The following is a 229262-nucleotide window of genomic DNA, read 5'->3' on the forward strand; positions in this document are numbered from 1 at the left end:
GTCCTTGGCCTGGGGAAAGGCAGAACTTTGCACCAATACGAGACGACAAAAAGTCGGATGCTGCGCACAGCATCCGTAGGATTTATCCCAAGAGAGGCCCGACTAGGGCTTCAGAATCAGATGTCTACTTCTGACACCCATCATCCTGCTGCTGCAACAAATTAGCCTGCGTCAGATTGCATCCGGCCGGCACGCTGCGGGTTAGCCAGACGTTGCCGCCGATGGTCGAGCCTTTGCCGATGGTGATGCGGCCGAGGATGGTCGCGCCAGCGTAGATCACTACGTCGCCCTCGACGATAGGGTGGCGTGCGTGGCCTTTTTGCAGTTGGCCGTCTTCGTCGGCCGGGAAGCGTTTCGCGCCGAGGGTCACGGCTTGATAGATGCGCACGCGCTCGCCAATGATCGCGGTTTCGCCGATGACCACGCCTGTACCGTGATCGATAAAGAAGCTGCGGCCGATCTGTGCGCCGGGGTGGATGTCGATGCCGGTGGCCGAGTGCGCGATTTCCGAGCTGATCCGCGCCAGCAGCGGCAAGCCCGCCCTATAAAGATGGTGGGCAATCCGGTGATGAATGACCGCAAGAATCCCTGGATAGCACAGCAGCACTTCGTCCACGCTGCGCGCTGCCGGGTCGCCGTGATAGGCGGCCAGCACGTCGGTGTCGAGCAGTGCGCGCATTGCGGGCAAGGCGCTGGCGAAACCCTGGATCAATTCCACTGCCCGCTCGTTCAGATTGCCGACTTCTTCGCCGCGTTGGTGGGCGACGTAGCGCAGCTCCAGGCGGGTCTGGGCCAGCAACGCGTTCAAAGCGACATCAAGGGTGTGCCCGACGTAGAAATCTTCGCTTTCCTCCCGCAGGTCAACCGGTCCCAGGCGCATGGGGAATAGTGCCCCGCACAACGCTTCAAGGATGTCGCGCATCGCCGCTCGCGAAGGCAGCTCGCGTCCACCGTGCTCGCCGCTGACGCGACCGTTGCTGGCGCGCCAGTCATTACGGGCCTGACGCAACTGGCTGACGATTTGCTGCAACTGCCAGTGGCTGGAACGGCCCTCGGCAGAGGCCTCTGGAATATCGCTCACGCTGACTTCTCCTGATTCGGATGCGGTTTTTTGTACGTTCGCCGCAGGTGCGGTCACTCTACGGCAAAGATTTAGCGTAAAAAAATAACTATTTTTGTAGGCCTCCTACTCTTGAAGCATAAGACCTAACGAGTTGCCCTGTAGGAAACGTCTGCCTATAGTCCAGCGACTCTCTACACGGCTTGACTATCACCATGATCAAAACACAGCTCGCTCGTTTCAATCGTCTGGATCTGATCGCCGCGCCCACTGCCCTGGAAAAACTGGAGCGGCTTTCGGTCTGGGCCGGTCGCGACATCTATATCAAGCGCGATGACACCACGACCCTGGCCATGGGCGGCAACAAGGTGCGCAAGCTTGAATACCTTGCCGCCGATGCGCTGGCGCAGGGTGCCGATACGTTGATTACAGCCGGCGCGATCCAGTCCAACCATGTGCGTCAGACGGCGGCCCTCGCCGCGCGGCTGGGTCTGGGCTGCGTGGCGTTGCTGGAAAACCCTATCGGCACTGACGACGTCAATTACCTGCACAACGGCAACCGGCTGCTGCTGGACCTGTTTGATGCCAAGGTCGAGCTGGTGGAAAACCTGGACAACGCCGATGAGCTGCTGCAAGCCCTCGCGGCTCGTCTCCAGTCCAGCGGCAAGAAGCCGTATCTCGTCCCCATCGGCGGCTCCAGTGCCGTAGGCGCGCTGGGTTATGTGCGTGCAGGCCTGGAGTTGGCTGAGCAGATCAAGCAGACCGGGCTGGATTTCGCCGCCGTGGTGCTCGCTTCCGGCAGCGCCGGTACTCACAGCGGCCTGGCGTTGGCGCTGGCTGAAGTGCTGCCCAATCTGCCGGTGGTTGGCGTGACGGTATCGCGTACCGACGAGGCGCAGCGGCCCAAGGTGCAGGGTCTTGCCGAGCGTACCGCCGAACTGCTGGGCGTACCGTTGCCAGGCGCGTTCAAAGTCGAACTGTGGGACGAATATTTCGCGCCGCGCTATGGCGAACCGAACGCCGGAACCCTGTCGGCGATCAAATTGATGGCCAGTCACGAAGGGATTTTGCTTGATCCGGTGTACACCGGCAAAGCGATGTCGGGCTTGCTTGATGGTATTGGCCGCCAGCGTTTTGAGGACGGCCCGCTGATCTTTCTGCACACCGGCGGCGCGCCTGCCTTGTTTGCTTACCCGGGCGTTTTTTCCGGACAGGATGACTGATCTGACCTCATATGCAAAAAACATATATGAAATGTGATTTTGATTATTTTGCATTATAAGAAGAGGCTTTTATGATCGCCGCCAGCAGCGATGCTGGCGCATCGAGCGTCTTGAAAAAGCTGGATAAACTTTTGGTGCCAACGTAGCTTTCGTCGGGTCCGATTCTTGCCTGACATCAACAACAAAATATGGGGCTAGTCATGATTACTTCCGCAATCCGTCGTACGTTTCTGCTTTCAACCCTGAGCCTGGTGCTCGGCTCAGGCCTGATCGGCCAAGCCGTGGCCGGTGATCAGCTGCAGAAAATCAAAGACAGCGGCACCATCAACGTGGGTCTGGAAGGCACTTACCCGCCGTTCAGCTTCGTCGACGAAAGCGGCAAGCTGGCCGGCTTCGAAGTCGAGTTTTCCGAAGCATTGGCCAAGGAACTGGGCGTAAAGGCCAAACTGCAGCAAACACCATGGGCCGGCATCCTCGCGGCACTGGAATCCAAACGTCTGGATGTGGTGATCAACCAGGTCACTATTTCCGAAGAACGCAAAAAGAAGTATGACTTCTCCACGCCTTACACCATCTCCGGTATCCAGGCGTTGGTACAGAAGAAGGACGCCGACAAGTTTAAAGTCGCAGCCGACCTGAAAGGCGCGAAAGTGGGCGTTGGCCTGGGCACCAATTACGAGCAGTGGCTGAAGGAAAATGTACCGGGCGCTATCGTCAAAACCTACGACGATGATCCGACCAAATATCAGGACCTGCGTGTAGGCCGTATCGACGCCATTCTGGTCGACCGCCTGGCGGCTCTGGAACTGGTCAGCAAAACCAAAGACAGCCTGGCTGTTTCCGGTGAACCGTTCTCCCGTCAGGAAGCTGGCATCGCCCTGCGCAAAGGCGAGCCTGAGCTGCTGGATGCCATCAACACGGCCATCGACAAGCTGCGCGCTGACGGCACCCTCAAAAAACTGTCGGACAAGTACTTCAACGCTGACGTGACCAAATGATCGAAGAGAGCCTAAAGCTCGCGCTGGACTCCGCGCCCTTTCTGATCAAGGGCGCGTACTACACGGTATTCCTCAGCCTCGGCGGCATGTTTTTCGGCTTGCTGCTGGGGTTCGGCCTGGCGCTGATGCGCCTGTCGCGACTGATGGTGCTGCGCGGTATTGCCCGGGTCTACGTGTCGTTCTTTCGCGGCACACCGCTACTGGTTCAGCTGTTCGTGATCTATTACGGCTTGCCGCAATTGGGCATTGAACTGGACCCGTTGCCTGCCGCGCTGATCGGCTTTTCGTTGAACATGGGCGCATACGCGTGCGAAATCCTGCGGGCGGCTATCGGATCGGTGGATCGCGGTCAGTGGGAAGCTGCCGCGAGTATGGGCATGACCCGCGGACAGGCGATGCGCCGGGCGATCCTGCCACAGGCCGCACGCACGGCCTTGCCGCCGTTGGGCAACAGCTTTATCTCGCTGGTCAAGGACACGGCGCTGGCGGCAACCATCCAGGTGCCGGAGCTGTTCCGCCAGGCGCAGCTGATTACCGCCAGGACCTTCGAAATCTTCACCATGTATCTGGCCGCGGCTCTCATTTACTGGATTCTTGCCACCATGCTCTCGCACCTGCAAAACCGTCTCGAAGCGCGGGTCAACCGGCATGACCTGGAGTCTTGACCATGATCGTGGTTGAAAAACTGACCAAGGAATTCAAGGGCCAGCAGGTGCTCGAGGGCATTGATCTGCGCGTCGAAGCCGGGGAGGTGGTGGCGATCATCGGGCCCAGCGGCTCGGGCAAAACCACCCTGCTGCGCTGTCTGAATTTTCTCGAAGAACCCACCAGCGGCAAGATCATCGTCGGCGATATCGCCATTGATGGCGATCGACCCTTGAGCCAGCAACAAGGCCTGATTCGTCAACTGCGTCAGCATGTGGGCTTTGTGTTCCAGAACTTCAATCTGTTTCCGCACCGCACCGCCCTGGAAAACGTCATTGAAGGCCCTGTGGTGGTCAAGAAGATCGCGCGGGAACTGGCAATGGAACAAGGCCGCAAGCTGCTCGCCAAGGTCGGCCTCGCGGGTAAGGAAAATGCCTATCCACGGCGTTTGTCAGGTGGTCAGCAGCAGCGGGTGGCTATCGCGCGGGCGCTGGCGATGGAGCCGGAAGTGATTCTTTTCGATGAGCCCACCTCGGCTCTGGACCCGGAACTGGTGGGCGAAGTGCTTGCGACGATTCGGGCGTTGGCCGAGGAAAAACGCACCATGGTCATCGTCACGCACGAGATGAGTTTTGCTCGGGACGTGGCCAATCGGGTGATCTTTATCGACAAGGGAGTGATCGTCGAGCAAGGGGAGGCCAAGGAATTGTTTGCCAACCCCCGCGAAGAACGGACCCGGCAATTTCTGGAGCGAAGTCGCTCCTGATCCTACATCGCCCAGTAAAAAATCAGCGCCATTCGGCGCTGTTTTTCTGTGACTTACATTTGTACAACAATTGACCTATCTAAACCGCTGCTAGATTGACCAGGTATTCATCTGTGGACTCATCAGTTTTGTCGCGACAAACTTATCCAGTCATTACAGTGGTAATAACGCGTCATAAGTTGCCATATCGTCCAATTCGTCAGGACCGCATGTCCAACGCTCAGTAACCTTTCATCCGCATGATTATTCATATAGTTAAGTGGGACGAGTCCTATCTTCACGGTCATAACATTGTGATGTCGGTGTAGGAAATGTCTGATTCCACGTATCGCCGATACTTTAGCCCCGTTGCATATTGACAGGCGCGCGCAAACCCCATTAGCTCGAAAATAAAGGTTTATTCAAAATCCCGAGCTTATTACAAGCGCCAATTCCATACCGATTGTAATGTTTGCCACAACTCTGATCTCTAAGGTACTTATCCCGCGCCGTATTTCGGTGAACTAACCAACATTCGTCATTACCGAAACCAACGGACTCATCATCAGTTAACAAATAACCATGAGTACTCAGCCATGCCTCACGCACCCTGCAAAACCAGCATTCCCAAGCTGTTCGCGCCCTATCTGCCCCAGGCTCACAACCACGGCGTCGGTATTCGTGCCGCCGCTCACCTGTTAGTCAATATCGACCCTTATCCCACGATGGATGAAGGAGATTTGATTGAGTTGTTCTGGGATGGCTGTTACGTCGCGTCAAAACTTTTAAGTAAGTCTGACATCGGCTACACAGTAGTCCTACGCGTGCCGGAAAGTTTCCTACAAACAGGGACGATCAAAACCTGCTATCGCGTTATGAAAGTGGGTGGAGCGCCGGTGACTTCCCCCAGCCGCAAACTCCGGGTGAAACTCGATGTGCCCGGCGGGCAGCTACTGACGCTCAGCGATGAAGAAAACCAGGGCCTGGCCCCCGTTTCGTTGCCAGAGGCGGTGATCCGTTATGGGTTGATTGCCCGGTACGTGAAAACCGGCATGCCCCTGGCCATCGAGCCCTATCTCAACATGGCGCCCAGCGATGAAATCACCCTGCGTTGGGGCGATATGCGCATGGACCTGCCGCCCTTGAAAGCCGAGAACGTCGGCAAAGCTGTCAGCCTCATCGTACCGCCCACGCTGATCCTGGACGCCGGGCAAGAACAGAAACTGGACGTGACTTACTGCATTATTGATCGAGTGGGCAACAATTCGCGCTGGGCCCCCGCCCGTGAAATTAACATCATCCGCCAAAGTAACTGCTGTCAGTGAATGGTCGCGTATCGCTGAAAAACACCACTGATACGCGCGGGCTGTTATCCCGGCCTGCCGTATTGGTGGTGCTGGCGGCTATACAACGTGACTTGGCTCACAGTGAGCTATGCGCCGGGAGTTTTCCTACACCGAACTAAATATCGGCCTACAGGCTTTTTCAAACCTGATCGGCACCCGCTGCTAGCCTTCTGAAAGCAGTTCGTCACTGTAAGAGGGTTATGCTCATGGCAGGTAATAAAGTAGTGAAGATATGCATTTTGTTAATGGTCTTCGGCTCGTGTCTGACCTATGCGCAACACGTCTGAAAATCCGCGGTTTTTCACCTTCTATGCTTATTCCAAAATACTCGTTTATTAAATATTTATACGCCTTTACGGTATATAGACCGGACCACCGGACATCGTGATTTATCTTGCCGCCACAGGTGGCGTCTGACGCGAGGTTCGTATGGTCATTTCCCGCCCCATCCACAGGCAGAACAGCAAACGAGTACGCAGCGCCCGAGGCCGGGAAAATGTCTGAGCTGGCTGCCCGTGCCTTGCGCACTTCACCGGCGGCACTTCAGTCGGACCGCGCCCCGCCTGTACTTGCCGCCGTGATTCTGCAAAACGACGCCCAGGCTATCGAAGCTGCCCATCAGTTGGCTGACCGGGCTCGTGTGCAGGCATCTCAACGCGATGCCGAGCGACAGTTGCCCTGGTCGGAAATCGAACAGTTCACCCAAAGTGGCCTGGGCAGCATTTCTATTCCGCGCGCTTACGGCGGGCCGCAGGTTTCATTCGCCACTATCGCCGAGGTGTTCAGGATTATTTCTGCTGCCGACCCGGCGCTGGGGCAGATTCCGCAGAACCAGTTCGGGATCATTCATCTATTGCAGAACAGTGCCACTGAGGCGCAGCAAGCAGTCTTGTTCAAAAGCGTGCTGGACGGCCGGCGCATCGGCAACGCCGGACCGGAACGCGGTACGAAAAATACCCTTGAGTTGAAAGCTCGCATCACCGCCCACGGCGGAAAGTTCGTCATAACCGGTCAGAAGTTTTACTCCACTGGCGCGCTATTCGCCCATTGGGTTGCGGTCAAAGCGCTCAACGAGCAAGGCCAGCAAATCATGGCTTTTGTCCCGCGCGGCATTGCCGGCTTGCAGATCGTCGATGACTGGTCAGGCTTCGGTCAGCGCACCACTGCAAGCGGCACGGTGCTGCTGGATGAAGTGCAGATTGATGGCGCATTGGTTGTCGATAACTGGCGTCTGTCCCTGACGCCGAATATTCAGGGCGCGGTTTCGCAGCTGATTCAGGCCGCGATCGACGCCGGCATTGCTCGCGCTGCCATCGATGACACCATCGACTTTGTCAGAAAACGCTCGCGGCCCTGGATCGACGCCCATGTCGAACGGGCCAGCGACGACCCCTATGTCATCGCTGACATCGGCAAGCTCAAACTTGAATTGCACGCTGCCGAAGCCTTGCTGCGCGAGTCGGCCAAGGTACTCGACGAAGTCAACGCCAAGCCCATCGATGAATTTTCAGCGGCCCGCGCCTCGATTGCGGTGGCGCGAGCCAAGGTGCTGACCACGGAAATCTCGTTGCTGGCCAGCGAAAAGCTGTTCGAACTGGCCGGCAGCCGCGCCACCCTGGCCGAGTTCAACCTGGACCGGCACTGGCGCAATGCCCGCGTTCACACGCTCCACGATCCGGTGCGCTGGAAATACCACGCCATTGGCACATGGCACCTCAACGGCACGCTGCCTGCCCGCCATTCGTGGATTTGAACCAGACCACTGGAGAACATCGTTATGAGTTTTAACTCTGCGCCACGTGAGCGCGCTGTCATCATCGACAGCGATCACGAAGCGTTGCGCGTCGCCCATGAGCTGGCCGCGCATTTCAAGCGCGACAGTGCCGTACGTGACCGTGAACGTCGGCTGCCCCATGCCGAACTGGAGTTGTTCAGCCGCTCCGGGCTTTGGGGAATCAGCGTACCCAAGGCATTTGGCGGTGCGGGTGTGTCGAATGTCACGCTGGCCAAGGTCATTCGCCTGATCAGCGAAGCCGACGGGTCGTTGGGGCAGATCCCGCAGAACCATTTCTACGCGCTGGAAGTATTGCGTGTGAACGGCAATCCCGAGCAGCAAAAGCGTTTGTACGCCGAAGCGCTGGCAGGTTTCAGGTTCGGCAACGCACTGGCGGAACTGGGCACCAAAACCGCCCATGACCGCACCACGCGCCTGACTCGCGACGGTGATGGCTATCGGATTAACGGCCGCAAGTTTTACTCCACCGGCGCACTGTACGCACAGCGGATTCCGACCTCGGTGGTCGACGAAAATGGCGTGCAACAATTGGCGTTCGTACCCGCTGAAAGTCAGGGTCTTACAGTTATTGACGACTGGAGCGGCTTTGGCCAGCGCACCACGGGCAGCGGCTCGGTGGTGTTTGAAGCGGTTTTCGTCAACGCTCGCGATGTGATCCCGTTCCAGAGCGCCTTCGAGCGCCCCACCACAGTCGGCCCGCTGGCGCAGATTCTTCATGCCGCCATCGACACCGGCATCGCCCGCGCCGCTTTTGAAGACGCGCTGCATTTCGTGCGCACTCGCACCCGGCCGTGGATCGATTCGGGCATCGAGAAAGCTGTGGATGACCCGCTGACCCTGCACAGTTTCGGCAAGTTGGGCATTCGTTTGTATGCCGCTGAAGCGTTGCTGGATCGTGCCGGGGAATTTCTGGATATCGCCCAGGCCGACAGCAGCGCCGCAAACGTCGCCGCCGCGTCCATTGCGGTCGCTGAAGCCCGAGCCATCAGCACCGAGATTTCCCTCGCCGCAGGCAGCACGTTGTTCGAGCTGGCCGGCAGTCAGGCGACGTTGGCCGAACATGGCCTGGATCGTCACTGGCGCAATGCGCGGGTGCATACCTTGCACGACCCGGTGCGCTGGAAGTATCACGCCATCGGCAATTACTACCTCAACGATGAGAACCCACCGCTGCGGGGGACCATTTGATGGCGAAGAAAAAAATCCTGCTCAATGCGTTCAACATGAACTGCATCGGTCATATCAATCACGGGCTGTGGACCCATCCGCGCGACAACTCGACCCAGTACAAAACCCTCGAATACTGGACCGAGCTGGCGAAACTGCTGGAGCGCGGTCTGTTCGATGGCTTGTTCATCGCCGACATTGTTGGCGTGTATGACGTCTACCAGCACTCGGTGGACGTGCCGCTCAAGGAGTCGATCCAGCTGCCGGTTAACGACCCGCTGCTGTTGGTTTCCGCCATGGCGGCGGTCACGAAAAACCTCGGCTTCGGCTTGACCGCGAATCTGACCTACGAAGCGCCGTATCTATTCGCACGACGCATGTCGACGCTGGACCACCTCAGTCGTGGTCGAGTGGGTTGGAACATCGTTACCGGTTACCTCGACAGCGCCGCCCGGGCCATGGGTTTGAACGAGCAGATCGAACATGATCGCCGTTACGATCAGGCCGACGAATACCTGCAGGTGTTGTACAAGCTCTGGGAAGGCAGCTGGGAGGACGACGCCGTACTCAATGATCCGCAACAGCGGATCTACGCGCAGCCGGACAAAGTCCACAAGGTGCGGCACAAGGGCGAGTTCTATCAGGTCGAGGGTTATCACCTGTGTGAGCCGTCGCCCCAGCGCACGCCGGTTTTGTTTCAGGCAGGCAGTTCCGAGCGTGGTTTGCAGTTTGCCGGCAGTCACGCCGAATGCGTGTTCATCAGCGGCCAGAACAAGCCGTCGACCCGCGAGCAAGTGGACAAAGTCCGCGCCAGCGCCGTGGCCGCCGGGCGTAATCCGGACGACATCAAGGTGTTCATGGGTATCAACGTGATCGTCGGCGCGACCGAAGCCGAGGCGCGGGCCAAGCATGCCGAATACCGCGAGTTCGCCAGCGCCGAAGCGGGCGTGGCGCATTTTGCGGCGTCCACCGGCATCGACTTTTCCGAATACGAACTGGACGAGCCGATCCAGTACGTGAAAAGCAACGCCATTCAGTCAGCCACGAAAAACCTGAAAAACAACGACTGGACCCGGCAAAAGCTGCTCGATCAACACGCGCTGGGCGGGCGCTACATCACGCTGATCGGCTCGCCCGAGCAAGTGGCCGATGAGCTGGAATCCTGGATCGCGGAAACCGGCCTGGACGGCTTCAATCTGACCCGCATTGTCACCCCGGAAAGCTACGCGGATTTCATCGATCTGGTGATCCCGGAGCTGCAACGCCGTGGCTCGTACAAAACCGCTTACGACAACGGCAGCTTGCGGGAAAAGTTATTTCCCGAAGGCGGCGCGCGCTTGCCGGAGCGGCATGTGGGGGCGAGTTATCGACGCTGAAGAATGCTCCCGTAGGACCGGCTTTAGCCGGGAGGAGGTTGGTACATCCAATGAGTTTGTATCGTTCACAAGGCCGATCTCCCGGCTGAAGCCGGTCCTACAACCCGACGTTCACAACATAAAACCTAACCTTGCAGCGCACCGGAATTTCACCATGAACAAACTGATCGCTACCCTGGCCTTGAGCCTGTTGACACTTACCGCCCATGCCGCCGACCAACCTTTGAAAGTCGGCACCACGGCAGCCTTCGCCATCCCGCTGGAAGCAGCTGTCGAGGAGGCGGGCAAGCAAGGCCTGAAGGTTGAACTGGTGGAATTCACCGACTGGATCGCGCCCAACGTCAGCCTGGCGGCGGGTGATATCGACGTGAATTACTTCCAGCACATCCCGTTCCTGACCAACGCCAACGAAGCCGCCGGTTTCAATCTGGTGCCTTACGCGCCGGGGATCATCAACAACGTCGGCCTGTACTCGAAAAAGTACAAAAGCTTCGATGAGCTGCCAACCGGCGCCACCGTGGCGATTGCCAACGACCCGATCAACAGCGGGCGCGGCCTGCAATTGCTGGCCAAAGCCGGTTTGATCACCCTTAAGCCGGGCACAGGTTTCAAGGCCACCGAAGACGACATCACCGCCAACCCGAAAAAGCTCAAGCTGATTCAGGTCGAGGCCGTGCAACTGGTGCGCGCTTACGAAGATGCCGATCTGGTGCAGGGTTATCCGGCCTACATTCGCCTGGCGAAAACCTTCGATGCGTCTTCGGCGATTCTGTTCGACGGCCTCGATCACCCCGAATACGTGATTCAGTTCGTGATCAAACCCGATCACAAGAACGACCCGCGCCTGGCCAAGTTCATCGATATCTATCAGCACTCGCCGGTGGTTCGCGCGGCGCTGGACAAGGTCAACGGCAAGCTCTACCAAGCTGGCTGGGAAGGCTGATATGAATGCCACTGTGCAACGCCAACTGCCACTCGAAGCCACGGGCGCAGAGCATTCGGCACATCACGCCGAGCTGCACGCCGACCTGAATCGCGCTCACGTGCGCTTCATCAATCTGGGCAAGACCTATCAAGGCCAGCAAGGTCCGGTCGATGCTTTGCAGAACATCGACCTGGCGATTCAGCGCGGCGAAATCTTTGGCATCATCGGTCGCAGCGGCGCGGGCAAATCGTCGCTGATCCGCACCATCAATCGCCTTGAGCAACCCAGCAGCGGCCGGGTGCTCATCGATCAGACCGACATCGGCGAGTTCAATGAAGACAAGCTGGTGGAGCTGCGGCGGCGGATCGGCATGATCTTCCAGCACTTCAACCTGATGTCGGCCAAGACCGTGTGGCAGAACGTCGAGTTGCCGTTGAAAGTCGCGGGCGTGCCCAAGGAACAGCGCCAGCGCAAAGTCACCGAACTGCTGGAACTGGTGGGCCTGCAAGACAAGCACAAGGCCTACCCGGCGCAGCTGTCCGGCGGCCAGAAACAGCGGGTCGGCATTGCCCGCGCGCTGGTGCATGATCCGGCGATTCTGCTCTGTGACGAAGCCACCTCGGCGCTGGACCCGGAAACCACCCAGTCGATTCTCGGCCTGCTGCGCGAGATCAATCAGCGACTCGGCCTGACGATCATCCTCATCACCCACGAAATGGCAGTGATTCGCGATATCTGCGACCGCGTTGTGGTGCTCGAACAAGGCCGCGTCGTCGAGCAAGGCCCGGTCTGGCAAGTGTTCGGCGAGCCGCGTCACGAAGTCAGCAAAACCTTGCTCGCGCCGCTGCAACACGGCGTACCCGAAGACCTGCAATCGCGCATCGCCGCGCAGCCGCAGCACGTCGGCGCCGCCGTGGTGCTCGATCTGCACTTCACCGGCGAGACCGGCGTTGAACCGGATCTGGCCGCGCTGTTCGGCGCGTTGGGCGGGCGCGTGAGCCTGTTGCAAGGCGGCGTCGAACGTATTCAAGGGCGCGCACTGGGGCATCTGCTGCTGTCGATTGCCGACTCGCCGCATTCGCGCGACGAATTGTTGATCAGGGCGCGTAAACAGGCGCAACACGCGGAGGTCGTCGGCTATGTGGTTTGACCGTTTGTTACAAGGCACTATCGACACCTTCCTGATGGTGGGCGTGTCATCGCTCATCGCGTTGCTGCTGGGCATCCCGCTGGCGGTGATTCTGGTCACCAGCTCCAAAGGCGGTATCTACCAGGCGCCGGGATTGAATCGCGTCCTGGGCGGTTTCGTGAACCTGTTTCGCTCGATTCCCTTTCTGATTCTGATGGTGGCGCTGATTCCCTTTACCCGGCTGATCGTCGGCACGACGTACGGCGTCTGGGCGGCGGTGGTGCCGCTGACCATCGCCGCCACGCCGTTCTTCGCCCGCATCGCCGAGGTCAGCCTGCGCGAAGTCGATCACGGTTTGATCGAAGCCGCCCAGGCCATGGGCTGCCGACGCTGGCACATTGTCTGGCACGTGCTGTTGCCTGAGGCGCTGCCGGGCATCGTCGGCGGCTTCACTATCACGCTGGTGACGATGATCAACTCTTCAGCGATGGCCGGCGCAATTGGCGCGGGCGGCCTGGGCGACATTGCTTATCGCTACGGCTATCAGCGCTTCGACAGCCAGGTGATGCTGACCGTGATTGTGCTGCTGGTGGTGTTGGTGGCGGTGATCCAGCTGGGCGGTGATCGGCTGGCGCGGGGTTTGAACAAACGCTGAGTGGGTTATATTCACGGCATCAAATGCCTGGAACGACCCGCCATGAAACTCGCACCGCAGGATCTCGCGCAAATCACCGAGACCACCGTTGGCCACTACAACCAGGTGGCCGACGCGTTCCGCGAAGGCACCCGCGACCACGACGTCAGCCAGAACATCGCCGCGCTGTTGCGGCATATAGAAAGTCAGGCGCCGTGGCAGATTCTCGATTTCGGCTGCGGGCCAGGCCGCGACTTGAAGACCTTTACCGCCATGGGCCACATCGCCGTCGGTTTGGACGGCTCGGAGCGCTTCGCCGAAATGGCCCGCGCCGAAACCGGTTGCGAAGTCTGGCAGCAGAGCTTTCTCGAACTGAATCTTCCCGCAGAACGCTTCGACGGCATCTTCGCCAACGCCGCGTTGTTCCACGTCCCCAAGCAGGAACTGCCACGGGTGCTGCAACAGCTGCACGCCACCCTGAAACCCGGCGGCGTCCTCTTCAGCTCCAATCCCCGTGGCGAAAATAGCGAAGGCTGGAACGGCCCGCGCTATGGCTCCTATCACGATCTTGAAGCCTGGCGCGCACTGCTGACCGAGGCCGGATTCAAAGAGTTGGAATATTACTACAGACCCCAAGGCCTGCCGCTGGAGCAGCAGCCGTGGCTGGCGAGTGTTTGGCGGCGGGGATGAAGACGACAATGTCAGGGTTGTTTTGTAGTAAGTCAGCGGCGTACACTTGGCGTCATGATTTTTATCGAAACCCCTATATTTACCAGGCGCGCCAAAGAGATGCTGGACGACGCGTCCTTGACCAGCCTCCAGAATATTCTGGCGCTTAATCCTTCGTCAGGAGACATGATTGAAGGCACGGGTGGGATTCGAAAAATCCGGGTAGCTGCAAAAGGACATGGCAAACGAGGCGGCGCCAGAGTCATTTATTACCACTTCGTCTCAGCCTCTCAGATCGCCTTGTTGATGATCTACCCTAAAAATGAACAGCAAGACCTGACAGCCGACGAACGCAAGGCGTTAAAAGCTGTGGTCGAGCACTGGAGATAACGATGAGCAAGCTCTTCGAAGAACTGATGGAAAGCGTCCACCAGATGGACGAGATTGTTCGCGGTGAACGCCAGCCCTCACGCGAGTTCACAGTCGACGCCATGCAGATCAAGGCGATACGTAAAGCCACAGGGCTTTCGCAGGCTAAATTCGCCGCAATCATTGACGTGCAATTGGGCACGCTCCGCAATTGGGAACAGGGTCGTCGCGAACCTACCGGCCCCGCTAAAGCCCTGCTCAAAGCCATACACAATGACCCGGTTCATGTCCTGAACGCATTGGCAGATTGAAGCTGCCCAACTCCATTCATACCCGTATCTTCAGGCAATAAAAAACCGCCCCGAAGGGCGGTTTCTATTCAGCCAATCCGAATCTTACAACTTCGGACCCGCTGCCTTGATTGCGTCGCTCACTTCAAACTTCTTGAAGTTTTCGATGAACAGGCCGGCAAGTGCCTTGGCCGATTCGTCGTAGGCAGCCTTGTCAGCCCAGGTGTTGCGCGGGTTGAGCAGGTTGGTTTCAACGCCCGGTACGGCCAGCGGCACGTCGAGGTTGATGGTGTCCAGGTGTTCAGTGGCTGCGCCGATCAGCGCGCCGCTCTGGATGGCTGCGATCACGCCACGAGTGGTCGGGATGTTGAAGCGTTTGCCGACGCCGTAGCCGCCGCCGGTCCAGCCAGTGTTGACCAGGTAAACCTTGGAGCCGAAGCCGCGGATGCGCTTGATCAGCAGCTCGGCGTATTCGCCAGCCGGACGCGGGAAGAATGGCGCGCCGAAGCAGGTGGAGAAGGTCGACTTGATGCCGCTGCCCGAACCCATTTCAGTGGAGCCCACCAGCGCGGTGTAACCCGACAGGAAGTGGTAAGCCGCTTGTTCTTCGCTGAGGATCGACACTGGCGGCAGAACGCCGGTCAGGTCGCACGTCAGGAAGATCACAGCGTTAGGCTCGCCGCCGAGGTTCAGCGGAGCGCGTTTTTCGATCAGTTCACGCGGGTAAGCGGCGCGGCTGTTCTGGGTCAGGCTGTCGTCGGCATAGTCGGCTTTCTTGGTGACCGGGTCCAGGACCACGTTTTCCAGGACCGCGCCGTGCTGGATGGCTTTCCAGATGACAGGCTCGTTCTTCTCGGAGAGGTCGATGCACTTGGCATAGCAACCGCCTTCGATGTTGAACACCACGCCAACGCCCCAGCCATGTTCGTCGTCGCCGATCAGGTAACGGCTTTCGTCAGCCGACAGGGTGGTTTTGCCGGTGCCGGACAGACCGAAGAACAACGTCACGTCGCCCTCTTCGCCCATGTTTGCCGCGCAGTGCATTGGCAGCACGTCGACCGCTGGCAGCAGGAAGTTCTGTACCGAGAACAGCGCTTTCTTCATTTCACCGGCGTAACGCATGCCGGCGATCAGCACTTTCTTGGCGGCGAAGTTGATGATCACGGTGCCGTCGGAATTGGTGCCGTCACGCTCTGGCTCGCAGACGAACCAAGGGGCGTTCTGGATCTGCCACTCGTCCTTGCCGCCAGCGTTGTACTGTTCAGGGTTGATGAACAGGCAGCGGCCGAACAGGTTGTGCCAGGCAGTTTCAGTGGTCATCTTGACCGGCAGGTAGTGCGCCGGATCAGAGCCTACATGAACGTGGGAAACGAAGCTTTCGCGCTCGCCCAGGTAGGCGGCAACGCGGTCCCACAAAGCGTCGAACTTGTCCGCCGGAAACTTGCGGTTGATAGGGCCCCAGGCGATAGCGTCCTGGGTGCTCGGCTCTTCAACAATGAAACGATCAACCGGCGAGCGGCCAGTACGATGGCCTGTTTTCACAACCAGAGCGCCAGTATCGGAAAGTTCGCCTTCGCCGCGGGCAAGAGCTTCCTTGACCAGTTCGTCGATGCTCAGATCGGTGTACACAGCGTTATTGGTTTGCGTCATGAGGGTCCCCGTCGGCCAGTGGCCGAGTGCTCCAAACGGTTTTGTAGTAAAAAAACAACCACTACTACAGCGGAAAAGTGGGCCGGATTATGCCAGAAAAGCCTAAAAAAAGTAGGGTCCTCCTGTCAGAAGAACGACACCATGGCTCCAGGCGTGTCACAACGTGGTTACGTGCCTGTTTAATGACGCGTATCAGAGGGCGAATCCACACCGCCGCCCGCGAACAACTGCGCAATGTCGGTCGCATCGAACAAATAGCGCTCGTTGCAGAACTGACAATCGATCTCCACCGCGCCGTTGTGCTCGATAACCAACTGCTGCGCATCTTCCAGCCCGAGACTGACCAGCGCGTTGGCCGAGCGCTCTCGCGAACAGCTGCAACGGAAGCAGATCGGTTGCATCTCGAACATCCGCACCGGGTCCTGGTGAAACAGGCGATGCAGCACGGTTTCGTTGTCCAGGCTGATCAACTCTTCGGCCGTCAAGGTGCTGGCCAGCGTGGTGACGTGCTCCCAACTGGCGTTACGCTCTTCCGGCTCGGTCATGCGTGCGGCGGGCAACTGCTGCAACAACAGGCCGCGGGCGCGATGGCCGTCGGCGCGTAGCCAGAAACGCGTGCCAAGCTGCTCCGACATCACGAAATAGCTGGAAAGACTGTCAGCCAGGTCCACGCCGTCCAGGGCCACGATGCCTTGATAGCGCTTGCCCTGGCGGGGATCGACCGTCAGGGTCAGCGAGCCGTCGGGCATCAGGTCCTGCAGGCCTGCGCCAGGCGCGATCAGCGACTCATCGTAGCGCGCGATGCCACGCAGCTCGCGCTCGTTGGAGCATTCGACCATCAACAGCGGCACGGCACCGCTGGAACGCGCCTGAAGAATCAGCAGACCTTCAAATTTCAATGTTCCTACCAGCAACGCGGCAGCGGCCAGCAACTCGCCGAGCAACTGCGCGACGGGCTCCGGGTATGGATGCTTGGCGAGAACTTCAGCATAGCTGCGTTCCAGCGCAACGAGCTCGCCGCGCACGTCGGTCTCTTCGAAGATGAAGCGCTGGGTGTAGTCGATATCCGGTAAATCATGCATAGGGAAAGAGGTATCTGAAGGATGACAGAATGATGGCAAGCGTCTATGAGGCGCCAAAGCGCTGTTTCGCATGTGAGTAGTGCGACTTGCCATGTCGGATAAGAGGCATTTTATGGGCTATCTTGCGCGCTTCCAAGTCATGCGTTTGAGTGTTGTGCGTGGCTGCCAGGTAATCTGTTGGGGCAGAGCTTGCCCGCGAAGAACCCTGACGCGGTGAGTCTGGCTCACCGAGGCGTCTGATTCGCGGGCGAGCTTCGCTCCAGCAGGGACTCAATCGTCATTACTTGAACCACGGAACTGAAACAGCTGCCGACGCTGCTTCTTGCTGGGCTTGCCATCGGTGCTCATGCCCAGGTTGCCTGCCTTGCGTTGTGCGGCGGCATTTTCCCGTTTGGCGACGCTTTCCGGCGTTTCGCTGTACAGGGTCTGCGCTTCCGGCGCGCCGCGCCGCACGGTCGAAAGCGCCTGCACCACCACCGTTCGCTCCTCAAAACCGATGCGCACCAGAATCTCGTCGCCGATGTGCGGTTCCTTGCCGGGCTTGCAACGCTCGCCCCGACAATGCACCTTGCCACTCTCGATAGCGGCTTTGGCAAGGGCACGGGTTTTGAAGAATCGCGCTGCCCACAACCATTTATCCAGACGAACTTTGTCGTCTTCTTCTGACTTTTGTGCCATATGAATTCCTCAACTAAGCCGTAGTCAGAACTGTACTACGTCAGGCGTCATCCGCCAGTAACAGGATTACTGGCGTGAAAACCCGTTTCTTCCGAATAGCCTTTTTCTCATGGAGCGCGATATGACTGAATTTCCTTCGTCATTGACCTCACCTAAAGTCGGCTGCGACGGCTGCAAAAACAGTCCGGAACTCGACTTTTCATTTGCATTCGCTTACCAGCCCATCGTGGATTTGCGCGACCAGTCGGTTTTTGCTCATGAGGCATTGGTGCGAGGCATCAATGGTGAAGGCGCGATGTCGGTGCTCAGTCAGGTGACCGACCAGAATCGCTATCGCTTCGATCAGCTGTGTCGCACGCACGCCATCGCTGGCGCCGCTGCGCTGGGCATGAACGAACGGCTGTCGATCAATTTTCTGCCCAACGCGGTCTATCGCCCGGAGCTGTGCATCCGCAGTACGCTGGAATCCGCCCGAGCCCATAACTTCCCGCTGGACCGTCTGATTTTCGAGACCATCGAAGCCGAACACCTCGATAACAATCGCCATTTGACCAATATTCTGCGTGAATACCGCGAATTCGGTTTCATGACGGCGATTGACGATTTTGGTGCCGGCTATTCAGGCCTGGGACTGCTGGCGGATTTTCAGCCCGACCTGATAAAACTCGACATGCATTTAATTCGAGATATTCACCGCGATCGCGTCCGTCAGGCTATCGTTCGTGGGGTTGTCACAATGTGTACGGAGTTGGGCGTTACAGTCATCGCCGAAGGCATCGAGTGTGCCGAAGAGCGTGACTTCCTCGCCGACTGCGGGATTTTTCTGATGCAAGGCTTCTGGTTCGCCAAACCTGCATTCAAAGCATTGGCCCAGGTTGATCCTGGTGTCTGGCAGACAGCGTAAGAAGTACGGAATCCCTTTTGAAAACATTTGATCACCTGACAGTTATCGGCCTGCGCGAGTGGGTGGCGCTGCCCGATTTGGGGGTAGCTGGCCTGCGGGCGAAAATCGATACCGGCGCGAGCACCTCAAGCCTGCACGCCACGGAAATCGAACCTTTCGAGCGCGAGGGCGAAAAATGGGTTCGCTTCAATGCTCACTTGGGAACGGTCGTTCAGTTGCGCCATCGCCGCTGCGAAGCGTTGCTGGTGGCGATGAAAACCATTAAAAGCTCCAACGGCCATGCGCAGGTCCGCTACGTCATTCGCACCACCCTGGCTTTGGGTGATCGCGTCTGGCCGGTGGAATTCACGCTGGCTTGCCGCAAAGCAATGCGCTATCGCTTGCTGCTCGGCTCCAACGCTTTGATCGACGGCCAGCTGGTCGTCAATCCCGGCATTACTTATGTTCAGGACAAGCCGGTTTTTCCGGCCTCGACTACCTCTGCCACAGGTGCTGCATGAAGATCGCTGTGCTGTCGCGTAACCCGCGTCTGTATTCAACCCGTCGTCTGGTCGAAGCTGGTATTGAACGCGGCCATGAGATGGTGGTGATCGACACCCTGCGCGCCTATATGAACATCGCCAGCCACAAGCCGCAGATTCACTATCGCGGCAAACCGCTGGAGGGTTTTGATGCGGTAATCCCGCGCATCGGGGCTTCGGTGACGTTTTATGGCTGCGCGGTGTTGCGCCAGTTCGAAATGATGGGTGTGTTCCCGCTCAACGAGTCGGTGGCCATCGCCCGCTCGCGGGACAAGCTGCGTTCCCTGCAATTGCTGTCCCGGCGCGGGATCGGTCTGCCGGTCACCGGTTTTGCTCACTCCCCGGATGATATTCCCGACCTGATCCAGATGGTCAACGGCGCGCCGCTGGTGATCAAAGTGCTGGAAGGCACCCAGGGGATCGGCGTCGTGCTCTGCGAGACGGCCACTGCTGCCGAGTCGGTGATCGAGGCGTTCATGGGCCTCAAGCAGGACATCATGGTGCAGGAATACATCAAGGAAGCGGGCGGCGCGGATATTCGCTGCTTCGTGGTCGGCGACAAGGTCATCGCCTCGATGAAGCGTCAGGCCAAACCGGGCGAGTTTCGCTCCAATCTGCACCGTGGCGGCAGCGCCAGTCTGATCAAGATCACCCCGGAAGAGCGCATGACCGCCATTCGCGCCGCCAAGGTCATGGGCCTGAGCGTCGCGGGCGTCGACATCCTGCGCTCCAATCACGGGCCGCTGGTGATGGAAGTCAATTCGTCACCGGGTCTGGAAGGCATCGAAGTCACCACCAGCAAGGACGTCGCCGGGATGATCATCGAATACCTGGAGAAAAACAGCGGCCCGCATATGACGCGGACTAAAGGGAAAGGCTGAACCGTAGGACCGGCTTTAGCCGGGAGGAATTCATTCATGCCGATGCAACTGCATCGGATGTCCTGGATTTATATGCTCCCGGCTGAAGCCGGTCCTACAGTCGGTGTCAAACAGCATCCCTGGGCAACATCAATCCCAGCGGCAAGCGCACGCGCGCCTCCAGCCCGCCACCTGAGCGATTACGCAGTTCCACATTGCCGCCATGCATGGCTGCGATGCGCTTGACGATGGCCAGGCCCAGGCCGGTGCCTTTGCCGCTGCGGGCACGATCGCCACGGATGAACGGATTGAAGATCACTTCCAGCTCCGAAGGATCGATACCCGTCCCGCGATCCAGCACGCTCAGCACCACGTAAGGCGCATTGGCATCGCCTGACACGTAAGCCGCCACTTCGATGCCGTTGCCCGCATGATGCATGGCATTGCCGATCAGGTTGTTCAGCAGGCGTTTCATCGACACCCGACGCAACGGGAACGGCGGGATGGGTTCCAGGCACAGGCGAATCTGTTCTTCCGAGAGTTCCGGGTTGTTGTAGGGCGCAACCACTTCACGCACCAGGTCACTCAGGTCGACTTCTTCAATCTCTTCGTCACGGCCATCGCGGATAAACGCCAGGAATTGATCAAGGATGGCGTCCATGTCTTCGATGTCGCGCACCATGCCTTCGGTGAGTTCGTTTTCATCCGTCATCAATTCCAGCGACAGCCGCAGGCGGGTCAGCGGCGTGCGCAGGTCATGGGAAACCCCGGCCAGCATCAGTTCCCGCTCCTGACCCGCCTGTTCGACGTCCTCGGCCATCTGATTGAAGGCCCGGTACACTTCGGTCATCTCGCTGGGCGTATCGCTCACCGGCAGGCGCACACTGCGGCCTTGGCCGAGTTGGCGGGCGGCGAAGACCAGGCGTTTGAGTGGCTGATTGAGTTGCCGGACGAAAATCCACGCGGACGCCGTGGACAGCAATCCGATGGCCAGGAACCAGCCCAGCACGCTCCAGATTTTCTGTCCGCGCAGTGGATGCGGGTACAGCGGCACTTTCAGCCAGCCGTCACCCAGACTCGGCGCACGCACCCACAGGGCGGGCGGTGCATGGACACGCAAACGGACTTCAGTGTCAGCCCCCAGCTCGGCCTGCATCTGGCGCTGATAGATTTCGCTGTACGGCCAGTGCTGCTCGCCTTCCGGTACGCCGCCGCCCACCACACGGATCAGGCCTGCGGCGTCGGCAATGGCTTCGCGGTCGTCTTCGTTGGCCGCCCAATAAGCACGCAAGGTCAACGCCACGCCGTGGCTGTATTGCCGATCGACCAGCACGTCCTCGTTCATCAGCAGGTAAACCAGGGTCAACGCCTTGGAAAACAGCACGACGATGAGCACCAGCCAGAGGGTGCGGGAGAAAAAACTTTGCGGAAACCAGAGCGGGGTTTTCATAACTGCAGCTATACACTTTGCAGGGCGAGCCAGGCTCGCAGGGTTTGCGAATCGCGAATGGTGTCAAACGCAGAAACGCGAAAACCAAAACGTCGATAACCCCTTCAAGGGTTATCGACGTGACTGGCAACGGCTTCGAGTGGCTGACGCAAGCCGATTATCGATTACCGGCGCCATCTGGAACGAATACATAACCAACACCCCAAACCGTCTGGATGTAGCGTGGCTTGGACGGGTCCGGCTCGATCAGGCGGCGCAGACGGGAAATCTGCACGTCAATCGAACGCTCCAGAGCATCCCACTCCCGGCCACGGGCCAGATTCATCAGCTTGTCGCGGGTCAATGGTTCGCGGGCATGCATCACCAGTGCCTTGAGCACGGCAAACTCACCGGTGGTCAGCATATGCACTTCTTCGCCACGCTTGAGTTCGCGGGTGGCCAGCGACAGCTCGTAATCGCCGAAGCTGACCGACTCGTCTTCACTGCCCGGCGCACCTGGGACCGGCGCAGCCTGACGACGCAGGACAGCCTTGACGCGGGCCATCAGCTCATCGGGGTTGAAAGGCTTGGCGAGGTAATCGTCAGCGCCCAGTTCCAGACCTTTGATACGGCTCAGCTCATCGCCCTTGGCGGTCAGCATGATGATCGGAACCTGATTGTTGGCGGCGCGCAGACGACGGCAGGCTGACAGGCCGTCTTCACCAGGCAGCATCAAGTCCAGAACCACAAGGTTGAACACCTCGCGCGCCAGCAGGCGATCCATTTGTTCGACGTTGGCCACGGCTCGGGCGCGATAGCCCTTGCTGGTGAAAAAACGTTCCAACAGGCTGCTCAATCCCGGATCGTCATCAACGATCAGGATTTTTTCGCCTTCAGCAGTTTGTGCAGTGCTGCTCATAGATGCTCCTTTGATCTCGGCGCGCATTATGGCGTAGCTGCTGTGATGCGCACCGTGTGCATTGTTAGCAGATTTTACCGGGGGCGCCACTGGCGGCTGTTTTCCAGCGCAAATAGAGCGGTTTGATCGGCTAATCCCCTAATCGGGCAACGCTGGGTATAATGCGCCGCCCTTGAAGTCAGGCAACGCCTGAACATGGCAGTTCGACAGTATTTTGTAAAAGTCGGCAAGCAAGGCTGTTTTTAACGCTGCATCACGCGCGAAGCCCGCAGCCACTTTATATGCTCACAAACTCCAGGTGGTCTTATGGACAGCATCAACAGTCGCATCGCCGAAGAACTCGGTGTCCGCCCGCAACAGGTCGCAGCGGCCGTAGCGCTACTGGATGAAGGCTCGACAGTGCCCTTCATTTCCCGCTACCGCAAGGAAGTGACCGGCAGCCTCGATGACACGCAATTGCGTCATCTTGAAGAGCGCCTGCGCTACCTGCGTGAACTCGACGAACGGCGCATCAGTATCCTTGCCAGCATCGAAGAGCAAGGCAAGCTGACCCCTGAACTGGCCCGCGATATCAAACTCGCCGACACCAAGACCCGCCTCGAAGATTTGTACCTGCCTTACAAGCAAAAACGCCGCACCAAAGGCCAGATCGCCCTCGAAGCCGGCCTTGGCGAACTGGCTGACGGCCTGTTCAACGACCCGAGCCTGACGCCGGAGACCGAAGCTGCGCGCTTCGTGGACGCCGAAAAAGGTGTCGCCGATGTCAAAGCCGCGCTGGAAGGCGCCAAGTACATCCTCATGGAGCGCTTCGCCGAAGACGCGACCTTGCTCGACAAGCTGCGCAGTTTCCTCAAGCAGGAAGCGGTGATCAGCGCCCGTGTCGTGGCCGGCAAGGAAGAAGAAGGCGCCAAGTTCCGCGATTATTTCGAACACGATGAACCGCTCAAAAGCATGCCGTCGCACCGCGCGCTGGCGATTTTTCGCGGTCGCAACGAAGGTTTCCTCAGCTCGGCGATGAAGGTCGGCGAAGAACTGCCGGGCGCCATGCACCCTTGCGAAATGATGGTCAGCGAGCGTTTCGGCCTGCAAAACCAGAACCGTCCTGCCGACAAATGGCTGGGCGAAGTGGTGCGCTGGACCTGGAAGGTCAAGCTCTACAGCCATCTGGAAACCGACCTGTTCGGCGAACTGCGCGAAGGCGCGGAAACCGAAGCGATCAATGTCTTCGCTCACAACCTGCACGACCTGCTGCTCGCCGCTCCGGCCGGCCCGCGCGCTACTCTGGGGCTTGACCCGGGCCTGCGCACCGGTTGCAAGGTCGCGGTGGTCGATTCCACCGGCAAGATGCTGGACTACGCCACGGTTTACCCGCACGTGCCGAAGAACCAATGGGATCAGACCATCGCCGTGCTGGCCGCGCTGTGCGCCAAGCATTCGGTGGACCTGATCGCCATCGGCAACGGCACGGCCAGCCGTGAAACCGACAAGCTCGCCGCCGAACTGATCAAAAAATACCCAGGCCTGAAAATGACCAAGGTCATGGTCTCCGAAGCGGGCGCTTCGGTGTATTCGGCGTCGGAACTGGCCGCCAAGGAATTCCCGGATCTGGACGTATCGATCCGTGGCGCGGTGTCCATCGCCCGTCGCTTGCAGGATCCACTGGCTGAATTGGTGAAGATCGATCCAAAATCCATCGGTGTCGGCCAATATCAGCATGATGTTTCGCAGCTCAAGCTGGCCCGTGGCCTGGACGCCGTGGTCGAAGATTGCGTGAACGCCGTTGGCGTCGACGTGAATACCGCTTCGGTGGCCCTGCTGGCGCGGATTTCCGGTCTCAACACCACGCTGGCGCAGAATATCGTCGCGCACCGCGATGAGAACGGCGCGTTCAAGTCCCGTGCGGCGCTGAAGAAAGTCCCGCGTCTGGGCGAAAAAACCTTCGAACAAGCAGCCGGTTTCCTACGAGTGATGAACGGCGATAACCCGCTGGATTCGTCGGCGGTTCACCCGGAAGCCTATCCGCTGGTCAAGCGCATCGCTGCCGAGACTGACCGTGATATCCGCTCCCTGATTGGCGACGCCAGCTTCCTCAAGCGTCTGGACCCGAAGAAATACACCGACGAAACCTTCGGTCTGCCAACCGTGACCGACATCCTGCAAGAGCTGGAAAAGCCGGGCCGCGATCCACGTCCGGAGTTCAAGACCGCCGAGTTCCAGGAAGGCGTTGAAGATTTGAAGGACCTGCAATTGGGCATGATTCTCGAAGGCGTTGTGACCAACGTCACCAACTTTGGTGCGTTCGTCGATATCGGCGTGCATCAGGACGGTCTGGTGCATATTTCGGCGCTGTCCGAGAAATTCATCAAGGATCCGCGTGAAGCGGTGAAAGCGGGCGACGTGGTCAAGGTCAAGGTCATGGAAGTGGACATCCCGCGCAAACGCGTCGGATTGTCGATGCGCATGGGCGACACGCCGGGCGAGAAAATCGACGGCGCTCGCGGCGCACGGCCAGGCTCGGCCCCGCGTCAGCAGCAGAGCAGCGCGCCCCGCAAGGAAACCCAGGCAGCAGCCCCGGCCAATAACGCCATGGCTTCGCTGTTCGCCAACGCCAAACAACTGAAGAAGCGCTGATGGACATTCCTGAAGGCCTTACCGAGAGCGCGTATTTTCGCGCCATCGGCTGCCAGTTGCGGCGCCTTGACATCGGCGTTGCCGAAGTGGCGCTGCCGCTGGAGCCGCACCTGCGCAATCGCGGCAACGTGATGCACGGCGGCGCGATTTTCAGCCTGGTCGATATCGCCATGGGCCTGGCTTGCTCCAGTTCCCACGGCTTTGATCAGCGCAGCGCGACCATCGAATGCAAAATCAACTACGTGCGCGGGGTCGCCGACGGCGAAGTCCTGTGCATCGCCAAGGTGCTGCACGCGGGGCGTCGCACGCTGGTCGTCGAAGCCGAAGTGGTCCAGGGCGACAAACTGGTCGCAAAAGCACAAGGCACGTTCGCTGTGCTCTAGCTGTCACCCCCGGATTTGAGTTAATTTCGGCGTTGCGAAAGCGGCGCCGGAATTTTCCGGGTTCGCTGTGGCCAGAATGGGCAACGGGTAATGGCGTTTTCGAACCAGGCTCTGCATGAACAGGCTCTGTATGAAATAGTGACAGGGCGCAAAACCAGGCGACAACGCCAGTTCCCACCTCACCCTTGTACACCGGCATGTCCACCCCCATATTGGGGCGACTGACGCGTGAAGGAATCCAACTTGAGCGAACTTCTCAACCGCCGCCTGGCTTTGCTTGGCGAGCGCACTAACCTCTCCCTGCTGGAGCAATGCCTGCACGGTATAGAGCGTGAATGCCTGCGCGTGACCGGCGAAGCACGCCTGGCCCAGACGCCGCATCCTGAAGAACTGGGTGCTGCGCTGACCAACGGCCTGATCACCACTGACTATTCCGAGTCGCTGCTGGAGTTCATCACGCCCGCGCTGGCGGATCCGGCGGCTACCCTGGAAAGCCTCGACAAGATTCATCGGTTCGCCTACAGCAAGCTGGGCAGCGAGTTCCTCTGGAGCCCGTCGATGCCTTGTCCGTTGCCCGCCGAAGAAGACATTCCGATTGCCTATTACGGCACCTCGAATATCGGCAAGCTCAAGTACGTGTATCGCAAAGGCCTGGCCCTGCGGTACGGCAAGACCATGCAGTGCATCGCCGGGATTCACTACAATTTCTCGCTGCCCGAAGCGGTCTGGCCGCTGCTCAAGCAAACCGAGCAATTCGAAGGCAGCGCTCGCGAGTATCAGTCGCATTCCTACATTGCGCTGATCCGTAACTTCCGCCGCTACAGCTGGTTGCTGATGTACCTGTTCGGCGCCTCGCCGGCCCTGGATGCGGGTTTCCTGCGCGGGCGCGCGCATCAGCTGGATCAGTTCGATGCCGACACGCTGTATCTGCCCTACGCAACCAGCTTGCGCATGAGCGATCTGGGTTATCAAAGCAACGCCCAGGCGGGTCTGACGCCTTGCTACAACGATCTGCTGAGCTACACCGACAGCCTGCGCAAAGCGGTGGCAACGCCCTACGCGCCGTATGTCGAAATCGGCACCCACAAGGACGGCGAGTGGATTCAACTCAACACCAACGTGTTGCAGATTGAAAACGAGTACTACTCCAACATTCGCCCCAAACGCGTGACCTATTCGGGCGAGCGTCCGATTCAGGCGCTGGTTGCCCGTGGCGTGCAATACGTTGAAGTGCGCTGCCTGGACATCAACCCGTTCCTGCCGACCGGCATCGACCTGCAGCAATCGCGCTTCATCGATGCGTTCGTGCTGTATTGCGCCCTGCAGGAAAGCCCCCAGCTGGCCAATAACGAGTGCAACAACGCTGCGTCGAACTTCCTGACCGTGGTCAAGGACGGCCGCCGTCCGGGCCTGGAATTGAATCGCAATGACAGCACCATCGACCTGAAAGCCTGGGCCACCGAGCTGCTGGAGAAGATCAAGCCGATTGCGCTGCTGCTCGACGAAGCACAAGGCACTGACGAACACATCAAGTCGATCGCGGCGCAGCAATCGAAGGTCAACGACTCGTCCCAAACCCCGTCGGCCAAGGTGCTGGCAAGCATGACCGAGCACAAGGAAGGCTTCACCGCATTCTCGATGCGCCAGAGCCAGCTGCATGCCGAGTATTTCCGCAGCAATCCGCTGAGCGTCGAGGAACAATCGAACTTCGAAACCCTGGCCCGAACCTCCATCGCCGAACAGGCCGAGCTGGAACAGACCGAAGAAGTCGTAGATTTCGATACGTTCGTTGGGGCTTATCAAGCGAGCATCCTGCGGATCAGTAACTGATCGGTGCTATTCCCCTGTTGGAGAGGCTTAGCCGTAGGAGCGACCGTAGGAGCGACCGTAGGAGCGACTTTAGTCGCGAGAGCACGAGAGCACGAGAGCACGAGAGCGCCAATTGCCCTCCCGGCTAAAGCCGGTCCTACACCAGGCCTCGCTCCAACAAGGTGACGTTCGATTCTCACTGCCCACAGTCAGCGCGCTTGTGTCTCGACATGCTTCGCCGCTTCGGCCATCGACAGCCAGCTCTGCCTGGCCCGGGCAAAATCCTTGGTCTGCCTCATGCCGACAAAAAACTCGATGGTGTCCTGGGCAGTGTCATGGAAGCTGACGCACTCGAGTTCTACAAGCCGATGATCCGTCAACGCAACGAACAATTGCGCCATCCTACGAGGCGTAAACACCCAGCAGTGCACGTCGTGATAGGCATTTGTGCTGAGGATCTGCTGTGCAATATTTTGCGCATCCCTGAGCGTGTGATGGCGTTCTAGCGTTCCAGGCTCGATCTGTGAACGCCACGCCTTCGCTCCGTCCAGCTTGACCACATTAAGCACGTAATCCATCACGATATGCGCCATGGGGAAGCGCGCCTTCACCAGATCCGCATACAGCACGTCGGATAGTCGGGTCGTGGCTCTGAGGTAGTCGAAGGTGAAACGCTTGTCGGGAACGACCAGTCGAATCTCACCGCCTTCATTGAGAATCGAGCACAGCTCATTGAGCCATCCGATCAGATTCGGAACATGCTCGATGACATGCGACGCTACTACGTAATCGACCGTTGTCCCGACGCTGTGTGCCAGCGTGCCTTCACCGAGGATCGCTGTTACGTCCACTATTTCGTCGATATCCACGTCCGGATCCTGGCGATACTTTTCCCTGAGCGCCTCGGTACTGGCGTGATCGGCGTAAATCACATTGTGTTCAGCGGCCTTGATGAAAGGGCGACACAGCGCGCCGATTTCAAGCCCCCGCTTGCCTTCTATCGATAGTCCGGATAACAGCTTTTTTGTGCGGTCCATGCGTTCTTCCTTGATGAGGGCCCGACGAAAATCTGCACAACAAGGATCGCAATGAATCGGGTGGGGTGATTTGGGTTTCAGCTAGAAACTGTAGACGGGAGATGAAGGGCAACGGCGGGCAAATGATGAGCGGCGGGGCTCAACACCTCCCGTTGGAGGGAGGATTGGCGTAGGACCGGATTTATTCGGGAAGGCGGCGGTCCAGCTGGCAGATTTGCATCTGCCGAACTGCCGCCTTCGGGAATGAATTCCCTCCTACAGGTTCACGATTGTCGTTTTTACAACGCCTTCTCGAAGATCTTCGAATTACGCTGATAGTTATAAAGCGACGCCCGGGCCGCAGGCATGCGTTCGACGGTGCTTGGCTCGAAGCCGCGTTCACGGAACCAGTGGGCGGTGCGGGTGGTGAGGACGAACAGGGTTTTCAGGCCCTGCTCCCGCGCACGGGTTTCGATGCGTTCGAGCAGTTCGTCGCCGCGACCGCCGTGGCGGTATTCCGGGTTCACCGCCAGACACGCCAGCTCGCCGGCATCCGAATCGGCAATGCGATACAGCGCCGCACAGGCGATGATCAGCCCCTCGCGCTCAACCACGCTGAACTGCTCGATCTCACGCTCCAGCACTTCGCGGGAACGGCGCACCAGAATGCCTTGCTCTTCCAGCGGCGTGATCAAATCCATCAGGCCGCCAACGTCTTCAATGGCCGCTTCGCGCACCAACTCGAATTGTTCCTGCGCCACCAGCGTACCGCCGCCGTCACGGGTGAACAGCTCGGTGAGCAGCGCGCCGTCTTCCACATAGCTGACGATATGGCTGCGCCCGACGCCGCCGCGACAGGCTTCGGCCGCCGCTTCCAGCAGCTCGGCCTGATAATTGGTGCCCAGACGCAGCATATGCGCCGGAACCTGTTGCGGCCGCAGCTCGCGCACCAGTCGCCCTTGCTCATCAAGCAAACCGGGCTCTTCACCGAACAGCAGCAGCTTGTCGGCGCCCAGATCGATAGCCGCGCGAGTCGCTACGTCTTCACAGGCGATGTTGAAAATCTCGCCGGTTGGTGAATAACCAATCGGCGACAACAGCACGATGTGGCGCTCATCCAGCAGGCGATTGATCCCTTTGCGGTCGATGCGGCGCACTTCGCCGGTGTGCTGGTAATCCACGCCTTCCAGCACGCCGATTGGCCGAGCCGTCACGAGGTTGCCGCTGGTGACCCGCAGCCGCGAGCCCTGCATCGGCGAGGCGGCCATGTCCATGGACAGGCGCGCTTCGATGTCCAGGCGCAGATGGCCGACCGCATCGATCACGCAGTCGAGGGTTTCGGCGTCGGTGATGCGCAGGTTGCGATGAAACTTCGGCGTCAGGCCTCGTGCCGACAGGCGGCTTTCGATCTGCGGGCGCGAACCGTGGACCAAGACCAGACGCACGCCCAGGCTGTGCAGCAGCACCAGGTCGTGGACGATATTGCCGAAATTGGGATGTTCAACGCCGTCGCCGGGCAACATCACGACGAAGGTGCGTTCCCGGTGAGCGTTGATATAAGGCGAAGCGTGGCGAAGCCAGTTGACGTACTCGTGCATAACCTTGGGAGCCTGCGAGAAAGATGGACGAAGGACAAAAACACTCACAACCGTGAAATGGTTATCGTCGGAACAGGCCTGGCAACACGCGCACTCTCCTTTTCTGGATGGTCAACAACGCCCGATTCATTGCGGGCTCAAGCAATAATGTTCGATCAACTGGCTCAATAGACGCACAGTAGGCTGCAAGCGTGACATTTCAAGGTATTCGCCCGGTTGATGCGCGCACGCAATGTCCCCAGGACCCAACACCAGCGTCTCGCAACCCAGGCGCTGAAAATAAGCCGCTTCGGTGCCGAATGCTACCGCCTCGGCACGATGTCCTGTAAGACGCTCGGCAACCCGCACCAGTTCCGCATCGGCGTCCTGTTCGAACGGCGGCGCCTCGGGAAACAGCGGCGCGTAGTCGATTTTCACCTGATGCAGCTCGGCCAGCGGCTCCAGCTTTTGCCGGATCGCCGCGCGCAACACGCTCGGGTCCATGCCCGGCAAAGGCCGCAGATCGAATTCCAGAGAGCATTGGCCGCAGATCCGGTTCGGGTTGTCGCCGCCATGGATGCAGCCGAAATTCAGGGTCGGCGTCGGCACGCTGAACTGCGGATTGCGGTATTGCTGCTGCCATTGCTGGCGCAGGACTTTAAGCTCGCTGATCGCATCGTGCATGGCTTCGAGTGCGCTGTGGCCCAGGCTCGGGTCGGACGAATGGCCGCTGCGCCCGAGAATATCGATGCGCTCCATCATCACGCCCTTGTGCAGGCGAATCGGCTTGAGCCCGGTGGGTTCGCCGATCACGGCTGCACGCCCCAGCGGCCGACCGGCTTCAGCCAGCGCCCGGGCGCCGGCCATCGAGCTTTCTTCGTCGCAGGTGGCAAGGATCAGCAGCGGTTGCTTGAAAGGCTTGTCCAGCAGCGGCTGCACGGCTTCGATGACCAGCGCGAAAAAGCCCTTCATGTCGCAGCTGCCCAGTCCGACCCAGCGGCCGTCAACTTCTGTCAGCTTCAAGGGATCGGTCTGCCACAACGCGCCGTCAAACGGCACGGTATCGCTGTGTCCCGCCAATACCAGCCCGCCGGGGCCGCTGCCGAAACTGGCCAGCAGATTGAATTTGCCCGGCGAGACCTGCTGGATATCACAGGCAAAGCCCAGATCCCCCAGCCAGGTGGCCAACAGATCAATGACCGCGCGATTGGACTGGTCCAGGGAAGGCTGCGTGCAGCTCACCGAAGGCGTGGCGATCAGGGCGGCAAACTGGTCTTTCATGGACGGCAAAGGCATCGATGATTCCTCAAGGCGGGTCAACACGCGATCCATCATAGGGCTATTGGGTGTTGGTAATAAACTGCAACGAGCTGATTGAACTGATCCGGGGGCGCACAGGCAATCGGTGGAGGGAACGGCCTATATCAAGCGTGGCGAAATTCCGCACTAACACTGTCGTGTTTTCACTCAAAGCGTATGCATTCCTTTGAGATAAAATGCCGCTCCCGTGGGCGTGAGTTATGTCATATTTTTCATCGCTGTCGATAGGCGCAGAAACCTACGATTTTTCACACCTTGAACCCTTCACTTTCGTTGTAGGAAGTCAGCTGGCGAAACGCGATCTGCGTGTCCACGTCACGTTCTCGACTCACTGTTTCAGCAGAGCCTATGACAACGCCAGCCACGGCCAAGGCGAGCCCATCATCGATCAAGGGACACCGCGACCGCGCTCTTTCTGCCAGACTCGGTATCGACTGTCCCACAAACTTCCAACTTTGATTAAAAGCCTTGAGCACCCCAAGGCGAAGGTCTGGGAAACGGCGGCCGAACGCAATTGGAGCTATTCGATTACCGTTGATGATCCCGCCGGGCCTTATCACGTATTTTTTGAAGTCCGCAGGGCTTCCCGAGAAAGACGTCAGTGGCAGGATCTGAACCTTGTGGTCGAGAGTGCTTATCACGAAGACAGCGCTAGAACGGGCCCCAGACTCAAGGGTTCAATGGTATTTGTTCTGCTGTGCGGCAAGATCTACCTGAATCAGCCGACGGCGACACAACGTTAGGAAAACGAAAAAAGGCGCCGGTTCAGGGCGCCTTTCTCGTATTCGGTAAAGCAGATCCGGACACCACTTTCGACCCGCCTTGCGCGAGTACGGCTTTCGCCGCTGGGAAGCGCTCAATCTCATCCGGTCAGTCGCTTCGAAGGCCCTACTTTAATCAGATTTGGCCCGCCAGGCAACAATCCTGGGTCGGGCTTAAGGTCGCTGCGAGTAATCAGTCGTAACGCCATACTCATCGCAGTATTGTTAGCGCCCAACAGTTTCATCCGGCCTGTTACCGGCCATGTCCTGTACACTGCACGACCTCAGCAGCCACGTGACAACAGGCTGCGCCCCCGTTTTTAGTTATCAGCGTCTGGATTCCCGGCCATGCAGAAAGAAACAGAAATCAAACTCCGCGTCAGCCGCGAAACCCTCGCTGCACTGCGCGAACACCCGTTGCTGAAGAAGCGCAACAAAAGTGGTTGGGAGCGTCTTGAGCTGTCCAACCAGTATTTCGACACGCCGGAGCGCGACCTGGCCAACGCCAAGGTTGCCTTGCGCCTGCGTCGTGATGGCGAGCAGATCATCCAGACCCTCAAGACGCGCGGGCAGAGCATTGCCGGCCTGTCGGAGCGCAACGAGTACAACTGGGATCTGCCCAAAGCCAAGCTGGACCTGAAAAAGCTTGATGGCGAATGCTGGCCGGAGCAACTGGCCGAGCTGGACAAAAAAACCATCAAGCCGCTGTTCACCACCGATTTCATCCGCGAGAAGGCGGAAATCGCCTGGGGCCGGGGCAAGGCCAAGGTGGTGATCGAAGCCGCACTGGATCTGGGCCAGGTCGTCGCGGGCAAGCAGAAAGAAGAAATCTGCGAGCTGGAGCTGGAATTGCGCGAAGGCGATCCGGCCGCGCTGCTGGAGCTGGCCGCCGAGTTGGCCCTGACCCTGCCATTGATGCCGTGCGATATCAGCAAGGCTGAGCGCGGCTATCGCCTGTTCGACGCCAACAGCTATTCCCTGAGCCTGCCGGCGCCGCAACTGCATGCCGAAATGCCGCTGGACGATGCTTACTCAGCGTTGGCCTGGCATCTGCTGGGCAGCAGTCAGCGTCTGGCCGAGCAATATCGCTTCAATGGCCATTGGCGCTTGTTGCAGGACTGGGTCGCGTTGCTGGTTGAATTGCGTTCGCTGACCGGCAGCCTCGGTCAGGCCGCGCCGCGCGCTTCCTCGGCCGAACTGCGCACAGCGCTGGATGCATTGCTGGAAGACTGGCGGCCGCTGGTGCAGGCCGGTCAGGAAGATGGCGATGTGCGCAATGCCGCTCACGAGCAGTTCCTGGAAGAAATGCAGGACACGCGCTGGGGTTTGTTCTCGCTGAACACCTCGCGTTGGTTGCTGACCCGCAGCTGGACCGTCGAACGCAACAACCGTGGCAATCGCCAGGGCGCTGCGCAGTTGGCCAGCTGGTTGCCGCGTTTGCTGGCTGACGAAGCGACTGCCTTGCAGTTGGGGCGTTATCAGCAGCAGCCGGAAGATCTTGCCGAGCAACTGCCGCGTATCGAGCGCATCCAGGCCTGGCTGCATCACGCCCGTGGCGCGCTGGATCTGCCGGAGCTGGATCGTCTGTACGGCGAGCTGAACAAGCTGGTGCAAGTGGCCGAACTGCCGATCAGCGACGAAGTGCTGGACGCTCGTGTGCAACAGACCATCGTCGTGTTCCAGAGCCGCGCCTGGAAAACCTTGTTGCGGTTGTAAGAAAAGCAAGGACCCGTAGGACCGGCTTTAGCCGGGAGCAGCATATCCACCATTGGGAATGCAGCGCTCCCGGATAAATCCGGTCCTACAGGATTTGCGTTCCCATTCAGAACGCGGGCTTCAAGCCCCCTGCTCCACCGACCCGATAAAGTTCGCCAGCTCTGGCGTGCGCGGGTTGGCGAAGAGGATCTTCGGGTCGCCCACTTCGTGCACTTTCCCTTGATGCATGAACACCAGCTTGTCGCCGACTTCACGGGCGAAGCGCATTTCGTGGGTGACCATGATCAGCGTCATGCCATCGGCCGCCAGTTGGCGCACCACGCCGAGCACTTCGTTGACCAGTTCCGGGTCCAGCGCCGAAGTGATTTCATCGCACAGCAGCACTTTGGGTGACATTGCCAGCGCCCGGGCAATCGCCACGCGCTGTTGCTGACCACCGGACAGCCGATCCGGGAAGGCATCGAATTTCTCACTCAGCCCGACCCGCTCCAGCATGCGTTTGGCCAGCTTGCGGGCTTCATCACGCGACACTTTCTGTACGACTTGCGGCGCGAGCATGACGTTTTCGCCGACGCTCAGGTGCGGAAACAGGTTGAACTGCTGAAAGACCATGCCGACTTTCTGCCGCAGCGTGCGCAGGTCTGCGCGCGCGGCATCCAGGTATTCGCCATCGACTTCGATAACGCCGTCATTGATCGATTCCAGGCCGTTCAGGGTGCGCAACAGCGTGCTTTTGCCCGAACCGCTGCGACCGATGATTGCCACGACCTGGCCTTCTTCCACGGAAAGGTCGATGCCCTTGAGAACGTGGTGGTCGCCGTAATATTTATGCAACGCGGAAATTCTAAGCAGAGGCATGCAGTCTCCTTTCCAGATAGCGGGCACTGAGCGACAAGGGGTAACAAAGCATGAAATAACCCAACGCGACGAAGCCGTAGACCAGAAATGGCTGGAACGTCGCGTTGGCGAGCATGCCGCCGGTTTTAGTCAGTTCGGTAAAGCCGATGATCGAAGTAACGGCCGTGCCTTTCACGACCTGCACCGAGAAGCCCACGGTCGGCGCGACGGCAATGCGTAGCGCCTGGGGCAGGATCACGTAGCGCAGCTGTTCCAGCGGTGACAGCGCGAGGCTCGCCGACGCTTCCCACTGGCCATTGGCAATCGACTCGACACAGCCGCGCCAGATCTCAGCCAGGTACGCGCTGGTAAACAAAGTCAGGGCCAAAGCGGCTGCGGCCCAAGGTGAAATGTCGAAACCGATCAGCGCCACGCCGAAAAACACCAGAAACAGCTGCATCAACAGTGGCGTGCCCTGAAACAGCTCGATGTAGACCTTGGCCAGCACTCGCGGCGCATTGAGCTTCGAAATACGCATCCACATGACCAGCAAGCCAATCACACCGCCGCCGATGAACGCCACCAAAGACAGCGCCAGCGTCCATTGCAGGCCGGTGAGCAGATTGCGCACAACATCCCAAAGGGTGAAATCCATCAGCCTTTCCTCGATATATAGCGACGCCCGATCCACGCCAGCAGCTGGCGGATCAGCAACGCCATGCACAGGTAGATCACCGTGGTGATGATGTACGTCTCGAAGGAGCGGAAATTGCGCGACTGAATGAAGTTGGCAAAGAAGCTCAGTTCTTCCGTGGCGATCTGCGAACAGACCGCCGAGCCGAGCATCACGATGATGATCTGGCTGCTCAGCGCGGGCCAGACCTTGCCCAGCGCCGGAATCAGCACCACGTAGCGGAACGCCTCGAAGCGCGTCATCGCCAGCGCCGCTGCGGCTTCCAGCTGACCTCGAGGAATCGCCTGAATGCCGGCGCGGATGATTTCCGTCGAGTAGGCGCCGAGGTTGATCACCATCGCCAGGATCGCCGCCTGCCATTCGGAGATCTGGATACCCAGCGACGGCAGGCCGAAGAAGATGAAAAACAGCTGCACCAGGAACGGCGTGTTGCGGATCAGCTCGACATACACCCCGAAAATCGCCGAGAACGGCTGGATTTTCCAGGCCCGCACGATAGCGCCAATGATGCCCAGGCCAACCCCGAGCACCGTGCCGATGGCAGTCAATTCCAGGGTGAACAGCGCGCCTTTCAGCAGCAGATCAACGTTTTGCAGAACCGGTACAAAGTCGAAGTGATACGCCATTGGCTGATCCCTGAGGCTTTAATGAACAGAAGCAGAGACAGCGATCAGAGGTCAGCTGGCAAAGGTTGCTTGAGCCAGGTTTGCGAATTTTTTTCCAGCGCGCCGTCTGCCTTGGCGGTATTGAGGATCTCGTTGACCTTGCCCAGCAGCTCTGGCTGATCCTTGTTCACACCGACGTAAACCGGGGAATCCTTGAGTTTTACTTTCAGCTCGGGGATGCGCTTGGGGTTCTTCTCGCTGATGGCGACCATCACCACGTTGCCGCTGGCGATCAGGTCGGTCTGGCCCGCGAGGTAAGCCGCGATGGTCGAATTGTTGTCTTCGAAGCGCTTGATAGTGGCTTCCTTGGGCGCAACAGCACTCAGCTCGATGTCTTCGATGGCGCCGCGCGTCACGCTGATGGTTTTGCCTTTCAGATCATCGATGGTCTTGATCGACGCTTCAGGTGGGCCGAATACCGCCAGGTAGAAAGGGGCGTAGGCGCGGGAGAAGTCGATGACCTTCTCGCGATCCGGGTTCTTGCCGAGGCTGGAGATCACCAGATCAACCTTGCCGGTGGTCAGGAACGGGATGCGGTTGGTGCTGTTGACCGGGGTCAGTTCCAGTTTCACTTTCAACTGGTCTGCCAGCAGCTTGGCGGTATCGATGTCCAGGCCGCGGGGTTTCATGTCGGTGCCTACCGAGCCGAACGGCGGGAAGTCCTGCGGAACGGCGACTTTCAGCGTGCCACGGGAAATCACGTCGTCCAGGCCATTGGCATGAGCGGGAGTCTGGCTGAGTACGAGGCTGGCAAACAGGGCAGTGAGCAGGGCGCTGTAACGCTTGGTCATGGGAAGACTCCGAGTCGGACGAGAGATTGTTCGGCAATGCTGGTAGCGATTGCACAGGCCATGCCATCCAGTGAAATGCGACCCAAACCTGTGGGTTGCAGCGTGTTTTTGGTCTTACTGGTCTGAACAGTTGCAGGGCCGGCCGCACTGCTTTAGCGCGCCTCCAAGCCCCGCCGCCCCAGGCCTGGGCGTTGCTTGCCTGATCGTGAAGATGGCTATAAAAGGAGGTTCTACTGGACTGACTGGCCTGAACAGTGATGCCGCATAGCCCAATCGCCGTACCCGAATCCGCGTTGCGGGCCATTCGCAAATTGATTGCCGAGCAAGGCTATGCGCCGGGCGACAGCCTGCCCTCGCAGCGCGATCTTGCGGTGTTGCTCGGCGTCAGTCGCGCTTCGTTGCGTGAGGCGTTGTCGTCGCTCAGCGCGTTGGGCGTGGTCAGCGTGCAGCCAGGCAAGGGCGTATTCGTGCAGAAGATTTCTGAACCAGAACAGCGCACGAGCGGATTTTCCTGGCCTTTCGATGCACACATTTCACCAGCCGATACGTTTCAGCTGCGTTATGCCCTGGAAGGCTTCGCCGCCGGACTGGCCGCCGTGACCCTGACGGCCGACGAGCGTGACGTGCTGGAGGATAACGTCGAGGCCATGCGCCTGGAGCTGCGCGCCGGTGATTTCGAAGCGGCGTCGCGACTGGATTTCGAGTTTCACCGGCACATCCTCGTCGCCAGCGGCAATCAGGCCATGCTGGGTATCGTGACCGCCGGCGCGGATATCTTTCTGGAAAGCCAGAAGATGCCATTCATTCGCGCTTCAAGGGCCATGGAAACCTGGCAGGAACACCGCAAGATCCTCCGAGCGCTGGCCCGTCACGCCTCAGGCCCGGCCCAGAAAGCCATGCACGAACACATCCGCGGCGCGGCGCTACGCACCGGAATCGTGTTTGTGTCGCCTTCAAACTGAGCGGCGCTATAACCAGACTGATGGACAGCTATAGCCAGACTCAATGACGTCTGGCTTCCTGAACGGGGCAAGGCCCGCTATGATGGGCCACGTTTTTTAGCCTACTAACTCGGAGAACTCCATGAGTAGCGACCTTATCAAGCACGTCAGCGACGCCAGCTTCGAAGCTGACGTCCTCAAGGCTGAAGGTGCTGTACTAGTTGATTACTGGGCTGAGTGGTGTGGCCCTTGCAAAATGATTGCCCCGGTTCTGGATGAAATCGCCGAAACCTACAAAGGCAAACTGACCATCGCCAAGCTGAACATCGATGAAAATCAGGAAACTCCCGCCAAGCATGGCGTGCGTGGTATCCCGACGTTGATGCTGTTCAAGAATGGCAACGTCGAAGCCACCAAGGTTGGCGCGCTGTCGAAGTCTCAGCTGCAAGCGTTCCTCGACGCTAACATCTGATGATCAAAGCCCTGCAAATTGCGGGGCTTTTTTTCAGGCTCGATACTAGACGCCTCGAAAATCAAGTGGTACATTCGGCCCCGCAACGGCTTCTCCGTTGCCCCCTGCTAGCCGTCGCCGACGCTCTCCTTTCGATTTAGTACGCGATCCTGTCGCCTTCTCTGCGGCGCGGCCTCATTAAGCCAAAAGCTTAATTTCCCCTCCCTACATGATTACGTCATTCCTATATGAACCTGACTGAACTCAAGCAAAAGCCGATTACCGATCTGCTCGAAATGGCCGAACAGATGGGCATAGAAAATATGGCCCGTTCGCGCAAGCAGGATGTCATTTTCTCCCTGCTGAAAAAGCACGCCAAGAGTGGCGAGGAAATTTCCGGTGATGGCGTGCTGGAGATCCTCCAGGACGGCTTCGGTTTCCTGCGCTCTGCAGACGCTTCCTATCTCGCCGGCCCGGACGATATCTACGTCTCGCCCAGCCAGATCCGCCGCTTCAATCTGCGTACTGGCGACACCATTGTCGGCAAGATCCGTCCACCCAAGGAAGGCGAGCGTTATTTCGCTCTGCTCAAGGTCGACACGATCAACTACGACCGTCCGGAAAACGCGAAGAACAAGATTCTTTTCGAAAACCTGACGCCGTTGTTCCCGACCATCCGCATGAAGATGGAAGCCGGTAACGGTTCCACCGAAGATTTGACCGGCCGTGTGATCGACTTGTGCGCACCGATCGGTAAAGGCCAGCGCGGCCTGATCGTTGCACCGCCCAAAGCGGGCAAGACGATCATGTTGCAGAACATCGCGGCCAACATCACGCGTAACAACCCGGAAGTGCATCTGATCGTTCTGCTGATCGATGAGCGCCCGGAAGAAGTAACCGAAATGCAGCGCACGGTGCGCGGCGAAGTGGTTGCCTCGACGTTCGACGAACCGCCAACCCGTCACGTACAGGTTGCCGAAATGGTGATCGAGAAGGCCAAGCGCCTGGTCGAGCACAAGAAAGACGTCGTTATCCTGCTCGACTCCATCACTCGTCTGGCTCGCGCCTACAACACCGTCATTCCTAGCTCCGGCAAGGTCCTGACCGGTGGTGTCGATGCCCACGCCCTGGAGAAACCGAAACGTTTCTTCGGCGCCGCGCGGAACATCGAAGAAGGCGGCTCGCTGACCATCATCGCGACCGCGCTGGTTGAAACCGGCTCGAAGATGGATGAAGTGATCTACGAAGAGTTCAAGGGTACGGGCAACATGGAGCTGCCTCTGGATCGCAAGATCGCAGAGAAGCGCGTGTTCCCGGCGATCAACATCAACCGTTCCGGCACCCGCCGCGAAGAGTTGCTGACCGCCGACGACGAACTGCAACGTATGTGGATCCTGCGCAAACTGCTGCACCCGATGGACGAAGTCGCGGCTATCGAGTTCCTGATCGACAAGCTGAAGCAGACCAAGACCAACGATGAGTTCTTCCTGTCGATGAAGCGCAAATAACAGGCTGAACGGCTGCAAATGAATGGTGTCCTTATGGACACCATTTTTTTTGCCTGATTTTCGAGAATCGCGACAAGGAGCGTCATGCACACATTCGGCAACCGGCGGGATATCGACGGCCTGCGCGCCCTGGCGGTCATTCCGGTCGTACTGTTTCACTACGGTTTCGGCGCGTTCAGCGGCGGCTTTGTAGGTGTCGACGTGTTTTTCGTCATCTCCGGGTTCCTGATCACCTCGATCATTCATCGGGAAATCAGCGCCGGTCGCTTCAGTTTTGTCGACTTCTGGGCGCGTCGCGCGCGACGCATCATTCCCGCCCTGAGCGTGGTGCTGGCCGCGACGTTGCTGGTCGGTTGGCTGCTGCTGACGCCCCATGATTATTCGCAACTGGGACGCACAGTGCGTTATCAGGCGATGTTCATTTCCAACATCCTGTTCATGCGCCAGGACGGGTATTTCAACCCCGCGTCGGATTTCAAACCCTTGCTGCACACCTGGTCGCTGTCGGTGGAAGAGCAGTACTACATCATCTTCCCGCTGCTGATGGTGCTGATCACGCGCTTCTTTCGCCATTGGCGTTTGATGCTGCTGGGCCTGCTACTGGTGTCATTCGGCCTGAATATCTGGAGCGTAAGCCGTGCGCCGGACTCGGCGTTTTTCCTGCTGCCGATGCGCGCCTGGGAATTGCTCTGTGGCGCGATGCTCGCGGTCATGCCCGCCTCTCAAATCAAGTTGCGGCCTTGGGTCTATCAAAGCGTCAGTCTGGCGGGGCTTGCGGCCATTCTGATCGCCGTCTGTGGGTTCGACAGAAGTACGCCATTCCCGGGTTGGGCGGCGTTGTTGCCAGTGCTGGGTGCCACGGCGTTGATCTGGGCCAACGGTCAGGCGCAGACGCTGGTTGGCAGGGTGTTGAGCACGCCGCCACTGGTGGCAATCGGGCTGATTTCCTACTCGCTGTACCTCTGGCATTGGCCGGTATTCGTGTACGCCAATGCGATTTCCATCGACGGCATGCAACGTCGGGAATCACTGTTCTGGATTGCGCTGTGTGTAGTCCTGGCGTGGCTGTCGTGGCGCTTCATCGAGATGCCGTTTCGCGAAAAACGTGTGCTGGGCGGACGCAAACCGGTGCTCGTCGGCGCGGCGTTGTGCATGCTGGTCGTGGCGATGGCCGGGCAAGCCGTGCGCTGGGGTGAAGGCTTCCCGCAGCGCTTGTCCGGGCAAGCGCGGCAGTACGCCGAAGCGCGTGAATGGCAGCGCGGGCAAATGGATTGCCTGCTGCAGCGCGACAGCCCTGATTTGAGCGCGGCCTGTCGTTTCGGCGGCAATGCTGAAGTGCCGCCGCTGCAGCTGGTGTGGGGCGACAGCCATGCGGCGGCGTTGATGCCGGCGGTCAAAGCAGATGCCGAGCGCTTTGGCATTCCGGTCTGGCTGACCAGTCTGTCCGGTTGCATGCCTGTGCTGGGCATCGAATCTCGCCCGCAATGTCAGACCTTCAACCAGCAAACTTTGGCGTTGATCGACAGGCAAAAGGTCCACGACGTGGTACTCGCCGCCCGTTGGAGCCTTTACCTGTACGGCGAGGAAGACGGCGACCGGGAGCATATGACCTATCGCAACGAAAGCCGCGCCGCCGCCGAGCAGCATTTGGCCGACAACTTGCGCGCGACCGTGGCCAGCTTGCGTGCTGCCGGCGCGAACGTCTGGCTGTTCAAGGAAATCCCGCTGCAACGCCAGGGCACCATCGCGCGACTCAGCAGCCTGGCGATGGTCGGGCGCTCTGCGCTGCAAGTCGGCCGGCCCATCGCCGATCACCGCGAGCGGCAGCACTTTATCGACCAGTTGTTCGCCAACCTGGCGGCTTCCGATCCGCATATCCACATCATCGACCCCGCGCCCCTGCTCTGCGCCGAAGGCATCTGCCGCGCGGCCATCGATGGTTTTTCCCAATACAAGGACGAGAATCACCTGTCGGATCAGGGCGGCGAACGGATGAAGCCGTTGTTTGCGCCGATTTTCCTCAGTGAGAACGTGCGTTGAAGTCACGCTATGTTCCAGGTGCCAGCACCATCATGGTCAGGCCATTTCCTGTGCAGACTGTGTGGGAGAGGACTTGTCCTCGATCGCGGTAATTCCAGCACTGCATGTGGGTCTGGCGGATCAGGGGCGTGTGGGCTATCGAGGACGAGTCCTCTCCCACAAAGGCGCCTCTCATGCACAGCCAGGCATTGCGGCCACAGAATGTCCCACAGAGTGAGGCAGCAGCGCCCCAGAGCAGGTACGATACGAACCTATTTTATGAGTGGCCGGGTTAATGAAATTCAAGGATCTACGGGATTTCGTGCAGCAGCTTGAGCAGCGCGGAGAGTTGAAACGCATCCAGATGCCCATTTCCCCTGTCCTGGAAATGACCGAAATCTGCGACCGCACCTTGCGCGCCAAGGGTCCGGCATTGCTGTTTGAAAAGCCCGTGGGCTTTGATATTCCGGTGCTCGGCAACCTGTTCGGCACGCCCGAGCGCGTGGCCATGGGCATGGGCGCTGAAGAAGTCGGCGAGCTGCGGGAAATCGGCAAGCTGCTGGCCTTTCTCAAGGAGCCCGAGCCACCCAAAGGTTTGAAAGACGCCTGGTCCAAGCTGCCGATCTTCAGGAAAGTCATCGCCATGGCACCCAAGGTCGTCAAGGACGCACCTTGCCAGGAGATCGTCATCGAAGGTGATGACGTGGATCTGGGCATGCTGCCGGTGCAGACCTGTTGGCCCGGCGATGTCGCGCCGCTGATCACCTGGGGCCTGACCGTGACGCGCGGGCCGAACAAGGAACGGCAGAACCTGGGCATCTATCGCCAGCAGGTGATCGGTCGCAACAAAGTCATCATGCGCTGGTTGAGCCACCGTGGCGGCGCGCTGGACTTCAAGGAATGGTGCGCCAAACATCCCGGCGAACCCTTTCCGGTATCCGTGGCCCTGGGCGCCGATCCGGCCACCATCCTTGGCGCGGTAACGCCCGTGCCTGACAGCCTTTCCGAATACGCGTTCGCCGGCCTGCTGCGCGGCAGTCGTACCGAGTTGATCAAGTGCCGTGGCAATAACCTGCAAGTGCCCGCCAGCGCCGAATTCGTCCTCGAAGGCGTGATTCACCCCGGCGAAATGGCCGATGAAGGCCCGTATGGCGATCACACCGGCTACTACAACGAAGTCGACAGCTTCCCGGTGTTCACCGTCGAGCGCATCACCCATCGGATCAAACCGATCTACCACAGCACCTACACCGGTCGGCCGCCTGATGAACCCGCGATTCTGGGCGTGGCGCTGAACGAAGTGTTCGTGCCGATCCTGCAAAAGCAGTTCCCGGAAATCACTGACTTCTATCTGCCGCCGGAAGGCTGCTCGTATCGCATGGCGATCGTGACGATCAAGAAGCAGTACCCAGGCCATGCCAAGCGTGTGATGCTGGGCGTGTGGTCGTTTTTGCGACAGTTCATGTACACCAAGTTCGTTATTGTCACCGACGACGACATCAATGCCCGGGACTGGAACGACGTGATCTGGGCCATCACCACGCGCATGGATCCCAAGCGCGATACGGTGATGATCGACAACACGCCAATCGACTACCTGGATTTCGCATCGCCGGTTTCCGGGCTGGGTTCGAAAATGGGGCTGGACGCAACGCATAAATGGCCGGGCGAGACCACGCGCGAGTGGGGTCGGGTTATCGTCAAGGACGAAGCCGTCACACGCCGGGTCGACGACATCTGGAATCAGTTGGGAATAGATTGATGCGTGTAACCTTGCAGCCATCGGGCGCAGTACTGGAAACATTGCCCGGCGAGCGGATCCTTGATGCCGCGCAACGCCTGGGTTACGACTGCCCGCAAAGCTGCCGCAATGGCAATTGCCATGTGTGTTCGGCATTGCTGGCCCACGGCCGCGTATTGCAGGCCGGTGAGGAACTGACTCATGGCGAAATCTACACGTGCCTGGCCGAGCCACTTGAGGACTGTGAAGTCCTCTGGGACGGCGTGCTCGCCCTTGGTGAACTGCCAGTGCGTACGTTCGCCTGCCAGCTGAGTGAATGCGTGGAAGTCGGCGGCGATGTCTGGCGTGTAGGCTTGCGCGCCCCTGCTGGCAAGCTGCCGCGCTACCACGCCGGTCAGTATTTGATGATTCATCGCGACAACGGCGAAAAATCCGCCTTCTCGCTGGCATCTGCGCCCGAGAACGGTCGCGATCTGCAATTGCATGTGCTGGTGCGCGAAGCCAGCGCCCAGAACCTGATCGACCAACTGCAGCGCAACGCCATGGCCAGGGTTGAACTGCCGTTTGGCGATACGCATCTGGCCGAACTGCCTGATGGCCCGTTGGTGTTGATCGCCGCCGGCACTGGCATGGCGCAGATGCAGAGCTTGATCGAGCACTGCCGCAGCAAGGGTTTCAGCCATCCCGTGCATCTGTATTGGGGCGTGCGTCGGCCGGAAGACTTCTACGAAATCCAGCATTGGGATGAATGGACGAAGTTGCCCAACCTGTTCTTGCACAAAGTCGTCAGCGACCTGTGCGGTTGGGAAGGACGCTGCGGCATGCTGCACGAAGCGGTACGCAGCGACATCGCTGATCTCGCGTCAGTACACGTCTATGCCAGCGGCTCGCCCGCGATGATCTACGCGACCCTCGACGCGCTGGTCAGCGCAGGAATGAGCGCCCATCAAATGCGTGCCGACGTGTTCGCTTACGCACCAAGGTCGTGATTCCCTTCTCAAGCGAGTGCGGCAGCGCTTGACAGCGTTGCCGCACCCGCCAAATGGTAACGGGGCTGGATTGCTAATTGCAGTCTCTACGCTTAAAGCATTGCAGTATTGACGCGTGACCTGACGGACTTCTGGGGAAGTCTGACAGGCAGGCACTTATCGACGAGGCATGGCTTGCTTGTCAGTGCCCATGAACACATTTATTCGGCAGGGACCGCTGCAACTGGCCGCACATTCGCCAGGGGGGCAAAATGGGAAATAAAATCAACGGCTTGGTGGCTGCGGTACATGATGGCCTCGGGCTGACCTATCCACCGGTAATCGACCTCGGGCCGCAGCTGACCCGCGAACAACTGATGATCTCGATGCGCGGCACCATGGCCCAGCACGAAGGCGGCCCGGTCTGGCTGTTCGCCTATGGCTCGCTGATCTGGAAACCTGAATGCACTGCCATCGAGCGCCAGCGCGGCCGAGTGCATGGCTATCATCGCGGCCTGTATCTTTGGTCCCATGAACATCGCGGTACGCCGGAAATGCCGGGGCTGGTATTCGGCCTGGATCGCGGCGGCTCCTGCAGCGGGTTTGCCTATCGCTTGCCGGAAGAAAATCTCGAAGAGTCGTTGCTGGCCTTATGGCAACGGGAAATGCCCTTTCCGTCGTATCGCCCGCACTGGCTCAGCTGCCGCCTGGAAGACGGCACGAGGGTTCAAGCGTTGGGCTTCGTGCTCGAACGTCACCTGCCCAGCTACGCAGGCAATCTGCCGGACAGCGTGCTCAGCCAGGTGCTGGCCAGCGCCAGCGGACGCTACGGCACCACCCGCGACTACGTCGAACAAACCGCCAACGCCTTGCGCAGCCACGCCATGCCGGATCTGAATCTGGAGGCGCGGTTGAAGCGGTGTTGGGGGGTGTGTGACGTCGTTTGAGTCGGGAAATTGTCCAAGCTACTACCGATTCTGTAGGAGCGAGGCTTGCCCGCGAAAGGGCCGGTACATACACCGGACCTTCTGAGCCTGAAACATTGCCTTCGCGGGCAAGTCCGAATGCCGCCCGCTCGCTCCAACAGATAGTGCAGCGCTCGCTTTAAGCCACCGCCTCACGCGTCGTACTCGCCACCTGCTTATGCCAAAGCGTTGGCAGCAGGAACACGATCGACATCACGCAGGCAATCAGCAGCAGGACAAAACCGCCGTCCCAGCCGAAGTGGTCCACGGTGTAGCCCATCAGCGCGCTGGCTGCGACGGAGCCGCCCAGGTAGCCGAACAGGCCGGTGAAGCCCGCAGCGGTGCCCGCAGCTTTCTTCGGGGCCAGTTCCAGTGCCTGCAAGCCGATCAGCATGACCGGGCCGTAGATCAGGAAGCCGATGGAAACCAGGGCGATCATGTCGACGGTCGGGTTGCCCGGTGGATTCAGCCAGTACACCAGCGTGGCGATGGTCACCATCACCATGAACACCACGCCGGTCAGGCCGCGATTGCCCTTGAAGATTTTGTCCGACATCCAGCCGCACAGCAGCGTGCCCGGAATACCGGCCCACTCGTAGAGGAAATACGCCCAGGACGTCTTGTCGACGGTGAAATGCTTGGCTTCTTTCAGGTACGTCGGCGCCCAGTCCAGTACGCCGTAGCGCAGCAGGTAAACGAAGACGTTGGCCAGCGCGATGTACCACAGCATTTTGTTACGCAGCACGTACTTGACGAAGATTTCCTTGGCGCTGAATTCCTTTTCATGACTGTCGTCATAGCCTTCCGGATAATCGTTCTTGTAGTGCTCGATAGGCGGCAAGCCCATGGATTGCGGGGTGTCGCGCATGGTCGCAAACGCAAACACCGCGACCAGCAACGCTACAGCGGCCGGTACGTAAAACGCCGCGTGCCAATCGTTGGTCCAGCCCAGACCCAGCAGGAACAACGGCCCGATCAAACCGCCGCCGACGTTGTGCGCCACGTTCCATACCGAAACCACGCCGCCACGCTCTTTCTGCGACCACCAGTGGACCATGGTCCGTCCGCTCGGCGGCCAGCCCATGCCCTGCGCCCAGCCGTTGATGAACAGCAGGATAAACATGATCGTGACACTGGACGTCGCCCAGGACGAAAAGCCGAACACGAACATCACCGCCGCTGAAACCAGCAAGCCAAATGGCAGGAAGTAACGCGGATTCGAACGGTCGGAAACGATCCCCATCAGAAACTTCGACAAGCCATAGGCAATCGCAATGGCCGACATCGCCACGCCCAACTGACCCCGCGTGTAACCCTCGTCGATCAGATAAGGCATCGCCAGCGAGAAGTTCTTGCGCAGCAGGTAATAACCCGCATAGCCAAAAAAGATGCCTGCGAAAATCTGCCAGCGCAGACGGCGATAGGTGCTATCAATTTTTTCTTCAGGCAACGGAGCCTTGTGTGCGGCGGGACGAAAGAAGGCAAACATCGAAGTCTCTCCATTTTTTTGTTTTTCTGCGCGAAAGCGAATATTACATTTTCATTACAGAAAAAAGCAGTGCTTATCGTCCGAGAATTAGCAGGTGAATCGATTCATCTAATGTTGTTTTATGAACAATGAAGAGATGTGTAAGCGGATGTCTCAGAATTAGGAGCATTCCTACATCCGAATAGGAAATCATGACCTTCTGCCGCTGCTGGTCGGCGCCTACCATCGCCGTCTGCCTGTCACCTCGACAGGTCCGGATCATTCGAGGACGTGGCGGTGAAGGTTTTGGCGTTTATGGCGTTTCTATTGTTCTCCTTCGCGACCCACGCCCGCGAAGCACTGCTGATTCCAGTTTCCACGCCGAAACCCGAATTCCCGCAAAAGCTGCTCAAGAAAAGACACGCCGGCAAGGTGCTGGTCAGCCTGACCGTGGGCGCCTTCGGCGCCGTCCAAAGCGCCAGAATCATCGAAAGCAGCCATCCGCAATTCGCCGAGGCTGCGCAGCGGGCGGTGGTTAAATGGCGGTATCGGCCATGGGAAGTGATTGAGGGCAAACCTTCGAGCGTCGAGATCGTAGTGCCGATAATTTTTGGTGCGCGAGGACTGCAGCCGTTCTCGCCGCAAATAACAGTCGGCCTGGAAAACACCCTGTGCGCGTACCTCAATCACGAAGTCCACGCCAGCAAACGGGATTTCCCCAATGAGCCGCTGAGTGAGGTGGACGTGTTTTGGCATACCAGGGCGTATCTGGCGGGAAGCTATACGCGCTTCAGGGTGCCTGACGAAGCGACGAGAACGGCGCTGTTCTCGACGCTGGAAACAGCAGTTCCTCGAATCGTTAAAGACTGCGAAAACCACCCGGATCGCCGAATGGTTGGGTTGTTGCCCAAGGAGATAGCGCAGTTGTTGCCAGGCCCATAGGAATCATGAAACCGAGATCACCACCTTCCCCACCGCCCGCCGCTGCCCCAACGAATCAATCGCCTTGCCCGCGTCCTCCAGTGAGTAAACCTGCGAAACCAGCGGCTTTAATTTCCCTTGCGCATACCAGCCAAACAACTGCTGGAAGTTGGCGGCATTGTCTTGCGGTTGGCGTTGTGCGAAAGAGCCCCAGAACACGCCGAGCACCGCAGCGCCTTTAAGCAGCGCGAGGTTGACGGGCAGTTCGGGGATGCGGCCGCTGGCGAAGCCGACCACGAGTAAGCGGCCGTTCCAGGCGATGGAGCGGATGGCCTGGTCGAAGAGGTCGCCGCCGACCGGGTCGTAGATGACGTCCGCACCGTTGCCGTTGGTGAGGCGTTTGATTTCTTCTTTGAGGGGGGTTTCGCTGTAGTTGATGAGTTCGTCGGCGCCGGCGTTTTTCGCGACCGCGAGTTTTTCAACCGAGCTGGCGGCGGCGATGACGCGGGCGCCCATGGCTTTGCCGATTTCCACGGCCGCCAGACCGACTCCGCCGGACGCGCCGAGCACCAGCAAGGTTTCGCCGGGTTGCAGGTTGGCGCGCTGTTTCAGCGCATGCATCGAGGTGCCGTAGGTCATGCTGAACGCGGCGGCGGTGTTGAAGTCCATGGCTTCGGGCATGGGCAGGACGTTATAGCCCGGCACGGCGACCTGTTCGGCGAAGCTGCCCCAGCCGGTCAGGGCCATGACGCGGTCGCCGACTTTCAAATGGGTGACTTTTTCGCCAACCGCCGACACCACGCCCGCGGCTTCGCCGCCCGGTGAGAATGGAAATGGCGGCTTGAATTGGTATTTGCCTTCGATGATCAGCGTGTCTGGAAAATTGACCCCGGCGGCGTGGACATTCAGGAGGATTTCGTTCTTCTTGATTTCCGGGCTCGCGATGTCTTCGAGCACCAGGGTTTCGGCGGGGCCAAACGCTTTGCACAGCAAGGCTTTCATCGGACTATTCCTTTTGGACTTGTGGCCGATACGTTCAGGTATGTGGGTTTTTGCGTCAATGAGCATGGCCCGGCCTGATAAGCCTGCATAAGTTGCAGTAACCTATGCGCCAAACCGGATAAGGAGTGGAGTGTGAAAGCGTGGATCCTGATGTTGTTGGCCCTGTCACTGCCCGTCATGGCGCAGGAAGCAGCCAAAGAGGGCGAGGCGCCCAAGGCCATTTATGTTTCGCTGACGCCACCGTTCGTGGGCAACTACGCACTGGACGGCGGGCCGAAACTGCGAGTTTATAAAGCTGACATCGCCTTGCGCGTGACCGGCCCGGAAGCGCAAGCCGCCGTGAAACGCAATGATCCGCTGATCCGTAATCAGTTGGTGGCGCTGTTCACCCAGCAGACCGTCGACAGCATGAGCAGCGCCGAAGCCAAGGAAAAGATTCGTCAGGAAGCCCTCAAGCAGGTTCAGCAAGTCATGACGGACGAAGAAGGCAAGCCCGTGGTTGAAGACTTGCTGTTCAACAACTTCATCGTTCAATAATCCGCAGGCCAATCAGCGCAATGCCAGAACCGCCGCCCATTGTTCGGCGGTGACCGGCATGACGGACAAGCGACTGCCTTTCTGCACCAGCGGCAGTTGTTCAAGTGTCGCTTGCTGTTTCAGGTAACCCAGCCCAAGCACTTTCGGGAAGGCTTCGACGAAGGTCACGTCGATGGCCGTCCACGGATTTTTTTCCGCGCTGGCCTTGGCGTCGAAGTAGTGGCTTTGCGCATCCAGCGCAGTGGGGTCCGGATAACCCGCCTGGCTGATCCGTCCGATCCCGGCAATGCCTGGCTCCGGGCAGCTGGAGTGGTAGAAGAAAAACTCGTCGCCCACCGCCATCGCGCGCAAAAAATTGCGTGCCTGATAATTGCGAACCCCGTCCCAGCGCGCTGTGCCGAGCTTTTGCAGATTCGCGATAGAGAACTCATCGGGCTCGGATTTCATCAGCCAGTAGGCCATTTTTCGTGCTCCTGAAAAGGGGAATGGACAGGTTGTCAGACACTTTACGGATAAACCGACGGTTGGCTGACGTCAGTGTTTGCGTGTCTGCCCGTGTTGTCGGAGAATGCCGGGATTTTAAGCACCACGCTGTTGCACGGCCTATACAAAAACCGCTGCTGACATCGTATTGATTTGCCGACGGAGGGCAATCAATGAAACGCAAGCCGGATTTACTGTGGATTTTGGTCATTTTGTTCGGCTTGGGTGTCGTGACGACGGGTTATGCGCAAAGTTTGTGGGCCAGCAAGCCAGACGCGCCAGTGGAAATTACCCAACAGCAGCAGAAGTATCCTTCGCGGCATTGATTCCCATTGTTGGGCGGGCTTGACGCGTTCCGTAGGACCGGCTTTAGCCGGGAGGAGGCCAGCGCATCCGCAGTAGCTGCGTCGTCAGACCGTGCTCTCCCGGCTAAAGCCGGTCCTACAGGTCAGTTCAGGTCCCGTGCTCGCCTTCTCACGCCAGATACCAGCCCTTATCCGAAACAGTGCCATCGAGCGGCACGTCCCAACTGGCTTGCGCCAGTCGTTCGACCTTCTGACATTCATGCGCCAATCCCAGCAAAACCGGCTTCTGCCAGGCTTTTCGACGGGCGCGATAGGCCAGGCTGCGATCATAGAATCCGCCGCCCATGCCCAGTCGCCCGCCTTCGTCATCGAAACCCACCAACGGCATCAGAATCAGGTCCAGCGCCCAGATCTTGCGCTGGCGTGCGGGATTGATGCGCGGTTCGGGGATGCGAAAACGATTGGGCTTGAATTTTTCGCCGGGCCTGACCCGCTGGAAAACCATCTTGGTTCGCGGCCAGGCGCTGAGCACCGGCAGGTACGTGGCTTTACCGCGACGCTGGGCGGCGCGCAGCAACAGACGCGGATCGATTTCGCCATCCATGGGCAGATACAGCGAAATATGCCGGGCGCGGCGAAACAAGGGATGCTGCGCCAACTGACGATAAAGTCCGCGAGCCGCTGCACGCTGCTGACTGGCACTCAAGGCACGCCGCGCCTTGCGTAACCGACGACGCAATTGCTGGCGGGTGAGTGGCGCTTCGCAGGTCATGAGAGAAGGGTCATGCAGGCTGATCCATTGAAGGTTGAACCAGGATTGAGTCGTCAGGGCGACGATCTCGGGGTTGTCGACGCCGGGCAAAACCGGCGGCAGACAGAATGGGTGCTCCCCGACGAACCGCTGTCGGTGTAGCCCTTGAACCCGAAAGTTCAAGGTGGAGATTGCAGGAGGTTTTAAGGCTTTCCGTCAAGCGGACATGCACACCAACCCCAACGTGCAACCCCCGTGGTTGTGCGTATCGGCTCAGGGACATGACCGACTGGCAAGCACTCCAGGGAGCGGCGCAAGTATACCCGAAACTCTTCGCAACATTCAGCTTCGAGGTGCATCCGGTGCCGAATCCGCGTCTGTGGAGAGCACCAGGTCGACGCGATCAAGCAGGTCCCGGACCTGCTCGCGAGTCGAGCCGCTGGTCTGCACGTCAGGCAAATCCTGCTTATGCAAAAGATCGTGAGTAATGTTCAGCGCGGCCATTACGGCAATACGGTCGGCGCCGATAACTTTGCCGCTGCTGCGGATTTCACGCATTTTTCCGTCCAGGTAACGCGCAGCGCTGACCAGGTTGGTGCGCTCTTCCTGAGGGCAAATGATCGAATATTCTTTGTCGAGGATTTGGACAGTAACGTTATTGCCGTTGCTCATGAGTCTTGCTCCAGGGCCTTGAGGCGCGAAATCATTGACTCGACCTTTTGCCGGGCGATTTCGTTTTTTTCAATGAGGTGAGCGCGTTCCTCGCGCCAGGACTTTTCCTGAGCTAATAGGATTCCGTTTTCGCGTTTAAGTTGCTCGACACGCGTAATCAGTAATTCTAGTCGGGCCATCAGCGCTTGCAGGTCGGTGTCTTCCATTGTTTTCCACTGAATACTTTCTGATGAGTGGCACAGGAGCTGGCTTTGAGCCACAGCCTTGGACGGCCGCCTTGATGATCTTGTTGCGCGATTAGTCTAGGATACAAGACCTCCATTCTAGACATTGCGCCGTTTGGCGACTAGTTACCCATGCCCATTCAGAATTCCCCGTACAAAGCGTTCGCCACCCTGCTTGCCAGCAGCGGTCATCCTGTCTCTCCTGCCGAGCTGCATGGCCTGTTACTGGGTCGCAGTTGCGCCGGTGCAGGCTTCGAAAACGAAGGCTGGTTGATCGACGCCACCGAAATACTCGGCTCCGCGCCCGAAGACAACGTCCGTCAGGCCTTGATCGGTCTGCAGGAAATGGTCAAGGGCGAACTCACCAGCGACGACATGACCGTTGTGCTGCTATTGCCCGGCGATGACGAGCCGCTCGGTGAGCGCGCTATCGCATTGGGCCAATGGTGCCAGGGTTTTCTCGCCGGTTTCGGTTTGACTGCCCGTGACAATGCCATTAGTGGCGAGGCCATGGAAGTGTTGCAGGATCTGGCGGCGATTTCCCAGGTCCAGGATGCGCTGGAAGAGTCCGAAGACGGCGAAAGCGATTACATGGAAGTCATGGAATACCTGCGCGTCGCGCCGCTGTTGCTGTTCACCGAGTGCAACAAGCCCGAAGCACCCGCGCCGAAACCTTCACTGCACTGATTGTTCATCACCGGCGGCTCGGTCAGGGCTGAAATTGCGCCTTGACCGAACGCTCCAAAAGGGAACCCGCCTGCCAATGATCCATATCCCCAAGTCGGAATACGCTCGTCGACGCAAGGCCTTGATGGCGCAGATGGAACCCAACAGCATCGCGATATTGCCCGCCGCGGCCGTGGCGATTCGCAACCGCGATGTCGAGCACGTCTACCGCCAGGACAGCGACTTTCAATACCTGAGCGGCTTCCCGGAACCTGAAGCCGTGGTGGTGCTGATCCCCGGCCGCGAATATGGCGAGTACGTCTTGTTCTGCCGCGAGCGCAATCCTGCGCGTGAGCTGTGGGATGGCCTGCGAGCCGGACAGGAAGGCGCGATTCGCGATTTTGGCGCCGATGATGCGTTCCCGATCAACGACATCGACGACATCCTGCCGGGCCTGATCGAAGGCCGCGACCGGGTGTACTCGGCCATGGGCAGCAACCCGGAGTTCGACCGCCATCTGATGGACTGGATCAACGTGATCCGCTCCAAGGCGCACTTGGGCGCGCAACCGCCGAAAGAGTTTGTTGCGCTGGATCATCTGCTGCATGACATGCGCCTGTATAAATCGGCGGCAGAAGTGAAGGTCATGCGCGAGGCTGCGCAGATTTCCGCCCGCGCCCATGTGCGAGCCATGCAAGCCAGTCGCGCCGGCCTGCACGAGTTCAGCCTTGAGGCCGAACTGGATTACGAATTTCGTAAAGGCGGGGCGAAGATGCCGGCTTACGGCTCCATCGTCGCCTCGGGCCGCAACGCCTGCATCCTGCATTACCAGGAAAACGACGCGGTGCTCAAGGATGGCGATCTGGTGCTGATTGACGCGGGTTGTGAAATTGACTGCTATGCCAGCGACATCACCCGCACTTTTCCGGTCAGCGGCAGGTTTTCCCCGGAGCAGAAAGCTATCTACGAGTTGGTGCTCAAATCCCAGGAAGCGGCCTTCGCCGCCATCGGCCCGGGCAAGCACTGGAATCAGGCGCATGAAGCGACGGTGCATGTGATCACGGCCGGGCTGGTCGAGCTGGGATTGCTGCAAGGCGACGTCGGCGAACTGATCGTCAACGAAGCCTTCAAACCGTTCTACATGCACCGCGCCGGGCACTGGCTGGGCATGGACGTGCATGACGTCGGTGACTACAAGGTTGGCGGTGAATGGCGCGTGCTGGAAGTCGGCATGGCGCTGACCGTCGAACCGGGCATCTACATTGCCCCGGACAATCAGAACGTCGCGAAGAAATGGCGCGGCATTGGTGTGCGAATCGAGGATGACGTTGTGGTGACCAAACAAGGTTGTGACATTCTTACCGATGGCGTGCCCAAGACTGTTGCCGCCATCGAGGCGCTGATGGCCGAAGCCCGAAATCAACCGGGATGGGCCGCATGAGTCGTTTCAATCTCGCCATCGTCGGCGGTGGTCTGGTGGGCGCCAGTCTCGCTTTGTCATTGCAGGCCGGTGCCAAGGCGCGGGGCTGGAAGATCGTGCTGATCGAACCCTTCGCCCCCGGCAACACTTATCAACCGAGCTACGACGCGCGTTCTTCGGCGCTGTCGTTCGGCGCGCGGCAAATCTATGAACGCCTTGGCCTATGGCAAGACATCGCCCGTCGCGCCGAGCCGATCCGGCAAATCCTGGTCTCGGATCGCGGTCGTTTCGGCGCAGCGCGTTTGTCGGCCATTGAAGAAGGTGTGCCGGCCTTGGGCTACGTGGCGGAAAACGCCTGGCTGGGCCAATGCCTGTGGCGCGGTCTGGACGAGAGCGTGGTCAGCTGGCGCGTGCCCGCCGAGGTCAAGCACATGCAGGCCTTGGCCGATGGCTATCGCCTGACGCTGGACGACGAAACCGAACTGGAATGCGATCTGGCGGTGCTCGCTGACGGCGGCCGTTCCAGCCTGCGCGAGCAACTGGGTATCGGGGTGCGTCAGCGGCCTTACAACCAGAGCGCACTGATCGCCAACATCACGCCCAGCGAAGCCCATTGCGGCCAGGCGTTCGAGCGTTTCACCGACGAAGGTCCGATGGCGCTGTTGCCGCTGCCGGAAAACCGCTGTGCGCTGGTCTGGACGCGCACCGGCAAAGACGTCGAACGTCTCGCCGCGCTGGACGACCGCGCTTTTCTCAGCGAACTGCAAAATGTCTTCGGCTATCGCCTGGGCACCTTGCGTCAGGTCGGCGCGCGGCATGTTTACCCGCTCAATCTGATCGAAGCCGAAGAACAGGTGCGCTCGCATCTGGTGGTGCTCGGCAATGCCGCCCACAGCCTGCATCCGATTGCCGGACAAGGTTTCAACCTGTCATTGCGCGATGCGCATGCGCTGGCAGAAGCCCTGCTGGCCAGCGACAAGCTGCCCGGTGACCTGCCGACCTTACTGGCTTATCGCGAGCGCCAGCGTCTGGATCAACAGATGACGGTGGGTTTTTCCGATCAGGTGACACGCCTGTTCGGCAGCACGCAACCACTGGTCGCGACCGGTCGCAACCTCGGGCTGCTGGGGCTGGACCTGTTGCCGGGCGCCAAGCGCTGGTTTGCGCGTCAGGCCATGGGGCTGGGGACTCGCTCCGATGTCTGACGCACCTCTTTCCAAATTCCGGCTGACGCCGCAAGCGAGAACGATTTAAAGCATGGAAACGCGCGCAGATCTGCTGATTGTCGGGGCCGGAATGGTCGGTAGCGCTCTGGCGCTGGCGTTGCAGGGCAGCGGCCTGAATATCATCGTGCTCGACGGCGGCCCGCTGGACGTCAAACCGTTCGATTCGCAGGCGGCGTTCGAGCCTCGGGTCAGCGCCTTGTCGGGCGCCAGCCAGCGCATCCTGCAACGTCTCGGCGCCTGGGATGGCATTGCCAGCCGCCGCGCCAGTCCGTATGGCGAAATGCAGGTCTGGGACGGCAGCGGCACGGGGCAGATTCATTTTTCCGCGTCCAGTGTTCACGCCGAAGTGCTGGGTCATATCGTTGAAAATCGCGTGGTGCAGGATGCGTTGCTTGATCGCCTGCACGACAGCGATATCGGCCTGCTCGCCAATGCGCGGCTGGAACAGATGCGCCGCTCCGGTGATGACTGGCTGCTGACGCTGGCGGACGGTCGCCTGTTGCGCGCGCCGCTGGTGGTGGCCGCCGATGGCGCGAACTCCGCCGTGCGACGCCTGACCGGTACCGAAACCCGCGAATGGGATTACCTGCATCACGCCATCGTCACCAGCGTGCGCACCGCCGACTCCCATCGCAAGACCGCCTGGCAGCGCTTCACGGACAACGGCCCGCTGGCCTTCCTGCCGCTGGAGCGTGAAGGCGAGCATTGGTGTTCCATCGTCTGGTCGGTGACGCCCGGCGAAGGCGAACGCCTGATGGCGCTGGACGACGAAACATTCTGCCGCGAACTGGAACAGGCCTTCGAAGGGCGACTCGGCCCGGTGCTCAGCGCCGATCCGCGCGTGTGCGTGCCGCTGCGCCAACGGCATGCCAAGCGCTATGTGGCCGAAGGTCTGGCGTTGATCGGCGACGCGGCGCACACCATTCACCCGCTGGCCGGGCAAGGCGTGAACCTGGGTTTCCTGGATGCTGCCGTGTTGGCCGAAGTGTTGCTGCATGCTGCCGAACGCGGCGAGCGGCTGGCCGATGTGCGTGTACTAAGCCGCTTCGAACGCCGCCGCATGCCGCACAATCTGGCGCTGATGGCGGCCATGGAAGGCTTCGAACGTCTATTCCAGGCCGACCCATTGCCGCTGCGCTGGCTGCGCAATACCGGGCTGAAAGTGGTCAATCAACTGCCGGAAGCCAAGGCGATTTTCGTGCGTCAGGCGTTGGGCTTGAGCGGGGATTTGCCGGAGTTGGCCAAGCTTTGAATCACGGCATCCGTAGGACTGGCTTTAGCCGGGAGGCCATTCTCCCGGCCAAAGCCAGTCCTGCGGATCGAGATCAGCATCGGCCGTCTGCAACATCTGGTAACGCCTGAATCGGGAGTTCGATTGAGATAGCAAATGGGATTCACTACCATTTCGCCTCATTTTACAAACGCGAGACACTCCCATGCAGGCAAGCAAGCGTCTTCTGGCTGCTTTGACACTGACAGTGCTCGGCAGCGCCGCACAAGCTGCCGACGAGGTAGTGGTGTATTCATCACGGATCGATGAGCTGATCAAACCCGTATTCGATGCCTACACCGCCAAGACCGGCGTGAAGGTCAAGTTCATCACCGACAAGGAAGCCCCGCTGATGCAGCGGATCAAGGCCGAAGGTGAAAACGCCACCGCTGACCTGCTGCTGACGGTCGACGCCGGCAACCTCTGGCAGGCTGAGCAGATGGGCATTCTGCAACCGTTCACCTCACCGGTGATCGACGCCAACATTCCTGCGCAATATCGCTCCTCGACGCACAGCTGGACTGGCCTGAGCCTGCGCGCGCGGACCATCGCCTATTCGACCGATCGGGTCAAACCGGCTGACTTGTCCACCTACGAAGCGCTGGCGGGCAAGGATTGGGAAGGTCGTCTGTGCCTGCGCACCGGCAAGAAGGTCTATAACCAATCGCTGACCGCCACCCTGATCGAAACCCACGGCGCCGACGCCTCCGAGAAAATCCTCAAGGGCTGGGTCAACAACCTGTCCACCGATGTGTTCTCCGATGACATCGCGGTGCTCGAAGCCATCAATGCGGGCCAATGCGACGTCGGCATCGTCAACAGCTATTACTACGGTCGTCTGCACAAGGACAATCCGAAGCTGGCGGTGAAACTGTTCTGGCCCAATCAGTCTGATCGCGGGGTGCACGTGAATCTATCCGGAATCGGCCTGACCAAGTACGCTCCGCACGCCGAGGCCGCCAAAGCCATGGTCGAGTGGATGACCGGCCCGGAAGCCCAGACGATTTTCTCCGGTACCAATCAGGAATTCCCGGCCAACCCGAAAGTCGCGCCATCTGCGGAAGTCGCGAGCTGGGGTTCGTTCAAGGCCGACACGATTCCAGTGGAAGTGGCCGGCAAGCGTCAGGCCGAAGCGATCCGCATGATGGATCGTGTGGGCTGGAATTGATTTAAAGCCAAACCCCGTTGGAGCGAGGCGCCCCGTAGGACCGGCTTTAGCCGGGAGAGCAGTCTCGCGGCTAAAGCCGCTCCTGCGGTTCCACAGTTGCCCACTATTTTAAGGCCCCATCTTGGCCCATCCCGCCCAACGCCGCTGGTACCCGCTGGTCTTCGCCATCGCCGCTCTGGTGCTGCTGCCGCTGAGCGTGCTGCTGTTGTCGTGGCAGACCATCGATCAGCAGATCTGGTCGCACCTCTGGGAAACCCAGATGACCCGCTTGCTGGGCAATACGCTGACGCTGGTGCTTGGCGTCGGCGTGGGCGTTACCGTGTTGGGCGTGAGTCTGGCGTGGCTGACCAGCCTGTGTGAATTCCCCGGTCGGCGTTGGCTGGACTGGGCGTTGATGCTGCCGTTTGCAATCCCGGCCTACGTGCTGGCGTTTGTGTTTGTCGGCCTGCTGGATTTCGCCGGGCCGGTGCAAAGCCTGCTGCGCGAATGGTTCGGCAGCGGCCTGCGCCTGCCACGGGTGCGCTCCACCGGCGGCGTGATCATCGTGTTGGTGCTGGTTTTTTACCCTTACGTGTATTTGCTGGCGCGCTCGGCCTTCCTCGCTCAGGGCAAAGGCTTGATGGAAGCCGCACGGATTCTCGGCCAAAGCCCGTTGCAAGCGTTCTGGCGCGTGGCCTTGCCGATGGCGCGTCCGGCGATTGGCGCGGGCGTCGCGTTGGCGCTGATGGAAACCCTGGCTGATTTCGGGGCCGTGGCGGTGTTCAACTTCGACACCTTCACCACGGCCATCTACAAAACCTGGTATGGCTTCTTCAGCCTCTCCAGCGCTGCTCAGCTGGCCAGCCTGTTGTTACTGGCGGTCATGCTGGTGCTGTACGGCGAACGGCGCGCACGTGGCGCGAGCCGGCCCACCAACGAGCGACCTCGGGTCAAGGCGCTCTATCACTTGCGGGGTTTCAAGGCGTTTGCCGCGACGTTCTGGTGTGGGCTGGTGTTTGCCTGCGCCTTCGCCGTGCCGCTGCTGCAACTGATCGTCTGGGTCTGGCAGCGCGGGCGTTTCGATCTGGACGAGCGCTATACCGGATTGATCGTCCATACGCTGTATCTGGGCGGCATGGCGGCGCTGATTACGGTCAGCGTCGCACTGATCCTGGCCTTCGCCCGTCGCCTGGCACCGACCCGGACAATTCGCTCTGGCGTGAGTCTGGCCAATCTGGGCTATGCGTTGCCGGGTTCGGTACTGGCCGTGTCGATCATGCTGGCGTTCAGTTATCTGGATCGCGAGTGGGTCATTCCGCTATCCAGTTGGCTTGGCGGCGCGGGCAAACCGTTGCTGCTCGGCAGTCTGGCGGCGTTGCTGCTGGCGTATCTGGTGCGCTTTATTGCGGTGGCTTACGGGCCGCTGGAAAACAGTCTGGCGCGCATCCGTCCTTCCCTGCCTGAAGCTGCACGCAGCCTCGGCGTCAGCGGGCCGCGCCTGTTTTTCAAGGTTTACCTGCCGTTGCTGGTGCCGGGTGCGTTGAGCGCGGCGTTGCTGGTGTTCGTCGATGTACTCAAAGAGATGCCTGCAACTTTGCTGATGCGTCCATTCGGATGGGACACCCTGGCCGTCCGGATTTTCGAGATGACCAGCGAAGGCGAATGGGCCCGGGCTGCGTTACCGGCGCTGACACTGGTGCTGGTGGGGCTGCTGCCAGTCATCGGTTTAATCCGACGTTCAGCCCGTCAACCGGGGTAGGTGCGGGTCTACCTCCATGCGGCTACAATGCGCCGCAATCGGTGCGGTCTGTCAGACTGTTCGCATGCTGTGATTTGCTTTAAACCCCCGAGTTATTGGGGGCATGCCAGCGTCATGCCTGTCCGCATCTTCGCCACGCCCGGAAGGAGAAACCCATGGGACAGCGTACGCCGCTCTTTGACCTGCACCTCGCGCTCGGCGCGAAAATGGTCGATTTTGGTGGTTGGGACATGCCTTTGCATTACGGATCGCAAGTCGAGGAACACCATCAGGTGCGCCGCGACTGCGGTGTATTCGATGTTTCGCACATGCACGTGATCGACGTCACCGGCAGTCAGGCGCAACTCTGGCTGCAATATCTGCTCGCCAACGACGTGGCCCGGCTGCAAAGTCCCGGCCGCGCCTTGTACAGCGCGATGCTCAATAACGATGGCCAGGTGATCGACGACATGATCGTCTACCTCACCGACAGCGGTTATCGTCTGGTGGTCAATGCCGCCACCGGTGACAAGGATCTGGCATGGATGCAGGCTCATCTGAATGACTTTGATGTCCAGCTGACCGCGCATCCTGAACTGGCCTTGCTGGCCATTCAGGGGCCGCACGCGCGCAGCAAGATCGCTGAGTTGGTGCCCAACGCCCGCGCCGAGCTGATTCGCCAACTCAAGCCGTTCGAAGGTCGACAGGAAGGCGACTGGTTCATTGCCCGCACTGGCTACACGGGCGAAGACGGTCTGGAAATCATTCTGCCCGCCGTGCAGGCTCCGAGTTTCTTCAATGATCTGGTCGGCGCTGGCATTTCGCCTATCGGCCTCGGCGCGCGCGACACCTTGCGTCTTGAGGCCGGGATGAACCTGTATGGGCAGGACATCGACGAGCATGTCTCGCCGCTGGTCTCCAACATGGCCTGGACCATCGCCTGGGAGCCCGCCGCGCGTCAGTTCATCGGCCGTGGGGCGCTGGAAGCCGAGCGGGACGCGGGCGTTGCCTCGAAACTTGTAGGGCTGGTGCTTGAAGAACGCGGCGTTTTGCGCGCTCATCAAGTGGTGCGTATCGCAGAAATTGGCGAAGGAGAGATCACCAGTGGTAGTTTCTCTCCTACGCTAAGCAAGTCGATTGCCTTGGCGCGCGTGCCGATGGCGACTGCTGACCGAGCCGAGGTGGAAATCCGCGGCAAGTGGTATCCGGTTCGCGTGGTCAAGCCTGCGTTCGTGCGTCATGGCAAAACCCTGATCTAAATTTCCTGGCGGGTTTTCCGCTGACTCGATGTAGAGGATGACTATATGAGCAATATTCCCGCCGAACTGCGTTTTGCTGAAAGCCATGAATGGGCACGTCTGGAAAGTGATGGCAGCGTGACCGTCGGCATTTCCGATCACGCTCAGGAAGCGCTGGGTGATGTGGTGTTCGTTGAGCTGCCGGAAATCGGCAAAGTGTTCGCCGCTGGTGATGCTGCCGGTGTTGTCGAGTCGGTTAAAGCGGCCTCGGATATCTACTCGCCAGTAGCTGGCGAAGTGGTTGCAGTCAACGAAGAGCTGGGTTCCGCGCCAGAAGAATTGAACAGCTCGCCGTACGCATCGTGGATCTTCAAGGTCAAGCCAAGCAATGTTGACGCTGATCTGGCCAAATTGCTCGACGCTGCTGGTTACACGGCCGCCATTGGCGAATAAGCCTGAAGCGTGACCCAAAAAAATGCCGCTCAATGAGCGGCATTTTTTATGGCATCGGCGATTACTGGTTATCGGCAACCAGGTTTTTCGCCAGGATCGCGTTGGCCAGATCCATGTCGGTCGCTTTCAGGCCTGGATTATCGATACGCGCCTGTTGAATCGCTGCTTCGAGGAATGGGCCGCGAATGCCGCCTTCGCTGGCGACAAAGCTGCCGGCGTCGTCTTGAGCGGCAACGATCAGCTTGTGGTCCTTGAACGTCAGATAAGTAGAACCGGTGGTGGCGCCCGAGGAGATCACATCACGCCAGAACCCCGCGTCAGCCATTGCTGAACCAACCGGGAGAGAAAGCAAAGCGAACGTGGCGACAGCAAGCTTGAGACGCATGGTGGGGATACTCCAACTATGGATGTTCTGAAACTGTTGGATAGGTTTAAGGCCCAGGTAGTTCCGTTGAGCGGAACTCTGTTGGAGCGAGGCTTCATATTGCCTCAACCCGCAAAATCGCCCCATCCTGACCAATCACCCGCACCTGACTGCCCGCCGCCGTGTCCGGGCCGGTCACGATCCACACGCCATCGCCAACCTTGATCTTGCCGCGGCCGTCGATGATTGCGTCGTGCACCATGAACGTTCGGCCGATCAGCTCCTGGCCGCGCATGTTCAGACCGGGCTGATCGGAAGGCCGGAATACGCTGCGTTGCCGCCGCCACCAGTACACTGCCGTGAGCACCGAAAGTACGGCGAACAGCAGGAACTGCACGGTCCATGGCATGTGCGGAAACACGAAAGTCAGGATGCCGACGGCTGCAGCCGCGACGCCGATCCACAGCAGATAACCGCCAGCGCCGAACACCTCCAGAATCAACAGCACCGTGCCAAGGCCCAGCCAGTCCCAGAACGACAGGTTTTGCAGGAATTCCCACATGGTCGCGCCTCAGGTTTTCTTGCTGTCGAAGGTGGCTTTGACGATCTCGCCGATACCGCCGACTGCGCCGATCACCTGGCTGGCTTCCAGTGGCATGAGGATGACCTTGCTGTTATTGGCCGACGCCAGTTTGCCCAGGGCATCGATGTATTTCTGCGCGACGAAGTAGTTGATGGCCTGCACGTTGCCGCCCGCGATTGCGTCGGACACCACTTGGGTGGCCCGTGCCTCGGCTTCGGCTTGACGCTCGCGGGCTTCGGACTCCAGGAACGCGGCCTGACGACCCCCTTCGGCTTCGAGAATCTGTGCCTGCTTCTTGCCTTCGGCGGTGAGAATCGCGGCGGCGCGCAGGCCTTCGGCTTCGAGGATCTGCGCACGCTTGATCCGCTCGGCTTTCATTTGCCCGGACATCGCCGCCATCAGGTCGGCGGGCGGGCTGATGTCCTTGATTTCGATCCGCGTGATCTTGATGCCCCAGGGCGCTGTGGCTTCATCGACAGTGCGCAGCAGCTTTTCATTGATGTTGTCGCGCTGGCTGAGCATCGCATCCAGCTCCATGGAGCCGAGCACGGTACGAATGTTGGTCTGCAACAGATTGCGGATGGCATGTTCGAGGTTGTTCACCTCGTAAGCGGCCTGCGCGGTATTGACCACCTGAAAGAAACACACCGCGTCGATTTGCACCGTGGCGTTGTCGGCGGTGATGACTTCCTGGGGCGGGATATCCAGCACGCTTTCCATGACGTTGATCTTGCGCCCGATGCGATCCATCACCGGCACGATGATATTCAGGCCCGGTTTGAGCGTGTTGGTATAACGGCCGAAGCGCTCCACGGTCCATTGATACCCTTGTGGCACAACCTTGAAACCCATGAAGACAATGGCAATCGCCAGGCCGACAAATAGCAGGACTACAGTACCGATTTGCATAACATTTCCCTGTTTTAGCGATGATTGAGTGATTCTTGTTGGAGCGAGGCTTGTTGTGGACCGGCTGAGACTGTAGGACCGGCTTTAGCCGGGAGGGCAATTTGAGGCTCTCGCGACTAAAGTCGCTCCTACGGTCGCTCCTACGGTCGATTCGCGGGCAGGCCTCGCTCCAGCGGGTTCTGCGAATATCCACGAATATGAATTCACCGCTGCTCACTTTGCGGCGTCACGCGCAGCACTTCTTCAAGCGTAGTCAGCCCGGCGGAGACTTTTTGCGCGCCGGATAAACGCAGGCTGCGCATGCCTTCCTTGAACGCCTGGCGACGCATCGCCGTGAGGTCCAGGTCGGCGCTGATCAACGCCCGCACGTTATCCGACATCAGCATGATTTCGTACACCCCCGCTCGGCCGCGATAACCGGTATCGCGGCATTCCACGCAACCCACGGCGCGGTGAGCGCCGGTTGGCACGGGCGCCTGCCACGGACGCGTGAGGGTTTGCCAATCAGTTTCGTCCAGGGCAATCGGCGCCTTGCAATGCGGGCACAAGGTACGCACCAGACGCTGGGCCATGACGCCGAGAATCGTCGCCTTGAGCAAATAATGCGGCACGCCCAGTTCCAGCATCCGGCTGATGGCGCTGGGCGCGTCGTTGGTGTGCAGGGTGGAAAGTACCAGGTGACCGGTCAGCGCTGCCTGGATCGCCATTTCAGCAGTCTCCAGGTCGCGAATTTCGCCGATCATGATGATATCCGGATCTTGCCGCATCAAGGCGCGCACGCCGCTGGCGAACGTCAGGTCAATGTTGTGCTGCACCTGCATCTGATTGAACGCCGGCTCGACCATCTCGATGGGGTCTTCGATGGTGCACAGGTTGACCTCTTCGGTCGCCAGCTTTTTAAGCGTGGTGTACAGCGTGGTGGTCTTGCCCGAACCGGTCGGGCCGGTCACCAGAATGATGCCGTTGGGCTGGCGGGTCATGCCTTCCCAGCGCCGCAGGTCATCGCTGGAAAACCCCAGTTGATCGAAATCCTTGAGCAACACTTCCGGATCGAAAATCCGCATGACCATTTTTTCGCCAAACGCCGTGGGCAGCGTCGACAGCCGCAGTTCCACTTCGCCGCCATCGGGCGTAGTGGTCTTGACCCGGCCGTCCTGGGGTTTGCGTTTCTCGGCAACGTTCATCCGGCCCAGGCTTTTCAGGCGACTGACGATGGCCATGGTGACTTGCGCGGGGAATTGATAGACGTTGTGCAGCACGCCGTCGATGCGAAAGCGCACCGTGCCCTGCTCGCGGCGCGGTTCGATATGAATGTCGCTGGCGCGCTGCTGAAACGCGTACTGAAACAGCCAGTCGACAATGTTTACGATATGCGCGTCGTTGGCGTCGGGTTCCTGATCGCTGGCGCCCAGCTTGAGCAGCTGTTCAAAGTTGCCCATGCTGCTGATTTTTTGATCGACCGCCGTGGCGCCGCTCACCGACTTGGCCAGACGGAAAAACTCCACGGCCACCCGCTGGATATCCACCGGGTTGGCGACCACGCGCTTGATCGGCACCTTCAAGACATGCGCCAGATCGGCTTCCCAGCCATTCACGTAAGGCTGCGCGCTGGCGATGGTCACCGAATCACGGTCCACGGCCACGGCGAGAATTTTGTGGCGCTGGGCGAACGCGTAGGACATCAACGGCGTCACGGCTGCGACGTTGATCTTCAGCGGATCGATGCGCATATACGGCTGCCCGCTTTGCTGCGCGAGCCAGGCCGTCAGGGTTTCCAGATCCAGTTTGCGACCTGGACGCTTGAGGTCATCAAGCTGCTGGGCAGCGATGAACTCCAGCGGATGCAGCTGGATGTTCGCGGCCGTGCGCCGCAGGGTCAACGCATCTTCGGCGCTGCTCTGATCAATGAAGCCCTGAGTGACCAGGTCACGCAGCAGATCATTCAGATCCAGCCAGCGGTCCTGGTTTGATGAGGCGAGGACTGACATGCGGATTCCTTTGGACGATTCAGCTCATACGAGAAGCCAGAGTAGTCCCAAGCGTGCCAGTTGTTGCGTTCGCTGTCTGTTTAACCGTTGCGAAAATTTTCCGCGGCTCAGCCCGCCGCCAGAGAAACCGGCGAAGCCGTCGGGTGTGCTTGAGCGGCCTGCTCAACTTCGACCGAGCAGACGCTGATCAAGCTGCGCATTTTTTCACCGATGACCTGCGCCCGATGCCAGGTCAGCTGGTCGACCTGCACATCGACCATCAGCAAGTCGTCCTGACGCAATACGCTGACTTGTTGCGGGATCAGGTACTGCATGGCGAACAGGTTGAGCAGCCGGCACAACGAGTCGGGTTCGGCTTCGACCAGGATCTGATAGCGCACGCAGCATTGGGCATTGTTGGCCGACCAGACGTCGGTGCGGTGCTGCGAGGTGTTGACGGCTTCGAGAGTGGGCATGCGGGCCTCTGCGGTTAGCGGCATGAAATCGATGTGGGAAATTCTTGCACGCAGCGGCAGAAATATCTGACCCATGATCGAGGTGAATGCGCTATTTTCGAATTGTTAATGCGCCAACACCCTATATTGAGAAATTGTTATGCAAACCGAACTGGACGCCTACGACCGCAAGATACTCGCGCTGCTGCAAGAGGACGCCTCGCTGTCTAGCGCGCAGATCGCCGAGCAGGTCGGGTTGTCGCAATCGCCGTGCTGGCGGCGTATCCAGCGCCTCAAGGATGAAGGCGTGATTCGTCGCCAGGTAACGCTGCTGGATCGCAAGAAGATCGGCCTGAACACGCAGATTTTTGCCGAGGTCAAACTCAACGCCCACGGCCGCTCGAATTTCACCGAATTCACCGACGCCATTCGCGGTTTCCCGGAAGTGCTGGAGTGCTACGTGCTGATGGGCTCGGTGGACTTTCTGCTGCGTATCGTCACGCCGGATATCGAAGCGTATGAGCGCTTCTTCTTTGAAAAACTATCGCTGGTGCCGGGAATACAGGAAGTGAACTCCACTGTGGCCCTGTCTGAAATCAAATCCACGACGAGTTTGCCGATGGGGTGATGAAGCCGGGACGGCGTTCGTAGGACCGGCTTCAGCCGGGAGGAGGACGGTACATTCGCACCGACTCCATCTTCAGCACGTTCGCCCTCCCGGCTGAAGCCGGTCCTACGGATCCTGTGCTTGCTGCTTTGGGTCATTGATTTTGCAGGCAAATAGCCATCTTGAAAGCTTCGCGTTGGCGGCAGGGATGGATCGTGGCACGATGACGCGGTTATCGACCGAGACCTTCTGATCATGCCGCAATCCACAGCCACGAATCTTTCCCTGATCGCCGCCATAGACCTGGGCTCGAACAGCTTTCACATGGTTGTCGCCAAAGCCAATATGGGCGAAATCCGCATTCTGGAACGCTTGGGTGAAAAGGTGCAGCTGGCGGCCGGGATCGATGAAGCGCGGCAGCTTTCCGAAGAGTCCATGCAGCGCGGTCTCGACTGCCTCAAGCGTTTCGCGCAACTGATCAACGGCTTGCCGCCGGGCGCGGTGCGGATCGTTGGCACCAACGCCCTGCGTGAAGCGCGCAACCGAGGCGAATTCATTCGTCGTGCCGAAGAAATCCTCGGTCACCCCGTCGAGGTGATTTCCGGTCGTGAGGAAGCGCGCCTGATCTATCTAGGGGTTTCCCATACTCTGGCCGATACGCCGGGCAAACGCCTGGTTGCCGACATCGGCGGCGGCAGCACTGAATTCATCATCGGCCAGCGCTTCGAACCGCTGCTGCGTGAAAGCCTGCAAATGGGCTGCGTGAGTTTTACCCAGCGCTACTTCAAGGACGGCAAGATCACCCCGGCCCGCTACGCTCAGGCCTACACCGCCGCGCGTCTGGAAATCATGAGCATCGAGCACGCGCTGCATCGGCTGAAGTGGGATGAAGCGATCGGCTCGTCCGGCACCATTCGCGCCATCGGCCTGGCACTCAAGGCCAACGGCCACGGCGCGGGCGAAGTCAATGCCGAAGGTCTGGCGTGGCTCAAGCGCCGGATTTTCAAGCTGGGCGATGTGGACAAAATCGACTTCGAAGGCATCAAGCCTGATCGCCGGGCGATTTTCCCGGCGGGCCTGGCGATTCTCGAAGCGATCTTCGATGCGCTGGAACTCAAGCGCATGGATCATTGCGAAGGCGCGCTGCGTGAAGGCGTGCTCTACGACCTTATGGGTCGCCATCACCACGAAGACGTGCGTGAGCGCACGCTGAGCTCGCTGATGGAGCGCTATCACGTCGATCTGGAACAGGCCGCCCGTGTCGAGCGCAAGGCGCTGCACGCGCTTGAGCAGGTCGCCAAGGCCTGGGATCTGGAAGACGACATCTATAAAGAACTGCTCAGCTGGGCCGCCAAGGTGCATGAAGTCGGGCTGGACATCGCCCACTATCACTATCACAAGCACGGCGCTTACCTGATCGAGCACTCCGACCTGGCCGGTTTCTCACGCGAAGACCAGCAAATGCTCGCGCTGCTGGTGCGCGGTCATCGTCGGAACATTCCCAAGGACAAATTTGCCGATTTCGGCAATGAAGGCGTCAAGCTGATTCGCCTGTGCGTGCTGCTGCGCTTTGCGATTCTGTTCCACCACATTCGCGGCACCCAAGAGATGCCGCAAGTGGTGCTCAATGCCAACGGTCAGAAGCTGGACGTGCTGTTCCCGGATGGCTGGCTGGAAAACAACCAGCTGACCCAGGCCGACTTCGCGCTGGAAGCGGAGTGGCTGACCCGGGTCGGCATCGACTTCAGCGTACGCTGAGGACCGGGTTGCTCAGGCGCTCCAGCAGGGTCGCCTGGGCGCTGCGAGCGTTCTGGTTGCCGGTCGGCGAGCTGCGCACGTAACGCCCGTCAGACTGCAGCAGCCAACTGTGGGTGTTGTCGGTCAGATAAGACTCCAGTTCCTTCTTCACCCGCAGAATCAACTTCTTGCCTTCCACCGGGAAGCAAGTCTCGACGCGCTTGTCGAGGTTGCGCTCCATCCAGTCGGCGCTGGACAGGAACATCTGCTCTTCGCCGCCATTGAGGAAGTAGAACACCCGCGTGTGCTCCAGGAAGCGGCCGATGATCGAGCGCACCTGAATGTTATGCGACACGCCGACAATGCCCGGACGCAGACAGCACATGCCGCGCACCACCAGATCGATACGCACGCCGGACTGGCTGGCCTTGTACAGCGCGCGGATGATCTTCGGATCGGTCAGCGAGTTGAACTTGGCGATGATGTGCGCCGGTTTGCCCTCGACGGCAAACTGGGTTTCCCGGGCAATCATGTCGAGCATGCCCTTCTTCAGCGTGAACGGCGCGTGCAGTAGCTTCTTCATGCGCAAGGTCTTGCCCATGCCGATCAGCTGGCTGAACAACTTGCCGACGTCTTCGCACAAAGCGTCGTCGGAGGTCAGCAGGCTGTAGTCGGTGTACAGACGCGCGTTGCCGGCGTGGTAGTTACCCGTACCCAAATGCGCGTAACGCACAATCTCGCCGGCCTCGCGGCGCAGGATCAACATCATCTTGGCGTGGGTCTTGAAGCCGACCACGCCATAAATCACCACCGCGCCCGCCGCTTGCAGACGGCTGGCCAGTTGCAGGTTGGATTCCTCGTCGAAGCGCGCCCGCAGCTCGATGACCACCGTGACTTCCTTGCCGTTGCGGGCTGAATCCACCAGCGCATCGACAATCTCGGAGTTCGCACCGCTGCGATACAGCGTCTGGCGCACGGCCAGTACATGCGGGTCTTTGGCGGCCTGACGCAGCAGGTCGACCACCGGTGTAAACGACTCGAACGGGTGCAGCAGCAGAATGTCCTGCTTGCTGATCACGTTGAAAATGTTCTCGCTGTTCTGCAGCAACTTGGGGATCGCTGGCGTGAACGGCAGGTATTGCAGCTCGGGATGGCTGTCCAGGCCGGTAATGCTGAACAGACGCGTCAGGTTCACCGGGCCATTGACCTGATACAGCTCCGATTCAGCCAGATTGAACTGCTTGAGCAGGTAATCGGACAGATGTTTCGGGCAGGTATCGGCCACTTCCAGGCGCACGGCATCGCCGTAACGACGGGAGAACAGTTCGCCGCGAAGGGCGCGAGCCAGGTCTTCGACGTCCTCGGAATCCAGCGCCAGATCGGCGTTGCGGGTCAGGCGGAACTGATAGCAGCCCTTGACCTTCATGCCCTGGAACAGATCGTCGGCGTGGGCATGGATCATCGAAGACAGGAACACGAAGTTGTCGCCGCTGCCGCCGACGTCTTCCGGAACCTTGATGACGCGCGGCAACAGGCGCGGCGCCGGAATGATCGCCAGACCCGAATCGCGACCGAAGGCATCGATACCTTCAAGCTCGACGATGAAGTTCAGGCTCTTGTTGACCAGCAACGGAAACGGGTGCGTCGGATCGAGGCCGATAGGCGTGATGATCGGCGCGATTTCATCGCGGAAATAGCGACGCACCCAGGCCTTGATCTTGGCGTTCCAGTGACGACGACGAATGAAGCGGACCTGATGTTTTTCCAGTTCCGGCAACAGAATGTCATTGAGGATCGCGTACTGACGATCTACGTGTCCATGCACCAGCTCGCTGATGCGGGCCAGGGCCTGATGCGGTTGCAGACCGTCAGCCCCAGCCTGTTCGCGAGCAAAGGTGATCTGCTTCTTGAGACCGGCGACACGAATTTCGAAGAACTCATCGAGGTTGCTGGAAAAGATCAGCAGGAATTTCAGCCGCTCCAGCAATGGATAGGATTCATCCAGCGCCTGCTCCAACACGCGAATGTTGAACTGCAACTGCGACAGCTCGCGGTGGATATACAGGCTGCTGTCGTCCAGGTTGGGCACGACAAGGGCCGGTAACACCGGTTGTGGCGTTTCGACCACGACCGGTACGACCTCGATGCTTGGCTCGACCACGGGCAGAGCCTCTGGAACAGTGACATCTACAGTGGCTTCGGTGAGTCCTTCGGTATTCATGTGTGATCCTGTGAAGTTATTGCCCTTTTAACAGTTGAGCAGCACGGACGGCGAAATAGGTGAGGATGCCGTCAGCACCTGCGCGTTTGAAAGCCGTGAGGGATTCCAGAATCACCCCTTCACTGAGCCAGCCATTCTGAATGGCGGCCATGTGCATCGCGTACTCGCCACTGACCTGATACACAAAGGTCGGCACCTTGAACTCATCCTTGACCCGATAAAGGATGTCCAGATAAGGCATGCCCGGCTTGACCATCACCATGTCCGCGCCTTCAGCCAGGTCGGCGGCCACTTCGTGCAGCGCTTCGTTGCTGTTGGCCGGGTCCATTTGATAGGACGACTTGTTGGCCTTGCCCAGATTCAACGACGAACCCACCGCATCGCGGAACGGCCCGTAGTAGGCGCTGGCGTACTTGGCCGAATAGGCCATGATCCGCACATTGACGTGATCCGCCAGCTCCAGTGCTTCACGGATGGCCTGAATTCGACCGTCCATCATGTCCGAAGGTGCGACAACCTGCGCGCCCGCGTCGGCATGAGACAACGCTTGCTTGACCAGCGCATCGACGGTGATGTCGTTCTGCACGTAGCCGTTTTCGTCGAGAATGCCGTCCTGGCCGTGGGTCGTGAACGGATCGAGCGCTACGTCAGTGATGACGCCCAGCTCGGGGAAGCGGTCACGCAAGGCACGCGTGGCGCGCTGGGCGATGCCGTCCGGATTCCAGGCTTCGGCGCCGTCCAGGGATTTCTTTTCCGGCGGCGTGACCGGGAACAGCGCCAGCGCCGGAATCCCCAGCGCGACCCAGTTCTGCGCTTCTTCAAGCAGCAGGTCGATACTCAGGCGCTCGACGCCAGGCATCGAGGCGATGGTTTCACGACGGTTTTCACCATCGAGTACAAAAACGGGGAGGATCAGGTCATCGACGGTCAAAACATTTTCGCGGACCAGCCGACGAGAAAAATCGTCGCGTCGATTGCGGCGCAGGCGAGTGAGAGGAAACAGGCGATTAGCGGGGGTAAAGCTCACGGCGAGACTCCTGAGCCCGCATACACGGGCAAGCGTGACAGTTATAAGCCGCCATTATGACCAATGTGTGACGGTCGTGGGTCAGCATGCGACTTGAGGCCGCAGTCGGGCCTTGAACATTGTCCGTGCAGGAAACTTTAACGTCGAGACACATATCCCTACTTTCCTGAATGTCTTGGGCGAGTTAGGCTGCGCGTTCATTTCGCCAGCATCCAGATAATGCTCCAACATTTCTTGCAGGAATTTGGCTACTTTGCCCTCTTTCTCGGCACCTTCTTTGAAGGCGAGACCATTTTGGTTCTGGCCGGATTCCTTGCGTTCCGCGGATACATGGACATCAACCTGGTCGTGGTCGTTGCGTTCTTCGGGAGCTACGCCGGTGATCAGCTCTGGTATTTCATGGGGCGCAAGCACGGCCGTAAATTGCTGGCGCGCAAGCCCCGATGGCAACTGATGGGCGACAAGGCGCTGGAGCACATTCGCAGGCACCCGGATATCTGGGTCCTGAGCTTTCGCTTCGTCTATGGTTTGCGTACGGTCATGCCGGTGGCGATTGGCCTGTCCGGTTATCCGCCGGGGCGTTATCTGTTGCTCAACGGCATTGGTGCGGCGGTCTGGGCTGCGGCGCTGGGCGCTGCGGCTTACCACTTCGGTGCGGTGCTGGAAGGCTTGCTGGGCAACGTCAAGCGTTATGAGCTCTGGGTGCTGGGCGCGTTGCTGCTGATTGGTGTCGCACTCTGGGTCCGCAGGCGGATCAAGAACGCGCGCATCGCCCGGGAAGAAGCCGCCGCCAAGCTGATCGAACCCCTGGCCACCGACACGCCTGCTGAAGTCACGGTCGAGATCAAGAAAACCGCTGACGAATAAATGTTCTCGTGTGCGCACTGCAATTGCGTAATTGCGCACACGAGCATGAACACCTTTCCTGACTCCCCGCTGCGACCGATTGAATCCCTGCCTGCTCCCCTTGTCACAAGCAACGAACGCTTCGCTATAGTTATGAACCACCTTCAAGGTTCCGAGCAGGCAAGTTCATGAGCCGTTGACCATAGGGAGTGCCTGGCATGCAAAAGAAAGTCGCCGTGATTCTGTCCGGCTGTGGCGTCTATGACGGCGCGGAAATTCATGAAAGCGTCCTCACGCTGCTGCGCCTCGACCAGCGCGGCGCGCTCGTGCAGTGCTTTGCGCCGAATATCGCGCAGCATCACGTCATCAATCACCTGACGGGCGAAGAAATGGCCGAGACCCGCAACGTGCTGGTCGAATCGGCGCGCATTGCCCGTGGCGCCATCGAAGACATCCGCGAAGCAGACGTGACGCAATTCGATGCGCTGATCATTCCCGGCGGTTTCGGCGCGGCCAAAAACCTGTCGAACTTCGCCACGGCAGGCGCTGACTGCAAAGTCCAGGCTGAAGTGCTTGCGCTGGCAGAAGCCTTCGCCGAAGCGGGCAAGCCGGTCGGACTGATCTGCATTTCCCCGGCGCTGGCGGCAAAAATCTACGGCCCGGGCGTGACCTGCACCATCGGCAACGACGCCGAAACGGCTGAAGCCATCACCAGAATGAAGGGCGAGCACCGGGATTGCGAGGTCACTGAAATCGTCGAGGATACTGCGCGCAAACTGGTCAGCACGCCGGCTTATATGGTCGCCAAGTCCATTGGCGAAGCGGCGGCAGGGATCAACAAACTGGTGGATCGGGTGCTGGAGTTGACGCACGAGGAGTGACCACGCGCGCGCGCTCGAACAGAAGATCAGCGCGTCAGCCGAGTCAGAATCCGGTCCAGTGAATTGGCGAACGCCTGTTTTTCCCGGTCGCCATACGGTGGCGGACCACCGCCCATTTGCCCTTGATCACGCAGATCAGTGAACAGGTTGCGCACCGCCAGCCGGTCGCCCATGTTCTGCGTGTCGAATTCCTTGCCGCGCGGATCGAGAGCGGCGACGCCTTTCTTGACCAGCCTGTCGGCCAGCGGCACATCGCTGCAAATCACCAGCTCGCCGGGCACCGCGTGCTCGACCAGATAATCATCCGCCGCATCCGGCCCGCTCGGCACCACGATCAGTTTGACCAGGCTGTAAGTCGGCTTGATCTGACTCTGTCCCGCCACCAGCACCACCTCGAATTGACGCTTCAAGGCGAACTTGATGACTTGATCCTTGGCCGGCTTGGGGCAAGCGTCAGCATCGATCCAGACGCGCATGAGAGTTCCGCCTTGAATAGGAATAAGTTCTGTGGGAGCCAACTTGTTGGCGAAGCGCCGGATGGACCTCGCGAACAAGTTCGCTCCTACACGGGTCAGTGCGCTTTACGCCACCTGCGTCCGGCGCTTCTCCGCCAGCCAGCTGCGGCCATACAGCACCGCAATCGCGATCAGGGCAATCAGTTGGGCGCTCAGCGAGTAAGCGTCGGCATGAATTCCCAGCCAGTCAAACTCGAAGAACGGCACCGGCCGCGTGCCGAAAATGCCGGCTTCTTGCAGCGCTTTGACGCCATGTCCGGCGAACACCACCGAAAGAGCGCAAAGCAGCGCAGCGTTGATGCCAAAGAATAGCGCGAGTGGCAATCTAGCCGAGCCGCGCAGGATGACCCACGCCAGACCGACCAGCAACACCAACGCCGTCGCGCCGCCGGCCAAGACCGCGTTATGCCCCGCAGGACCGGCCTGCAACCACAGGGTTTCGTAAAACAGGATCACTTCGAACAGTTCGCGATAAACCGAAAAGAACGCCAGGATCGCAAAACCGAAGCGTCCGCCGCCGCCCACCAGGCTGCTCTTGATGTAGTCCTGCCAGGCTGCCGCGTGGCGCCGGTCATGCATCCACACGCCGAGCCACAGCACCATGACGCTGGCGAACAGCGCTGTCGCACCTTCAAGCAATTCACGCTGGGCGCCGCTGACGTCAATCACGTACGCCGCCAGCGCCCAGGTTGCCAGGCCGGCGACCAGCGCCAGCGCCCAACCGATATTGACGCTGCGCACCGCCGACTGCTGGCCGGTGTTGCGCAGGAACGCGAGGATCGCCGCCAGCACCAGAATCGCTTCCAGGCCCTCTCGCAGCAGAATCAGCAAGCCGGAGATGTAACTCAGGGACGTGCTCAAGCCGTCGCTGCCCAGCAAACCGGCCGATTCCTTGAGCTTGCCTTTGGCGAACTCCAGCTTCTGCTCGGCTTGCGCCACCGGCAGGCCGTCCTGCAACGACTGACGGTAAGCCATCAGGGCTTTTTCGGTGTCCTTGCGCACGTTGGCGTCGACGTTGTCCAGCGAGCTTTCGACCAGCTCAAAGCCCTCCAGATACGCGGCTACCGACAAATCGTAGGCTTGTTCATGATCGCCTGTGCGATACGCCGCGAGGCTTTTGTCCAGCGTCTGGCTGGTGTAATCGAGCAACTGCGCCGGGCCACGCTGCACCTGCGGCGGCTGCGCACGCTGGGCGCGGAAGGTTGCGGCGGCTGGCACGCCTTCGGCAGCGCTGACTTCAGCAGGCGTCTGGCGCGCCAGATCGGCGAGGTTGTAGGTTTTGCCCGGCGCCGCAACCGGCTGGGCGCTGAAACCGGCGATGTAGGTCGCCACGTCCCAACGCTGGCGGTCGTCGAGTTGATCGGCGAAGGCCGGCATGTCGGTTCCCGAAACGCCAAGGCCCAGCGTGTTGTAGATGTCGTACAGGCTCAGGCGATCAAGACGTGCCGCATCGCGCAGATTGGCGGGCGGCGGTTCCAGGCCGATCCCGGCCGGACCATCTCCGGCGCCCGCATCGCCATGGCAGACCGAACAGTGCTGTGCGTACAGCGGCGCGCCACGGGCCGGGTCCGGGGTGATCACCGGTGCCTGGCTCACTTCATAGGCCACAGCCAGTTTTGCGCCCAATTGCCGCGCCTGACGCGCAACCAATGCGCCGTCCTGCTTCTTCGCTACCGCTTCGGCGAGGCTGGCGACGCCTTTTTCAAGTTCGCCACGCTCGGCCCGTTGCGGCAGCGCCACTACGAGACCCTGCAAAACCCCCAGAAACTCAACTTGCTCGCGATATTCGGACGCATCCACAACCTTGCCGTCGGCCACGGTGGCCGGGTAATCCGCGCCGATGTAATCGAGCAAATGCAACGCCTGCGCTGCGCCATCAGTGGCGTCGGCCAACAGGTTGAAACTGCAGACGGCCAACACAGGCAGCATCAGCCAGGCCAGAAAACGGGAGCGCAAGGGCATCGGTGAATCTCAATAAGAATGCGTGGTATTACATTGTTCACTTACAGGGGCTGCTACTCAAGGCTTTGGCCGAAGTTTGTTACTGAATATTGCGAAATAAGCGGATGGAAGGATGGGGTCGTAGGCATTTGCTTCCTTAACACCGAAACGCGTCCTACAGCATCTGTGGATTTTTCTGACTCCATTTTTTAGCCGGCCTTTGAATAATCGGTGGCGACACTTTCGCGCCTCTTCGTCAGCGCGAGCAGAGACCCGCAGATGAACGATTTGCCATCGCCGTCCCCGAGATCACGCGTCGTATTAGTCAGCGAAAGCCTCAATGGGGATGAAAAAATTCATCACTATCGCTGTGAGTTCGGCCACGAATGGGCGGCCCCGGCCCTGTTCGGCAATCGTGGCAACTGGTGCCGCCTGTGCAGCCATCAGACGCGCTCGCTTTCCCTGGAAGATGCCCGTAAAAATGCGCAGGAACGCGGCGGTAAATGCCTGGCGACCCATTACAGCACCTCACTGGTGAAACTGCCCTGGCAATGCCGCGAAGGCCATACCTGGGAACAAAGCCTGAACCAGGTCCGCGCCGGAGATTGGTGCCGGATTTGCCGCAAGGCCGAGCGAGAGGCGCTGCTTAAATCCATGGAAGACCAGAACCCTGCAATAGATACCGGCGACCAGCCGATAAGCCCTGGCCGCCAACCGACTTCGACAACAAATTTGCGTCGACGGGGTAAACCAGCTGTGAGGGGCGCGGACGCACCCGTCAAAGCTGACTAAGTGCGGGTACTTTGCCTACAACAATGCCGGAAACGTCTGGTTTCACCTGTTTCAGGGGATGGATACCATTCGTTCTCCAGCGGCCATCGCGGGGCCCTACCACCGATCATTTCTCGGGCCAGCAATTGAACTTATTGCGAAATTTGTAACAGTGGTCACACAACATGGATGTCAAATCGCTACTTCAGCGTTTACAATCCTGCGCCCTCTCCTTTCGCCAACAGCTTTTCAGTGCGCGGAAGAAGGCCCATCGAGCAGGACACCTGCTCATTCAAACGGACTTGAATAGCGCGAAGCCTTCGGCCTGCTATCGAATTTCAGGGATTGAACGCTCTATGTCATCTCGTGCCTTGACCGCGCTTACGCTGATTGCTGCTGTCCAGCTGGCGGGCTGTTCCGCCTTTCGCAGCTACGACAACGAACTCAAGGAAACCAACCAGAACCTGGTCAGCGGCAACGTTGATGGGGCGTTGGTCATTCTTGAGAAGAACAACACCAGCGCCGACAAAGACCTGCTCTATTACTTCGAGAAGGGTGAGTTGCTGCGCGCCAAGGGCGATCTCGCGGGCAGCCAGACCGCATGGCGTGCCGCCGATCTGGTGGTCTACAAGTGGGAAGAGTCGGTCAAGCTGGACACCGAGAAGTACCTGGCCCAGTTCGGCAGTTTCCTGGTCAATGACAAGGTCCGTCGTTACGAAGGCTATGACTACGAAAAGGTCATGCTGACCACGCAGATGGCGCTGAACCTGCTGGCCAAAAACGACTTCGAAGGCGCGCGGACCGAGATCAAGAAGACTCACGAGCGCGAAGCCGTGATCGCCGACCTGCGCGACAAGGAATACCTCAAGAGCGAGCAGGAAGCCGAAAGCAAAGGCGTGAAGACCGAATTCACCGACCTGAAGGGCTATCCGGTTGCGTCTCTGGATGCACCGGAAGTCGTTGGCTTGAAAAACAGCTACCAGAGTGCGTTCAGCCATTACCTGTCGGGCTTCGTGTATGAAGCGCTGGGTGAAAAAGGCCTGGCCGCGCCGGGTTATCGCAAAGCCGCCGAGCTGCGCCCGAATACGCCGCTGCTCAAGGAAGCCCTGCTCAAACTCGACGATGCGCAAAGCAAGGACGGCTACAGCGAAGTGCTGATCGTCGTGCAAAGCGGCTTTGCCCCGGCGCGCGACTCAGTGCGTATCCCGCTGCCGTTGCCGATCAGTGGCAATCTGGTGATCACGCCGCTGTCGTTCCCGGTCATCAAGCCTGACACCTCGACCGCTGTGTTCTCGCAGATCGGTCTCGACGGCCAGCAGATCAACCTGACCAAACTCAACAGCACCACCGACATGTCGCGCCGCGCCCTGCGTGACGACATGCCGGGCATTATCTTGCGCACCACGGTCCGCGCGATCACTCGCGGCGTGGCGCAGAAGCAACTCAACGACGTGAATCCGCTGGCCGGTCTGGCCGTGGGCATTGCCTCGGCCATCACTGAAGGCGCCGATACCCGCACCTGGCGCACCCTGCCGGATAACACGCTGGTCGCGCGCCTGCGTCTGCCGCAGGGCGTGCATCAAGTGGTATTGCCTTCGTCCACGGGCGGCACGCATGTGCAGGTCAAGGTCGATCAGCGGTTTCAGGTGATTGCCCTGCGCGCCATTGGCAATCAGGTTTTCGCTGACGGGCTGGCCGCCAATGTCACGCCGTCGTCCCTGCCACAAGCCGTGGCCACTACCAAACAACCCTGATCGGAGACACTCCATGCGTATCAAGATTTTCGGCGTGCTGGCGCTGGCCCTGCTCGCCGGATGCGCGACCCCGCCGCCACCCGCTCCCGGCAGCGCCGCAAGCAAAGTGGTCGCCATGGGTGACATGAAGAACATCGAAGTGGGCGCCATGCGCGTGGCGCGGGAAAACGGTTTTCTGACTGTCAACGTGCAGCTCAATAACACCAGCAGCCGCAACAAGCAGATGTACTACCGCTTCGCCTGGCTGGGCAACGACGGTTTCCCGGTTGCTGACGCCGAGGGCTGGAAAAGCCTGACGTTGTACGGCTCGCAGACCAGTTTCCTGCCTGCCATTGCGCCGGTGCCGAAGGCGACTGATTTTCGCCTCGAAGTGAAAACGCCTTGATCCACCCCCTATTTTGCTCAGTTGAAGAGAACTCTCGCATGCTGTCGATTCGTCTTTGCTCCATCGCTGCCGTCGCCCTGCTGGCCACCGGTTGCGCCAACAACTCCCCGTCACTGGGCAGCAAGAACATCAACTACGGCGATACCAAGGCTGTGGAAACCGTGACCAACGAATTCGGCTCGACCGATTTGCAGATGATCGCCGAGTCCATGACCCGTTCCCTGGCGCAGTCCGGCATCCTCCAAGGCCGTCCGGTGGTTCAGGTCTACGACGTGAAGAACAAGACCAGCGAGTACATCGATACCCGCGAGATCACCACGTCGATCAAGACCCAGCTGATGAAAACCGGCACCGCCCGTTTCGCCAGTGACAACACCCAGATGCAGAGCCAGGTCGATCAGCTCAAGCTGCAAAACCAGAGCGGCCTGTACAAGCAATCGACGGTCAACAAGACCGGCAACATGATCGCCGCCAAGTACCGTCTGGAAGGCTCGATCAGCTCCATCGTCAAGCGCAGCAGCGACTACAAGGACGTGTTCTACAAATTCAGCCTGCAATTGATCGACGTTGAAAGCGGTCTGGCCGAGTGGATGGACGAGAAAGAAATCCGCAAAACCACGGAGCGCTAAGCAATGCGTGCATGGATAGGCATCGTCGGCCTGATGTGCGCTTTTGGCGCACAAGCCGCGCCAAAAATCGCAGTCACGGACATGGCATTCCAGGAGCGTGTGGAGCACTACATCCACACGGTTTCGGCGCAGAGCAACGTGCGCATCAATGCCTATAGCGCCAGCGGCTCGGCCAGCTATAACGAATACGAAGAGCGCTACAGCTATATCGAGCAGGGCGAGCTGCGCAAATTCAGCGGCGACATCAAGGGCGAGATTCTCAAGTCCGGCATGTTCCAGCTGGTGCAGGGCACGCCGTACACGGCCAAGTCCAAGGAAGACGTCTATGACGTCATCAAGCGCATCAAGAACGGTAATTTCAAGGGCGCGGACTACGTGCTGTTCGGCACGGTGTCGGATATCGACTTCCGCCAGGACATCAACGAGCTGGCCAACACGGACAGCCATTCTGCGGTGCTGGGTCTGACGCTGGTCAGCGACTTCAGCCTGATCAACACCCGCACCTTTGAAATCACCTCGGCCTTCACGGCCATGGGCGAAGGTCAGGACACCAAGCTGGTGAACGGTCGGGATATCAAGGTCACGCCCAATCGCGGTCGGGTCGTGCGGGATGTGTCCAAGTCGATTGGCATGGACGTCGCCCGCCAGCTGCGTGAGCAACTGCGTGGCGAAGTGGAGTACACCGATCAGCCGATGCCGCAAAACAATCTGCCGCGCGATGAAGCGCCGCGGATCTTGCGCTGATTCAGGCTATCGATTGGCGAGCAATGCGCCCATACAAATGGGCGCATTTGATCGTTACTTGATCAAACGCCAGGTGAACGGATAGCGATAGGCCAGACCATCGTTGGCTTTCAAGCCGCCAATAATGGTCAGGACCAGCGCGCCGACACCGACGAGAATCAACAGCGGGAAGCCGATGACCACCACCATGAGCAGCATGCAGATCATGGCGGCAATGGAAACGGTGATCTGAAAGTTCAGCGCTTCCTTGCCCTGGGCATCAATGAATGGATCGGCTTCTTTCTTGATCTGCCAGATAATCAGCGGCCCCAAGAGGTTGCCGAACGGGAAGATCAAGCCGAAGAACGAGGCAAAGTGACAGAACATCGCCCACTGGCGAATCTCTGGGCTGGGTTTCGGAAGCGGTAGCTGGCTGTCACTCATGTGCGATCCCTCGGGTTTGTCGATCAGTCGGCCAATGCAGCGGTTTGCAGCGCGAACAATTCAGTCATGCCTTTCTGGGCCAGCGCCAGCATCGCGTTCAGCTCTTCCGGCTGGAACGGCGCGCCTTCAGCGGTGCCCTGGACTTCAATGAAGCCGCCTGCGCTGGTCATGACCACGTTGAGGTCAGTCTCGGCTGCGGAATCTTCAAGATAGTCCAGATCGAGCACAGGCTCGCCCTGATACATGCCCACCGAAACGGCGGCGATCATTTGCTTGAGCGGGTCGCCGCCTTTGAGGCCGCCGCGTTTCTTGATCACTTTCAAGGCATCGGCCAGGGCAACCATGGCGCCGGTGATGGACGCTGTGCGCGTGCCGCCGTCTGCCTGGATCACATCGCAATCGACGTAGAGAGTCACGTCGCCCAGCTTGGACATGTCCAGCGCCGCGCGCAGCGAACGACCGATCAGACGCTGGATTTCCAGAGTGCGACCGCCTTGCTTGCCGCGACTGGCTTCACGCTGGTTACGCTCGCCGGTAGCGCGCGGCAGCATGCCGTATTCAGCGGTCAACCAACCCTGGCCCTGACCTTTGAGGAAGCGCGGTACGCCGCTCTCGACGCTGACGGTGCAAATCACTTTGGTGTCACCAAACTCGACCAGTACAGAGCCCTCGGCGTGTTTGGTGTAGTTGCGGGTGATGCGGATCGAGCGGAGCTGATCGGCGGCGCGACCACTTGGACGTTTCATTGGGAATACCTGTACTAAGACGGAAAACTGCCGAGCATTATAGAGGCGACAGTCGAGACTGGGCACATCTAAAACTCAGGTGCGGCCGATCCAGCGTGCTGGCGGGCTCTGGAGCGGGTGTTTGCAGGCGCTGACGGAGCGGCGCGCGACACCATGCATCGCTTGTCGCATTCGCGGATTGGGAGCATCCGTCGCACTGCGCTACAATCCTGCGCCTTTACAGCCTCTCGACTTTTCGTGACATCTTTTGGTCACTGGCCGAAACAGTGCGCTGTTCACCGGATTTATAGAGGTGTTTGCCATGGTCCACAGCATGACGGCTTTTGCCCGGGTCGAACGGGCCGGGGTTCAGGGCACACTGAGTTGGGAGCTGCGCTCGGTCAATCATCGTTACCTGGAGCCGCATCTGCGCCTGCCGGAGTCTTTTCGTGATCTGGAAGGCGCGATTCGCGAAGCGCTGCGCCAAGGGCTTTCCCGGGGCAAAGTGGAATGCACTCTGCGTTTCGTCGAAGAAACCGCAGGCAAGCCGCTGCAGGTTGATCGCGAACGCGCCGCTCAGTTGGTGGCCGCCGCGGAAATCGTGGCCAGCCTGATCAAGCAGCCCGCGCCGCTCAATCCTTTGGAAGTGCTGGCCTGGCCCGGCGTTCTGGTGGGCGATGCCAGCGATCCGCAAGCGCTTAATAATGAAGCATTGGCGCTGTTCAATGAGGCACTGGCCGAGCTGAAAAACGGTCGGGGTCGCGAAGGCGCAGATTTGGCCAAGCTGCTCAATGAGCGGCTGGACTCGATCACCACCGAAGTCGCAACCCTGAAAACCCTGGTGCCGCAGATGCTCGCGGCCCAGCGCCAGAAGGTTCTGGATCGTTTCGCCGACATGAAGGCCGAGCTTGATCCGCAGCGTCTGGAGCAGGAAATGGTCCTGCTGGCGCAGAAAAGCGATGTCGCCGAGGAGCTTGACCGCCTCAGCACCCACGTCACCGAGGTCCGCCGCGTGTTGAAGGCTGGCGGGCAAGCCGGGCGACGTCTGGATTTCCTGATGCAAGAGCTCAACCGCGAAGCCAATACCCTGGGCTCCAAAGCCTTCGACACGCGCAGCACCCAAGCGGCGGTCAACCTCAAAGTGTTGATCGAGCAAATGCGCGAACAAGTGCAGAATATTGAGTAAGGCTAACCCTGACATGACCCACAGCACCGGCACCCTGTATATCGTTTCCGCCCCCTCCGGCGCGGGCAAGACCAGTCTGGTCAAGGCCCTGGTCGACGCTCAGCCGTCGATTCGCGTATCGGTTTCGCACACCACCCGCGCCATGCGTCCGGGCGAAGTAAATGGCGTGAACTATCACTTCGTTGATCGTGCCGAGTTCCTGCGCATGATCGAACACAACGATTTTCTCGAGCAGGCCGAGGTTTTCGGCAATCTGTACGGCACGTCGCAAAGCCATTTGCAGCAGACGCTGGACGAAGGTCATGACCTGATTCTGGAAATCGACTGGCAGGGCGCCGAGCAGGTTCGCGCAGTGATGCCGGCGGCGACGTCGATCTTTATTCTGCCGCCGACCCAGCAGGCATTGCGTCAGCGCTTGACCAATCGCGGCCAGGACAGCGATGAAATCATTGAGGGCCGCATGCGTGAAGCGGTCAGCGAAATGAGTCATTACAAGGATTACGACTACGTTGTGATCAATGACGATTTCGCCACGGCACTGGAAGATCTGAAAGCGATTTTCCGCGCCAACCTGCTGACCCAGCCCCATCAGCAGCAGCGTTTCAGCCAGTTGCTCGCGCAATTGCTGGCCTGAATCCGGCGCGCGACAAGCGGCGACTGGTCAGTTAAATCCGACCGCTCGCGGCTTGCTGCTTGAAGCTTAGGCCTTGCAGCTAGTAAACTCCGCAGTCCGCTCGCCCATCCGGGCATCGCGCATCCGCATTTGCTACGAGGAATACCCATGGCCCGCGTAACCGTTGAAGACTGCCTAGAACACGTGGATAACCGCTTTGAGCTGGTCATGCTCTCCACCAAGCGTGCCCGTCAACTGGCAACCGGCGGCAAAGAACCAAAGCTGGCCTGGGAAAACGACAAGCCCACCGTTATGGCTCTGCGCGAAATCGCAGCGGGCTTGATGAGCTATACCGTAATCGCCGAAGCTGAAATCGTTGAAGATGAACCATTGTTCGCAGCGTTTGAGGACGAGTCCAACGAGGCCGTCTAAGCCTATGCCGGGTCGACGTAGTACGGCGCAGGGCACCAGCCATCGGCAGGGGTTAACACCATGCCGAGCATAGACGCCCTCGCCGAAAGACTGTCGACCTACCTCGGCAAGGAACAGGTCAATCTGGTCCGCCGAGCGTATTTCTACGCCGAACAAGCCCACGACGGCCAGCGCCGTCGCAGCGGTGAAGCCTACGTCACGCATCCTCTTGCGGTGGCCAATATCCTTGCTGACATGCACATGGATCATCAAAGCCTGATGGCTGCGATGCTGCATGACGTCATCGAAGACACCGGTATTGCCAAGGAAGCGCTCTGCGCCCAGTTTGGCGAAACCGTGGCCGAACTGGTCGACGGGGTCAGCAAACTGACCCAGATGAACTTCGAGACCAAGGCCGAGGCCCAGGCCGAGAACTTTCAGAAAATGGCCATGGCCATGGCCCGCGATATTCGGGTGATTCTGGTCAAGCTCGCCGACCGGCTGCACAACATGCGCACCCTGGAAGTCCTTTCCGGTGAAAAACGCCGCCGTATCGCCAAGGAAACCCTGGAAATCTATGCACCCATTGCCAATCGGCTGGGCATGCACAGCATTCGTATCGAATTCGAAGACCTGGGCTTCAAGGCCATGTACCCGATGCGTTCGTCGCGAATCGGTCAGGCGGTCAAGCGCGCGCGGGGCAACCGCAAAGAGCTGGTCAACAAGATCGAAGAGTCCCTGAGCCATTGTCTGGCGGTGGACGAGATCGAAGGCGAAGTCAGCGGGCGGCAGAAACACCTGTACGGCATCTACAAGAAGATGCGCGGCAAGCGTCGCGCCTTCAATGAAATCATGGATGTCTACGCGTTCCGCATCATCGTCGACAAGGTCGACACCTGCTACCGCGTGCTCGGCGCTGTGCATAATTTGTACAAGCCGCTGCCTGGCCGCTTCAAGGATTACATCGCGATTCCCAAAGCCAACGGCTATCAGTCGCTGCATACGACCTTGTTCGGCATGCATGGCGTACCTATCGAAATCCAGATTCGTACGCGCGAAATGGAAGAAATGGCCAACAACGGGATCGCCGCTCACTGGCTGTACAAGTCCTCGGACGACGAAGTGCCAAAAGGCACTCACGCCCGGGCTCGCCAATGGGTCAAAGGCGTGCTGGAAATGCAGCAGCGCGCCGGCAATTCGCTGGAATTCATCGAAAGCGTGAAGATCGACCTGTTTCCGGACGAGGTTTATGTCTTCACGCCCAAAGGCCGGATCATGGAGCTGCCCAAAGGCTCCACGGCAGTGGATTTTGCCTATGCGGTGCATACCGATGTGGGCAACAGCTGCATCGCCTGTCGGATCAATCGTCGCCTCGCGCCGTTGTCCGAACCGCTGCAAAGCGGCTCGACGGTCGAAATCGTCAGCGCGCCGGGTGCGCGTCCGAATCCGGCATGGCTGAATTTTGTCGTCACCGGCAAGGCTCGCACCCACATCCGCCACGCTCTCAAGCTGCAACGCCGCTCCGAGTCCATCAGCCTTGGCGAACGTCTGCTGAACAAAGTGTTGAACGGTTTCGAGAGCAGCCTGGAGAAAATCCCGGCCGAGCGTGTGCAGCTGGTTCTGGCCGAATACCGCGTCGAAGTCATCGAAGACCTGCTCGAAGACATCGGCCTGGGCAATCGCATGGCTTACGTGGTCGCGCGCCGCCTGTTGGGCGAAGGCGAGCAACTGCCGAGCACCGAAGGCCCGCTGGCGATTCGCGGCACCGAAGGTCTGGTGCTCAGCTACGCCAAGTGCTGCACACCGATTCCTGGCGACCCGATTGTCGGCCACCTGTCCGCAGGCAAAGGCATGGTTGTGCACCTGGACAATTGCCGCAACATCAGTGAAATCCGCCACAACCCGGAAAAATGCATCCAGCTTTCCTGGGCCAAGGACGTCACCGGCGAATTCAATGTCGAACTGCGCGTCGAGCTGGAACATCAGCGCGGCCTGATCGCGCTGCTGGCCAGCAGCGTCAACGCCGCCGACGGCAACATCGAAAAAATCAGCATGGATGAGCGCGATGGGCGCATCAGCGTGGTTCAGCTGGTGGTCAGCGTTCATGACCGCGTGCATCTGGCCCGCGTTATCAGAAAACTGCGCGCCTTGACCGGGGTCATCCGCATCACCCGCATGCGTGCGTAGCCAACCATAATCAGGAGTTCTTCATGACCAAGACTGTTATCACCAGCGACAAGGCACCTGCGGCCATCGGCCCTTATTCTCAGGCCATCAAAGCTGGCAATACTGTCTACATGTCCGGGCAGATCCCGCTGGACCCGAAAACCATGGAACTGGTCGAAGGCATCGAAGCCCAGGTCGTCCAGGTGTTCGAAAATCTGAAGTCGGTTGCCGAAGCAGCGGGCGGTTCGTTCAAGGACATCGTCAAACTCAACATCTTCCTGACTGATCTGGGCAACTTCGCCAAGGTCAACGAGATCATGGGCAAATATTTCGAGCAGCCTTACCCGGCGCGCGCCGCCATCGGCGTTGCGTCCCTGCCGCGCGGTTCGCAGGTCGAAATGGACGCGATTCTCGTCATCGAATAAATCCCCAGCGGGGCGCCACCGCCCCGCCGCACCTGAAAGGAAGGACTCTGTTATGCGCTTTGCGCTTGCCCTCTCGCTGGTTGCCGTTTTTTTGACCGGCTGTGCCAGCCACGCTGACCGCAATCCCGACGGTACCTGGATCAACCAGGCCGCCATCGACGCCGCCGTCAAGGGCGACAACCTCCGTCAGGCGCTGCTCGCCAACGGTCCGAACCTGGAATGGCAAATCAACACCAAGGCCGGTCAGGCGCTGTATTCGAACGGGTTTGAAGTGGGCGAAGGCAAGATTGCCAGCGCCGCCGATGGCAAATTGCGCATCGACTACTACAACTCTGTCGAAAACCTGCAGATCAAGGGCGATCAGTTGATTCAGGCCGCCAGCGAATCCGGCCCGGAACAGCGCTTCCAGAAACCTGAGACCGCCGCGCCTGCGGGTGCTCCAGCGGGCAGCAGCTTTGAAAAAGCCCTGTACGGCGCTTATCTGGGCGGCAAATGGACCATCGTCAGTGGCGACGGCCAAGGCAGCTCGGTGCAGTTCATGCCGGATGGCAGCGTGCAGGGTCTGCCGGAAAACGATCGTTACGCGCTGTGTCTGGCGGGCGATTGTGCAGCGATGAGCGGCGAATACGACAGCATGTGGCTGGAAAAGGCCGAGCAAGGCAATGCATGGATCTTCTCGCGCGCCGGCAAGCAGCTGGAGATTTTCCAGGCAGTGAACAATGCTGGCGCGGACCAGATGCCAGAGCTGCGCCCAGGTGCACGACGCTGGTTGCTTGAGCGCAATTGATTTAAAGCGGTTCACGCAACCATTTGAATTGGAGCGCATTTCGTAGGACCGGCTTCAGCCGGGAGAGGGCAGCCATTCGCAGCAATTGTGTCGGCTGACCTCTTGCTCTCCCGGCTGAAGCCGGTCCTACGGAGCCATATTCAACCCAGCAACGCCGCATACCCTTCCCGATACGTCGCATAACGCGGCACCCAGCCCAGCGCTTTGGCGCGGGCGTTGCTGCAGCGTTTGCTGCCGGAGCGGCGCAGGGCAGCGTTTTCCGCCCATTCGCTGACACCCAGAAAGCCGCGCATCCAGTCGACCACTTCGGCCAGCGGCGCGGGCGCGTCGTCAACGCCGATGTAGCAGTCCTCCAGCGCAATTGCTCGTGAATCCGCCTCAAGCAGATACGCCAACAGCCCCGCTGCGTCGTCGGCGTGAATCCGGTTGGCATATAAAGGTGGTTCGACGGCCACGCTGTAGCCCTGACGAACCCGATTAGCCAAATCGCTGCGCCCTGGCCCGTAAATCCCGGTCAAACGCACCACGCTGGCCGGGAAACCGCTGTGCAATGCGACTTGTTCGGCTTCCAGCATGACCTTGCCGGAAAAACCGTTGGCGTCGGTCGGCGACGTTTCGTCGACCCATTCGCCGTGTTGCTGACCATAAACGCTGCTGCTGGACACAAACACAATGCGCTTGGGCCGCTGGCCATGTTGGGCGAGCCAGGCCAGCACGTGCTGCAACCCTTCTATATAAGCTGCGCGATAACCGGCTTCGTCACGCTCGGTCGGGGTGGCGCAATACACCAGGTAATCGAGGTTCGTCGCAGGCCAATCGTCGGGCGTCCGGGCTTGAAACAGATCGCCCGCAACCCCGATCACCCCTTCGGGCAAATGAGCAATCGTGCGGCGCAGCCCATACACGGTCCAATCCTGCGGCAGCAGTTGATTAGCCAGGCGGCTGCCGATATCGCCACAGCCAGCGATCAAAACGGAGGGGGCGGACATGTCGAATCTCCACAAAAATGGGGTGTTAATGCAGTTGGAACGGGGGTGAAAGCCGGTCACTCAGCTGCGATTGATAGAAAAAAAGATACTGTATTACTTTTGTTAACAAGAATTACTTGCAATAATGACGGCCCGTTTGTTCTCCTCCCTGCGTCGAACGCATCGCGCGACGTAGCAGAACGACCCACCTTTTCTTCTCTCAGGTCCGGCCAGCATGACACGTATCAACTCTTCCGCTTCGCCAACCAAACTCCCCAGCCTGCCGCGTGCATGGCGGGCAATCGCAGCGTTGCTGCTGAGCCTGATGATCGTCCCTGTCGCATTGGCCGATCAAGCTGCGCCGACGACACCGGCCGGCACGCCAGCGACTTCGGCTGCTCCGGCACCGGGCGCAGCGCCGGTTCTGCAGGAGAGCACCGCGCCAGTTGAAGGCCCGGCAATCGTTGAAGAAGACAACAGCCTGGGCATGGCGCATGACCTGTCGCCATGGGGCATGTACCAGAACGCTGACATCATCGTCAAAGCGGTAATGATCGGCCTGGCGATTGCCTCGATCATTACCTGGACCATCTGGATCGCCAAGGGTTTCGAATTGCTCGGCGCCAAGCGCCGTCTGCGGACTGAAATCGCCAACCTGAAAAAGGCGCGCACCCTGACCGAAGCCAGCGAAAGCGCCGCCAAACCGGGCACGCTGGCAAATCTGCTGGTCCACGATGCGCTCGAAGAGATGCGTCTGTCGGTCAACAGCCGCGAACGTGAAGGCATCAAGGAGCGCGTCAGCTTCCGCCTTGAGCGTCTGGTGGCAGCCTGTGGCCGCAACATGAGCATGGGCACCGGCGTCCTCGCGACCATCGGTTCCACGGCGCCGTTCGTAGGCTTGTTCGGCACCGTCTGGGGCATCATGAACAGCTTCATCGGCATCGCCAAAACCCAGACCACCAACCTCGCCGTGGTTGCGCCGGGTATCGCCGAAGCCTTGCTGGCGACTGCGTTGGGCCTGGTTGCCGCGATTCCTGCGGTGGTCATTTACAACGTCTTCGCCCGTTCCATTGCCGGTTACAAGGCACAAGTGTCCGACGCATCGGCGCACGTCCTGCTGCTGGTCAGCCGCGACCTGGACCACCAGCCGAACGAACGCTCCCAGTCGCCGCACATGGTCAAGGTGGGCTAAACCTTGGGCATGCATCTGAAAGAAGGCGACGACGATCTCGCCGAAAACCACGAAATCAACGTAACGCCGTTCATCGACGTCATGTTGGTCCTGCTGATCATCTTCATGGTGGCCGCGCCATTGGCAACGGTCGACATCAAAGTCGACCTGCCGGCCTCGACCGCCAAGCCGCAACCTCGGCCCGAGAAGCCGATCTTCCTCAGCGTCAAGGCTGATCAAAGCCTGTTTCTGGGCGATGACAAGGTGGCCCGTGAACAGCTCGGCCAGATTCTCGATGCCAGGACCAAAGGCAAGAAGGACACGACGATCTTCTTCCAGGCCGACAAAGGCGTGGATTATGGCGATCTGATGGAAGTCATGAACGCCCTGCGCGGCGCGGGCTACCTGAAAGTCGGTCTGGTCGGTCTCGAGACGGTTGGTAAGAAATGATCAATTCGCGCCAAAAACTGACGCGCTATGGCGGTAGTCTGTTGTTGGTGCTTGTCGTGCATGCCATCGCAATCGTTGTTGCGCTGCGCTGGCCGGCATCCCAGGCAATCGAGCTACCACCGGCGGCAATGATGGTCGAGCTGGCTCCGGAACCTGTTCCGGCACCGCCACCTCCGCCTGCCGTCGTGCAGCCGCCGCCACCGCCGGAGCCCGAGGAGCAGATCCCCGAGCCGAAAGTGGCTGAAGCGCCGAAGCCGGAAATCGCCATACAGAAGCCGGTTGAAAAGCCCAAGCCCAAGCCGAAGCCACAGCCGCCCAAGCCGATCAAGAAACCTGAGCCGCCCCAGGAAAAACCGGTCGAAGAAAAGCCGATGGACACGCCGCCGACGACCGCCAAGGTCGAGAAATCTGCTGCGCCGACCCCACCGAGCCCGCCTTCGCCACCGAGTACGGCGTTGCCAAGCTGGCAAGGCGATTTGCTGCGTCACCTGGCCAAGTTCAAGAAGTATCCCGAGGACGCACGTCGTCGCGGTATGCAGGGCGTGAGCCGTCTGCGTTTCGTGGTCGATGCCGAGGGCAATGTCTTGTCATACTCGATTGCCAGCAGCTCCGGCAGTCCGGCACTGGATCGGGCGACGATGGAAATGATCCGTCGCGCCCAGCCGTTGCCCAAACCGCCGGCGGAAACCCTGAACAACGGCACTATCGAAATCCTGGCACCGTTCGTTTATTCGCTGGATAAGCGCTGAAACGCAGTTTTGATACACAGGAGTGGCCTTGATAACGTGCGTCTATCGATTGCAGCCGCTATGCTGGGGCCGCAACTTCATGGACGCACGCTATGACTCTTACAGAATTGCGCTACATCGTTACCCTCGCCCAGGAACAGCATTTCGGCCACGCGGCTGAGCGTTGCCACGTCAGCCAGCCGACATTGTCGGTGGGCGTGAAAAAGCTGGAAGATGAACTGGGTGTGCTGATCTTCGAGCGCAGCAAGAGCGCTGTTCGCCTGACGCCGGTTGGCGAAGGCATCGTCGCTCAGGCGCAGAAGGTTCTCGAACAGGCTCAAGGTATCCGCGAACTGGCGCAGGCCGGCAAGAACCAGCTGACCGCTCCGCTCAAGGTCGGCGCGATCTATACCGTCGGGCCTTACCTGTTCCCGCACCTGATTCCGCAGTTGCATCGCGTTGCGCCGCAAATGCCGTTGTACATCGAAGAAAACTTCACCCATATCCTGCGTGACAAACTGCGCAACGGTGAGCTGGACGCGATCATCATCGCGCTGCCGTTCAACGAAGCCGATGTGCTGACGCTGCCGCTGTACGACGAACCCTTCTACGTCTTGATGCCCGCAGACCATCCGTGGACCAAAAAAGAGTCCATCGATGCCTCGGCGCTCAACGACAAGAGCCTGCTGTTGCTTGGCGAAGGTCACTGCTTCCGGGATCAGGTGCTTGAAGCCTGCCCGACGCTGGTCAAAGGCAGCGAAGGCGCGCGACATACCACAGTGGAATCCAGCTCGCTGGAAACCATTCGTCACATGGTCGCGTCCGGCCTGGGGATTTCGATTCTGCCCATGTCCGCCGTTGACAGCCATCACTATGCGCCTGGCGTGATCGAGGTTCGTCCACTGACGCCACCGGTGCCGTTTCGTACCGTTGCCATCGCCTGGCGCGCAAGCTTTCCACGGCCTAAAGCGATTGAAATCCTCGCGGACTCCGTGCGGCTTTGTTCCGTCGCGCGTCCGAAAGCTGAAGCGAGCTAAGTCGGGCCATGGGCGAGCTTTCCACGGTTTCGGTCACGGCGCTTAAAGGCGTCGGCGCGGCCATGGCCGAAAAGCTGGCCAAGGTCGGTCTGGAAAACCTGCAAGACGTGCTGTTTCACCTGCCGCTGCGTTATCAGGATCGCACTCGCGTAGTGCCCATCGGTCAGCTGCGGCCCGGTCAGGACGCGGTGATCGAAGGTGTGGTCAGCGGCGCCGATGTGGTCATGGGCAAGCGCCGCAGTCTGCTGGTGCGGCTGGGCGATGGCACGGGCACCTTGAGCCTGCGTTTCTACCACTTCAGCAATGCGCAGAAAGAAGGCATGAAGCGCGGCACTCATTTGCGCTGCTTTGGTGAAGCCCGTCCCGGCGCGTCCGGGCTGGAAATCTATCATCCGGAATACCGCGCCCTGACTGGCGACGAGCCCGCGCCGGTCGAGCAAACCCTGACACCGATCTATCCGACCACCGAAGGCCTGACCCAGCAACGTTTGCGCCAGTTGTCGCAGCAGACATTGGCGATGCTGGGTCCGAAAAGCCTGCCTGACTGGCTGCCTGAAGAGCTGGCGCGGGATTATCAACTGGCGCCGCTGGACGAGGCGATTCGATACCTGCATCACCCGCCGGCCGACGCCGATGTCGAAGAGTTGGCTATCGGGCACCATTGGGCGCAACACCGGCTGGCCTTCGAAGAACTGCTGACCCATCAACTCTCACAGCAGCGCTTGCGCGAAAGTCTGCGCTCCCAGCGCGCCCCGGCCTTGCCACTGGCCAAGAAGCTGCCCAGGCAATTCCTCGACAATCTGGGCTTTCCGCCCACCGGTGCGCAACAGCGCGTCGGTAATGAAGTGGCCTATGACCTGAGCCAGCCCGAACCGATGCTGCGCCTGATTCAGGGCGATGTCGGCGCCGGCAAGACCGTGGTTGCAGCGCTGGCGGCATTACAGGCGCTGGAAGCCGGTTATCAGGTCGCTTTGATGGCGCCTACGGAAATCCTCGCCGAGCAGCACTTCATCAACTTTCAGCGCTGGCTTGAGCCGCTGGGCATTGAAGTCGCGTGGCTGGCGGGCAAGCTCAAGGGCAAGGCACGAGTGGCGTCGCTGGCGCAGATCGCGGGCGGCACACCGATGGTGGTGGGCACCCATGCGCTGTTCCAGGACGAAGTGCAGTTCAAGAATCTGGCGCTGGTGATCATCGACGAGCAGCACCGTTTCGGCGTGCAGCAACGTCTGGCCCTGCGCAAAAAAGGCGTCGGCGGCCTGATGTGCCCGCATCAGCTGATCATGACCGCAACGCCCATCCCGCGAACCCTGGCCATGAGCGCTTACGCCGATCTCGATACCTCTATTCTCGATGAGCTGCCGCCGGGCCGAACGCCGGTCAATACCGTGCTGGTGGTCGACACCCGGCGCATCGAAGTGATCGAGCGGGTGCGCGCGGCCTGCGCCGAAGGGCGCCAGGCGTATTGGGTCTGCACCTTGATCGAAGAGTCCGAAGAACTGACCTGCCAGGCGGCCGAGACAAGCTTCGAAGACTTGACCAGCGCATTGGGCGAATTGCGGGTCGGTTTGATTCACGGGCGCATGAAACCCGCCGAGAAAGCCGCAGTGATGGCGGAATTCAAGCAAGGCGCGTTGCAATTGCTGGTGGCGACCACCGTCATCGAAGTCGGCGTGGACGTGCCCAACGCAAGTCTGATGATCATCGAAAACCCCGAGCGTCTGGGGCTGGCGCAGCTGCACCAATTGCGCGGTCGTGTCGGTCGGGGCAGCGCAGCCAGTCATTGCGTTCTGCTTTACCACCCGCCATTGTCACAGATCGGCCGGCAGCGCCTGGGCATCATGCGCGAGACCAACGACGGCTTTGTCATTGCCGAAAAAGACCTTGAGCTGCGCGGTCCGGGCGAAATGCTCGGCACCCGGCAAACCGGCTTGCTACAGTTCAAGGTCGCTGACCTGATGCGCGACGCAGACTTGTTGCCTGCGGTGCGTGACGCCGCTCAAGCGTTGCTCGAACGCTGGCCGCAACACGTCAGTCCGCTGTTGGAGCGCTGGCTGCGACACGGCCAGCAATACGGTCAGGTGTGATACGGGTCCGGCTTTGATGAGTGCTTCACACTCTCAATAACGAAGCTGGTTATACTTCAGCGATTGTAGGAACTTGGATACAGACCATGACAGAAGTCGCCCACGTTGATGACGCTCCCCATGCGCCGACCGTTATTCGTCAATTGCTTGGCAAATTAGCGATCAGCTACAGCGAAGTTGTTGAGGACACTCACCTGCCGGCTGCGCGCAAAGTGCAGGCGGTGCTGGTCGAGGACGCTGTCGGTGCGCTTCTGATTCTGTTTCCGCAAAACCAGTTGCTGGATCTGAATCGGATCACCGAGTTGACCGGGCGCAAGCTGACGGCGGTCCCCCATGATCGTTTGCTGCGCATGCTGGCCAAACACAGCCTGCACACGCTGCCGGGCATCCCGGCGCTGACCAGCTCGCCGTGTCTGTATGAAGAGCGCCTGCTGCAAGAGCCAACCGTACTGGTCGGTTCCGGGGAGCCGGGCATCCTGCTGGAAATCAGCAGTGAAGACTTCAAGACCATGCTCAACAAAGCCAGCGCCGCGCATTTCGGCGAACTGTTGAGCACGATTCACCCCAACCTGGATCGTCCCGACGACGACCGCGAAGAAATCACCCAGGCCATGCACGCCTTCACCGCGCGGCGCATTCAGCAGCGTCTGGAAGCGACGCTGGAAATCCCGCCGCTGGCCGAAACGGCGCAGCGCATCATCAAGCTGCGCGTCGATCCCGATGCCACCATTGATGACATTACCGGCGTGGTCGAAACCGATCCGGCGCTGGCGGCTCAGGTGGTGAGTTGGGCGGCGTCGCCGTATTACGCTTCGACCGGCAAGATTCGCTCGGTGGAAGACGCCATTGTGCGGGTGCTGGGTTTCGATCTGGTGATCAATCTGGCCCTTGGCCTGGCGCTGGGCAAAACCCTCAGCCTGCCCAAGGATCATCCGCAACAGACCACACCTTACTGGCAGCAGTCGATCTACACCGCTGCGGTTATCGAGGGCCTGACCCGCGCGATGCCTCGCGCCAAGCGCCCGGAAGCCGGGCTGACTTACCTGGCCGGTCTGCTGCACAATTTTGGCTATCTGCTGCTGGCCCACGTGTTCCCGCCGCATTTCTCGCTGATCTGCCGCCAGCTGGAGGTCAATCCGCACCTGCACCACAGCTATGTCGAGCAGCATTTGCTCGGCATCAGCCGCGAACAGATCGGCTCCTGGCTGATGCGTTACTGGGACATGCCGGACGAACTGGCCACCGCGTTGCGCTTCCAGCACGACCCTTCGTATGAAGGCGAACACTGCGAGTACGCCAATCTGGTGTATCTGTCGGTACGTTTGTTGCGCCAGAACGGCATCGGTTCCGGCCCCAAGGAAGACATTCCCGCAGAATTGTTCGACCGCCTGGGCCTGAGCCGCGAAAAAGCCGAAGATTCGGTGCGCAAAGTCCTGGAAGCCGAAGTGCTGTTGCGCGAACTGGCTTCGCAGTTTACGCCGCAGTAGTTTTCACACAGTTCGGGTAGGAGGGGACTTGTCCTCGAAAGAGCCGTACCTGCCATAGGATTGAAGTCGCCCTTACAACGTCTCCCCCGACTCGCCCGGCAAATGCTCGTCCAGATGCAGCCACGGCAGGCGGTTGTCGGTCCAGATGTGGCGGTCGGCGGGGGCTTGTTCCGGGTGATCGAGGGTGGCGATGGTCACGTCGATCTCTTCGGGGCTGTTGCGGGTAAACAGCGCCAGCTGCGCGCCGCAGTTGCCACAGAAATACCGCACGCAGGTCGGACCTGAATCGTAGGTCGCCGGGCTGCCTTCAACCCACTTGAATGACGTCAACGGCACCGTTATCCAGGTCATGACGATGCCGCCCGACGTTCGACGGCAGATCGAACAATGACAATGGGCGATGTCCTGCAAGGGTGCATCGAACTCATAACGCAGGCTGCCGCAATGGCAGCCGCCAGTATTTATCTGGCTCATATCCCCTCCTCTTGGCTGTCAGCGCCGACACAGCTGTGACAGTCGCTGCCGGTAATTGTATTCGCACCAAATGATCAGCGGTTCGGGCAGCGAAAGCTGGATGAAAGCTTGGCCCATTAGGATCCGTTCACCGCCGGCAACAGACCGGTCAGCCAAACGAGTGTTTTCTTCGCACTCGACGGCCCAGTCAACAACAACAATGGTGAACCTGATGCCCTGCACTACCCTCCTGCACGCCCTGACTCCGTTCCGACTCCACGCGCCGCTCTTGTTGAGCTGATTCGTCGCCTTCGCCTTTTCCCAAGTCGCGTTCCGCCTGGAGTAATTCCCTATGTTGACCTTCCTCGGCTTTGCCATGGTTGTCGCCTTCATGTATCTGATCATGAGCAAGCGCCTGTCGGCGTTGATTGCCTTGATTCTGGTGCCGATCGTTTTTGCCCTGTTCGGCGGCTTCGCGTCCGAAATCGGCCCGATGATGCTGACCGGCATCACCAAACTTGCGCCAACTGGCGTGATGTTGATGTTCGCTATTCTGTATTTCGCGCTGATGATCGACTCGGGTCTGTTTGACCCGGCGGTACGCAAGATCCTGCAGCTGGTCAAAGGCGACCCGGTGAAAGTCTCCGTGGGCACCGCCGTGCTGGCGCTGGTGGTTTCCCTGGACGGTGACGGCGCAACCACGTACATGATTTGCGTCGCGGCCATGTTGCCGCTGTACAGCCGCATCGGCATGAGCCCGCGAATCATGGCGGGCCTGATCATTCTGGCCGGCGGCGTGATGAACATGACGCCTTGGGGTGGCCCGACCGCTCGCGCTGCCAGCGCCCTGCATGTGGACCCATCCGACATTTTCGTGCCGATGATCCCGGCCATGGCTGCCGGTGTGGTGGCGATTCTGGTCATTGCCTATTTCTACGGCAAACGTGAACGCGCTCGTCTGGGCGAACTGCATCTGGTCGATGACGAAGTCGATCACAGTGAAATCAGCGTTTCGCAGTTCCCGGGCGCACGTCGTCCGAAGCTGATCTGGTTCAACGGCCTGCTCACTCTGGCGCTGATGGTCGCGTTGATCATGGGGCTGCTGCCGCTGCCGGTGTTGTTCATGATCGCCTTCAGTATCGCGATGATCGTCAACTACCCGAACCTGCAAGATCAAAAGGATCGTATCGCGGCCCACGCCGGCAGCGTGCTGGCAGTGGTCGGACTGATCTTCGCGGCAGGTATTTTCACCGGTATCCTGTCCGGCACCGGCATGGTCGATGCCATGTCCAAGAGCCTGCTGGCAGTGATTCCGGAGGCGCTCGGCCCTTACCTTGCAGTGATTACTGCGCTGGTCAGCATGCCGTTCACGTTCTTCATGTCCAACGATGCCTTCTACTATGGCGTGTTGCCAGTGTTGACCGAAGCGGCTGCTCACTACGGCATCAGCCCGGTGGAAATGGCCCGCGCTTCGATTGTCGGTCAGCCGGTTCACTTGCTCAGCCCGCTGGTTCCATCGACTTATCTGCTGGTGGCATTGGCCGGTATCGAGTTCGGCGATCACCAGCGCTTCACCTTGAAGTGGGCAGTTCTGGTTTGCCTGTGCATAATGTTTGCCGCCTTGCTGATGGGGATTTTCCCGCTGTACAGCAGTCTGTAAAATCGGATCACCTTGCCTCACGGCCTGCCATTGCGGGCCGTGAGAGTTTAACCGCTCAAAGGAATACCTATGGAATGGCTGACCAATCCTGAAATCTGGATTGCTTTCTTTACCCTGACTGCCCTGGAAATCGTGCTGGGCATCGACAACATCATCATGATTTCGATCCTGGTCAGCCGCATGCCCAAGCATATGCAGCCGCGCACCCGGATCTTCGGCCTGGCGCTGGCCATGGTCACGCGAATCCTGTTGCTGCTGTCGATCACCTGGGTCATGCGCCTTACCGATGAACTGTTTTCGATCATGGGCAAAGGCTTCTCCGGCCGCGACCTGATCCTGTTCTTCGGTGGTCTGTTCCTGCTCTGGAAAAGCTCGCAAGAGATCTACCACGGTCTGGAAGGCGAAGAGGAAACCATCGACGAACCGAAAGGCAAGGGTGGTCAGTTCATCTACACCATCATCCAGATCGCGATCATCGACATCGTGTTCTCGCTGGATTCGGTGATTACCGCCGTCGGCATGGTTTCCCACGTGCCGGTCATGATCGCCGCCATCGTCGTTGCCGTGCTGGTGATGATGGTCTGCGCGGGCGCCATCAGCAGCTTCATCGACAAGCACCCATCGCTGAAGATGCTGGCCCTGTCGTTCCTGATCGTGGTCGGTACGGTGTTGATCGCCGATGCGTTTGGCGTGCATGTGCCAAAAGGCTACGTGTACTTCGCCATGGCGTTCTCGCTGGCGGTGGAAGCCATCAACATCAAGATGCGTATGGCGATGGCCAAGAAAAAGGCCCAGAGCGATCCGGTCAAGCTGCGTAAGGATGTGCCCGGCCAATAAGCCGTTACACTCTAAGAAGCGGGGCTCCATGCGAGCCCCGTTTTTCATTGAGCGAAAGCTAGAACACTGATTTATGACAGATTTGTTTCAAGCGGCCCGAAGGCTATGCGATGCTTGCAGGCCAATGGCCTTAGTCAAGCGCTGCCCGTAACCGCTTCGCTCGCTACACGCTGCACCTTCACTTTCTTGCCCGGTTGGGCAAACCTCAGGGGGCTCTTTGTATGCTGACCCTGCTCGATTTGCTGTCAGCGGTCGCCCTGTTGATCTGGGGCACACACATCGTGCGTACCGGCATCCTTCGGGTGTACGGCTCGCAACTGCGCCAAGTCATCAGCCAGAACATGTCCAGGCGGCCGCTGGCGTTCATTGCCGGCATTCTGGTTACTGCGCTGGTGCAGAGCAGCAACGCCACGGCGATGCTCGTCACCTCGTTCGTCGGCCAGGGCCTGATGGCGCTGACGCCTGCGTTGGCGATCATGCTCGGCGCCGATGTCGGCACCGCGTTGATGTCGCGAATCCTCACCTTCGACCTGTCCTGGCTGTCGCCGCTGCTGATCTTCCTCGGGGTGATTTTCTTCCTGTCGCGCAAGCAGACGCGCATCGGCCAGCTCGGGCGTGTCGGCATCGGTCTGGGGTTGATCGTGCTGGCGCTGCAATTGATCGTCACCGCTGCCGCGCCGATTACCCAGAACGCCGGGGTCAAGGTTCTGTTCGCCTCGTTGACTGGCGATTTGCTACTCGATGCGCTGGTGGGGGCGATGTTCGCGCTGATCTCCTACTCCAGCCTCGCTGCCGTACTGCTGACCGCGACCTTGGCCGGTGCCGAAATCATCAGCTTGCCGGTGGCCATCGGCCTGGTGATTGGCGCCAACATCGGCAGCGGCTTGCTGGCGTTCCTCAGCACCAGCATGCAGAACGTTGCCGGTCGACAGGTCGCACTGGGCAGCCTGCTCTATAAATTGCTCGGCCTGCTGCTGATCATTCCGGTGCTTGATCCGCTGGTGCGCTGGATGGACACCCTGGGTTTCAGCCCGCAAGACATGGTCATCGGCTTCCACCTGACCTACAACACCGCGCGGTGCCTGCTGATGCTGCCCACGGTTGGTCCGATGGCGCGGCTGTGCTCGGCGATGCTGCCGGAGCGGCCTGAAGTCAATGGCCTGGCCAAGCCGCGCCATCTTGACCTCACAGCGCTGTCGACACCCAGTCTGGCGTTGGCCAACGCGGTGCGCGAAACGCTGCGCATGGGCGACCTGATCGAAGGCATGCTCAGCTCGATGCTCGAAGTGCTGCGCGGCACGCAAACCGCCGTAACCCAGGAAATGCGCCGCCTCAATGACGACGTCGAGGCGCTGTACAGCGCGATCAAGCTGTATCTGGCGCAGATGCCTCGGGAAGATCTCAGCGAGCAGGACAACCGGCGCTGGGCGGAAATCATTGAGCTGACGATCAACCTGGAACTGGCAGCCGGCCTGATCGAGCGTATGTTGCGCAAGATTCAGCAGCAAAAAACCTCGCAGCGCCGATCCTTTTCCGAAGTCGGCCTGGAAGAACTGGCCGGGCTGCATACGCAGCTGTTGTCGAACCTGCGCCTGGGTCTGTCGGTATTCCTCAGCGGCGATCCGGAAAGCGCCCGCCAGTTGCTGCGCGAAAAACGCCGCTTCCGCGCCCAGGAGCGGCGTCTGGCCCATGCCCACGTCAGTCGTCTGCAACGCAAAGTGGTGCAGAGCCTGGAAACCAGCTCGCTGCACCTGGAACTGATCGCCGACATGAAGCGCCTGAACTCGCTGTTTTGCAGCAGTGCCTATGCGGTGCTGGAAACGGCCGACACCGGCGCCTTGTCCAGTGAAAGCCAGCCGGATCCATCAGCGTAAACAGACACGGTGTGAACGTACCGGGCGCATCGAAGTCTGTTAAACATACTGGCCCGCAAGGAAGCACGTTTTATGCGTTGCCTGCTGTTCGCTTGTCTGTTTCTGCTTTCATCCGCCTCACCCGCACTCGACCGCTTTCAGGTCGAGGGCTACCTGCTGCCCAACGGTTTGCAATTGCTGCTCAAGCCCGGCTATGAAAAGGGCCATGTGGCGATTCGCCTGGTGGTCGGCATCGGCTTTGATGATTTCAGCTGCGCGGACAAGGAGCTGCCGCATTTGCTGGAGCATTTGCTGTTCAGCGGCATTGATGACAGCGGCGAAGGCGGCCTGGAAGAGCGCATGCAGGCCCTCGGCGGCGACTGGAACGCGTTCACCAGCAATACCGACACGACCTTCGTCATCGAAGCCCCGGCGCAGAATCAGCGCAAGGTGCTCGACCTATTGCTGGCCGTACTGAGCAAAACCCATCTGGATCAGCCTGCGCTGGATACCGTCAAGCGTATCGTCGAGCGTGAGGACGGCGGCCATTACTCACACCTGCAACGCTGGCTGGACCGCAAGGATCTGGGCCACAGCGCCAGCAGTCAGCTGGCCGTGGAGCTGGGTTTGAAATGCCCCGAGCGTCCGGAAGTGGATCATTTGACGCTGGAGCAGATCGACGACGTCTACAAATCCTGGTACGCCCCCAATAACATGACGCTGATCGTCGTCGGTGACCTGGATCGGTTGCTGCCCAGCTATCTGGAACGCACGTATGGCGAACTCGATGCGGTTGACCCCATCGATCATCCGCCGCTGAACCAGGCGCGCAATACCGCCGAGGCTGAACGCACGCTGATTCGCGGCGGTCTGGGCGAAGGCGCGCGGCTGCACTTGATCCTGCCCGAGCCGCAGCTGGAAGATCAGCCGGATGAAACCATGGAACTGGTCAAAGCGTATCTGGACTGGGCGCTGTACAGCGATTTGCGCCTCAAGCACGGTTTGTCTTACGGCCCGTCCATCGAGCGCGAGGTGTTTGGCGACAGCGGCTTCATGAGCCTGAACGCCGATGTCGAGCGCGATGACGTGGATGAGGCCAGAGACGTTATTCGCGCAACGATCACGCGCCTGCAAAAAGATGGCTTTGATCCGGCGACGTTCGCCCGGTTGCAACAAGCGGCAATCGCCAAGCAAGCCTGGGCGGTGCAGGGCAACAGCGCGTTGGCTGACTATTACTGGGGCGCGCTGAACGACTACGAAAAAGGCCGCTTCGCCGACCCGTCCAGGCGCTTCAAGTCCGTCAGCCTGGACAATGCCAATCGAGCCATGCGCGAATTGTTGAATCAACCGGGTTATTGGCGAATCGAGCAGCCGTTGCTGACCTACACCGGTTTGTACTGGCTGGGCGCGGCGCTGTTGGGGATTCTGGTATTGATTGTGTGGTTGGCCTATCGCCGAACCAACACCCGCTAGCAGGAGGGGACTTGTCCCCGAAGGCGTCAGGCACCGGCGTCTTCGGGGACAAGTCCCCTCCTGCCGGTTGTGTGTGGATCGGTAGGACCGGACTTGTCCGGGAAGGCGTCGGGTCTGGGGATGAACATCTTCAGCGCTTGCACTGGCCTCTTCGGGGACAAGTCCCCTCCTGCCGATTTTCGCTGAGTTGAAATTTCAGGTTTTTCCGCACACCCAAACAATGATTTCCCCGACAGCGCTGTTATCCTGCAGCCGCTTTTTTCCGTGACACCAAAGCAGATCGCTCAAATGCCCGAATGGAGTTCCTACATCACGCGTATCACCAATCTGATGAAGCGCTATCCGGGCCTCATCGCGGCGGGTGGTTTCATTTCGGGGATCGGCAGCTTCATTCTGGTAGATCGTCAGGAAGGCCTGGCGACCTGGATTGCGGTGATCATGCTGGTCAGCTGGGTGTGGCTGATGATCGAAAGCAGCGCCGTGGCGTTGTTCACCAAAGTCTTCAAGCGCGAAGTGCCCACCGGCCTGCTGCGCTACGGCACGCAGATGATCCACCAGGAAAGTCTGTTCTTCGTGCTGCCGTTTTTCTTCGTCACCACGACCTGGAACAGCGGCCAGTCGATTTTCACCGCCGTGCTTGGCGCAGCCGGACTGGTCTCGATTGTTGATCCGCTTTACTACAAATGGCTGGCGACGCGGCGCTGGCTGTTCATGGCCTTCCATACGCTGACGTTGTTTGCGGCGCTGCTGACCGCCTTGCCGATCATCGTGCACCTGACCACGGCCCAGAGTTACAAATGGGCGCTGATTATCGCCATCGTCCTGTCGTTTCCCAGTTTGATCTCTGCGTTACCGCTCACCACCTGGCGGCGCGGCATGGCGCTGGTCCTCGCGGTTTTGCTGATGGGCGGCGCGGGCTGGTTGCTGCGCTCGTGGGTGCCGCCGGCCACGCTGTGGTTGACCGAGGTCGCGGTCAGCACGGATTTTGATAACAAAAACCGCGCGCCCGGCGATAGCATCAGGCAGGTCAGCGCCAATCAGGTTCGCAATGGCGGTCTTTATGCGTATACGGCCATTAACGCGCCGCGTGGCCTGGACGAGCGGATTTATCACGTCTGGCGCCATAACGGCAAAGAAGTGGATCGCATCGCCCTGGATATTCGTGGCGGGCGCAAAGAGGGTTATCGTGCGTGGACGCACAAACAGAATTTCCCGGCCGATGCGGTTGGCAAATGGCAGGTTCGGGTATTGACCGAGGACGGGCAGATGATCGGCGTATTGCGCTTTGAAGTCACCGGCACCGATCAGCCGGCGGTCATTCGTCCTGTCGGGAAAATCACCCGCTTGAAACCCGGTGGCGATGGCGGCGCGGGCGATCCAGAGCCACAAACGCCGAAAGCCGAAGAGACCAAGCCGGCCACCGATGCGCCAAGTGCGCCGGCAGCTCCGGATAAACCGGCCGTTCCAGATAACTGACAGGCCCGACCATGACCACGCGCACGCTGGCCACATCCACCGCAGTCAGCCCCGCCAGTGCCCCGGCGCTGGCGGGCACGGCGTTGCTGGACACGACAACCAGTCCGGCCCAGCTGCGGATTGCCGGTGACTGGACGCTGGCGCACTACCGAACGTTGAAACAGCAGACCGACACGCTGGGCGGCAACTACGACGCCAGCGTCCCGGTGGACATGACGCGCCTGCACGCGCTGGATACCGCTGGCGCCTCGTTGCTGGTGGAGTTGCTGGGCACCGAGCGTCTGGCCAAATTGTCGGTACAGGCCCCGGACCTGCCGCTGTCCAGCCGCGCCTTGCTGCAAACCATCCAGTCCGCCTTGTGCGACTACTGCGCGCCAGTCAAGGATCCGGAAATCGCGGTCGGCATGCAGTTGTTGTCGCGGATTGGCTGCGCAGTCGACAAGATCTGGACCGACACTCTGCAATTGCTGGGCTTCATTGGCCTGATCCTGGAAACCATCGTCACCAATGCATTGCGGCCGCGCCGCTGGCGCATGACGTCGGTGTTCGTCCACATCGAGCAGACCGGCCTCGACGCGGCGCCCATCGTCGCGTTGCTGACGTTTCTGGTGGGCGCGGTGGTGGCTTTTCTGGGCGCCACGGTGCTCAAGATCTTCGGCGCGACGGTGTTCACCGTGGATTTGGTGGCGTTTTCGTTTTTGCGCGAATTTGGCGTGCTGCTGACGGCTATTCTGCTGGCCGGCCGCACCGCCAGCGCCTTTACGGCGCAGATTGGCTCGATGCAGGCCAACGAAGAAATCGACGCGATCCGCACGCTGGGCTTGAGTCCGGTTGAGCTGCTGGTGGTACCACGCGTGCTGGCGTTGCTGGTTTCGCTGCCGATTCTGACTTTCGTGGCGATGCTCTCCGGGATCATCGGCGGCGGTGTGGTGTGCGCGATTTCCCTGGATATTTCCCCGGCGATGTTCCTTTCCCTGCTGCAAGCGGATATCGGCGTACAGCACTTTCTGGTGGGCATGGTCAAAGCGCCGATCTTCGCCTTCCTGATCGCGGCCATTGGCTGCCTTGAAGGCTTCAAGGTCAGCGGCAGCGCCGAGTCTGTCGGGGCGCACACCACTTCAAGCGTCGTGCAGTCGATTTTCGTGGTGATCGTGCTCGATGCCATGGCCGCGTTGTTTTTCATGGAGATGGGCTGGTGAGGACGATGCCGAAAACCCGTGATCCGGTGATTGAAGTGCGCGGCCTGTGCAATCGGTTTGGCAGCCAGAGCGTGCACGAGAACCTCGATCTGGACCTGTATCGCGGGGAAATTCTCGCGGTGGTCGGCGGTTCGGGCAGCGGCAAGTCGGTGTTGCTGCGCAGCATTGTTGGCCTGCGCCGGCCCGATGCGGGCAGCGTTCGGGTGTTTGGCCAGGACCTGCAAGGCGCTTCGGATCAGGAGCGCTCGTTGGTGGAGCGGCGCTTTGGCGTGCTGTTTCAGAAGGGCGCCTTGTTCTCTTCGCTGACCCTGACGGAAAACGTCGCGCTGCCGCTGATCGAACATGCGGGCCTCAATCGCGACGAGGCGGAACATCTGGCGGGGGTCAAGCTGGCCCTGGCCGGGCTGCCGCTGTCCTCGGCGCACAAATACCCGGCGTCGCTGTCCGGCGGCATGATCAAGCGTGCCGCGCTGGCCCGGGCCTTGGCGCTGGACCCTGACATCCTGTTTCTCGACGAACCGACTGCGGGCCTTGATCCGATTGGCGCGGCGGCGTTCGACCAATTGATTCTGACCCTGCGCGATGCGTTGGGCTTGAGCGTGTTTCTGGTCACCCATGATCTGGACACGCTGTACACGATCACCGACCGGGTCGCGGTTTTGTCGCAGAAGCGCGTGCTGGTGGCGGATCAGATCGACAAGGTCTCGGCCACCAACGACGCCTGGATTCACGAATACTTCCATGGCCCGCGCGGCCGCGCGGCATACTCCGCTTCCTTGCCTAAAGAGGTCTGACGATGGAAACCCGTGCCCATCATGTATTGATCGGCCTGTTCACCGTGCTGGTGGTCGCTGCGGCGCTGCTGTTCGGCTTGTGGCTGGCCAAGTCCAGCGTCGACAGCGCGTTCAAGGATTACGAAGTGGTGTTCAACGAAGCCGTTACCGGGCTTTCGCAAGGCAGCGCGGTGCAATACAGCGGGATCAAGATCGGCGACGTGATCACGCTGCGTCTGGACCCGAAAGACCCGCGCCGGGTGTTGGCGCAGATCCGTGTCACCGGCGAAACGCCCATCAAGCAGGACACGCAAGCCAAGCTGGCATTGACCGGGATCACCGGCACCTCGATCATCCAGCTCAGTGGTGGCACGCCGCAGAGTCCGGAACTGGTCGGGCATGACGGCAACTTGCCGATCATCATCGCTTCGCCATCGCCGATTTCCCGGCTGCTCAACGACAGCAGCGACCTGATGAGCAGCGTCAATCAACTGCTGCAGAACGCCAATCTGATGTTCTCGGCCGATAACGTGAAGAGCCTGAGTCGCACCCTGGACCATCTTGAGCAAACCACCGGCGCCATTGCCGACCAGCGCGACGATATCCGCCAGACCCTCAAGCAGCTCGCTCAGGTCGGCAAACAGGCGAGCGCGACCATGGAGCAGACGGCAGCGCTGATGCGCAACGCCAACGGCATGCTCAACAGCGACGGCAAGCAGATCTTCAACAGCGCTGAGCAGGCGATGAAGTCGTTGCAACAAAGCAGTGCGACCATCAATCGCCTGCTTAATGGCAACCAACAGTCGTTGGACAGCGGCATGCAGGGTTTGGGCGAGCTGGGGCCGGCGGTCCGCGAACTGCGCGACACCATGAGTTCACTGCGCGCGATTTCCCGTCGCCTGGAAGCCAATCCCAGCGGTTACCTGCTGGGCAGCGACAAGAACAAGGAGTTTGAGCCATGAGGCCCGCACAGATATTGAAACCTGTAGGAGGGGACTTGTCCCCGAAAAAGTCAGCCCGGACAGCGTTATTTTTCCGGCTGTCGCGTTGTCTGGCCCATTGCATTCGGGGACGAGTCCCCTCCTACCGATCCGTCAGGCTGTTTCTACTCAGCACCTTCCTGCTCACCAGCGCCTGCTCGATTCTGCCCAAATCCGAGCCGTCTGACGTTTACCGGCTGCCAATCAACGCGACTGTCAGCAAAGCCGCCAATGCTCAACCGATGAACTGGTCGTTACGCCTGGCCCGGCCCAAGGCCAGTGAAACCCTCGACAGCCCGCGCATTGCCGTAGTGCCGCAGGGCGATTTGATCAGCAGTTACAAAGGTGCGCGCTGGAGTGATCCGGCACCGGTGCTGTGGCGTAATCGTCTGCTCGATGCGTTCGCCCGTGACGGCCGTGTGCCGCTGCTGAGCACCGATGACAGTAACTTGCAGGCTGACTTTGAGGTCGGTGGCGAATTGCAGGCGTTTCAGAGCGAATACCACGGCGAGGCTATCGAGGTGGTGATCCGTCTGGATGCGCGTCTGGTCAGCGACAGCCAGCGCATTGTCGCCACGCGGCGCTTCGAAGTACGCCAGCCGCTCAACGACAAGCAGCTACCCGCCGTGGTGGCGGGCTTTGGTAAGGCCGCTGACGTGCTGGCCGCGCAAGTTCTGCAATGGACGGTCGAGCAGGGCCAGCGGCATTACGCAGCGGTGGCGCCGAAGAACCAGTAGCAGACGAAAATCGCCGCGATCACCCCGGCCAGTTCCGCCAGCAGCGCGCAACCTACAGCGTGGCGCGCACGCTGGATACCGACTGCGCCGAAATACACTGCCAGCACGTAGAAGGTGGTTTCGGTGCTGCCCTGAATGGTTGCGGCCACCAGCGCCGGGAAGCTGTCCACGCCTTGGGTCTGCATGGTTTCGATGAGCATTGCCCGGGCCGCGCTGCCGGAGAACGGCTTGACCAGCGCGGTGGGCAACGCATCGACGAAGCGTGTGTCCAGACCGAACCAGTTGACCAGATGGCGAATGCCTTCCAGGCCAAAATCCAGCGCCCCGGAAGCACGCAACACGCCTACCGCGCAGAGCATCGCCACCAGATACGGCAGCAGACTTTTGGCGACGTCGAAGCCTTCCTTTGCGCCTTCAACGAACGCTTCGTACACCTTCACTTTGCGTAACGCGCCGATGATCAGGAACAGCATGATCAGGCCGAACAGCGTCAGATTGCCGAGGATCGACGACAAACCGGCCAAGGCCGCTGCCGACATGGTTGCCAGCAAGGCCATGAAGCCGCCGAGGATCAGTGCGCCGGGGATCAGGTACGCGAGCACCACCGGGTCCCACAAGCGCAGGCGCTGCATGACCGCCACCGACAGCAGGCCAACCAAAGTCGAAGCGCTGGTGGCCAGCAGGATCGGCAGGAATACCAACGTCGGGTCCACAGCGCCTTGCTGGGCGCGATACATGAAGATCGTTACCGGCAGTAACGTGAGTGACGAAGCGTTGAGTACCAGAAACAGGATTTGCGCGTTAGTGGCGGAGGTTGGGCTTGGATTGAGCTCTTGCAGCGAGCGCATGGCTTTCAGGCCGATGGGCGTGGCGGCGTTGTCCAGGCCCAGTGCGTTGGCGGCGAAATTGAGGGTAATCAGGCCGATGGCTGGGTGTCCGGCCGGGACTTCCGGCATCAGGCGCAGGAACAGCGGGCCAAGTGCTTTGGCGAGCCAGTCGACGATTCCGGCTTTTTCGGCAATCCGCAAAAAGCCCAGCCAGAGGGTGAGGGTGCCGAACAGCAGGACCATCACTTCGACGGACAGCTTGGCCATGGCGAAAATGCTTTCGACCATCGCCGCGAAAATCCCCGCGTTACCGCCAATCAGCCACTGCGCCAATGCAGACACGGCGGCCACGACAAAAAAACCAAGCCATAGGCCATTGAGCATCAGTAAGTCCCCCCGAGATGCGGCGATGATAGCGGCGGGGGGATAAACAACAAAGGGTGAATGGCAAAAGGGCCTGATTGATCCGAGGACCGGCTCGCAGGACCGGCTCGTAGGACCGGCTTTAGCCGGGAGAGCAATCTTGCGGCACCAAGGTGGCGTCGAAGCGACCGACGCCCTCCCGGCTAAAGCCGGTCCTACGGATTGCGTTCAAATATCCCGGATCGCTGTCTCACCCGCTGGCAACGGCTCTTTGCTGCGCCAGTGTGGCAGGGAGTTCCAGTAGCGTTGGCCTTTGGCGTCGTCGTACATGCCTTCCCAGCGGGAGATGACCAATACGGCCAGGGCGTTGCCGATCACGTTCAAGGCGGTGCGCGCCATGTCCATGATGCGGTCCACGCCGGCAATGAATGCCAGGCCTTCCATCGGAATGCCCGCGCTGCCCAGTGTTGCCAGCAAGACCACGAACGAAACGCCCGGAACCCCGGCGATGCCCTTGGAGGTGACCATCAAGGTCAGGACCAGCATCAATTGCGCGCCGATCGACAGATCGATGCCATACAGCTGCGCGATGAAAATCGCTGCGATGCTTTGATACAGCGTCGAGCCGTCGAGGTTGAACGAATAACCGGTCGGGACCACGAAGCTGCAGATCGCTTTTGGCGCGCCGTAGGCTTCCATCTTCTCGATGACGCGCGGCAACACGGTTTCCGAACTGGCGGTGGAGTAGGCCAGCACCAGTTCGTCCTTGAAGATGCGCATCAGCTTCACGACCGAGAAGCCGAACATCTTCGCAATCAGGCCCAGCACCACGAAGGCGAAGAAGGCGATGGCCACGTAAACCAGGATCACCAGCTTGGCCAGCGGCAGCAGCGAAGCGAAACCGAAGTTCGCCACGGTGACGGCAATCAGGGCAAATACGCCAATCGGCGCGTAGTTCATGATCATGTGAGTGACCTTGAACATGGTTTCCGAAACGCCCTGGAAAACCCGCACCAGCGGATCACGCACTTCGGCCTGCAGGCTGGACAAGCCCAGCCCGAACAACACCGAGAAGAAGATGATCGGCAGCATGTCGCCACGGGCGATGGCGGCGAAGATGTTCGACGGGATCAGGTTGAGGATCGTCGCGATGAACGCGTGATCGTGCTGAACCTCGGCGGTGGTCTTCTGATACTGCGAGATATCCACAGTGCCCAGCGTGCTCATGTCGATGCCGGAACCCGGCTGGAACAGATTGGCCAGCACCAGCCCGACCAGAATGGCGACGGTGGTGACGATTTCGAAGTAAATGATGGTTTTCAGGCCGATGCGACCCAGCTTTTTGGCGTCGCCGACGCCGGCAATGCCCACTACCAAGGAAGAAACCACAATCGGGATGACGATCATCTTGATCAAACGGATAAAGATATCGCCCGCCGGTTGCAGGATATTGCTGATCCACCACGCTTTTTCAGCGCTGAAATGGTTAAGCAGTGCTCCCAGCGCAATCCCGAGAACCAGACCAATGAGAATCTGCCAGGCCAGGCTCAGCTTTGCCTTCTTCATGTCGTTACCTTTTTCAAGTGGCTAGGACATCTCTAAAACCGACACGCTCGACGTTGCTCGTTCCACAGCAGCTGCGAGGGCATGGATGCCTTTAGAGCTGTCCTGAGAAGGTCGCCGCAAACGAGCATCCTGGCTCTGTAGCGGGCGAAAAAAGGCGCAACTATTGGCACCGGACGCCGCACCGTCTAATGCCGAAAACGACTACCCCATGCCGAATCGGCATAATGTCGTTTTAGCCTGAAAGTGTCGCAAAGCGTTGGATGGATACCGCTATTCGGCTGGGAAGTGGCTAATACGTCGCCTGTGGCGCGATAGGCCTACAGAATCAGAGGAGATTTCGAGTGCAGAAATTTGGTTGGCGCGGGGATTTTTCCTACGGATTTTGACTGACGTGCGGCGATGTGACGCGCGGGTTGATCAACCCGAAAATGGTAAAGCGCAACGCAGGTCCGGGAATGACCCTCGATGTTATTCGAGAAGCCGATCATGGACGTGCGCTGCGGTTTTCCTGACCCGGCCCTTGCGGAAGTACTCCCTGTACTCCTAGGTCACTTCGATCCGAACAATCAAAGCGTCCCGGCCCCATGGTCATGCGCCAGTCGTCATCGGACTGCGCAGCGCTCAGAAGAGCAGCCCTCAAGCGGGCGCGCTCTTCTGTCTTTAAATCAGTACCAGTTCGGATCCTTGCGCAGCTGCTCTTGCAGCAAAGCCTGCATACCTTCGTCCGGCTTACCCAGGAAGCGATAAGTGGCGTGGCGAGTCGGCGATTTGTCAGCGGGCAAACCCGCAGGCACATCGACCAGCATCGCGTAGGCATCCTGCTTGTCGAGGCTATACGCCACGATCAAGCGCTCGCTGCGGCACGAGTCAGCCTTTTCGCACAGCGGTCCGACTATATAAGGCTTGCCGTCTTCCGTAACGGCATTCATCTGCTGCTCTGAGACACCAGAAAGATTGATCACCCAGTCGGGCAAGCGCTCTTCCTTCTTCACGACGCCCATCCATGTCTGCCGATACTCGGGGGCGGAACTCAACAGTTCGTTGACCCGAGTCTGTCCATCATTGGCAGCCATTGCCATGGCGCTACCGCCCATGAGCAGGGCGGCGGCCAGAGAGTGGAGAGAAGCACGCATGTGTCAGCCTCGGCCGCGACGGCCAAAGAAGAAGGACACAACGAACATGACCAGGAACACGACGAACAGGATCTTGGCAATGCCTGTAGCGGTGCCAGCGATACCGCCGAAGCCCAGAACTGCAGCGACGATGGCGATGATTAGAAACGTGATTGCCCAACTCAACATGGTGATTCTCCTTTACTACTGTTTTAAATAATGTGGTGTGCTGCGTTCACTGCAAGGCGGGTTTAGAAAACCCAGGTTTGCCTCTGCGGCAATTCACTGACTTCAACATTGCCCTCTACCGGAGTCAGACTCAGGGCGGTGTCCTTGGCCATCGGCACGCTGACCGTGGAATACGACTGGCTGTGAGTGAAGTGCTGTTTGATCTGGGGTGCTTCGGAAGCACTGCTCCAGTGTTGATACTGCTGAATCGAAAGCAAAGTGACCAACAGGGCCAAGGTGGCGAATAAGAGTTGCTGGATGTGCAGAGGCGAAATACGCAGTTGTGCAAGACGCTGGCTGTTCATCCGAGTGCTCCTTCCACCTTGGTGGACCTTCAATCTTGATCTTGTGAGCCGGTAAATTCACGGCTGGGTTAAGAGGTATATTGCAGACTGTATGCCAGCTTTTGATTGATTATAAAGCCTATATAAATCAGTGACTTACAAAGTCTATTCACGGCAGTTGAGTAGCATCCTGCACGATTGACCCTTTGCGATCGTGCGTTCTGCACGAACGCACGATGTTCCCGGATGGCCAAGGCGCCGCGCAGGTCAGCCCGCCGTACGCGCCATGACCTTCAAAGCGTCGGCATTGACGCCTTTGACGCCGCGAATATTGCGCGCGGTTTCCACGGCCAGTTCCTTCTCGGCGAAGTTGGCGACGATGCCATTGAGGGTTACCAAGCCTTCCTTGGTTTCAACTTTGATATTCAGGCCGTCGAGGTTGCGGCTGTAGATCAGGCTGGATTTCACCTTGCTGGTGATCCACGCGTCGCTAAGCTGTTCCACAGGATTGGCCGACGGTGGCTGAACCTTGGAGGCAATGGAGTCCTGGGCGCTCAGGCTGACCAGATTGTTGACGCTGGTTACGCCGTTGGTGTTGCTCGCCAGACTGCCGGCCAGTTCCTTGGCTTCGGGGCTGGTGGCGCGACCTTTGAGGGTGACGACGCCGTCTTTGCTGTCCACGTCGATGTTCAACGCTTCAGTGACGCTGTTCCACAGCAGCTTGGATTTCACGGTGGCAGTCAGCGTGGCGTCCTCGAAGCTTTGCGCCAGATTGGCCTTGGTGCCGGGTTCGGCGGCAACGTTGGCATCGACTTCCAGCTGGTTATCGACCTTATCGATACCACTGACGTCCAGGGCAATCCGTTGCGCCAGTTCGCGGTCCACTTCGTTTTCGACTTTACCTTTGAGAATCGCAGTGCCTTGTTCGACGTTGACGTCGATCTTGAACGGGCTCAGGTGGCGATTCAGTGCGAAGGCGGTCCAGATCGAACCTTCCTGCCGCGCTTCGGCCAGTTGACTGGGCAAATCTTGCTGAGCGGCGCTGGCAAGCAGCGGGTTCATCCCCAGCACAGTGATTGTTGCGGTGGCCAGGGCGAGCTTTTTCAGCGGGTGCATGGCGCATCTCCATCAATTGCAGTACGTAAATTTCATTTCATCGCCTGCGGCGAAAAGCTAAAGAAACCCGCAAGGGCCATGCCAGCGAATATTCCTACTGAATTTTCAACAAATTCAGCGTCTTACTGTTTAAGGTGGCAGACAGTTACCATGCAGCACGCCGAATCAATCAGAATCGACCATGCAACTTGCCCGATTATTCTGAGACTAACCCAAGACAATTCACTTAGGAGCGTAGGAAAAATGGAAGCAGCCACTGAGAATCAGGGCCGTATTCTGCTTGTGGATGACGAATCCGCGATCCTTCGCACGTTCCGTTACTGCCTGGAAGATGAGGGCTACAGCGTCGCGACCGCCAACAGCGCAGCGCAGGCGGAGACGTTGCTGCAACGCCAGGTATTCGACCTGTGCTTTCTGGATTTGCGACTTGGCGAAGACAATGGCCTGGATGTTCTGGCGCAAATGCGTATCCAGGCGCCGTGGATGCGGGTCGTGATTGTCACGGCGCACTCGGCCGTCGATACGGCGGTGGATGCCATTCAGGCGGGTGCCGCCGATTATCTGGTCAAGCCTTGCAGCCCGGACCAATTGCGCCTGGCTACGGCCAAGCAGCTGGAAGTGCGCCAATTGTCGGCGCGGCTCGAAGCGCTGGAAGGCGAAGTGCGCAAGCCCAAGGACGGTCTGGATTCCCACAGTCCGGCGATGATGGCGATCCTGGAAACCGCGCGCCAAGTCGCCAATACCGACGCCAATATCCTGATTCTTGGCGAGTCCGGCACCGGTAAAGGCGAGCTGGCGCGGGCCATTCACGGCTGGAGCAAGCGCTCGAAGAAGTCCTGCGTGACCATCAACTGCCCGTCGCTGACTGCAGAGCTGATGGAAAGTGAGCTGTTCGGTCACAGCCGGGGTGCATTTACCGGCGCCAGCGAAAGCACGCTCGGCCGGGTCAATCAGGCCGACGGCGGTACGCTGTTTCTCGACGAGATCGGTGATTTTCCGCTCACGTTGCAGCCCAAGTTGCTGCGTTTCATCCAGGACAAGGAATACGAGCGGGTGGGTGATCCCGTCACGCGTCGCGCTGACGTGCGCATTCTTGCCGCGACCAACCTGAACCTGGAAGACATGGTGCGCAGCGGTCGTTTCCGTGAAGACTTGCTGTACCGCCTGAACGTCATCACCTTGCATTTGCCGCCATTGCGCGAACGCAGCGAGGACATTCTTACTCTGGCTGATCGCTTCCTGGCGCGCTTCGTCAAGGAATACGCCCGTCCCGCTCGCGGTTTCAGCGAAGAGGCGCGGGCCGCGCTGCTCAATTATCGCTGGCCTGGCAACATCCGCGAGCTGCGTAACGTCATCGAGCGCGCCAGCATCATTTGCCCGCAAGAGCGCGTTGAAATCAGCCACTTGGGCATGGCCGAACAACCGACCAGCAATGCCCCGCGCGTCGGCGCAGCCCTGAGCCTGGACGAGCTGGAAAAAGCTCACATCGGCGCAGTGCTGGCGACCAGCGAAACCTTGGACGCGGCGGCCAGGACGCTGGGCATCGACGCCTCGACGCTCTATCGAAAACGCAAGCAGTACAACTTATGAAACGACGCCCATGAAATTGGCGATGAAGTTGCGTACCCGGCTGTTCCTCAGCATTTCTGCCTTGATAACCGTTGCGTTGTTGGGGCTGATGCTGGGATTGGTCAGTGTCATGCAGATGGCCAAGTCCCAGGAGTCTTTGATTCAGCAGAACTTCGTGACGCTGGATATCGGCCTGAAACTGCGGCAGAACCTCGGCGATCAGTTGGTCATGATGCTCAATGAAACGCCCGATCCCGCGACGCTCAAGGCCGCGCAGGATCAGTTTCGCGAGTTATTGGCCCAAGGCGTCGAGCACGATGCGCAGATTGACATCGACAACGGCTTCCGGGCAGCCAGCGTTGACTACCAGAAGTTCCTCGAAGCGTACGCGCAAACCCGGGAGGTTCCGCGGACCCTGCGCGACAATACCGAGCTGAGTCAGTACTTCAACACGCTGCGCAACAACCTGCTGGCGGCCCATCGACAATCGTTGAGCAATATCAGCGATGCCGAAAGCCATTCCCGTGAACGCGCTTTATGGGTTGCCGGATTGCTGGGTTTGGTGGGCATCGCGGTGCTGTGCATCGGGTTCATTACTGCTCACGGCATCGCGCGGCGGTTTGGCGCGCCCATTGAAGCCTTGGCCAAGGCCGCCGACAAAATCGGCCAGGGCAATTTCGAGGTCACGCTGCCGATTTCGTCGGCGGCCGAAATGAACCTGCTGACTCGCCGTTTTGGTGTCATGGCTGAAGCATTGCGCCAGCATCAGGCAACCAATGTCGACGAACTGCTCGCCGGCCAACAGCGCTTGCAGGCAGTGCTGGACAGCATCGATGACGGCTTATTGATGATCGACCGCCAAGGGCGCCTTGAGCACCTTAACCCGGTAGCTCAGCGCCAGCTCGGCTGGGACGAGGAAAGACTCGGCCAAGGCCTTGGCGAGGCCTTGCAGCGTCCCGAGCTGGACGAACAGCTCTACCTGACGTTGCGCGGCGGCACGCTGGAGCGGGCGCCGGAAGATCTGTCGATTGAAATCGATGGCGAAACCCGCTTGCTGACCTACAGCCTCACGCCGGTGAGCCACACCAAGGGCCACATTCTGGGCGCGGTGATGGTCTTGCACGACGTGACCGAGCAGCGCGCCTTCGAGCGCGTGCGCAGCGAGTTTGTCCTGCGGGCCTCACATGAGTTGCGCACACCCGTGACCGGCATGCACATGGCGTTCGGCCTGCTTCAGGAGCGGGTGCATTTTGCCGAGGATTCCCGCGAAGCGGACCTGTTCAATACCGTCAATGAAGAAATGCAGCGCTTGATGCAGCTGATCAACGACTTGCTGAATTTCTCGCGTTATCAAAATGGTCTGCAAAAGCTGACGCTGGAGCCGTGCTCGGTCGATGAAATGCTCGAACAGGCGCGCCTGCGCTTTGAAGAGCGGGCCGGGGAGCGGGACATCGTGCTGACCGTGGAAGTCGAGGATCAGCTGCCACAGATGAACGGCGATCGCGCTCAGCTGGAGCGGGTGCTGGACAACCTGCTCGACAACGCGATCCGTCATACCCCGGAAAAAGGCCTGATCCGCCTCCAGGCCAGGCGCCATGGCGAGCGGGTGATCATCAGCGTCGAGGACAATGGCGAAGGTATTGCCTACGGCCAGCAGGGGCGCATTTTCGAACCCTTCGTCCAGGTCGGCCGCAAGAAAGGCGGCGCCGGACTTGGCCTGGCACTGTGCAAGGAAATCGTGCAACTGCACGGCGGCCGCATGGGCGTCTATTCCCGACCGGGGCAGGGCACGCAGTTTTATATGGCGTTGCCGCTTTAGGTTTACTTAGCCGGGAGGCGGGTACATTCGCAGCGGTTGCGGCGTCAGCCCTTGCGCCTCCCGGCTAAAGCCGGTCCTACGGGTGCAATCGCTGTCGTTCTACGCCACATCCTCCGCCCGACGCCCTGTGCTGCGCCGTCCGCCGGTTACCAGTTCGGTAAACTTGCTGGCGGTCAGCGGCCGGGCGAAGAGCCAGCCCTGGCCATAAATCACGCCTTCGCTTTGCAGCAGTTGTGCCTGGGATTCAAATTCGATGCCTTCGGCAATCACCCGCAATTGCAGTGCATGGGCCATGCGAATGATGTGCGGGGCGACGCCGCTGCTGGCCGCGTCATGGCCCAGGGCGTCGATGAAGGCCTTGTCGATTTTCAGGCAATCCACGGGAAGGGTTTGCAGATAGGCGAGACTGCAATAGCCGGTTCCGAAGTCATCGATCAACACCTGATGGCCCTTGTCGCGCAGGCCTTGCAGGTGATTGCGCGCGACCACCACATCGATCAGCCCGCGCTCGGTGACTTCAAAGGCAATCTGTCGCGCGGCGACCCGGTGCTGGGCCAGCAAGCGCGCTGTCACTCGCCCGATTCGCGGTGCCATGACATCGCACGCCGCCAGGTTCACGGAAATATACAGTTGCGGGTTCGCGCGCAGCAGCGGGCCCAGTTGTTCCAGCAGTTGTTGCAGGACAAAGTCGGTGATCTGCCGGATCTGCCCGGTGTTTTCCGCCAGCGGTATGAACAGGTCGGGACTGGTCAGCGTGCCGTCGGGCCTGCGCCAGCGCACCAAAGCTTCGGCTCCGACACACAGGCGGGTATTGAGATCGAAGATCGGCTGAAATAAAACCTTCAGTTCACTGCGCCGCAGCGCGCCCTGCAATTCACCGCCCAGGGACTGGCGCTGGCGAGCCAGTTGCAGCACCAGCAGGCCAATGCAGAGGGAAACCAGCAGGCTGGCGGGAGCCAGCAGCCACCAGGCTCCGGCGACTTTTTCCTGCAGGCCGCTGCGTGGCGTGGTCAGCACCAGCTGGTATTCAGGGCTTTGCGTGGGCATTCGGTAAATCAGGCGCGAAGACGTGGTCAGCAGCGTCTCGTCCGTAGAGGAAGACCAGTCCTTGGTGGGTGGCCAGGATTGCTCCGGTCCGAGAACGGTGACGGCCTTGCTGCCGTGATTGAGCACGACCAACAAGCTGCCGCCTGCCGGCAGGTCCACCACATCAGTGAGGTGTCCGCGAGACGTGGTGACCCTGAAATCGCCGCGACCCATCATCAGCGCCGCAAGGTTATCGTCAGGCTGGGCCGAGGTATTGAGCCAATAATCATAAGTCGGGCCACGAATGTCCGGTTCGCGCGGCGTGCCAAGCTTGCTGTTGTGCGGCCAGCTGGAGCACAGACTTCTGTCACCGATGAACCCCGCTTCATAAATGAAACGATAGCTGGAGATGACCTGGCGCAAGCGATCAACCATTTGCGGTGTGCAGTGCCGTAAAGGCTGTGCTTCCAGCTGGTCCAGGCCGGTGCGCAACTGGCCGAACAGCTGTTCAAGGCGAACCAGAAACCGCTCGCCCTGGGCTTTCATCTGTTCGCTTTCATTCTGCCGGGCCTGATGAATCGCCAGGGCAAAACTGCCGCACAGCAGCAAGACCGCACTCAAAAGGGCTGCTAGCAATGCCATCAGCCATGGGCGGTAAAGGTTCAAACGAAAGGGAATTGCCGCATCGAGCATCGGTGGGTATCCGGATGAATACCCCTCAGATTAGCAACAAGCCAGAAAATCGCCTGCTTAAATGAGCGTCCGAGCGAAAATTATCATTTGGACCGATTGAGTACCTTGAGCAGCGCGGCGGTGCGGGCGTCCGGATCGCCGGTGAAGCGTTCGGGGCGATAGTGCATTTGAAAGGCCGCGAGGACGTGGCGAGTGGCGACATCCAGCTCGCCGGTCTGCGGTGTTTCGTATCCCAGGCGCGCCAGTTGCTGCTGAAACCAGGAAATGCTCGGCAAGGTGTCCATCAGCAACGCCTGCTCCTGGGCTACCAGTCTTTCATCTGGCCAGATGCCCAATCCTTCTGCGGCCAGTCGCTTCCAGGGGAACAGCGGGCCCGGATCGAGCTTGCGCAGCGGGGCGATATCGCTGTGGCCGATGATGTGCCGAGGATCGATGTGATTGCGCTTGACGATGTCCTTGAGCAGCACGATCAGCGCCTGAACCTGGCCCTCGGTGTAGGGATACCAGACGCGTCCGGTGGGCGTGTCGCTGAAACCCGGATTGACGATTTCAATGCCGATCGAGCTTGAATTGAGCCAGGTGCGGCCTTCCCACTGGCTTTCGCCGGCATGCCAGGCCCGTGCGGATTCATCGACCAGCTTGTAGATAGTCGGCGGTGTATCGCCGATAAGGTAATGGCTGCTGACTTCGCCATGGGTCAACAAGGACAGCGAGCGCTCAAGGTTCGCCGAGGTGTAATGCACCACCACGAATTGCACGCGATTGTCGAAATTAACCGAGGCATGGCCGGTGTCGAGTCGCGGCCCGCTGGTGCAAGCCGTCAGCGCGAAGAGTAACAGGGCGGGGAAAAACAGCTTCTTGAACATCGGCACACGCAGGCAGTAAAAGGGTGAGCATAACGTACTGCGGCAATAACGCTTGTGACAGTCACGAGCGATCATCCTTGTTCGATCCGGTTGCGGCCGTTTTCCTTGGCTCGATACAGCGCCTGATCAGCACGCTTGAGCGCTACATCGCTGCGCTCGCCCGCGCGAAATGCGGTGACGCCCATGGACACGGTAACGGTTACTGGCTCGCCCTTGAAGTGAAACGGGCAGAGTTCCACCGCAGCGCGCAGCTCGTCGAGCAGGGTCAGCCCGACACCGACCGCCGTCGCGGGCAGCAGCAAGACAAACTCCTCACCGCCGAAACGGGCGATGAAGTCGCTGCTGCGTAGCCGTTTTTTCAGCACCGTGGCAATGATCTTCAATACCCGGTCGCCTGCCAGATGGCCGAAGCCATCATTGATGCGCTTGAAGTGATCGAGGTCGAGCATACACACCAGCAGGCTGTTCTTGTGCTGCTGCCATTCGGCCATTTCCTGCTCAAGACGTTCGCCCCAGGCGGCACGGTTGGGCAGGCGGGTGAGCGGGTCGATCAGCGCTTTCTGGCGTTGTTCTTCCAGATGGCCACGAAAGCCCAGGGCTTCCTGCTCCATGGTAGCGACACGCGTTGCCAGGCTTTGCAGGCGCTCGGCGACTTCCTGCTCGCGCTCGTCGCGTTGCACCTGATGTTGGTCCATCGTACTCAGCAGGCCTTCGAGCCGATTCTCAAGCACGCGCTTGAGGCTGGACAGGTCCGGGGCGTCCTGCACGCTGCTTTGCAGGCCGTCGACCTGCTCGCGAAGCTGGCTGTTTTGGTCGCGGGAAACCGACTGGTTATCGGCATAACCTGCGCTTGCCGCCTGAAGGTTGCTCTGGAATGACTCCAGGCGCTCGTTCAGCTGCTTGAGATAGATTTCGAACTCATCCTGGCCGGTGTCGGTAATCGCCAGCATCAATACGGCAAGATCGTCGAGAATCGGTAGCAATTCGTACCAGTTCAGCCCATGTTCCAGGCGTTTACGCATCGCCTCGGCCTGGGGTCGATGGTGTTCCGGCAGCGTCAGGTCATTGAGCAGGCCCAACAGCGTCTGTTCGATGTGAGCGGCTACCGAGCTATAGCTGGGTTCGGGCGAGGCGGGCAATGCAAAGCCGACATCCGCTTCATCAAGCGCTTGCTCATCGCTGTCGCCTTCTTCCTCTTTATCAGGCGGCGCTTCAGCCACAGCTTCAGGTCGCTGTTCGAAAGGCACAGACGGGGTGGGTGTGAGCAGATCCTTGATCGCAACCGCCTCAACCGCTTCGGCCGCGACGGGGATTGGCGGCTCGCTGAGCGCCTGAGGCGCATCGAGCTGTGCTGGTTGTACGGCCGATTCGGCAGCCGGTTCGAACACTTCGGCGACAACCGGCGACAACGCTTCTGCAATCGGGGCATGCGGCGTGGCATCGGTTTCATCTGGCTGATGCTGGACCGACACAACGACGCGTTCAGGTTCAGGCTCCGGCTCAGACGCCGGGACGTGATCGGGTGCCGCAACGGGCTCGACCGGATGGTTTTGCTCGGGCTGATAATGTTCAGTGGCGGGATGTGGTGCAGGTTCAGGGGCTTGGGTGGCGTCATTGGGTGTTTCGTGGCTGCCAAACAAGCGCTGCAACAAGCCGGGGCGCGACACCTCTTCGGGCTTGTCCATCAATGTCAGCGCCTGACCTTGCAGGCCGCTCAATTCCCCCAGCAGCAACGGCAATTCCCGCGATTGGGAGGCGCGCTCCTCGAGATCCTTGGCGAATTTCTTCAGCGGTTTACGCACGTCCTTGGGCAGCGGCAATGTTTGCAATTGCGTAACCAGGGCGGTCAAGGCGCTACTGATCTGGCTGGCGCGGACTTCCCGACGCTGCTCGGAATCCAGCACGGCTTTTTCAAGGCGCGGGATAAGGGCTGCCAGACCTGCGTCCATATCGTCCTTGCGAACGATTTCGCGCATTTCCTTCATGCACTGGTCGACCGCGCGGTCCGAGCCTTCCGCCGCCAGACTGCTGCGCACCAGGCCGCGACGCAGAAGGTCGAGACGAGCTTCCCAACGTCTTTCGAGCTTGTCTTGCTGCTCGATGCCTGTCAGGTATTTCTCTTTCCAGCGCTCCGCTTCATCGCTCATGCAATGGGCTCGCTGCTGGCCGTGCTGGGTACCGGTAGTGAATCCTGGGTCATGGACGCTGGCAGGCGTATTTCTACGGCAACCGGAAGGTGATCCGAAATCGGCTGAGCCAGCACTTGAACCCGTTCCAGGGTCAGGGTCGGGCTGAGCAAAATATGATCAAGGCAACGCTGCGGCCGCCAGCTGGGGAACGTCGCTTCGATCTGCGGTGCCAGCAGGCCAAGGTCGCGCAGTGGCGAGTTTTCCAGCAAGTCCAGGGCGTGAGTGTTCATGTCACCCATCAAGACCTGATGGCGATAGTCGCCGATCAACTCGCGGATATACGCCAGTTGCCGGGTTCGGGTACGTGCGCCGAGGGCCAGGTGCATCATGACCACGATCAACGCGTCCGCGCCTTCGCCGAAGCGCACCAGAATTGCACCACGCCCGGCAGGGCCCGGCAGCGGATGGTCTTCAATGGCCGTCGGCCGCAAACGACTGAGCACGCCATTGCTGTGCTGGCCGAAGCGCCCGAGGTTGCGATTGAGCTGCTGATACCAGTAAGGGAAAGCACCCAGCTGGGCCAGGTGCTCCACTTGATTGACGTAGCCGGAGCGCAGACTGCCGCCATCGGCTTCCTGCAAGGCGACCAGATCGAAATCGCCCAGCAGATCGCCGATCTTCTGCAGATTGCCGGCGCGGCCACCATGGGGCAATAAATGCTGCCAGCCTCGCGTCAGGTAATGCCCATAACGCTCAGTGCTGATGCCCACCTGGATATTGAAGCTGAGCAAGCGCAGCCGACCATCGGCCGGCAAGCCACTTTCCAGTACATGGTGTTCGTTGACCCTGGGGTCGTGTAGGCCAACGATCCGTTCGGTTCTCCAGCGCCGCATGGCAGGCGCCGCTTACTTGGCCGCTCGCTCTTTGGCGATAAGCTGATCAGCGACCTGCAAGGTTTGCGCTGCACCACCGGCCGAACCCAGGTCAAAACGGTATTTGCCGTTGACGATCATGGTTGGTACGCCAGTTACTTCGTACTTCTTGGCCAGTTCTTTGTATTGGGCGATCTTGCCCTTCACAGCGAAGGAGTCGAAAGTTTTCAGGAACTGGTCCTTGTCTACGCCTTGAGTGGCGACGAATTCAGCCATGTCATTTTTGTCGGTCAGACGCTTGCCGCCCTTCTGGATAGCTTCAAAGACGGCAGCGTGAACCTTGTGCTCTACACCCATGGTGTCCAGGGTAATGAACAGTTGACCGTGTGCGTCCCACGGGCCACCGAACATGGCAGGGATGCGGACGAAGTTTACGTCGGCAGGCAGTTTTTCAACCCATGGATTGATGGTGGGTTCGAAGGCATAGCAATGCGGACAGCCATACCAGAACAGTTCCACGACTTCGATTTTGCCGGGTACGGAAACCGGGACGGCGCTGCTCAGCTCGACGTACTGCTTGCCCGCTTCGATAGGCTCGGCTGCTTGCGCCGTAATACCGAACAGACTGGCGGCAACCAGGGCGGCGCTGAGGATCAGATTACGCATGCTTTACTCCTGAGACAGATTTGAGTCGCCTTCAAACGACCGGCTTTGGACCGGACGGGTTGGCGCGAGTTCGCTAGTGTAACGCTGGCGACCATAAAAAAGGGCAGCCGAAGCTGCCCTTTTTCAGTTGAAAAGCCGTCGGGGCGCTGCCCGCCCGCAAAGAAGGGTAACGCGGTGTGTCAGGTTTGCCCGCGAAGGCCTCGGCCCTGCCCCGGAGGGTTAATTAATGCAGGCCCTGGATATATTGCGACAGCGCCTCGATATCCTTGTTGCTCAGCTTGGCCGCGATGGAGCGCATGACCATGGTGTCGCCGTCGTTGGTGCGGTCGCCTTCGCGGAAAGCGACCAGTTGTTTCTTGATGTAGTCCGCATGCTGGCCACCCAGATGCGGGAAGCCGGCCTGTGCGTTGCCGACGCCATTGGGCGAGTGGCAGCCGGTGCAGGCGGGCATGCCTTGATCCAGTTTGCCGCCACGGAACAATGCTTCGCCCTGGGCCACGAGTTTTGGATCGGCAGCGCCGACGCTGCCTTTCTGGCTGGCGAAATAAGCCGCGATGTCGGCCAGATCCTGATCGTTGTACGGGGTCAGCAGCCCGGTCATTTCCAGGACGACGCGTTTGCCGTCCTTGATTTCGTGCAGCTGCTTGAGCAGATAACGATCACCCTGGCCTGCCAGCTTGGGGAAATTCGGGGCCATGCTGTTGCCGTCCGGGCCATGACAGGCGCCACACACGGCGGCTTTAGTCTGGCCAGCGGCAGGATTTCCAACCTCACCAGCCGCCTGCGCCGCACCGCAGATGCCCAAGGTCAACAGCAGACTCACGAGTATTTTGTTCATCAGGTAATCCAAATCGGCTAAAGGTGAAAAGTTATGTAGGAGATGACTCGCTCATCCGAAGATGAAGGTTCGCAAATCCTCGCTACTGCTGTCCTTGCACAATCCACGCGGCGGCATCGCTTTGAACTACCGGACACAGGCAACTCCAAAGCCTTCATACTTAACGAAACCTTTTCAGGTTCAAAGCGGACTGCGTTCTAATGCGCATCTATATGTCTCGCTCAGGTTGTGATCTTGGCCCTGTTCACAGGACAAAGCACACACAAAATCTGCGGCATTATATACTGGCGCTACTGAAACGGAAACGACACCTCTTGCCGCACCCCTTGCAGGCACCGCCCTCACCGGAAATCACATGCAACTCAAGAACCCCATTCTCGGCCTGTGCCAACAGTCCACCTTCATGCTCAGTGCAGCCAAAGTCGATCAGTGCCCTGACGACGACGGCTTTGAAGTCGCCTTCGCCGGGCGTTCCAACGCGGGCAAATCGAGCGCGCTGAACACCCTGACTCATGCCAGTCTAGCTCGTACTTCGAAAACCCCCGGCCGAACTCAGTTGCTGAATTTCTTCAAGCTGGACGACGAGCGTCGCCTGGTCGACTTGCCGGGTTACGGCTACGCCAAAGTGCCGATCCCGCTCAAACTGCACTGGCAGCGCCACCTGGAAGCCTATCTGGGCAGTCGCGAAAGCCTGAAGGGTCTGATTCTGATGATGGATATCCGTCATCCAATGACCGACTTTGACCTGCTGATGCTGGACTGGTCGATTGCCAGCCACATGCCGATGCACATCCTGCTGACCAAGGCTGACAAGCTGACCTACGGCGCGGCGAAGAACGTGCTGCTCAAGGTTCAGGCTGAAATCCGCAAGGGTTGGGGCGACGCAGTCAGCATCCAGTTGTTCTCGGCCCCCAAACGCCTGGGCCTGGAAGATGCCTACACCGTGCTGGCTGGCTGGATGGAGCTGGAAGACAAGGCACCGGCCGAGTCTGCACAGTAAAAAATACAGGCAAAAAAAACCCCGGACTTCGTATGGGGAGGGGAAGTCTGGGGTCTAAGTTTTCAGACCTTTAGGGTGGGGTCTGAATATCTGCCAACACTTAACACAACTAGGAGCATTGATCGGCTTCGCTGCCAATCGAGAGCTCTGACTCGATTTTCACGGCTTAAGTTCCTGGCTCGTTGAAATTCTCCCGCCAGATTGCGTTTTGGCTGAGCCGGCCGCTTCGGGGACAAGTCCCCTCCTGCCGAGCGTGCCGAATCGGTAGGACCGGATCGAGCGCGCGACGCAAGCCTGCGCGCCCGGCCCGAGCACCGGCTATCAGTGCGCCTCGTCCCAGTTGTTGCCGACGCCCACCTCAACCAGCAGCGGCACATCCAGTTGCGCCGCGCCGCTCATGTGCGGGCGGATCTGCTCGCTGATCTGATCCACCAGATCCTCACGAACCTCCAGCACCAGTTCATCGTGCACTTGCAGGATGACCCGTGCATCCAGGCCCGACTCTTCCAGCCAGCCGTTCACCGCGACCATCGCTTTCTTGATGATGTCGGCGGCGGTGCCCTGCATGGGCGCGTTGATCGCCATGCGCTCGGCGCCTTTGCGCAGGGCCTGGTTCTTGGCGTTGATGTCCGGAAGGTACAGGCGGCGGCCGAAGATGGTTTCGACGAAACCCTGCTCGGCGGCCTGGGTGCGGGTGCGTTCCATATAGGCCAGCACGCCGGGATAACGGGCGAAGTAGCGATCCACGTAGGCTTGCGATTGCTTGCGGTCGACGCCGATCTGCTTGGCCAGGCCAAACGCGCTCATGCCGTAGATCAGGCCGAAATTGATCGCCTTGGCGCTGCGGCGCATGTCGGTGGTCACGCCTTCAAGCTCGACGCCGAAGACCTCGGCAGCCGTGGCCCGGTGCACATCCAGGTTGTTGCGGAACGCATGCAGCAGCCCTTCATCCTTGGCCAGATGCGCCATGATGCGCAGCTCGATCTGCGAATAATCCGCTGCCAGCAGCTTGTAACCCTTGGGCGCGACGAACGCCTGTCGGATCCGGCGGCCCTCGGCGGTGCGGATCGGGATGTTCTGCAGGTTTGGATCACTGGAAGACAGGCGCCCGGTCACCGCCACCGCTTGATGGTAAGACGTGTGAATGCGCCCGGTGCGCGGGTTGATCTGTTCTGGCAGGCGATCGGTATAAGTGCTTTTCAGCTTGCTCATGGAGCGGTACTGCATCAGCACGGTGGGCAGCGGAAAACCTTGCTCGGCCAGTTCCGCCAGCACGGCTTCGGCCGTGGAAGCCTGACCCTTGGCGGTTTTGCTGAGGATCGGCATGCCAAGCTTTTCGTAGAGAATCACCCCCAGTTGCTTGGGTGAGCCGAGATTGAATTCTTCCCCGGCGATCTCGAACGCTTCACGCTCCAGGGCGATCATTTTGTCGCCCAGCTCGACGCTCTGGATGCCGAGCAATTTCGCGTCCACCAACGCGCCTTGACGTTCGATACCCGCCAGAACCGGCACCAGCGGCATTTCGATGTCGTTGAGCACCGGCAGCAGGCTCGGAATCGCGTTGAGCTTTTCCTGCAATGCCTCATGCAGGCGCAAGGTCACGTCGGCTTCTTCGGCGGCATATTGCGCAGCCAGCTCCAGGGAAATCTGGTCGAAGGTCAGCTGCTTCACGCCCTTGCCGGCGATGGCCTGCATCGCGGTGGTGGTATGGCCGAGGTACTTCAGCGCCAGGCTTTCCCGGTCATGCCGGGTCGCGGTGGAATCCAGCACATAGGATTCGAGCATGGTGTCGTAGACCAGGCCGCGCACGGTAATGCCCTGGCGCTGATCGCCGTCGATGGCGCAGTTGGCCAGAATGTTGATGTCGAACTTGGCGTGCTGGCCGACCTTGATTTTGTCCGGATCTTCCAGCAGCGGCTTGAGCTGCTTGAGCACATGGTCGCGATCCAGCTGCTGCGGCACGCCCATGTACGAATGGGTCAGCGGAATATAGGCGGCTTCATTGGACTGCACCGAGAACGACAGGCCGACCAATTGCGCACGCTGCGCATCCAGGCCGTTGCTCTGGGTAACGAAAGCGACCAGTTTGGCGGCATTGAGCTTCTTCAGCCACGTGTCGAGCTGATCCTGTTCGAGGATGGTTTCGTAGTGGGTTTCTGCGGTCGGCGGTGCTTCGGCGATGGCTACTTCCAGCCCGGCACGCTGCGCATCACGCTGCAGGTCTTCGATCCAGCTTTTGAATTCCAGCTCGGCGTACAGCTCCAGCAAGGCCTCGCGGTCCGGCTCGCTGCAGTGCAGCGCGTCGAGTTCGATGTCCAGCGGCACGTCGATCTTGATGGTCGCCAGCTCGTAGGACAGAAACGCCATGGCGCGATGTTCTTCGAGCTTGGCCGCCAGGGTTTTCGCCCCGCGAATCGGCAGCGCTGCTACCGCGTCGAGGTTTTCGTACAGCTCCTTCAGGCCGCCGCCGATACCCACCAGCAAGCCCACAGCGGTTTTTTCGCCAACGCCCGGTACGCCCGGAATGTTGTCGACTTTGTCACCCATCAGCGCCAGATAATCGATGATGTGTTCAGGGCCGACCCCGAACTTCTCTTTCACGCCAGCCACGTCCTGCACGCTACCGGTCATGGTATTGACCAAGGTAATGTGGCCGTCGACCAGCTGCGCCATGTCCTTGTCGCCGGTGGAGATGATCACCGGACGATCCGCCGCCGCGCTGCTGCGCGCCAGCGTGCCGATCACATCGTCCGCTTCGACGCCATCGACGCAGAGCAGCGGGTAGCCCAGGCCTTTGACACAGGCGTGCAACAGATCGATTTGCACGCGCAGATCATCCGGCATGCTTGGCCGGTTGGCTTTGTATTCGGCGTAGAGATCGTCGCGAAATGTGCCGCCTTTGGCGTCGAAAACAACTGCAAAAGGGCTTTCTGGGTATTGACGACGCAGGCTTTTAAGCATGTTCAACACGCCTTTGACCGCGCCGGTTGGCAGGCCCTTGGACGTAGCGAGCGGTGGCAGCGCGTGAAAAGCGCGATACAAGTATGAAGAACCGTCCACCAGGACGAGGGGCGCTTGGCTCATGAGCAGAATCAACCTTTTCGGCGGGGTCGGCGCTAGAATGCGCGGACCATTGACGACAAAGGGACAAGGTTATCATGCGTACGACAAATCGCTTGTTGCTGGCTGGCTTGTTTGCATTCTGCCCGCTGATTGCTGTTGCTGCGGACGATGCACCTTCGGCCGATCCAGATGTAACGATCCGCACCGAAGGCGACAAGACCATCCAGGAATACCGCCAGAATGGATTTCTGTATGCAATCAAGATCACGCCAAAGGGCGGCAAGCCTTATTTTCTGGTGCGCGCCGATGGCACTGACGCCAATTTCATTCGTTCGGACCAGCCGGATATGCTGATTCCTTCGTGGAAAATATTCGAGTGGTAACGTCCCACATTCACTTTTTTTGCTGGCAGTCCTGATATGTCCGTGTTCACCCCTCTGGCTCGGCCCGAGCTGGAAACTTTTCTCGCCCCTTACGGGCTTGGCCGTCTGCGCGATTTCCAAGGTATCGCCGCCGGCAGCGAGAACACCAACTACTTCATCAGCCTGGAGCAGGGCGAATTCGTCCTGACTCTGGTCGAGCGCGGACCGGTTCAGGATTTGCCGTTCTTCATTGAATTGCTGGATGTGCTGCACGAAGCGGACCTGCCGGTGCCTTACGCGCTGCGCACCACGGACGGCAGTGCGTTGCGCGAACTGGCCGGCAAACCGGCACTGTTGCAGCCGCGCCTGCCAGGCAAGCACATCAGCGAGCCGAACACGCAGCATTGCGTGCAGATTGGTGAGTTGTTGGGGCATCTGCACCTGGCGACCCGCGAACACGTGCTGGAACGCAAGACTGATCGCGGGCTGGACTGGATGCTGACTGAAGGGGCCGAACTGGTTTCGCACCTTGATCCAGCGTCGGGCCAGTTGCTGAAAGCCGCCCTGGAAGAAATCGAGCGGCTCAAGCCAGGCATCATGGCGCTGCCGCGTTCAAATCTGCATGCGGACCTGTTTCGCGACAACGCGCTGTTCGAAGGCACGCACCTGACCGGGGTGATCGATTTCTATAACGCGTGTTCCGGGCCGATGCTTTATGACCTGGCCATCGCGCTGAACGATTGGTGCTCACGTGAAGACGGCCAGATCGACCCGCAACGCGCCCGCGCCATGCTCGGCGCCTATGCCGCGCTGCGCCCGTTCACTGCAAGTGAAGCCGAGTTGTGGCCGACCATGTTGCGCGTTGGTTGCGTCAGGTTCTGGCTGTCGCGCCTGATCGCCGCCGAATCCAACGCCGGGCAAGACGTCCTGATTCACGACCCCATGGAATTCCAGAAGCGCCTGGAACAGCGTCAGGAAACGCATATTCCATTGCCGTTTGCGTTGTAAACAGGGCCACTTCGCGGCCCCCGTTGGAGCGAGGCTTGCCCGCGATGCTCCATGTGACGGCACGAATTCATGGTTAAAACATTTCCCCGGTGGGAGAGGACTTGTCCTCGATGGCTGTCATTTCAGCACTGCATGTGGATCAGGCAGATTAAGGTCGTCTGGGCTGCTATCGAGGACAAGTCCTCTCCCACAAAGGCATTGCTTACACGCAGCCAGGCATTCCCACCATAGAACCTCCAACAGTGCCTGGATCAAAGCGACTCCAGGCACCCAACCAGATCATCCCCAAGCGTGCTCAGCAGCAGCTCATAACCTTTGGCGTTGACGGGCGTGTCGCTGCCCAGAGCGTCCAGTTCCGCGAGCTTCGCCGGCAGGCCTGCGGTCAGGGTTTCGGCCAGGCGGGGGCGCAACGGCGGTTCGCTGAACACGCAGGTCTTGCCCATTTCCGTCAGCCGCTTGCGCATGGCCGCGACGTGCTGCGCGCCTGGCTGGACTTCGGCGGCGACGCTGAACACCCCGGCATGCTTGAGGCCGTAGGCATCTTCGAAGTAATCGAACGCTTCGTGAAACACGAAATACGGCTTGCCGGAAATCCCTGCGACGCGGGCCTTGATTCGCGTATCCAGTGCATCCAGTCGCGTGCTGAAGGCCTTGGCGTTGCTTGCGTAGCGCGCGGCATTGGCCGGGTCGGCGGCGCTCAGGTCGGCGGCCATCTTCGCGGCAATCACCCGGGCATTGAACGATGACAACCACAAATGCGCGTCCAGGCTGCCGGGACGGTGATCGTGATCGTGCTCATCCGGATCTTCTTCCTCATGGGAAGCACTGTCGGCGGCAAAGTGGCGTAGGTGCATGCCCGGCAACGACTGGACATCGACAGTAGGCAGCGTACGATTTTTCAGCACGCGCGGCAGGAAGCTTTCCATGTCCAGCCCTATCCAATAGAGCAGATCCGAGTCGCGAACGCGCCGCACGTCGGATGGCCGCAACGCATAGTTATGCGGCGATGCGCCTGGCGGCAGCAGCACCTGCGGCGAGCCGGCACCGTCCTGCACAGCGGCGGCAATCAGCTGCAATGGCTTGATGCTGGTAAGGACGCGAACCTCGGCCTGAGCCGGGGCAATTGCCAGAAAACTGGCCGATAAAGCGATGAAAAGGGCAAAAAGACGGTGCACGTGAGCCACTCATTGACGGCGGGAACAGGTAACATAATAACGTCTCTCACAAATATCGTCGCCGCTCATGACTAAAACACCGCTGGCCAGTCGTCCCCATGATCACTCCCACTGCGTGCACACCGCACTCGCCGAAGCCGATGCGCTGTGCGCTGAGAAAGGCCTGCGTCTGACCGCATTGCGTCGGCGCGTCCTGGAATTGGTCTGGCACAGTCATAAACCGCTGGGTGCGTACGACATCCTTGCAGTCCTCAGTGAAGAAGACGGTCGCCGCGCCGCGCCGCCTACGGTTTACCGGGCGCTGGATTTCCTGCTGGAAAACGGTCTGGTGCATCGCATTGCCTCGCTTAACGCCTTCACCGGCTGCAATCACCCGACCCACGCGCATCAGGGCCAGTTTCTGATTTGCCGGGAATGTCACGCCGCCATCGAGCTGCAACATCCGGCCATCAGCGATGCAGTGGTTGCCGCCGCTGCCGAAGTCGGCTTCGCCGTGGAAGGTCAGACCGTGGAAATCGTCGGTATCTGTTCCGGCTGCAAGGCAGCCTGATGAGCAATGCACTGATTACCCTTGAGCAGGTGCGCGTCACGCTGTCCGGGCAGAACGTGCTGGAAAACATCCAGCTGAGCGTCAAGCCTGGGGAAATCGTCACGCTGATCGGTCCCAATGGCGCAGGCAAGACCACGCTGGTGCGTGCGGTGCTTGGCCTGCTGAAGCCGGATTCCGGTACGGTCTGGCGCAAGCCGAAACTGCGCGTGGGCTACATGCCGCAAAAACTGCACATCGACGCGACATTGCCGCTGTCGGTGCTGCGCTTTTTGCGTCTGGTGCCGGGCGTGGATCGCGCGGCGGCCCTCGCCGCACTGGCCGAGGTCGGTGCCGAAAAGGTGATCGACAGCCCTCTGCAAAGTGTTTCCGGCGGGGAAATGCAGCGTGTACTGCTCGCTCGCGCGCTGTTGCGCGAGCCGGAATTGCTGGTGCTGGACGAACCGGTGCAAGGCGTTGACGTGGCGGGCCAGGCCGAGCTTTACAGCCTGATCACTCGTCTGCGGGATCGTCACGGCTGCGGCGTGTTGATGGTTTCCCACGATTTGCATCTGGTGATGAGCACCACCGATCAGGTGGTGTGCCTGAATCGTCATGTGTGCTGCTCCGGCCACCCGGAGCAAGTCAGTCATGACCCGGCGTTCGTCGAGCTGTTCGGCAAGAACGCCCAGAGCCTGGCGATTTATCATCACCATCACGATCACGCCCATGATCTACACGGCGAAGTAGTGGCCGAAGCTGCCGATCCCGCGTCTCACACCCACAATCATGTTCATGGAGATAGCTGCAAGCATGGCTGATTTTCTACTGTATGCCTTGCTTGCCGGTCTGGCGCTGGCGCTGGTGGCCGGGCCGTTGGGCTCGTTCGTGGTCTGGCGGCGCATGGCTTATTTCGGCGATACGTTGTCCCACGCGGCATTGTTGGGCGTTGCCTTGGGCTTTTTGCTGGATGTCAGCCCGACCATCGCGGTGACGGTCGGTTGTCTGTTGCTGGCGATCCTGCTGGTGACCCTGCAACAGCGCCAGCCGCTGGCGTCCGACACACTGCTGGGGATTCTGGCGCCGAGTACCTTGTCGCTGGGCCTGGTGGTGCTGAGCTTCATGCACGACGTGCGCATCGACCTGATGGCTTATCTGTTCGGCGATCTGCTGGCGATCAGCCCGACGGATCTGGCCTGGATTCTCGGCGGCGCAGCGGCGGTGCTGGTGCTGATCGTCGCGCTGTGGCGGCCGTTGCTGGCAATCACCGTGCATGAAGAACTGGCCAGGGTCGAAGGTTTGCCCGTGGCGGCGCTGCGTATGGCCCTGATGCTGCTGATTGCGGTGGTGATTGCCGTGGCGATGAAGATTGTCGGCGTGTTGCTGATTACTTCGCTGCTGATCATTCCGGCGGCTGCGGCACAGCGTCACGCCCGCTCGCCGGAGCAGATGGCACTCGGCGCGAGCGTCCTGGGCGTGGCTGCGGTGTGTATTGGCCTGTCCATGTCATGGTTCAAGGACACCCCCGCCGGACCCTCGATTGTGGTGTCGGCAGCAGCGCTGTTTCTGCTGAGTTTTGTTCTACCCAAGCGAGCGGTGTAGACTTGCTCGTTTTTTGCGCAATTAGAGAATCGCAGGAATGAAGCCGTCTGCATCCCGTTATCTGCTGCTTGCCGCATTTTCCATCCTGTTGGGTGCCTGTCAGAGTGCGCCCACTGTTGACGCGCCCGTGCCCGAGACACCTCCCGACGTGTTCGCGCAGCTGGAGCAAAGCATCACCAGCAATGAATTGGCGACAGCCGAAGACCAGCTGGCTGCGCTACAGACTGCTGCGCCCACTGATATTCGTCTGGAACAATTTCAGCGGCGTCTGGCCGAGGCTTATTTGAGTCGCAGCCAGATCGTGCTGCAAAAAGGCGACGTCAATGCTGCCGCGACTGCGCTGAGCCGCGCTCGTGCGCTGATGCCCAAGGCTCCGGCGCTGACCAGTGGCGTCAACGGCGCCATTGCCCACGCCCGTAAAGCCGAGCTGGACAAGGCTGAAGCGGATTTGAAAGCCGCCGAAGCCAGGCGCATCGCCAAACTGATCGATCCGACCGCAGAAAGCACGACCATTGCATTGAAAATTGGCGATATGGCGCAACTACGTCGTCAGCTGGATGCGATCGCCGCCGATACTGTCGCGTTCAATTGTGATGTGGTGCTGCAGGTTCCGCGCACCGAAGACTACCCATGGCTGGCGACGTTGCTGACCAAACGGGTGAACAAGATCAATCCGGATTTCGAACTGGATCTGCGCCGAGTGATCGAGCGCAACGAGAAGGTCCAGGTCGTGCTCAAGCCTGCTCAGTTGTAGCTTCAAATCGGACGGTAGGAGGGGACTTGTCCCCGAAGAGGCCAGCCCAGGCACTGCAATCAGCCAGACTTTGCGTCATTGCCTGACCCGACGCTTTCCCGGACAAGTCCGGTCCTACCTGATTTGGGTTGTCTTGCTTTCGCGTGACGTTTTCACACCGTCTGTGTAGGAACGAACTTGTTGGCGAGACGGCGTAGCTGGGACGCCGCCTCGCCAACAAGGTTTTCACCTTCCGCGTATCAAGCCGGAATCGCCTTGGCCTTTGGCTCACGAGCCCAGACCCGATGTTGGGCAATCGCGTCGAAGAACGTCTTGAACGACGCGCTATCTGCGACTTCCAGCAGGCCGGCATCCAGATCCAGATGCAGCAGGGTCACCAATTCCTTGGCTTCGCCGCTGAACGAGATGGCCTTGAGGTGCTTGTAGGCTTCCAGCATATAGTGCAGCGCCACGCCGTCACCACTCAGCGCCTTGACCGAAGCCGCACCGCCCGGAATGAACACCGCGTCGAACGCCACCGAAGGCAGGCCTTCCATTGACGCGTCCACCGCCAGAGTTGCGCCGCCAGCAGTCTTGACCGGCGCCGAGGTCGGGCCAAGCACCTTGGAATGCGCACCTTGCGCTTCCAGCGCGGCTTTCATCGCTGCCACGGCTTTGTCGTCCACGCCATCCGCCACCAGAATCGCCACTTTGCGCGAAACAATGTCCCCGGAAAGCAGATTGGCCTGGCTCAGCAGCGGCGATTCCTTGATGGACGTCGATTTGGCGGGCACGGTTCCGGCTTTCGGTGCTGGCAGGCCCAGGTTCGCAGCTACGCGGCTGGCCAGTTCCAGATCGATGTTGGCGAGGATTTCATTCACCTGACGCGCACGGATGTGCTCGCGCTCGACCTTGCCCAGCTCGAAGCTGTACGCCGCAATGATGTGCTCTTTCTCGTGGTGGCTCATGCTGTTGAAGAACAGCGTTGCCTGAGAGAAGTGATCGCCGAACGACTCGCTGCGCTCACGGACTTTGTGGGCTTCAACGCGCTCGTGATAAGTCTCGAAGCCGCCGTCTACCGGGCCAGCCGGGGTTTCTTTCGGCCAGCCGCCATCAATCGAATTCGGCTCGTAACTCGCGCGGCCTTTGTCGATGGTCGTGCGGTGCTGCGCATCACGTTGACCGTTGTGGTTCGGCGCAACCGGGCGGTTGATCGGGATTTCGTGGAAGTTCGGCCCGCCCAGGCGGCTGATCTGCGTGTCCGTGTAGGAAAACAGACGGCCTTGCAGCAGCGGATCGTTGGAGAAGTCGATGCCGGGCACGATGTGGCCGGGGCAGAACGCGACTTGCTCGGTTTCCGCAAAGAAGTTGTCCGGGTTGCGGTTGAGCACCATTTTGCCCAGCGGCGTTACCGGCACCAGCTCTTCGGGGATGATTTTGGTTGGATCGAGCAGGTCGAAGTCGAACTTGTGCTCGTCTTCTTCGGCCACGATCTGCACGCCCAGCTCCCATTCAGGGTAATCACCGGTCTCAATGGATTCCCACAGGTCGCGGCGGTGGAAGTCCGTGTCCTTGCCGGCGAGTTTCTGCGCTTCGTCCCAGACCAGCGAGCAGGTGCCGAACTTCGGTTTCCAGTGGAATTTGACGAAGCTCGATTTGCCGTCGGCGTTGATCATGCGGAAGGTGTGCACGCCAAAGCCCTGCATGGTGCGCAGGCTTTTCGGGATGGCGCGGTCGGACATGGTCCAGAGCACCATGTGCGCCGATTCCGGCACCAGCGAGACGAAATCCCAGAACGTGTCGTGAGCGGAACCGCCAGTCGGGATTTCGTTATGCGGCTCAGGCTTCACGGCGTGAACGAAGTCGGGAAACTTGATCGCGTCCTGAATGAAAAATACCGGCATGTTGTTGCCGACCAGATCGTAGTTGCCTTCACCGGTATAAAACTTGACCGAGAACCCGCGCACGTCACGCACGGTATCGCCCGAGCCGCGCGGGCCTTGTACGGTGGAGAAGCGCACGAACACCGGGGTTTTCTTCCCCGGATCGCGCAGGAATTCCGCCTTGCTCAGCGCGGAGTGATTTTCATAGGTCTGGAAATAGCCATGAGCGCCGGTACCACGGGCGTGGACGATCCGCTCCGGGATGCGCTCGTGGTCGAAGTGGGTGATCTTCTCGCGCATGATGAAATCTTCAAGCAGCGATGGACCGCGCGCGCCCACTTTCAGCGTGTTCTGGTTGTCGGAAACTTTCACGCCCTGATTGGTGCGCAGGGCCTGGTTGGTGGCGTCGGAGCGAAACTGTTCAAGGCTCTCGAGCTTTTCGTTGGTGTTGCCCCGGTCGAGCGTATCGGTGCCGGCCAGGTCACTTTTGGTGCTGGGTGCAATGGGTGTCTTTTTAGTAGCCATCAGGCAGAAACTCCTCGGTTCAGAACGGCCCGTATGCTCGATTCGGCAGGGCTCAAACAAGCGCGAATTCCCCCGCACGGTACAGGGGCAAGTCGCGGTGCTCATTTAGTGACCGGGGAGAAAATCAGCCGTTCCGTGATTTTTTCAATCTTCGGTCGGTCGGTCAGTAGCGAAGCGTTCGTCGTCATTTATACGAAACCACTGATCGCCTTATTCCAAAATCGCAGGGCGCTTATGAAATAAATGCTAAATACCTCCGGGCGGACAGGCTAAAATGCGCGCCCGGCTTATCCAGCCGCTGCGAAGCAGCCCGTGTGCGTCCTGCCACTGCGCTGATTTTTTACCGCGCCCCCACAAGGTTCGCTACGTGATCGAGTTTCATAACGTCCACAAAACCTATCGGGTGGCAGGCAAGGAAATTCCGGCCCTGCACCCCACCAGCCTGCGCGTCGAAGACGGCCAGGTGTTCGGCCTCATCGGCCATTCCGGCGCCGGCAAAAGCACTTTGCTGCGCCTGATCAATCGCCTGGAAACCCCGAGCGGCGGGCAGATCATTGTCGATGACGAAGACGTCACGGCACTGGACGCCAACGGCTTGCGGCGCTTTCGCCAGCAGGTCGGGATGATCTTCCAGCACTTCAATCTGCTGGCGTCCAAGACTGTGGCCGACAACGTTGCCATGCCGCTGACGCTGGCGGGCGACATGTCCCGCAAACAGATCGACCAGCGCGTCGCAGAATTGCTGGAGCGCGTGGGCTTGTCCGATCACGCGAAGAAGTATCCGTCGCAGCTGTCCGGCGGCCAGAAGCAACGCGTTGGCATTGCTCGCGCCCTGGCCACCAAGCCGAAAATCCTGCTGTGCGACGAGGCCACCAGCGCGCTGGACCCGCAAACCACGGCGTCGGTCCTGCAATTGCTGGCCGAGATCAATCGCGAGTTGAAGCTGACCATCGTCCTGATCACCCACGAGATGGACGTGATTCGTCGTGTCTGCGATCACGTGGCGGTGATGGATGCCGGTGTGATTGTCGAGCAGGGCACCGTGGCGGACGTGTTCCTGCATCCGCAGCACGCAACCACCAAGCGCTTCGTTCAGGAGCACGAGCAGATCGACGAAAGCGAACAGCGCGATGACTTCGCCCACGTCGAAGGCCGCATCGTGCGCCTGACGTTCCAGGGCCAGGCGACTTATGCGCCGCTGCTGGGTACGGTTGCCCGGGAAACCGGTGTCGACTACAGCATTCTTGCTGGTCGTATCGACCGCATCAAAGACACCCCTTATGGGCAACTGACGCTGGCCATCACTGGCGGCGACATGGACGCCGCGTTCGCGCGCTTTACCGCTGCGGATGTCGATATGGAGGTGCTGCGCTGATGGAAGCTTTCATCGAACTGTTTTCCAACGTCGACTGGCAGGAAATCTGGATCGCCACCGGCGATACCCTGAACATGCTCGTGGTTTCCCTGGGCTTTACGGTGCTGTTCGGCCTGCCGCTGGGCGTGCTGCTGTTCCTGACTTCCCCGCGCCAGTTGCTGGAAAACAAGCCGCTGTATTCGGTGTTGTCGATTGTGGTCAATCTGCTGCGCGCCTTGCCGTTCATCATTCTGCTGATCGTCATGATGCCGCTGACGCAGATCATCACCGGCACTTCACTGGGAATCCTCGGCACCTTGCCGCCGTTGATCGCCGGGGCGACGCCGTTCTTTGCGCGACTGGTCGAGACGGCGCTGCGTGAGGTCGACAAGGGCATCATCGAAGCGACCCAGGCAATGGGCGCGACCACGCGGCAGATCATCGTCAAGGCGCTGCTGCCGGAAGCGCGCCCCGGCATTCTTGCGGCGATTACTGTGACTGCGATTGCGCTGGTGTCGTTTACGGCAATGGCCGGTGCGGTCGGCGCTGGCGGCCTGGGAGATCTGGCGATTCGCTACGGTTACCAGCGTTTCCAGAACGATGTGATGTTCGTGACGGTCGTATTGCTGTTGGTGCTGGTGCAGATCCTGCAAACCATCGGCGACAAACTGGTCGCGCACTACACGCACCGATAATTGAATTGGCTGGTGATGAACCAGCAAAGGCCTGCCACACGGCGGGCACTCAAGGGAGTTGATCCATGAAAAAGCTGTTGGCTGTATTTGCCGCCGTCGCCGCGTTGTCTGCCCACGCCGATGAAACCCTGACCGTCGCCGCCAGCGCCGTGCCCCACGCCGAGATTCTCGAGTTCGTGAAACCGACGCTGGCCAAGGAAGGCGTCGATCTGCAGATCAAGGTCTTCAACGACTACGTGCTGCCGAACGTGCAGGTTGCGGAAAAGCGCCTGGACGCCAACTTCTTTCAGCACCAGCCGTACCTGGATGAGTTCAACAAAGGCAAGGGCACTGATCTGGTCAGCGTCGGCAAGGTTCACGTCGAACCGTTCGGCGCCTACGCGGACAAGATCAAATCCCTGGATGCATTGCCGGATGGTGCCAACGTCGCGATTCCTAACGACGCCACCAACGAAGGCCGCGCGCTCCTGCTGCTGGCCAAGGCCGGCCTGATCACCCTGAAGGACCCGAGCAGCATTACCGCGACGCCTAAAGACGTGCAGCAAAACCCGAAAAACCTGAAGTTCCGCGAACTGGAAGCGGCAACGCTGCCACGGGTGCTGACTCAGGTCGACCTGGCGCTGATCAACACCAACTACGCGCTGTCCGCCAAGCTTGATCCAACCAAGGATGCGCTGATCATCGAAGGTGCCGAATCGCCTTATGCCAACATCCTGGTGACCCGCACCGAGAACAAGGACGCCGACGCAGTCAAGAAGCTCGTCGCTGCCTTGCAGAGCCCGGAAGTAAAAGCGTTCATTCTTGAGAAGTACAAAGGCGCTGTGGTTCCGGCGTTCTGATTGAATCCTGTAGGACCGGCTTCAGCCGGAGGAGATTATTCGGCACCGCGCATTGATTCAGCCTGATGCGGTGTTCGGAGCATAATCCTCGTGGCCCTCGGGCTCCTCGCGGCTAAAGCCGTTCCTACGGGGGCGGGCAGCGATTACATTGCCGGTATGCAACCTTATTAAAAGCGCAACGCAGACAGAATCAATTCCCCAAGCGGATTCTCCTCGGTCATAACCAGTTTTACGGCCATGATAAAACACACCGTAATCAACATCGGCCTGATCAGATGGGCTCCAAATCGGACAGCGCATCGAGCGCCCAACTGTGCTCCGACAAAAGCCGCAGCGGCCATAGCCAAGGCAATGGGCAAATTGATTGCTCCCATCCAGGCAAAAACGGTAAGCGCACCCAGGTTGCAGGACGCATTCAATAACTTACTGTTCGACATGGCGCGCAGGATTCCCTGGCCCATCAACAGAACGAAAGCGACCATAAAAAAAGAGCCAACACCGGGGCCAAAGACACCGTCATAAAATCCGATCAATGGAGCAATGATCACTGTAAAAATCAGAATGGAAACTGTGGCTTTTCGTTCCGTATCGTCCAGCTTTGGAGCGAGGGCGAAGTAGGTCGCCACGATGATGAGCAATATCGGAACTATGAACTCGAGCGCCATCTTTGGGAGGTAACTGATCGAAAGCGCTCCCAAGGCACCTCCAAAGAAAGACATCACGGCCATTGGCGCCCCCCGGCGCCATTCAATCAGTCCTTTTCGCGCAAAAGCGACGGTGGCGGATAGCGTTGCGGAAGCGGCCTGGAATTTGTTGGTCGCAATTGCCACTACCGGATCAATGCCCGCCATGAACAATGCCGGCAAGGTAATAAGGCCACCCCCGCCCGCAATTGCATCAAAAAAACCGGCCAGAAAAGCGACAGCCGCCAGCGATAAAAGGATCGTGATATCTAACTCAATCAAAAGCTCACCTCTGCTACTTGGGAATGTTTTGGTATTAACCTTGTACGATAAGTGGGTCGTCGCTGAGAATTATGGGTTCGGCAAATCTGGAGTACCCAAACAGTCGAATAAGAAGCCGACGATTGTCCTGGATAATTTCCCGACAATGCAGGGCGCGGGAATTGTTAATGATGAGTGCAGAGGAAGGCTGCAATACAAAGGCGAAGGGCGTCGCTGACTGAATACAGGATTTGAAATTCATGAACGCTTGCTTGATCAACGGTGTTGCGTCGGGAAGTACAGAAAATCGGTAATTGTTATACCTGACTGAGAAGTGGGCTTGCGGATCAAATTCAAGAATCGAGACACTACTGTCCTGCTCACCTTTTCCCGTCATAAAAGAATCACTTCGGGTATATCTAAAAGAGCGGGAAGTCAAAGCCAGTGCATCCCGTATGCCAATTTCATCGAGAATTCTGCCCAGAGGAATTATGTGTGTTGGTTCATCAAGTGGATTCCAAAGGGCAGTAAGAATCAGCGAGGAGGGTGCCGGTGAGTGCAGATCTTGAGACTGGACTGAGCAGTGATAAGGTGCCTCGGTATGCGGCCCTAAACTCAGACCCGCATGCGAACTCAAATCAACAGGATGGGCCGGGCCTTCATCATCACGCGGGATTAGACCGCCCCCTTTGAAGTTAGCGACGAACCGGACTATTTTGCCGTCGTTATCCATATCAAATGCAAAGGTCCTTTGCTGAACCAGGCACAGCAGCAATTGATTACGGGCCGCCAGGTAATTGCCACGAGCGTCGCGTTCAAGTTCAGCGAGTGAGGGCAATACATCCGGGATATCAAAATCATGCGGAACCAGCATTCCCGTGAACATCAGCACAGCCAAGTGACCGTCGGCGTAGTTATCCAGATACGTTTTTTGTTTTGCACTGAGTTTTGCAACAAGCATCTCAGCGTAGCGCTTCGCTATCTTCTGAACGCCAGAAGCTGAAGGACCACCTGCATCAGCCAGATGCCGGGTAAAAATATCCAGCGTTGATGCCTGAGCTTCATTCAGAATGATTTCAACGATTTCTATCAGGTCATCCGAGGGTGGATGCAATTTATACATTCGGCAAAAATACTCAGGCTAATAAGTTGCAGGAATAGAGATACCCACAAAAAATAAGCTATAAATTTCGCGCAAATGACATATATATTTATATGCTGGTGTACAAAATCTTGACCCGCTCGCCCTTTGGCGGAGCCAACCTGTTGGCGAGGCAATAGGCCGGTGTACTTGGCAACATCGCCTCGCAAAAAAGTTCGTTCCTACAAGTTTTTTTATTTTCTGTTCAACAACCCCGGTAATTGCGCCACCAGCTTCTGGTTATTCAACGGCGCACGAATGAATCCGCGTTGCGTGCCGTCCGGGCCGAGCAGGGCCAGGTTGCCGCTGTGATCCACGGTGTAGTTCGGTTTGCTGGTGTCGGCGGGTATGAACGGGATGCTCACCGAGTTGGCCAGTTTCTGGATGTCCGCAACGGACGCCGTCAGGCCGATGAACTCCTTGTCGAAATACCCCAGGTATTGCTTGAGTTGCGCCGGCGTGTCGCGGTTCGGATCGACGCTGATCAGCACCACGCGCAGGTTCGCCAGGACGTCCTTGGGCAGTTCGCTCTTGATCTGTCGCAACTGGGCGAGGGTGGTCGGGCAGATGTCCGGGCAGAAGGTGTAACCGAAAAACAGCACCGTCCACTTGTCTTTCAACTCGCTGACGACCACTGGCTGGCCATCTTGATTGGTCATCGTCAGGTCGGGCAGCTTGCGGCTTTGCGGCAGCAGGATAACCCCGGCGTCGATCAACGCAGTCTGGTCACCCTGGCCCTTGCCTGACAGCACGCGGTTGACGGTCAGGCCGAGAATCAAGGCGACGATGGCTGCGAGGATAAAAACGGTCTTCTGGGTTCGAGTCATAGGGTCAACAGTAGGTAGTGGTCTACGAGCAGCGCGATGAACAGCAGGAACAAGTAGTAGATAGAGTACTTGAAGGTATTCATCGCCGCGTGCGGCCGAGCGCCACGGTACAACACCCAGGTCCATTGCAGGAAGCGCGCGCCAAGTGCCAGGGCGCAAAGCAGGTACAACATCCCGCTCATCTGGATTACAAACGGCAACAGGCTGACTGCCAGCAGGATCAGCGTGTAGAACACGATATGCACTTTGGTGTAGTGCTCGCCATGGGTGACCGGCAGCATCGGAATGTCGGCCTTGGCGTATTCCTCCTTGCGATGAATCGCCAGCGCCCAGAAGTGCGGCGGCGTCCAGGCGAAGATGATCAACATCAGCAACAGCGGTTCGGCGCTGACGTGACCGGTCACTGCGACCCAGCCCAGCAACGGCGGCGCAGCGCCCGCCAGCCCGCCGATCACAATGTTCTGTGGTGTGGCACGCTTGAGAAAACCGGTGTAGATGACCGCGTAACCCAGCAACGAAGCCAGGGTCAGCCAGGCCGTCAATTGATTGGTAAAGGTCAACAATAACGCCTGGCCGCCCAGCGCCAGGATCAGCGCGAACGTCAGCGCGGCGCGTGGTGACACACGGCCCACGGCAATCGGGCGTTTATGGGTGCGGGCCATCAGTGCGTCGATCCGCCGATCCACCACATGATTGACCACCGCCGCACCGCCGGCACAACAGGCGATGCCCAGATTGCCAAACACCAGCACCGCCCAGGGCACGCCCGCGCGAGTGGCGAGGAACATGCCGATCAGCGAGGTAATCAGCATCAAGACCACGACCTTGGGCTTGGTCAGCTCCAGATAGTCGCGCCAGAGTGCCTGATGGGGGTGGGCGCGGGTTAGTGTGGTCATGGGATGAATCGCTCATTCGGGGACGTCCGTGGGAGCGTGCGGGCGGCGTTTCCGACTTGCCCGCGAAGGCGATATCTAAGCCCCGAAAATTTTGTTGTGAGTACTGACCTCTTCGCGGGCAAGCCTCGCTCTAACGAGTACGAGCTGATCCTTGCTGGCACCCGAACCCGGAAATTAATCAGCACCATGCTCAGCATCAACGCCGCGCCCCCTGCGTTATGCGCCACGGCGATTGCCAGCGGCAGATGAAAAAGCACATTGCTGATGCCCAGGCCAATCTGCGCACCCAGCGCCAGCAGCAACAGCGTCGCCATGCCCTTGAAACCGGCTTTCCTCAGCTGCCATGCCAGGGCGAGCAAGGAGAACGTCACGAGTAGCGCACCGACGCGATGGGTCAGGTGAATCGCTGTGCGTGCTTCGCTGTCGAGTTTGCCGCCCAGATAATTGGGGCCGATGTGTTGCGTCAGGTGAAAGCCATTGGCGAAATCCGCGTCCGGCCACCATTGGCCCTGGCACGTCGGCAGATCAGTGCAGGCCATCGCCGCATAATTGGCACTGACCCAGCCGCCCAAGGCAATTTGCACGGTCACCAGCAAGATACCGAGGGTCGCCATGCGCCGCAGTCGCACCGGCAGTTGCGGCTGGACTGGAAAAGCGCCACTCAGGCGCACCGTCAGCAGGAACAGCAAGCTCAAGGTTGCGACGCCGCCCAGTAAATGCGCGGTGACCACTTGTGGCCAGAGCTTGAGGGTGACCGTCCACATGCCGAATGCGGCCTGGGCAAACACCACGCCGAGCAGCAGCAACGGCAGTTTCAGCGGTTGCCCCGCAATATGCCGCCGCTGCCAGGCTTGCGCCGCCAGCAGCAGAATGAGTAGCGCCAGCCCGCCGGCGAAATAGCGATGGGTCATCTCGTTCCAGCCTTTTTCGGCGTGGACCGGCGTGTCCGGGTAATGCAATTCGGCGTGGGCCAGTTGCGCTTCGCTGGCCGGCACGCTGATGAAACCGTAACAACCCGGCCAGTCGGGGCAACCCAACCCGGCATGGGTCAGCCGCGTATAGGCACCGAGTAGCACCACGAACAGCGCCAGCAGCGTGGCAAGCAGGGCGAGACGAAATCCGGGCTTGGTCATGAAGACCCCCTATCCGATATTCGACAGTTTCAGCAGCTGGCGCAGATCTTTGAGCAAGTCCTTACCATTCACGTCCACGCCGTAGCGCAGGACAAGGTTGCCGTGGGGATCGACGATCCAGAGTTGGGGCGCCTCGATGCCTGGCGCGGTTTTTTGATAACGCGGCAGCTCCAGCGGATAGCGCTGCAATTGCGGGTATTCCCGGGCCAGCCTGGCGCTGTAATCGGCGTCCAGCGGTTGCGCGGCGGCCAGTGCGTGACTGGCCCGCGACGCGTCGCGCCCCAGGCCGATCTGAATCTGCCGGGCCAGATACACCAGGTGCTGGCATTGGGCTTCACACGCCTGGGGCGCGCTGACCAACAGCTGCCAGCGCGACTCGTCGGCCTGCACACCAAGGTCGGCGCGGCTTTGGCCATTGCCGATCAGTTCGCCATGAAAGCTGCGATTCTCCGGCACCCAGAACTTGAACTTGTACATGCTGGTGGCGAGGATCATCGGGCCGATGGCCACCAGCAAGACCAGAATCAGCTGCCAGCGACCCTTGCGACGGTTCAGCGGCGGCCGTGGTTCAGACGTGCTGGTGGGGTTCATGACCGTTCCCATGGTTGTCCTCCTTGGTCTTGTTATTGTGGTTCTGCTTGTTGTTGCTCTGCGCGGTATGCCAGCCCAGATACAGATAAAGGCCCGTTAGCGCAGTCGCCAACGCGAACCACTGCATGGCGTAGCCCTGATGTTTTTCCGGGCCCATTGCCACCAGCGGCCAGTCCAGTCGATAGGCGCCCGGTTCCGACGCCATGCGCAATTCCTGAGGGAAACCGTCGCGGCCCAGTTCCGCCCAGAGCTTGCCCGCATCCACCGCCGTGACCAGTCGCGGCCACGGCGCGTTGGCCGTATCCGCGTGCAGCTGGAAAGTGGCGCCGGGCGCCACATAAACCCAGGCTTGTACATCGAGCATCTGCACCGGCGTCTGAAACCGTGGCGGCGTGCGGCGATCAGGCCATGGCAGCCAGCCGCGATTGAGCAGAATCCACAGCCCGCTGGCCTGATCCTGAAACGGCTGGAGCAGCTCGACGCCGACCTTGCCTTCCCGCGTGCTGTTATCGAGCAACAGACTGTGTTCAGGATCAAAGCGCCCGTGCAGTTGCACCTGGCGGTAAGCCGGATCGGCGCTGGCTGCCAACTGCTCGATCCGTACCGGCTCTGCCGCGCGGCGCTCGGCATAGTGGGCGAGCATCACGCGCTTTTCCTCGCCGCGAGCCAACTGCCAGAAACCGAGCGCGATCAGGCACGGCAGCAAGCTGAATACCACCAGCGTCGGCAGCAGACCGGGCGCAAAACGCTTCATCGCTGCGCCCCGCCGGACTGTGCGTCCCCACCTATACTCCATTGCATCGCGTTTGCTCCTGGAGTTGCCTGATGCTCAAAGCAGCGATTGTCCTGATGCTTTTCGCCACCACGGCCAGCCTGTTCAGTGGCCTGTTCTTTCTGGTCAAGGACGACAGCCATTCGACGCGCCTGGTTAAAGCACTGACCATCCGCGTCAGCCTCGCGGCCATTACCCTGGCGCTGATCACTTGGGGCTTTTACAGCGGCCGGCTGGTTTCCCATGTGACGTGGTAGCGGACTTTGCACAATGACCGTTCCGTAGGAGCGGCTTTAGCCGCGAGGGCGCTCTCCCGGTTAAAGCCGGTCCTACAGCACATACACAAAGACAAACAAGCCGATCCACACCACGTCCACGAAGTGCCAATACCAACTCGCCGCCTCGAAACCGAATTGATGCTCGGCATCGAAATGCCCGCGCAGGACTCTCATCAGCATCACGAACAGGATGATGGTGCCGATGGTCACGTGGGCGCCGTGAAAGCCGGTGAGCATGAAGAACGTCGCGCCGTAGATGCCCGAGCCCAGGGTCAGGCCGAGTTCTTTATAAGCGTGCACATATTCTTCGGCTTGCAGGACCAGGAAGCTCAAGCCCAGCAGCACGGTGAGCGCCAGCCAGATTTTCAGTGCGCCGCGATGGCCTTTTTTCAGCGCGTGGTGGGCGATGGTGATGGTCACGCTGGAGCTGACCAGCAGGATCGTATTGATCAGCGGCAAGTGCCACGGGTCGATAATGCCCTTGGGCGCCGGATACAGTTTCGGGTCCGGCGTGTTGAGCATTGGCCAGGTGTATTCGAAATTCGGCCAGAGCATGTGGGCGATGGCCTTGGAGCCTTCGCCGCCCAGCCACGGGCCGGACCAATAGCGGATGTAGAACAGCGCGCCGAAGAAGGCGACAAAGAACATCACCTCGGAAAAGATGAACCAGCTCATGCCCCAGCGAAACGAGCGGTCCATCTGCGCGCTGTACAGGCCCGCGCGGCTTTCCTTGATGACCGTGCCGAACCAGCCAAACATCATGTAGGCGATCAGCAATCCGCCGACGAAGAAGATCAGCGGCCCGTGAGATTCCGGGCGCGCGGCCTTCATGTCATTGAACCAGGTGCCCAGGCCATACATGGTCACCAGCAACCCGACGGTGGCGATGATCGGCCATTTGCTTTGCGCCGGGACGTAATAATGCTCATGCAGTGCCATTTGCTTCTCCTTGCTAACCGCCATTGTTCGCGACACGCGCAGCAGGGGGTTGGCGAGCGGTAATGTCGAACAGCGTGTAGGCCAGCGTCAGGTGTTTCACGTCCTTGGGCAGGTCGCGATCAACAATGAAACGCACCGGCATTTCGATACGCTGGCCCGGTTGCAGCACTTGCTGGGTGAAGCAGAAGCATTCGGTCTTGTGGAAATACATCGCCGCTGCGCCCGGTGAAATACTCGGCACCGCCTGGGCGGTCATGGGCTTGTCGGTGGGGTTCTGGGCAATGAACAACATCTCGTTGACCGCACCGGGATAAACCTCCAGCTGCTCGGCCTTGGGATAAAAACCCCAGACCATGTCCACCGCATTGGTCGACAGAAACTGCACCCGCACCCGGCGACTTTGGTCGATGACCTGCGAGCCTTCATACGCATCGCCGGTCTTGCCATTGATGCCGAACGCCTTGCACATCACGGTGTACAGCGGCACCAGCGCGAAGCCGAACGCAAACATCACCACCACGATCAATAGCAGGCGGGTGACGAGGCGTTTGTTCGGGCTGGCGGTGTTCATGTCAGCGCGCCTTTACCGGGATTTTTCATTTCACCTCCGGCGGCGTGGTGAAGGTGTGATACGGCGCGGGCGACGGGATACTCCACTCTAGGCCTTCGGCCCCATCCCACGGTTTGGCGGGTGCCGGTTCGCCGCCGCGAATGGTCTTGATCACGATGAACAGGAAGAAAATCTGCGTTGCGCCGAAGGTGAACGCACCGATGGACGACACCATGTTGAAGTCGGCAAATTGCAGGTTGTAGTCCGGCACCCGGCGCGGCATACCGGCCAGCCCCACAAAGTGCATCGGGAAGAACGCCATGTTCATGCCGACGAAAGACAGCCAGAAGTGCAGCTTGCCCAGGGTTTCGTCGTACATGTGTCCGGTCCATTTCGGCAGCCAGTAATAGGCCGAAGCGAAAATCCCGAAAATAGCCCCCGGCACCAGTACGTAGTGGAAGTGGGCGACGACGAAGTAGGTGTCCTGATACTGGAAATCCGCAGGCGCAATCGCCAGCATCAAGCCGGAGAATCCACCGATGCTGAACAGGATCACAAACGCCACGGCAAACAGCATCGGCGTCTCGAACGTCAGCGAGCCCTGCCACATGGTGCTGACCCAGTTGAACACTTTCACCCCGGTCGGCACGGCGATGAGCATGGTGGCGTACATGAAGAACAGCTCGCCCACCAGCGGAATGCCCACCACGAACATGTGGTGCGCCCAGACCAGAAACGACAGGAACGCAATGCTCGCCGTGGCGTAGACCATGGAGGTGTAACCGAACAACGGCTTGCGCGAGAAGGCCGGGATGATCGAGCTGACGGCACCAAAGGCCGGCAGGATCATGATGTACACCTCGGGATGACCGAAGAACCAGAACACATGCTGGAACAACACAGGGTCGCCACCGCCCGCCGCGCTGAAGAAACTGGTGCCGAAATGAATGTCCATCAGCATCATGGTCACGCAGCCGGCCAGCACCGGCATCACCGCAATCAGCAGGAACGCGGTGATCAGCCAGGTCCAGACGAACAGCGGCATTTTCATCAGGGTCATGCCGGGGGCGCGCAGATTAAGGATCGTCGCGACCACGTTAATGGCGCCCATGATCGAACTTATGCCCATCATATGGATGGCAAATATAAAGAAGGTCACGCTTTCGGGTGCGTAGGTCGTGGAAAGCGGCGCATAGAACGTCCAGCCGAAGTTCGGTCCGCCGCCTGCGGTGAATAAGGTCGAAACGAGCAAGGCAAAGGCTGCGGGCAGCAACCAGAAGCTGAAGTTGTTCATCCTCGGCAGCGCCATGTCCGGCGCGCCGATCATCAACGGAATCATCCAGTTCGCCAGCCCGACGAAGGCGGGCATGACCGCACCGAACACCATGATCAGGCCATGCATGGTGGTCATCTGATTGAAGAACGCCGGCTCGACGATTTGCAGTCCCGGCTGAAACAGCTCGGCGCGGATCACCATGGCAAACGAACCACCCAGCAGGAACATGGTGAAACTGAACCACAGGTACAGCGTGCCGATGTCCTTGTGATTGGTGGTCAACACCCAGCGCATCAAACCCTTGGCGGGGCCATGTGCGTGGTCATGGCCAGCGTGGCCATGGTCGTCGATGACTGCACTCATGATCTGTCTCCTGCCAGAGTCTGGCTGGTATTTTCGTTGGCGCCGCCGACCGTAAACTGATTCATTTCTGCGCCTGCTTCAGGGCCAGCACATCCTTGGGCGTGACCATGTCATTGGTGTTGTTGCCCCAGGCATGGCGCTCGTAAGTCACCACCGCGGCGATATCCACTTCCGACAGCTGTTTGCCGAACGCGGCCATGGCGGTTCCGGCCTTGCCGTTGAAGACGATGTTGAGGTGGGCGTCTTTGGGGCCGGTGGCGATCTTCGAGCCCTTGAGCGCCGGGAACAGCGGCGGCATGCCCTGGCCCTCTGCCTGATGGCAAGCCACGCACGTGGTGTGATAGACCTTGTCGCCCCGGGCAACGAGTTCTTCGAGGGTCCAGTCCTTGCTGGTCAGTTCCTTGAGCTTGGCGCTTTCTTCCTTGCGGCCGGCCAGCCAGGTGTCGTAGTCCGCCTTGGATTTGGCCTCCACCACAATGGGCATGAAGCCGTGGTCCTTGCCGCACAGCTCGGTACATTGGCCGCGATAGATGCCGGGCTTTTCAATGCGGGTCCAGGCTTCGTTGACGAACCCCGGAATCGCGTCGCGCTTCACCGCAAAGGCCGGCACCCACCAGGAATGGATCACGTCGGCACCGGTCACCAGAAAGCGCACTTTCTGCCCGACCGGCAACACCAGCGGCTCATCGACCTCCAGCAGGTAATGCTCGCCTTTGTCGTCGCGGTTATGAATCTGATTGGTCGTGGTGGTCAGGTTGCTGAAGAACTCGACGTCCTGGCCCAGGTACTTGTAGTGCCATTTCCACTGGTAGCCGGTGATCTGGATATTGACGTCAGACTCGCTGGTGTCGTACATCTGGATGAGGGTTTTGGTCGCTGGAATGGCCATGACTACCAGAATCAACAGCGGCACGATGGTCCACATGATTTCGACTTTGGTGTTTTCATGAAAATGTGCGGCCTGCTGGCCGGTGGAACGCCGATGCACAATGATCGACCAGAACATCGCGGCAAAAACGACGATACCGATCACCACACAGATCCAGAAAATGGTCATGTGCAGATCGTAAATCGCACTGCTGGTTTCGGTCGCTCCCGGCGCCATATTCACTGTCCAGGCGGCGTGCGCCTGGCCGAATATCAACCACAACAGGAGGCCCATCCAAACTGGTGGATGACGCGTCATCACGGGTTCCCCTTTTATTCTTGTTGTCCCGCGGGTCTTCACCAGCGGTCAAGCTTCAAGGGAGCGGCTGTCACGTCATTTACACCAGGACCACGTAAACACTTTTCAGTGCTGCGGTCATCAGCCCGCTTCCTTCAATGGCGAGTATAGCCACGCGAATCAGCTACGCAACGCACTGGTAAAAACCGCCGAGTGGGCTATGTGCATTGTTAATAAGTTTGAATAAATGCGTATTTTGGTCCGAAAAGGCGTTTTTAATAGCCGATCCACATAAATGTGAATTTGTTATGACAAATGCGTCTTAGCGAACGTCTCAAGCAGGCTACCTTAAGACTTCCCCTATCAACCCCCTGGTTTTACCGCCGTCAGGAGCCTTCATGAACACCGCCGCTTTGCGCGAGCAGATTCAACACGCCCATCACCATGAGGCCACGACTGGCCAGTTGTTGCGTCAACTGGAAATTCAATTACCGCACCTGCATCCCGCCATCCACCTGCCCGAAGTTGATGCGAAAGGGGTATTGAATCGTTTCGTGACGGCATACATCGATCTGGTCCCGGACCTGCTGGATGCGGCCCATGGCGTGTCTATCGAAGCGGGTATCGAGGGGCAGATCAAACCCGTACTGAAAATCGCCGAACACTTCTTCACCACGCCGCCAGCGATCATGCAGGGTCATGAAGGGCTGGACAGCCTGCTGGACGAGGCCTATCTGGCCCATCGCCTGGTGGAAGAAGTGAATGACTTGTACATCAAGCATTTCGGCCAGCCGCTGATCCCGTCCAATACCACGGTCGCCAGCGTGATTGCTCATCAGCTGATCGGCGAGACCTTCGCCAACCAACTCGACGAAGCGGTTCACCATGCGCTGGATGAATTGCTCGATGAGGACAGCTTCGCCCTGGACTCAGTGGAAGCCTATCGCGAGCGCCTGAGCAGCCCGGACACCGAAGCCGCCTGGAAACGCTGGCCAAGCCTGTCGCGCCAGCTCGGCGTGGGTCTTGAGCTGGAGCGCAGCAAGGTTTGATCTGAGCGTATCCCGTAGGACCGGCTTTGCCGGGAGGGCGGAGGCCTGTCGACGCAACTGCTGCGAATGTACGGGCCTCCTCCCGGCTGAAGCCGGTCCTACGGATCCTGTTGATCAGCGCCTGCGACGTTTTGCTCAACCCGCCGTCGACCCAACCCCCACCGTGGTCCGCACACGGCCTTCGAGTCGGCGCTTCAATCCGCGCGGTTCGATGATCAAGCGCGAACCTTGTGCGGCGTTGGCGCGGCCCCATTCTTCCAGCAGTTCCAGGCATGAATGGTCGATGTAACTCAGGTTGTTCAGCGGCACATGCAGCGTGGTGCCGTTGGGCACGTTGCCCAGCGCCTTGGTCAACGCAGGTACCTTGAGGAACGTCGCAGCGCCCACCAGGCGCAGCTCCATTTCACCTTCGGCATCCAGCGTGATCAGGCTGATCTTCAAGCGCGACGCCTTCAGCGCCAGCTTGACCAGCGTCAGACCAAAACCCACCAGAACGCCGGTCAGCAAATCAGTAAAGATGATCGCCGCAGCGGTGGCCGCGTAAGTGAACATCGGCATGCGCCCATAACGACCCAGACCGCGAAACGCCTTGAGGTCCACCAGCTTCAGGCCTGTATACACCAGAACACCCGCCAGACTCGCGACCGGAATGCTTTGCAGCACGCTGGACAGCAGCAACACGAAAGCCAGCAGCCACGCGCCGTGAAAGATTGCCGACAAGCGCGTGCGCGCCCCGGCCTGAACGTTGGCCGAGCTACGCACAATCACGCCTGTCATCGGCAATGCGCCCAGCAAACCGCAGAGCATGTTGCCCACACCCTGGGCGCTCAGTTCCTTGTCGAAATCCGAACGCTGGCCGTCATGCATGCGATCCACGGCGGCCGCCGACAGCAGGGTTTCCGCGCTGGCAATGAATGCCACGGCAAAGGCTGCAACCAGAATGGCCGGATCGGCCAGATTCAGCAGATCCGCAGGGCGCAGCCAGTCGATGGCTTCCGCCAGATTGTCCGGTACCTCAACACGCTTGACCTGCAACGCCAGGGCCAGACTGGCCAGCGTCGCCACGCCGACACCCAGCAACGCGCCCGGTACGAAGCGCAATGATTGCGGCCGCCATTTATCCCACAGCCACATGATCAGAATCGTACCCAGGCCGAGGATGCCAGCCTGCATGCCGGTACCTGGCCCGATAGCTTGAACCAATGTCGCAGGGAAGCCGATCAGGTTATCCAGGCCCGAGGGTTTGGGCCCGCCATCGAACATCACGTGGACCTGCGAGAGCACAATCAGCACGCCGATCCCGGCCAGCATGCCGTAGACCACCGCTGGCGCCGTGACCCTGAACCAGCAGCCGAGCTTGAAGCGTCCGGCCAACACTTGCAGCAGACCCGCCAGCAGCAGGATCGGCCCTAACATGGCCATGCCGTGCTCACGCACTACCTCGAACACCAATACCGCCAAGCCCGCCGCCGGGCCGCTGACCTGCAACGGCGAACCCGCCAGCCAGCCCACCACCAGACCGCCAATGATGCCGGTTATCAAACCTTTGGCGGGCGGCATGCCCGACGCAATCGCAATCCCCATGCACAGCGGCAGCGCCACCAGGAATACCACCACGGAAGCCAGCAGCTCCCGTGGTAAAACAGATTTCAGTTGAGCTACACCCATGACGAGTCTCCGGGATTCTTCAGACGTGACAATGCCGCGCGGCGCGCGATACACGCGGGCCGCCACGAACTTGTACGAGTATTAAAAACGCGTCGTTAGAAACGCGGTTTCGGCGTGGCCATCGGTGTTGGATGGTCGCCGTCCAGAGGCAGGAAACAATCTTGTTCGGCGTCGTAGGCTCTGATTGCACAGGTCTCGATATCGTAGACCCAGCCGTGGATGAACAGCTGTCCACTGGCCATTTTTGACGCTACAGAAGGGTGAGTACGCAAGTGCTGCAATTGGGCGATGACGTTCTCTTCGGTGAGAACATGCATGGTTTCGGTCTCGCCAGCGCAGTTGCAGTTGTCTTCCACCACGATGCGCGCGACTTCGGCGTGGCGCAGCCAGGCTTTGACCGTCGGCATTTTTTCGAGTGTCTGTGGATTGAGCACTGCGCGCATGGCTCCGCAATCGGAGTGGCCGCAAACGATGATGTGGTGCACGCCCAAAGCCAGTACCGCATATTCGATGGCCGTGGAAACGCCGCCATTCATGGGGCCATAAGGCGGAACCACGTTACCGACGTTACGTGTGACGAACAGGTCGCCCGGCGAGCTTTGGGTAATCAACTCCGGGACGATGCGTGAGTCGGCGCAGGTAATGAACATCGCCCTGGGTTGCTGGGCGTTGGCGAGTTTCTTGAACAATTCTTCCTGCTGCGGGAAGACTTCGTGCCGGAAATGCTTGAAGCCATCAACAATGTGCTTAAGCGCAACGTCGGCGGATTCGGCTTGCGGTCGTTCGTCCGCCAGTGCAGCCGAAGCCTGTTTATCCATGTCGTTCATGTCTCATCCTCTTTGACGGATTGATGTGGATGGTAGCTTTGAGGTTGTCAAAGCGGCACGGTGCACATTCCATTGTAAGAGGCCGCTGACTCATTGCGTGTTACACACTAACCGTCAAAACTTAATTGAAACTTAATGCAACGCTCTAGCTCGGTACTCATGGCGATACGACATTATTTTCCCGACCTTGGTTCAGTCGAGTTATTGACTCTACCGCCGACACGTTACAACAGCGACATTTGCCCGCCCGGCGGGCAGAACGCCTCGCTGTCCAGGCTGAAACTTTCGCGTTTGTTCAGCCCAAGGCGCTTGATGGCAATACTGTAGCGCTGCGCCAGAAGATCGGCAAAAGGGCCTTCGCCGCGCATGCGCACGCCGAAGCGGCTGTCGTAAACCTCACCACCGCGAACCTGGCGGACCAGACTCATCACGTGCTCGGCGCGCTGGGGATAGTGGGCCTGAAGCCACTCTTCAAACAGCGGCGCAACCTCCAGCGGCAAACGCAGCATTACATAGCTGGCGCTCAACGCCCCAGCGGCCTTGGCTTCGCTGAGCAGGTTTTCCAGTTCCATATCATTGATCATCGGAATCATCGGCGCGCACAGCACGCCCACTGGAATTCCGGCATCGCGCAGTACGCGAATCGCCCGCAAGCGAGCCTTTGGCGCTGCGGCGCGGGGTTCGAGGATGCGCTTGAGCTCGTCATCCAGCGTGGTCAGGCTGATGAATACCGAGAGCAGCCGCTGTTTCGCCAGTTCGGCCAGCACATCCAGGTCACGCAGAATCAGCGAGCCCTTGGTGATGATCGTCACCGGATGCCGATAGCGCAGCAGCACTTCCAGCACGGCGCGGGTGATTTTGTACTCGCGTTCGATGGGCTGATACGGATCGGTATTCGCACCCAGGGTAATCGGCGCGCACTTGTAGCCGGGTTTGGAGAGTTGCTGTTCCAGCACGGCAGCGGCGTTGGTCTTGGCGATCAATCTGGTCTCGAAATCCAGCCCAGGCGACATGTCCCAATACGCATGGCTGGGACGCGCATAGCAATAAATGCAGCCATGCTCGCAGCCGCGATACGGGTTGATCGAGCGATCAAAGGGAATGTCCGGCGAGCTGTTGCGCGTGATGATGCTCTTGGCGGTTTCGCTGGTGACCTGCGTGCCCTGGGTCATGGGCACTTCCTGATACCAGCCGTCATCCTCGGCAATCGAGCGATTCGGCGCGAAACGGTTGTGCGGATTACTGGCCGTGCCCCGGCCACGAGGCGGGAAAATCAGCGACATGGGGATTTCTCCTTTGCTGTATATGCATACAGTACAGGAGAAAACAGAAACTATGCTAACCGGCGATCAGCGGCTCGGCAGTTCGCAGATATCCCGTAGGGCCTGCTTTCGCCGGGAGGGCTGCATTCCTGACAAATGACATGCATTAGCCTTACAGTCCTACGGTCCTACGGGTCCTACGGGTCCTACGGGTCCTGTTGAAGCTCAGATCAACTCGGATCCACCGGCTTCTTGAGCTTCGGATTCGGGAAGAACTGCACGCCCTGAACTTTGGGATCAGCAGGCTTGGCCGCAGGTTTGTTGACCCGCGTGCCCAGTTCCTTGGGAATCGACTGACCCTGATCATTCAGCGTGTCGCTGTAGCCGCAGCCCACGCACTCGCGATGGGGAACGTCGTTTTCGTTCCACATCATGAGTTTGTCCGGCTCGCTGCACGCCGGGCAGACAGCCCCGGCGATGAAGCGCTTCTTGGTAATGATTACCGGTGTATCGGTCATGCTGCCGCTTCCTCACTCAAACCGCTGTGGCGCAAGAGTGCGTCAATCGACGGCTCGCGTCCGCGGAAGTCGACGAACAGCACCATCGGCGCCAGCGAACCGCCACGGGCCAGAATCGCTTCGCGGAACGCGCGGCCGGTTTCGGCATTGAGCACGCCATCCTCCTCAAACTTCGAGAACGCATCGGCGGACAGCACTTCAGCCCATTTATAGCTGTAGTAACCCGCCGCATAACCGCCCGCGAAGATGTGCGCGAAGCTGTTCGGGAAGCGATTGTAGGCTGGCGGACGCATCACCGAGACTTCGTCGCGAATGCCTTCGAGCACCTGCGCCACGCTGCGGCCATCGCCATGGGTGGCATGCAGTTCGAAGTCGAACAGCGAGAATTCCAGCTGGCGAACCATCATCAGGCCGGACTGGAAATTCTTCGCTGCCAGCATCTTGTGCAGCAGATCCTGAGGCAACGGCTCGCCGCTCTCGTAGTGACCGGAAATCAGCGCGAGGCCTTCGGGTTCCCAGCACCAGTTCTCCATGAACTGGCTCGGCAGCTCGACCGCATCCCACGCCACGCCATTGATGCCCGACACACCGGCATGTTCAACGCGGGTCAGCAGGTGATGCAGGCCGTGGCCGAATTCGTGGAACAGCGTGGTGACTTCATCGTGAGTCAACAGCGCCGGCTTGCCAGGCGAAGCGGGCGTGAAGTTGCACACCAGATTGGCCACCGGGCTTTGCAGCTGGCCTTGTGCGGTGCGGCGGCGATCACGTGCGCCGTCCATCCAGGCACCGCCGCGCTTGTTGGCGCGCGCGTACAGATCGAAGAAGAAACGTCCGACGTGCTGGCCGTTTTCCTTGATTTCGAACAGACGAACATCCGGGTGCCAGGTATCAAAACCCTTTTGCTCGGCGATTTCGATGCCGTACAGACGCTGCACGATGGCGAACAGACCGCCGAGCACTTTGTCGATGGGGAAGTAGGCGCGCAAGGCTTCCTGGGAAACGCTGTAACGCTGCTCACGCAGTTTCTCGCCATAAAAGCCGCTGTCCCAGCTTTGCAGGTCCGGGCAGCCTTGTTCGGCGGCATAAGCCTTGAGTTGTTGCAGATCCTGCGCGGCAAATGGCTTGCTGCGCTTGGCCAGATCCCGCAGGAAGCTCAGCACCTGATCGCTGGATTCGGCCATCTTGGTCGCCAGACTCAGCTCTGAGAAGCTGGCGAAACCCAACAACTTGGCCAGTTCCTGCCGCAAATCGAGGATCTGCTCCATCACCGGGCCGTTGTCGTTCTGGCCGGCATTCGGGCCCTGGTCCGACGCGCGGGTGCAATATGCCGCATAGATTTCTTCGCGCAGGGCACGGTCTTCGGCGTAGGTCATCACCGCGTAGTAGCTCGGGAATTCCAGGGTGATCAGGAACCCTTCGAGATCCTTGGCCTTGGCGGCGGCAGCCATTTGCTGCTTGGCCGAATCGGTCAGGCCCGCCAGCGCGGACTCGTCGCTGACCAGTTTGGTCCAGGCCTGGGTCGCATCCAGCAGCTGATTGGAAAACTGGCTGCCCAGCTCGGACAATTTGCTCTGCACTTCAGCGTAGCGTTTTTGCTGTTCTGGCGGCAGATCGATGCCGGACAGGCGGAAATCACGCAGCGAATGTTCCAGAATGGTTTTCTGCGCGACGTCAAAGCCGGCGGCTTCCGGGCTGTTGGCCAAGGCTTCGAAGGCCTGGAACAGCGCGCGATTCTGGCCCATTTCCGTGGAATAGGCGCTCAAGGCTGGCAGGCACGACTCGTAGGCTTCGCGCAGTTCGGCGCTGTTGCACACGGCGTTAAGATGGCTGACCGGGCTCCAGGCCGCGCCGAGGCGGTCGTTGAGTTCGTCCATCGCCAACACCAGCCCGGCCCATGTAGGCTGCGAGCCTTGCTTGACGAGAATGTCGGCAATCGCGGCGCGGTTGTCGGCAATGATCTGTTCAATGGCAGGTTTGACATGCTCGGCACGAATCGCCGAGAAAGGTGGCAGGTCGTAGGATTGCAGAAGAGGGTTGTTCGCGCTCACGGTTTTGCACCTTGGCTGGAAGAAACACCCACGCATCTTAATTACAATCGGCGCGGTCCGCAGCTATCAGCGCCAAAGAAGGAGCCTATCGTGGCCATCCGCAGCTTTCAGAATCACACGCCAGCCCTTGGCGAACGGGCGTTCGTCGATCATTCAGCCGTGGTGCTGGGCGATGTCGAAATCGGCGCCGACAGCTCTGTCTGGCCGTTGACTGTCATTCGCGGCGACATGAACCGCATCCGCATCGGCGTGCGCACCAGCGTCCAGGACGGCAGCGTGCTGCACATCACCCACGCCGGGCCGTTCAACCCGGACGGTTTTCCGCTGCTGATCGGCGACGAAGTGACCATCGGTCACAAAGTAATGCTGCATGGCTGCACCGTCGGCAATCGCATCCTGATCGGCATGGGCAGCACGATCATGGATGGCGCTGTAGTTGAAGACGAAGTGATTATCGGCGCGGGCAGCCTGGTGCCACCGGGTAAAACCCTGGAAAGCGGCTTTCTTTATGTAGGACGCCCGGTCAAACAGATGCGGGCATTGACCGAAAAAGAGATCGCCTTCTTCCCGTACAGCGCCGCCAACTACGTGAAGCTCAAAGATCTGCACCTGGCCGAAGGCTTTGATCAGCCGTGCTAGCCCGCAACATATCGTAGGACCGGCTTCAGCCGGGAGCAGCCTCGCGGCTAAAGCCGCTCCTACGAGCCCACCCTGCAACCAGATCCCGACCACCGATCGAGAGTTCTATGCATTACCAAAATATTCTGTTCGACCTTGATGGCACGCTGACCGATCCGCGCTTGGGCATCACCCGCTCGATCCAGTTTGCGCTCGGCAAACTGGGCATCGACGAACCCGACCTCGCCAACCTCGAACACTTCATCGGCCCGCCGTTGTTGCAGCAATTCATGCTCGCCTACCACCTCGACGAGGCCAAAGCCTGGGAAGCCGTGGGGTTCTACCGCGAGCGCTTCAAAGTCACCGGCCTGTATGAAAACCTGGTCTTCGACGGCGTGTTCGCGTTGCTGGACGAACTGGCCGATCAAGGCCGCAACCTGTTCATCGCCACGTCCAAGCCTTGGGTCTTCGCCCACGAAATTGCCCGCCACTTCGACTTTGCCCGGCATTTCAAAGTGATCTACGGCAGCGAACTGGACGGCACCCGCACCGACAAAGTCGAGCTGATCGCGCACCTGCTCGCCGAAGAACGCCTCGACCCCAGGCAAACCCTGATGATCGGCGACCGCAAGCACGACCTCATCGGCGGCCTGCGCAACGGCCTGGATGTGGCGGCGGTAGGCTATGGTTTTGGCAGCCACGAAGAACTGCAGGCCGAATCGCCGACCTATCACTTTGCGACGCTGGCTGAGCTGCATGCGGCGTTTTTGAAGACTTGCACGAATTTCCCGTAGGACCGGCTTTAGCCGGGAGGGGGGGCCGGTACATCCAATGCACCTGTATCTTTGGACATGGCGCCCTCCCTTCGCGGGCAAGCCTCGCTCCAACGAGCGTCGTATGCAGTAAATTCACCCAACTCCCTGTCCAAGCCCCATCAAACAACAAAATCAGGAAGGAACCGATGCCGCAGTCCTGTTCCATTGACCAAGCCGTCGCGCAGGTGATCGCGCAATTGCCGGCTCATATCCACATGGGCATTCCCTTGGGGCTCGGCAAGCCGAACCGGTTCGTCAATGCGCTGTATGAGCGGATCAAACAGCTGCCTGACCGCCAATTGACGATCTATACCGCGCTCAGTCTTGGCCGGCCCAAGGTGGGCGAGGGTTTGAAGGAGCGATTTCTCCAGCCGTTTCTGGAGCGGGTTTTCGATGACTATCCCGAGCTTGATTATCTGGCCGATCTGCACCGTGACAGCCTGCCGCCGAACATTCGCGTGCAGCAGTTCTTCATGCAGCCGGGCAGTCTGCTCAATAGCGCGCCGGCGCAGCAGGATTACATCAGCAGCAATTACAGCCATGCGGCGCGGGACATCAATGCCAATGGTTTGAACCTGGTGGCGCAACTGGTGGCCCGGGACGAGCAGCGGCCGGGCAAGTTGAGCCTGAGTTGCAATCCGGACGTCACCCTCGACCTCCTGCCGATGATCGCCAAACGCCGCGCAGCCGGGGAAACCGTGCTGTTGCTGGGTCAAGTCCACGCTGACCTGCCTTATATGCCAGGCGATTCGGAGCTGGCTGTCGCGGATTTCGACTTCCTGCTGGAAGACGATGAGCGCAGCACGCTGTTTTCGACGCCGAACATGCCGGTGGGCTATCAGGATCATTTCATCGGCCTGCACGCCAGTACGCTGGTGCGCGACGGCGGCACCTTACAAATCGGTATCGGCGCCATGGGCGACGCGTTGACCGCCGCGCTGCTGGCCCGACAAGCCGACAGCGAAACCTATCGAGCCTTGCTCGCCGAGTTGAATCTCAGCGACTGGCAGGTGCTGATCGACCGCGAAGGTGGCGTGCTGCCGTTCGTTTCCGGGCTGTATGGCTGCAGCGAAATGTTCGTCAACGGCCTGTTGGTGTTGGTCGATGCCGGGATCATTCGGCGCAAGGTCTACGCCGATGTAATGCGCCAGCGCGAGGCCAACCAAGGCACGCTGGATGAAGCCGCCTACACCGACGGCGTTATCGTGCATGGCGGGTTTTTCCTCGGGCCGCAGAGTTTTTATGCCCGTTTGCGCGAGTTTTCTCTGGAGCGCCTCGGCCAGTTCAACATGACGGCCATCAGCTATATCAACGAGCTGTATGGCGACGAAGAACTGAAACGCCTGCAGCGCCGGGATGCGCGTTTTATCAACAGCGTGTTCACCGTGACGTTGATGGGTGCGGCAGTGGCGGATCAACTGGAAGACGGCCGGGTATTGAGCGGTGTCGGCGGCCAGTACAACTTTGTCGCGCAGGCCCACGCGCTGGAAGGCGCACGTTCGATTCTGATCCTGCGCAGCTGGCGCGAAGCGGGTGGCGAGGTCAATTCCAATATCGTCTGGGACTACGGCCACACCACCATTCCGCGACACTTGCGGGACATCGTCGTGACTGAATACGGCATTGCGGATTTACGCGGCAAGACCGATTCCGCCGTCATCGAAGCCATGCTCAACATCAGCGATTCACGCTTTCAGGCGGGCTTGATCGAGCAGGCGCAGAAAATCGGCAAGTTGCCCAAGGATTTCCGGCTTGATCCACGCTTCGCGCAAAACTCCCCCGAGCGCTTGCAGGCGATTGCCGAGCAATATTCACAGCTGTTTACTGAATATCCGCTGGGCTGCGATTTCACGTCCGAAGAGCGCGATCTGCTGCGAGCGTTGAACTGGCTGGAGAGCAAATTCAAGCTCACCGAAATCCTCGAACTGGGCAAAGCCACGCTGGACGCCCCGGAACCTTCGGCATTCCCCGCGCAGCTTGAGCGCATGCAACTCGATCAGCCGCAGGGTTTGAAGGAAGAGCTGTATCAGCGTTTGTTGCTGGCGGGGTTGCAGAGCACCGCGCAATCGCAATCGGTGTAGGAGGGGACTTGTCCCCGAAGAGGGCGACCTCAATCTGTCTGACCTGACGCCTTCCCGGACAAGTCCGGTCCTACCGAATGCTACACAACCTGGTAGGAGGGGACTTGTCCCCGATGTAGGCAACCTCAATCTGCCTGACTGACTCATTGCCTGCGCTGACGCCTTCCCGGACAAGTCCGGTCCTACCGAGCCTGCGCAGGTCAGCCCCGCATCACGCTCCCCACCAACATCAGCGCCGCAGCCACGCCTACCACGGCGAACAGCTGCTGCAAGCGCGGGCCGGCGAGGTAGCGGGAAATCTGCCGGCCGCCGATGAGTCCTGCCACCGCGCCTGCCGCAAATGGCGCGCCGACGGCCCAGTGCATCACGCCGCTCAGTGTTGCGCTGAGCACGCTGCCCAGGGAAACCAGGGCAATGACCGCCAATGAAGTGGCCACCACGCTTTTCATGTTCAGGTCGGTGTAGCGCGTCAGCGCCGGGATAATCACGAAGCCGCCGCCCACCCCGAGCAATCCTGAGAGCAGGCCGGCCAGCATGCCGGTCAAAGTCAGCGCGCGCAGGCACGGCATGGTCCAGCGCAGGCGACCTTGCAGCGGGTTCAATACGCAGGGCAGGAAATCCGGGCGGGTGGCCAGCGGGCCGTGGCGCAATTCGCAGCTGGCTTTGCGGAAAATCCGCACGCAGGCATACATCAAGACCGCCGAGAACAGCAGGGCCAGCGGCGCGTTCGGCAATTGATGGGCGAGCCACAAACCCAGCGGCGCGATGACGATGCCGACGCTGGCGATATAACCCGCAGCGCGATAACGCACGATGCCGTCGCGCAGACCGAGAATCGCACCGACCGCCGAGGCCAGGCCGACAGCCAGCAATCCAACGGGCGCGGCCTCGACAATCGACAGGCCAAGACCAAACACCAGCGAGGGCACGGCGAGAATACCGCCACCGGCTCCGGTCAGCGCCAGTATCGCGCCGATCAACGTGCCCAGGCCGGCGCCGAGCAGTTGATGTTCGTTCACTTTCCGGCCTTGAGCGGATCAAGTTTGGGGCTGGCGAGCCATTCCCGGCCGCGCAGCATGCCGCGCCAGTACAGCGGCGGCAGAATGCGTTCTTTCAGCCACCAGGCCAGACGCGTGGGTTTGCGGCCATTGAGCAGCCAGTCCGGGAAGCTCGGGGCGAGTTTGCCGCCGTAGGTGAACTCGGCAAGGACGATTTTGCCGCGCTCCACGGTCAGCGGGCACGAACCATAGCCGTCGTATTGCGCCAGTTGCTGCAAGCGGCCCAGGGCGCGCAATACGTTGTTGGCCACCACCGGCGCCTGCTTGCGAGCGGCCGCTGCGGTTTTCGCGTTGCTGGTGTTGGTGGCGTCGCCCAGGCCGTGGATATTGGCGAAACGGCGATGTTGCAGGGTTGCCGGATCGACATCGATCCAGCCTGCGGCGTCGGCCAGCGGGCTGGCGCGGATGAAGTCCGGTGCAGTCTGTGGCGGCACCACATGCAGCATGTCGAAGGTCTGCTCGACGGTTTCGCTGCGGCCCTCGGCGTCGGTGCGCAGGAAAGTCGCCACTTTTCCAGGGCCGTCCACCGCGATCAGCTGGTGATTGAATTGCAACTCGATGGCATAGCGCTCGATGTACTGCATCAAGGCCGGCACATAGTCGGCCACGCCAAACAGCACGCCGCCGGCATTGAAGAACTGGGTGTTGATCTGCTGCAGATGGCCGGTTTTCAGCCAGTGATCGCAGGACAGATACATCGCCTTTTGCGGCGCGCCCGCGCATTTGATCGGCATGGGCGGCTGGGTGAACAGCGCCCGACCCTGCTTGAGGTTCTGCACCAGTTGCCAGGTATAAGGCGCCAGGTCGTAGCGATAATTGGAGGTGACGCCGTTTTTGCCCAGGGTTTCCTGGAGGCCGGGGATCGCGGCCCAGTCGAGTTTCAGGCCGGGGCAGACGATCAGCTGTTGATAGCCTATTGCCCGGCCATCCTGGAGCAGAATTTTATTGTGCTGAGGCTCGAACGCCGCGACGGCTTCCCTGATCCAGCGCACGCCCTTGGGGATCAACGACTCCATGCTGCGCGCAGTGGTTTCAGGCTGAAAAATCCCGGCGCCGACCATGGTCCAGCCAGGCTGATAATAGTGGGTGTCGGCCGGGTCGATGATCGCGATATCCAGCGTCGCATCCCGAGCCAGCAGGCTCGATGCCGTGGCGATTCCCGCCGCTCCAGCGCCAACGATCAGGATTGGGTGGCGCACGTCATGTTGTTCTTGCATCGCAACAGCTCCAGAAGTGGATGCCCGGTTCAAAGGACGTTAAGCGGGATTTTCAGGTAGCTGATGCCGTTTTCTTCCGGCTCCGGAAGGTGGCCGCAGCGCATGTTGATCTGCACCGAAGGCAGGATCAGCACGGGCATGTCCAGGGTGGCGTCGCGGGCTTCGCGCATTTTCACGAACGCTTCCTCATCGATGCCTTCGTGGATGTGGATATTCTCGGCGCGCTGCTCGGCAACCGTGGTCATGTATCGCAGTTCGCGGCCGTTTGGCAGGTAGTCATGGCACATGAACAGGCGTGTGCTGGCCGGCAGGCTGAGGATTTTGTGAATCGAGCGATACAGCGTCCGCGCGTCGGCGCCGGGAAAGTCGCAGCGCGCGGTGCCGTAATCCGGCATGAATAAAGTGTCGCCCACGAACGCCACGGTTTCGCCCGCCACTTCCACCAGGTAGGTCATGCACGCTGGCGTGTGGCCGGGCGTGTGCATGGCCCGCGCTTCAAGCGTGCCGATCTGGAAGGACATGCCGTCGCCCAGCAGCACGTCGAACTGGCTGCCATCGCGGGCGAAACTGCCCGGCGCGTTGAACAGCGCCCCGAACACTTTCTGCACCTGGGTGATATGGCTGCCGATAGCGATCTGCCCGTGCAGCTGGTCTTTCAGGTACGCGGCTGCGGAAAGATGATCGGCGTGGACATGGGTTTCGAGAATCCATTGCACCGAGGCTTGCAGCTCCTGAACGCGAGCGATCAAACGGTCGGCGGATTCGGTGCCGGTACGCCCGGACTTGGGGTCGTAGTCCAGCACGCTGTCGATCAGGGCGCAGTGTTTGCTGCCCAGGTCCATTACCAGATAACTGATGGTCGAGGTCTGAGGATCGAACAGTGCTTCGATGTGCAAGCGCTCGCCAATGATCATGGGGTCTCCAAAACGGTTGTTGAAGCGGGTGGGTTGGGTATTCCCGACACCCTTCCGGCAAACAAGGATTCTGGTAGGAGGGGACTTGTCCCCGAAAACGTTAGTTCAAGCGGCGTTGATTTCGGATATCTCGTTGTCGGGGAAATTGCATTCGGGGACAAGTCCCCTCCTACCGAGCGAATGAATTGTTTCAATCACTCGATAAACGTAACAACCCCGCCCGCCAGGGATTTGACCCGGGCCAGCGATTCGACGCGATAGCCTTGGGCGTCCAGTTCGGCGCGGCCGCCCTGAAATGATTTTTCGATCACGATGCCCAGCCCGGCAACGGTAGCCCCGGCTTGCTTGATGATCGAAATCAGCGCCTGGGACGCCTTACCATTGGCCAGGAAGTCATCGATGATCAGCACTTTGTCACTGCTGTTCAGATGCCGTGGCGAAATGGCGACGGTGCTTTCGGTCTGCTTGGTGAACGAATACACCGTGGCCGACAGCAGGTTTTCCGTCAGCGTCAGGGATTGATGCTTGCGGGCGAAGATCACCGGCACGCCGAGCCGCAAGCCGGTCATGATCGCCGGAGCAATGCCCGAGGCCTCGATGGTGACGATCTTGGTGATGCCCGAGTCGGCGAACAGCGTGGCGAATTCATCGCCGATCAGCTGCATCAGTGCCGGGTCGATCTGATGATTGAGAAACGCATCGACCTTCAAAACCTGGTCGGACAATACGATGCCTTCATCGCGAATTTTCTGGTGCAGTGCTTCCACGTCGGTTCCTCGGCTGCGCTGATTGTGCGCAAAAAATAGTCAATTCTAGCGTTTGAGCATGGCACGAATATCCGCCAATGCCGTATTGCCGCGCACGGCTTTCACTTCGGTGGGTGTGTCGTCGTTGCCTTCCCAGGCCAGATCGTCCGGGGGCAGTTCGTCGAGGAAACGGCTTGGCGAGCAATCGATGATCTCGCCGTATTGCTTGCGCTTGGCGGCGAAGGTGAAAGCCAGCGTCTGGCGCGCGCGGGTGATGCCCACATAAGCCAGGCGCCGCTCTTCCTCGATGGTGTCGGCTTCGATGCTGGAGCGGTGCGGGAGAATTTCTTCTTCCATGCCCATGATGAACACGTAAGGAAATTCCAGGCCCTTGGACGCGTGCAAGGTCATCATCTGCACGCCTTCGGCGCCGTCTTCCTCTTCCTGCTGACGCTCGAGCATGTCGCGCAGCACCAGCTTGCCGATGGCCTCTTCAATGGTCATGGCGCCTTCTTCGTCTTTTTCGAGGGTGTTTTTCAACGCCTCGATCAGGAACCAGACGTTGCCCATGCGGTAATCGGCGGCCTTGTCGCTGGAGCTGTTCTGCCGCAGCCAGTTTTCATAATCGATGTCCATGACCATGCTGCGCAGCGCGCCAATCGGGTCGTCCTGGGCACATTGCTCGCGCACGCGGTCCATCCAGCGCTTGAAGCGCTGCAAGCGGTCGGTGTAGCGGCTGTCCAGATGCTCGCCCAGGCCGATTTCGTCGGTGGCGTTGTACATCGAGATCTTGCGCTCGGTGGCGTAGTTGCCGAGTTTTTCCAGGGTCGTCGAGCCGATTTCCCGGCGCGGTACGTTGATCACGCGCAGGAACGCGTTGTCGTCGTCCGGATTGACCAGCAAACGGAAATACGCCATCAGGTCTTTGACTTCCTGACGTCCGAAAAAGCTGTTGCCGCCTGACAGACGATACGGCACCTGATGGTGCTGGAGTTTCAGCTCGATCAGTTTCGCCTGATAGTTGCCGCGATACAGGATTGCAAAGTCGCTGTAAGGCCGATCGGTGCGCAAGTGCAGGCTGAGGATTTCCACGGCCACGCGCTCGGCTTCGGCGTCTTCGTTGCGGCAGCGGATCACGCGAATTTCATCGCCATGACCCATCTCGCTCCACAGTTGCTTCTCGAAGGCGTGGGGATTGTTGGAAATCAGCACGTTGGCGCAACGCAGGATGCGGCTGGTGGAGCGGTAGTTCTGCTCCAGCATGACCACTTTCAGCGACGGATAGTCGTCCTTGAGCAGCATCAGATTTTCCGGCCGCGCGCCACGCCAGGCATAGATCGACTGATCGTCGTCGCCCACCACGGTGAACTGGTTGCGCATGCCGATCAGCAACTTCACCAGCAAATACTGGCTGGCGTTGGTGTCCTGGTATTCATCGACGAGTAAGTAACGAACCTTGTTCTGCCACTTTTCGAGAATGTCGGCGTGTTCCTGGAAGAGTTTCACCGGCAGCAGGATCAGGTCGTCGAAATCCACCGCGTTGTACGCCTTGAGCGTGCGCTGATAGTGGGTGTAGACAATGGCGGCGGTCTGTTCCTTGGGGTTGCGGGCGTTGGCCAGGGCTTCGGGCGGCAGGATCAGGTCGTTTTTCCACGACCCGATCATGTTCTTGATTTCGTCGACCCCATCGTCGCCGGAATACTCTTTCTGCATGATGTCGGTCATCAGCGCTTTGACGTCAGTCTCGTCAAAGATCGAAAAACCCGGCTTGTAGCCCAGCCGCACATGCTCCTTGCGGATCACGTTGAGTCCCAGGTTGTGGAACGTGCAAACGGTCAAGCCACGGCCTTCGCCAGCCCGCAGCAAGGTGCCGACCCGCTCTTTCATCTCCCGCGCGGCCTTGTTGGTAAAGGTCATGGCGACAATATATTGGGCACGAATCCCGCAATTCTGGATCAGATGAGCGATCTTGCGCGTAATCACGCTGGTCTTGCCGGAGCCTGCGCCGGCGAGCACCAAAAGAGGGCCGCCGACGTAGTTCACGGCTTCTTGTTGCCGGGGATTGAGTCGGGACATATAAGGGAGTGGGTCACAAGCGAAATGGGCGGGCATTTTAACAGGCTGGGACGTTTGTGCGGTCACCGTCCGCCCCTGTACTTGCACTTAATATCGCTGCGCTATCTAATTCTAGAAGTTTTGTTACATTTGCTTATCACCGCGCTGTAACGGCGCTGGTTTGGCCCCGTGTTTTTGGGCTTTTTTGCTCGTCTTTGTCGAGCCTAGGGAGCTAGCTTGTCTACGCTTTTCCAACCTGTGCGATTGTTATTGCTGGCCCGAGAGCCGGAATGGCAGGCATTGCTCCGCGTTTGCCTGGTTGCGCTGGAGGGCATTGAATTGCTTTGCGTCGCGGACTGGAGCGAAGTCAGCGAGCACAGTGTCGACCAGAGCAATACGGTATTGCTGACTACGCCTGGGCTGCAACCTGCGCCAGGACGCTGCAGTTTGCCTGTGATTATGCTGCTGGAGCAGGAACCGCCTGTCGGACCGGTCGGCGCGGTCGACTGGCTGGTTCGCGGCACGCTAACGACTGACACCTTACGCCGCTGCCTGCGGCATATCCGCGAAAAAGGCTTGCTGGAAGACACGCTGCAACGCCTGGCGGAACAGGACACGCTGACTGGCATCGCCAATCGCCAAGGGTTTCAGACGTTGCTCACTGCGCGCTTGCTGGAAAACGAAGGCCGCGGGCTGGCCCTCGGGCATCTGGATCTGGACAACTTCCGCCGCGCCAACGATGCCCTCGGCCATCAGGCGGGGGATCGCTTGATTCTGCAAGTCGTGGCGCGCCTCAAAAGCCAACTGGAAGTCGGCGATCAGATCGCCCGTCTGGGCAGCGATGAATTTGCCTTGTTGATCGACACGCGACGGGCACCACGTCGCGCCGAGTGGATGGCCGAGCGCATTACCGAAGCGCTGGCTGAGCCTTACTGGGTCGATGGCGAAAGCCTGCTGATCGGCTGCAGCCTGGGGATTGCCCACTCCCGCGCGTCGGCCGGGGCCGATCCGTTGATGTGGCATGCGCACATCGCCATGCAACAGGCCAAAGGTGTTCAGGGCTGCACCTTTCATGTGTTCAACGAACGCATCAATCGCAATGCCCGCAGCCTCGCCGATCTGGAAAGCGAATTGCGTCGGGCGCTGCGGCGTGACGAGCTGGAGTTGCACTATCAGCCCAGGCTTTGCCTGACCAGCGGGCGCATCGTCGGTCTGGAAGCGCTGGTGCGCTGGCGTCATAAGGAACGTGGCTTGTTGCCGCCGAGCGAATTCGTGCCGCTGGCCGAGCAAAGCGGTTTGATCGTGCCGCTGGGTTACTGGGTGATTTCCCGGGCCCTGCGCGATATGCAGGCGCTGCGCGAACTGGGCATGCCGCCGCTGCACATGGCCATCAACTTGTCGTTCCGCCAGTTTCAGGACAACCAGCTGCTGGCGACGTTAAGTCGCTTGATCGCCGACCGTGGCGTCGACGCGCAATGGCTGGAATTCGAGCTGACGGAAACCGCCGTCATGCGCCGCAGCGATCTGGTCAAACACACCATGGATGCGTTGGGCAGGCTCGGCGTGCGTTTTTCTCTGGATGACTTCGGCACTGGCTTTTCGTCGTTCGTGCATCTGAACAGCCTGCCCATTGCGCTGCTCAAGATCGACCGCAGTTTTGTCGCGGAAATGGAGCAGCGCGAAGAAAACCGCAAGCTGGTCCACGCCATGATCAATCTGGCGCATAACCTGAGCCTGGAAGTGGTGGCCGAAGGCGTCGAGAACGTCGAACAGCTGGCCTTGCTGCGCAGTTTCGGCTGCGATCAGGTGCAGGGCTACCTCATCAGCCGCCCGCTGGCGATGCCGGATCTGCTTGAATTCCTGACCTTCGATCAAGGTGTTTCGCGGTCGTTGAGCAGTGTTTGATCGGGCAGGGCAGTCAATGCAACCCAGAGACCTCCTACCGAAACCGCAGCGTTCACGCCACCACCGCCGCCCCCGCTTCGCGCCGTAACAGGCGCGAGGTCTTTCTTTCGAATGCGTAGGTCAGCGCCAGCGCCGAGCACAGCAAGCCGAGCGCCAGGCCCCACCAGACGCCGACCGCGCCCTGATTCATATAGAAACCCAGAATCCACGCCGCCGGTGCCGCCACCAGCCAATAGCTGGCCAGCCCGATCAGGAAGGTGGTCTTGGCATCCTTGAAGCCGCGAATGGCGCCCATGGCGATGGTCTGCGTGCCATCAAGGATTTCGAACCAGGCGGCAATCGCCAGCAGTTTTACTGCCAGATCGACAATGTCAGCAAAGACCGGGTCATTGATGTCCAGGAACAAACCGATGATCAGGTGCGGTGCCAGCCAGAACAACACGCCAAACGCCAGCATCACGCTGCCACCGAAAACAATGCCCGCACGCCCGGCAGTCCGCGCCAGCAACAGATTGCCCGCGCCGTAATGCTGGCCGATGCGCATGGTCACAGCGTAGGAAATGCCCACCGGAATCATGAACGCCATGGACACCGTTTGCAGCGCGATCTGGTGCGCTGCCATCTGCGTGCTGCCCATCGCACCCATGCAGAACGCCGCAAAGGTGAACAATCCGACTTCCACCGCATAGGTGCCGCCGATGGGCAGACCCAGACGCCACAACTCTTTGAGGTGACTGCGCGACAGCTGCCAGAACCCTTGGCGAATCGGATAAGCCGCGTAAGCCGGGTGCCGACGGATGTGCAGCGCGAGGATCAGCGCCATGGCATTGGTCACAATCGCCGTGACCAGCCCAATGCCCATCAAGCCCAGATACGGCAGCCCGAACAGGCCATGAATAAAGGCATAGTTGAGGCCGAAGTTGGCGGCCGCGCCGCCCAGGCTGATGGCCATGACCGGACCGGCACGCCCCAGCGCACTGGTAAAGCCGCGCAGCGCCATGAAGGTCAGTAATCCCGGCAACGCCAATGGCAAGGTGATCAAGAATTGACCGGCCATGTGCACGTTGTCTTCGGTCTGGCCAAAATGCCGAAGGATCGGCTCCAGATTCCACAGCATCAACATGGCGATCAACGCCATGCCCCAGGCCAGCCAGACCCCGGCCTGAACCAGTTGTGCCGCGCCTTTGCTGTCACCCGCGCCATGCCGGATCGCCACCAGCGTGCCGACTGCCGCCATGACGCCCACGCAGAAAAACGAGATGAAACTGTAACTGGCCGCGCCCAAACCACCGCCCGCCAATGCCTCAGGACCGATCTGACCCATCATCACGGTGTCGGTGAACACCATCAACATGTGCGCCATCTGCGAAGCGATCAAAGGCCCGGCCAGGCGCAGGATGATCCAGAGTTCTTTGATGGCAGGTTGTTGCATGGCGATGGTGCTCGAATTCGAAGGTATTGATGAGCGGCACATTCTCGTCAGTTAGCCGCCCTTGCACAAAGGGATAAATCAGATCGGTTGCATGAGTAAAACTCATATTTGGAGATATAGGCTAAAGTTAGCCTTCCCCGCAGCAGGAAAGATCTGAATGGCTCGTAGTCTCGCTCCTCTCTATGCGCTTCGTGCATTCGAAGCCGCCGCGCGGCACAGCTCTTTTACTCGCGCTGCGGAAGAGTTATCCATCACGCAAAGCGCGGTCAGCCGACACATTCGCACGCTGGAAGAGCATTTCGCCTGCCGACTGTTTCAGCGCAAAGGCCGCAATCTGCAACTCACCGAAGCGGCGCGCACCTTGCTGCCCGGCGTGCGGGACGGTTTTTCCGCGCTGGAGCGGGCCTGCAGCACGCTGCTGAGCGATGAAGGCGTGTTGCGCATGAAAGCCCCGCCGACGCTGACCATGCGCTGGCTGTTGGCGCGGCTCAGCCGTTTTCGTCATTTGCAGGTCGGTAATGAAGTGCAGCTGACCAGTGCCTGGGTCGAACTGGACGTGGTGGATTTCAGCCAGGAACCCTTTGATTGCGCGGTCCTGCTCAGTCGCGGGCATTTTCCGGCGGATTGGGAAGCGATTTACCTATTTCCTGAACTGCTTATTCCAGTCGGGGCACCGAGCCTGCTCGAAGAACTGCCTTGGGATATCGAGCGTCTGGCCGCCGCCGAATTGCTGCATCCGACGCCGGACCGCCGCGACTGGCGTACCTGGCTGGAACGCACCGGCTTGTCGGCGCAGGTCTCACTCAAGGGCGGCCAGGTTTTCGATACGCTGGAGCTGGGCATGATCGCCGCCGCCCGGGGTTATGGGGTGTCGATGGGCGATTTGCTGATGGTTGCCGAAGATGTGGCGCACGGTCGAATGAGACTGCCGTGGCGCACCGCCGTGCACAGCGGCGAAGATTATTATCTGGTCTGGCCGCGCACAAGGCCCGGAACAGAGCGGCTGCGGCGGCTGGGCGATTTTCTGCAAAGCGAAGTCCAGGCCATGGAGTTGCCGGACGTGGAAATTCTCAGGTAATCGTTCGGGGGGTATTCCAGCTTCGCAATCGTTTGCTAAACCAACGGATGCACTCAAGTATTCATTTGGGTGGCCGATGTTGTGGCATGGAAGTCGTCGTACAAAAAAGTGCGAAAGAACCTACAACTAAAATAGATAATTTGCTGAGCAGTCAATCGGAATCCAAAGGTTCGAACTGTTCGGCCAGGAGCCCTCATGTCAAAGCCCCGCGCTCGAATTGCCTCGCAACTCGGTATAGCTCTGGCCGTTATTCTGGCGGTCGTCATCAGCGGCAGTACCGTTTTTGCGTTGCGTTCACTGGACGCTGCCAACCTCGTCATTCGTGAAGAGCACATGGGCAGTGAAGCGCGGTTGCTGGCGGATCAGCTGACCACCTTTCATAGCACCTTGCGTGACAGCACCCAGCGCCTGGCCGGGTTGTTTGAAAAACGCTTCGCTGGCGGCCTGACCGTTCAAGCCGACAAACCCGTCACGGTGGCCGGCGTTCAGACCCCGGGTTTGTATGACGGCGCCAACGCCTTGAACAACGACTTCACTGAGGTCGACAGCTTCCGCCAATTGACGGCCGGGGTTGCCACGGTGTTCGTGCGCAGCGGCGACGAGTTCATCCGGATCAGCACATCGGTAACCAAACAGGACGGTACACGCGCCATTGGTACCCAACTGGACCACAAGAGTCCGGCTTACGACCGCCTGATCGCCGGACAAAACTACGTCGGCAAAACCGTGTTGTTCGACCGCAATTACATGACGCAATACTCCCCGGTGCGTGATACCGGCGGCAAAGTCATCGCGGTGCTGTTTGTCGGCTTCGATTACACCGATGCGCAAAACGCCCAGTTCGAAAACCTGAGGAATTTCCGCATCGGCACCACGGGCTCCTTGGCGCTGCTGGATGATCAAGGCCGCTGGCTGGTGCCGCCGGCCGGCGTGATAGCTCCGGAACAGGCAGGCAAAACCGTCGCTGACGTCGTCAAGCAGCCGGGCAAAGGCCAGTTCTGGAACGATACGGCTCAGGATTTCTACAGCGTTGCCCAGCCATTCAAGGACGGGCCATGGACAGTGCTCGCCAGCATGCCGAAAGCAGAAATCAGCGCGGTGACCTGGAGCGTCGGCACGCAACTGGCCATTGGCAGCTTGTTGGCCATGTTCATCGCGGTGGGTTCGGCGATCTGGCTGTTGCGCAGCAAACTGCAGCCGTTGTCCGATCTGGTGCGTCAGGCTGAAGCCTTGGGTGCCGGTGATTTGAGCGTGCGCCTGAATGTGTCCAGTCACGACGAAATCGGTCAGTTGGCGGGCAGCTTCAACAAGATGGGCGAAGCCTTGTCGACCATGGTTTCCCACATCCGCACCGCCGCTCAGCAAGTCAGCAGTCGTGCTCATGAGTTGTCAGGCTTGTCGGGCGGTGCCTACGAAGGCATGGAACAACAGTCTGGCGAGATCACCAGCATGGCGGGCGCGGTCGAGGAGTTCAGCGCTACTTCCCTGAACATCGCCGACAATATGGGCAATACCGAGCGTCTGGCCAGTGACAATGCTCAGCAAACCCGCATCGGTCGCGCCTCGATGCAGGAAGCGTCTTCGTCCCTTGAGCAGATTGCTTCCTCACTCAGCAGCACCGCCACGGTGATCGATACGCTGGGGCAGCGCTCCCAGGAAATCGGCAGCATTGTCGGCGTGATTACTTCGATTGCCGATCAGACCAACCTGCTGGCGCTCAACGCAGCCATCGAAGCGGCCCGCGCCGGTGAACAAGGCCGTGGTTTTGCGGTGGTGGCCGATGAGGTGCGCAGTCTGGCATCGCGTACGCGCAAAGCGACCGACGAGATTTCCGGCATGATCGCCAGTATTCAGCAGGAAACCGGCAACGCCATCAGCACGATGCAGCAGGGCAATGTGTTGATGCAGGAAGGTCTGTCACTCAATGCCAAGGTCGCCGCCGCGCTGGCGCAGATCGACGAGCAAAGCCGTTCCGCAGGTGAACAGTTTGCCGCTATCACCACCGCCACTCAGGAACAAAGCAGCACCGCGACCTTGCTCAGCAGCAACCTGCAAAGCATCGCCATGGCCAACACCGAACAGCGCGAAGTGGTCTCGCATCTGGCAGTGACCGCCGAAGAACTGAATGCGCTGGCGGCAGAATTGCGCACTGAGGTTGATCGGTTTCGTTGATATAGCAGGTCACCGCAGGACCGGATTTATCCGGGAGGACGTCGGCGCATTCGGCGAGTAGTCAAAGCCTGTCCCGGCCTCTTCGCGAATAAATTCGCTCCTGCGATTTCGAAACCGACGTGATTCCGTAGGACCGGATTTATCCGGGAGGACGTCGGCGCATTCGGCGAGTAGTCAAAGCCTGTCCCGGCCTCTTCGCGAATAAATTCGCTCCTGCGATTTCGAAACCGACGTGATTCCGTAGGACCGGATTTATCCGGGAGGACGTCGGCGCATTCGGCGAGTAGTCAAAGCCTGTCCCGGCCTCTTCGCGAATAAATTCGCTCCTGCGATTTCGAAACCGACGCGATTCCGCAGGACCGGATATATCCGGGAGGACGTCGGCGCATTCGGCGAGTAGTCAGAGCCTGTCCCGGCCTCTTCGCGAATAAATTTGCTCCTACGATTTCGAAATCGACGCGATTCCGCAGGACCGGATATATCCGGGAGGACGTCGGTTCAGACAAAACATCGGTGGCGTCTGAGGGCAGCCCCAAACATAGAATTCCCCACGATGTCGTTGCACGTCTGAAACCTCAATTACTCGAAGGCCGATACTGCAACGCCTCGGCCACATGACTGCGGTTGATCGCCTCGACCTGTTCCAGATCCGCCAGCGTGCGGGCTACTTTCAGCAGGCGGTGGGCGGCGCGCAGTGACAGCGTCAGTCGCTCGCAAGCCGTTTCCAGCCAGACTTCATCGGCGGCAGACAACCCGCAATGCTGGCGCAGGCCGGGCAAATCGAGAAAGGCATTGGCGCAACCCTGACGTCGCTGCTGACGTTCCCTGGCTTGGGCGACCCATTTGGCGGCGCTGGCGGTGTCGTCGCCTTGCTGCGGCGATGGATTAAGCGACGTCGCTTCCCGGGCCACGGTCAGGTGCAGATCAATGCGGTCCAGCAACGGGCCGGATAATTTGTTGCGATAACGCTGGATTTGCTCGGTCGAACAACGACAGCGTCCGGTCGGTTCGCCCAGATAGCCGCACGGACAGGGATTCATCGCCGCAACCAGCTGAAAGCGCGCCGGAAAACGCACCCGATCCCGCGCCCGGGAAATCACGATATGTCCCGACTCGAACGGATGAGCGTATCATGAACTTTATTTGACCGGAAAATCATAATGCAAAACACAGCGGTAGACAGGTCGAAGCCCATCGCAATCGCATATGTGCGGTGGTCCAGCAGCATCCAATCTGACGGTGACAGTTACGACAGACAGACCAGTCCGCTCGCTGAATTCACCTCCTTAACGGGTGTTCCTGTCGTTGAAATCATCATTGACCCCGGCAGGTCTGCATACACCGGCGAAAATTCAAAAGTCGGTAAATTGAAAGATATTTTGGTCAGAATTGAATCCGGTCATATCCGAAAAGGTGATTATCTCGTAGTTGAAAGTATCGACCGTATTACTCGCATGCGAGTTTTAGACGGTGTTTCATTAATACAGGATGGGATTTTAAAAAAAGGAGTGAAACTGTATACCACTAGCGACAATAAGGTTTATTCGTATGAAGACCCGGACCGCGATTTAGAAACACTCCTGATGATAGGATTGATTGCTAAACGAGCAAACGAAGAAAGTGAAACTAAATCTAAACGACGGAAATCTTCGTGGAATAAAGCAAAAGAAAAAGCCGAAAATTCCGGGGAAATTTTCAATAGGCATACTCCGCCCTACGGACTTATATTTAACCATGCTGAAAATAAATTCAATATAGTCGAAGATGAAGCAAACGAAATCAGGGCGATAATCGAAGGCCTAAAATCTGAAGGTGTATCTAACACTCTTAAGAAAGTAAACATAAACTCGAAAAGAAAATGGACCCGTAGGACAGTACATCAAATGCTTGTCAGTAAATATCCTACTGGGGCATTAATGTCTCAAAGGCGGGAGAACAAACAAAAAGTCTTCGATAGTTTTATTGAGAATTATTACCCTCAAATCGTCACAAATCATGCATTTCAAGAAGCTGTGAATGCGATGAAACAGCGGGGAAAAGTCAAAGACTATGGTAGAACTACAGAAGGGAGCTTAAACATCTTTAAACACTGCATAAAATGTGGTTTGTGCGGTGCTACTCTAATGTTCGAAAAATCCGTGAACCAAAAAGGTGTGAAATACGGATACTTACACTGTCACACATCCAAAGAAACTCTATCGACTTGTGAAACAAGATTTAGATTTGACTTGGCTTTCGGCACACTATTGCAACTCGTACGACAAATTACAGGCGAAGATATAGATTATACTGTTCATGAATGGGCGAATCGTGAACCCATAGGTAACACAGGAACTTATCTTGAAAATGAGCAGGACTCAGAAAACCTAAATGATGCTCTGCTTGATTTCTTTAGCAACTCGAAATTAGACCAAAGTGTTTCTGTAGAACTTATAGAAAAAGAGAAGTTATTGGCCAATGCGAAATCGCTTTATGAAAACCTCACTGCATCGCTTTCGAATTATGCGGATGGAAAAATCCCTAAAATCTTCATAGACAAAGTTATAATTGCAGAAGAAGCAGTTTCTGTTTTGTCGAGCGAAGTAGATGAGCTTGCAGGGGAATTACACAAAGAAAGAACTGATATTGATATATATTCATCGTCTGACATTCTATCGCTCTATGACGATGAGTCAGGGAGATTAAAGCTAAACACATTTTTTAAAGAGAACAAATTTGAGTTTGTTTTTACTTGCGACAGAAAAACAAGAACTGTGTTTATGACTCTTCGCGATAAATCTAAAGACATTCAGCTGGCTAGAGTTGGGAAAAGATTTACTCTACACCATCCTCTTAAAGAGTTTGGAATTAATAGCCTATCAGAATATATGAATGCCGAAATTTAGCAGCACATTAATTACCAACCGCCTGCATAGTAGGCGGTATAAGTAAAGGTATAGATTTCGGTATAGAAAAGCGGTATAAATTTCTGCATTCTATTTGACTTCTGTTTTACATATGTTACAACTTGTATTAGAAGCTTTTAAAACATGCGAGCAATACCATTATACCGTGAAAACTTCGTTTTTGCGGTATGCCTTCAAAACTACTTCGTAGCTTTTTTGGCTCATGGTCTGTTCGAAATTTCCCGCACTTCGTTTGAAATTTTTTAGGAGCGAAAATAGACAATAAAAAGGATATGACATGAAACAGAACACACTTGATAGCATCATTGAATTTATAAATGCACTTGATGAAAACTATGATTTGAGATTAGCCACGGGCATCGCAAATAAGATTCTTCGCGGTGATGAAACATTAGAAAAGATTAATTTTCTGGTATATATACAAAGTAATATCTATGTGCATGACTCGATTAGCGATGATGATAAGCTAGTGTATGTGGGTCGTATTTTAATTTTTATTGGTCGCCTCCTTGCAGTGGAATTGAAGCGAGGGGAGCCATTATGAAACAGAATAGAACAAAAAAAACCAGTTTGTCATGGACACCTGCCGAGCATGAGAAAATCATGCTGTTTAAAGAACAATCGGGCGACAAGTCTATACCCGACTTAGTGCTTAGATTAATTGATGACTCTCAAGTCATTATAATAAAAGAGATAAATAGTTACGACGAAATTTATCTCAAGGCGGGAAATCTTCTAAATCAAATCGCCAAAGCACTGAATATTATTCAAGCGAATCCGGAAAAATATTCGGCACTGATTAATTATTTAGAGAAAGACAATTCGAAGATTCTTAATATCATCACTGACTATTCTCAAAAGTTGGATGATGCAGTTGATGCTTATTTCAACTACGAGCAAAATATTGAAGTGCTCGCAAATCATGAATTGAAAAAGGCTCAGAATAAGAAAAGAAAAATCAGTGCGAGCAATATATGAAATTCAAAATCATAACTCGCAAAAGCAACACATTTTCAACAGTGAATTATATTCTAAAGCTCGCCGTGCCGGGTTCTACTCGTTCCACAATACCCCAATTTTCTGGAACATCAAATTTTCAATTTGCTAAGCTAGTAGATAAGAAGTTTGAAGATTTTCGAGCGAGCAATCAAGACCGCCTATATTTTCATAAAATCATAGGCTTTCACCCATCCGACTCAAACAAGTCGGATGCTGAACTAATGGACATTGCAGAGGAAGCATTGAAAATTTCAATGCCCGGTAAGCGGCATTTTGTCATGTCAGTTGAGCGAAATACTGCACATCCCCATGTGCATATATGTGTCGCCCTTCGCTCGATTGAGACGAAGAAGGTTCATAGGGATTTTGTAGATTATATCAAGATTGGTGTAGAACTTGAGATTAAGCACGGCCTCTACAATGCTGACAGAGACACGAAACCACACCCAGCAGCACCGGCACCCGGAACGATGAAAATCGAGGCTAGAACAGGCTCTAAACCTCTCAAAAACTATATGAAAGAATCTATTGCTTACTCGTTTGAAAAAGCCAAAAAGACTTCTGAATTTTTAGAGCTTCTGAAACAGTCAAACATTAAGCTACTGCCAAATCTAAATTCTGCCGGAGTTTCCGGCCTGAGCTTTGAGAAAGATGGTGAAGTTTTTAAGGGTTCGCAACTGAATTACCCCATCAAGAAAATCAAAGACAAATTTGGTGGCGACCCACTTTTCACGACACTGATGCAATTAACAGCCGAAGAAAACCAGAGGCTTTTAGAAGAACAAGACCTAATCGGTTTGGGTCAAAAATCCAGCATTCTTAGAAAATATTCAAACAGAACTATTGATAAGCACTTCTTGAGTAGTGACGAAAAAAACTACTATTTCAAAAATACGAATAAAATTGCATTTGTCTATGACTCAGAAAAAAATGAAGCAAAGTTAAAAACATCGAATTTCAAGACAATCAAAGCAGCCGCTCAAAAAATTTTAGAAACGGGCACGGCGGTTACGACTCTACCTAACTCATCAGATGATTTTAAAAAACAAACATGGTTAGTATGTACACTGAACAATTTCCCAATGTCCGACTTTTACAAGCCATCGCCTTTCGATTTGCAACAAGCTATCAAAATGACAAAGGATGAAAATCTTAAATTGAGATTAGAGCGAGAATTGAAAGAGCTTGAGGTGAAAAAGACAGTTAAACCTGAAAGTAAAAAAACTAAATTTAGGGTTGATATGCTGCTTTAATATTCGCAGCTTATCTCAACAAATTTTGTTTTGTTTTCTTCATAACTCTTATTTTCAGCGGCAATAATTGCATCTGCTTCAATGCCGAAGATTTTGTAATACTCTGCTAAGTTTCTATTTGCATGATGAGAATCTTGCGAGGCTCGCCAAGTTTTCTGCCGTGCTTTTTCTGCATAACATGTTTGCATCATAAAATCTCTATTGCTTTGCTCTCTCTTTCTCTCCAGTTCTTGCTGCCTAGCTTCTGCATTAAGTGAATAACTATTATCTGTTGTTTTTTTATTGAGCTGTCCGTAGCTCAATACAAAAATAATGAATCCGGTGAATAAAATTACTTCAGCCGCACCCCACTTACTCATCTTTCCTTCCCGTCTTATTTTTAGCTAAATTCTTTGGAGTAGAGAAGTACTTCTCCAGTTCTCTCAGTGGATCTTTAAAATCAATACCATTCTGATTTATCGCATGCATCTGATTTGTTTTTTCTTTTTTCGTAAGTATTTTGCTTTTCATAGCCTTTAGTGCAGCTAAAGCACTGTCTAAATCTTTTAGGCTTAATAGCTTAAATATCGAATTTTGGAATGCCGCTTGTTCACTTCGAGGCAAACTATTGATTAAACTTTGCACTTCTGATGCCGCAGAATCAACATCTGTTTGTGTTGCTTTACTCATACTTGTATCTCCTATTATTTATTTTTATTGCATTAATTAAACATTGTGTCATCTTCGGCGAAGAACATAAAATCCTCATCGGACTTCGCTTTCGCTCTAATATCAGATGCTGTGCTTTTGACTTTCTCTACTGTCTCTGTTTGTTGCTCTTCTGTTTCTTTATCTGTTGCTATATTTACTACAACTGCGAATTTAACGGTTTTTCGTTTATTTACGACATCCTTTATCTCCCGCACAGAATGTATAAGTCCGCTTTTTACAAGTTCATCATGAGCCCTCTTTAAATTTCTGTTTACTTCTTTGCTGTCATTATCAGAGCACTGCAAGCGATAAATTAAATCTTGGATTTTGAATGTGTTGGTTTTTTTGTAGTTATTTGACTTGTAAAATAAAAACAAGGCTCTCGCAAACGATGACTTGAGTTTGTTGAATCTCTCTACTTCAAGATTAAAAATCAGGTCCCTATCAGCTTCGTAAAATATTTTTAATCCCATTGACACCGTTACAGATAGGCCGCCCTCTACCTCAATAACATCACCGACAAATCCTAGAAGGTATTCTCTCCCGCCTTTTTCGAATCGCATCGAGAACATCTGTAGCTTAGAAAATGTATCCTTCGTTTTAGTTCTGTAAAGAGGGGAGTTTGTTGAAGAGACCTTTAAAAACTTGAAGAGCTTGGAATATTCAATGAATATGACATTTTTATCTTCCGCAACTACAGCTTCTTTTATCAAGAATAGTAATATATTGAAATCGAAATTTAACGATAGCAAAGGAGTAGCAATGCGAATATTTTTATATTGAAATAGGTCTCTTGTTTCAATTGTTAGGAAGTCAGACTCGCTAGGTTTTTTATTAGTCGCATTGAAAATCGGCAAAGACATGAACGATTTTGCTAGAGATATATAGTCATCTCTGATAAATATTTTTTTGGTTGTGATTTTTCTTATGTTGTACTCTGACATAAATCCTCTTTTTATAAGTTAATATCTTTATAACATTATTTTTAGAGGATGTCAATGAATATCTTTATTGGAGCACCACACCATTTTTCATCTATGATTGAAAACAACGCGGGATTTATTAGGGTGGTACACCGAACCTTATTATAGTGGTACACCCAAACTTATTATTCAACTACACCGAGAAACTCTACAGCCCTTGATTCACAAGGCTTGTAAATCTCCTAAAGGGTTTCTTAAAGGGTTATATAAATGGAAGGGCGAGAAAATCAAAACCATTTCTGAATGGCGAGGCAAGCCGAGCATTTTTTTCATTGTGAAAAACACTATCTACAACTCATTTAAACACTATTCAAAGGCTAATCTCATCATAGTTATGTAAAAACTTATGGTGTTGACATTAGACCGTGCCCCAAGGCTCGACAAGCTTCGAAAAATATATTTTTCTCGGTCTCTCCTTATCTATCAACTTGGAAAGATGCGAACATACTATGAAAATCGGTTTGTATTGCGAATGTAAATTTGTATTTTTCCTGCAAGTGCAGCTTTAGTGCCGTCGTATCTTTTCTACTTATTCCTTCCCGAATTGATATTACTTCGCGAGATTCCTCCATCACTATTGGGTCATAAATTGAGGCTAAATCAAACAATCCGGCGAAGCTACTATTTCTAAACGATTCATATCGAGGTGAATAATCGTTTATCACTAGAGCAATCTCATGCGACTTAGTTATTATGATTGCTGCATCGACAAGATCCTTTTGTTTGAAAAACTCACTTTCGTGGTAATAAAGGCAGGATAAGGGACCCTCATCAGTCAAAATATTAGCTTCGCCTAAGAGGTTCGCTAACACGGTATGCTCTTGATATCCTCCATCTGTCTTGATGAGATTTATAATATATAAACAATAATCGGCTGCTTCGCTGCTTTTCCTATTGTTCAACTGCTTACTAGCCTTGTGAAAATTTTTTGAATTTTTACCAGAGGGCTGTATTAGATCCTCTTTAATATATATTTCATCTTGGTCATATGCTTTTTTCTTTGCTTTGATTGCTAAGTCACTTTCAAATGAGGACTTAAGCTCTAGCAAAAACTTTTTTCCTCCGTGAATTGTTGAAAAATCGGGGGTTTCCTGAAGCGGAATGGTGGGGAGACTTTTCAGTTCTAACCCTAGCGAGTCATTCAAGAGACCTACGACGAATATTTCTTCCGGAGTAATTTTTGTCATTTCCGCAATCCGTGCCTGTTATGTACCGCAAAATTAGCATGACGGTAATAGGACCGTGAACCTTTCTCGTAATGTGTTAGAAAGAGCTTGCCGTTCTCAAGCGGTTCGCGAAGCACTTCCAGAACACGGCGGTCGAACTCCGGCAGTTCATCGAGAAACAGCACGCCATGATGCGCCAGCGTGATTTCCCCCGGTTGCGGACGACTGCCGCTGTCGGCTTTCGCAATAGCTGCAAAGCTACTAGCCTGAAGGCCTTGATACCTCGTTTAGCGTTTTGGAAATACGTGCAAAAAATTTCTCAAATAGCTGCCACAGGATCAAATATGAGTGGAAATAGCTGCGACCAGATTAAGCAGGTAAGGACCATCAAGCCGACTCGGCGTAGCATTTCGGGAGTTATGCCGTTCCGTGCTGCGGGAGGGGTGCCCTATGAGTCACTCCTTGAACGAGACTTCCTCAAGCGAATGCGGTTTTCGCATCGGGTGTTCTCAGTAGTCGCCCAGCCAGTTGCGATCAATTTTTGCGACCCCTTGGGACGTGCCCAAACCTATACACCTGACTACCTGGTTTATTACCACCAAGGCGAAGCAGACTATCGCGAATACATTAAACCGATGCTGGTAGAGGTGAAGCCAGCTTACGAATGGCGTCAACACTGGCGACAGTGGATGGGCAAGTGGAAGGCAGCTCGCCGTCATGCTCGCGAGCAGGGATGGAGCTTCGCCATATACGACGAGTCGCGTATTCGAGGGCTTCCGCTAGACAATATCGTTTTTCTAGAGCGCTTCGACCGGCTGGCCTTCGATCCGGAGGACATTGAAATGGTACTGAAAACCGTACGAGAAATGGAAATAGCGCCTGTGCACTATCTGCTTGCTAGGCACTTCAAGGGCATCTATCGCGAGAGGGGCGTTGCGTTGCTTTGGCACCTCGTTGCCACGCGTCGTCTCGAGTGCGACATCATTGAGCCGCTAGACCAGTTTCTTGAGTTGTGGGTGCCTTCGCCATGAACATCTATGAGATCGACACTGATGAGCATCTGATCCCATTCGAGCCGACTCGAGCTCGAATCTCGATCGAGGTCGGTGCAGTGGTGCGCCACGACAAGCAAGTATTCCAGATCGCGCAGCTTCTGGATTTCCAGAGTGTTATTGGAATTGAGGTTGAAACGGGGCGAAGCGCTTCACTCCGCGTGTCGGAACTGAGTGCCGTCGAACCGGATAGGGTCAACGGTCTCTATGTTAATCACGACATCTCGACCATCAGCTCGGATGACTGGGCAGTTGCCCAGAAACGGTTCGCAGCAATACGGCCGTTTATCAACAACGCGATCACAGCAAAGGACAGTGTAGAAAAGCGAGCCAAGGAGCTTGGTGTAGACACAACGACGCTCTATCGCTGGTTGGAGAGATATAGGAATTGGAATGAGGTGCTCGCGCTCGTTCCACGTAAGAGGGGGTGGAGCATTGGAAGTAGTAGGTTGACAATTGAAGCTGAAAAAATTGTCCGAGAGGTAATTGAGCAGCATTACCTTAACGTGCAACGTCCCTCAATCCAGTCGACCATCAAAGAGATTGAGACCCGTGCAAAGGCGCTTGGCATCAACCCTCCAGGAGCATCGGCTATTCGAGCGCGCATCAAGCGAATACCTGAGAAGCATGTACTTCGCCAGCGTGGATATGCCGACCGAGCAAGGAACCGACACACACCATCGGTAGGCAAGTTCCCGGGGGCGGACTACCCCCTTGCCGTGATTCAAATTGACCATACGCCGATTGACCTGATTGTCGTGGATGATCAGCACCGGAAGCCAATCGGTCGGCTTTGGTTGACTGTCGCGATTGACGTCCACTCGCGGATGATCACTGGCTATTACCTCTCTCTTGAAGAACCTTCCGAAATCTCCGTTGCCATGTGTATTGCCCATTCGGCGCTTCCTAAGGAGGCGTGGCTGCACATCCATAACGTGGATGGGGATTGGCCCGTGTGGGGCTTCCCGCGAGTCATTCACTCCGACAATGGCGCGGATTTCCGAGCAGAAAATATCCGCCGCTCTTGTTCAAACTACAACATTGAAAATGTCTTCCGACCGGTCAAAAGACCTAAATATGGAGGGCACATTGAACGTTTGCTTGGGTCCTTCATGCGCATGGTGCATGAACTGCCAGGTACAACCTTCAGTAACACCTTTGATCGAGATGGCTACGATTCAGAAAAGCGTGCCGCTCTGACGATGGGGGAATTCGAGGAGTGGTTAGTAAAAAGCATCCTTCGTTACCATCAAGTGCCTCATTCTGCGATCTATATGAGTCCAGCGCGTAAATGGCATCTTGGGTTCTTCGGGAACAGGGAGTTAGATCCGCTTGTGAGCATTCCACCTAGGCCTGCGGACCCTCTGACCGTACAGCTGGATTTCATGCCGTCGTTCCATCGAACAGTCCAGGCATACGGTGTCCAGATCGATGTGTTCTATTACTCCGAAGCTCTCAGACACTGGATCAATACCAAGGATTCTGAAACAGGATTAGCGAGGAAATTTGTCTTCCGGCGTGATCCGAGAGACATCAGCGTCGTGTGGTTCTATGACCCCGTGCTTAAACAATATTTTCGAGTCCCCGTAGCCAACCAGGCGTTCCCGGCGGCTACGGTGTGGGAGTTCAAAGCCGCCAAGCGAAAGGCTGTAAGTGAAGGTCGGCAACATATTGATGACGCCTTGATTGCGAGGCTGATCCTAGAGAACCGTGTCCTTGTAGAAAGAGCCTCCGCGAGCACCAAGAAAGCACGTCGAGACGCTCAGCGCCTGAAGGTTCATAGCAAAAATGTGACTCCAGCAGTGCCCATAAAAAACCTGCCCAGCTCCCTGGAACCGATGCTCTCTAGCGATGGGATTCTACTCGACGAAATTGATCTGATCGGTGATATCCAATGAGCGACTATTCACATCTGCACTCCGATTTCAGACCCGTATTGCTGTTGTCCGACAGAGAGCGCATCCGCTTTATGGGGGAGCCGCGCTGGATCGGATACCCAACTGCACACAATGTCCTGGATACCCTTGAGTCTCTATTTGACGCGCCCAAACGTCCGCGGATGCCGAATTTGCTCATTGTCGGCGACTCCAATAATGGAAAAACTACGATTGTGCGGCAGTTCATAAAGAACCATGGCGAAGGTTATGTTGATGAAAACTCTGAGCCTGTGAGGCCTGTTATTTTGGCGGAAGCTCCTCCCTCCGCCGAAGAGAAAGATCTCTATGTCTCGATTCTTGAGGCTTTTTGGATGCCTTATCGGCCAACTGACTCGAAGCTGGCATTGCGGTACCAGGTCATTCATACGCTGCGCGAGCTCAAAGTGCGCATGCTTATCATCGACGAGATCCACTCCATGCTGACTGGTTCGGCAGTTAAACAACGAGAGGTGATGAACGCGCTCAAGAAGCTCTGTAACGAGCTCGCGATTCCCATCATCGGCGTGGGTACTCCCGATGCAGTGCAAATACTCCACCTCGACCCGCAGCATGCCAGCCGATTTGATGTTGTGAAACTGGGAATCTGGAAGCTCAACGCTGATTTCCAGCGGCTTCTGAAGGCATTTGAGGCGGTGCTTCCACTCAAACAGCCTTCTGGATTGTTCAAGCCTGAGCTTGCCCAAATCATCCACTCAATAAGCGGAGGCAATATTGGTGATCTTCATGGGTTGCTGGTTGAGTGTGCAAAGGAGGCAATACTTTCTGGAAAGGAGTGTATAGACAGGCAAATGATCGAGAACAAATCATGGGTACGTCCTACTCGTGGCATCCGGGAGCGCGTGGTCTAAGAAGTCGTTGGCCTATTACTCCAGCGTTACTCCCTGACGAATTGCTCTCATCTTGGTTGGTGAGAGCTGCCTTGGCGCATGGCTGCTCGCCGGAATCGCTCACATCGACCGCATGGCCTGGATATCGGGCGTTCTGTCGTGACATCGATCGAGGGATGGAAAACGGCCGACTTTCAGCGCTGGTTAAAGCAACTGGCATCACATATCGAGAGTTGTCATCAAGCACTCTCCAATCGGCGGTCCAGTCTTTGCTTGGTACTGAGAACCAATATCCGGTGGGTGTATTACCTTGGATCTTGGTATTAGGTTGTCGCAAGCAATTTCACGCCGGAGGCCTCCAATGCTGTCCTGACTGCATGGATCTGCCAGACCCTCATTATGTGATCCAGAACCGACTCGCGTGGCATACGGTTTGTCCAGCCCACCATGTCCAACTGATTGATCATTGCGATCATTGTTACGCAGCCCTTCAGCCCGCTCTTTTGCACCCTGGCGCGTTGATGTCTAACTGTCACCAGTGTGGGAAAGGACTAAGCTCGTTCCACAGGCTTCCAGCTGCTCCCCAAGCTCTCGCGTTCCAAATGCTCGTAGATAGATCATGTGGCAAGCCCATGTGCTTCGGAAACATTGAGTTGTGCTTCCGGGATTGGATGTCGACAGCTCGTGCCATGATCACTTTTTTACAGACGGCAGCACGTCACCCCTCTGCGAATGTAGAACGCTTTTGCGAAGCGATCGGATTTGATCCCGCTTGGAGGCAGCGCACGTTGTCAGGGCTACCTTTCGAATACCTGAGGCCTGGCGAGCGCGCCCGGTTACTCGGAAACGTTGTAGTGATAATGCAGGCCGGTCCAGAGAAGTTTATGGAGATGGCGATCAATGCATCACTTCCGGAGTCAATACTGCCGCTGCCAGTGAGCAATGCACCTCGATTATTGATTCATATGGCTTCGGTCCTTACGAAACACCCTCGTAAAACAACCTCTCAGACCTGTCATAAGCCGTCCCATGATCAGCGGCAGGTATTGCGGATGTGGATTCGTTTGCAGAGAAGGGTTCGCCGAAATGACATCTAATGACATCCGACAAGAGTTGGGGTGTGAAGCCTGTGGAAAAAGGATGCGCGTGGCCCACAAGGTACACAGAGGCAAGCGGTACTGCTCAACGTGTTATCCGCGCTTGTTCAAAAAACAAATGTGCGGCGGCTGCGGAAGTTTGGCGCGACTACCTGTTTTCGACATCGCTGCGCATTGTAGTAAGTGCGAGCGCGCTGGTCCTTGCGTACGATGCGAAAGAACAGAGTTCAAGATAGGTCTGCGTTCAGCATATGGACCGGTTTGCAAATCGTGCGTGCCCTATTTCCGTGAGGCACGGCCGTGTGAAGTCTGTGGCAGACTCTCCCAGCGATTGTCTTGCAGTGCCAAAACTGGGTTGCGTGCCTGCCCCAAATGCAGAGGCCCAGAAACGGGGACGTGTCCTGAATGTCAGCGGCATAGGGTCCTGGTCGGACATGATGGTAGTGAACGTTGCCAAATGTGTACCACCGAGGGAGCACGCAGGTGTGAAAGCTGCGGTTTGAACATGCCGGCAGGTCGGGGCCGTGAATGTATCAATTGCTCTTGGGCCAAGGCCTTCAAAAGGCGCTTGGCGATTAACTTGATGGGTTTCAGCTCCACTCAATTTGAAGATCTATTCAGTCGATTTGCAAGTTGGGTGTTTGAGACTCAAGGACCACATAAAGCAGCATTGAACATTAATCGCTACTATCGTTTTTTCCGAGAACTGGAAGTCACATGGAGAGCAGTGCCTACCTACACGGATCTGCTCGAGTACTTCAGGGCTTCGGGGCTTAGACGAGCCGAAAATCCTATGCGATGGCTTGCAGGGTCTGGGATGGTCACTGTTGACGCTGATGCAAGGGAGCAGGACTCCGAGCAACGACGTGTGAAAGACATACTCTCTGAGATTGCCAAACCCTGGCCTAAGAAAATGCTTCAGGGTTATTTCGCCACGCTGGCAATACGAATTGAGTTAGGTGGCACAGATCTTCGGTCAGTGAGGCTAGCCATGCGTGCAGCAGCAAATCTGCTGAATTTTTGCAGCCTTGAAGAAGGAGCTTTACCCACGCAAAAAATGATTGCACAGTTTTGGCGTAGCTCCCCCGGTCAGGTTGCCTCAGTAACAGGTTTTATCAACTACCTGAACGTGCATCACAACTTGCAACTTACCTCTCGCCCTGACGCCGGCTGGCTGCGGAAAGCTAAGAAGGATAAAGCCGAGCGTGAGCTAGTGGATCTTCTAAAAGAGAGACCGCGAGAGGAGCATTTCGAAATCCGCTGGGTGGTTAAGGGACTTGCATATTTCCACAACGTTCGAAGGGCTAAACGAATAGCCCTGGCCTACCGGCCGCGGAGCTATGAGGGCGTAGCTGGTTTCGACGTTGACCATGAATCGGAAACGCTGTGGATACCCTCCGCCGATGGTTACAAGCGAGGCACCCGGGTATCCAGCTAATTCACACCAGAATCACCTCCAACTCGTTGAAAACGTTAACCAGCCGTTTCCGGTACAACACGGTTTCGTCTGTCTGGGTGTGCTTGAAAATCTTGGCTTTCGCCGGGAAGGCCGAGCGCATGTTCTTGAACCTGCCCATAGCGTAACGCACTCTCGAGCACACCGTTTCTACAAGCGCTTCAAACTCTTCCGGTGTCGAATCTACTTCCACCAGGACACCGGCGTAACGAGGCACGACTTTTTGTTCTTGAACCTCATCTCGCTGTATTTCAAAACACACATAATTTTTGCCATCGATTTTGATGCGCAATACCAGCACGCCGCGTTGCTTTTTCAGATCGCCATTTAAATAAACCCAATTCCTGATCTGGTTTTCAGTTTCTGGGTCTTCAATAGGCGCCAGCAAAATTATTCTGAGATCATCGCGTTTCTGAAACCTGTGCTGTGGCGTGTACCAATTCACGTCACTCACCCTTTTAGGGTTTTCTTTCTGGATGGATTTGAATGCATTCCAGATGTCACGCAAAAATCCGCGGGACTCTAGCTCGGCTTCTGCTTCATGCTCCAGCTTACCCGTATTCTTTCCTGCGCCCCTGCCTTCGCCGCTCGAGTGACTTTCTGCGCTTGGAGGCTGAGGGCCAACTCGGCTGCGGTCAGCCTCAATGATGCGCTTTGTTTTCGTAACCGTTCGTTCTTCGCCAAGGGTCACAAAAGGTGGAGCCTTGACTACAGTTATTCCCGCGTGACTGTCTGGTTCTGCATACGAAACTTCAGCCAAGAACTCTTCCTCAAGGGCGGTCTTTACTGGCCTAGGTAGGATAAGTCGGCCTGCGCCATCCACTCCGTTGCTGCTGTCGAAGCTCAACCCTTGCCATTCGATCCCGGCGCCTTTTGGCTGGCTTGCGCCCTTAAGGTCCAAGCACAGGAAGGTGTCGCCGTTGTTGATCCATCTCCCTCGGCACAGGATTTGAGCGAGGCCGCTAAACCACGGCGTTGCCTCCAGAAAAAACCTCTCGTCAGGGGATCGCGATACGAACTGCGCATTGATATTTTTTACCCGCATGGCTGTGTAATCGTCATATAGGAGATGCGCCAGAAAGACAGCATCGTATTTCCGCATCCTCGAAGTTGGTCTGACCAGGTAACGCTGTTCGCTTCGTGTGGGGTCGTCGTAAAGCATGGCCATTACGTCCGACCACCTCAATGTTGCCAATGCACGACAGACATCCATATTCCTTGCATAAGCTCGTACGAAAAATTCGGTGCAAGGAACTAGAATGTTTTTGCCGTCAGGCTGATTGAAGTTGATGAGTTTGGATTGGTCCCGATTGCCCCATTTCAGGGCGTATTCTTCTACAGGAAAAATATGGGACATGCCTTGGCTATGGAGATCTGCTCTGGAGGTAATAGACCAGCCGTTGGGGGAAAAGTCGACGTGGAATTTCTTGGTTAGCTGTTTGGTGTCGGAGACGCCCCGACCTTCCTGCCAGATGGTACCCAATCGGTAATGAGGTAAGCTGCTGAGAGGTACGGTGACTGTGGTATGGGGGCCTGGGATGTCGTTGTAAAGCCTTCGGAAAGCCACTTTTACCAATGGTATCGACATCGCTCTGGGATTTTTTCGAAGCGGGCCGTACCACCAGACAATATGATCGCCCTTGAGGTGCCGCACTTCACTGTCCGGATGCCGTAAGTCTGAACGCTGGTATGAAAACTCTGCACGTTTTACCGGCTCCACCAAAATGCTACTCCTTTGACATCATGTACCCGGCAGTAAGTGTATCTAGCCAGTTTGCTCGATGCGATGAAAAAATTCCTGTTGCTTTACTGCTGATGGCGAGCAGAAAGGCGCGCACCCGGTCATCATGCAAAAGTTGGTGCGGTCACCAAACCATGACCAAAGTCGCTCGAGTCGAAACTCGAATTGAAACAATCTTTTCGTGCGTATGCCGTCAGATGCGAGGCGACTGCTTGGGCAAGTTGTGGCGTGCGCTGTTTTTGCAGACGCTCCCACCAAAGAGCCGCGACACCGGCAACATGCGGGCAAGCCATGCTGGTACCACCGATGGAGTGAAGTGTGCCGCCAGGCCATGCTGATAGCACATCCACGCCTGGGGCGGTGAGGTAAGGGAAACTGTTGGAAAAGTCGGCAATGTCATACAAAGGGCTGGGTGCCGTTGCGGCGGCAACCGAAATCACACCCTCTGCTGCAGCTGGCAGTGAAGACGCAATCTTGTAGTCACTATTGATAGAGCGACGGCTCTCATTCCCAGCCGCAGCAATGACCAAGGGTGCCGCATTGAAAGCGGATTGGGCTTTAAACATCATCATCAACGCATCAAGAAGGCGGAGGTTACCCCGGAATATCTCAAGCGCCTGCGAAGTTGCTAAGTCGACAGGCCATCCCAGTTGGACTTTGTCGTCCACCTCTCCAGGAAAGTCGAAACCCAGCGACATTGAGATGATATTAGCTCGCTCCCTCAGAGCCCACTGCAAACCCTCAAAGAGAATCTCGGAGTTTCCGGCGTGTCGACCGATCACTTTTCCAATCAGAGCCTGGCTTATACCTCGCGCGATCCCAATACGCCGACCATTAACGTCTTGTCCGAAAACAGTTCCTGCGCAGTGGGTGCCATGGCCATCAAAGTCACCATCCCCCTCACCGGTGAAGTCTTGCTCCTTGATATTCATGCCAGCGAAGGCGGGGTGCGTTCGGTCAATGCCTGTGTCAAGAATTGCCACCTTTACACCAGCCCCCGTGTAGGGCGACTGATCAGCGCGTACTGAAGCAATCCCCCAGGCGTCACCAGTGACCGCTGGCGCAGCTGAACTTTGTACCGGCCGTATCAGTTTTGTTGCCATCGGTTGGGTAATGGCGAGTACTTCAGGGTCTCGGCACAAATCGGCAGCGGCATTGCGCGTTAATCGCTCAGTTGCGAGGGAAGGTGCATCAAAACCTTGATTACCCGAGGCCCGCTTGATTGATTTTAGCGAGCTAGGGGGTTTTCTTAAGATGATGTAATGGTCCATCCGCTTATCCTTGCAGGGCACTCTCGACCTTCATAGCCATTGGCGGGCGCATAGCCCCGCCACGAAAAACCTCAGAGCCTCACTGGCAAAGCAACCTGAGGTTGGATCTCAACCAGTGCTGAGTAGGCCTTGAGGATCTCAGCAAAAAGATCAGGATGCCTAGGTGCCTCTATCGTGACGATAAGGGCGTATCGGATCTTTTCTGCTTTAACAGCCGTACCACCTTGATCCCTAGCGTTGTAATGGATGTCAAAAGTCGCGTTATTCAAGCTGGAACCAAGCATCGTCTTGGCGTCATGGAGAACGGTCTCCCATTTACCCGCGTCCGCGCGCAGCTCTTCTTCAGTGGCAAACTTTTTCCGCTGAAAGAAGGATTTCGTTTTAGCGTTCGCTTTGCCCTTTTCTATGTTGTCCTTGTTGGGCCTGAATGTGACCTCCAACCCCGCCTTCGTGTAAGAGGCCGAGTCTTGCGGGTCGGTAGCACATGCAAATGAGAAGGTGGCTTTGACTTTTACTTTGCCAGTCAGGGCCGCCGCTGGGAGAGGAATAGGGGCTCGAATGTATTTGCCTGGCTTCAGTTCGCCTTGATAGACGATCCTAGCTACGCCGGAAGGACAAGTGATGACCTGCATCAAGTCCTCAGGAATCTTGCCCCAGCCTACGTCAGCAGGTTCATGACCGTTCTGATCAGCGGAATGAATCAATAGCGCTTTGATCGCTAACGGTGATAGGTCCTGGCCTAGAACTGCCCGAACCCCTACAGCAGATCGCAGAACATAGGGTGCCGCGAAACTCGTTCCTAGAAGAGGAATCAGCGAAGGTTTCTTGCCGGGAAGCAGCGCATGGAAATACTGTTTGCCGCCGCCAAATGCCATAAGATCCGGCTTTATAACCCCCGGACTTCGCCCCGGGCCACGAGCGCTATACGGGGCTCGCGCCCAAGTCGTGCTCGTGCAGCTCGCAGCCCCCACAGTAACTGCGTTCACGCAATCAGAAGGCACCTGAACTCGATCAAGCTGAACAATCGAGTCCCTAGCCCCGTTGTTACCTGCGGCAACCGTCATAAAGGTATTGCCGTCGCTGAGCAGGTTGTCGATAACTGAGGTCCATGCGTGAACATCATCATCTTCGATGGCCACATCGGGGCCGACGCTGAGATTGATGAACTCATACTGACGGGATAGCAGCACCTCCTCGATATGACCCAACGTTCGGTACAGCTCTAACGGATTCTCCTGACTGGCACCCTCGTCGAGAACTCGCAGATGATCGACATAGGAATATGGCCGGCTAGCGGTGCCCTCAGGGTCAATAGGACCGAACAAAAAGGCCGAAGTCGCCGCTAGGCCATGTTCGGGGCCTTCAGGATCGTCGCTCGCGTTTTCGTCTAAGACCCGGTAGTTACGCAGCCACTTTCCGATGGTATGGTCTTTCGGAAGGCCCGCGTCCAAGATGGCCACCCTCGGATCCGAGGAAAGCGGAGCTTGGGATGGCAGTGTGCACCCAACGGATGGACCACTTCGCTTGGTCGTCGGCAGTAAGCCTCGCATCTTCGGAACGGGTCGAATTACGCGTACAAAAACGAACTCAGCTAGCTTGAGAACGTTTTGGTGCGGCCCTTGCACAGGCACAAACCACAAATTACCTACTTCGAACCCAAGCTCGCTATGTACCACAAGGCCCAGTAGAGCAGCGAATGCTATGAACTCGTTCTGAATGAAGCTGCTGTCCTGGTCGGGCAGCATATGCACACCACACTCAAAGTATTTATCTTGTTCTGAGCCTGAGTTGACGACTCGACTTTGGGGCTCGAACGCAAAAATGTTTTCTATGCGGGTTAACTCGGTCGCCTCGTCGGTCTCAGGCTCAACGGTGTTCATCCAATGACTAAAGGCTCGAAAAGCTCTGCGCTTTCCAGCTACAAATATTTCTGTAGTCGAAGTTTCCCTAGGCGCGACTTTCCGAGTCCAGCTTTCTGGCGTGACCTTCACCTTGCGACTTCCGATGGACTCCAATCCCACAGCCCGCAACATATTGGCTGGAAACAGAGAGCGCGCGATGTAGCTCGGATTGAGCACAAGCCGAGCTACAGCGAAATCTTGCGGGCAAGCGGCAGGTGAAAGACTGTCCAGTGCAGCGGCGGTAGCATCGGCCTGTACAGTCAGACGCTCCCTGGCACGCTCAAAAGTGTAGGCGTCAGCCTTATCGATTTTCCTTCCAACGCCTTTAATGCTTTGCGTTAAAAGCTCGCCTCGACCAATGAGAAAATTCGTTTGGCTCATGCAATAGTGCTCGTCCGTGATGATCGCTTAACAAGGGTGGGGGCTACGTTTCTATGCTTTCGAATAGTGTCACGGCTAACGCCAGTGATGTCATGTATCGCGCGCTGAGATAGGGATGTCTCGCTATCCAACAGCATGGCAAATTCGATCTGCTCTGCGCGCCCGAGGTCCGGTGCTTTCAGGCGCACAATATCCTCAATCAATTTCGCAGAGCTACTGACGCCCAAGGCCAATGCCCGGCGAAAGCGCTGCATTTCCCTCTCAATATCACTAAACGAGTGGTTTTGAAAAGTATACGAAAGAACGCCAATCCATTTCTCAAACTTAGGCAAATCAGGTCCAAGAAAGCGCTTGATGGCCACTGTCACCGCTTCAGCATCCGGGGTCTTGAATTCGACAATAAGGTCGAAACGGCGCCATAGTGCACGATCAATCAATTCAGGGTGATTAGTCGCCGCTAGCAGTAAACCTGAAGACGGCCAGTCATCAACCTCTTGCAAGATCACCGTTACCAGCCGCTTGAGCTCTCCAACATCGCTATCATCGCTGCGCCGTTTTGCAACAGCGTCGATTTCATCCAGAAAGAGTACAGAAGGCACGCTCTTGGCATAATCGAGCGCCGCTCTTAGGTTTGAACCACTCTTTCCGAGCAGACTACTCATCACTGCCGTCAAGTCGAGCACGAAAAGCGGCACACCAAGCTGAGCAGCGATCCATCGAGCCGTTATCGTTTTGCCCACACCAGGTGCCCCAACAAACACGGAAGATTTGGTTGGATGCAGGCCCAGGGTAGCCAGCTTCTTAATCTGCTTTCGCTCTTTGATCAATTGAGCAAGAGATTCGCTCACTGTCGCAGCAAGCAATGGCGCCGGAAAATCGGGTCCATCATCGAATACCTTGAGCAATGACAATTGAGACTCGCCGTCTACCGGCAGGCTAGCTACCTCTCGTCTGGAAGAATTCTTCCGGCGCATGTAATGCGTAGCGCTGCCTGGAGCAATGGTACGAAGGAGCGTATCGAGCTGTTCCGCTAAATCCGGCTCCCCCCCTCGGTATTGCCTCACCAAGCGCGCGACGAAGAGGCGAACATCGTCCGTTTTTTCGCTGAGGGCTAGCCTTGCGACCTGGACTAGATCTGATTTTAGCTTAGTCGATTCGTCCGTTTTCATCTGAATAGCCTGATTTTAAAGGGGTTTGTTCTTCCTAGATATGGACTAGATTCTAGCATACTGCGCGCTGCCCGTCCCTGTGGCAAGCACCTCAAGGCGAGGACACGCCTCCAAACCGACGATCGGCGTATATAACCTAACCAGCAAATCCGCTTGACCAAGCCTAAAGATGATTCAAAAGCGCTATTCGCCTTCGAAATGTGATGCTGGATTTTGGTCCGAAAAGATACTGCTTGACGGGATTAAGAATTAGATGCGATGAATACTTAATCAAGCTCATTGCCAAGAAGCTCAGCAGGTAGAAGCGGCAGCGCTGTGAATTTTCGGTATATTAAAATCAATTTTATGCGTGGCTATAATGTCATTAGATAGTGAATACCAGTGGGCAATCGTACGCGTGGCGATGCTTCAAGAAAAGGGTTGCCCATGTCGCCTTCTGTTTGCCACCGTAAGTTTGTGGCAGCCGGCGAGACCGTTACCTCCGGCAATGATAGATTTTGACCGACATGAAGTCAGCAGGAACGGTGAGAGTGTTTTTTTTCGCCGCACCATACTATCAAAACAGGACGCTCTTGAGTGGTATCGGTCACTGGGATCTGATGAAAGTTGTACCCCGATACCTACGCGCCCCGAAGAGCGTAACAGCAAGTTAGATGGTGTAAAAATTTCCGTCAATGAATTGATTGACGATCAAGTCTGGCCGAATGTTGGCCTGCCGATTGGAGACGATCTGTTTTCCCAGCCAACTGAGCGCGAAGACCCTGCTCCATTTATTGGTAACAACCCTGCTCGAATACATCGCCGACTAAGCAATCATGAAGGATTTGAAGAGTTTCTAAAAAACTCTGCTGCGATAGCTTTTGTTGCAAGACGCATGCATATCAACCTTAGACAATATCAAGAGTACTTGGGCGGCGCAGCATTAATAGCCCCCGACATTATAATTAAAGAAATTGATAATTTTATGATTCCTGCTAAAGGCGAACAGGGAGAAAGAATTTTCTATCGTTTCGTCCCTCGACCAGGTCAAACACTTGAAGGACTACAAATAACAACGTTTGATAAGCAGGCACACCTGCTGACGAGCTTTCAAACGTCTCAAATACCTGCTAATGGAATACTAGATGTAAGCAAGGGCAGTTGTACAGGACAGTATGGCTATGTAGTAACTCATCCAGCACATGGTGTCCTTGCTTACATGCCCCCAACCGGCTTCGTCCGGCAAGTTCATTTAAAAACGAGCATAGCATCTAGTGCAAAAAGGAAAGTAAGCGTACCAACGGGAGATTCACCGGAATCACCACGAATGATGTACGACGCAGCCTCAGAAACTGAGGTGTTCTCGAGTAGCGTCTTAGGTGACGACCCCAAGCCCAACATAACTACTCGGGTAGAGACTGCTAAAATCCGAAGAGATAGATTGGCAAACGGTGCGCGATATGGACAGCACTGGTTTCCAAGCGGGTCAAGAGAAGAAGCAATGCGCTTTATTCAGAACCTCATACGAAGCGCCCAGTCCAGGCTAATAATCGCTGATCCCTATCTAGCAGGGTTGCAGCTCGGACAGTACCTGTATGCCGTGAACGGCGCGGATATAAAGGTCACGTTATTCACATCGAATCTAGCCTTCAATCCTAAAGATAAACAAACGAAATTAGATCGACTTAACGAATTTGATAGCTGGATAGGGAAACTTTCTGATCATCAGAAAGTGCAGGCTACTGTTCTTATACTTCCGCCTTCCGTCCTTCATGATCGATTTCTGGTGGTGGATGATGACGTTTGGTTCGTGGGAGCATCCCTGAACGCACTGGGTGATAAGGCATCAATGATTGTGAAACTTCCCAACCCAGATGAGATTATTGAGAGACTGGGCAGCATGCAACAGCAGGCATTAAGCTTAGCCTCATACATAAAAAAACTGTCCAAATATTCTGGACGGCTGAATGAAAATTAAATTTAATAATCCTGCAAAAGTCCCTGCCAGACCAGAAAGGCCATTTCCCAAAACTGAAATTTTATGGGGAAGCCAAGATGGAGGAAGCAGTCGCTTTCCTGATGGAATGGAGGCCGTTTCACTCAGAAGATTCTCCGGCGATCCTACACCCTTAAAAGCTTTTGGCAGAGCAGTTTCAGAAGCTGTAGAACGCGTCTGGATCGTAGATGAGTATTTTCTGATGCCAGACAATAAAATACCACCTAAAACCAGAATAAATAAAATTTTAGAATGGCTACATGTAGATCTTGTTGCAAGCGACATCAGAATATTAACTAAACCACATCAAGAAATTGATTCAGACATGATATCCGAATTCCAGAAGCGTGCAGACGAGATTAATAAAAGGCCCGCCCGGAAACTGAAGCAGTGCTGCATTGATGTTAGAACCCATCTCAAAGATCGGTTTGACTACGTTCATGACCGTTTTGCAGTCGTCGATGACGAGCTATGGCACTTCGGCGGTACAGCTGGAGGTTTTCACGCAAAGGTCAGCGCAGCAAGTCGGGGCTGGCGAGCATCTGATCATGGCGCAATAGAGTTTTTTGAATTGGCATGGCGCGTGGAGGGCGGGAAATGTTAATGCAATGGGCAAGAGAAACAGACGCTGGCAGTGATCAGGCACATTCAGATACTTCATTCAAAACAGTGGAAGACTTCCAAGAGTACATAGTTTATTTACGTCAAAACTCCCCAAAACTTCTTAGCGAAAGCGTGAGTCTATTGGTTGACGCAGACAACACAATCGCCCCTTTTGACCACCATACCATTGAAATTCAAAGTCAATTAAACCTCGACGACTCAGAAAATGCTTTAGAAATGATGAAAGCATTGATTTGTGCTGCGGCGCTAGAAAAACACCCATCGTTAGCAACATGGCAAAAAGTAAGGCAAGTTAAAAGTAACTCTTGGCAGATCGAACATTGGCTAGCAAACGCTATGATAGCCTACGCTTCTGACTATGAACCTGCACAGATCTCATATATCAGCTTAGGCAAAGAAATTTTCTTATCCCTTGAGCAGGCGTCCTTGAAATCTCAGTGGGAGCGGCATAATAAAGCTCGTGAGGAAGCAGCGGCGTATTGGGAAAGTTGTCAAAATAAATTAGAAGAGATTTGGTGGGGTTTGAGGGGCACCGACTTCATGATGTACGAGGAGGAGCTACCCATATTTAACGTGCTTTATAGGTTTGCCCCAAGCGTCTTGAAAACTCTCGTGTCAGAATCTCAAAGCCCCTATCTGATACGATCTGTTTTGATGGTAGCCGGAATTAGTGCTTTCGATTCTAGATATTATGACTGGAGTCAGTGGGCCGCTTCCGCTCCGGTTGCGTTCAAAAATGATGGGGGTTGGAACGGATCAGCTGTAATTCCACTACTTTTAGTTCATGCTAGGCAAGAGCTATTAGAGTCTGGAAGACGCCTTCCGTATCGCGACGCAACTGACGCCCAAATTGAAAATGCAAAGCAAGAAATTAGTTTGCTATCTAAGTCTGTGGTGGACGTCTTGGCCGAGCGGAGCGATGCACTTCCCTTACTTGCTCGCTGGTCCACATGGTTGATGCGCCAACTGTTACTCCACTCGGATAAAGATGTCAGCGACGCTCGGTCTGGCGCTTACGTAGATAATGCTCTGATTGAAGCTATCGGCCGTAGAACCAAAGGGGATTTTGAAATTCAACAACCACCATTAGACGCCCAGACCTGGGAGCATTGGTGTTATTTCTGCCTATTAGCATCTCATGCACATAGTGGTTTCGAGAGTTTGCCGTCAATATCCGGCTTTGTGGATGAATGGAAAATTTCCTATGAAGATTGGCACGGAGAGAAAGGCCGTCGCTTAACTGAGCGCGCAAGCCTCTTTACTTTGGGAAAAGAAATGCCTGGGATGCATGCCCACTTACTGGCATATCCTATTGTCAGGTCAACGAATCCCACTGAAATTTGGGAGAAAATGTGGATTTCCGCTTACACTTTAAGAGAGTTAGTAGAGTTTGGGGATTCTGATGTACAGAAAAATGAGTTTTCTGCGCGGTCTAGCGCTAGCGAACTTTTATTCCTCTTGTTTTCTATTGGCTTGGCAATTTTTGATCAGGCTTCAGGAGAGTGTTACGACTCCAAATCGCCAAAAGCAAGGCAAATGGCAGCGCTACACCAGCTATTAGCTTCAGCGATATTTGAAATGAACGAAATAGACGATACATTGACACGCGATAAATGGCGTACAGCCTTTCAGCACTTGGCGATTCGACGGTTAATTTGGGAAAAGCCTGAGTGCAATCACCTGCCTGAGTCCATATCCGTTTTTAGCTCAACCGACAAACCAGCGGTTTCAGACTACCTGCTATATATCAGGGGGGATGTATACGAGCTCCTATTAACTGTCCAGGGCATTGCCCTCAATAGTACAAGTAGCTCATTTCTTCAGGAAATTCTACAAACGGCCTCAATTGACCTAGCCACGGCCTTTACCGCTGTGAAGGAGCTCACTAAATTTAGCTCGCGTAGATATCCAGTCAACGACAATCTAATGAGAGATATTGATAAGCTTATGAATAGTGTTGGTTGACAGTGAGCCAAAGTTGGTATTGAAGCTGGACCGTCGTTAGTCAAACTGAGGGGGCTGCCTGCTGATTGGTATCCAGCGGCCATGCCCCCACACTCCACTTATTGACAAGAAACCGTAGAAAAATAATGCATATAGCCTAGCTTTTTCTAGTAGTGCTGCCGCGCATGTATTAACAAGATCGCAGCATGTCAGTCAAAATTCTAATTCAGCATTTTTTTAATCGTAATGCACAATCCTGAGGCGATTTCAAACCCTGATGGAACTGTAACTCTATCGTAAGCGTTTGGCAGATACACCTCGTCTGCTGCTATCCGGCGACAAGTCACCCTGCCCACCACCAGCTCAACGAACAACGGAAAAAGACTCGCCACACACAAAGGCCCGCCCGTCTACCTAGTGCTAAACGTCCTAACTCAGCACTAACGACGCAGCAATCTTGCTTTAGCGGACCCAAAAACCCGTACAGCACGAGGATCGCCGTCTTGGGCAAAATATTTGATCTGCGAAGTTTGCATAGCCGAGTGCATTCGCTTGAGCATGACGTCCGTTTTTTCAATGAGGTAGTCATCACCGGCAAGCCGACTGTAAAGCCCGGCAAAATGCTCTCTTGCGTAATCCTTTTCGCTCCATGAACCAATTCCTTGGCGGTCAACCATTTGAACGCATCCATCAATTTTTAGGCATAAACGGCCCAGCTCAAAACAGCGGCGATGGAGTCTCTCTCGGTAGACTGCCGTATCTGGGGCAACAAAAGCCTCAAGCGATTTGCCGATATGTTCTGCGATTCGCTCTGGCTCCGCTCCGATCAACCAGCAAGCTATTGCATCAAAGTTAAGTCCGCCTAAGAGCTGGTTTAACTTCGAATCAAATATATCACCTTGAACTATCACGACATTAGTGCCTTGCTGCTCCATGGAATCGATTGAAGCTCTTTCCTGAGAAACTAGAACTGACAATCCAGCACCGGTAAGATTATTCGCTGTAAGCTCGATTGCCTTGGCGTTTGGCTCAATAACCACAACCCGGCGCCCATTCTGCACAAGCGCAAGAGTGCCGTTTCCGCAGCCACATCCTATCTCAACCACCGTTTTTATAGAGCCAAGCTGGTCAGACATCCAGTGGTAGTACCCCTCTGCATTATATGACTGGGAGTTTATAGCCCATTGATCCGCATATTGATCAGGCGTCATAAGCAAACTGGTTTGCAGTCTGTCTATACTCAAATCTTCATTCTCCCAATAAAAAACAAGAACATTTAGTCTTCCAATCGAGCCTTGATCTGCCCCCTAAAGATATACCTCTTCTCTCTGGGGCGGTAGAACTGCCCACCAACACCCCCTGACCAAGAAGCACTGGCACTTTGCGGTGACCAGCTAAATCCAAGGTTGCGAGCATGAACCTAACTGTATTTTTGGGCTGCCACTACCGGCTATCGGCAGCGCAAGCATATTCTTGAAAAACATTGCTCTACGACTATCCTCATGTAGGCATACCGTTTCAGGGTATCGAGCAATACTCAATCCTACGCTGACGGTTTTGGGTTACTACCTGGTTAGGAGCGTGCTATGAAAGCGCCAAAGCTCTGGATCGTGTTTTGCTTGATTGCTGGCTGTTCATCTAATCCGCTCACGACAACGGCGCCCGAGACCTCATCGATACAAACCACAAGTACATGGTTGAAGAAATGCACTCATCAGCCTAAGGAAGAACCTGGAGCAGCTGCGGTTGCTGCGATTTTTCTTCCATTAATTGTTGATGCTGTAGTTGATCATGTTGCAGCCTCGGTGAAAGCAGCTGCAGACTCAGAGACTCGCCAATTCTCGCCTTCAACTGCTAGGCAAAATTTATATGTGATAACTAACTACGGAGACCTAGAACCCAATCCTGATATCGGCTGCCTGGAAGTTATCCGTGGGGAATACAATAAATCAGGATTACAAAAAGAGTACGTTCGCTTGGAACTCAGCATAGAAACGGACACCAATATAGGTTCTGGATACTTCAAACTCGTACCTGCTTATTTTAGCACACAAAAACTTGAGATAGGAAGCTGGATGTCGAAAACTGGAAACTACAGCTTTTCGGTATCACTTTACGGTTATGGCACTTCGGTGCCATTCGCATCTGCGACATTTAATTTCGAAGGGCTGAAGCAGAACACGACGATAGAATATGGAGATCAGCGACTACTTTCCAACACGAGCGACCCTATCAAGTACCCTACAGACTTGGAAGATGCATCCACAGAACAAGCTAAGTGGGCAAGAGCAGCGACCCCCTACTTAAGTGCGATGAGTGTATTAAAAAGAAAACATACCCCCCCTCAGAAACCAGACCCATATGACTTATTGATCGTGGAGAAACACCTTAAAGATTTTTGTTTAGAGGAGTCAAAATATAATATGACGCTTCCACCAAAAGACAGAGTAAACACCCCTGATTGTGCTGTCGAGAAAAACAAAAAGAAACGTCGACTTGACTTCGTCATTACCGAAGCCGACATGTCAAATGAGATATTGGCATGGGCGAATATCATCTGCCCCGCTGACTGTTTGAAACAATGGAGCACAGGAAAAGGAGACATTAAATTGCCAGTCGGGGCTTTTTACTCCAAAGCCGTTCTTTCAGAAACGCGTGAAGCGAATGTGTATGGTCAGAAATTTGCCTCGATTTTAGGCGCAGTAAGTGATGATATGAAAAAAATATTAAAAGACGAATTACCATCCGCTAGAGACTTGGAAGATCAGGAAAATGACAAAACTCAACGAGCCTTAGAGCTTGAGTACTTCAAAGCTATCGCTAAGTGGCATGCGACTGTGAATAAATATACGTCTTATAAATCTGATGGATCTACCGACATGTGGAATGCTAAAGTTGAAATGTTTGATGCGTGCGGGAAGGCAATTGAAGCGGCAATAGCATACGGTAAAAAAGCTCCCTGCCCACCCTACGAGTGATGACCATGACAAACGAATACATAGATTCTGGTTGGATCCCTGAGCCTCAAATGGAAGTCGACGGAAAATACTCGGGGAATTTTACGTCATTTTCCCTCACTGACGGTCCCATATTTCTCGGCTTTCCAGGAATGCTAGTTTTTGACCAGGGAAATTCAAATACCTGCACTTCGCATGCTGTATTAGCAGCGATGCAGATTATTCGTCACAAGCAAGATCTAGATCCGGTAGAAAACTCAAGACTTTTCTTACACTATAACTCTTTAAAACGCTTGAATCGGTTAAACACCAACAGCGGTATCCCAATCAGCACGGCTTTGAGCTCTATAAAAGAGGAAGGGGTATGTTTGGAAAAAAACTGGCCTTATATTCTACAACGTCTTGCAGTAGTACCAGAAAAATTATGCTACGAAGATGCGATAAATTATAGATTGCTCGAATTTGAGGGAGTAGCGCAGAATGCAAATTCTATAAAACATGCGATGACTGACGGCTATCCTCTCGTATTTGGAGTATATTTATTCCCCAACTACCAAGCAAAGGAGGTCACAGAAAGTGGAATAGTTAAAATCCCGGAGCCGGGAACCAACTGGTTCGACCGTCATGCAGTGGCCGCGATTGGATTTGAAGGTGACTATGTTATTTTTCAAAATAGCAGGAGCGGAAACTGGGGCGACAAAGGATTTGGTCGAATTCCATTCGAATATTTGGTTAATCCTAAATGGGCTGGAAATTTTTTTGCACTCACGAAAGTTAGTCTTTAACGCACGGTCTGAAATCGGCGCTCGCGACTATAACCCATTGAAGACTTAGCTTACCAAATCAGCCAGTCTCGACTTTTCTAATCCATAATCCAAAAAAACAAATAATATTCAATATGAAATATCCTATGCTTAACTTGGCGCTTCAGCGCCAATCACCATATAGAACCAAGCTGTAGCACGCTACCAGGCCTGCAACCAGTAGACAACCGGATACTCGCTGGCAAGCAAAACTTCACTCAACAGCTAAGTCCTCAACAAGGATCGTCACGGGAAGACCTTAAAGCGGTACTAAAAATACATCAGAAGATGCCGACTCTATAGGCTCTAACACTCGCCCCATACATGTACCTAATTGGTACACAGCACCTGCGGCATACAAATTACCGCAACTTGAATTTCGGCCACTCAGCAGCTCGTCTGTCGCCAGCTGACACAAAATATCTATGTCGATTCCAATTGATGCAGCGGTACTCAAAACTGCCAGCAGAGCCTCTTTCAGCTCTCTAACTTGGATATCATCCATTACCCACATCCTCCTATTCATTTTCACATCATAGCAGGAGGCACGACGAGTGAATGACGGATTCGAAATAGGGCAGCATTCAGATATATCCAAATAGAATAACAATTGAAAAGGCCAACTTCGAGCACGCTTGATATTTTAATACACATACCGCGTGGTGATTAATGCAACATGCATCACCCCAAATAAAGACACATTGACACGGCTTGGGCCAAAGCAAAAATCTGCTCTTGCAAAAGTTTGTTATGTATTTATCTAAATAATCCAAGCACGTCCGACAGCGAGTATTTGCGACATTGCTTAGCCCTCTTCGAGAACCCAAGAAAAATAATACTTTAGCGGCGCGGCTGTTATTGGGGGATGGAGCTACACATGTGACTCATAAATGACTTGCGAGTGATGCGCTGTGAACCGCGCCTGCAACGTCACTACCTCATTGTCTAAGGCAATAAGGTAGTTCACACAGTTTATGATGTAAAAACTGGGTTGACTCATTTTTGATGATGTGGAAGCTAGAAACGAAGGGGCCTACTGGGGCACTATTGGCTGCGCGGAAACCACCAGAGCTTTGCCGTGTAATATCAGCGGCTATACATTTATGTGGGTTGCAGTCGACTCCATCGACTGGTGGCTGCAGATCATTTCGTAGAGAAGTCGCATTAATTTCCAGTATTTCGCATTTATTTCGAAAACCTACAGCCGCCGCCCACTAACGCCGGGCCGGACGCTGAATGGTGCGGCTGACGGAATGGCCGCTGCGGCCAGCTGGTCAAGGGAATCTGGCTGGCGACCGATTGAATCGCCGCGACTTCCAGCGCTTCATGTTCGTCCAGCGGCGGCAGCAGACCGGGCAGGCGACTGGCGAGCAGGGTTTTGCCGGTGCCGGGTGGGCCGCTGAATAACAGGTTATGCGCGCCAGCTGCGGCTACGATCAGCGCGCGTTTGGCGGCCGTCTGGCCCTGGACTTCGCTGAGGTCCGGGTAAGGTTTGGTCTGATGCAGCAGTCCGCTGGCCTGATAAGGCGCGATGGGCGCCTGGCCGTTGAAATGGGCCACCAGTTCCAGCAGATGATTGGCGGCGATGACCCGCAAACCTGACGCCAGACACGCTTCTTCGGCATTGACCGCAGGAATGATCAGCGTGCGCTCGGCAGCGCGGGCGGCCAATGCGGCTGGCAACACGCCCTGAATCGACCGAATCGCCCCCGACAACGCCAGTTCGCCGAGGCACTCCACATCCTGCAACGCCGTCAGCGGCACTTGCCCGTTTGCAGCCAGCAAACCCAAGGCAATCGCCAGATCAAAACGCCCGCCATCCTTGGGTAAATCCGCCGGAGCGAGATTCAACGTGATGCGCCGATCAGGAAATTTCAGCCCGGAATTCAGAATCGCACTGCGCACGCGATCCTTGCTTTCCTTCACCGCACCTTCCGGCAATCCCACCAGCGTCAGCGCGGGCAGACCATTGGCCAAGTGCGCTTCAACAGTAACAGCGGGCGCCTCAACCCCAACCTGGGCGCGGCTATGAACGATGGCGAGCGACATGGACTCTTCCTTGAGAATGCGATGTGCGCATCCTGCGCGATTGCGAAGCGTCGTGAGCGAATGAATGGATACAGGGTGTTAACGACAGAGAAAGCTGGCCGTGCTGGGCGATAAAACGCGCGGGCCAGAAACAGGTTGGCCCCGCAAAGCGGGGCCATATTCTTACCTGAGCTCATCACCGTTTCAGAATCCCGGGAGTGGAGTTGTCAGGGCTGCCCGGCGAATATATTCAACTTGGGCGGCATGGTCAAACCTGAAATCGGTGATTCGGTAAGGCTTGCAGGACTAGATGAAATATCCGTCACATTGTGAGGAAAAGGCTGAATTTGATGTGTTCCCAGCGGTAGGTATTATTCGTGACCTCTGCATCTGGGGCAGACATAAAAAAGGATTTTGACCGTCGATGATATGGCAGACATTGGAATCAAAGCTGTCGACTCCCAGGATGGCTCGTTACTTACACGGGCATCGGGGGCAGGAATCCATAGCCGCACAAGCCTACGTCCACAATATGAGGATCGCTGAGGCACTGGTTTCGGTATTCCATATTCTGGAAGTCGCGCTGCGCAACGGTATCCAAAAAGAGATGGCTCTCAGCTATGGCCGTGAAGACTGGTATGAGGAGTGGCGTTGCTGCGGTGACGGTGCGCTAGAAAAGCTTTACGAGAAAATACGTGATGCAAAAGCAGTCTTGAGTCAACGCCACGTCGCAGCCTCCCCGGACAACATAGTTGCAGAACTCAGCTTTGGGTTCTGGACGGCTCTATTCAACAAAGCGACGACCAAGACTTTGTCAAAACCGTTGATGAAGGTCTTTTTCCATTGTCCCAAAGCTCTGCGTCGACCTGAGCTGATCCGCAAGCGCCTTAACAACGGAAGAACGCTGCGCAACAGATGTTTCCATCACGAGCCCTTGCTATGGCAACCGCTATCGGCGCTGCACCGTGATATTTCGGAAATCATCGCCTGGATTGACCCGGTCTTGTTCGGCTGGATGCAAGCGCATGATCGGTTCCCTCCAATACTTGCCGACTGGAAATGCTGGAAAGGTTCTCTCTGTTCACGCCTCAATTTGCAACGACTTAAAACCGAGGGGTAGAACATCAACCACGCGGCAACGGCAGCGCCGTCGTGTATTTAAGCTGCTCCATGGAAAAGCTCGAGGTGATGTTCGACAGGCCTTCGGTGCTGCTGATGAGTTTTTTGTAGAAACGGTCGTAAGCGGCCATGTCGTGGACGACCAGGCGCAGCATGTAGTCCCATTCGCCGGCCATGCGGTAGAACTCCATGACTTCCTCGAACTGCATGACGGTCTGGGCGAAGTGTTCGAGCCACTGGCTGTCGTGACGCTGGGTCTTGAGTTGCACGAACACGGACAAGCCGAGGCCGAGCTTTTCGGCGTCCAGCAGCACCACTTTGGCTTTGATGAAGCCCGCCTCTTCGAGCTTCTTCACCCGCTTCCAGCATGGGGTGGTCGAGAGGTTGACCGCTTCGGCCAGATCCTTGAGCGGCATGGATGCGTCGCGCTGGAGCAGGCTCAGGATGTGCCGGTCAAAACTATCCATTCTTCGCTACCGATGATTTGGAGAAATATTTTCTACAGATTAGCCACTGCGGTAGGACGAAGGAAAATTCTTTTCGCGACATATCAGTAAAATTTGCTCATTAACCCGCATTTGAGCAGAGGCATGGCAGCAATGAGTGACTGGATCCGTACGGCCATGAAAAAGATTTCCTGCGATCAACAGCGGTCGGCCGATACGCACATGCTCAAACTGGATATTCCGGCACTCAAAGACGTGGATATCTACATCAAGGATGAGAGCACGCACCCGAGCGGCAGTTTGAAGCACCGGCTGGCGCGTTCGCTGTTCCTGCACGCCATTTGCAGCGGCAAGGTCCGCGAAGGCACGCATGTGGTCGAGGCGTCTTCGGGCAGCACGGCGGTGTCCGAAGCGTATTTCGCCAAGCTGCTGGGATTGAGCTTTACCGCCGTGATGCCGCGCCATACGGCGAGCAAGAAAATCGAGCAGGTGGAGTTGCTGGGTGGCCGCTGTCATTTCGTCGAGCGTGCCTGCGATGTGTATGCCGAGGCCGAACGGCTGGCCAGCGCGGGCGACGGTCATTACATGGACCAGTTCACCTACGCGGAGCGCGCCACCGACTGGCGCGGCAATAACAATATTGCCGACAGCATCTTCGAGCAGTTAAGCGGCGAAGAGCATCCGGTGCCGGCCGCAATCGTGATGAGCGCCGGAACCGGCGGCACCTCGGCGACAATTGGCCGTTTCATCCGCTACAAGGGGCATGACACGCGTTTGATCGTGGTGGACCCGGAGAACTCAGTGTTCTACGAGAGCTTCCGAACGGGTAATACCCGCGTGACCAGTCAGCATGGCAGCCGCATTGAAGGCATTGGCCGACCCAAGGTCGAGGCTTCGTTTTTGCCGGGGGTGATTGACGACATGTTGCAGGTGCCCGACGCTGCGAGCATTGCGACGCTGGCCTGGCTCGAGCGGCTGTTGGGCAAAAAGCCCGGCGGCTCGACCGGCACCAATGTATGGGGCGCGTTGACGGTGGCGCTGCAGATGCAGGAGCAAGGCTTGAAAGGCTCGGTCGTGACGCTGATGTGCGACAGCGGCGAGCGTTATCTGGACACCTATTACGACCCGCAATGGGTCGCGCGCACCATCGGTGACCTCGCGCCTTATACGCGCAAGCTGGAGCAGTTGTTGGTGCCTGCCTAATCAAACGCGCCGCACCCTGACAAGCATTTGAATTGGAATACGTTCCGTAGGACTGGCTTCAGCCGGGAGGTGGCCAGTCCATTCGCAGCAGCAGTGTCGTCAGGACTTTCGCCCTCCCGGCTGAAGCCGGTCCTACGAATCCTATGTAGCTGTGCGACAGCGCGATATCAAACGTCGTTCTTTGGCGAAGCGTTCGCTTCCATCTGCGCAACCTTGGCTTCCAGCGCTTCCAGGCGTGCCCGGGTGCGGGCGAGGACGGCCATCTGGCTGTCGAACTCCTCACGACTGACCAGATCCAGTTTGCTGAAGCCGCTTTGCAGCAGGGCTTTGAACTGGGTTTCAAATTCATTGCGCGGGATGGGCGTCTCGCCGTTGAACAAGCGCGAGGCGTGGCCGCTCAGGGCATCGAGGAAAGCTTTGGGCGCGAGCATGGTCAGGTTCCGGAATCAGATGGGCGGCAGTGTAGCACGCAGCGTCTATAGTCAATCCAGGTCGGGGGATGCACGGTTATCGCGCATCGGGGCGTGCACGCGCGCACTGTAGTTGTGCGTTCCGCTCGTCTGGAAGGGGCCGGGGCTGGGCGATTGTGGGTCAAGGGCCTGTATTCAATGAAAAATCACGAGATGGCAAGCTTTCTGCTTAGACGCTTATGACCCATGCACTGAGGCAGTCGCTGTGACGAAGGCAGTGCGGCAGGCGGAGCGGGGATGTGTTTCGTCATAAGCGGTTTCTGGGGTCGGTCGGGCCTCTATTTAAGGCGACCGGCGCGTTACAAAGCCAGGCACTGCGCTTAGACTTGAGTCGGGTTTGTTTTCCTGGGGCAAGTCCACCAATTCGGGAGAAAGTTTCATGAAGCTAGTCACTGCAATCATTAAGCCGTTCAAGCTGGACGACGTGCGCGAGTCGCTGTCTGAAATCGGCGTGCAGGGCATCACCGTCACTGAAGTCAAAGGCTTCGGACGTCAGAAAGGCCACACCGAGCTGTATCGCGGTGCGGAATACGTAGTCGACTTCCTTCCCAAGGTGAAGATCGATGTAGCTATTGATGACAAGGATCTGGATCGGGTTATCGAGGCGATAACCAAAGCGGCCAACACCGGCAAGATTGGTGACGGCAAGATCTTCGTGGTCAATCTGGAACAGGCTATTCGCATCCGTACCGGCGAAACCGATACCGACGCAATCTAAGCCGCCAACCCCAACGCCCCAGGAGAAAACAATATGACTCTGCGTCAATTCGCAGGGCTAGGAGCCCTGTTGTCCCTCGTAACCCCTGGCCTTGCCATGGCGGCGGACGAAGTGGCAGCTCCAGTCCTCAACTCAGGCGATACCGCCTGGATGCTGACTTCGACAGCCTTGGTGCTGTTCATGACTATTCCCGGCCTCGCGCTGTTCTACGGCGGCATGGTTCGGTCGAAAAACATTCTTTCCGTGATGATGCAGTGTTTCGCTATCACTGGTCTGATCAGCATCCTGTGGGTCGTTTACGGCTACAGCATTGCGTTCGATACCACGGGTATGGAAGCCGGCGTCGTCAACTTCAACTCCTTCTTCGGTGGCATGGGTAAAGCGTTCCTCGCTGGCATCACGCCAGCCAGCATCACTGGCCCGGCTGCGTTGTTCCCTGAAGCGGTGTTCGTCACCTTTCAGATGACCTTCGCCATCATTACTCCAGCGCTGATCGTCGGCGCCTTCGCAGAACGCATGAAGTTCTCCGCGATGCTGATCTTCATGGGCATCTGGTTCACTCTGGTCTATGCGCCAATCGCGCACATGGTCTGGGGCGGCGTCGGTGGTCTGTTGTGGGACTGGGGCGTTCTGGACTTCGCAGGCGGCACCGTGGTTCACATCAACGCGGGTGTGGCTGGTCTGGTTGCCTGTCTGGTGCTGGGCAAACGTAAAGGTTTCCCGACTACTCCGATGGCTCCGCACAACCTGGGTTACACCCTGGTCGGCGCGGCAATGCTCTGGGTTGGCTGGTTCGGCTTCAACGCCGGCTCCGCTGCTGCGGCCAACGGCACTGCCGGTATGGCGATGCTGGTTACCCAGATCGCTACCGCTGCCGCTGCTCTGGGCTGGATGTTCGCCGAGTGGCTGACCCACGGTAAGCCAAGTGCCCTGGGCATCGCTTCGGGTGTGGTTGCCGGTCTGGTTGCCGTTACTCCTGCCGCAGGTACTGTTGGCCCGATGGGCGCTCTGATCATCGGTCTGGCTGCAGGCGTGATCTGCTTCTTCTGCGCCACCAGCCTCAAGCGCAAACTCGGCTACGACGACTCCCTGGATGCCTTCGGCGTGCACGGTATCGGCGGTATCGTCGGCGCGATCCTCACCGGTGTGTTCGCAGCCCCTGCTCTGGGCGGCTTCGGCACCGTGACTGACATCGCGGCACAAGTCTGGATCCAGTGCAAAGGCGTCGGCTTCACGATCATCTACACCGCGATCGTGACCTTCATCATCCTCAAGGTGCTGGACGCGGTCATGGGTCTGCGCATCACCGAGGAAGAAGAAGCGGTCGGCCTCGACCTTGCGCAACACAACGAGCGTGGCTACAACTTGTAAGTCAGCGCAAAAAAAATGCCCGGTTTGCCGGGCATTTTTTTGTCTGGCGTTTGTCGATAGAGGGCATCGCGAATGTCTTACAGAAAGGCCGGTTTATTGCGCGCTTTGCTTTTTCTACCAGCGCGTTAGAATGCGCGCCGAACGTGCGGAGAACTGTATGTGGCAACAGACCAGGATTACCCTGCGGGCCAGGCCTCGTGGATTCCATCTGGTGACCGACGAGATACTGGCAGGCTTGCCCGAGCTGCGCGGTTGTCGAGTGGGACTGTTGCATTTGTGGCTGCAGCATACCTCGGCCTCGTTGACCATCAACGAGAATGCCGACCCGGCCGTGCGTCGTGACTTCGAGCGTTATTTCAACCGTCTGGCACCTCAGGGCGTGGACGGCTTTGAACATGACGACGAAGGACCTGACGATCTGCCGGCGCACTTCAAGGCCAGTTTGCTGGGCTGCCAATTGACGTTGCCGGTGACGGCAGGGCGATTGGCGCTGGGCACCTGGCAAGGTGTTTATCTAGGTGAGCATCGCGATGTTGGCGGTGCTCGCAACGTCCTCGCCACCTTGCAGGGTGAGAAGGCGTGATCGCTGATTTTCAGCGCAGTGTTGAATTTTTTCCAGCCGCATTCGAAAACGGCCGCAGCTGGGCTATAACTAATCTGCTTTCGCAAGTCATGAGGTAGAACATGAGCGACGACGACAACGACGATCTGGTTGATGATCTGGAAGGTGAAGAGGACGGTGAGGAGCTTGCAGCTGCTGCCGAAGACGATGGCGTTGAAGTTGATGACAGCGCCGAAGCATCCGTCACTCCAGCCAAGGGAAAAGCCAAGGCTGCAGTCTCGGTTGACGAACTGCCTAGCGTAGAAGCCAAAAACAAAGAGCGTGATGCTCTGGCTCGCGCAATGGAAGAGTTCCTCGCCCGGGGCGGCAAGGTTCAGGAAGTGGAAGCCAACGTGGTCGCCGATCCTCCCAAGAAGCCTGACAACAAATACGGTAGCCGCCCTATTTAAGGGATCCGGATGCCGCATTGAGAAAAGCCCGCTGTCGCTGCGGGCTTTTTTTTGCGTCTTGTCCCGTTGGAGCGAGGCTTGCCCGCGAAGAACGATAACGCGGTGTACCTGCGTTACCGAGGCGTCCGATTCGCGGGCAAGCCTCGCGCCTACAGAATCACGTCCAGCGCCGCAACACATCCGGCAACTGCGTCAGGCTGCTGATTTCGGCATCCGGGGAACGTTCGGCTTCCCAGGGTTTGCCCTGCGGGTTGTACCAGACGGCGCGCATGCCGGCTTGCTGGGCGCCTGCAATGTCATCGCCGGGGTGATCGCCGATATGCACGGCGTGCGCCGGATCAGCATTGCCGCGTTTGAGTGCTTCCAGAAACGGCGCAGGATCAGGCTTGCCGATGCCCAGGTCCTCGGCACACAGCGCAAAGGCGAAATAATCCGCCAGTCCCAGTCGGCGTACATCGGCGTTGCCATTGGTGATCACGCCCAGGGTGAACGTCTTGGCGAGAATCTCCAGCATTGGCTGCACCTCAGGGAATATCTGCACCTGATGCCGACCATGCAGGAATACCTCGAAGCTCTGGTCAGCCAGATCCTGCGCCACGTCGTGGGCGTAGCCCGCATCCTCCAGCGCCTGAAACAACACCCGACGCCGCAAGGCGCTGATGCGGTGCTTGAGCGTTGGATCGGCTTCCAGCAGGCGGGTGCGAATCGCCCACAAATGCTCGACGGGTACCGGGCCCAGTTTTGGTGCATTGGCGGCCAGCCAGTCGCGCAGCGTGGCCTCGGCGCCGACGATGGCCGGGGCGGTGTCCCACAGCGTGTCGTCGAGATCGAAGGTGATCAGCTTAATCATGGTCAGAACCTTTGCGTTTGGCCCGTGGATGGGCGCTGTCGTACACCGTCGCCAGATGCTGGAAATCCAGGTGCGTATAGATCTGCGTGGTTTTGATGTCGGCGTGGCCGAGCAGTTCTTGCACGGCGCGCAGATCCTGAGATGACTCCAGCAGATGACTGGCAAAGGAGTGCCGTAGCATGTGCGGGTGCAGGTTCTGCCCCAGTTCGCGCTCACCCACCAGCTTGACCCGCTTCTGAATCGCTCGCGGCCCCAGACGGCGGCCTTGCTGGCTGATGAAGACGGCGTCGTCCTCGGGGTTGGCCAGGGCGCGCAGGGCAATCCAGGCGTGCAGCGCCTCGCGAGCCTTTCTGCCCACCGGCAGGACGCGGGTCTTGCTGCCTTTGCCGAGCACCTGCACCAGGCCTTCGCTGAGGTCCAGCTGCTCCATGTTCAAGCCGGTCAGCTCTGACAAGCGCAGGCCCGAAGAATAGAACAGCTCCAGAATCGCCTGATCGCGGTGGGCGAGGAAGTCGTCTTCAATTGCGCCATCGAGCAATTGCAGGGCGCGGTCGGTGTCCAGCGTCTTGGGCAGGCGGCGTTCACCTTTGGGCGGCGACAGGCCATTGGCCGGGTCGTGCTCACAGATGCCTTCGCGATTGAGATAATGGTAAAGCCCGCGCACCGCCGACAACAGCCGGGAAAGACTGCGCGACGATTGGCCTTGCTGATGCTGCCGGGCGATCAGGCTGCGCAGGTGCTGGATGTCCAGCGCCGCCCAGCTGGCGATTTTTTCTTTGGCGCAGAAGGCGAGGACTTTGTTCAGGTCCCGCCGATAGGCTTCGAGGGTATGAGGCGACACTTGGCGCTCACTGCGCAGGTGAGTGCAGTAAGCGTCCAGCTGTCGTTCCATCAGCGGACCGAGCGCAGCGCGTTGGTGAAGCGCGGCAGCAAACGTCCCAGTACGTCGGCGATGTAGTTGAGGAACAGGGTGCCGACCGAGCTTTTGTAATGCTGCGGATCGCGGCTGCCAATGGCCAGCACGCCATGCAGGCCCAGATGATTCAAGGTGACGATGGCGGTTGAGCCGACTTCCTTGCTCTGTTCAGCGCCGAACAGAAACGCCAGCTCGTGTTCGCGCAACGCGCCGCACACGGTTTTCTCGCCGATCAGGCCACCGATGGCTTTCTGCGCCTCGGCCGTGGTGACCCAGCGGCCGACCGGCATGGCGTTGTCGCTGAACAGGATCAGGCTGACGAAGGGCACCTGGAATTCCTGGCGCAGGCTGTCTTCCACGGCAATCACGATTTCTTCGAGGCTGGTGGCGTCCATCAAGGCGAGGTTCAGGCGGCGGGTCTTGTCGAACAGCCGGTCGTTGTCGCGGGCAACATCCATCAGCTGCGACAGGCGATGGCGCATCTCGATATTGCGCTCGCGCAGCAGCTTGAGCTGGCGCTCCACCAGCGACACGGTATCGCCGCGCTGATGCGGGATACGCATCGACACTAGCAGTTCGTCGTGCTCGGCGAAGAAATCCGGATGGTCGAGCAGGAAAGCGATGATCGCCTCTGCTTCAGTGTTTGGCGCAGCGTTATCGGCAGGCGATTCGCTGGGCGTGTCGGTTGAAGTCTGAGGCTTGTCGGTCATCGCATTTGCTCACTTATAGACGAACTTGGCCTTCATAAACCCGAACAGCGGGGCCGGTCATCATGACCGGATGACCTGGGCCGGCCCATTCGATGGACAAGCGGCCACCCGGCAGGTCGATCAATAGCGGCGAATCCATCCAGCCCTGGCTGATGGCTGCAACGGCTGCGGCGCAGGCACCGGTGCCACATGCCTGGGTTTCCCCGGCACCACGTTCCCAGACCCGCAACTGTGCGCGCTGACGATCCACAACGTACAGAAAGCCGACGTTCACTCGCGCCGGAAAGCGCGGGTGATGCTCGATTTTCGGCCCAAGTGTGTGCACCGGGGCATTGTTGATGTCATTGACGCGCAGCACCGCGTGGGGATTGCCCATCGACACCGCAGCCAGCTCGACGGTTTGACCGTCCACATCGAGGCTGTAGCTCAAGGCCTGTTCCACGGCCTGAAACGGAATTTCTTCCGGGATCAGGCGCGGCGGGCCCATGTCGACGCTGATCTGGCCATCGTTGCGGATGTCCAGTTCGATAATCCCGCTTTTGGTCTCGACCTTGATCTGCCGTTTGGCGGTCAGGCGTTTATCCAGCACGAAACGGGCGAAGCAGCGCGCACCGTTGCCGCACTGCTCGACCTCGGAACCATCGGAGTTGAAGATCCGGTAACGGAAATCCACATCCGGATTGGTCGGGGTTTCCACCAGCAACAGCTGATCGAAGCCCACGCCGGTATGCCGGTCGCCCCATTGCTTGGCGTGCTTGGGCAAAATATGCGCGTGCTGACTCACAAGGTCCAGAACCATGAAGTCGTTGCCCAGGCCGTGCATCTTGGTAAAACGCAGCAGCATGGGTTACTCCGGCAGCAGGCTTTCGCCGGCAAACAGCTCGGCCACGGTTTCCCGACGGCGTACTTCGAAAGCTTGCGCGCCATCGACCAGCACTTCAGCGGTGCGGCCACGGGTGTTGTAGTTCGAGCTCATCACAAAACCGTAAGCGCCTGCCGAATGCACGGCAAGCAGATCGCCTTCAGCCAGGGCCAGCTCGCGGCCTTTGGCCAGGAAATCACCGGTTTCGCAGATCGGGCCGACAATGTCGTAAGTGCGCGGCGCAGTATCGCGGGGGCGAACCGCCGTGACGTCCATCCAGGCCTGATACAGCGCCGGGCGGATCAGGTCGTTCATCGCCGCGTCGACGATGGCGAAATCCTTGTGCTCGGTGTGCTTGAGGTACTCGACCTGGGTCAGCAGCACGCCCGCGTTGGCGACGATGAAACGACCGGGTTCGAAGACCAGTGCCAGGTCACGACCGTCCAGGCGTTCGCGCACAGCCTTGATGTAGTCCGACGCCAGCGGCGGCTCTTCGTCGCGATAACGCACGCCGAGCCCGCCACCCAGATCGATATGACGCAAATGGATGCCGCAATCACCGAGGCGATCAACCAGCGCGAGCAGGCGATCCAGCGCATCGATGAAAGGCTCCAGCGTGGTCAGTTGCGAACCGATATGGCAATCGACGCCGACCACTTCCAGATTCGGCAGCTGTGCGGCGCGGATGTACACGTCTTCGGCGTCCGCGATGGCGATGCCGAACTTGTTCTCTTTCAGACCGGTGGAAATGTACGGATGCGTGCCCGCATCGACGTCCGGATTGACCCGCAGGGAAATCGGCGCGCGAACATTCAGTTCAGCGGCTACGATTTGCAGACGCTCCAGCTCGTCAGTGGACTCGACATTGAAGCAATGCACGCCGACTTCCAGGGCGCGCCGCATGTCATCGCGGGTCTTGCCGACGCCGGAAAACACGATTTTGTCGGCCTGGCCGCCAGCGGCCAGCACACGTTCCAGCTCGCCACGGGACACAATGTCGAAACCGGCGCCCATACGCGCCAGGACATTGAGCACGCCCAGGTTGGAGTTGGCTTTGACGGCGAAACACACCAGGTGCGGCATGCCGCTCAGCGCGTCGGCAAAGGCGCGATATTGCGCTTCTATATGCGCACGGGAATAGACGTAGGTCGGCGTGCCGAAACGTTCGGCAATGGCAGACAACGCTACTCCCTCCGCGAACAGCTCACCGTCGCGGTAGTTGAAGGCGTCCATGTAATTCCCTTAAAGATGCTTATGCGATTGCGACTTGGCTTGTTCGTCTGGAGATTTGGTGTCGTCAGGCAGATAAAGCGGGCCTTTTTGACCACAGGCGGCAACAAGACAGGCGACCGCGACAAGCGCAGCAAGCGAAGAGATCAGGCGCTTCATGGCGAAATCCTTTGTAAAAGCATTAATTGCGCCCGAGTATACCGGCCACCCAGCGCCTTGCCTACGTGGCCGGCTTCCCGTCCGGCGGGGGTTTGACGCGGTTGGGCCATGTTTGGGCCTGGCGAGCGGAATATTGGCGTCTACCATGCTCGTTGAGCGGGTAAGCTTTGCATTTACGTTTAAGCGACCGTATCTTGCGTCGCTGCGCCGTCAGTAGACACTTTTCGAGGTTCACGTAATGAGTTTGACCGAAGCCCGTTTTCACGATCTGGTCGATGCCACCCAGCAATCGCTGGAAGATATTTTCGACGAGAGTGGTCTGGACGTTGATCTGGAAAACTCCGCTGGCGTGCTGACCGTCAAATTCGAAAACGGCAGCCAACTGATTTTCAGTCGCCAGGAACCGTTGCGTCAGCTGTGGCTGGCTGCGCGTTCCGGCGGTTTCCACTTCGACTACGACGAAGAAGAAAAGCGTTGGGTTTGTGACTCCAGCGACGAGCTGTTGAGCGAAATGCTGGGGCGCATCACCCTTGAGCAGGCGAGCGTCGAGCTCGACTTCGACGAGATCTGATTGTGACTGATACGGCTACAACCGCGCCGGTGCGTGCGCCGAAACCCTTGTTCAGCAACATCAGCCCGGCTGTGGCTTCGCCGTGCATCAGCCTGTGCCGCCTGGACGAGCAGAAAGTCTGCCTGGGTTGTTTTCGCCACGTCGAAGACATCCGCGAATGGCGCTCTGCCGACGATGAACGTCGTCGGCAAATTTGCGCCGGCGCCCAGGCGCGTCGGGCATTGTCTGACGCAAATCAAACCGCCGAAGGCTAAGACCGGTCTGACCCGCCCGTCAGGTTGTGTATTTGTCCGTCTGTGTTAGTGTCCAGACATGCTTCATTCATCGAAGCTCGTCCTGAAACCCCGCCGAATTCGGTGGGGTTTTGTTTTATGTCGCGCAGAAATAAGGAGTCTGCCTCCATGAGCACTTCACCTTCCATTATTCTCACCAAACTCGACGTGCAGCGCCTTGAGCAATTGATCGCTAGCCTGGACGAAGACACGCCCGGCGTCGAAGCGCTGCAAGCCGAACTGGATCGCGCCGACGAAGTGGTTGACCACCATAAAGTACCTGCCGGTGTCGTGACCATGAATTCGCGCGTGCACTGCCGCGAAGAAGTCAGTGGCAAGGATTACCACCTGAAACTGGTCTACCCGAAGGACGCAAGCGCCGAGGGCACTGTTTCCGTGCTCGCCCCGATTGGCACTGCTTTGCTGGGCCTGAAAGTCGGCCAGCACATCGACTGGCCTGCGCCGGGCGGCAAAACCCTGAAGCTCACGTTGCTGGCAGTGGAATATCAGCCGGAAGCGGCGGGCGAGTACGACCAGTAACATCGCCTCGGTAGGAGGGGACTTGTCCCCGAAGCCGTCATCTCGGGTCTACAGCTTCAGGGATGTACCGGCCTCTTCGCAGGCAAGCCTCGCTCCTACAGGCCGAGGCTTAATCCGCAAATCGCGAATCGATCAAACCCACCCATCATTCTTCTTGCGGCCACGGGTTAGCGCGGGAATGATGAGACCGACCAGTAATCCGGCGCCGGCGATGCTGCCGCCGTAAACCATATAGCGCATCAGCACCTGTTTGTTTTCGTCGCCCAGCTTGGCTTGGGTGCTGCGCAGTTCCGACTGGCTATCGACCAGTTGCGCGTTGAGGTCCTTGGTACGGGCTTCGAGTTCGTCGATCAGTTTCTTGCGGGTGTCCAGCGTCTCCTGCATGCCCTGCACGCGGGTTTTCCAGGTGTCGTCGATGTTCTTCAATTGGCCGGTCAAATCCGCGACTTGCTGGGACAGTTCCGGCAAGCGCTCACTTGGGCTAGGCATGCTCTGCAAGTCGCTGCTTGGAATCCATACACTGCCGCCGCCTTCGCTGCGAACCTGGCTGTAGTCGCCTTGCGTGTTGAGCAATTCGACTTTCTGTCCGGATTTCAGGGTGCCGACAATCCGGTAGCCATCGGTTGGGCCGCTGCGCACAAAGGTGTTGAGGCTGTCGCTGACCCAGCGTTCATTGGGTTTGGTTTCTGCGGCGTGGGCTGTAGCGCTGATGGCAAGCAAGCCGCCCAGCACGCTGGCACCAATGGCGCGGCGTGGCTGAGTCAGCAGTTGTGGAATTCGGGAGAGGAGCGCAGCAAGGTGACGAGACATAGACATTGTTATCTTCGATGAAAGGAAAAGATAAAGGCGCCGATGCACGGGCCGGTAAAGATGGGGCAACGATTGCCATGCATATCGCTGCTACTACTGCGGAGTTTGGCGACGGGCTGACGAAAACACGGCCCGTTTGGGTTCTACGTCCGACACGCCATCCGTTTTATCCCCAAGTCACAGACCATGAGAATGGTTTCAGGTTCATTACTGGATACGAGGCGTGTAGGAATTCGGACTTGCGGTAGGAGGAAATGAATCCCAACGAATATCCCGGCCCGCCATTGCAGCGGGCCGGGTTTATTTACCGAATCAGCTATTAGGCAGCAAGCGGCACGTAATGCTCTTGATGTAGCGTGTTTCGGCGATGGCCGGGTGGACCGGGTGATCCGGGCCCTGGCTGCCGCGTTCCAGCAGCTGGATGTTGCGATCCAGATGGCGGGCGCTGGTCAGCAGGATGTTTTGCAGGTCATCTTCCGGCAGGTGCATCGAGCACGAAGCGCTGATCAGGATGCCGTCCTTGCTGAGCAAACGCATGGCTTGCTCGTTCAGGCGGCGATAAGCGCCTTCGCCGTTCTTCATGTCTTTCTTGCGTTTGATGAACGCCGGAGGGTCAGTGATGATCACGTCGAAACGTTCTTCGCCGGCCTTCAGCTCTTTCAGCGCTTCAAACACATCGCCTTCGATGCAGGTCATTTTTTCCGCGAAACCGTTCAACGCGGCGTTACGTTCCACGCCGTCCAGGGCGAACGACGATGCGTCCACACAAGTCACGTCGGTCGCGCCGAATGCGGCCGCCTGAATGCCCCAGCCGCCGATGTAGCTGTACAAGTCCAGAACGCGTTTGCCTTTGACGTACGGGGCGATGCGCGCGCGGTTCATGCGGTGGTCGTAGAACCAGCCGGTTTTCTGTCCGGCCATGACCGGCGCTTCGAATTTCACGCCGTTCTCTTCCAGCGCGACCCATTCCGGCACCAGGCCAAATACCGTCTCGACATAACGATTCAGGCCTTCGGCGTCGCGGGCGGCCGAGTCATTCTTGAACAGGATGCCGCTTGGCTTGAGCACTTGCACCAGCGCAGCAATGACGTCGTCCTTGAGGTTTTCCATGGTGGCCGAAGCCAGCTGGACCACCAGAATGTCGCCGAAACGATCAACCACCAGACCCGGCAGCAGGTCCGAGTCACCGAAAACCAGGCGATAGAACGGCTTGTCGAACAGCCGGTCACGCAGCGACAACGCGACGTTGATGCGATGCACCAGCAGCGATTTGTCCAACGGCAACTTGATGTCGCGGGAAACCAGACGTGCGCAGATCAGGTTGTTGGGGCTCATGGCCACGATGCCCAGCGGTTTGCCGCCAGCGGCTTCCAGCAGAGCTTGATCGCCTGCGGCAAAGCCGTGCAGCGGGGTCGCGGCTACGTCGATTTCGTTGCTGTAGACCCACAGGTGACCGGCGCGCAGGCGACGGTCGGCGTTGGCTTTGAGGCGCAAGCTAGGCAGGGACATGACGTCGCTCCGGAAAAAAGAGCGGGATTATAGCGCGTCAGGCCGTTCTGGGGCCCGGATCACGGTAATTAACCGGCTAGCGGTAATTCGGCCTTCGACGCTCACGTTTTGTAACTCATGAAATTTCTTTCACGCGGCGCGAAATTCAGACGCATTTAGTCATTGAATTGAATGCGTTGGCCGGGGAGTGCCCGCGCGCGTGTGCATTCTTGACGCTTCCAATCTGTAACGCTTATGAATCAGTGGTTATGGCATTGGCGACCCAGGGGGTAGAATCCAGCTCTGCCCCCGAGTGTGTACCTATGTCCCAAGAGCTAACCCCCGAGCAAATCCAGCAGGCCTTGCAAGGCATCAGCGTGCCGCCGCAGCCGCAAATCATGGTGGATTTGCAAATGGAACAGTACATGCCGGACCCGGATCTGGGCGTGATCTCCCGCCTGATCTCCCAGGATCCCGGTTTGTCCGGGGCGCTCCTGAAAATCGTCAATTCGCCGCATTACGGGCTGACCGTCAAGATTGCCTCCATCCAGCGCGCCGTGAATCTGCTGGGCAGCCGCACCGTCATCAATCTGATCAACGCCCTGTCGATCAGGGGTGAGATGACTGACGAAACCATCGTGACCCTGAACCGCTTCTGGGATTCGGCGCAAGACGTGGCCAATACCAGCATGACGCTGGCCAAGCGCATCGGCTCGCAAACCGTTGACGAAGCGTACGCGCTGGGCCTGTTTCACGATTGTGGTATTCCGCTGATGCTCAAGCGTTTCCCCAACTATATGGATGTGCTTGAGCAAGGCTATGCCAACGCCAGCCCGACCATGCGCGTGGTGGACACTGAAAACGAGGCGTTGAATACCAACCATGCCGTGGTGGGTTATTTCACCGCCAAGTCCTGGCGTTTGCCGGAGCATGTCAGCAACGCGATTGCCAACCATCACAACGCGCTGGCGATTTTCGAGGACGATTCCGGGCGTAATGCGCCGTTGAAGAACCTGCTGGCGGTATTGAAGATGGCCGAGCACATTTGCGCGTCCCATCGGGTGCTGGGCAATCAGAGCGAAGATCACGAATGGAATGCGATTGGGCATCTGATTCTGGATTACGTCGGCCTGTCCGATTACGATTTCGAAAACCTCAAAGAAAGCATTCGCGAACTGGCCGCACACTGACGTTGCGCTGACGGCCTTTCACCCGCGCTCCACCGAGTTGCCCATGCCTGAATTACCTGAAGTCGAAACCACCCGCCGAGGCATTGCGCCTCATCTGGAAGGTCAGCGGGTCAGCCGCGTCATCGTCCGTGATCGACGCCTGCGCTGGCCGATCCCGGAAGACCTCGACGTGCGCCTGTCGGGTCAGAAAATCGTGCTGGTCGAGCGCCGCGCCAAATACCTGCTGATTCAGGCCGAAGTCGGCACCTTGATCAGCCATTTGGGCATGTCGGGCAATTTGCGTCTGGTTGAGGTCGGCTTGCCCGCGCTCAAGCATGAGCACGTCGATATCGAGCTGGAATCCGGGCTGGCCCTGCGCTACACCGATCCGCGCCGTTTCGGGGCGATGCTCTGGAGCCTTGATCCGCTCAACCACGAACTGTTGATACGGCTTGGGCCGGAACCGCTGACCGATCTGTTTGACGGCCAGCGCCTGTTTGATCGCTCTCGTGGCAAGTCCATCGCCGTGAAGCCGTTCATCATGGACAACGCCGTAGTCGTGGGCGTCGGCAATATTTACGCGACGGAAGCGTTGTTCGCTGCGGGTATCGATCCGCGCCGGGAGGCCAAGAGCATTTCCAGGGCGCGCTATCTGGTGCTCGCCCTGGAAATCAAACGCATCCTGGCCCATGCCATCGAGCGCGGCGGCACGACATTGCGCGACTTCACTGGCGGCGACGGCAAGCCGGGTTACTTCCAGCAGGAACTGTTCGCGTATGGTCGCGGCGACCAGCCGTGCAAGGTCTGCGGCACAACCCTGCGGGAGATCAAGCTGGGGCAGCGGGCGAGTGTGTATTGTCCGAAGTGCCAGAGATGATCTGAGTACCTGAACCGCCTACACGGGATCTGTAGGACCGGCTTTAGCCGGGAGAGCGAAGGGCCTGAAGACGCAAATACGCCAGCTGTGCGGGCCTCCTCCCGGCTAAAGCCGGTCCTACGGTATCCATTTCAAATCAACACGTGCGGCCCTTGCTTAAGCCCCATCGCTGTTTATAGTGAACAGCATCCCCATCCGCTGCGCCTGAAGGACCATGCCATGAAGCCGTTTCGTATTCTTGCCGCCACGCTGACGCTGCTCTTCGGATTGCAGGCGATGCCGGCGTTGGCGCAGCCGCCCGCTCAGGGCAGCGGCGATCCGGTCTACAGCATCCAGAATCCCCCGGCCTTCGCCATGATCGGCGATCTGCTGATCGCCCGGCCCTTGTTGATCGTCGCGACCGTCGTGGGCGCCGGGTTATTTGTGGTCGCGCTGCCGTTCACGGCAATGGGCGGCGGCATTGGCGATACGGGCAAAGCATTGGTCGTCGATCCAGGCAAAGCCGCGTTCGTGCGCTGCCTGGGCTGCACCGGCGACGGCTACAACAAGCGCGAATAACCGGTAAATCAGGGCGAAACTTCCCAGACCTTCGGATCGAACTGCTGCGAGACCCCCAGACCGCGAGGATCACTCGCGGCTTCGACCTTACCGCTGTCCTTGTGCCAGAACACCACCTGTTGATTGCCGTAGACATGCTTGATGTCCTTGAGCGTGTAGCCGCGCGCCTGCAGATCAATCATTTCCCCGGTGCTGAACGCGCCCGGTTCGTGTTCGATGACGTCGGGCAGATACTGATGGTGATAACGCGGCACGGCGGGCCAGGTCGCAATGGGTTGGCCGTCCAGATATTGCAGCATCGACAGCAACACCATGCTCGGGATGCGGCTGCCGCCAGGGGTGCCGAAAGCGGTGAACTCAGTCGGACTTTCAATAAAGCTCGGGCTCATGCTCGACAGCGGCCGCTTGCCTGCGGCAATGGAGTTGGCCTGGCTTCCCGCCAGACCATAAGCATTGATGCCTTGCGGGTCGGCGGCAAAATCGTCCATCTCATCGTTCAATACCACGCCGGTGCCCGGCGCCGTAAAGGCCGCACCAAATGGCAGGTTCACCGACAGCGTGGCAGCCACCGCGTTGCCCTCGCGGTCCAGCGTCGCAAAGTGCGTCGTATGTTCACCCTCTCGCCACTGCGGCGACGGCGGCAGGCTGCTGCTGGACGTGGCATCGCGCGGGGAGATGCCGCTGGCCAGTTGCGTCAGGTATTCGCGGTCCAGCAAATGGCTGATGGGATTGGCGACAAAATCCGGATCGCCGAGCAAGCCCCGATCACGATAAGCGCGGCGCAGCACTTCCACCACGTAATGGGCACGCTGCACTTTGTCGGCGTCGCGCCACGGCAATTGGCCGAGCATCGTCAAGCTCTGGGCCAGGGCAATGCCGCCCGCCGAAGGTGGCGGGGCGCTGATCAGCTCGCGCTTATCGTCCAGCTTGAAGCGCAGCGGTTCGCGAGTCGCAACCCGGTAGCGGTCCATGTCGTCCAGGCACCAGATCCCGCCTGCCGCGCGCACGCCGTTGATCAGCGATTGCGCGGTCAATCCGTTATAGAAGCCTTCGCGACCACGATCGGCCAGGCGGTTCAGCGTCGCGCCCAGCTCCGGCTGCTTGATGATTTCACCCAGGGCTGGCACTTCACCGCGACGAAGGAACAGTCGCGCGCTTTCCGGATCGTCGCGCAGGGCAGACAGACGTGCGGTGGCGCGCTGGCGATAGATCGAGTCGACGGCGAAACCTTTAAAGGCCAGGCGAACGGCGGGCGCCATGGAGATGCTCAGCGGCAGCTTGCCGTAACGTTCGGCCAGTTCAACCAATGCTGCGGGCAAACCGGGTATCGCTGCGGCCAGCGGGCCATTGAGCGACAAAGAGGGCTGCACTTTGCCGTCACGGCGATACAGATCGTAGGTGGCCTTCAGTGGCGCCTTTTCCCGTGCATCGAGAAAGATATAGCGAGGCTGTTCGCCACTCTGGCGCAGCAGGAAAAAACCGCCGCCGCCCAAGCCTGACCCGTAGGGTTCAACCACCGCCAATGCCGCACTGACGGCCACGGCCGCGTCGAAGGCATTGCCACCGGCTACCATGATTTCCCGACCAGCGGCGGTGGCTTCAGGGTGTGGGCTGGCAATGGCGGCGTGTTGTGCAGAGCGAGTTGAATCAGCGGCAAGGGCAAATTGTGCGGTAAGCAGACACAGCGCGACCAGGGCGCTCGACAAATAGTGCTGCAATTGTTGCGTTCGAATCATTCGGCTCTCGCTTTTGGTCGACAGGCTGAACAGCCCGGTTTCGGCGAGAACTCGTATGCCGGTACTACACCTTGCTGGTCAGGATCAGGTATTTGGCCATCAGCTCATCCTTGCTCTCGACGTGGGTCTCATCCAGCGGGATGCAGTCCACGGGGCAGACTTGCTGACACTGCGGCTCGTCGTAATGGCCAACGCATTCGGTACACAGGCTCGGATTGATCACGTAGATCTCTTCGCCTTGAGAAATCGCCTCGTTCGGGCACTCGGGTTCGCAAACGTCGCAATTGATGCAATCGTCAGTGATGATCAGGGACATGAAGCACTCCTGCCACGGACAGCGCCGGGGCATATGAAATCTAATGCGGCGAATTGTGCCGCATTAGTAGATTCGATGCACCTGGCGTTGCCGATAAGGAGCTTAGCGCTTGAAACGTTCGGTAAGCGCCTGGGCGACAGCCGGATGCACAAATTTGGTGATATCCCCGCCCAAAGCCGCAATTTCGCGGACCAATGTGGACGATATGAACGAATAACGCTCCGACGGCGTAAGAAACAGGCTTTCCACCTCCGGCGCCAGTTGGCGGTTCATGTTCGCCAGCTGAAACTCGTACTCGAAGTCGGAAACTGCCCGCAGTCCACGTAGGAAAATATTCGCGTTCTGTTCCTTGGCGAAGTGGGCGAGCAACGTTGAAAAGCCCACCACCTCGACATTCGGCAGGTGTCTGGTGACCTCGCGGGCCAGCTCCACTCGCTGTTCCAGAGGGAAAAGCGGGTTTTTCTTCGGGCTGGCGGCCACGGCAATGACTACTTGGTCGAACAGGCGCGAGGCGCGTTCGACCAGATCGCCATGGCCCTTGGTAATCGGGTCGAAGGTGCCTGGATACAACACTCGGTTCATCGCGTCGTCCTGGTCGGAGTCCTTGGGGAATCGGATGGTAGCGCAGCAATCCCCATGGGCCAAGTCGGCGTGACAGAGGCAAAGGTCGTATTGCCCTTGAAAAGGTGACGTTGCGCGATGATCAGATGACCCATTGGAGCGAGGCTTGCCCGCGAACCCACCGTAGGCGCGACTGTAGGAGCGAGAACATCAAATGCCCTCCCGGCTAAAGCCGGTCCTACAGCTGGGTTGGCGTGCCCCGGCACTCATCGTATAAACAACCGATACACCAAGCGTTGAATGGCTTTGCCGTAAGGCGGATAAATCAGCCGGGCGGCGTTGAAACGTTGTTTGATGAACACGCCTTTGGCCTTGCTGAAGGTCAGGAACCCTTCGCGACCATGATAATGGCCCATGCCGGAAGGGCCGACGCCGCCGAAAGGCAAGTCGTCCTGGGCGACATGCAGCAGCGTATCGTTCAGGCATACGCCGCCGGAATGGGTGTGTTCCAGGACGCGCTGTTGTTCGGCCTTGTTGTAGCCGAAGTAATACAAAGCCAGCGGACGAGGGCGCTGGTTGATGTAGGCAAATGCCTGATCGATGCGGCTGTACGGGATGATCGGCAGCAATGGGCCGAAGATTTCATCCTGCATGACCAGCATGTCGTCGCTGACATCGAGCAACAGGCTGAACGGCATGCGCCGATCCTGACCCTGATCGTACAGCGCAATGACCCTGGCGCCTTTGCGGCTGGCGTCTTCGAGGTAGCCGTTAAGGCGCGTCAGTTGTCGCTGATTGATAATTGCCGTGTAGTCCGGGTTGTCCGTCAGCGTCGGATAAAACCCGCGCACGGCTTGCCGGTAAGCTTCAACGAAACCCTCGACGCGATCCTCTGGCACCAGCACGTAATCCGGCGCGACGCAGGTTTGCCCGGCGTTAAGGGTCTTGCCAAAGGCGATCCGTTCGGCGGCGTCCTTGAGTGGCACATCAGCGGAGACGATAGCTGGCGACTTGCCGCCCAGTTCCAGCGTCACCGGCGTCAGATTTTCAGCCGCAGCGCGCATCACCTGTCTGCCGATACTGGTAGAACCGGTGAACAGCAAGTGATCGAACGCCAGCCGGGAAAACTCGATGCCGACCTCGGCCTCGCCCAGCACCACCGCGACCAGATCTTCGGGGAATACCTGCGCAAACAGCCGCTTGAGCAGTTCCCCGGTCGCGGGCGTGGACTCGCTGAGCTTGAGCATTACCCGATTGCCAGCCGCCAGCGCGCCGATCATGGGCCCCACCGCAAGAAACAGCGGGTAATTCCACGGCACGATCACCCCAACCACGCCCAGCGGCTGATACACGACTTTCGCCGACGCCGGTTGAAAAGCAATGCCGACCTTGCGCCGCGCCGGTTTCATCCATTTCGTCAGATTCTTGCGCGCGTCATCGATGCCCATCAGGCAAGGCATCAATTCGGCGAGCAGGGTTTCATCGGCGCTGCGATGGCTGAAATCGCTGCTGATCGCCGCAATCAGCGCTTGCCGCTCGGCGCTGAGCAGGTCGCGCAGATTGCTGAGCCATTGTCGGCGCTGGCCCGCAGTGGGCATGGGATTGGCGGCGAACGCCTTGCGCTGCAGCGCGAGTACCCGATCCAGTTCGTTGAACGGTTGCTGCGTGGTGTGCATCCCGGCGGGTTCGGCAAACATGTGCGATTTCCTTGATCGACCTTGTGCTGCGGTTTTAGAGTGGTTGCTCTACAAAGTCAATTTGTCCATCGCGCCAAAACTCATCAGCCCTGCGAGGCAGCGATCTGGTAACACTTGCGTTAACATCCGTCTCATTCCAATAACACCCGAGCGACCGAGCTGAGCATGGCCCCACGCATCAAGACCCGTGAACGCATCGTGCAGAACAGCCTTGAGCTGTTCAATCTGCAGGGCGAGCGCAGTGTGAGCACCAATCACATCGCTGCGCACATGGAGATTTCGCCGGGCAATCTGTACTACCACTTCCCCAACAAGCAGGCGATCATCGCCGAGCTGTTCAGCGAATACGAAACCCTGGTGAACACCTTTCTGCGGCCACCCGGCGGGCGGTTGCCGACGGTCGAAGACAAGCGTTATTACCTGCTGGAAATACTCGACGGCATGTGGCGCTATCGTTTCCTGCATCGCGATCTGGAGCACTTGCTCGATACCGATCCGGAGCTTGCCGACCGCTACCGGCGTTTTTCCCAGCATTGCTTGATCCAGGCCATGGCTATTTATGGCGGTTTTGTCGAGGCTGGCATTCTGGAGATGGACAAGGTCCAGATCGAGTCGTTGACGCTCAACACCTGGATCATCCTGACGTCCTGGGTGCGCTTTCTCTGCACCACCCGGGAGAACAGCAGTCATTTGAGTGAAAACGCCATGCGGCGCGGGGTTTACCAGGTGTTGATGCTGGAGCTTGGCTATGTCACCGCTCAGGCCCGGGATGAGGTGAGCGCCCTGTGTTCGGAGTTCTATGTGCCGCTGCACGAGGCGTTGGCACACCAGGTTTGATTCAAGGCTTTGCAGGTTTCGATCAAATAATGAACAATTTAAGGAGCCAGACATGTCTATCGCGCAACTGATCAGCCCACTTCAACTGGCCGAGCGCCAGGAGCAAGGCGGGCTGGTGATTCTCGATTGCCGTTTCGCCCTCGAAGATCCGGAATACGGGCAGCGCAGCTATGCCGAAGGGCACATTGCCGGCGCCTGTTTTGCAGATCTGGAGCGCGACCTCAGCGGGCCGGTCAGCAAAGGCAAGACCGGACGCCATCCGCTGCCGAATCCGCAAACGCTGGTGCAGCGTTTGCAGGTTCTGGGCGTCAACGCAGACAGCGATGTCGTGCTTTACGACGATGGTCCGGGTGCATTTGCGGCCCGCGCCTGGTGGCTGCTGGCCTGGTTGGGCAAGCGTGATGGCGTGTTCATTCTCGATGGTGGCCTGAAAGCCTGGCATGCGGCGGGCTTGCCGCTGAGTCTTGATGCGCCGGACAAGAAAGTCGGTCATTTCAACGGGCAGCCAGACAAGTCGTTGCTGATCGACGCCGAGCACCTGCAGAAGCGATTGGGCAATCCGGACATGACCTTGATCGATGCCCGCGCCGAGGCGCGTTTCCGGGGTGAAGTCGAACCCATCGACCCGGTTGCCGGACATATTCCCGGCGCGCAGTGTGCGGCTTTCAACGAAAACCTCGGGCCGGACGGACGCTTTTTGAGTCCCGATCAACTCCAGCAGCGCTTCGCCGCCAAGCTGCAAGGTCGCGCGCCTGAGAAGCTCGTCGCCTATTGCGGCTCGGGCGTAACCGCCTGCCATAACCTGTTCGCGCTGTGCCTGGCCGGCTATCCGCTGGGAAAACTGTACGCCGGGTCGTGGAGCGAGTGGATTACCGATCCAGCGCGGGAAGTGGCGACTGGCGCCGCCTGAAACATCGGATCTGCAGGACCGGCTTTAGCCGGGAGGGCGAGAGGTCTGAGGGCGTAATTGCTGCGATTGGACGGGCTTGCTCCCGGCTGAAGCCGGTCCTGCGGTATGTAGTGCCCCGCAAATAATCCGGGGTTGATTAAATCTGCCCCAACACCCAGCGCAGCAGAAAAAACACCAGCAGCCCGCCGCCAATGGTCGCCAGCAGATTGCGGCTCAGCGCGGCGATGGCAATGGAGGCCAATCCAGCCAGCAGATACGCGTTATCCAGGCTCAGCTGCCAATGCGTGCCGTCGGGCAGCAACATGCCGGGCACGACAATCGCGGTCAGGACAGCGGTCGGCACGTAATGCAGGCCTTGGCGCACCACGGGCGGGAAGCGCAGATTCGGCCAGGCGAACAGGCTGTAGCGCATCAGAAACGTGATTGCCGCCATGGACAGGATCAGCCACCAGTAACTCATGAGTGAACCTCCTTCGTCGTACTTTCCGAGTCGGCCGTTGCGCGCCGCCGCTCCAGAATCACGCCCACCGCAATGCCGCTGAACGCTGCCGCCATCAGCCCGAGCTTGTAGGGCCAGGCATAAGTCATCAGGGCCACCGCTCCAGCGGCGAGCGCGGCGGCGATTTGCGGTTGGTTGCGCAATAACGGCACGACAATGCCGATGAAGGTGGCAAGCATGGCGAATTCCAGTCCCCAACTGGCCATGTCCGGCACAGCCTGCCCGAACAATACGCCGACCAGCGAACTGAGCACCCAACTGGCATACAGCGCGCTGGCCACGCCCAGCCAATACCAATGCGCCAGCGGCGTGCGGCCGTGGACGAGGTAAAAGCGTTGCACCACGGCAAAGGTTTCATCGGTGAGCCAGAACGCCAGCAACAGCCGCCAGCGTTGCGGCAATTCGGACACTTGCGGCTGCAAGGTGGCGCTGTACAACACGTGGCGCAGATTGACGATGAAGGTCGTCAGCAGGATGACCACCGCGCCAGCACTGGCGCCCATCAGGCTGATCACGATGAATTGCGCGGAACCGGCGTAGACAAACATCGACATGCCAACGGCCTGCCAGAGCGACAGCCCCGCCACGCCCGCCAGGGTGCCGAAAATAATACCAAAAGGGATAATGCCGACAATCATCGGCACGCTGTCGCGAAGGCCTTGAAGATACAGTTGGGTGCGGGACATTAGGGTCCTCCTTATGTCGCGCATCTTAGCCCAGGACGTGGCGCAGAATCTCCGTTGGATTAGCCGCGATGCGTGGTGGTCAGCCACAACGGAATGCGCCGCTCCAGGTAATAACCGGGATTTTTCAGCGAACCGTCGACAAACCCCACATGTCCGCCTTTGGCCTGCAGCTCGAATTGCGTACTGGACGACAGTTCATCGGCTTCGGGCAGGCTGTGCTTGAAGACAAACGGATCGTCCTCGGCCTGGATAATCAGGGTCGGCGTGCGGATTTCCCCCAGGAAATAGCGACTCGAAGCGCGCCGGTAGTAATCCTTGGCATCGACAAAGCCGTGCAGCGGTGCCGTGACCCGGCCGTCGAAGTCCCAGAAAGTACGCATGTTTTCCAGCGAACCCAGCGCCGCCAGCTCGGCCAGGCCTTCGCTCATGCCTTCGTGCTGGAAATGCCGCTGTTTGTCGCGGATATAGGTAAGCATCTCGCGCATGAAATGCCGCTGGTAAATCTTCGAAAAGCCCATGCCGATGCGATCCGCGCACTCGTCCAGGCGAAACGGCACGGAAACCGCCACGGCACCGAGCAAATCGCTGTTATGGCCCGATTCCCCAAGATATTTGAGCAATACGTTGCCGCCCAACGAATAACCAACGGCGTACAGCGGCGCCAATGGACGCAGGGCGCGCAAATGGGCGACCACCGAGGCGAGGTCTTCGCTGGCGCCGGAGTGATAGCTGCGCGACAGAAGATTGGGTTCGCCAGAGCAGCCGCGCCAGTTCAGCGCCACGCTGGCCCAGCCTTCCTGGGCCAACGCCTGTTGCAGTCCGGCCACATAAGGCGAGTTCGAGGAACCGGTCAGACCGTGCAGCACCAATACCAGTGGCGCATCGACTTGATGCGGGCCGTACCAGTCCAGGTCGAGGAAATCACCATCATCCAGCCAGACCCGCTCGCGCGGTCGCTCCATCGGCTTGACCCGACGCCACAGCGGCCCCCACAAGGTTTGCAGATGCGGATTGCCCAGGCCCGAGGCGGGGACGAAGCGGTTGGCAAACGAGGCATTGGCGAGTTGAGTGATCACGGTCGTCCTCCGGCAAGTGACGTTGCTGGATAAACGTAAGTTGCCACAAGTGGGGTGCGATGTAAGCGGGTTATTGCTGAGTGGTACTGCGACAGGCTGGCGACATAACACTTGTAATTGGACCGGCTTTAGCCGGGAGGATGGCATTCCTGACAGCGCAAATGCTGCGAACGCCCCTCCCGGTTGAAACCGGTCCTACATCACCCGCGCTGCCACAACGCGTAATACACCTGGCCGGCCTTTTTCTCCCGGTGCAAACGCCATGTGCCCGGCAGGCCGGTGGTGGAAGGTGGCGTTTCGCTTTCGGTGTAGATCCAGGCGTTTTCCGCCAGCCAGCCGTGGGATTCCAGCAGGGCGCAGGCCGAGGCCAGCAGGTTCTGATGGAACGGCGGGTCGAGGAACACCACGTCGAACGGCTCTGCGGCCTGGTTTTCCAGGTGACGCAGCGAGTCGGTGTGCGACAGCTGGCCGGTCGTGCAGCCCAGCATGGTCAGGTTCTGCCGCAGGCTGGCGATGGCCGCTGCGCTGTTGTCCAGTGCCAGGCCCTTGCTCGCGCCACGGGACAGCGCTTCGAAGAACAACGCGCCGCTGCCGGTGAACACATCCAGCACGCGGGCGCCTTCAATGTGCGTTGCCAGCCAGTTGAACAGGGTTTCGCGCACCCGGTCCGGCGTCGGGCGCAGGCCCGGAGCATCGGGGAACGTCAGCTTGCGGCTGCCCCATTGCCCGCCAATGATACGTAGTTGGCCCAGGCCGTTATGGCCCTTCGGGCGTGGATTGGCCATTAATGCTCCGGGACCCCAAGAGGTCGTTCTGCGGGTTTTTCGGTAGGTGGCGGCAGTGGTTTCTGCGGGACCGTCGGCCCGGCAGTGACGATCACCATCTTGTCTGCGCTCAAGTGTTTGCTCATGGCGGCCTTGACCTGCTCGACAGTGACTTCCTGCGACTGGGTCATGAAGTCTTCGAGGAACGTCAGCGGCAGGTCATAAAAGCCGATGGCGCCCAATTGCCCAACGATAGCCGAGTTGCTGGCGGTGGACAGCGGGAAGCTGCCGGACAGTTCGCGCTTGGCATCGTCGAGTTCTTTCTGGGTCGGGCCGTTGGCGAGGAAGTCGCGCACGATATCCTGCACCAGTTTCAGGGTGTTTTCGCTGAGTTCGGCGCGGGTCTGCAAGCCAATCATGAACGGGCCTTGGGCCTGCATCGGGGTAAAACCCGAGGAAATGCCGTAGGTCAGGCCGCGCTTCTCACGCACTTCGGTCATCAGGCGACTACCGAAACCACCCCCGCCGAGCACCGAATTGCCCAGTGAAAGTGCGGCGAAATCCGGATCGTTACGGTCGATGCCCAGCTGCGCGAGCATCAGGTGAGTCTGCTTGGACGGGAACTCGATGTGGGTTTCCCCGGCCTTGGGCTCAACCGGCGTTGGCAGTTTCGCCAGCGCCGGGCCTTTTGGCAGCGATGCCGAGACCTGCGCGGCGATGGCTTGCGCTTCGTCCCGGGACAAATCGCCCACCAGGGCAATCACTGCGTTGCCGGCGGCGTAAGCCTTGGCGTGGAAGGCCTTGAGCTGCGCCAGAGTGATCGGCGTGATGGTCTGTGCGGTGCCTTCGCTTGGATGGCCGTAAGGGTGATCACCGTACAGGCGCTTGAACAGCTCTTTGCCCGCCAGCGCGCCGGGGTTCTGTTTCTGGTATTCGAAGCTGGCCAGCAGCTGGTTCTTGATCCTGGCCAGCGAATCAGCCGGGAAAGTAGGCTTGCCGACTACTTCGGAAAACAGCTTGAGCGCCGGGTCGCGTTTATCAGGCACGCTCAGGCTGCGGACCGAAGCCACGGCCATGTCGCGATAAGCGCCGTTGCTGAAATCAGCCCCCAGGCCTTCGAAACCTTCAGCGATGGCGCTGACGTCCTTGCCTTTGACGCCTTCGTTGAGCATCGCGTTGGTCAGCACGGCAATGCCGGGCGTGGCCTGATCCTGACTGCTGCCAGCGGCGAAGGTCAGGCGCAGGTCGAACATCGGCAGCTCGCGGGCTTCGACGAACAGCACTTTCGCGCCTTCGGCGGTTTTCCAGGTCTGGATGTTCAAGGCGCGGCGTGCCGGTGCCTTGCCGTCCAGCTCTTTGAGCGATTGCAGTGCAGGTTGCGCGGGAGCGTCGGTCTTGACGGCATCTTCGGCAAGCGCCGTCTGTGC

215 protein-coding genes, 1 other RNA gene and 4 pseudogenes (1 of these 220 running past the window's edge) are annotated in these 229262 nt (G+C 58.0%); 118 read left to right on the top strand and 102 right to left on the bottom strand.

Going from position 1 to position 229262, the window contains the following annotated elements; translation table 11 throughout:
* Positions 1-124: 124 nt before the first annotated feature.
* Entirely contained in the window at positions 125-1081 is a 957-nt protein-coding gene (gene epsC / locus CFII64_RS22940) for a serine O-acetyltransferase EpsC (protein WP_020293240.1), read from the bottom strand.
* Positions 1082-1275: 194 nt separating this feature from the next.
* Between epsC and CFII64_RS22945 the strand changes: the two genes are divergently transcribed.
* From CFII64_RS22945 to CFII64_RS23010, 14 genes and pseudogenes are all read left to right on the top strand, one after another.
* On the top strand, positions 1276-2283 hold the full coding sequence (locus tag CFII64_RS22945; protein ID WP_020293241.1) for a D-cysteine desulfhydrase: 1008 nt from the start codon (positions 1276-1278) through the stop codon (positions 2281-2283).
* 200 nt (positions 2284-2483) lie between these two features.
* The gene (gene tcyJ, locus CFII64_RS22950; RefSeq protein WP_020293242.1) at positions 2484-3281 is read left to right on the top strand and encodes a cystine ABC transporter substrate-binding protein; all 798 of its coding nucleotides are present in this window, start codon (positions 2484-2486) and stop codon (positions 3279-3281) included.
* On the top strand, positions 3278-3946 hold the full coding sequence (gene tcyL / locus CFII64_RS22955; RefSeq protein ID WP_020293243.1) for a cystine ABC transporter permease: 669 nt from the start codon (positions 3278-3280) through the stop codon (positions 3944-3946). The genes tcyJ and tcyL overlap by 4 nt, the downstream gene beginning before the upstream one ends.
* 2 nt (positions 3947-3948) lie before the next feature.
* Positions 3949-4692: an L-cystine ABC transporter ATP-binding protein TcyN gene (tcyN, locus tag CFII64_RS22960; RefSeq protein WP_020293244.1), complete on the top strand. Its 744-nt coding sequence runs from the start codon at positions 3949-3951 to the stop codon at positions 4690-4692.
* A 575-nt stretch (positions 4693-5267) separates the two neighbouring features.
* Positions 5268-5996 (top strand): hypothetical protein, encoded by a 729-nt coding sequence (locus CFII64_RS22965; RefSeq protein ID WP_020293245.1) that lies wholly within the window; start codon positions 5268-5270, stop codon positions 5994-5996.
* 517 nt (positions 5997-6513) lie between these two features.
* The gene (locus CFII64_RS22970; RefSeq protein ID WP_020293246.1) at positions 6514-7770 is read left to right on the top strand and encodes an SfnB family sulfur acquisition oxidoreductase; all 1257 of its coding nucleotides are present in this window, start codon (positions 6514-6516) and stop codon (positions 7768-7770) included.
* Between the two features lie 24 nt (positions 7771-7794).
* The gene (locus CFII64_RS22975; protein WP_020293247.1) at positions 7795-9000 is read left to right on the top strand and encodes an SfnB family sulfur acquisition oxidoreductase; all 1206 of its coding nucleotides are present in this window, start codon (positions 7795-7797) and stop codon (positions 8998-9000) included.
* Positions 9000-10355 (top strand): LLM class flavin-dependent oxidoreductase, encoded by a 1356-nt coding sequence (locus tag CFII64_RS22980; RefSeq protein ID WP_020293248.1) that lies wholly within the window; start codon positions 9000-9002, stop codon positions 10353-10355. The genes CFII64_RS22975 and CFII64_RS22980 overlap by 1 nt, the downstream gene beginning before the upstream one ends.
* A gap of 205 nt (positions 10356-10560) precedes the next feature.
* Positions 10561-11298, top strand: a pseudogene (locus CFII64_RS22985) (MetQ/NlpA family ABC transporter substrate-binding protein); the annotation flags it as partial.
* A gap of 1 nt (position 11299) precedes the next feature.
* On the top strand, positions 11300-12430 hold the full coding sequence (locus tag CFII64_RS22990) for a methionine ABC transporter ATP-binding protein (RefSeq protein WP_020293250.1): 1131 nt from the start codon (positions 11300-11302) through the stop codon (positions 12428-12430).
* Entirely contained in the window at positions 12420-13064 is a 645-nt protein-coding gene (locus CFII64_RS22995) for a methionine ABC transporter permease (RefSeq protein ID WP_020293251.1), read from the top strand. The genes CFII64_RS22990 and CFII64_RS22995 overlap by 11 nt, the downstream gene beginning before the upstream one ends.
* 42 nt (positions 13065-13106) lie before the next feature.
* Positions 13107-13733, top strand: a complete 627-nt coding sequence (locus CFII64_RS23000) for a bifunctional 2-polyprenyl-6-hydroxyphenol methylase/3-demethylubiquinol 3-O-methyltransferase UbiG (RefSeq protein WP_020293252.1) — start codon at positions 13107-13109, stop codon at positions 13731-13733.
* 54 nt (positions 13734-13787) lie between these two features.
* Positions 13788-14102, top strand: coding sequence for a type II toxin-antitoxin system RelE/ParE family toxin (locus tag CFII64_RS23005; RefSeq protein WP_044901639.1), 315 nt, complete (start codon positions 13788-13790; stop codon positions 14100-14102).
* A 2-nt stretch (positions 14103-14104) separates the two neighbouring features.
* On the top strand, positions 14105-14392 hold the full coding sequence (locus tag CFII64_RS23010; protein ID WP_020293254.1) for a DNA-binding transcriptional regulator: 288 nt from the start codon (positions 14105-14107) through the stop codon (positions 14390-14392).
* Positions 14393-14476: 84 nt separating this feature from the next.
* On the opposite strand, the gene CFII64_RS23015 is transcribed toward CFII64_RS23010, so the two are convergent.
* The 3 genes from CFII64_RS23015 to CFII64_RS23025 all read right to left on the bottom strand — a co-directional run bounded on the left by CFII64_RS23015 (position 14477) and on the right by CFII64_RS23025 (position 17781).
* Entirely contained in the window at positions 14477-16021 is a 1545-nt protein-coding gene (locus CFII64_RS23015) for a phosphoenolpyruvate carboxykinase (protein WP_020293255.1), read from the bottom strand.
* Positions 16022-16200: 179 nt separating this feature from the next.
* Entirely contained in the window at positions 16201-17103 is a 903-nt protein-coding gene (hslO, locus tag CFII64_RS23020; protein ID WP_020293256.1) for an Hsp33 family molecular chaperone HslO, read from the bottom strand.
* A gap of 270 nt (positions 17104-17373) precedes the next feature.
* A complete protein-coding gene (locus CFII64_RS23025) occupies positions 17374-17781 on the bottom strand; it encodes an RNA-binding S4 domain-containing protein (RefSeq protein WP_020293257.1) in 408 nt (135 codons plus the stop codon).
* A 121-nt stretch (positions 17782-17902) separates the two neighbouring features.
* Between CFII64_RS23025 and CFII64_RS23030 the strand changes: the two genes are divergently transcribed.
* Genes CFII64_RS23030 through rimK form a run of 3 tightly spaced genes read left to right on the top strand, consistent with a single transcriptional unit; the run spans position 17903 to position 20087 of the window.
* Positions 17903-18685, top strand: a complete 783-nt coding sequence (locus CFII64_RS23030; protein WP_020293258.1) for an EAL domain-containing protein — start codon at positions 17903-17905, stop codon at positions 18683-18685.
* Between the two features lie 50 nt (positions 18686-18735).
* Complete coding sequence (locus CFII64_RS23035; RefSeq protein WP_177325448.1) at positions 18736-19185, top strand: ATP-dependent zinc protease; 450 nt, start codon at positions 18736-18738, stop codon at positions 19183-19185.
* Positions 19182-20087, top strand: a complete 906-nt coding sequence (gene rimK, locus CFII64_RS23040; protein ID WP_020293260.1) for a 30S ribosomal protein S6--L-glutamate ligase — start codon at positions 19182-19184, stop codon at positions 20085-20087. Before CFII64_RS23035 ends, rimK begins: the two co-directional genes overlap by 4 nt.
* Before the next feature lie 106 nt (positions 20088-20193).
* Here the strand turns inward: rimK and CFII64_RS23045 are convergent, their stop codons facing one another.
* Together CFII64_RS23045 and ompR are read right to left on the bottom strand one after the other, a co-directional pair.
* On the bottom strand, positions 20194-21516 hold the full coding sequence (locus CFII64_RS23045; RefSeq protein WP_020293261.1) for an ATP-binding protein: 1323 nt from the start codon (positions 21514-21516) through the stop codon (positions 20194-20196).
* Positions 21517-21673: 157 nt separating this feature from the next.
* Positions 21674-22414, bottom strand: a complete 741-nt coding sequence (gene ompR, locus CFII64_RS23050) for a two-component system response regulator OmpR (RefSeq protein WP_020293262.1) — start codon at positions 22412-22414, stop codon at positions 21674-21676.
* Between the two features lie 306 nt (positions 22415-22720).
* Here ompR and CFII64_RS23055 point away from each other — a divergent pair, with 306 nt between their 5' ends.
* The 3 genes from CFII64_RS23055 (at position 22721) to gshA (ending at position 27258) form a co-directional block, all read left to right on the top strand.
* Entirely contained in the window at positions 22721-25045 is a 2325-nt protein-coding gene (locus CFII64_RS23055) for a Tex family protein (protein ID WP_020293263.1), read from the top strand.
* Positions 25045-25428: a PaaI family thioesterase gene (locus CFII64_RS23060; protein ID WP_020293264.1), complete on the top strand. Its 384-nt coding sequence runs from the start codon at positions 25045-25047 to the stop codon at positions 25426-25428. Before CFII64_RS23055 ends, CFII64_RS23060 begins: the two co-directional genes overlap by 1 nt.
* A 243-nt stretch (positions 25429-25671) precedes the next feature.
* A complete protein-coding gene (gene gshA, locus CFII64_RS23065) occupies positions 25672-27258 on the top strand; it encodes a glutamate--cysteine ligase (RefSeq protein WP_020293265.1) in 1587 nt (528 codons plus the stop codon).
* Between the two features lie 188 nt (positions 27259-27446).
* On the opposite strand, the gene CFII64_RS23070 is transcribed toward gshA, so the two are convergent.
* From CFII64_RS23070 to argE, 3 genes are all read right to left on the bottom strand, one after another.
* Positions 27447-28274, bottom strand: a complete 828-nt coding sequence (locus CFII64_RS23070; RefSeq protein WP_020293266.1) for a methyltransferase domain-containing protein — start codon at positions 28272-28274, stop codon at positions 27447-27449.
* A gap of 278 nt (positions 28275-28552) precedes the next feature.
* Positions 28553-29851 (bottom strand): amino-acid N-acetyltransferase, encoded by a 1299-nt coding sequence (gene argA, locus CFII64_RS23075; protein WP_020293267.1) that lies wholly within the window; start codon positions 29849-29851, stop codon positions 28553-28555.
* A gap of 126 nt (positions 29852-29977) precedes the next feature.
* Positions 29978-31126 carry an acetylornithine deacetylase gene (gene argE, locus CFII64_RS23080; protein WP_020293268.1) on the bottom strand — a complete coding sequence of 383 codons (1149 nt, stop codon included), beginning with the start codon at positions 31124-31126 and terminating at the stop codon, positions 29978-29980.
* Between the two features lie 224 nt (positions 31127-31350).
* Between argE and CFII64_RS29495 the strand changes: the two genes are divergently transcribed.
* Both CFII64_RS29495 and CFII64_RS23090 read left to right on the top strand, forming a co-directional pair.
* On the top strand, positions 31351-31893 hold the full coding sequence (locus CFII64_RS29495) for a hypothetical protein (protein WP_084488304.1): 543 nt from the start codon (positions 31351-31353) through the stop codon (positions 31891-31893).
* Positions 31894-32259: 366 nt separating this feature from the next.
* On the top strand, positions 32260-33627 hold the full coding sequence (locus CFII64_RS23090; protein ID WP_020293270.1) for an inorganic triphosphatase: 1368 nt from the start codon (positions 32260-32262) through the stop codon (positions 33625-33627).
* A 120-nt stretch (positions 33628-33747) separates the two neighbouring features.
* Here the strand turns inward: CFII64_RS23090 and CFII64_RS23095 are convergent, their stop codons facing one another.
* From CFII64_RS23095 to CFII64_RS23110, 4 genes are read right to left on the bottom strand one after another with little or no spacing between them, the layout of a single operon-like run.
* Positions 33748-34485, bottom strand: a complete 738-nt coding sequence (locus tag CFII64_RS23095; RefSeq protein ID WP_020293271.1) for an amino acid ABC transporter ATP-binding protein — start codon at positions 34483-34485, stop codon at positions 33748-33750.
* Positions 34472-35122, bottom strand: coding sequence for an amino acid ABC transporter permease (locus CFII64_RS23100; protein WP_177325449.1), 651 nt, complete (start codon positions 35120-35122; stop codon positions 34472-34474). Before CFII64_RS23100 ends, CFII64_RS23095 begins: the two co-directional genes overlap by 14 nt.
* Entirely contained in the window at positions 35119-35784 is a 666-nt protein-coding gene (locus CFII64_RS23105) for an amino acid ABC transporter permease (protein WP_020293273.1), read from the bottom strand. Before CFII64_RS23105 ends, CFII64_RS23100 begins: the two co-directional genes overlap by 4 nt.
* A gap of 44 nt (positions 35785-35828) precedes the next feature.
* Positions 35829-36614 carry a transporter substrate-binding domain-containing protein gene (locus CFII64_RS23110; RefSeq protein ID WP_020293274.1) on the bottom strand — a complete coding sequence of 262 codons (786 nt, stop codon included), beginning with the start codon at positions 36612-36614 and terminating at the stop codon, positions 35829-35831.
* A 257-nt stretch (positions 36615-36871) separates the two neighbouring features.
* Here CFII64_RS23110 and CFII64_RS23115 point away from each other — a divergent pair, with 257 nt between their 5' ends.
* The 7 genes from CFII64_RS23115 to CFII64_RS23145 all read left to right on the top strand — a co-directional run bounded on the left by CFII64_RS23115 (position 36872) and on the right by CFII64_RS23145 (position 45189).
* A complete protein-coding gene (locus tag CFII64_RS23115; protein ID WP_020293275.1) occupies positions 36872-37576 on the top strand; it encodes a FadR/GntR family transcriptional regulator in 705 nt (234 codons plus the stop codon).
* Positions 37577-37697: 121 nt separating this feature from the next.
* Positions 37698-38027 (top strand): thioredoxin TrxA, encoded by a 330-nt coding sequence (gene trxA / locus CFII64_RS23120; RefSeq protein ID WP_020293276.1) that lies wholly within the window; start codon positions 37698-37700, stop codon positions 38025-38027.
* A 227-nt stretch (positions 38028-38254) separates the two neighbouring features.
* Positions 38255-39514, top strand: a complete 1260-nt coding sequence (gene rho / locus CFII64_RS23125) for a transcription termination factor Rho (RefSeq protein WP_020293277.1) — start codon at positions 38255-38257, stop codon at positions 39512-39514.
* A gap of 84 nt (positions 39515-39598) precedes the next feature.
* Entirely contained in the window at positions 39599-41554 is a 1956-nt protein-coding gene (locus CFII64_RS23130) for an acyltransferase family protein (protein ID WP_020293278.1), read from the top strand.
* Positions 41555-41828: 274 nt separating this feature from the next.
* Positions 41829-43295, top strand: coding sequence for a 4-hydroxy-3-polyprenylbenzoate decarboxylase (gene ubiD / locus CFII64_RS23135; RefSeq protein WP_020293279.1), 1467 nt, complete (start codon positions 41829-41831; stop codon positions 43293-43295).
* Positions 43295-44263, top strand: coding sequence for a CDP-6-deoxy-delta-3,4-glucoseen reductase (locus tag CFII64_RS23140; RefSeq protein ID WP_020293280.1), 969 nt, complete (start codon positions 43295-43297; stop codon positions 44261-44263). The genes ubiD and CFII64_RS23140 overlap by 1 nt, the downstream gene beginning before the upstream one ends.
* Before the next feature lie 251 nt (positions 44264-44514).
* Positions 44515-45189 carry a gamma-glutamylcyclotransferase gene (locus CFII64_RS23145; protein ID WP_020293281.1) on the top strand — a complete coding sequence of 225 codons (675 nt, stop codon included), beginning with the start codon at positions 44515-44517 and terminating at the stop codon, positions 45187-45189.
* Between the two features lie 157 nt (positions 45190-45346).
* On the opposite strand, the gene glpT is transcribed toward CFII64_RS23145, so the two are convergent.
* On the bottom strand, positions 45347-46696 hold the full coding sequence (gene glpT / locus CFII64_RS23150) for a glycerol-3-phosphate transporter (protein ID WP_020293282.1): 1350 nt from the start codon (positions 46694-46696) through the stop codon (positions 45347-45349).
* Positions 46697-46990: 294 nt separating this feature from the next.
* On the opposite strand from glpT, the gene CFII64_RS23155 reads away from it, so the two are divergent.
* Positions 46991-47617, top strand: a complete 627-nt coding sequence (locus CFII64_RS23155; protein WP_020293283.1) for an energy transducer TonB — start codon at positions 46991-46993, stop codon at positions 47615-47617.
* 3 nt (positions 47618-47620) lie between these two features.
* On the opposite strand, the gene CFII64_RS23160 is transcribed toward CFII64_RS23155, so the two are convergent.
* Positions 47621-48598 carry an NADPH:quinone oxidoreductase family protein gene (locus CFII64_RS23160; RefSeq protein WP_020293284.1) on the bottom strand — a complete coding sequence of 326 codons (978 nt, stop codon included), beginning with the start codon at positions 48596-48598 and terminating at the stop codon, positions 47621-47623.
* A 132-nt stretch (positions 48599-48730) separates the two neighbouring features.
* Between CFII64_RS23160 and CFII64_RS23165 the strand changes: the two genes are divergently transcribed.
* Complete coding sequence (locus CFII64_RS23165) at positions 48731-49135, top strand: flagellar basal body-associated protein FliL (protein ID WP_020293285.1); 405 nt, start codon at positions 48731-48733, stop codon at positions 49133-49135.
* A gap of 12 nt (positions 49136-49147) precedes the next feature.
* On the opposite strand, the gene CFII64_RS23170 is transcribed toward CFII64_RS23165, so the two are convergent.
* Positions 49148-49597 carry an EVE domain-containing protein gene (locus CFII64_RS23170; protein WP_020293286.1) on the bottom strand — a complete coding sequence of 150 codons (450 nt, stop codon included), beginning with the start codon at positions 49595-49597 and terminating at the stop codon, positions 49148-49150.
* A gap of 194 nt (positions 49598-49791) precedes the next feature.
* Here CFII64_RS23170 and CFII64_RS23175 point away from each other — a divergent pair, with 194 nt between their 5' ends.
* Complete coding sequence (locus CFII64_RS23175) at positions 49792-49944, top strand: hypothetical protein (RefSeq protein ID WP_020293287.1); 153 nt, start codon at positions 49792-49794, stop codon at positions 49942-49944.
* Between the two features lie 148 nt (positions 49945-50092).
* Here CFII64_RS23175 and CFII64_RS23180 read toward each other — a convergent pair whose 3' ends face one another.
* The 4 genes from CFII64_RS23180 to CFII64_RS23190 form a co-directional block, all read right to left on the bottom strand.
* Positions 50093-50695 carry a 5-formyltetrahydrofolate cyclo-ligase gene (locus CFII64_RS23180; protein WP_020293288.1) on the bottom strand — a complete coding sequence of 201 codons (603 nt, stop codon included), beginning with the start codon at positions 50693-50695 and terminating at the stop codon, positions 50093-50095.
* A 111-nt stretch (positions 50696-50806) separates the two neighbouring features.
* Positions 50807-50985, bottom strand: a non-coding RNA gene (gene ssrS / locus CFII64_RS29500) — 6S RNA.
* Between the two features lie 31 nt (positions 50986-51016).
* Positions 51017-51346: a cell division protein ZapA gene (locus CFII64_RS23185; protein ID WP_020293290.1), complete on the bottom strand. Its 330-nt coding sequence runs from the start codon at positions 51344-51346 to the stop codon at positions 51017-51019.
* Entirely contained in the window at positions 51343-51552 is a 210-nt protein-coding gene (locus tag CFII64_RS23190; protein WP_020293291.1) for a TIGR02449 family protein, read from the bottom strand. Before CFII64_RS23190 ends, CFII64_RS23185 begins: the two co-directional genes overlap by 4 nt.
* 150 nt (positions 51553-51702) lie before the next feature.
* Between CFII64_RS23190 and CFII64_RS23195 the strand changes: the two genes are divergently transcribed.
* The 8 genes from CFII64_RS23195 (at position 51703) to gcvH (ending at position 60728) form a co-directional block, all read left to right on the top strand.
* Positions 51703-52257 carry a YecA family protein gene (locus CFII64_RS23195; RefSeq protein ID WP_020293292.1) on the top strand — a complete coding sequence of 185 codons (555 nt, stop codon included), beginning with the start codon at positions 51703-51705 and terminating at the stop codon, positions 52255-52257.
* Between the two features lie 76 nt (positions 52258-52333).
* Positions 52334-53677: a Xaa-Pro aminopeptidase gene (gene pepP / locus CFII64_RS23200; RefSeq protein WP_020293293.1), complete on the top strand. Its 1344-nt coding sequence runs from the start codon at positions 52334-52336 to the stop codon at positions 53675-53677.
* Positions 53674-54861 carry a 2-octaprenyl-6-methoxyphenyl hydroxylase gene (gene ubiH / locus CFII64_RS23205; protein WP_020293294.1) on the top strand — a complete coding sequence of 396 codons (1188 nt, stop codon included), beginning with the start codon at positions 53674-53676 and terminating at the stop codon, positions 54859-54861. Before pepP ends, ubiH begins: the two co-directional genes overlap by 4 nt.
* A 52-nt stretch (positions 54862-54913) precedes the next feature.
* Complete coding sequence (locus tag CFII64_RS23210) at positions 54914-56134, top strand: 2-octaprenyl-3-methyl-6-methoxy-1,4-benzoquinol hydroxylase (protein WP_020293295.1); 1221 nt, start codon at positions 54914-54916, stop codon at positions 56132-56134.
* 184 nt (positions 56135-56318) lie between these two features.
* Positions 56319-57320, top strand: a complete 1002-nt coding sequence (locus CFII64_RS23215) for an extracellular solute-binding protein (protein WP_020293296.1) — start codon at positions 56319-56321, stop codon at positions 57318-57320.
* Between the two features lie 121 nt (positions 57321-57441).
* Positions 57442-59058 (top strand): iron ABC transporter permease, encoded by a 1617-nt coding sequence (locus tag CFII64_RS23220; RefSeq protein WP_020293297.1) that lies wholly within the window; start codon positions 57442-57444, stop codon positions 59056-59058.
* A 155-nt stretch (positions 59059-59213) separates the two neighbouring features.
* Positions 59214-60296, top strand: a complete 1083-nt coding sequence (gcvT, locus tag CFII64_RS23225) for a glycine cleavage system aminomethyltransferase GcvT (protein WP_020293298.1) — start codon at positions 59214-59216, stop codon at positions 60294-60296.
* 45 nt (positions 60297-60341) lie between these two features.
* Positions 60342-60728, top strand: a complete 387-nt coding sequence (gene gcvH, locus CFII64_RS23230) for a glycine cleavage system protein GcvH (RefSeq protein WP_020293299.1) — start codon at positions 60342-60344, stop codon at positions 60726-60728.
* A 61-nt stretch (positions 60729-60789) separates the two neighbouring features.
* Here gcvH and CFII64_RS23235 read toward each other — a convergent pair whose 3' ends face one another.
* The 5 genes from CFII64_RS23235 to CFII64_RS23255 form a co-directional block, all read right to left on the bottom strand.
* On the bottom strand, positions 60790-61113 hold the full coding sequence (locus CFII64_RS23235) for a DUF2388 domain-containing protein (protein ID WP_020293300.1): 324 nt from the start codon (positions 61111-61113) through the stop codon (positions 60790-60792).
* A 94-nt stretch (positions 61114-61207) separates the two neighbouring features.
* The gene (locus CFII64_RS23240; protein ID WP_020293301.1) at positions 61208-61654 is read right to left on the bottom strand and encodes an NfeD family protein; all 447 of its coding nucleotides are present in this window, start codon (positions 61652-61654) and stop codon (positions 61208-61210) included.
* A gap of 9 nt (positions 61655-61663) precedes the next feature.
* Complete coding sequence (locus CFII64_RS23245; RefSeq protein ID WP_020293302.1) at positions 61664-62584, bottom strand: SPFH domain-containing protein; 921 nt, start codon at positions 62582-62584, stop codon at positions 61664-61666.
* A gap of 203 nt (positions 62585-62787) precedes the next feature.
* A complete protein-coding gene (locus CFII64_RS23250; protein WP_020293303.1) occupies positions 62788-64572 on the bottom strand; it encodes a GspE/PulE family protein in 1785 nt (594 codons plus the stop codon).
* 107 nt (positions 64573-64679) lie between these two features.
* Positions 64680-65027 carry a hypothetical protein gene (locus CFII64_RS23255; RefSeq protein WP_044901656.1) on the bottom strand — a complete coding sequence of 116 codons (348 nt, stop codon included), beginning with the start codon at positions 65025-65027 and terminating at the stop codon, positions 64680-64682.
* 139 nt (positions 65028-65166) lie between these two features.
* Here CFII64_RS23255 and CFII64_RS23260 point away from each other — a divergent pair, with 139 nt between their 5' ends.
* Entirely contained in the window at positions 65167-65634 is a 468-nt protein-coding gene (locus CFII64_RS23260) for an Lrp/AsnC family transcriptional regulator (protein ID WP_020293305.1), read from the top strand.
* 234 nt (positions 65635-65868) lie between these two features.
* Positions 65869-67371 carry an exopolyphosphatase gene (gene ppx / locus CFII64_RS23265; RefSeq protein WP_020293306.1) on the top strand — a complete coding sequence of 501 codons (1503 nt, stop codon included), beginning with the start codon at positions 65869-65871 and terminating at the stop codon, positions 67369-67371.
* On the opposite strand, the gene ppk1 is transcribed toward ppx, so the two are convergent.
* On the bottom strand, positions 67358-69571 hold the full coding sequence (gene ppk1, locus CFII64_RS23270) for a polyphosphate kinase 1 (RefSeq protein WP_020293307.1): 2214 nt from the start codon (positions 69569-69571) through the stop codon (positions 67358-67360). The two genes, ppx and ppk1, sit on opposite strands and share 14 nt — an antisense overlap.
* A gap of 16 nt (positions 69572-69587) precedes the next feature.
* Positions 69588-70598, bottom strand: coding sequence for a porphobilinogen synthase (gene hemB, locus CFII64_RS23275; RefSeq protein ID WP_020293308.1), 1011 nt, complete (start codon positions 70596-70598; stop codon positions 69588-69590).
* A gap of 216 nt (positions 70599-70814) precedes the next feature.
* On the opposite strand from hemB, the gene CFII64_RS23280 reads away from it, so the two are divergent.
* The gene (locus tag CFII64_RS23280; protein ID WP_229635644.1) at positions 70815-71465 is read left to right on the top strand and encodes a DedA family protein; all 651 of its coding nucleotides are present in this window, start codon (positions 70815-70817) and stop codon (positions 71463-71465) included.
* Positions 71466-71662: 197 nt separating this feature from the next.
* Positions 71663-72325, top strand: coding sequence for an isoprenoid biosynthesis glyoxalase ElbB (elbB, locus tag CFII64_RS23285; RefSeq protein ID WP_020293310.1), 663 nt, complete (start codon positions 71663-71665; stop codon positions 72323-72325).
* A gap of 26 nt (positions 72326-72351) precedes the next feature.
* On the opposite strand, the gene CFII64_RS23290 is transcribed toward elbB, so the two are convergent.
* Entirely contained in the window at positions 72352-72801 is a 450-nt protein-coding gene (locus CFII64_RS23290; RefSeq protein WP_020293311.1) for a YaiI/YqxD family protein, read from the bottom strand.
* 105 nt (positions 72802-72906) lie between these two features.
* Positions 72907-74802: a cytochrome c/FTR1 family iron permease gene (locus CFII64_RS23295; protein ID WP_020293312.1), complete on the bottom strand. Its 1896-nt coding sequence runs from the start codon at positions 74800-74802 to the stop codon at positions 72907-72909.
* A gap of 258 nt (positions 74803-75060) precedes the next feature.
* Between CFII64_RS23295 and CFII64_RS29880 the strand changes: the two genes are divergently transcribed.
* The 5 genes from CFII64_RS29880 to CFII64_RS23320 all read left to right on the top strand — a co-directional run bounded on the left by CFII64_RS29880 (position 75061) and on the right by CFII64_RS23320 (position 79064).
* On the top strand, positions 75061-75573 hold the full coding sequence (locus CFII64_RS29880) for a hypothetical protein (protein WP_156883255.1): 513 nt from the start codon (positions 75061-75063) through the stop codon (positions 75571-75573).
* A 335-nt stretch (positions 75574-75908) separates the two neighbouring features.
* Positions 75909-77306 (top strand): COG3014 family protein, encoded by a 1398-nt coding sequence (locus CFII64_RS23305; RefSeq protein WP_020293314.1) that lies wholly within the window; start codon positions 75909-75911, stop codon positions 77304-77306.
* A gap of 13 nt (positions 77307-77319) precedes the next feature.
* Positions 77320-77691 (top strand): YcfL family protein, encoded by a 372-nt coding sequence (locus CFII64_RS23310; RefSeq protein ID WP_020293315.1) that lies wholly within the window; start codon positions 77320-77322, stop codon positions 77689-77691.
* 38 nt (positions 77692-77729) lie between these two features.
* Positions 77730-78320 carry a penicillin-binding protein activator LpoB gene (gene lpoB, locus CFII64_RS23315; RefSeq protein WP_020293316.1) on the top strand — a complete coding sequence of 197 codons (591 nt, stop codon included), beginning with the start codon at positions 77730-77732 and terminating at the stop codon, positions 78318-78320.
* Between the two features lie 3 nt (positions 78321-78323).
* A complete protein-coding gene (locus CFII64_RS23320; RefSeq protein ID WP_020293317.1) occupies positions 78324-79064 on the top strand; it encodes a hypothetical protein in 741 nt (246 codons plus the stop codon).
* A 54-nt stretch (positions 79065-79118) separates the two neighbouring features.
* On the opposite strand, the gene CFII64_RS23325 is transcribed toward CFII64_RS23320, so the two are convergent.
* Positions 79119-79487, bottom strand: coding sequence for a DUF4870 domain-containing protein (locus CFII64_RS23325; RefSeq protein ID WP_020293318.1), 369 nt, complete (start codon positions 79485-79487; stop codon positions 79119-79121).
* A gap of 23 nt (positions 79488-79510) precedes the next feature.
* Entirely contained in the window at positions 79511-80233 is a 723-nt protein-coding gene (gene rph, locus CFII64_RS23330; RefSeq protein ID WP_020293319.1) for a ribonuclease PH, read from the bottom strand.
* A gap of 301 nt (positions 80234-80534) precedes the next feature.
* On the opposite strand from rph, the gene CFII64_RS23335 reads away from it, so the two are divergent.
* The 6 genes from CFII64_RS23335 (at position 80535) to CFII64_RS23360 (ending at position 85800) form a co-directional block, all read left to right on the top strand.
* A complete protein-coding gene (locus CFII64_RS23335) occupies positions 80535-81398 on the top strand; it encodes a YicC/YloC family endoribonuclease (RefSeq protein ID WP_020293320.1) in 864 nt (287 codons plus the stop codon).
* A 13-nt stretch (positions 81399-81411) separates the two neighbouring features.
* Positions 81412-82032 carry a guanylate kinase gene (gene gmk, locus CFII64_RS23340; protein ID WP_020293321.1) on the top strand — a complete coding sequence of 207 codons (621 nt, stop codon included), beginning with the start codon at positions 81412-81414 and terminating at the stop codon, positions 82030-82032.
* 147 nt (positions 82033-82179) lie between these two features.
* Positions 82180-82443 (top strand): DNA-directed RNA polymerase subunit omega, encoded by a 264-nt coding sequence (gene rpoZ / locus CFII64_RS23345; protein ID WP_020293322.1) that lies wholly within the window; start codon positions 82180-82182, stop codon positions 82441-82443.
* A 60-nt stretch (positions 82444-82503) separates the two neighbouring features.
* Positions 82504-84609 (top strand): bifunctional GTP diphosphokinase/guanosine-3',5'-bis pyrophosphate 3'-pyrophosphohydrolase, encoded by a 2106-nt coding sequence (gene spoT, locus CFII64_RS23350; RefSeq protein WP_020293323.1) that lies wholly within the window; start codon positions 82504-82506, stop codon positions 84607-84609.
* A gap of 23 nt (positions 84610-84632) precedes the next feature.
* On the top strand, positions 84633-85013 hold the full coding sequence (locus CFII64_RS23355; RefSeq protein WP_020293324.1) for a RidA family protein: 381 nt from the start codon (positions 84633-84635) through the stop codon (positions 85011-85013).
* Between the two features lie 52 nt (positions 85014-85065).
* A complete protein-coding gene (locus CFII64_RS23360; RefSeq protein WP_020293325.1) occupies positions 85066-85800 on the top strand; it encodes a hypothetical protein in 735 nt (244 codons plus the stop codon).
* 140 nt (positions 85801-85940) lie between these two features.
* Here CFII64_RS23360 and CFII64_RS23365 read toward each other — a convergent pair whose 3' ends face one another.
* Entirely contained in the window at positions 85941-86789 is an 849-nt protein-coding gene (locus CFII64_RS23365) for an SDR family oxidoreductase (protein ID WP_020293326.1), read from the bottom strand.
* Positions 86790-87003: 214 nt separating this feature from the next.
* Between CFII64_RS23365 and exbB the strand changes: the two genes are divergently transcribed.
* From exbB to CFII64_RS23395, 6 genes are all read left to right on the top strand, one after another.
* Entirely contained in the window at positions 87004-87960 is a 957-nt protein-coding gene (gene exbB / locus CFII64_RS23370; RefSeq protein ID WP_020293327.1) for a tonB-system energizer ExbB, read from the top strand.
* A 3-nt stretch (positions 87961-87963) separates the two neighbouring features.
* On the top strand, positions 87964-88389 hold the full coding sequence (gene exbD, locus CFII64_RS23375) for a TonB system transport protein ExbD (protein ID WP_020293328.1): 426 nt from the start codon (positions 87964-87966) through the stop codon (positions 88387-88389).
* Entirely contained in the window at positions 88386-89138 is a 753-nt protein-coding gene (locus tag CFII64_RS23380) for an energy transducer TonB (RefSeq protein ID WP_020293329.1), read from the top strand. The genes exbD and CFII64_RS23380 overlap by 4 nt, the downstream gene beginning before the upstream one ends.
* A 92-nt stretch (positions 89139-89230) precedes the next feature.
* Positions 89231-90154, top strand: a complete 924-nt coding sequence (locus CFII64_RS23385) for a hydrogen peroxide-inducible genes activator (protein ID WP_020293330.1) — start codon at positions 89231-89233, stop codon at positions 90152-90154.
* An 8-nt stretch (positions 90155-90162) separates the two neighbouring features.
* Positions 90163-92238 (top strand): ATP-dependent DNA helicase RecG, encoded by a 2076-nt coding sequence (recG, locus tag CFII64_RS23390; protein WP_020293331.1) that lies wholly within the window; start codon positions 90163-90165, stop codon positions 92236-92238.
* Between the two features lie 86 nt (positions 92239-92324).
* A complete protein-coding gene (locus CFII64_RS23395) occupies positions 92325-93725 on the top strand; it encodes an aminoacyl-tRNA deacylase and HDOD domain-containing protein (RefSeq protein WP_020293332.1) in 1401 nt (466 codons plus the stop codon).
* A gap of 72 nt (positions 93726-93797) precedes the next feature.
* Here CFII64_RS23395 and CFII64_RS23400 read toward each other — a convergent pair whose 3' ends face one another.
* Positions 93798-94199, bottom strand: a complete 402-nt coding sequence (locus CFII64_RS23400; protein WP_020293333.1) for a GFA family protein — start codon at positions 94197-94199, stop codon at positions 93798-93800.
* Positions 94200-94530: 331 nt separating this feature from the next.
* Between CFII64_RS23400 and CFII64_RS23410 the strand changes: the two genes are divergently transcribed.
* The 9 genes from CFII64_RS23410 to CFII64_RS23450 all read left to right on the top strand — a co-directional run bounded on the left by CFII64_RS23410 (position 94531) and on the right by CFII64_RS23450 (position 105166).
* Positions 94531-95838, top strand: a complete 1308-nt coding sequence (locus tag CFII64_RS23410; protein ID WP_020293335.1) for a CitMHS family transporter — start codon at positions 94531-94533, stop codon at positions 95836-95838.
* A gap of 69 nt (positions 95839-95907) precedes the next feature.
* The gene (locus tag CFII64_RS23415) at positions 95908-96675 is read left to right on the top strand and encodes a TerC family protein (protein WP_020293336.1); all 768 of its coding nucleotides are present in this window, start codon (positions 95908-95910) and stop codon (positions 96673-96675) included.
* A gap of 221 nt (positions 96676-96896) precedes the next feature.
* Positions 96897-98549, top strand: coding sequence for a Na/Pi cotransporter family protein (locus CFII64_RS23420; protein WP_020293337.1), 1653 nt, complete (start codon positions 96897-96899; stop codon positions 98547-98549).
* A gap of 72 nt (positions 98550-98621) precedes the next feature.
* Positions 98622-100001: a pitrilysin family protein gene (locus CFII64_RS23425; protein ID WP_020293338.1), complete on the top strand. Its 1380-nt coding sequence runs from the start codon at positions 98622-98624 to the stop codon at positions 99999-100001.
* Between the two features lie 288 nt (positions 100002-100289).
* Positions 100290-101477 (top strand): DUF5924 family protein, encoded by a 1188-nt coding sequence (locus CFII64_RS23430; RefSeq protein WP_020293339.1) that lies wholly within the window; start codon positions 100290-100292, stop codon positions 101475-101477.
* A gap of 11 nt (positions 101478-101488) precedes the next feature.
* On the top strand, positions 101489-102676 hold the full coding sequence (locus CFII64_RS23435) for an ABC transporter permease (protein WP_020293340.1): 1188 nt from the start codon (positions 101489-101491) through the stop codon (positions 102674-102676).
* A 5-nt stretch (positions 102677-102681) separates the two neighbouring features.
* Positions 102682-103470 carry an ABC transporter ATP-binding protein gene (locus CFII64_RS23440; RefSeq protein ID WP_020293341.1) on the top strand — a complete coding sequence of 263 codons (789 nt, stop codon included), beginning with the start codon at positions 102682-102684 and terminating at the stop codon, positions 103468-103470.
* A gap of 2 nt (positions 103471-103472) precedes the next feature.
* Positions 103473-104411: an MlaD family protein gene (locus tag CFII64_RS23445; RefSeq protein ID WP_020293342.1), complete on the top strand. Its 939-nt coding sequence runs from the start codon at positions 103473-103475 to the stop codon at positions 104409-104411.
* A gap of 101 nt (positions 104412-104512) precedes the next feature.
* Positions 104513-105166 carry an ABC-type transport auxiliary lipoprotein family protein gene (locus CFII64_RS23450; protein WP_044901658.1) on the top strand — a complete coding sequence of 218 codons (654 nt, stop codon included), beginning with the start codon at positions 104513-104515 and terminating at the stop codon, positions 105164-105166.
* Here CFII64_RS23450 and CFII64_RS23455 read toward each other — a convergent pair.
* The 6 genes from CFII64_RS23455 to CFII64_RS23480 all read right to left on the bottom strand — a co-directional run bounded on the left by CFII64_RS23455 (position 105136) and on the right by CFII64_RS23480 (position 110662).
* The gene (locus CFII64_RS23455) at positions 105136-106377 is read right to left on the bottom strand and encodes a nucleoside recognition domain-containing protein (protein ID WP_020293344.1); all 1242 of its coding nucleotides are present in this window, start codon (positions 106375-106377) and stop codon (positions 105136-105138) included. The two genes, CFII64_RS23450 and CFII64_RS23455, sit on opposite strands and share 31 nt — an antisense overlap.
* Before the next feature lie 207 nt (positions 106378-106584).
* Positions 106585-107922: a glutamate/aspartate:proton symporter GltP gene (gltP, locus tag CFII64_RS23460; protein ID WP_020293345.1), complete on the bottom strand. Its 1338-nt coding sequence runs from the start codon at positions 107920-107922 to the stop codon at positions 106585-106587.
* Positions 107923-108587: 665 nt separating this feature from the next.
* Positions 108588-109055 carry an inhibitor of vertebrate lysozyme family protein gene (locus CFII64_RS23465; protein WP_020293346.1) on the bottom strand — a complete coding sequence of 156 codons (468 nt, stop codon included), beginning with the start codon at positions 109053-109055 and terminating at the stop codon, positions 108588-108590.
* Between the two features lie 3 nt (positions 109056-109058).
* Entirely contained in the window at positions 109059-109223 is a 165-nt protein-coding gene (locus tag CFII64_RS23470; RefSeq protein ID WP_002555679.1) for a DUF1328 domain-containing protein, read from the bottom strand.
* Positions 109224-109285: 62 nt separating this feature from the next.
* Positions 109286-109567 (bottom strand): hypothetical protein, encoded by a 282-nt coding sequence (locus CFII64_RS23475; RefSeq protein ID WP_020293347.1) that lies wholly within the window; start codon positions 109565-109567, stop codon positions 109286-109288.
* A gap of 246 nt (positions 109568-109813) precedes the next feature.
* Complete coding sequence (locus tag CFII64_RS23480; RefSeq protein WP_020293348.1) at positions 109814-110662, bottom strand: BON domain-containing protein; 849 nt, start codon at positions 110660-110662, stop codon at positions 109814-109816.
* Between the two features lie 243 nt (positions 110663-110905).
* Between CFII64_RS23480 and algB the strand changes: the two genes are divergently transcribed.
* Both algB and CFII64_RS23490 read left to right on the top strand, forming a co-directional pair.
* Positions 110906-112252 carry a sigma-54-dependent response regulator transcription factor AlgB gene (gene algB, locus CFII64_RS23485; RefSeq protein WP_020293349.1) on the top strand — a complete coding sequence of 449 codons (1347 nt, stop codon included), beginning with the start codon at positions 110906-110908 and terminating at the stop codon, positions 112250-112252.
* A 10-nt stretch (positions 112253-112262) separates the two neighbouring features.
* Positions 112263-114050: a KinB sensor domain-containing domain gene (locus CFII64_RS23490; RefSeq protein ID WP_020293350.1), complete on the top strand. Its 1788-nt coding sequence runs from the start codon at positions 112263-112265 to the stop codon at positions 114048-114050.
* Between the two features lie 99 nt (positions 114051-114149).
* Here the strand turns inward: CFII64_RS23490 and CFII64_RS23495 are convergent, their stop codons facing one another.
* The 6 genes from CFII64_RS23495 to CFII64_RS23520 form a co-directional block, all read right to left on the bottom strand.
* Positions 114150-115769: an EAL domain-containing protein gene (locus CFII64_RS23495; RefSeq protein ID WP_020293351.1), complete on the bottom strand. Its 1620-nt coding sequence runs from the start codon at positions 115767-115769 to the stop codon at positions 114150-114152.
* Positions 115770-115852: 83 nt separating this feature from the next.
* Positions 115853-116635 (bottom strand): N-acetylmuramoyl-L-alanine amidase, encoded by a 783-nt coding sequence (locus CFII64_RS23500; RefSeq protein ID WP_044901659.1) that lies wholly within the window; start codon positions 116633-116635, stop codon positions 115853-115855.
* Positions 116636-116706: 71 nt separating this feature from the next.
* A complete protein-coding gene (locus CFII64_RS23505; RefSeq protein ID WP_020293353.1) occupies positions 116707-118782 on the bottom strand; it encodes a diguanylate cyclase in 2076 nt (691 codons plus the stop codon).
* Positions 118779-119657 (bottom strand): endonuclease/exonuclease/phosphatase family protein, encoded by an 879-nt coding sequence (locus CFII64_RS23510; RefSeq protein WP_044901640.1) that lies wholly within the window; start codon positions 119655-119657, stop codon positions 118779-118781. Before CFII64_RS23510 ends, CFII64_RS23505 begins: the two co-directional genes overlap by 4 nt.
* Positions 119658-119669: 12 nt before the next feature.
* Positions 119670-120302 (bottom strand): thiol:disulfide interchange protein DsbA/DsbL, encoded by a 633-nt coding sequence (locus tag CFII64_RS23515; protein WP_020293355.1) that lies wholly within the window; start codon positions 120300-120302, stop codon positions 119670-119672.
* 223 nt (positions 120303-120525) lie between these two features.
* Positions 120526-121140, bottom strand: a complete 615-nt coding sequence (locus CFII64_RS23520) for a cytochrome c (RefSeq protein ID WP_020293356.1) — start codon at positions 121138-121140, stop codon at positions 120526-120528.
* Positions 121141-121495: 355 nt separating this feature from the next.
* Between CFII64_RS23520 and yihA the strand changes: the two genes are divergently transcribed.
* Positions 121496-122140, top strand: coding sequence for a ribosome biogenesis GTP-binding protein YihA/YsxC (gene yihA / locus CFII64_RS23525; protein WP_020293357.1), 645 nt, complete (start codon positions 121496-121498; stop codon positions 122138-122140).
* Positions 122141-122461: 321 nt separating this feature from the next.
* On the opposite strand, the gene polA is transcribed toward yihA, so the two are convergent.
* Complete coding sequence (polA, locus tag CFII64_RS23530; protein WP_020293358.1) at positions 122462-125224, bottom strand: DNA polymerase I; 2763 nt, start codon at positions 125222-125224, stop codon at positions 122462-122464.
* Between the two features lie 74 nt (positions 125225-125298).
* Between polA and CFII64_RS23535 the strand changes: the two genes are divergently transcribed.
* The gene (locus CFII64_RS23535; protein WP_020293359.1) at positions 125299-125586 is read left to right on the top strand and encodes a DUF2782 domain-containing protein; all 288 of its coding nucleotides are present in this window, start codon (positions 125299-125301) and stop codon (positions 125584-125586) included.
* A 36-nt stretch (positions 125587-125622) separates the two neighbouring features.
* On the top strand, positions 125623-126573 hold the full coding sequence (locus CFII64_RS23540) for a homoserine kinase (RefSeq protein ID WP_020293360.1): 951 nt from the start codon (positions 125623-125625) through the stop codon (positions 126571-126573).
* Between the two features lie 251 nt (positions 126574-126824).
* Here the strand turns inward: CFII64_RS23540 and CFII64_RS23545 are convergent, their stop codons facing one another.
* Positions 126825-127748 (bottom strand): zinc ABC transporter substrate-binding protein, encoded by a 924-nt coding sequence (locus CFII64_RS23545; RefSeq protein ID WP_020293361.1) that lies wholly within the window; start codon positions 127746-127748, stop codon positions 126825-126827.
* Between the two features lie 67 nt (positions 127749-127815).
* Here CFII64_RS23545 and zur point away from each other — a divergent pair, with 67 nt between their 5' ends.
* Genes zur through CFII64_RS23565 form a run of 4 tightly spaced genes read left to right on the top strand, consistent with a single transcriptional unit; the run spans position 127816 to position 130630 of the window.
* A complete protein-coding gene (zur, locus tag CFII64_RS23550) occupies positions 127816-128298 on the top strand; it encodes a zinc uptake transcriptional repressor Zur (RefSeq protein WP_020293362.1) in 483 nt (160 codons plus the stop codon).
* A complete protein-coding gene (gene znuC, locus CFII64_RS23555) occupies positions 128298-129095 on the top strand; it encodes a zinc ABC transporter ATP-binding protein ZnuC (protein WP_020293363.1) in 798 nt (265 codons plus the stop codon). The genes zur and znuC overlap by 1 nt, the downstream gene beginning before the upstream one ends.
* Positions 129088-129876 (top strand): zinc ABC transporter permease subunit ZnuB, encoded by a 789-nt coding sequence (znuB, locus tag CFII64_RS23560; RefSeq protein WP_020293364.1) that lies wholly within the window; start codon positions 129088-129090, stop codon positions 129874-129876. Before znuC ends, znuB begins: the two co-directional genes overlap by 8 nt.
* Before the next feature lie 37 nt (positions 129877-129913).
* Positions 129914-130630: a PA5502 family lipoprotein gene (locus tag CFII64_RS23565; protein ID WP_020293365.1), complete on the top strand. Its 717-nt coding sequence runs from the start codon at positions 129914-129916 to the stop codon at positions 130628-130630.
* A gap of 239 nt (positions 130631-130869) precedes the next feature.
* Here the strand turns inward: CFII64_RS23565 and katE are convergent, their stop codons facing one another.
* Positions 130870-133017 (bottom strand): catalase HPII, encoded by a 2148-nt coding sequence (gene katE / locus CFII64_RS23570; RefSeq protein ID WP_020293366.1) that lies wholly within the window; start codon positions 133015-133017, stop codon positions 130870-130872.
* Between the two features lie 367 nt (positions 133018-133384).
* On the opposite strand from katE, the gene CFII64_RS23575 reads away from it, so the two are divergent.
* The 3 genes from CFII64_RS23575 (at position 133385) to CFII64_RS23585 (ending at position 135905) form a co-directional block, all read left to right on the top strand.
* Positions 133385-134392, top strand: coding sequence for a methionine ABC transporter ATP-binding protein (locus tag CFII64_RS23575; RefSeq protein ID WP_020293367.1), 1008 nt, complete (start codon positions 133385-133387; stop codon positions 134390-134392).
* Positions 134392-135066, top strand: coding sequence for a methionine ABC transporter permease (locus CFII64_RS23580; RefSeq protein ID WP_020293368.1), 675 nt, complete (start codon positions 134392-134394; stop codon positions 135064-135066). Before CFII64_RS23575 ends, CFII64_RS23580 begins: the two co-directional genes overlap by 1 nt.
* Positions 135067-135131: 65 nt before the next feature.
* Complete coding sequence (locus tag CFII64_RS23585; protein ID WP_020293369.1) at positions 135132-135905, top strand: MetQ/NlpA family ABC transporter substrate-binding protein; 774 nt, start codon at positions 135132-135134, stop codon at positions 135903-135905.
* Between the two features lie 167 nt (positions 135906-136072).
* Here CFII64_RS23585 and CFII64_RS23590 read toward each other — a convergent pair whose 3' ends face one another.
* From CFII64_RS23590 to CFII64_RS23620, 7 genes are all read right to left on the bottom strand, one after another.
* Entirely contained in the window at positions 136073-136870 is a 798-nt protein-coding gene (locus tag CFII64_RS23590; RefSeq protein WP_020293370.1) for a TSUP family transporter, read from the bottom strand.
* 34 nt (positions 136871-136904) lie between these two features.
* Positions 136905-137972 carry a hypothetical protein gene (locus CFII64_RS23595; protein ID WP_020293371.1) on the bottom strand — a complete coding sequence of 356 codons (1068 nt, stop codon included), beginning with the start codon at positions 137970-137972 and terminating at the stop codon, positions 136905-136907.
* A gap of 212 nt (positions 137973-138184) precedes the next feature.
* The gene (locus CFII64_RS23600; RefSeq protein WP_020293372.1) at positions 138185-138817 is read right to left on the bottom strand and encodes an SCO family protein; all 633 of its coding nucleotides are present in this window, start codon (positions 138815-138817) and stop codon (positions 138185-138187) included.
* Entirely contained in the window at positions 138814-139713 is a 900-nt protein-coding gene (cyoE, locus tag CFII64_RS23605; RefSeq protein ID WP_020293373.1) for a heme o synthase, read from the bottom strand. The genes CFII64_RS23600 and cyoE overlap by 4 nt, the downstream gene beginning before the upstream one ends.
* Positions 139710-140846 carry a heme A synthase gene (locus CFII64_RS23610; RefSeq protein ID WP_020293374.1) on the bottom strand — a complete coding sequence of 379 codons (1137 nt, stop codon included), beginning with the start codon at positions 140844-140846 and terminating at the stop codon, positions 139710-139712. The genes cyoE and CFII64_RS23610 overlap by 4 nt, the downstream gene beginning before the upstream one ends.
* 9 nt (positions 140847-140855) lie before the next feature.
* On the bottom strand, positions 140856-141449 hold the full coding sequence (locus CFII64_RS23615; RefSeq protein WP_044901641.1) for a hypothetical protein: 594 nt from the start codon (positions 141447-141449) through the stop codon (positions 140856-140858).
* Positions 141415-142191 (bottom strand): SURF1 family protein, encoded by a 777-nt coding sequence (locus CFII64_RS23620; RefSeq protein ID WP_020293376.1) that lies wholly within the window; start codon positions 142189-142191, stop codon positions 141415-141417. The genes CFII64_RS23615 and CFII64_RS23620 overlap by 35 nt, the downstream gene beginning before the upstream one ends.
* A gap of 71 nt (positions 142192-142262) precedes the next feature.
* On the opposite strand from CFII64_RS23620, the gene CFII64_RS23625 reads away from it, so the two are divergent.
* Complete coding sequence (locus tag CFII64_RS23625; protein ID WP_020293377.1) at positions 142263-142466, top strand: twin transmembrane helix small protein; 204 nt, start codon at positions 142263-142265, stop codon at positions 142464-142466.
* 72 nt (positions 142467-142538) lie between these two features.
* On the opposite strand, the gene CFII64_RS23630 is transcribed toward CFII64_RS23625, so the two are convergent.
* From CFII64_RS23630 to coxB, 4 genes are all read right to left on the bottom strand, one after another.
* Positions 142539-143426, bottom strand: a complete 888-nt coding sequence (locus CFII64_RS23630) for a cytochrome c oxidase subunit 3 (protein ID WP_020293378.1) — start codon at positions 143424-143426, stop codon at positions 142539-142541.
* A gap of 13 nt (positions 143427-143439) precedes the next feature.
* On the bottom strand, positions 143440-143997 hold the full coding sequence (locus CFII64_RS23635; RefSeq protein ID WP_020293379.1) for a cytochrome c oxidase assembly protein: 558 nt from the start codon (positions 143995-143997) through the stop codon (positions 143440-143442).
* Between the two features lie 25 nt (positions 143998-144022).
* Positions 144023-145615 carry a cytochrome c oxidase subunit I gene (gene ctaD, locus CFII64_RS23640; RefSeq protein WP_020293380.1) on the bottom strand — a complete coding sequence of 531 codons (1593 nt, stop codon included), beginning with the start codon at positions 145613-145615 and terminating at the stop codon, positions 144023-144025.
* Positions 145616-145676: 61 nt separating this feature from the next.
* A complete protein-coding gene (coxB, locus tag CFII64_RS23645; protein ID WP_020293381.1) occupies positions 145677-146801 on the bottom strand; it encodes a cytochrome c oxidase subunit II in 1125 nt (374 codons plus the stop codon).
* Between the two features lie 377 nt (positions 146802-147178).
* Here coxB and CFII64_RS23650 point away from each other — a divergent pair, with 377 nt between their 5' ends.
* Entirely contained in the window at positions 147179-147829 is a 651-nt protein-coding gene (locus CFII64_RS23650; RefSeq protein ID WP_020293382.1) for a hypothetical protein, read from the top strand.
* A gap of 135 nt (positions 147830-147964) precedes the next feature.
* Here the strand turns inward: CFII64_RS23650 and CFII64_RS23655 are convergent, their stop codons facing one another.
* From CFII64_RS23655 to prlC, 5 genes are all read right to left on the bottom strand, one after another.
* Positions 147965-149497, bottom strand: coding sequence for a SulP family inorganic anion transporter (locus tag CFII64_RS23655; RefSeq protein WP_020293383.1), 1533 nt, complete (start codon positions 149495-149497; stop codon positions 147965-147967).
* 95 nt (positions 149498-149592) lie between these two features.
* Positions 149593-150324: a carbonic anhydrase gene (locus CFII64_RS23660; RefSeq protein WP_020293384.1), complete on the bottom strand. Its 732-nt coding sequence runs from the start codon at positions 150322-150324 to the stop codon at positions 149593-149595.
* 224 nt (positions 150325-150548) lie between these two features.
* Positions 150549-151607, bottom strand: a complete 1059-nt coding sequence (locus tag CFII64_RS23665) for a PA0069 family radical SAM protein (protein WP_020293385.1) — start codon at positions 151605-151607, stop codon at positions 150549-150551.
* 209 nt (positions 151608-151816) lie between these two features.
* Positions 151817-152104, bottom strand: coding sequence for a YheV family putative zinc ribbon protein (locus CFII64_RS23670; RefSeq protein WP_020293386.1), 288 nt, complete (start codon positions 152102-152104; stop codon positions 151817-151819).
* Positions 152101-154152: an oligopeptidase A gene (gene prlC, locus CFII64_RS23675; RefSeq protein WP_020293387.1), complete on the bottom strand. Its 2052-nt coding sequence runs from the start codon at positions 154150-154152 to the stop codon at positions 152101-152103. Before prlC ends, CFII64_RS23670 begins: the two co-directional genes overlap by 4 nt.
* A 90-nt stretch (positions 154153-154242) precedes the next feature.
* On the opposite strand from prlC, the gene CFII64_RS23680 reads away from it, so the two are divergent.
* The 3 genes from CFII64_RS23680 (at position 154243) to CFII64_RS23690 (ending at position 157666) form a co-directional block, all read left to right on the top strand.
* Positions 154243-154791, top strand: coding sequence for a gamma carbonic anhydrase family protein (locus CFII64_RS23680; protein WP_020293388.1), 549 nt, complete (start codon positions 154243-154245; stop codon positions 154789-154791).
* 107 nt (positions 154792-154898) lie between these two features.
* Positions 154899-155564 (top strand): HAD hydrolase-like protein, encoded by a 666-nt coding sequence (locus CFII64_RS23685; RefSeq protein ID WP_020293389.1) that lies wholly within the window; start codon positions 154899-154901, stop codon positions 155562-155564.
* Between the two features lie 167 nt (positions 155565-155731).
* Positions 155732-157666, top strand: a complete 1935-nt coding sequence (locus tag CFII64_RS23690; RefSeq protein WP_020293390.1) for an acetyl-CoA hydrolase/transferase C-terminal domain-containing protein — start codon at positions 155732-155734, stop codon at positions 157664-157666.
* Positions 157667-157866: 200 nt separating this feature from the next.
* On the opposite strand, the gene CFII64_RS23695 is transcribed toward CFII64_RS23690, so the two are convergent.
* The 5 genes from CFII64_RS23695 to rep form a co-directional block, all read right to left on the bottom strand.
* Positions 157867-158685 (bottom strand): sulfite exporter TauE/SafE family protein, encoded by an 819-nt coding sequence (locus tag CFII64_RS23695; RefSeq protein WP_020293391.1) that lies wholly within the window; start codon positions 158683-158685, stop codon positions 157867-157869.
* On the bottom strand, positions 158682-159941 hold the full coding sequence (locus tag CFII64_RS23700) for an FAD/NAD(P)-binding oxidoreductase (protein ID WP_020293392.1): 1260 nt from the start codon (positions 159939-159941) through the stop codon (positions 158682-158684). Before CFII64_RS23700 ends, CFII64_RS23695 begins: the two co-directional genes overlap by 4 nt.
* Positions 159942-159970: 29 nt before the next feature.
* Positions 159971-160855 (bottom strand): MBL fold metallo-hydrolase, encoded by an 885-nt coding sequence (locus CFII64_RS23705; RefSeq protein WP_020293393.1) that lies wholly within the window; start codon positions 160853-160855, stop codon positions 159971-159973.
* Positions 160856-161049: 194 nt separating this feature from the next.
* Entirely contained in the window at positions 161050-161622 is a 573-nt protein-coding gene (locus CFII64_RS23710) for a xanthine phosphoribosyltransferase (protein WP_020293394.1), read from the bottom strand.
* A gap of 45 nt (positions 161623-161667) precedes the next feature.
* Entirely contained in the window at positions 161668-163677 is a 2010-nt protein-coding gene (gene rep / locus CFII64_RS23715) for a DNA helicase Rep (protein WP_020293395.1), read from the bottom strand.
* A 216-nt stretch (positions 163678-163893) separates the two neighbouring features.
* On the opposite strand from rep, the gene CFII64_RS23720 reads away from it, so the two are divergent.
* Positions 163894-165561: a bifunctional diguanylate cyclase/phosphodiesterase gene (locus CFII64_RS23720; RefSeq protein ID WP_044901642.1), complete on the top strand. Its 1668-nt coding sequence runs from the start codon at positions 163894-163896 to the stop codon at positions 165559-165561.
* Positions 165562-165613: 52 nt separating this feature from the next.
* Here the strand turns inward: CFII64_RS23720 and CFII64_RS23725 are convergent, their stop codons facing one another.
* Positions 165614-166993 carry a NorM family multidrug efflux MATE transporter gene (locus tag CFII64_RS23725; protein ID WP_020293397.1) on the bottom strand — a complete coding sequence of 460 codons (1380 nt, stop codon included), beginning with the start codon at positions 166991-166993 and terminating at the stop codon, positions 165614-165616.
* Positions 166994-167150: 157 nt separating this feature from the next.
* On the opposite strand from CFII64_RS23725, the gene CFII64_RS23730 reads away from it, so the two are divergent.
* Together CFII64_RS23730 and CFII64_RS23735 are read left to right on the top strand one after the other, a co-directional pair.
* Complete coding sequence (locus CFII64_RS23730) at positions 167151-168071, top strand: LysR substrate-binding domain-containing protein (protein WP_020293398.1); 921 nt, start codon at positions 167151-167153, stop codon at positions 168069-168071.
* Between the two features lie 195 nt (positions 168072-168266).
* Positions 168267-170243, top strand: a complete 1977-nt coding sequence (locus CFII64_RS23735; RefSeq protein WP_020293399.1) for a methyl-accepting chemotaxis protein — start codon at positions 168267-168269, stop codon at positions 170241-170243.
* A 575-nt stretch (positions 170244-170818) separates the two neighbouring features.
* Here CFII64_RS23735 and CFII64_RS23740 read toward each other — a convergent pair.
* Positions 170819-171364 (bottom strand): annotated as a pseudogene (locus tag CFII64_RS23740) (ATP-binding protein); the annotation flags it as partial.
* A gap of 39 nt (positions 171365-171403) precedes the next feature.
* On the opposite strand from CFII64_RS23740, the gene CFII64_RS23745 reads away from it, so the two are divergent.
* The 4 genes from CFII64_RS23745 to CFII64_RS23760 all read left to right on the top strand — a co-directional run bounded on the left by CFII64_RS23745 (position 171404) and on the right by CFII64_RS23760 (position 175401).
* Positions 171404-173128 (top strand): recombinase family protein, encoded by a 1725-nt coding sequence (locus CFII64_RS23745; protein ID WP_020293401.1) that lies wholly within the window; start codon positions 171404-171406, stop codon positions 173126-173128.
* 298 nt (positions 173129-173426) lie between these two features.
* Positions 173427-173693, top strand: coding sequence for a hypothetical protein (locus tag CFII64_RS23750; protein ID WP_020293402.1), 267 nt, complete (start codon positions 173427-173429; stop codon positions 173691-173693).
* Positions 173690-174127: a hypothetical protein gene (locus CFII64_RS23755; protein WP_020293403.1), complete on the top strand. Its 438-nt coding sequence runs from the start codon at positions 173690-173692 to the stop codon at positions 174125-174127. The genes CFII64_RS23750 and CFII64_RS23755 overlap by 4 nt, the downstream gene beginning before the upstream one ends.
* Complete coding sequence (locus CFII64_RS23760; protein WP_020293404.1) at positions 174124-175401, top strand: relaxase/mobilization nuclease domain-containing protein; 1278 nt, start codon at positions 174124-174126, stop codon at positions 175399-175401. Before CFII64_RS23755 ends, CFII64_RS23760 begins: the two co-directional genes overlap by 4 nt.
* Here the strand turns inward: CFII64_RS23760 and CFII64_RS23765 are convergent.
* The 5 genes and pseudogenes from CFII64_RS23765 to CFII64_RS29885 form a co-directional block, all read right to left on the bottom strand.
* Positions 175398-175760 carry a hypothetical protein gene (locus CFII64_RS23765; protein ID WP_020293405.1) on the bottom strand — a complete coding sequence of 121 codons (363 nt, stop codon included), beginning with the start codon at positions 175758-175760 and terminating at the stop codon, positions 175398-175400. The two genes, CFII64_RS23760 and CFII64_RS23765, sit on opposite strands and share 4 nt — an antisense overlap.
* Entirely contained in the window at positions 175753-176070 is a 318-nt protein-coding gene (locus CFII64_RS23770; protein ID WP_020293406.1) for a hypothetical protein, read from the bottom strand. Before CFII64_RS23770 ends, CFII64_RS23765 begins: the two co-directional genes overlap by 8 nt.
* Positions 176071-176102: 32 nt before the next feature.
* Positions 176103-177035, bottom strand: a complete 933-nt coding sequence (locus CFII64_RS23775; protein WP_020293407.1) for a hypothetical protein — start codon at positions 177033-177035, stop codon at positions 176103-176105.
* Between the two features lie 455 nt (positions 177036-177490).
* Positions 177491-178261, bottom strand: coding sequence for a hypothetical protein (locus CFII64_RS23780; RefSeq protein ID WP_020293408.1), 771 nt, complete (start codon positions 178259-178261; stop codon positions 177491-177493).
* A gap of 74 nt (positions 178262-178335) precedes the next feature.
* Positions 178336-178485: pseudogene (locus tag CFII64_RS29885) on the bottom strand (ATP-binding protein); the annotation flags it as partial.
* A gap of 240 nt (positions 178486-178725) precedes the next feature.
* Here CFII64_RS29885 and CFII64_RS23785 point away from each other — a divergent pair.
* The 5 genes from CFII64_RS23785 to CFII64_RS23800 all read left to right on the top strand — a co-directional run bounded on the left by CFII64_RS23785 (position 178726) and on the right by CFII64_RS23800 (position 184591).
* Positions 178726-179271: a heteromeric transposase endonuclease subunit TnsA gene (locus tag CFII64_RS23785; RefSeq protein ID WP_044901663.1), complete on the top strand. Its 546-nt coding sequence runs from the start codon at positions 178726-178728 to the stop codon at positions 179269-179271.
* On the top strand, positions 179268-181190 hold the full coding sequence (locus CFII64_RS23790; RefSeq protein WP_020293410.1) for a Mu transposase C-terminal domain-containing protein: 1923 nt from the start codon (positions 179268-179270) through the stop codon (positions 181188-181190). Before CFII64_RS23785 ends, CFII64_RS23790 begins: the two co-directional genes overlap by 4 nt.
* On the top strand, positions 181187-182077 hold the full coding sequence (locus tag CFII64_RS23795) for a TniB family NTP-binding protein (protein WP_020293411.1): 891 nt from the start codon (positions 181187-181189) through the stop codon (positions 182075-182077). Before CFII64_RS23790 ends, CFII64_RS23795 begins: the two co-directional genes overlap by 4 nt.
* Complete coding sequence (locus CFII64_RS30605) at positions 182035-183153, top strand: TniQ family protein (protein ID WP_084488308.1); 1119 nt, start codon at positions 182035-182037, stop codon at positions 183151-183153. Before CFII64_RS23795 ends, CFII64_RS30605 begins: the two co-directional genes overlap by 43 nt.
* Before the next feature lie 583 nt (positions 183154-183736).
* A complete protein-coding gene (locus CFII64_RS23800; RefSeq protein WP_256208168.1) occupies positions 183737-184591 on the top strand; it encodes a hypothetical protein in 855 nt (284 codons plus the stop codon).
* 1 nt (position 184592) lies between these two features.
* Here CFII64_RS23800 and CFII64_RS23805 read toward each other — a convergent pair whose 3' ends face one another.
* From CFII64_RS23805 to CFII64_RS23820, 4 genes are all read right to left on the bottom strand, one after another.
* Positions 184593-186329, bottom strand: a complete 1737-nt coding sequence (locus CFII64_RS23805) for a hypothetical protein (protein WP_177325444.1) — start codon at positions 186327-186329, stop codon at positions 184593-184595.
* 125 nt (positions 186330-186454) lie between these two features.
* Positions 186455-187621, bottom strand: a complete 1167-nt coding sequence (locus tag CFII64_RS23810; protein ID WP_020293415.1) for a S8 family serine peptidase — start codon at positions 187619-187621, stop codon at positions 186455-186457.
* A 71-nt stretch (positions 187622-187692) separates the two neighbouring features.
* Positions 187693-189903: a S8 family peptidase gene (locus CFII64_RS23815; protein WP_020293416.1), complete on the bottom strand. Its 2211-nt coding sequence runs from the start codon at positions 189901-189903 to the stop codon at positions 187693-187695.
* Complete coding sequence (locus tag CFII64_RS23820) at positions 189900-191072, bottom strand: AAA family ATPase (protein WP_020293417.1); 1173 nt, start codon at positions 191070-191072, stop codon at positions 189900-189902. Before CFII64_RS23820 ends, CFII64_RS23815 begins: the two co-directional genes overlap by 4 nt.
* Positions 191073-191430: 358 nt before the next feature.
* On the opposite strand from CFII64_RS23820, the gene CFII64_RS23825 reads away from it, so the two are divergent.
* From CFII64_RS23825 to CFII64_RS23830, 3 genes are read left to right on the top strand one after another with little or no spacing between them, the layout of a single operon-like run.
* On the top strand, positions 191431-193029 hold the full coding sequence (locus CFII64_RS23825; protein WP_052026658.1) for a VPA1262 family N-terminal domain-containing protein: 1599 nt from the start codon (positions 191431-191433) through the stop codon (positions 193027-193029).
* Positions 193019-193651 carry a hypothetical protein gene (locus CFII64_RS29515; protein WP_084488310.1) on the top strand — a complete coding sequence of 211 codons (633 nt, stop codon included), beginning with the start codon at positions 193019-193021 and terminating at the stop codon, positions 193649-193651. Before CFII64_RS23825 ends, CFII64_RS29515 begins: the two co-directional genes overlap by 11 nt.
* A complete protein-coding gene (locus CFII64_RS23830; RefSeq protein ID WP_020293421.1) occupies positions 193645-195636 on the top strand; it encodes a hypothetical protein in 1992 nt (663 codons plus the stop codon). Before CFII64_RS29515 ends, CFII64_RS23830 begins: the two co-directional genes overlap by 7 nt.
* 419 nt (positions 195637-196055) lie before the next feature.
* Here CFII64_RS23830 and CFII64_RS23835 read toward each other — a convergent pair whose 3' ends face one another.
* A complete protein-coding gene (locus tag CFII64_RS23835; RefSeq protein WP_020293422.1) occupies positions 196056-196859 on the bottom strand; it encodes a bifunctional 2-polyprenyl-6-hydroxyphenol methylase/3-demethylubiquinol 3-O-methyltransferase UbiG in 804 nt (267 codons plus the stop codon).
* Between the two features lie 342 nt (positions 196860-197201).
* Here CFII64_RS23835 and CFII64_RS29890 point away from each other — a divergent pair, with 342 nt between their 5' ends.
* Together CFII64_RS29890 and CFII64_RS29520 are read left to right on the top strand one after the other, a co-directional pair.
* A complete protein-coding gene (locus CFII64_RS29890) occupies positions 197202-198593 on the top strand; it encodes a hypothetical protein (RefSeq protein WP_156883257.1) in 1392 nt (463 codons plus the stop codon).
* 5 nt (positions 198594-198598) lie between these two features.
* Complete coding sequence (locus tag CFII64_RS29520; protein ID WP_177325445.1) at positions 198599-199357, top strand: C1 family peptidase; 759 nt, start codon at positions 198599-198601, stop codon at positions 199355-199357.
* A 277-nt stretch (positions 199358-199634) separates the two neighbouring features.
* Here the strand turns inward: CFII64_RS29520 and CFII64_RS29895 are convergent, their stop codons facing one another.
* Positions 199635-199880 carry a hypothetical protein gene (locus tag CFII64_RS29895; RefSeq protein ID WP_156883259.1) on the bottom strand — a complete coding sequence of 82 codons (246 nt, stop codon included), beginning with the start codon at positions 199878-199880 and terminating at the stop codon, positions 199635-199637.
* 692 nt (positions 199881-200572) lie between these two features.
* Positions 200573-201424, bottom strand: a pseudogene (locus CFII64_RS23850) (YifB family Mg chelatase-like AAA ATPase); the annotation flags it as partial.
* A 403-nt stretch (positions 201425-201827) separates the two neighbouring features.
* On the opposite strand from CFII64_RS23850, the gene CFII64_RS23855 reads away from it, so the two are divergent.
* A complete protein-coding gene (locus CFII64_RS23855) occupies positions 201828-202523 on the top strand; it encodes an Abi family protein (RefSeq protein WP_020293426.1) in 696 nt (231 codons plus the stop codon).
* Positions 202524-202527: 4 nt separating this feature from the next.
* On the opposite strand, the gene CFII64_RS23860 is transcribed toward CFII64_RS23855, so the two are convergent.
* Complete coding sequence (locus CFII64_RS23860) at positions 202528-202989, bottom strand: Lrp/AsnC family transcriptional regulator (RefSeq protein ID WP_020293427.1); 462 nt, start codon at positions 202987-202989, stop codon at positions 202528-202530.
* Positions 202990-203112: 123 nt separating this feature from the next.
* Between CFII64_RS23860 and CFII64_RS23865 the strand changes: the two genes are divergently transcribed.
* Positions 203113-204171, top strand: a complete 1059-nt coding sequence (locus CFII64_RS23865) for a PLP-dependent cysteine synthase family protein (RefSeq protein WP_044901646.1) — start codon at positions 203113-203115, stop codon at positions 204169-204171.
* 167 nt (positions 204172-204338) lie between these two features.
* On the opposite strand, the gene CFII64_RS23870 is transcribed toward CFII64_RS23865, so the two are convergent.
* Positions 204339-204602, bottom strand: a complete 264-nt coding sequence (locus tag CFII64_RS23870; protein WP_020293429.1) for an accessory factor UbiK family protein — start codon at positions 204600-204602, stop codon at positions 204339-204341.
* A 418-nt stretch (positions 204603-205020) separates the two neighbouring features.
* Between CFII64_RS23870 and glnK the strand changes: the two genes are divergently transcribed.
* From glnK to sutA, 4 genes are all read left to right on the top strand, one after another.
* A complete protein-coding gene (gene glnK / locus CFII64_RS23875; RefSeq protein ID WP_002555808.1) occupies positions 205021-205359 on the top strand; it encodes a P-II family nitrogen regulator in 339 nt (112 codons plus the stop codon).
* Positions 205360-205392: 33 nt separating this feature from the next.
* The gene (locus CFII64_RS23880) at positions 205393-206730 is read left to right on the top strand and encodes an ammonium transporter (RefSeq protein WP_020293430.1); all 1338 of its coding nucleotides are present in this window, start codon (positions 205393-205395) and stop codon (positions 206728-206730) included.
* A gap of 157 nt (positions 206731-206887) precedes the next feature.
* The gene (locus tag CFII64_RS23885; protein ID WP_020293431.1) at positions 206888-207313 is read left to right on the top strand and encodes a secondary thiamine-phosphate synthase enzyme YjbQ; all 426 of its coding nucleotides are present in this window, start codon (positions 206888-206890) and stop codon (positions 207311-207313) included.
* A gap of 101 nt (positions 207314-207414) precedes the next feature.
* Positions 207415-207741 carry a transcriptional regulator SutA gene (gene sutA, locus CFII64_RS23890; RefSeq protein WP_020293432.1) on the top strand — a complete coding sequence of 109 codons (327 nt, stop codon included), beginning with the start codon at positions 207415-207417 and terminating at the stop codon, positions 207739-207741.
* Between the two features lie 157 nt (positions 207742-207898).
* Here sutA and CFII64_RS23895 read toward each other — a convergent pair whose 3' ends face one another.
* The 6 genes from CFII64_RS23895 to CFII64_RS23920 are packed head-to-tail and all read right to left on the bottom strand — an operon-like array spanning position 207899 to position 212468.
* The gene (locus CFII64_RS23895; protein WP_020293433.1) at positions 207899-208591 is read right to left on the bottom strand and encodes an HAD family hydrolase; all 693 of its coding nucleotides are present in this window, start codon (positions 208589-208591) and stop codon (positions 207899-207901) included.
* The gene (gene xerC / locus CFII64_RS23900) at positions 208584-209483 is read right to left on the bottom strand and encodes a tyrosine recombinase XerC (RefSeq protein WP_020293434.1); all 900 of its coding nucleotides are present in this window, start codon (positions 209481-209483) and stop codon (positions 208584-208586) included. The genes CFII64_RS23895 and xerC overlap by 8 nt, the downstream gene beginning before the upstream one ends.
* Positions 209483-210217 (bottom strand): DUF484 family protein, encoded by a 735-nt coding sequence (locus tag CFII64_RS23905; protein WP_020293435.1) that lies wholly within the window; start codon positions 210215-210217, stop codon positions 209483-209485. The genes xerC and CFII64_RS23905 overlap by 1 nt, the downstream gene beginning before the upstream one ends.
* A 13-nt stretch (positions 210218-210230) precedes the next feature.
* Positions 210231-211061 (bottom strand): diaminopimelate epimerase, encoded by an 831-nt coding sequence (gene dapF, locus CFII64_RS23910; protein WP_020293436.1) that lies wholly within the window; start codon positions 211059-211061, stop codon positions 210231-210233.
* Positions 211062-211064: 3 nt separating this feature from the next.
* The gene (lysA, locus tag CFII64_RS23915; RefSeq protein WP_020293437.1) at positions 211065-212312 is read right to left on the bottom strand and encodes a diaminopimelate decarboxylase; all 1248 of its coding nucleotides are present in this window, start codon (positions 212310-212312) and stop codon (positions 211065-211067) included.
* Between the two features lie 9 nt (positions 212313-212321).
* Positions 212322-212468, bottom strand: coding sequence for a lipoprotein (locus CFII64_RS23920; RefSeq protein WP_020293438.1), 147 nt, complete (start codon positions 212466-212468; stop codon positions 212322-212324).
* A gap of 238 nt (positions 212469-212706) precedes the next feature.
* Here CFII64_RS23920 and cyaY point away from each other — a divergent pair, with 238 nt between their 5' ends.
* From cyaY to rnk, 3 genes are all read left to right on the top strand, one after another.
* On the top strand, positions 212707-213039 hold the full coding sequence (gene cyaY / locus CFII64_RS23925; RefSeq protein ID WP_020293439.1) for an iron donor protein CyaY: 333 nt from the start codon (positions 212707-212709) through the stop codon (positions 213037-213039).
* 2 nt (positions 213040-213041) lie between these two features.
* Entirely contained in the window at positions 213042-213293 is a 252-nt protein-coding gene (locus CFII64_RS23930) for a DUF1289 domain-containing protein (protein ID WP_020293440.1), read from the top strand.
* A gap of 147 nt (positions 213294-213440) precedes the next feature.
* Positions 213441-213851 (top strand): nucleoside diphosphate kinase regulator, encoded by a 411-nt coding sequence (rnk, locus tag CFII64_RS23935; protein ID WP_020293441.1) that lies wholly within the window; start codon positions 213441-213443, stop codon positions 213849-213851.
* 132 nt (positions 213852-213983) lie between these two features.
* Here the strand turns inward: rnk and CFII64_RS23940 are convergent, their stop codons facing one another.
* Both CFII64_RS23940 and CFII64_RS23945 read right to left on the bottom strand, forming a co-directional pair.
* Positions 213984-214667 carry a TIGR04211 family SH3 domain-containing protein gene (locus CFII64_RS23940; RefSeq protein WP_044901647.1) on the bottom strand — a complete coding sequence of 228 codons (684 nt, stop codon included), beginning with the start codon at positions 214665-214667 and terminating at the stop codon, positions 213984-213986.
* 306 nt (positions 214668-214973) lie between these two features.
* Positions 214974-216170: a class I SAM-dependent rRNA methyltransferase gene (locus CFII64_RS23945; protein WP_020293443.1), complete on the bottom strand. Its 1197-nt coding sequence runs from the start codon at positions 216168-216170 to the stop codon at positions 214974-214976.
* A 356-nt stretch (positions 216171-216526) separates the two neighbouring features.
* On the opposite strand from CFII64_RS23945, the gene CFII64_RS23950 reads away from it, so the two are divergent.
* From CFII64_RS23950 to CFII64_RS23960, 3 genes are all read left to right on the top strand, one after another.
* A complete protein-coding gene (locus CFII64_RS23950) occupies positions 216527-217339 on the top strand; it encodes an HDOD domain-containing protein (RefSeq protein ID WP_177325451.1) in 813 nt (270 codons plus the stop codon).
* A 43-nt stretch (positions 217340-217382) separates the two neighbouring features.
* Positions 217383-218195, top strand: coding sequence for a bifunctional DNA-formamidopyrimidine glycosylase/DNA-(apurinic or apyrimidinic site) lyase (gene mutM / locus CFII64_RS23955; protein WP_020293445.1), 813 nt, complete (start codon positions 217383-217385; stop codon positions 218193-218195).
* Positions 218196-218414: 219 nt separating this feature from the next.
* Positions 218415-218753: a hypothetical protein gene (locus CFII64_RS23960; protein WP_020293446.1), complete on the top strand. Its 339-nt coding sequence runs from the start codon at positions 218415-218417 to the stop codon at positions 218751-218753.
* Positions 218754-218761: 8 nt separating this feature from the next.
* On the opposite strand, the gene ggt is transcribed toward CFII64_RS23960, so the two are convergent.
* The 4 genes from ggt to CFII64_RS23980 all read right to left on the bottom strand — a co-directional run bounded on the left by ggt (position 218762) and on the right by CFII64_RS23980 (position 223042).
* Positions 218762-220489, bottom strand: a complete 1728-nt coding sequence (gene ggt / locus CFII64_RS23965) for a gamma-glutamyltransferase (RefSeq protein WP_020293447.1) — start codon at positions 220487-220489, stop codon at positions 218762-218764.
* Positions 220490-220553: 64 nt separating this feature from the next.
* Positions 220554-220805 carry a YfhL family 4Fe-4S dicluster ferredoxin gene (locus tag CFII64_RS23970; protein ID WP_020293448.1) on the bottom strand — a complete coding sequence of 84 codons (252 nt, stop codon included), beginning with the start codon at positions 220803-220805 and terminating at the stop codon, positions 220554-220556.
* Positions 220806-220907: 102 nt separating this feature from the next.
* Positions 220908-221387 (bottom strand): pantetheine-phosphate adenylyltransferase, encoded by a 480-nt coding sequence (coaD, locus tag CFII64_RS23975; RefSeq protein WP_020293449.1) that lies wholly within the window; start codon positions 221385-221387, stop codon positions 220908-220910.
* A 245-nt stretch (positions 221388-221632) separates the two neighbouring features.
* Entirely contained in the window at positions 221633-223042 is a 1410-nt protein-coding gene (locus tag CFII64_RS23980; protein WP_371106467.1) for a coniferyl aldehyde dehydrogenase, read from the bottom strand.
* Between the two features lie 186 nt (positions 223043-223228).
* Between CFII64_RS23980 and CFII64_RS23985 the strand changes: the two genes are divergently transcribed.
* Both CFII64_RS23985 and CFII64_RS23990 read left to right on the top strand, forming a co-directional pair.
* Complete coding sequence (locus CFII64_RS23985; protein WP_020293451.1) at positions 223229-223900, top strand: TetR/AcrR family transcriptional regulator; 672 nt, start codon at positions 223229-223231, stop codon at positions 223898-223900.
* Between the two features lie 52 nt (positions 223901-223952).
* Positions 223953-224810, top strand: a complete 858-nt coding sequence (locus tag CFII64_RS23990; RefSeq protein ID WP_020293452.1) for a sulfurtransferase — start codon at positions 223953-223955, stop codon at positions 224808-224810.
* Positions 224811-224946: 136 nt separating this feature from the next.
* Here the strand turns inward: CFII64_RS23990 and CFII64_RS23995 are convergent, their stop codons facing one another.
* From CFII64_RS23995 to CFII64_RS24015, 5 genes are all read right to left on the bottom strand, one after another.
* A complete protein-coding gene (locus tag CFII64_RS23995) occupies positions 224947-225270 on the bottom strand; it encodes an AzlD domain-containing protein (RefSeq protein ID WP_020293453.1) in 324 nt (107 codons plus the stop codon).
* A complete protein-coding gene (locus tag CFII64_RS24000; protein WP_020293454.1) occupies positions 225267-225995 on the bottom strand; it encodes an AzlC family ABC transporter permease in 729 nt (242 codons plus the stop codon). Before CFII64_RS24000 ends, CFII64_RS23995 begins: the two co-directional genes overlap by 4 nt.
* Before the next feature lie 59 nt (positions 225996-226054).
* Positions 226055-227071 carry a hydrolase gene (locus CFII64_RS24005; protein WP_020293455.1) on the bottom strand — a complete coding sequence of 339 codons (1017 nt, stop codon included), beginning with the start codon at positions 227069-227071 and terminating at the stop codon, positions 226055-226057.
* Positions 227072-227271: 200 nt separating this feature from the next.
* A complete protein-coding gene (gene rsmD, locus CFII64_RS24010; protein ID WP_020293456.1) occupies positions 227272-227856 on the bottom strand; it encodes a 16S rRNA (guanine(966)-N(2))-methyltransferase RsmD in 585 nt (194 codons plus the stop codon).
* Positions 227856-229262, bottom strand: the 3' portion of a protein-coding gene (locus tag CFII64_RS24015) for a pitrilysin family protein (protein ID WP_020293457.1). 72 nt of this gene lie beyond the right edge of the window; the window shows 1407 of its 1479 coding nt (coding positions 73-1479); its start codon lies off the right edge, out of view; the stop codon is at positions 227856-227858. Before CFII64_RS24015 ends, rsmD begins: the two co-directional genes overlap by 1 nt.

This window comes from Pseudomonas sp. CFII64 (assembly GCF_000416235.1).
Taxonomy (GTDB): Bacteria; Pseudomonadota; Gammaproteobacteria; order Pseudomonadales; family Pseudomonadaceae; genus Aquipseudomonas.

Coding starts and splice junctions, on each gene's coding strand:
- CFII64_RS22945 (WP_020293241.1), top strand. CDS start 1,276: ATGATCAAAACACAGCTCGCTCGTTTCAATCGTCTGGATCTGATCGCC.
- tcyJ (WP_020293242.1), top strand. CDS start 2,484: ATGATTACTTCCGCAATCCGTCGTACGTTTCTGCTTTCAACCCTGAGC.
- tcyL (WP_020293243.1), top strand. CDS start 3,278: ATGATCGAAGAGAGCCTAAAGCTCGCGCTGGACTCCGCGCCCTTTCTG.
- tcyN (WP_020293244.1), top strand. CDS start 3,949: ATGATCGTGGTTGAAAAACTGACCAAGGAATTCAAGGGCCAGCAGGTG.
- CFII64_RS22965 (WP_020293245.1), top strand. CDS start 5,268: ATGCCTCACGCACCCTGCAAAACCAGCATTCCCAAGCTGTTCGCGCCC.
- CFII64_RS22970 (WP_020293246.1), top strand. CDS start 6,514: ATGTCTGAGCTGGCTGCCCGTGCCTTGCGCACTTCACCGGCGGCACTT.
- CFII64_RS22975 (WP_020293247.1), top strand. CDS start 7,795: ATGAGTTTTAACTCTGCGCCACGTGAGCGCGCTGTCATCATCGACAGC.
- CFII64_RS22980 (WP_020293248.1), top strand. CDS start 9,000: ATGGCGAAGAAAAAAATCCTGCTCAATGCGTTCAACATGAACTGCATC.
- CFII64_RS22990 (WP_020293250.1), top strand. CDS start 11,300: ATGAATGCCACTGTGCAACGCCAACTGCCACTCGAAGCCACGGGCGCA.
- CFII64_RS22995 (WP_020293251.1), top strand. CDS start 12,420: ATGTGGTTTGACCGTTTGTTACAAGGCACTATCGACACCTTCCTGATG.
- CFII64_RS23000 (WP_020293252.1), top strand. CDS start 13,107: ATGAAACTCGCACCGCAGGATCTCGCGCAAATCACCGAGACCACCGTT.
- CFII64_RS23005 (WP_044901639.1), top strand. CDS start 13,788: ATGATTTTTATCGAAACCCCTATATTTACCAGGCGCGCCAAAGAGATG.
- CFII64_RS23010 (WP_020293254.1), top strand. CDS start 14,105: ATGAGCAAGCTCTTCGAAGAACTGATGGAAAGCGTCCACCAGATGGAC.
- CFII64_RS23015 (WP_020293255.1), bottom strand. CDS start 16,021: ATGACGCAAACCAATAACGCTGTGTACACCGATCTGAGCATCGACGAA.
- hslO (WP_020293256.1), bottom strand. CDS start 17,103: ATGCATGATTTACCGGATATCGACTACACCCAGCGCTTCATCTTCGAA.
- CFII64_RS23025 (WP_020293257.1), bottom strand. CDS start 17,781: ATGGCACAAAAGTCAGAAGAAGACGACAAAGTTCGTCTGGATAAATGG.
- CFII64_RS23030 (WP_020293258.1), top strand. CDS start 17,903: ATGACTGAATTTCCTTCGTCATTGACCTCACCTAAAGTCGGCTGCGAC.
- rimK (WP_020293260.1), top strand. CDS start 19,182: ATGAAGATCGCTGTGCTGTCGCGTAACCCGCGTCTGTATTCAACCCGT.
- CFII64_RS23045 (WP_020293261.1), bottom strand. CDS start 21,516: ATGAAAACCCCGCTCTGGTTTCCGCAAAGTTTTTTCTCCCGCACCCTC.
- ompR (WP_020293262.1), bottom strand. CDS start 22,414: ATGAGCAGCACTGCACAAACTGCTGAAGGCGAAAAAATCCTGATCGTT.
- CFII64_RS23055 (WP_020293263.1), top strand. CDS start 22,721: ATGGACAGCATCAACAGTCGCATCGCCGAAGAACTCGGTGTCCGCCCG.
- CFII64_RS23060 (WP_020293264.1), top strand. CDS start 25,045: ATGGACATTCCTGAAGGCCTTACCGAGAGCGCGTATTTTCGCGCCATC.
- CFII64_RS23070 (WP_020293266.1), bottom strand. CDS start 28,274: ATGGACCGCACAAAAAAGCTGTTATCCGGACTATCGATAGAAGGCAAG.
- argA (WP_020293267.1), bottom strand. CDS start 29,851: ATGCACGAGTACGTCAACTGGCTTCGCCACGCTTCGCCTTATATCAAC.
- argE (WP_020293268.1), bottom strand. CDS start 31,126: ATGCCTTTGCCGTCCATGAAAGACCAGTTTGCCGCCCTGATCGCCACG.
- CFII64_RS29495 (WP_084488304.1), top strand. CDS start 31,351: ATGTCATATTTTTCATCGCTGTCGATAGGCGCAGAAACCTACGATTTT.
- CFII64_RS23090 (WP_020293270.1), top strand. CDS start 32,260: ATGCAGAAAGAAACAGAAATCAAACTCCGCGTCAGCCGCGAAACCCTC.
- CFII64_RS23095 (WP_020293271.1), bottom strand. CDS start 34,485: ATGCCTCTGCTTAGAATTTCCGCGTTGCATAAATATTACGGCGACCAC.
- CFII64_RS23105 (WP_020293273.1), bottom strand. CDS start 35,784: ATGGCGTATCACTTCGACTTTGTACCGGTTCTGCAAAACGTTGATCTG.
- CFII64_RS23110 (WP_020293274.1), bottom strand. CDS start 36,614: ATGACCAAGCGTTACAGCGCCCTGCTCACTGCCCTGTTTGCCAGCCTC.
- CFII64_RS23115 (WP_020293275.1), top strand. CDS start 36,872: ATGCCGCATAGCCCAATCGCCGTACCCGAATCCGCGTTGCGGGCCATT.
- trxA (WP_020293276.1), top strand. CDS start 37,698: ATGAGTAGCGACCTTATCAAGCACGTCAGCGACGCCAGCTTCGAAGCT.
- rho (WP_020293277.1), top strand. CDS start 38,255: ATGAACCTGACTGAACTCAAGCAAAAGCCGATTACCGATCTGCTCGAA.
- CFII64_RS23130 (WP_020293278.1), top strand. CDS start 39,599: ATGCACACATTCGGCAACCGGCGGGATATCGACGGCCTGCGCGCCCTG.
- ubiD (WP_020293279.1), top strand. CDS start 41,829: ATGAAATTCAAGGATCTACGGGATTTCGTGCAGCAGCTTGAGCAGCGC.
- CFII64_RS23140 (WP_020293280.1), top strand. CDS start 43,295: ATGCGTGTAACCTTGCAGCCATCGGGCGCAGTACTGGAAACATTGCCC.
- CFII64_RS23145 (WP_020293281.1), top strand. CDS start 44,515: ATGGGAAATAAAATCAACGGCTTGGTGGCTGCGGTACATGATGGCCTC.
- glpT (WP_020293282.1), bottom strand. CDS start 46,696: ATGTTTGCCTTCTTTCGTCCCGCCGCACACAAGGCTCCGTTGCCTGAA.
- CFII64_RS23155 (WP_020293283.1), top strand. CDS start 46,991: ATGGCGTTTCTATTGTTCTCCTTCGCGACCCACGCCCGCGAAGCACTG.
- CFII64_RS23160 (WP_020293284.1), bottom strand. CDS start 48,598: ATGAAAGCCTTGCTGTGCAAAGCGTTTGGCCCCGCCGAAACCCTGGTG.
- CFII64_RS23170 (WP_020293286.1), bottom strand. CDS start 49,597: ATGGCCTACTGGCTGATGAAATCCGAGCCCGATGAGTTCTCTATCGCG.
- CFII64_RS23175 (WP_020293287.1), top strand. CDS start 49,792: ATGAAACGCAAGCCGGATTTACTGTGGATTTTGGTCATTTTGTTCGGC.
- CFII64_RS23180 (WP_020293288.1), bottom strand. CDS start 50,695: ATGACCTGCGAAGCGCCACTCACCCGCCAGCAATTGCGTCGTCGGTTA.
- CFII64_RS23185 (WP_020293290.1), bottom strand. CDS start 51,346: ATGAGCAACGGCAATAACGTTACTGTCCAAATCCTCGACAAAGAATAT.
- CFII64_RS23190 (WP_020293291.1), bottom strand. CDS start 51,552: ATGGAAGACACCGACCTGCAAGCGCTGATGGCCCGACTAGAATTACTG.
- CFII64_RS23195 (WP_020293292.1), top strand. CDS start 51,703: ATGCCCATTCAGAATTCCCCGTACAAAGCGTTCGCCACCCTGCTTGCC.
- pepP (WP_020293293.1), top strand. CDS start 52,334: ATGATCCATATCCCCAAGTCGGAATACGCTCGTCGACGCAAGGCCTTG.
- ubiH (WP_020293294.1), top strand. CDS start 53,674: ATGAGTCGTTTCAATCTCGCCATCGTCGGCGGTGGTCTGGTGGGCGCC.
- CFII64_RS23210 (WP_020293295.1), top strand. CDS start 54,914: ATGGAAACGCGCGCAGATCTGCTGATTGTCGGGGCCGGAATGGTCGGT.
- CFII64_RS23215 (WP_020293296.1), top strand. CDS start 56,319: ATGCAGGCAAGCAAGCGTCTTCTGGCTGCTTTGACACTGACAGTGCTC.
- gcvT (WP_020293298.1), top strand. CDS start 59,214: ATGGGACAGCGTACGCCGCTCTTTGACCTGCACCTCGCGCTCGGCGCG.
- gcvH (WP_020293299.1), top strand. CDS start 60,342: ATGAGCAATATTCCCGCCGAACTGCGTTTTGCTGAAAGCCATGAATGG.
- CFII64_RS23235 (WP_020293300.1), bottom strand. CDS start 61,113: ATGCGTCTCAAGCTTGCTGTCGCCACGTTCGCTTTGCTTTCTCTCCCG.
- CFII64_RS23240 (WP_020293301.1), bottom strand. CDS start 61,654: ATGTGGGAATTCCTGCAAAACCTGTCGTTCTGGGACTGGCTGGGCCTT.
- CFII64_RS23245 (WP_020293302.1), bottom strand. CDS start 62,584: ATGCAAATCGGTACTGTAGTCCTGCTATTTGTCGGCCTGGCGATTGCC.
- CFII64_RS23250 (WP_020293303.1), bottom strand. CDS start 64,572: ATGTCAGTCCTCGCCTCATCAAACCAGGACCGCTGGCTGGATCTGAAT.
- CFII64_RS23255 (WP_044901656.1), bottom strand. CDS start 65,027: ATGCCCACTCTCGAAGCCGTCAACACCTCGCAGCACCGCACCGACGTC.
- CFII64_RS23260 (WP_020293305.1), top strand. CDS start 65,167: ATGCAAACCGAACTGGACGCCTACGACCGCAAGATACTCGCGCTGCTG.
- ppx (WP_020293306.1), top strand. CDS start 65,869: ATGCCGCAATCCACAGCCACGAATCTTTCCCTGATCGCCGCCATAGAC.
- ppk1 (WP_020293307.1), bottom strand. CDS start 69,571: ATGAATACCGAAGGACTCACCGAAGCCACTGTAGATGTCACTGTTCCA.
- elbB (WP_020293310.1), top strand. CDS start 71,663: ATGCAAAAGAAAGTCGCCGTGATTCTGTCCGGCTGTGGCGTCTATGAC.
- CFII64_RS23290 (WP_020293311.1), bottom strand. CDS start 72,801: ATGCGCGTCTGGATCGATGCTGACGCTTGCCCCAAGCCGGCCAAGGAT.
- CFII64_RS23295 (WP_020293312.1), bottom strand. CDS start 74,802: ATGCCCTTGCGCTCCCGTTTTCTGGCCTGGCTGATGCTGCCTGTGTTG.
- CFII64_RS29880 (WP_156883255.1), top strand. CDS start 75,061: ATGAACGATTTGCCATCGCCGTCCCCGAGATCACGCGTCGTATTAGTC.
- CFII64_RS23305 (WP_020293314.1), top strand. CDS start 75,909: ATGTCATCTCGTGCCTTGACCGCGCTTACGCTGATTGCTGCTGTCCAG.
- CFII64_RS23310 (WP_020293315.1), top strand. CDS start 77,320: ATGCGTATCAAGATTTTCGGCGTGCTGGCGCTGGCCCTGCTCGCCGGA.
- lpoB (WP_020293316.1), top strand. CDS start 77,730: ATGCTGTCGATTCGTCTTTGCTCCATCGCTGCCGTCGCCCTGCTGGCC.
- CFII64_RS23320 (WP_020293317.1), top strand. CDS start 78,324: ATGCGTGCATGGATAGGCATCGTCGGCCTGATGTGCGCTTTTGGCGCA.
- CFII64_RS23325 (WP_020293318.1), bottom strand. CDS start 79,487: ATGAGTGACAGCCAGCTACCGCTTCCGAAACCCAGCCCAGAGATTCGC.
- rph (WP_020293319.1), bottom strand. CDS start 80,233: ATGAAACGTCCAAGTGGTCGCGCCGCCGATCAGCTCCGCTCGATCCGC.
- CFII64_RS23335 (WP_020293320.1), top strand. CDS start 80,535: ATGGTCCACAGCATGACGGCTTTTGCCCGGGTCGAACGGGCCGGGGTT.
- gmk (WP_020293321.1), top strand. CDS start 81,412: ATGACCCACAGCACCGGCACCCTGTATATCGTTTCCGCCCCCTCCGGC.
- rpoZ (WP_020293322.1), top strand. CDS start 82,180: ATGGCCCGCGTAACCGTTGAAGACTGCCTAGAACACGTGGATAACCGC.
- spoT (WP_020293323.1), top strand. CDS start 82,504: ATGCCGAGCATAGACGCCCTCGCCGAAAGACTGTCGACCTACCTCGGC.
- CFII64_RS23355 (WP_020293324.1), top strand. CDS start 84,633: ATGACCAAGACTGTTATCACCAGCGACAAGGCACCTGCGGCCATCGGC.
- CFII64_RS23360 (WP_020293325.1), top strand. CDS start 85,066: ATGCGCTTTGCGCTTGCCCTCTCGCTGGTTGCCGTTTTTTTGACCGGC.
- CFII64_RS23365 (WP_020293326.1), bottom strand. CDS start 86,789: ATGTCCGCCCCCTCCGTTTTGATCGCTGGCTGTGGCGATATCGGCAGC.
- exbB (WP_020293327.1), top strand. CDS start 87,004: ATGACACGTATCAACTCTTCCGCTTCGCCAACCAAACTCCCCAGCCTG.
- CFII64_RS23380 (WP_020293329.1), top strand. CDS start 88,386: ATGATCAATTCGCGCCAAAAACTGACGCGCTATGGCGGTAGTCTGTTG.
- CFII64_RS23385 (WP_020293330.1), top strand. CDS start 89,231: ATGACTCTTACAGAATTGCGCTACATCGTTACCCTCGCCCAGGAACAG.
- recG (WP_020293331.1), top strand. CDS start 90,163: ATGGGCGAGCTTTCCACGGTTTCGGTCACGGCGCTTAAAGGCGTCGGC.
- CFII64_RS23395 (WP_020293332.1), top strand. CDS start 92,325: ATGACAGAAGTCGCCCACGTTGATGACGCTCCCCATGCGCCGACCGTT.
- CFII64_RS23400 (WP_020293333.1), bottom strand. CDS start 94,199: ATGAGCCAGATAAATACTGGCGGCTGCCATTGCGGCAGCCTGCGTTAT.
- CFII64_RS23410 (WP_020293335.1), top strand. CDS start 94,531: ATGTTGACCTTCCTCGGCTTTGCCATGGTTGTCGCCTTCATGTATCTG.
- CFII64_RS23415 (WP_020293336.1), top strand. CDS start 95,908: ATGGAATGGCTGACCAATCCTGAAATCTGGATTGCTTTCTTTACCCTG.
- CFII64_RS23420 (WP_020293337.1), top strand. CDS start 96,897: ATGCTGACCCTGCTCGATTTGCTGTCAGCGGTCGCCCTGTTGATCTGG.
- CFII64_RS23425 (WP_020293338.1), top strand. CDS start 98,622: ATGCGTTGCCTGCTGTTCGCTTGTCTGTTTCTGCTTTCATCCGCCTCA.
- CFII64_RS23430 (WP_020293339.1), top strand. CDS start 100,290: ATGCCCGAATGGAGTTCCTACATCACGCGTATCACCAATCTGATGAAG.
- CFII64_RS23435 (WP_020293340.1), top strand. CDS start 101,489: ATGACCACGCGCACGCTGGCCACATCCACCGCAGTCAGCCCCGCCAGT.
- CFII64_RS23440 (WP_020293341.1), top strand. CDS start 102,682: ATGCCGAAAACCCGTGATCCGGTGATTGAAGTGCGCGGCCTGTGCAAT.
- CFII64_RS23445 (WP_020293342.1), top strand. CDS start 103,473: ATGGAAACCCGTGCCCATCATGTATTGATCGGCCTGTTCACCGTGCTG.
- CFII64_RS23455 (WP_020293344.1), bottom strand. CDS start 106,377: ATGCTCAATGGCCTATGGCTTGGTTTTTTTGTCGTGGCCGCCGTGTCT.
- gltP (WP_020293345.1), bottom strand. CDS start 107,922: ATGAAGAAGGCAAAGCTGAGCCTGGCCTGGCAGATTCTCATTGGTCTG.
- CFII64_RS23465 (WP_020293346.1), bottom strand. CDS start 109,055: ATGCGTGCTTCTCTCCACTCTCTGGCCGCCGCCCTGCTCATGGGCGGT.
- CFII64_RS23470 (WP_002555679.1), bottom strand. CDS start 109,223: ATGTTGAGTTGGGCAATCACGTTTCTAATCATCGCCATCGTCGCTGCA.
- CFII64_RS23475 (WP_020293347.1), bottom strand. CDS start 109,567: ATGAACAGCCAGCGTCTTGCACAACTGCGTATTTCGCCTCTGCACATC.
- CFII64_RS23480 (WP_020293348.1), bottom strand. CDS start 110,662: ATGCACCCGCTGAAAAAGCTCGCCCTGGCCACCGCAACAATCACTGTG.
- algB (WP_020293349.1), top strand. CDS start 110,906: ATGGAAGCAGCCACTGAGAATCAGGGCCGTATTCTGCTTGTGGATGAC.
- CFII64_RS23490 (WP_020293350.1), top strand. CDS start 112,263: ATGAAATTGGCGATGAAGTTGCGTACCCGGCTGTTCCTCAGCATTTCT.
- CFII64_RS23495 (WP_020293351.1), bottom strand. CDS start 115,769: ATGCTCGATGCGGCAATTCCCTTTCGTTTGAACCTTTACCGCCCATGG.
- CFII64_RS23500 (WP_044901659.1), bottom strand. CDS start 116,635: ATGTTCAAGAAGCTGTTTTTCCCCGCCCTGTTACTCTTCGCGCTGACG.
- CFII64_RS23505 (WP_020293353.1), bottom strand. CDS start 118,782: ATGAGCGATGAAGCGGAGCGCTGGAAAGAGAAATACCTGACAGGCATC.
- CFII64_RS23510 (WP_044901640.1), bottom strand. CDS start 119,657: ATGCGGCGCTGGAGAACCGAACGGATCGTTGGCCTACACGACCCCAGG.
- CFII64_RS23515 (WP_020293355.1), bottom strand. CDS start 120,302: ATGCGTAATCTGATCCTCAGCGCCGCCCTGGTTGCCGCCAGTCTGTTC.
- CFII64_RS23520 (WP_020293356.1), bottom strand. CDS start 121,140: ATGAACAAAATACTCGTGAGTCTGCTGTTGACCTTGGGCATCTGCGGT.
- yihA (WP_020293357.1), top strand. CDS start 121,496: ATGCAACTCAAGAACCCCATTCTCGGCCTGTGCCAACAGTCCACCTTC.
- polA (WP_020293358.1), bottom strand. CDS start 125,224: ATGAGCCAAGCGCCCCTCGTCCTGGTGGACGGTTCTTCATACTTGTAT.
- CFII64_RS23535 (WP_020293359.1), top strand. CDS start 125,299: ATGCGTACGACAAATCGCTTGTTGCTGGCTGGCTTGTTTGCATTCTGC.
- CFII64_RS23540 (WP_020293360.1), top strand. CDS start 125,623: ATGTCCGTGTTCACCCCTCTGGCTCGGCCCGAGCTGGAAACTTTTCTC.
- zur (WP_020293362.1), top strand. CDS start 127,816: ATGACTAAAACACCGCTGGCCAGTCGTCCCCATGATCACTCCCACTGC.
- znuC (WP_020293363.1), top strand. CDS start 128,298: ATGAGCAATGCACTGATTACCCTTGAGCAGGTGCGCGTCACGCTGTCC.
- znuB (WP_020293364.1), top strand. CDS start 129,088: ATGGCTGATTTTCTACTGTATGCCTTGCTTGCCGGTCTGGCGCTGGCG.
- CFII64_RS23565 (WP_020293365.1), top strand. CDS start 129,914: ATGAAGCCGTCTGCATCCCGTTATCTGCTGCTTGCCGCATTTTCCATC.
- katE (WP_020293366.1), bottom strand. CDS start 133,017: ATGGCTACTAAAAAGACACCCATTGCACCCAGCACCAAAAGTGACCTG.
- CFII64_RS23580 (WP_020293368.1), top strand. CDS start 134,392: ATGGAAGCTTTCATCGAACTGTTTTCCAACGTCGACTGGCAGGAAATC.
- CFII64_RS23585 (WP_020293369.1), top strand. CDS start 135,132: ATGAAAAAGCTGTTGGCTGTATTTGCCGCCGTCGCCGCGTTGTCTGCC.
- CFII64_RS23595 (WP_020293371.1), bottom strand. CDS start 137,972: ATGTATAAATTGCATCCACCCTCGGATGACCTGATAGAAATCGTTGAA.
- CFII64_RS23600 (WP_020293372.1), bottom strand. CDS start 138,817: ATGACTCGAACCCAGAAGACCGTTTTTATCCTCGCAGCCATCGTCGCC.
- cyoE (WP_020293373.1), bottom strand. CDS start 139,713: ATGACCACACTAACCCGCGCCCACCCCCATCAGGCACTCTGGCGCGAC.
- CFII64_RS23610 (WP_020293374.1), bottom strand. CDS start 140,846: ATGACCAAGCCCGGATTTCGTCTCGCCCTGCTTGCCACGCTGCTGGCG.
- CFII64_RS23615 (WP_044901641.1), bottom strand. CDS start 141,449: ATGGGAACGGTCATGAACCCCACCAGCACGTCTGAACCACGGCCGCCG.
- CFII64_RS23620 (WP_020293376.1), bottom strand. CDS start 142,191: ATGAAGCGTTTTGCGCCCGGTCTGCTGCCGACGCTGGTGGTATTCAGC.
- CFII64_RS23625 (WP_020293377.1), top strand. CDS start 142,263: ATGCTCAAAGCAGCGATTGTCCTGATGCTTTTCGCCACCACGGCCAGC.
- CFII64_RS23630 (WP_020293378.1), bottom strand. CDS start 143,426: ATGGCACTGCATGAGCATTATTACGTCCCGGCGCAAAGCAAATGGCCG.
- CFII64_RS23635 (WP_020293379.1), bottom strand. CDS start 143,997: ATGAACACCGCCAGCCCGAACAAACGCCTCGTCACCCGCCTGCTATTG.
- ctaD (WP_020293380.1), bottom strand. CDS start 145,615: ATGAGTGCAGTCATCGACGACCATGGCCACGCTGGCCATGACCACGCA.
- coxB (WP_020293381.1), bottom strand. CDS start 146,801: ATGACGCGTCATCCACCAGTTTGGATGGGCCTCCTGTTGTGGTTGATA.
- CFII64_RS23650 (WP_020293382.1), top strand. CDS start 147,179: ATGAACACCGCCGCTTTGCGCGAGCAGATTCAACACGCCCATCACCAT.
- CFII64_RS23655 (WP_020293383.1), bottom strand. CDS start 149,497: ATGGGTGTAGCTCAACTGAAATCTGTTTTACCACGGGAGCTGCTGGCT.
- CFII64_RS23660 (WP_020293384.1), bottom strand. CDS start 150,324: ATGAACGACATGGATAAACAGGCTTCGGCTGCACTGGCGGACGAACGA.
- CFII64_RS23665 (WP_020293385.1), bottom strand. CDS start 151,607: ATGTCGCTGATTTTCCCGCCTCGTGGCCGGGGCACGGCCAGTAATCCG.
- CFII64_RS23670 (WP_020293386.1), bottom strand. CDS start 152,104: ATGACCGATACACCGGTAATCATTACCAAGAAGCGCTTCATCGCCGGG.
- CFII64_RS23685 (WP_020293389.1), top strand. CDS start 154,899: ATGCATTACCAAAATATTCTGTTCGACCTTGATGGCACGCTGACCGAT.
- CFII64_RS23690 (WP_020293390.1), top strand. CDS start 155,732: ATGCCGCAGTCCTGTTCCATTGACCAAGCCGTCGCGCAGGTGATCGCG.
- CFII64_RS23700 (WP_020293392.1), bottom strand. CDS start 159,941: ATGCAAGAACAACATGACGTGCGCCACCCAATCCTGATCGTTGGCGCT.
- CFII64_RS23705 (WP_020293393.1), bottom strand. CDS start 160,855: ATGATCATTGGCGAGCGCTTGCACATCGAAGCACTGTTCGATCCTCAG.
- rep (WP_020293395.1), bottom strand. CDS start 163,677: ATGTCCCGACTCAATCCCCGGCAACAAGAAGCCGTGAACTACGTCGGC.
- CFII64_RS23725 (WP_020293397.1), bottom strand. CDS start 166,993: ATGCAACAACCTGCCATCAAAGAACTCTGGATCATCCTGCGCCTGGCC.
- CFII64_RS23730 (WP_020293398.1), top strand. CDS start 167,151: ATGGCTCGTAGTCTCGCTCCTCTCTATGCGCTTCGTGCATTCGAAGCC.
- CFII64_RS23735 (WP_020293399.1), top strand. CDS start 168,267: ATGTCAAAGCCCCGCGCTCGAATTGCCTCGCAACTCGGTATAGCTCTG.
- CFII64_RS23745 (WP_020293401.1), top strand. CDS start 171,404: ATGCAAAACACAGCGGTAGACAGGTCGAAGCCCATCGCAATCGCATAT.
- CFII64_RS23750 (WP_020293402.1), top strand. CDS start 173,427: ATGAAACAGAACACACTTGATAGCATCATTGAATTTATAAATGCACTT.
- CFII64_RS23755 (WP_020293403.1), top strand. CDS start 173,690: ATGAAACAGAATAGAACAAAAAAAACCAGTTTGTCATGGACACCTGCC.
- CFII64_RS23760 (WP_020293404.1), top strand. CDS start 174,124: ATGAAATTCAAAATCATAACTCGCAAAAGCAACACATTTTCAACAGTG.
- CFII64_RS23765 (WP_020293405.1), bottom strand. CDS start 175,760: ATGAGTAAGTGGGGTGCGGCTGAAGTAATTTTATTCACCGGATTCATT.
- CFII64_RS23770 (WP_020293406.1), bottom strand. CDS start 176,070: ATGAGTAAAGCAACACAAACAGATGTTGATTCTGCGGCATCAGAAGTG.
- CFII64_RS23775 (WP_020293407.1), bottom strand. CDS start 177,035: ATGTCAGAGTACAACATAAGAAAAATCACAACCAAAAAAATATTTATC.
- CFII64_RS23780 (WP_020293408.1), bottom strand. CDS start 178,261: ATGACAAAAATTACTCCGGAAGAAATATTCGTCGTAGGTCTCTTGAAT.
- CFII64_RS23785 (WP_044901663.1), top strand. CDS start 178,726: ATGCGGTTTTCGCATCGGGTGTTCTCAGTAGTCGCCCAGCCAGTTGCG.
- CFII64_RS23790 (WP_020293410.1), top strand. CDS start 179,268: ATGAACATCTATGAGATCGACACTGATGAGCATCTGATCCCATTCGAG.
- CFII64_RS23795 (WP_020293411.1), top strand. CDS start 181,187: ATGAGCGACTATTCACATCTGCACTCCGATTTCAGACCCGTATTGCTG.
- CFII64_RS30605 (WP_084488308.1), top strand. CDS start 182,035: ATGGGTACGTCCTACTCGTGGCATCCGGGAGCGCGTGGTCTAAGAAGT.
- CFII64_RS23800 (WP_256208168.1), top strand. CDS start 183,737: ATGGGTTTCAGCTCCACTCAATTTGAAGATCTATTCAGTCGATTTGCA.
- CFII64_RS23810 (WP_020293415.1), bottom strand. CDS start 187,621: ATGGACCATTACATCATCTTAAGAAAACCCCCTAGCTCGCTAAAATCA.
- CFII64_RS23815 (WP_020293416.1), bottom strand. CDS start 189,903: ATGAGCCAAACGAATTTTCTCATTGGTCGAGGCGAGCTTTTAACGCAA.
- CFII64_RS23820 (WP_020293417.1), bottom strand. CDS start 191,072: ATGAAAACGGACGAATCGACTAAGCTAAAATCAGATCTAGTCCAGGTC.
- CFII64_RS23825 (WP_052026658.1), top strand. CDS start 191,431: ATGTCATTAGATAGTGAATACCAGTGGGCAATCGTACGCGTGGCGATG.
- CFII64_RS29515 (WP_084488310.1), top strand. CDS start 193,019: ATGAAAATTAAATTTAATAATCCTGCAAAAGTCCCTGCCAGACCAGAA.
- CFII64_RS23830 (WP_020293421.1), top strand. CDS start 193,645: ATGTTAATGCAATGGGCAAGAGAAACAGACGCTGGCAGTGATCAGGCA.
- CFII64_RS29890 (WP_156883257.1), top strand. CDS start 197,202: ATGAAAGCGCCAAAGCTCTGGATCGTGTTTTGCTTGATTGCTGGCTGT.
- CFII64_RS29520 (WP_177325445.1), top strand. CDS start 198,599: ATGACAAACGAATACATAGATTCTGGTTGGATCCCTGAGCCTCAAATG.
- CFII64_RS29895 (WP_156883259.1), bottom strand. CDS start 199,880: ATGGATGATATCCAAGTTAGAGAGCTGAAAGAGGCTCTGCTGGCAGTT.
- CFII64_RS23855 (WP_020293426.1), top strand. CDS start 201,828: ATGATATGGCAGACATTGGAATCAAAGCTGTCGACTCCCAGGATGGCT.
- CFII64_RS23860 (WP_020293427.1), bottom strand. CDS start 202,989: ATGGATAGTTTTGACCGGCACATCCTGAGCCTGCTCCAGCGCGACGCA.
- CFII64_RS23865 (WP_044901646.1), top strand. CDS start 203,113: ATGGCAGCAATGAGTGACTGGATCCGTACGGCCATGAAAAAGATTTCC.
- CFII64_RS23870 (WP_020293429.1), bottom strand. CDS start 204,602: ATGCTCGCGCCCAAAGCTTTCCTCGATGCCCTGAGCGGCCACGCCTCG.
- glnK (WP_002555808.1), top strand. CDS start 205,021: ATGAAGCTAGTCACTGCAATCATTAAGCCGTTCAAGCTGGACGACGTG.
- CFII64_RS23880 (WP_020293430.1), top strand. CDS start 205,393: ATGACTCTGCGTCAATTCGCAGGGCTAGGAGCCCTGTTGTCCCTCGTA.
- CFII64_RS23885 (WP_020293431.1), top strand. CDS start 206,888: ATGTGGCAACAGACCAGGATTACCCTGCGGGCCAGGCCTCGTGGATTC.
- sutA (WP_020293432.1), top strand. CDS start 207,415: ATGAGCGACGACGACAACGACGATCTGGTTGATGATCTGGAAGGTGAA.
- CFII64_RS23895 (WP_020293433.1), bottom strand. CDS start 208,591: ATGATTAAGCTGATCACCTTCGATCTCGACGACACGCTGTGGGACACC.
- xerC (WP_020293434.1), bottom strand. CDS start 209,483: ATGGAACGACAGCTGGACGCTTACTGCACTCACCTGCGCAGTGAGCGC.
- CFII64_RS23905 (WP_020293435.1), bottom strand. CDS start 210,217: ATGACCGACAAGCCTCAGACTTCAACCGACACGCCCAGCGAATCGCCT.
- dapF (WP_020293436.1), bottom strand. CDS start 211,061: ATGCTGCTGCGTTTTACCAAGATGCACGGCCTGGGCAACGACTTCATG.
- lysA (WP_020293437.1), bottom strand. CDS start 212,312: ATGGACGCCTTCAACTACCGCGACGGTGAGCTGTTCGCGGAGGGAGTA.
- CFII64_RS23920 (WP_020293438.1), bottom strand. CDS start 212,468: ATGAAGCGCCTGATCTCTTCGCTTGCTGCGCTTGTCGCGGTCGCCTGT.
- cyaY (WP_020293439.1), top strand. CDS start 212,707: ATGAGTTTGACCGAAGCCCGTTTTCACGATCTGGTCGATGCCACCCAG.
- rnk (WP_020293441.1), top strand. CDS start 213,441: ATGAGCACTTCACCTTCCATTATTCTCACCAAACTCGACGTGCAGCGC.
- CFII64_RS23940 (WP_044901647.1), bottom strand. CDS start 214,667: ATGTCTATGTCTCGTCACCTTGCTGCGCTCCTCTCCCGAATTCCACAA.
- CFII64_RS23945 (WP_020293443.1), bottom strand. CDS start 216,170: ATGTCCCTGCCTAGCTTGCGCCTCAAAGCCAACGCCGACCGTCGCCTG.
- mutM (WP_020293445.1), top strand. CDS start 217,383: ATGCCTGAATTACCTGAAGTCGAAACCACCCGCCGAGGCATTGCGCCT.
- CFII64_RS23960 (WP_020293446.1), top strand. CDS start 218,415: ATGAAGCCGTTTCGTATTCTTGCCGCCACGCTGACGCTGCTCTTCGGA.
- ggt (WP_020293447.1), bottom strand. CDS start 220,489: ATGATTCGAACGCAACAATTGCAGCACTATTTGTCGAGCGCCCTGGTC.
- CFII64_RS23970 (WP_020293448.1), bottom strand. CDS start 220,805: ATGTCCCTGATCATCACTGACGATTGCATCAATTGCGACGTTTGCGAA.
- coaD (WP_020293449.1), bottom strand. CDS start 221,387: ATGAACCGAGTGTTGTATCCAGGCACCTTCGACCCGATTACCAAGGGC.
- CFII64_RS23980 (WP_371106467.1), bottom strand. CDS start 223,042: ATGCACACCACGCAGCAACCGTTCAACGAACTGGATCGGGTACTCGCG.
- CFII64_RS23985 (WP_020293451.1), top strand. CDS start 223,229: ATGGCCCCACGCATCAAGACCCGTGAACGCATCGTGCAGAACAGCCTT.
- CFII64_RS23990 (WP_020293452.1), top strand. CDS start 223,953: ATGTCTATCGCGCAACTGATCAGCCCACTTCAACTGGCCGAGCGCCAG.
- CFII64_RS23995 (WP_020293453.1), bottom strand. CDS start 225,270: ATGAGTTACTGGTGGCTGATCCTGTCCATGGCGGCAATCACGTTTCTG.
- CFII64_RS24000 (WP_020293454.1), bottom strand. CDS start 225,995: ATGTCCCGCACCCAACTGTATCTTCAAGGCCTTCGCGACAGCGTGCCG.
- rsmD (WP_020293456.1), bottom strand. CDS start 227,856: ATGGCCAATCCACGCCCGAAGGGCCATAACGGCCTGGGCCAACTACGT.